At 73.2% G+C, this 230686-nt stretch carries 171 protein-coding genes and 4 pseudogenes (1 of these 175 cut by a window edge); 71 read left to right on the top strand and 104 right to left on the bottom strand.

The features are described from left to right. Window positions 1-732 carry the 5' portion of a M55 family metallopeptidase gene (locus K7G61_RS08370; RefSeq protein ID WP_225846041.1) on the bottom strand. The gene continues 102 nt to the left of window position 1, outside the view, so only the first 732 of its 834 coding nucleotides appear in the window; the start codon lies at window positions 730-732; the stop codon falls past the left edge of the window. 72 nt (window positions 733-804) lie between these two features. Then, window positions 805-1542 carry a class I SAM-dependent methyltransferase gene (locus K7G61_RS08365; protein ID WP_225846040.1) on the bottom strand — a complete coding sequence of 246 codons (738 nt, stop codon included), beginning with the start codon at window positions 1540-1542 and terminating at the stop codon, window positions 805-807. A gap of 179 nt (window positions 1543-1721) precedes the next feature. On the opposite strand from K7G61_RS08365, the gene K7G61_RS08360 reads away from it, so the two are divergent. Both K7G61_RS08360 and K7G61_RS08355 read left to right on the top strand, forming a co-directional pair. Further along, the gene (locus K7G61_RS08360) at window positions 1722-1910 is read left to right on the top strand and encodes a hypothetical protein (RefSeq protein ID WP_225846039.1); all 189 of its coding nucleotides are present in this window, start codon (window positions 1722-1724) and stop codon (window positions 1908-1910) included. A 180-nt stretch (window positions 1911-2090) separates the two neighbouring features. Next, the gene (locus tag K7G61_RS08355) at window positions 2091-3770 is read left to right on the top strand and encodes an MFS transporter (RefSeq protein WP_225846038.1); all 1680 of its coding nucleotides are present in this window, start codon (window positions 2091-2093) and stop codon (window positions 3768-3770) included. Window positions 3771-3932: 162 nt separating this feature from the next. Here K7G61_RS08355 and K7G61_RS08350 read toward each other — a convergent pair whose 3' ends face one another. Both K7G61_RS08350 and K7G61_RS08345 read right to left on the bottom strand, forming a co-directional pair. Further along, entirely contained in the window at window positions 3933-6329 is a 2397-nt protein-coding gene (locus K7G61_RS08350) for an MFS transporter (protein ID WP_374204091.1), read from the bottom strand. Between the two features lie 472 nt (window positions 6330-6801). Further along, on the bottom strand, window positions 6802-7254 hold the full coding sequence (locus K7G61_RS08345; RefSeq protein ID WP_225846037.1) for an SRPBCC family protein: 453 nt from the start codon (window positions 7252-7254) through the stop codon (window positions 6802-6804). 115 nt (window positions 7255-7369) lie between these two features. Between K7G61_RS08345 and K7G61_RS08340 the strand changes: the two genes are divergently transcribed. The 9 genes and pseudogenes from K7G61_RS08340 (at window position 7370) to pssA (ending at window position 19006) form a co-directional block, all read left to right on the top strand. Then, on the top strand, window positions 7370-8470 hold the full coding sequence (locus K7G61_RS08340) for an Rv2578c family radical SAM protein (protein WP_225846036.1): 1101 nt from the start codon (window positions 7370-7372) through the stop codon (window positions 8468-8470). Between the two features lie 699 nt (window positions 8471-9169). Further along, complete coding sequence (locus K7G61_RS08335; RefSeq protein WP_374204090.1) at window positions 9170-10906, top strand: 3-hydroxyacyl-CoA dehydrogenase family protein; 1737 nt, start codon at window positions 9170-9172, stop codon at window positions 10904-10906. Between the two features lie 94 nt (window positions 10907-11000). Further along, window positions 11001-11786: a TetR family transcriptional regulator gene (locus K7G61_RS08330; protein WP_225846034.1), complete on the top strand. Its 786-nt coding sequence runs from the start codon at window positions 11001-11003 to the stop codon at window positions 11784-11786. Window positions 11787-12229: 443 nt separating this feature from the next. Further along, window positions 12230-13579: a crotonyl-CoA carboxylase/reductase gene (gene ccrA, locus K7G61_RS08325; protein WP_225846033.1), complete on the top strand. Its 1350-nt coding sequence runs from the start codon at window positions 12230-12232 to the stop codon at window positions 13577-13579. Beyond that, window positions 13528-15591: pseudogene (locus K7G61_RS08320) on the top strand (protein meaA); the annotation flags it as partial. The gene ccrA and the pseudogene K7G61_RS08320, both read left to right, overlap by 52 nt. Window positions 15592-15593: 2 nt before the next feature. Beyond that, a complete protein-coding gene (locus K7G61_RS08315) occupies window positions 15594-16097 on the top strand; it encodes a MaoC family dehydratase (protein WP_225846110.1) in 504 nt (167 codons plus the stop codon). A 2-nt stretch (window positions 16098-16099) separates the two neighbouring features. Next, window positions 16100-17311, top strand: coding sequence for an acyl-CoA dehydrogenase family protein (locus tag K7G61_RS08310; protein ID WP_225846031.1), 1212 nt, complete (start codon window positions 16100-16102; stop codon window positions 17309-17311). 191 nt (window positions 17312-17502) lie between these two features. Further along, window positions 17503-18150 (top strand): phosphatidylserine decarboxylase, encoded by a 648-nt coding sequence (locus tag K7G61_RS08305; RefSeq protein WP_225846030.1) that lies wholly within the window; start codon window positions 17503-17505, stop codon window positions 18148-18150. Next, the gene (gene pssA / locus K7G61_RS08300; RefSeq protein ID WP_374204088.1) at window positions 18137-19006 is read left to right on the top strand and encodes a CDP-diacylglycerol--serine O-phosphatidyltransferase; all 870 of its coding nucleotides are present in this window, start codon (window positions 18137-18139) and stop codon (window positions 19004-19006) included. Before K7G61_RS08305 ends, pssA begins: the two co-directional genes overlap by 14 nt. An 87-nt stretch (window positions 19007-19093) precedes the next feature. On the opposite strand, the gene K7G61_RS08295 is transcribed toward pssA, so the two are convergent. Beyond that, on the bottom strand, window positions 19094-20272 hold the full coding sequence (locus tag K7G61_RS08295; RefSeq protein ID WP_374204087.1) for a glycerate kinase: 1179 nt from the start codon (window positions 20270-20272) through the stop codon (window positions 19094-19096). A gap of 150 nt (window positions 20273-20422) precedes the next feature. On the opposite strand from K7G61_RS08295, the gene K7G61_RS08290 reads away from it, so the two are divergent. Continuing rightward, a complete protein-coding gene (locus K7G61_RS08290; protein ID WP_225846027.1) occupies window positions 20423-20932 on the top strand; it encodes an NUDIX hydrolase in 510 nt (169 codons plus the stop codon). 126 nt (window positions 20933-21058) lie between these two features. On the opposite strand, the gene K7G61_RS08285 is transcribed toward K7G61_RS08290, so the two are convergent. The 8 genes from K7G61_RS08285 to ggt all read right to left on the bottom strand — a co-directional run bounded on the left by K7G61_RS08285 (window position 21059) and on the right by ggt (window position 32017). Next, window positions 21059-22492 (bottom strand): NAD(P)/FAD-dependent oxidoreductase, encoded by a 1434-nt coding sequence (locus tag K7G61_RS08285; RefSeq protein WP_225846026.1) that lies wholly within the window; start codon window positions 22490-22492, stop codon window positions 21059-21061. Then, window positions 22489-23508 carry an inositol monophosphatase family protein gene (locus tag K7G61_RS08280; protein WP_225846025.1) on the bottom strand — a complete coding sequence of 340 codons (1020 nt, stop codon included), beginning with the start codon at window positions 23506-23508 and terminating at the stop codon, window positions 22489-22491. Before K7G61_RS08280 ends, K7G61_RS08285 begins: the two co-directional genes overlap by 4 nt. A gap of 84 nt (window positions 23509-23592) precedes the next feature. Continuing rightward, window positions 23593-24606, bottom strand: a complete 1014-nt coding sequence (locus tag K7G61_RS08275) for a TIGR03842 family LLM class F420-dependent oxidoreductase (RefSeq protein WP_225846024.1) — start codon at window positions 24604-24606, stop codon at window positions 23593-23595. 33 nt (window positions 24607-24639) lie between these two features. After that, complete coding sequence (gene hydA / locus K7G61_RS08270; protein ID WP_225846023.1) at window positions 24640-26052, bottom strand: dihydropyrimidinase; 1413 nt, start codon at window positions 26050-26052, stop codon at window positions 24640-24642. Then, on the bottom strand, window positions 26049-27383 hold the full coding sequence (locus K7G61_RS08265; RefSeq protein WP_225846109.1) for an aspartate aminotransferase family protein: 1335 nt from the start codon (window positions 27381-27383) through the stop codon (window positions 26049-26051). Before K7G61_RS08265 ends, hydA begins: the two co-directional genes overlap by 4 nt. A gap of 5 nt (window positions 27384-27388) precedes the next feature. After that, entirely contained in the window at window positions 27389-28231 is an 843-nt protein-coding gene (locus tag K7G61_RS08260; RefSeq protein WP_225846022.1) for a nitrilase-related carbon-nitrogen hydrolase, read from the bottom strand. A gap of 199 nt (window positions 28232-28430) precedes the next feature. Continuing rightward, complete coding sequence (locus K7G61_RS08255) at window positions 28431-29912, bottom strand: hypothetical protein (RefSeq protein WP_225846118.1); 1482 nt, start codon at window positions 29910-29912, stop codon at window positions 28431-28433. 209 nt (window positions 29913-30121) lie between these two features. Further along, the gene (gene ggt / locus K7G61_RS08250) at window positions 30122-32017 is read right to left on the bottom strand and encodes a gamma-glutamyltransferase (RefSeq protein ID WP_225846021.1); all 1896 of its coding nucleotides are present in this window, start codon (window positions 32015-32017) and stop codon (window positions 30122-30124) included. 109 nt (window positions 32018-32126) lie between these two features. Between ggt and K7G61_RS08245 the strand changes: the two genes are divergently transcribed. Further along, the gene (locus K7G61_RS08245; protein ID WP_225846020.1) at window positions 32127-32885 is read left to right on the top strand and encodes a hypothetical protein; all 759 of its coding nucleotides are present in this window, start codon (window positions 32127-32129) and stop codon (window positions 32883-32885) included. On the opposite strand, the gene K7G61_RS08240 is transcribed toward K7G61_RS08245, so the two are convergent. Both K7G61_RS08240 and K7G61_RS08235 read right to left on the bottom strand, forming a co-directional pair. Further along, window positions 32854-33630, bottom strand: coding sequence for a ZIP family metal transporter (locus K7G61_RS08240; RefSeq protein ID WP_225846019.1), 777 nt, complete (start codon window positions 33628-33630; stop codon window positions 32854-32856). The two genes, K7G61_RS08245 and K7G61_RS08240, sit on opposite strands and share 32 nt — an antisense overlap. A 52-nt stretch (window positions 33631-33682) precedes the next feature. Then, complete coding sequence (locus K7G61_RS08235) at window positions 33683-34762, bottom strand: cation diffusion facilitator family transporter (RefSeq protein ID WP_225846018.1); 1080 nt, start codon at window positions 34760-34762, stop codon at window positions 33683-33685. 137 nt (window positions 34763-34899) lie between these two features. Here K7G61_RS08235 and K7G61_RS08230 point away from each other — a divergent pair, with 137 nt between their 5' ends. Then, the gene (locus K7G61_RS08230; RefSeq protein ID WP_225846017.1) at window positions 34900-35295 is read left to right on the top strand and encodes a DUF6479 family protein; all 396 of its coding nucleotides are present in this window, start codon (window positions 34900-34902) and stop codon (window positions 35293-35295) included. A 134-nt stretch (window positions 35296-35429) separates the two neighbouring features. On the opposite strand, the gene K7G61_RS08225 is transcribed toward K7G61_RS08230, so the two are convergent. The 13 genes from K7G61_RS08225 to K7G61_RS08165 all read right to left on the bottom strand — a co-directional run bounded on the left by K7G61_RS08225 (window position 35430) and on the right by K7G61_RS08165 (window position 48135). Further along, window positions 35430-35627 (bottom strand): hypothetical protein, encoded by a 198-nt coding sequence (locus tag K7G61_RS08225; RefSeq protein ID WP_225846016.1) that lies wholly within the window; start codon window positions 35625-35627, stop codon window positions 35430-35432. Between the two features lie 40 nt (window positions 35628-35667). Beyond that, the gene (locus tag K7G61_RS08220) at window positions 35668-37533 is read right to left on the bottom strand and encodes a transketolase (protein WP_225846015.1); all 1866 of its coding nucleotides are present in this window, start codon (window positions 37531-37533) and stop codon (window positions 35668-35670) included. Continuing rightward, window positions 37530-38966: an NAD(P)/FAD-dependent oxidoreductase gene (locus K7G61_RS08215; protein ID WP_225846014.1), complete on the bottom strand. Its 1437-nt coding sequence runs from the start codon at window positions 38964-38966 to the stop codon at window positions 37530-37532. The genes K7G61_RS08220 and K7G61_RS08215 overlap by 4 nt, the downstream gene beginning before the upstream one ends. A 221-nt stretch (window positions 38967-39187) precedes the next feature. Further along, on the bottom strand, window positions 39188-39925 hold the full coding sequence (locus K7G61_RS08210) for an amino acid ABC transporter ATP-binding protein (protein ID WP_308190605.1): 738 nt from the start codon (window positions 39923-39925) through the stop codon (window positions 39188-39190). Between the two features lie 71 nt (window positions 39926-39996). Beyond that, window positions 39997-40248, bottom strand: coding sequence for a TfoX/Sxy family DNA transformation protein (locus K7G61_RS08205; protein WP_225846013.1), 252 nt, complete (start codon window positions 40246-40248; stop codon window positions 39997-39999). A 263-nt stretch (window positions 40249-40511) separates the two neighbouring features. Further along, a complete protein-coding gene (locus K7G61_RS08200) occupies window positions 40512-41297 on the bottom strand; it encodes an exodeoxyribonuclease III (protein WP_225846012.1) in 786 nt (261 codons plus the stop codon). Between the two features lie 47 nt (window positions 41298-41344). Beyond that, the gene (locus K7G61_RS08195; protein WP_225846011.1) at window positions 41345-41971 is read right to left on the bottom strand and encodes an MBL fold metallo-hydrolase; all 627 of its coding nucleotides are present in this window, start codon (window positions 41969-41971) and stop codon (window positions 41345-41347) included. A gap of 90 nt (window positions 41972-42061) precedes the next feature. After that, a complete protein-coding gene (locus K7G61_RS08190) occupies window positions 42062-43354 on the bottom strand; it encodes an alpha/beta fold hydrolase (RefSeq protein ID WP_225846010.1) in 1293 nt (430 codons plus the stop codon). Window positions 43355-43387: 33 nt separating this feature from the next. Next, on the bottom strand, window positions 43388-44134 hold the full coding sequence (locus K7G61_RS08185) for a hypothetical protein (RefSeq protein WP_225846009.1): 747 nt from the start codon (window positions 44132-44134) through the stop codon (window positions 43388-43390). Continuing rightward, entirely contained in the window at window positions 44131-45291 is a 1161-nt protein-coding gene (locus K7G61_RS08180; protein WP_225846008.1) for an ROK family glucokinase, read from the bottom strand. The genes K7G61_RS08185 and K7G61_RS08180 overlap by 4 nt, the downstream gene beginning before the upstream one ends. Next, window positions 45288-46124 carry an ATP-binding cassette domain-containing protein gene (locus tag K7G61_RS08175; RefSeq protein WP_225846007.1) on the bottom strand — a complete coding sequence of 279 codons (837 nt, stop codon included), beginning with the start codon at window positions 46122-46124 and terminating at the stop codon, window positions 45288-45290. Before K7G61_RS08175 ends, K7G61_RS08180 begins: the two co-directional genes overlap by 4 nt. After that, window positions 46121-47164 carry an ABC transporter permease gene (locus tag K7G61_RS08170; protein ID WP_225846006.1) on the bottom strand — a complete coding sequence of 348 codons (1044 nt, stop codon included), beginning with the start codon at window positions 47162-47164 and terminating at the stop codon, window positions 46121-46123. The genes K7G61_RS08175 and K7G61_RS08170 overlap by 4 nt, the downstream gene beginning before the upstream one ends. Continuing rightward, window positions 47161-48135: a sugar ABC transporter substrate-binding protein gene (locus K7G61_RS08165; protein WP_225846107.1), complete on the bottom strand. Its 975-nt coding sequence runs from the start codon at window positions 48133-48135 to the stop codon at window positions 47161-47163. The genes K7G61_RS08170 and K7G61_RS08165 overlap by 4 nt, the downstream gene beginning before the upstream one ends. A gap of 412 nt (window positions 48136-48547) precedes the next feature. On the opposite strand from K7G61_RS08165, the gene K7G61_RS08160 reads away from it, so the two are divergent. Continuing rightward, complete coding sequence (locus K7G61_RS08160) at window positions 48548-49570, top strand: Gfo/Idh/MocA family oxidoreductase (protein WP_225846005.1); 1023 nt, start codon at window positions 48548-48550, stop codon at window positions 49568-49570. An 84-nt stretch (window positions 49571-49654) separates the two neighbouring features. Here K7G61_RS08160 and K7G61_RS08155 read toward each other — a convergent pair whose 3' ends face one another. Beyond that, window positions 49655-50431 (bottom strand): class I SAM-dependent methyltransferase, encoded by a 777-nt coding sequence (locus tag K7G61_RS08155; protein ID WP_225846004.1) that lies wholly within the window; start codon window positions 50429-50431, stop codon window positions 49655-49657. A gap of 413 nt (window positions 50432-50844) precedes the next feature. Between K7G61_RS08155 and K7G61_RS08150 the strand changes: the two genes are divergently transcribed. Beyond that, the gene (locus K7G61_RS08150; protein WP_225846003.1) at window positions 50845-51633 is read left to right on the top strand and encodes an arylamine N-acetyltransferase; all 789 of its coding nucleotides are present in this window, start codon (window positions 50845-50847) and stop codon (window positions 51631-51633) included. 17 nt (window positions 51634-51650) lie between these two features. Here K7G61_RS08150 and K7G61_RS08145 read toward each other — a convergent pair whose 3' ends face one another. The 5 genes from K7G61_RS08145 to K7G61_RS08125 all read right to left on the bottom strand — a co-directional run bounded on the left by K7G61_RS08145 (window position 51651) and on the right by K7G61_RS08125 (window position 56644). Beyond that, window positions 51651-52004: a hypothetical protein gene (locus tag K7G61_RS08145; protein WP_225846002.1), complete on the bottom strand. Its 354-nt coding sequence runs from the start codon at window positions 52002-52004 to the stop codon at window positions 51651-51653. A gap of 114 nt (window positions 52005-52118) precedes the next feature. After that, a complete protein-coding gene (gene aroA / locus K7G61_RS08140; protein WP_225846001.1) occupies window positions 52119-53351 on the bottom strand; it encodes a 3-phosphoshikimate 1-carboxyvinyltransferase in 1233 nt (410 codons plus the stop codon). A gap of 227 nt (window positions 53352-53578) precedes the next feature. Continuing rightward, complete coding sequence (locus tag K7G61_RS08135; RefSeq protein ID WP_225846000.1) at window positions 53579-54202, bottom strand: bifunctional 4-hydroxy-2-oxoglutarate aldolase/2-dehydro-3-deoxy-phosphogluconate aldolase; 624 nt, start codon at window positions 54200-54202, stop codon at window positions 53579-53581. A gap of 222 nt (window positions 54203-54424) precedes the next feature. Then, the gene (locus tag K7G61_RS08130; RefSeq protein WP_225845999.1) at window positions 54425-55246 is read right to left on the bottom strand and encodes an AIM24 family protein; all 822 of its coding nucleotides are present in this window, start codon (window positions 55244-55246) and stop codon (window positions 54425-54427) included. A 93-nt stretch (window positions 55247-55339) separates the two neighbouring features. After that, entirely contained in the window at window positions 55340-56644 is a 1305-nt protein-coding gene (locus tag K7G61_RS08125; protein ID WP_225845998.1) for an ROK family transcriptional regulator, read from the bottom strand. A gap of 186 nt (window positions 56645-56830) precedes the next feature. Here K7G61_RS08125 and K7G61_RS08120 point away from each other — a divergent pair, with 186 nt between their 5' ends. Genes K7G61_RS08120 through K7G61_RS08105 form a run of 4 tightly spaced genes read left to right on the top strand, consistent with a single transcriptional unit; the run spans window position 56831 to window position 61423 of the window. After that, entirely contained in the window at window positions 56831-58165 is a 1335-nt protein-coding gene (locus K7G61_RS08120) for a sugar ABC transporter substrate-binding protein (protein WP_225845997.1), read from the top strand. A 16-nt stretch (window positions 58166-58181) separates the two neighbouring features. Next, window positions 58182-59186 carry a carbohydrate ABC transporter permease gene (locus K7G61_RS08115; RefSeq protein WP_225845996.1) on the top strand — a complete coding sequence of 335 codons (1005 nt, stop codon included), beginning with the start codon at window positions 58182-58184 and terminating at the stop codon, window positions 59184-59186. Continuing rightward, entirely contained in the window at window positions 59179-60048 is an 870-nt protein-coding gene (locus tag K7G61_RS08110; protein ID WP_225845995.1) for a carbohydrate ABC transporter permease, read from the top strand. The genes K7G61_RS08115 and K7G61_RS08110 overlap by 8 nt, the downstream gene beginning before the upstream one ends. Window positions 60049-60067: 19 nt before the next feature. Then, window positions 60068-61423: a GH1 family beta-glucosidase gene (locus K7G61_RS08105; RefSeq protein ID WP_225845994.1), complete on the top strand. Its 1356-nt coding sequence runs from the start codon at window positions 60068-60070 to the stop codon at window positions 61421-61423. 75 nt (window positions 61424-61498) lie between these two features. Here the strand turns inward: K7G61_RS08105 and allB are convergent, their stop codons facing one another. Beyond that, window positions 61499-62953, bottom strand: coding sequence for an allantoinase AllB (gene allB, locus K7G61_RS08100; protein ID WP_374204086.1), 1455 nt, complete (start codon window positions 62951-62953; stop codon window positions 61499-61501). Window positions 62954-63044: 91 nt separating this feature from the next. On the opposite strand from allB, the gene K7G61_RS08095 reads away from it, so the two are divergent. Next, entirely contained in the window at window positions 63045-63812 is a 768-nt protein-coding gene (locus K7G61_RS08095) for an IclR family transcriptional regulator (protein ID WP_225845993.1), read from the top strand. A gap of 102 nt (window positions 63813-63914) precedes the next feature. On the opposite strand, the gene K7G61_RS08090 is transcribed toward K7G61_RS08095, so the two are convergent. Then, window positions 63915-64271, bottom strand: coding sequence for a DUF5955 family protein (locus tag K7G61_RS08090; protein WP_225845992.1), 357 nt, complete (start codon window positions 64269-64271; stop codon window positions 63915-63917). A gap of 200 nt (window positions 64272-64471) precedes the next feature. Continuing rightward, window positions 64472-66445 (bottom strand): serine/threonine-protein kinase, encoded by a 1974-nt coding sequence (locus K7G61_RS36360; RefSeq protein WP_308190604.1) that lies wholly within the window; start codon window positions 66443-66445, stop codon window positions 64472-64474. A 201-nt stretch (window positions 66446-66646) separates the two neighbouring features. Here K7G61_RS36360 and K7G61_RS08080 point away from each other — a divergent pair, with 201 nt between their 5' ends. Beyond that, a complete protein-coding gene (locus K7G61_RS08080) occupies window positions 66647-67288 on the top strand; it encodes an NTP transferase domain-containing protein (protein WP_225845991.1) in 642 nt (213 codons plus the stop codon). Window positions 67289-67415: 127 nt separating this feature from the next. Further along, complete coding sequence (gene aceB / locus K7G61_RS08075) at window positions 67416-69035, top strand: malate synthase A (RefSeq protein WP_225845990.1); 1620 nt, start codon at window positions 67416-67418, stop codon at window positions 69033-69035. A 51-nt stretch (window positions 69036-69086) separates the two neighbouring features. On the opposite strand, the gene K7G61_RS08070 is transcribed toward aceB, so the two are convergent. Genes K7G61_RS08070 through uraD form a run of 4 tightly spaced genes read right to left on the bottom strand, consistent with a single transcriptional unit; the run spans window position 69087 to window position 72414 of the window. Continuing rightward, window positions 69087-70481, bottom strand: coding sequence for an 8-oxoguanine deaminase (locus K7G61_RS08070; RefSeq protein ID WP_225845989.1), 1395 nt, complete (start codon window positions 70479-70481; stop codon window positions 69087-69089). A gap of 13 nt (window positions 70482-70494) precedes the next feature. Next, window positions 70495-71487, bottom strand: a complete 993-nt coding sequence (gene pucL, locus K7G61_RS08065; RefSeq protein ID WP_225845988.1) for a factor-independent urate hydroxylase — start codon at window positions 71485-71487, stop codon at window positions 70495-70497. A 4-nt stretch (window positions 71488-71491) separates the two neighbouring features. Continuing rightward, complete coding sequence (uraH, locus tag K7G61_RS08060; RefSeq protein ID WP_225845987.1) at window positions 71492-71905, bottom strand: hydroxyisourate hydrolase; 414 nt, start codon at window positions 71903-71905, stop codon at window positions 71492-71494. Beyond that, window positions 71902-72414: a 2-oxo-4-hydroxy-4-carboxy-5-ureidoimidazoline decarboxylase gene (gene uraD / locus K7G61_RS08055; protein ID WP_225845986.1), complete on the bottom strand. Its 513-nt coding sequence runs from the start codon at window positions 72412-72414 to the stop codon at window positions 71902-71904. Before uraD ends, uraH begins: the two co-directional genes overlap by 4 nt. A gap of 88 nt (window positions 72415-72502) precedes the next feature. Here uraD and K7G61_RS08050 point away from each other — a divergent pair, with 88 nt between their 5' ends. Next, window positions 72503-72976 carry an SRPBCC family protein gene (locus K7G61_RS08050; RefSeq protein ID WP_225845985.1) on the top strand — a complete coding sequence of 158 codons (474 nt, stop codon included), beginning with the start codon at window positions 72503-72505 and terminating at the stop codon, window positions 72974-72976. 47 nt (window positions 72977-73023) lie between these two features. Here the strand turns inward: K7G61_RS08050 and K7G61_RS08045 are convergent, their stop codons facing one another. The 3 genes from K7G61_RS08045 to K7G61_RS08035 all read right to left on the bottom strand — a co-directional run bounded on the left by K7G61_RS08045 (window position 73024) and on the right by K7G61_RS08035 (window position 75013). Beyond that, window positions 73024-73413, bottom strand: coding sequence for a helix-turn-helix domain-containing protein (locus K7G61_RS08045; RefSeq protein WP_225845984.1), 390 nt, complete (start codon window positions 73411-73413; stop codon window positions 73024-73026). Beyond that, complete coding sequence (locus K7G61_RS08040; RefSeq protein ID WP_225845983.1) at window positions 73410-73658, bottom strand: hypothetical protein; 249 nt, start codon at window positions 73656-73658, stop codon at window positions 73410-73412. Before K7G61_RS08040 ends, K7G61_RS08045 begins: the two co-directional genes overlap by 4 nt. A gap of 62 nt (window positions 73659-73720) precedes the next feature. Beyond that, complete coding sequence (locus K7G61_RS08035) at window positions 73721-75013, bottom strand: amidohydrolase (protein WP_225846105.1); 1293 nt, start codon at window positions 75011-75013, stop codon at window positions 73721-73723. A 311-nt stretch (window positions 75014-75324) separates the two neighbouring features. Here K7G61_RS08035 and K7G61_RS08030 point away from each other — a divergent pair, with 311 nt between their 5' ends. Continuing rightward, the gene (locus K7G61_RS08030; RefSeq protein ID WP_372440957.1) at window positions 75325-75510 is read left to right on the top strand and encodes a thiazolylpeptide-type bacteriocin; all 186 of its coding nucleotides are present in this window, start codon (window positions 75325-75327) and stop codon (window positions 75508-75510) included. 107 nt (window positions 75511-75617) lie between these two features. Here the strand turns inward: K7G61_RS08030 and K7G61_RS08025 are convergent, their stop codons facing one another. From K7G61_RS08025 to K7G61_RS37265, 9 genes are all read right to left on the bottom strand, one after another. Next, complete coding sequence (locus tag K7G61_RS08025; protein ID WP_225845982.1) at window positions 75618-77585, bottom strand: TOMM precursor leader peptide-binding protein; 1968 nt, start codon at window positions 77583-77585, stop codon at window positions 75618-75620. Beyond that, the gene (locus K7G61_RS08020; RefSeq protein WP_225845981.1) at window positions 77582-78337 is read right to left on the bottom strand and encodes an ABC transporter permease; all 756 of its coding nucleotides are present in this window, start codon (window positions 78335-78337) and stop codon (window positions 77582-77584) included. The genes K7G61_RS08025 and K7G61_RS08020 overlap by 4 nt, the downstream gene beginning before the upstream one ends. After that, window positions 78334-80796, bottom strand: a complete 2463-nt coding sequence (locus K7G61_RS36900; RefSeq protein WP_308190603.1) for an ATP-binding cassette domain-containing protein — start codon at window positions 80794-80796, stop codon at window positions 78334-78336. Before K7G61_RS36900 ends, K7G61_RS08020 begins: the two co-directional genes overlap by 4 nt. Next, window positions 80793-81875: a lantibiotic dehydratase C-terminal domain-containing protein gene (locus K7G61_RS08010; protein WP_225845980.1), complete on the bottom strand. Its 1083-nt coding sequence runs from the start codon at window positions 81873-81875 to the stop codon at window positions 80793-80795. The genes K7G61_RS36900 and K7G61_RS08010 overlap by 4 nt, the downstream gene beginning before the upstream one ends. Beyond that, the gene (locus tag K7G61_RS08005; protein WP_263984062.1) at window positions 81872-85012 is read right to left on the bottom strand and encodes a lantibiotic dehydratase family protein; all 3141 of its coding nucleotides are present in this window, start codon (window positions 85010-85012) and stop codon (window positions 81872-81874) included. Before K7G61_RS08005 ends, K7G61_RS08010 begins: the two co-directional genes overlap by 4 nt. 10 nt (window positions 85013-85022) lie before the next feature. Then, window positions 85023-86624: a nitroreductase family protein gene (locus K7G61_RS08000; protein WP_225845979.1), complete on the bottom strand. Its 1602-nt coding sequence runs from the start codon at window positions 86622-86624 to the stop codon at window positions 85023-85025. Between the two features lie 178 nt (window positions 86625-86802). Next, window positions 86803-88851, bottom strand: a complete 2049-nt coding sequence (locus tag K7G61_RS07995) for a TOMM precursor leader peptide-binding protein (RefSeq protein WP_225845978.1) — start codon at window positions 88849-88851, stop codon at window positions 86803-86805. Beyond that, window positions 88841-91417, bottom strand: coding sequence for a TOMM precursor leader peptide-binding protein (locus K7G61_RS07990; RefSeq protein ID WP_225845977.1), 2577 nt, complete (start codon window positions 91415-91417; stop codon window positions 88841-88843). Before K7G61_RS07990 ends, K7G61_RS07995 begins: the two co-directional genes overlap by 11 nt. 2 nt (window positions 91418-91419) lie before the next feature. Then, window positions 91420-92814 (bottom strand): BTAD domain-containing putative transcriptional regulator, encoded by a 1395-nt coding sequence (locus K7G61_RS37265; RefSeq protein WP_374204085.1) that lies wholly within the window; start codon window positions 92812-92814, stop codon window positions 91420-91422. Between the two features lie 657 nt (window positions 92815-93471). Between K7G61_RS37265 and K7G61_RS07980 the strand changes: the two genes are divergently transcribed. Next, window positions 93472-94209: a hypothetical protein gene (locus tag K7G61_RS07980; RefSeq protein WP_225845976.1), complete on the top strand. Its 738-nt coding sequence runs from the start codon at window positions 93472-93474 to the stop codon at window positions 94207-94209. Here K7G61_RS07980 and K7G61_RS07975 read toward each other — a convergent pair. Together K7G61_RS07975 and K7G61_RS07970 are read right to left on the bottom strand one after the other, a co-directional pair. Then, window positions 94199-95962, bottom strand: coding sequence for an AMP-binding protein (locus K7G61_RS07975; RefSeq protein ID WP_308190608.1), 1764 nt, complete (start codon window positions 95960-95962; stop codon window positions 94199-94201). The two genes, K7G61_RS07980 and K7G61_RS07975, sit on opposite strands and share 11 nt — an antisense overlap. Window positions 95963-96003: 41 nt before the next feature. Beyond that, a complete protein-coding gene (locus K7G61_RS07970) occupies window positions 96004-97686 on the bottom strand; it encodes an AMP-binding protein (RefSeq protein WP_225845975.1) in 1683 nt (560 codons plus the stop codon). 119 nt (window positions 97687-97805) lie between these two features. On the opposite strand from K7G61_RS07970, the gene K7G61_RS07965 reads away from it, so the two are divergent. The 3 genes from K7G61_RS07965 (at window position 97806) to K7G61_RS07955 (ending at window position 101213) form a co-directional block, all read left to right on the top strand. Continuing rightward, entirely contained in the window at window positions 97806-98648 is an 843-nt protein-coding gene (locus K7G61_RS07965) for a LuxR C-terminal-related transcriptional regulator (protein ID WP_225846103.1), read from the top strand. A gap of 166 nt (window positions 98649-98814) precedes the next feature. Then, window positions 98815-99474, top strand: a complete 660-nt coding sequence (locus K7G61_RS07960; RefSeq protein ID WP_225845974.1) for a LysE family translocator — start codon at window positions 98815-98817, stop codon at window positions 99472-99474. A 197-nt stretch (window positions 99475-99671) separates the two neighbouring features. Further along, on the top strand, window positions 99672-101213 hold the full coding sequence (locus tag K7G61_RS07955) for an MFS transporter (RefSeq protein ID WP_225845973.1): 1542 nt from the start codon (window positions 99672-99674) through the stop codon (window positions 101211-101213). Window positions 101214-101404: 191 nt separating this feature from the next. Here K7G61_RS07955 and dmpI read toward each other — a convergent pair whose 3' ends face one another. Beyond that, complete coding sequence (gene dmpI / locus K7G61_RS07950; RefSeq protein WP_225845972.1) at window positions 101405-101587, bottom strand: 4-oxalocrotonate tautomerase DmpI; 183 nt, start codon at window positions 101585-101587, stop codon at window positions 101405-101407. A gap of 148 nt (window positions 101588-101735) precedes the next feature. Continuing rightward, complete coding sequence (locus K7G61_RS07945) at window positions 101736-102695, bottom strand: LysR family transcriptional regulator (RefSeq protein WP_225845971.1); 960 nt, start codon at window positions 102693-102695, stop codon at window positions 101736-101738. 135 nt (window positions 102696-102830) lie between these two features. Here K7G61_RS07945 and K7G61_RS07940 point away from each other — a divergent pair, with 135 nt between their 5' ends. Continuing rightward, a complete protein-coding gene (locus K7G61_RS07940; RefSeq protein ID WP_225845970.1) occupies window positions 102831-103343 on the top strand; it encodes a hypothetical protein in 513 nt (170 codons plus the stop codon). A gap of 206 nt (window positions 103344-103549) precedes the next feature. Beyond that, window positions 103550-104593: an oxidoreductase gene (locus K7G61_RS07935; RefSeq protein WP_225845969.1), complete on the top strand. Its 1044-nt coding sequence runs from the start codon at window positions 103550-103552 to the stop codon at window positions 104591-104593. A gap of 97 nt (window positions 104594-104690) precedes the next feature. Here the strand turns inward: K7G61_RS07935 and K7G61_RS07930 are convergent, their stop codons facing one another. After that, window positions 104691-105317: a TetR/AcrR family transcriptional regulator gene (locus K7G61_RS07930; protein ID WP_225845968.1), complete on the bottom strand. Its 627-nt coding sequence runs from the start codon at window positions 105315-105317 to the stop codon at window positions 104691-104693. A 105-nt stretch (window positions 105318-105422) separates the two neighbouring features. On the opposite strand from K7G61_RS07930, the gene K7G61_RS07925 reads away from it, so the two are divergent. Further along, on the top strand, window positions 105423-106616 hold the full coding sequence (locus tag K7G61_RS07925) for an NAD(P)/FAD-dependent oxidoreductase (protein WP_225845967.1): 1194 nt from the start codon (window positions 105423-105425) through the stop codon (window positions 106614-106616). On the opposite strand, the gene K7G61_RS07920 is transcribed toward K7G61_RS07925, so the two are convergent. Next, complete coding sequence (locus K7G61_RS07920) at window positions 106607-107572, bottom strand: methyltransferase domain-containing protein (protein ID WP_225845966.1); 966 nt, start codon at window positions 107570-107572, stop codon at window positions 106607-106609. The genes K7G61_RS07925 and K7G61_RS07920 overlap by 10 nt on opposite strands. A 30-nt stretch (window positions 107573-107602) precedes the next feature. On the opposite strand from K7G61_RS07920, the gene K7G61_RS07915 reads away from it, so the two are divergent. Continuing rightward, the gene (locus K7G61_RS07915; RefSeq protein ID WP_374204084.1) at window positions 107603-109363 is read left to right on the top strand and encodes a PLP-dependent aminotransferase family protein; all 1761 of its coding nucleotides are present in this window, start codon (window positions 107603-107605) and stop codon (window positions 109361-109363) included. A 44-nt stretch (window positions 109364-109407) separates the two neighbouring features. Next, window positions 109408-109998 (top strand): SAV_915 family protein, encoded by a 591-nt coding sequence (locus K7G61_RS36895; protein WP_308190602.1) that lies wholly within the window; start codon window positions 109408-109410, stop codon window positions 109996-109998. Between the two features lie 73 nt (window positions 109999-110071). Here K7G61_RS36895 and K7G61_RS07905 read toward each other — a convergent pair whose 3' ends face one another. From K7G61_RS07905 to K7G61_RS07885, 5 genes are all read right to left on the bottom strand, one after another. Then, window positions 110072-111172 carry a winged helix DNA-binding domain-containing protein gene (locus K7G61_RS07905; RefSeq protein ID WP_225845965.1) on the bottom strand — a complete coding sequence of 367 codons (1101 nt, stop codon included), beginning with the start codon at window positions 111170-111172 and terminating at the stop codon, window positions 110072-110074. Window positions 111173-111256: 84 nt separating this feature from the next. Then, the gene (locus tag K7G61_RS07900; protein ID WP_225845964.1) at window positions 111257-112402 is read right to left on the bottom strand and encodes an XdhC family protein; all 1146 of its coding nucleotides are present in this window, start codon (window positions 112400-112402) and stop codon (window positions 111257-111259) included. A gap of 279 nt (window positions 112403-112681) precedes the next feature. Continuing rightward, window positions 112682-115036 carry a xanthine dehydrogenase subunit D gene (gene pucD / locus K7G61_RS07895; protein ID WP_225846100.1) on the bottom strand — a complete coding sequence of 785 codons (2355 nt, stop codon included), beginning with the start codon at window positions 115034-115036 and terminating at the stop codon, window positions 112682-112684. Window positions 115037-115143: 107 nt separating this feature from the next. Further along, window positions 115144-115620 carry a (2Fe-2S)-binding protein gene (locus K7G61_RS07890; protein ID WP_225845963.1) on the bottom strand — a complete coding sequence of 159 codons (477 nt, stop codon included), beginning with the start codon at window positions 115618-115620 and terminating at the stop codon, window positions 115144-115146. Next, window positions 115611-116507, bottom strand: a complete 897-nt coding sequence (locus tag K7G61_RS07885) for a xanthine dehydrogenase family protein subunit M (RefSeq protein WP_225845962.1) — start codon at window positions 116505-116507, stop codon at window positions 115611-115613. The genes K7G61_RS07890 and K7G61_RS07885 overlap by 10 nt, the downstream gene beginning before the upstream one ends. Window positions 116508-116992: 485 nt before the next feature. Here K7G61_RS07885 and K7G61_RS07880 point away from each other — a divergent pair, with 485 nt between their 5' ends. After that, window positions 116993-118636, top strand: coding sequence for a PucR family transcriptional regulator (locus K7G61_RS07880; RefSeq protein ID WP_225845961.1), 1644 nt, complete (start codon window positions 116993-116995; stop codon window positions 118634-118636). Window positions 118637-118657: 21 nt separating this feature from the next. On the opposite strand, the gene K7G61_RS07875 is transcribed toward K7G61_RS07880, so the two are convergent. Continuing rightward, window positions 118658-119830, bottom strand: coding sequence for a lactate 2-monooxygenase (locus K7G61_RS07875; protein ID WP_225845960.1), 1173 nt, complete (start codon window positions 119828-119830; stop codon window positions 118658-118660). A gap of 403 nt (window positions 119831-120233) precedes the next feature. On the opposite strand from K7G61_RS07875, the gene K7G61_RS07870 reads away from it, so the two are divergent. Next, the gene (locus K7G61_RS07870) at window positions 120234-120983 is read left to right on the top strand and encodes a hypothetical protein (RefSeq protein ID WP_225845959.1); all 750 of its coding nucleotides are present in this window, start codon (window positions 120234-120236) and stop codon (window positions 120981-120983) included. Window positions 120984-121182: 199 nt separating this feature from the next. On the opposite strand, the gene K7G61_RS07865 is transcribed toward K7G61_RS07870, so the two are convergent. After that, window positions 121183-121818: a GntR family transcriptional regulator gene (locus K7G61_RS07865; RefSeq protein WP_374204083.1), complete on the bottom strand. Its 636-nt coding sequence runs from the start codon at window positions 121816-121818 to the stop codon at window positions 121183-121185. 260 nt (window positions 121819-122078) lie between these two features. Here K7G61_RS07865 and K7G61_RS07860 point away from each other — a divergent pair, with 260 nt between their 5' ends. Together K7G61_RS07860 and K7G61_RS07855 are read left to right on the top strand one after the other, a co-directional pair. Beyond that, a complete protein-coding gene (locus K7G61_RS07860) occupies window positions 122079-122960 on the top strand; it encodes a (2Fe-2S)-binding protein (protein WP_225845957.1) in 882 nt (293 codons plus the stop codon). Window positions 122961-123069: 109 nt separating this feature from the next. Next, window positions 123070-124125 (top strand): DUF2637 domain-containing protein, encoded by a 1056-nt coding sequence (locus K7G61_RS07855; protein ID WP_225845956.1) that lies wholly within the window; start codon window positions 123070-123072, stop codon window positions 124123-124125. A gap of 115 nt (window positions 124126-124240) precedes the next feature. Here the strand turns inward: K7G61_RS07855 and K7G61_RS07850 are convergent, their stop codons facing one another. Beyond that, window positions 124241-124699: an ATP-binding protein gene (locus K7G61_RS07850; RefSeq protein ID WP_225845955.1), complete on the bottom strand. Its 459-nt coding sequence runs from the start codon at window positions 124697-124699 to the stop codon at window positions 124241-124243. A gap of 228 nt (window positions 124700-124927) precedes the next feature. On the opposite strand from K7G61_RS07850, the gene K7G61_RS36355 reads away from it, so the two are divergent. Further along, window positions 124928-125857 carry an IclR family transcriptional regulator gene (locus tag K7G61_RS36355; RefSeq protein WP_263984061.1) on the top strand — a complete coding sequence of 310 codons (930 nt, stop codon included), beginning with the start codon at window positions 124928-124930 and terminating at the stop codon, window positions 125855-125857. An 87-nt stretch (window positions 125858-125944) separates the two neighbouring features. On the opposite strand, the gene K7G61_RS07830 is transcribed toward K7G61_RS36355, so the two are convergent. Continuing rightward, complete coding sequence (locus K7G61_RS07830) at window positions 125945-127477, bottom strand: protein phosphatase 2C domain-containing protein (protein ID WP_225845954.1); 1533 nt, start codon at window positions 127475-127477, stop codon at window positions 125945-125947. A gap of 1553 nt (window positions 127478-129030) precedes the next feature. On the opposite strand from K7G61_RS07830, the gene K7G61_RS07825 reads away from it, so the two are divergent. Further along, window positions 129031-130017 (top strand): LuxR family transcriptional regulator, encoded by a 987-nt coding sequence (locus K7G61_RS07825; protein WP_225845953.1) that lies wholly within the window; start codon window positions 129031-129033, stop codon window positions 130015-130017. Between the two features lie 55 nt (window positions 130018-130072). Here the strand turns inward: K7G61_RS07825 and K7G61_RS07820 are convergent, their stop codons facing one another. Next, window positions 130073-130468: a DUF456 domain-containing protein gene (locus tag K7G61_RS07820; protein ID WP_374204082.1), complete on the bottom strand. Its 396-nt coding sequence runs from the start codon at window positions 130466-130468 to the stop codon at window positions 130073-130075. Window positions 130469-130834: 366 nt separating this feature from the next. Between K7G61_RS07820 and K7G61_RS07815 the strand changes: the two genes are divergently transcribed. Beyond that, window positions 130835-131872, top strand: a complete 1038-nt coding sequence (locus K7G61_RS07815) for a LacI family DNA-binding transcriptional regulator (protein ID WP_225845952.1) — start codon at window positions 130835-130837, stop codon at window positions 131870-131872. 27 nt (window positions 131873-131899) lie between these two features. Here the strand turns inward: K7G61_RS07815 and K7G61_RS36350 are convergent, their stop codons facing one another. The 3 genes from K7G61_RS36350 to K7G61_RS07805 form a co-directional block, all read right to left on the bottom strand. Then, window positions 131900-132031: a hypothetical protein gene (locus K7G61_RS36350; protein WP_263984060.1), complete on the bottom strand. Its 132-nt coding sequence runs from the start codon at window positions 132029-132031 to the stop codon at window positions 131900-131902. 313 nt (window positions 132032-132344) lie between these two features. Then, window positions 132345-133457, bottom strand: a complete 1113-nt coding sequence (gene rsgA / locus K7G61_RS07810; RefSeq protein WP_225845951.1) for a ribosome small subunit-dependent GTPase A — start codon at window positions 133455-133457, stop codon at window positions 132345-132347. A gap of 316 nt (window positions 133458-133773) precedes the next feature. After that, window positions 133774-133962 (bottom strand): hypothetical protein, encoded by a 189-nt coding sequence (locus K7G61_RS07805; RefSeq protein ID WP_225845950.1) that lies wholly within the window; start codon window positions 133960-133962, stop codon window positions 133774-133776. A 391-nt stretch (window positions 133963-134353) separates the two neighbouring features. On the opposite strand from K7G61_RS07805, the gene K7G61_RS07800 reads away from it, so the two are divergent. The 3 genes from K7G61_RS07800 to K7G61_RS07790 all read left to right on the top strand — a co-directional run bounded on the left by K7G61_RS07800 (window position 134354) and on the right by K7G61_RS07790 (window position 140403). Then, the gene (locus tag K7G61_RS07800) at window positions 134354-134710 is read left to right on the top strand and encodes a hypothetical protein (RefSeq protein ID WP_225845949.1); all 357 of its coding nucleotides are present in this window, start codon (window positions 134354-134356) and stop codon (window positions 134708-134710) included. After that, window positions 134707-139812, top strand: a complete 5106-nt coding sequence (locus tag K7G61_RS07795) for a caspase family protein (RefSeq protein ID WP_225845948.1) — start codon at window positions 134707-134709, stop codon at window positions 139810-139812. The genes K7G61_RS07800 and K7G61_RS07795 overlap by 4 nt, the downstream gene beginning before the upstream one ends. A gap of 222 nt (window positions 139813-140034) precedes the next feature. Continuing rightward, window positions 140035-140403: a LamG domain-containing protein gene (locus K7G61_RS07790; protein WP_225845947.1), complete on the top strand. Its 369-nt coding sequence runs from the start codon at window positions 140035-140037 to the stop codon at window positions 140401-140403. A 5-nt stretch (window positions 140404-140408) separates the two neighbouring features. Here K7G61_RS07790 and K7G61_RS07785 read toward each other — a convergent pair. Both K7G61_RS07785 and K7G61_RS07780 read right to left on the bottom strand, forming a co-directional pair. After that, a pseudogene (locus tag K7G61_RS07785) lies at window positions 140409-140624 on the bottom strand (IS630 family transposase); the annotation flags it as partial. An 81-nt stretch (window positions 140625-140705) separates the two neighbouring features. Further along, window positions 140706-141014 carry a hypothetical protein gene (locus K7G61_RS07780; RefSeq protein WP_225845946.1) on the bottom strand — a complete coding sequence of 103 codons (309 nt, stop codon included), beginning with the start codon at window positions 141012-141014 and terminating at the stop codon, window positions 140706-140708. 108 nt (window positions 141015-141122) lie between these two features. On the opposite strand from K7G61_RS07780, the gene K7G61_RS07775 reads away from it, so the two are divergent. Next, the gene (locus K7G61_RS07775; protein WP_225845945.1) at window positions 141123-141779 is read left to right on the top strand and encodes a transposase family protein; all 657 of its coding nucleotides are present in this window, start codon (window positions 141123-141125) and stop codon (window positions 141777-141779) included. Here K7G61_RS07775 and K7G61_RS07770 read toward each other — a convergent pair. Next, the gene (locus K7G61_RS07770; protein WP_225845944.1) at window positions 141754-142638 is read right to left on the bottom strand and encodes a hypothetical protein; all 885 of its coding nucleotides are present in this window, start codon (window positions 142636-142638) and stop codon (window positions 141754-141756) included. The genes K7G61_RS07775 and K7G61_RS07770 overlap by 26 nt on opposite strands. Window positions 142639-142936: 298 nt before the next feature. Continuing rightward, window positions 142937-149902, bottom strand: a complete 6966-nt coding sequence (locus tag K7G61_RS07765) for an RHS repeat-associated core domain-containing protein (protein WP_225845943.1) — start codon at window positions 149900-149902, stop codon at window positions 142937-142939. Between the two features lie 749 nt (window positions 149903-150651). On the opposite strand from K7G61_RS07765, the gene K7G61_RS36890 reads away from it, so the two are divergent. Next, entirely contained in the window at window positions 150652-156282 is a 5631-nt protein-coding gene (locus K7G61_RS36890; protein ID WP_225845942.1) for an FG-GAP-like repeat-containing protein, read from the top strand. 234 nt (window positions 156283-156516) lie between these two features. Further along, window positions 156517-157446, top strand: a complete 930-nt coding sequence (locus tag K7G61_RS07755; protein ID WP_263984059.1) for a LysM peptidoglycan-binding domain-containing protein — start codon at window positions 156517-156519, stop codon at window positions 157444-157446. 239 nt (window positions 157447-157685) lie between these two features. Here the strand turns inward: K7G61_RS07755 and K7G61_RS07750 are convergent, their stop codons facing one another. Further along, window positions 157686-158423 (bottom strand): SDR family NAD(P)-dependent oxidoreductase, encoded by a 738-nt coding sequence (locus tag K7G61_RS07750; RefSeq protein ID WP_225845941.1) that lies wholly within the window; start codon window positions 158421-158423, stop codon window positions 157686-157688. 253 nt (window positions 158424-158676) lie between these two features. Between K7G61_RS07750 and K7G61_RS07745 the strand changes: the two genes are divergently transcribed. Then, window positions 158677-159693 carry an RNA polymerase subunit sigma-70 gene (locus K7G61_RS07745; protein WP_225845940.1) on the top strand — a complete coding sequence of 339 codons (1017 nt, stop codon included), beginning with the start codon at window positions 158677-158679 and terminating at the stop codon, window positions 159691-159693. A 111-nt stretch (window positions 159694-159804) separates the two neighbouring features. On the opposite strand, the gene K7G61_RS07740 is transcribed toward K7G61_RS07745, so the two are convergent. The 6 genes from K7G61_RS07740 to K7G61_RS07715 form a co-directional block, all read right to left on the bottom strand. Then, entirely contained in the window at window positions 159805-160158 is a 354-nt protein-coding gene (locus K7G61_RS07740; protein WP_225845939.1) for a nuclear transport factor 2 family protein, read from the bottom strand. 34 nt (window positions 160159-160192) lie between these two features. Beyond that, on the bottom strand, window positions 160193-161176 hold the full coding sequence (locus K7G61_RS07735) for a hypothetical protein (RefSeq protein WP_225845938.1): 984 nt from the start codon (window positions 161174-161176) through the stop codon (window positions 160193-160195). Between the two features lie 64 nt (window positions 161177-161240). Then, window positions 161241-162047, bottom strand: coding sequence for a hypothetical protein (locus K7G61_RS07730; RefSeq protein WP_225845937.1), 807 nt, complete (start codon window positions 162045-162047; stop codon window positions 161241-161243). Next, window positions 162044-162841 (bottom strand): hypothetical protein, encoded by a 798-nt coding sequence (locus tag K7G61_RS07725; protein ID WP_225845936.1) that lies wholly within the window; start codon window positions 162839-162841, stop codon window positions 162044-162046. The genes K7G61_RS07730 and K7G61_RS07725 overlap by 4 nt, the downstream gene beginning before the upstream one ends. Window positions 162842-162847: 6 nt before the next feature. Beyond that, complete coding sequence (locus K7G61_RS07720; RefSeq protein WP_225845935.1) at window positions 162848-164281, bottom strand: hypothetical protein; 1434 nt, start codon at window positions 164279-164281, stop codon at window positions 162848-162850. Window positions 164282-164569: 288 nt separating this feature from the next. Next, window positions 164570-165430, bottom strand: coding sequence for an NAD(P)-dependent oxidoreductase (locus K7G61_RS07715; RefSeq protein WP_225845934.1), 861 nt, complete (start codon window positions 165428-165430; stop codon window positions 164570-164572). Between K7G61_RS07715 and K7G61_RS07710 the strand changes: the two genes are divergently transcribed. From K7G61_RS07710 to K7G61_RS07700, 3 genes are all read left to right on the top strand, one after another. Next, window positions 165333-166331, top strand: coding sequence for a dienelactone hydrolase family protein (locus K7G61_RS07710; protein WP_308190601.1), 999 nt, complete (start codon window positions 165333-165335; stop codon window positions 166329-166331). The two genes, K7G61_RS07715 and K7G61_RS07710, sit on opposite strands and share 98 nt — an antisense overlap. Before the next feature lie 158 nt (window positions 166332-166489). Then, window positions 166490-166963 carry a carboxymuconolactone decarboxylase family protein gene (locus K7G61_RS07705; protein WP_225845932.1) on the top strand — a complete coding sequence of 158 codons (474 nt, stop codon included), beginning with the start codon at window positions 166490-166492 and terminating at the stop codon, window positions 166961-166963. A gap of 269 nt (window positions 166964-167232) precedes the next feature. Continuing rightward, complete coding sequence (locus K7G61_RS07700; RefSeq protein ID WP_225845931.1) at window positions 167233-167712, top strand: cupin domain-containing protein; 480 nt, start codon at window positions 167233-167235, stop codon at window positions 167710-167712. A gap of 118 nt (window positions 167713-167830) precedes the next feature. Here the strand turns inward: K7G61_RS07700 and K7G61_RS07695 are convergent, their stop codons facing one another. Continuing rightward, window positions 167831-169180 carry an NAD(P)/FAD-dependent oxidoreductase gene (locus K7G61_RS07695; RefSeq protein ID WP_225845930.1) on the bottom strand — a complete coding sequence of 450 codons (1350 nt, stop codon included), beginning with the start codon at window positions 169178-169180 and terminating at the stop codon, window positions 167831-167833. Between the two features lie 175 nt (window positions 169181-169355). On the opposite strand from K7G61_RS07695, the gene K7G61_RS07690 reads away from it, so the two are divergent. Both K7G61_RS07690 and K7G61_RS07685 read left to right on the top strand, forming a co-directional pair. Further along, window positions 169356-171098 (top strand): L-aspartate oxidase, encoded by a 1743-nt coding sequence (locus K7G61_RS07690; RefSeq protein ID WP_225845929.1) that lies wholly within the window; start codon window positions 169356-169358, stop codon window positions 171096-171098. Window positions 171099-171487: 389 nt separating this feature from the next. Continuing rightward, complete coding sequence (locus K7G61_RS07685) at window positions 171488-173701, top strand: VCBS repeat-containing protein (RefSeq protein ID WP_225845928.1); 2214 nt, start codon at window positions 171488-171490, stop codon at window positions 173699-173701. Between the two features lie 75 nt (window positions 173702-173776). Here K7G61_RS07685 and K7G61_RS07680 read toward each other — a convergent pair whose 3' ends face one another. Further along, the gene (locus tag K7G61_RS07680) at window positions 173777-176845 is read right to left on the bottom strand and encodes a ricin-type beta-trefoil lectin domain protein (protein ID WP_225845927.1); all 3069 of its coding nucleotides are present in this window, start codon (window positions 176843-176845) and stop codon (window positions 173777-173779) included. Between the two features lie 332 nt (window positions 176846-177177). On the opposite strand from K7G61_RS07680, the gene K7G61_RS07675 reads away from it, so the two are divergent. Beyond that, entirely contained in the window at window positions 177178-178086 is a 909-nt protein-coding gene (locus K7G61_RS07675) for a cellulose binding domain-containing protein (protein WP_225845926.1), read from the top strand. A 97-nt stretch (window positions 178087-178183) separates the two neighbouring features. Here K7G61_RS07675 and K7G61_RS07670 read toward each other — a convergent pair whose 3' ends face one another. After that, window positions 178184-179020 carry a helix-turn-helix transcriptional regulator gene (locus tag K7G61_RS07670; protein WP_225845925.1) on the bottom strand — a complete coding sequence of 279 codons (837 nt, stop codon included), beginning with the start codon at window positions 179018-179020 and terminating at the stop codon, window positions 178184-178186. Between the two features lie 216 nt (window positions 179021-179236). On the opposite strand from K7G61_RS07670, the gene K7G61_RS07665 reads away from it, so the two are divergent. Continuing rightward, the gene (locus tag K7G61_RS07665) at window positions 179237-179974 is read left to right on the top strand and encodes an SDR family oxidoreductase (protein WP_225845924.1); all 738 of its coding nucleotides are present in this window, start codon (window positions 179237-179239) and stop codon (window positions 179972-179974) included. A 284-nt stretch (window positions 179975-180258) separates the two neighbouring features. Here the strand turns inward: K7G61_RS07665 and K7G61_RS07660 are convergent, their stop codons facing one another. The 3 genes from K7G61_RS07660 to K7G61_RS07650 form a co-directional block, all read right to left on the bottom strand. Further along, window positions 180259-180834: a DivIVA domain-containing protein gene (locus K7G61_RS07660; protein ID WP_225845923.1), complete on the bottom strand. Its 576-nt coding sequence runs from the start codon at window positions 180832-180834 to the stop codon at window positions 180259-180261. Window positions 180835-180844: 10 nt separating this feature from the next. Continuing rightward, window positions 180845-181954: a globin domain-containing protein gene (locus K7G61_RS07655; protein WP_225845922.1), complete on the bottom strand. Its 1110-nt coding sequence runs from the start codon at window positions 181952-181954 to the stop codon at window positions 180845-180847. Between the two features lie 88 nt (window positions 181955-182042). Further along, window positions 182043-182456: a globin family protein gene (locus tag K7G61_RS07650; protein WP_225845921.1), complete on the bottom strand. Its 414-nt coding sequence runs from the start codon at window positions 182454-182456 to the stop codon at window positions 182043-182045. A gap of 736 nt (window positions 182457-183192) precedes the next feature. Between K7G61_RS07650 and K7G61_RS07645 the strand changes: the two genes are divergently transcribed. Further along, on the top strand, window positions 183193-184155 hold the full coding sequence (locus K7G61_RS07645; protein WP_225845920.1) for a L,D-transpeptidase family protein: 963 nt from the start codon (window positions 183193-183195) through the stop codon (window positions 184153-184155). A gap of 96 nt (window positions 184156-184251) precedes the next feature. Here the strand turns inward: K7G61_RS07645 and K7G61_RS07640 are convergent, their stop codons facing one another. Both K7G61_RS07640 and K7G61_RS07635 read right to left on the bottom strand, forming a co-directional pair. After that, complete coding sequence (locus K7G61_RS07640) at window positions 184252-185370, bottom strand: ABC transporter substrate-binding protein (RefSeq protein WP_225845919.1); 1119 nt, start codon at window positions 185368-185370, stop codon at window positions 184252-184254. Between the two features lie 153 nt (window positions 185371-185523). Continuing rightward, complete coding sequence (locus tag K7G61_RS07635) at window positions 185524-186996, bottom strand: serine/threonine-protein kinase (protein WP_225845918.1); 1473 nt, start codon at window positions 186994-186996, stop codon at window positions 185524-185526. 266 nt (window positions 186997-187262) lie between these two features. Here K7G61_RS07635 and K7G61_RS07630 point away from each other — a divergent pair, with 266 nt between their 5' ends. The 5 genes and pseudogenes from K7G61_RS07630 (at window position 187263) to K7G61_RS37255 (ending at window position 197749) form a co-directional block, all read left to right on the top strand. Beyond that, complete coding sequence (locus tag K7G61_RS07630) at window positions 187263-188009, top strand: SDR family oxidoreductase (protein ID WP_225845917.1); 747 nt, start codon at window positions 187263-187265, stop codon at window positions 188007-188009. Between the two features lie 1492 nt (window positions 188010-189501). Continuing rightward, on the top strand, window positions 189502-192186 hold the full coding sequence (locus tag K7G61_RS07625; RefSeq protein ID WP_225845916.1) for an alpha-glucuronidase family glycosyl hydrolase: 2685 nt from the start codon (window positions 189502-189504) through the stop codon (window positions 192184-192186). Window positions 192187-192505: 319 nt separating this feature from the next. Beyond that, the gene (locus K7G61_RS36340) at window positions 192506-195841 is read left to right on the top strand and encodes a putative Ig domain-containing protein (protein ID WP_263984057.1); all 3336 of its coding nucleotides are present in this window, start codon (window positions 192506-192508) and stop codon (window positions 195839-195841) included. A gap of 255 nt (window positions 195842-196096) precedes the next feature. Continuing rightward, window positions 196097-197038, top strand: a pseudogene (locus tag K7G61_RS37260) (arabinofuranosidase catalytic domain-containing protein); the annotation flags it as partial. A gap of 30 nt (window positions 197039-197068) precedes the next feature. Then, a complete protein-coding gene (locus K7G61_RS37255) occupies window positions 197069-197749 on the top strand; it encodes a cellulose binding domain-containing protein (protein ID WP_374204089.1) in 681 nt (226 codons plus the stop codon). A gap of 215 nt (window positions 197750-197964) precedes the next feature. Here K7G61_RS37255 and K7G61_RS07610 read toward each other — a convergent pair whose 3' ends face one another. Next, window positions 197965-198672, bottom strand: coding sequence for a type III effector protein (locus K7G61_RS07610; protein WP_225845914.1), 708 nt, complete (start codon window positions 198670-198672; stop codon window positions 197965-197967). Window positions 198673-198800: 128 nt separating this feature from the next. Between K7G61_RS07610 and K7G61_RS07605 the strand changes: the two genes are divergently transcribed. From K7G61_RS07605 to K7G61_RS07585, 5 genes are all read left to right on the top strand, one after another. Next, the gene (locus tag K7G61_RS07605; RefSeq protein WP_225845913.1) at window positions 198801-199235 is read left to right on the top strand and encodes an Hsp20/alpha crystallin family protein; all 435 of its coding nucleotides are present in this window, start codon (window positions 198801-198803) and stop codon (window positions 199233-199235) included. Window positions 199236-199426: 191 nt separating this feature from the next. Then, window positions 199427-199873 (top strand): DUF2267 domain-containing protein, encoded by a 447-nt coding sequence (locus K7G61_RS07600; protein ID WP_225845912.1) that lies wholly within the window; start codon window positions 199427-199429, stop codon window positions 199871-199873. An 88-nt stretch (window positions 199874-199961) separates the two neighbouring features. Beyond that, window positions 199962-200354 carry a GntR family transcriptional regulator gene (locus K7G61_RS07595; RefSeq protein WP_225845911.1) on the top strand — a complete coding sequence of 131 codons (393 nt, stop codon included), beginning with the start codon at window positions 199962-199964 and terminating at the stop codon, window positions 200352-200354. Next, a complete protein-coding gene (locus tag K7G61_RS07590) occupies window positions 200351-201250 on the top strand; it encodes an ABC transporter ATP-binding protein (RefSeq protein ID WP_225845910.1) in 900 nt (299 codons plus the stop codon). The genes K7G61_RS07595 and K7G61_RS07590 overlap by 4 nt, the downstream gene beginning before the upstream one ends. Then, window positions 201250-201948: a hypothetical protein gene (locus tag K7G61_RS07585; RefSeq protein ID WP_225845909.1), complete on the top strand. Its 699-nt coding sequence runs from the start codon at window positions 201250-201252 to the stop codon at window positions 201946-201948. The genes K7G61_RS07590 and K7G61_RS07585 overlap by 1 nt, the downstream gene beginning before the upstream one ends. 5 nt (window positions 201949-201953) lie before the next feature. Here K7G61_RS07585 and K7G61_RS07580 read toward each other — a convergent pair whose 3' ends face one another. The 7 genes from K7G61_RS07580 to K7G61_RS07550 all read right to left on the bottom strand — a co-directional run bounded on the left by K7G61_RS07580 (window position 201954) and on the right by K7G61_RS07550 (window position 209591). Next, window positions 201954-202463, bottom strand: a complete 510-nt coding sequence (locus tag K7G61_RS07580) for a hypothetical protein (RefSeq protein WP_225846096.1) — start codon at window positions 202461-202463, stop codon at window positions 201954-201956. Window positions 202464-202635: 172 nt separating this feature from the next. Then, on the bottom strand, window positions 202636-203940 hold the full coding sequence (locus K7G61_RS07575; RefSeq protein ID WP_225845908.1) for a serine hydrolase: 1305 nt from the start codon (window positions 203938-203940) through the stop codon (window positions 202636-202638). 217 nt (window positions 203941-204157) lie between these two features. Next, window positions 204158-205621, bottom strand: coding sequence for a PLP-dependent aminotransferase family protein (locus tag K7G61_RS07570; RefSeq protein WP_225845907.1), 1464 nt, complete (start codon window positions 205619-205621; stop codon window positions 204158-204160). A gap of 344 nt (window positions 205622-205965) precedes the next feature. Then, a complete protein-coding gene (locus K7G61_RS07565; RefSeq protein WP_225845906.1) occupies window positions 205966-206460 on the bottom strand; it encodes a hypothetical protein in 495 nt (164 codons plus the stop codon). Then, a complete protein-coding gene (locus K7G61_RS07560; protein ID WP_225845905.1) occupies window positions 206457-207290 on the bottom strand; it encodes a heavy metal-binding domain-containing protein in 834 nt (277 codons plus the stop codon). Before K7G61_RS07560 ends, K7G61_RS07565 begins: the two co-directional genes overlap by 4 nt. 110 nt (window positions 207291-207400) lie before the next feature. Further along, entirely contained in the window at window positions 207401-208534 is a 1134-nt protein-coding gene (locus K7G61_RS07555) for a low specificity L-threonine aldolase (RefSeq protein WP_225845904.1), read from the bottom strand. Between the two features lie 112 nt (window positions 208535-208646). Further along, window positions 208647-209591, bottom strand: coding sequence for a hypothetical protein (locus K7G61_RS07550; RefSeq protein WP_225845903.1), 945 nt, complete (start codon window positions 209589-209591; stop codon window positions 208647-208649). Window positions 209592-209878: 287 nt separating this feature from the next. Between K7G61_RS07550 and K7G61_RS07545 the strand changes: the two genes are divergently transcribed. Beyond that, window positions 209879-210142, top strand: a complete 264-nt coding sequence (locus tag K7G61_RS07545) for a GlsB/YeaQ/YmgE family stress response membrane protein (RefSeq protein ID WP_225845902.1) — start codon at window positions 209879-209881, stop codon at window positions 210140-210142. A gap of 129 nt (window positions 210143-210271) precedes the next feature. On the opposite strand, the pseudogene K7G61_RS07540 reads toward K7G61_RS07545, so the two are convergent. Further along, window positions 210272-210784 (bottom strand): annotated as a pseudogene (locus tag K7G61_RS07540) (GNAT family N-acetyltransferase); the annotation flags it as partial. Window positions 210785-211042: 258 nt separating this feature from the next. Between K7G61_RS07540 and K7G61_RS07535 the strand changes: the two are divergent. Next, window positions 211043-211315 carry a hypothetical protein gene (locus K7G61_RS07535; RefSeq protein ID WP_225845901.1) on the top strand — a complete coding sequence of 91 codons (273 nt, stop codon included), beginning with the start codon at window positions 211043-211045 and terminating at the stop codon, window positions 211313-211315. Window positions 211316-211445: 130 nt separating this feature from the next. After that, complete coding sequence (locus K7G61_RS07530) at window positions 211446-211634, top strand: hypothetical protein (RefSeq protein ID WP_225845900.1); 189 nt, start codon at window positions 211446-211448, stop codon at window positions 211632-211634. 35 nt (window positions 211635-211669) lie between these two features. Here the strand turns inward: K7G61_RS07530 and K7G61_RS07525 are convergent, their stop codons facing one another. Continuing rightward, a complete protein-coding gene (locus K7G61_RS07525) occupies window positions 211670-215923 on the bottom strand; it encodes a ricin-type beta-trefoil lectin domain protein (protein WP_225845899.1) in 4254 nt (1417 codons plus the stop codon). 555 nt (window positions 215924-216478) lie between these two features. Between K7G61_RS07525 and K7G61_RS36335 the strand changes: the two genes are divergently transcribed. Further along, on the top strand, window positions 216479-222973 hold the full coding sequence (locus tag K7G61_RS36335; RefSeq protein ID WP_263984054.1) for an RHS repeat-associated core domain-containing protein: 6495 nt from the start codon (window positions 216479-216481) through the stop codon (window positions 222971-222973). Window positions 222974-223175: 202 nt separating this feature from the next. On the opposite strand, the gene yicI is transcribed toward K7G61_RS36335, so the two are convergent. The 3 genes from yicI to K7G61_RS07500 all read right to left on the bottom strand — a co-directional run bounded on the left by yicI (window position 223176) and on the right by K7G61_RS07500 (window position 230157). Next, on the bottom strand, window positions 223176-225497 hold the full coding sequence (yicI, locus tag K7G61_RS07510; protein WP_225845898.1) for an alpha-xylosidase: 2322 nt from the start codon (window positions 225495-225497) through the stop codon (window positions 223176-223178). Between the two features lie 57 nt (window positions 225498-225554). Next, window positions 225555-227090, bottom strand: a complete 1536-nt coding sequence (locus tag K7G61_RS07505; protein WP_225845897.1) for a glycoside hydrolase family 43 protein — start codon at window positions 227088-227090, stop codon at window positions 225555-225557. Between the two features lie 94 nt (window positions 227091-227184). Continuing rightward, window positions 227185-230157 (bottom strand): glycoside hydrolase family 3 protein, encoded by a 2973-nt coding sequence (locus tag K7G61_RS07500; protein WP_225845896.1) that lies wholly within the window; start codon window positions 230155-230157, stop codon window positions 227185-227187. A gap of 289 nt (window positions 230158-230446) precedes the next feature. Here K7G61_RS07500 and K7G61_RS07495 point away from each other — a divergent pair. Beyond that, a partial coding sequence (locus tag K7G61_RS07495; RefSeq protein WP_374204081.1) for a hypothetical protein occupies window positions 230447-230686 on the top strand: 240 nt, incomplete at its 3' end.

Genomic DNA, 230686 nt, shown 5'->3' with positions numbered 1-230686 from the left:
CTCCCCGGTGCGCTCCACGCCGGGCACCACTGTGGCCGCGCCCACCAGGTGCACGGCGTCGAACTCCAGCTCCACGGTGAACGGGCCCGCCTGCACCGGCTCGTGGCGTACCGCCAGCGCGGCGGCCTCCTTGGCGACGGCCCTGATGTCGGCGGCGGTGCGCGCGGGCGGGCGGCACACCGCGGCGTACCGCGAGACGTAGTCCTTGACGGCGACGGTACGGGCACGTGGCGCGTAGCCACCGGCGTCGGCGGCGGTGCGGTCGTCACCGGTGACCAGGACGACGGGGACGCCGTACTCGGCGACCACCAGCGCGTTCAGCCTGCCTTCACTGGCCCGTTCGCCGTTGACCCATACTCCGGTGACGGAGTTGGCGAGGTAGGTGTGGGCGAGCACGCCCTCGGTGCCGGCGCCGGTGTGGTAGCCGACGAAGGCGATGCCGTCGACGTCGCCGTGCTGGACGCCCTCGACCATGGACAGCGCCTTGTGGCGGCCGGTGAGCATCTGGGCGCGTTCGTCCAGTTTCTCCAGCAGCAGGTTGCGCATGGACCAGTGCGCCTCGTTGATGAGCACCTCGTCGACGCCGCCGTCGAAGAAGCCGGCGACGGCGGCGTTGACGTCCGAGGTGAACATGTGGCGGCAGCGCTGCCACTGCTCGCTGCCCGGCAGCACGTCGGCCGGCCAGGTCACACCTGTCGCGCCCTCCATGTCCGCGGAGATGAGGATCTTCATGCCGAGCACGTTACGCGGGGGCGGGAGCCTCCTGCCAGGGTCGGCTCCCGCCCTGTGGAAAACTTCTGTGGTCTAGACCTCTTGGGCGCGATTCGGACGGCCCGCGACCAGCCATTTCGACGGCAGCTCTATCGGCTTGCCGTCAGGCGCGAACTCGGTCGTGGCGAGCGGAAGTTCCCCCCGGGCCAGCACGCTCAGCCCGGCGTCGGCGAAATAGCGGGGCAGCGCGTCGTCCGCCACGTCGGCCGGGGTTATGCCCAGGGCGAAAACCGGCCTGAGCTTCACCGGAGGTCCCGCGGGTGCCTGGGCCAGGCCGCTCAGCACCCCCTTGGCGGCTTCGGCCAGTTCGAAGACGAACGCCCGCCCGCGGGCGCCGACCAGTGTGGCGATGCCCTCGGCCATGCGGACCCGGTCCTGCGGCCGGCACTGGTGCAGGACCCCGCGCATGTAGACGTTGACGTCGCCGGTCTCCTCGTGGAGCGCGGCCACGGCGGCCGGATCCGTCGCATCGAGCTGCCGGTACGTGGCCGCGCCCGCCACGTCGTCGCGGGCGGCCCGCTCGACCGCCGCCCGGGTCAGGTCCACGCCTATCGCCCGCTTGTAGTGCCGGGCCAGGAAGCGGGTCTGCGTGCCGTTGCCGCACCCCAGGTCGACGACCGGCAGCGCCGGGTCGAAATGCGGCCCGAAGTACCGCAGGTGCAGACCCGCCGACCGGGACGCGTCGGCGTCCCAGAACACCCCCTCCGCCTCGTCCGGCGCCTGCCGCCAGAAGGTCTCCCACGCCCGTTCGTACGTGCCCGTGTCGGTCACGCGTACTCACTCCCCAGGTAGGTACCCGGCAGGTGGTGCCTGACGGGTGGACGCCCGACGGATGGCCCCGGCGGGTGGACGCCCCCGCGCGCACCGGTCACCGGCCGCGGCGGGGGAGCTTCTGTTCGCACCGGACGCAGACCCACCCGGCGGGCGCGCGCGTGCCGGACGGCGTTGGTGTGCCGGACCTGTCCGGCGTCGTCGACGACGACCACCGCGAGCGGGAGCCGGCCGGAAATCCCTGGCGCGAGACGGCGATCCATGGTTCGTTGGGCTCCTTCCCCTGGCTCTTTCGGGAGCGGACCGGGACGGCGCGCGGCCCCGCGGACCAAGATCTGCGGCGCCGCAACCACGGTACGGCTGTGTGAGGGCACCAGGGGAGGCAATACGCAAAACAGGGCGCACGCCCGCGCAGAGGCAACCAATCCAGCCGTGCTAGCGTCCAAACCCTCTGTTCGAGCCCTGCGCCAAGGCACCCTTGGGGAAGGGTTCGCTCCCGCCGGACGGGACCCGGCGGGACGTATGCCACCCGCGACGGAAGAGGCCATGTGACCACGGTGCAGCCCGCACGGATCGCCGCTCCCGGCGGACGGCCGAGCGCGCTTCTGCGGCGCTTCGACCCCCGCCGTCCGATCATCGTGGCCACGGTCGCGGCGGCGGTCCTGCACCTGCTGTGGGCGCTGTTCCTGGCCAAGGACTCCGGCGACATGGCCGCCCAGTACGCGTGGACCGACTTCATAAGGGCCCACCCCTCGGCCACCTACAACCTGTCGTGGTACGGCGGGCTGCACCCGGCCTCGTACAGCATCCTGTCGCCCTACATCATGGCCGTGCTGGGGGTGCGCACCACGGCGGTGATAGCGGGGACGCTGTCCGCCACCGTGGCCGCGACGCTCTTGATGCGGGCCAGGGTGCAGCGGCCGCTGATCCCGGTCATGTGGACCACGTTCGCTCTTTGGTGTGATGTTGTCTCCGGGCGGGTCACGTTCGCGCTGGGCATGCTCTTCGCCCTGATGGCCGCGGTGCTGCTGTTCCCGCCCGAAAAGGCGGTACGGGCCCGGACGCACCGGCTGGCCTCGGCGACCGCGCTGACCGCCCTGGCCACGATGTGCAGCCCGGTGGCGGGTCTGTTCATGCTGGTGGTGGCCGCCGCGATGTTCCTGACCGGGCGGCGCAAGGAGTCCTACCCGCTGTTCGCGACGCCGCCGCTCGTGGTGGGCGCGACCTCGCTGCTCTTCCCCTTCTACGGGGTGCAGCCCTTCGCCTGGTACTTCGCCATCATCCCGTTCGCGATCGCCGTCGTGGGCGGCCTCGTGATGCCCAAGCGGTGGCGCTCCCTGCGGGCCGGCGCCTGGGTGTACGGCGTCGGTGTCGCGCTGACCTGGATCATCCCGTCACCCATCGGGAGCAACGTCGAGCGGCTGGCGCTGCTGTTCGGCGGGACCGTGCTGCTGATCGTCGCGCGGGACAGCACCTGGGCGGGCCGACGCGGAATGGCGCTGTGGCTGGCGTTCACCGGAGTGGCCGTATGGCAGATCACCAAACCGATCGTGGACCAGGTCAACACCACGGCGGTGTCGGCGACGATCAAGCACTCGGGCCCGCTGATCAGCGAACTGCGCCACGTGAGGGCGGACCGCGGCCGGGTGGAGGTCGTCCCGCTGCGCTCGCACTGGGAGGCGTCGGGCCTGTCGCCCTACGTCAACCTGGCGCGCGGCTGGAACCGTCAGGCCGACGTGGAGCGCAATCCCCTCTTCTACGACGGCACGCTCACCCCCGGCGCCTACCGTGACTGGCTGCGCCGCTGGAGCGTGAACTACGTCGTGCTGCCCTCCGACCAGCCGGACGGCGCCGCGGTGCGCGAGGCGAAGATCGTGGCGGCCGGGCAGCCGTGGCTCCAGCCGGTGTGGCGGGACGCCAACTGGCAGCTCTTCCGGGTGACGGGCGCCGACCCGATGGCCGACCCGCCGGCCGTGGTGAACGAGGCCGGGCCGGCGGAGCTGACGGTGACGATGCCGGTGGCCGGCTCCACGCTGGTGCGCATCCCCTGGTCGCCCGTGCTCGGCATCGAGGGCGCCTCGGACAACAAGCACGGCTGCCTCACCCAGGACGGCGACTGGACCCGGCTGTACGCGCCCACGCCGGGCAAGTACCGGATAGGCGGGACCTTCGGCCAGATCCGCGGCACGCAATGCAGCAAGAAGGACGTGCCCGCCGGCGGGAACTGACCCCGGCGGGAGCCGGCCGGCGGGAACCGACCCGCCGCAAGTACCCGCCGGAGAACCGACCGCCGGAACCACCTGCCGGAGAACCGACCGCCGGAACCGGCCCTTTCGCCGTACGGGCCGCGGGCCCGGACGGGCGGCGCCGACCGCCCGTCCGGGCCCGCGTCAGTCCTGGTGGCCCAGTTGCAGGTCGCGCTCGGTCCTGCCGCCGCCCGCGACCTGGAGGACCGTGGCCACCGGCGGATAGCCGGCGGCGATCACGGTGTACTCGCCCGCGGCCAGGTCCACGAAGCGGAAGTGGCCGTCGGAGCCGGTGGTGACGGAGTCCACCACGTTGCCGGCCGCGTCCAGGAGCGTGACGCGCGCGTCCTCGACCAGGCGGCCGCCGGGCGCCCGCACCGTGCCGCGCAGCACCGCGCCGCCGGCCAGCTCCACGTCCTGCCGGGTCTCGCGGGACGCCTGCACCGACACCGGCAGCGCGGTCGGCCGGAAGGCGGGAGCGCTGGCCGCCAGGGTGTACTCCCCCGCCACGAGGTCGGTCAGCGCGTAGCCGCCCTCCCTGCCGCTGCGCGAGGCGGCCACCACGTCGCCGCGCACGTCGGTGAGGGTGACCACCGCGTCCCGTACCGGCGTGCCGTCGGCGGTGTGCACGGTCCCGGCCAGCCGTCCCGCGCCGCCGAGCACCACGTCGAGCTCCACGGGGCGGTCGGCGACCGTGACGCTCACGGCCTGCGGCTGGTGGCCGCAGGCGGCGGCGATCAGGACGTACGAGCCGCTGCCCGGGGTGCTGAGCGCGTAGCGGCCGTCCTCGGCGGTGGCACCGCGGCCGATCTGCTGTCCGCCGCCGTCGATGAGGGTGAGCGCGGCGCGGCCCACCGAGCTGCCGTCGGAGTGCCGGACGGTGCCGCACACCGGAACCCCGCCGCCATGCGCTCTGCGCGCCCCCGGCACGGGGCTGTCCGGCGCCCCGGCGAATCCGGCGTGGTACCCGTCGGAATCGGACGTGGGCACGGGCGCGGCGGGGGAAGCGGAGTGGGGTGCGGCGAGAGGGGTGGAGTACGGGTCGGGGTGCGGGCCGGCGCCGGAGGCGTCGTACGCCGTCGGACTCGACGCCGGGGCGGCGGCTGCGTGCTGGGTCACCAGGGGTTTCTCCTTGAGCAGGAAGGCGAACAGGAAGCCGAGCACGAGCACCGGCACCAGGTAGAGGAAGATCCGGGGCATGGCCTCGGCGTACGCGCGGATGTAGCCGTCGCGGACGGGCGCGGGAAGTGTGCGCACGAGCTGCGGGGTGACGGACTGGGCGTCGGGCAGCCGCGCCCCGTGCGGGAGTTCGACGGCCAGGCGCTTGGCCAGCCGGTCGGCGAAGAGCGTGCCGAAGACGGCCGCGCCGACGGAACCCCCGATCTGCCGGAAGTAGTTGTTGGCGCTGGTGGCCGCACCCATGTCGCCGGGCCGCACGGAATTCTGCACGGCGAGCACCAGGACCGGCAGCGCGAGGCCGAGACCGAGTCCGAGGACGCCCATCCAGACGCTGTACTGCGCGCGCGGGGTGTCCGTGCTCAGGTGTGACAGCAGCCACATGCCCAGGGCGGACAGGGCGGCGCCCAGGACGGGGAAGGCCTTGTACCGGCCGGTGCGGCTGATGAGCTGCCCGCAGACGGTGGAGGCGACGACGACACCGAGCATCATGGGCAGCATCAGCAGGCCGGAGCCGGTGGCGCTGGCGCCGTCGACCATCTGCAGGAACGTCGGCAGGTAACTGGCCGCGCCGAAGAGGGCGACGCCGACGACGGCGCCGACCACGGCGGTGACGGCGAAGACGCCGTCGCGGAACAGCCGCAGCGGGATGATCGGTTCGGCGGCGAAGCGCTCCACGAGGACGAAGAGCAGCGCGCACAGCACGGCGCCGCCGCCCAGGCCCAGGATCTCCCGGGACCGCCAGGCATACGTGGAGCCGCCCCAGGTGGTGAGCAGGACGATACAGGTGGAGCCGGCGGCCAGCAGCAAGGCGCCGAGCACGTCGAGGCGGGGGCGGGCGGGCGGTATGGGCAGCTTCAGGACGAGGGCGGTCACGGTCAGGGTCAGCATGCCGATGGGCACGTTGACCAGGAAGCACCAGCGCCAGGAGGCGTGGTCGGTGAAGAAGCCGCCGAGGAGCGGCCCGGCCACCGAGGCCAGGCCGAAGGAGGCGCCGATCAGGCCCATGTAGCGGCCGCGGCGGCGGGCCGGGACGATGTCGGCGATGATCGCCTGCACGCCGATCATCAGACCGCCGCCGCCGATGCCCTGGAGGGCGCGGAAGGCGATCAGCTCGTTCATGGTGCGCGACCAGGCGGCGAGCGCGGATCCGGCGACGAAGGTCAGGATCGCGAACTGGAAGACGCTTTTGCGGCCCAGCAGGTCGCCGAGCTTGCCGTACAGGGGCAGGCCGATGGTGGAGGCCAGCAGGTAGGCGGTGACGACCCACGACATCCGGTCCAGGCCGTGGAGGTCACCGACGATCCTGGGCAGGGCGGTGGCCACGATCATCTGGTCCAGGGCGGCGAGCAGCAGGGCCAGCATCAGGCCCGTGAAGACCAGCCGGGTCCGGCGCGGGCTGAGCACGACCGCGGGACCGGGACCGCCCTCGTCCCCCTCGTGCGGCACCGGCCCGCCCGGGACGCCGTCGGCGGGGGCGTGGGCGGGGTCGTACGAGGGGTCGTACGCCGTACCGGGGGCGCCGGAGGACCCGGGAGCGGGGGCGCCCGCGGGATCCGGCCCGGGACCGCCCGGAAGGCCGGCCGGCGGATCCGCGGGGCCCGCGTCCCCCGTGGATCCGCCGGCCGCCGCCGTCTCGCCGGTCACCGCGGTCGTACGCTCGATCAGCGTCCCGCCACTCACTGCCGCTCCCCTCGTCACGCCTGCCTCACCACGTTCCCGCTGACGCGACAACGAGGGGCAGGCGTGCCGATTCCCAGGAAAGCCGGAAATCCACCCTTATCGGTGAACAGGCGGGAAACCACCCGGGCGACAAAGGCGTTGGCGGCCGCGCCGGTCAGGCGCCGGGCGTCTCCACCTCCGCCGCCAGCCGGGCCAGCACCGCGTCGAAGATCCGGTTCAGCCCCTTGGGCGCGAAGGTGCGCTCGAAGAAGCCGCCCACGCCGCTCGCGCCCTGCCAGGTGGTCGTGGCCACGACCTTGCTGCGGCCCTCGCCGGCCGGGGTGACGGTCCAGGTGGTGACGAGCGAGGAGTTGCGGTCGGTCTCCACCAGCTGGCCAGGGGTGGGCGCGGTGACGTCGAAGAGGCAGTCGCGCACGCGCTTGCTGGTGGCCTGCAGCCGCCAGTGCACGACCGTGCCGGCCCCCTTGCCGCCCTCCCTGACCTCGTACTCGCTGAACTGCTCGGGCAGTACGCGGCCGCGCGTGCCCTCGTAGTCGGCGAGGGCGTCGTAGACCCGCTCCGGTGCCGCCGCGACGGTCCGCTCGGTCGTGGCCTCGACCAGCGCCATGTCTTCTCCTCGGTTCCGTGTCCGTACGTGTTCCTCACGTGACGCCCAAGCCAACCACAACCGCTTTTCGAATCTGTGTTCTATTGTGGAGGGAGGACGACCGAAGGAGGGCACTGTGCGCTGGGACCGGCTGAGCCGCGACGACGCCGCGGGGGCTCTCTTCGGGACGGACGCCGTCACGACCAGGACCTTCGACACCCCGGGGTTCCGCGGCATCACCTTCCACGAGGTGCGGGCGCGCTCCATCCTCAACCGGGTGCCGGGCGCGTCCAGGATGCCGTTCGAGTGGACCGTCAACCCGTACCGCGGCTGCACCCACGCCTGCGTGTACTGCTTCGCCCGCCGCACCCACAGCTACCTCGACCTGGACACCGGGCACGACTTCGACACCCAGGTCGTGGTCAAGGTCAACGCCCCCGAGCTGCTGCGCCGCGAACTGGCCTCGCCGCGATGGCGCGGCGAGCACGTGGCCATGGGCACCAACGTGGACTGCTACCAGCGCGCCGAGGGCCGCTACCAGTTGATGCCCGGCATCATCGGCGCGCTGCGCGACCGGGCGAACCCCTTCTCCATCCTCACCAAGGGCTCGCTGATCCTGCGCGACCTTGAACTGGTGCGGCAGGCCGCACGCGTCACCGATGTGTCCATCGCGCTGTCCGTCGGCTTCCTCGACGGCGAGCTGTGGCGCAGCGTGGAGCCGGGCACGCCTTCCCCCGAGACGCGGCTGGCGGTCTGCCGCACCCTGCGCGACAACGGGATATCCCCCACCGTCCTCATGGCCCCCGTCCTGCCCTTCCTCAGCGACACCCCTGAGCAGTTGCGGGCCACCGTGCGCGCCATCGCGGCGGCCGGCGCGACCTCGATCACCCCGCTGGTCCTGCATCTGCGCCCCGGCGCCCGCGAGTGGTACATGTCCTGGCTCGCCCGCACCCACCCGCACCTGGTGCGGCGCTACGAGGCCCTGTACGCGGGCGGCGCCTATGCGCCCAAGTGGTACCAGCGCCGGGTCACCCGCCAGGTGCACGAATTCGCCGCCGAGTTCGGCTGCGGCCCCACCGCCCGTCCCGCAGCGCCGCACCGGGGCCGCACCCTTGGCGGCGAGGAGCCCGGGGTACGAGGTCGGCGAGGGGAGCCCGCGGGCCCGGGTGAGCCCGAGCAGCCGGACGGCCGGCCAGGCGACCGGAGCCCGCAGCCCACCCAGCTCACCTTCCCGTGACCCGCGGCGAGGGTGCGGACATCCCGATCGGACACCCGGGGCGCCATCCGTGGCGCCACCGCCACCTTCATGGCCGCAAGCGCCGCCAGTGCCGCTGGCGCCGCTCATCTGAAAAGGCAGGAAATCACATGCGCGCAGGACTGGCGCGGAAGTTACCCGCCGGTTAATGTCGGAGAAGGCGCAGGACGTGTCGGTGACGCGGCCGTCCAGCGACCCGTGCGCGCGGTCGAAGACTCGTGCGCACCGCACCACCACGTCGGTTCGGCACATCGCGGCGCGGCCCCGGGACAGGGCCCGCCAGGCATTCCGCGCGGGCGCGCGGCGCACACCCCCGTACGCGCCGTCGCCAACGGCCCGCGGCTTCGCCTCTCCCCGCTCGCGCGCGTCCACCGTCGCGCCCGCGGATCTCCTCAGCCACTGGTCAGCCACTGGAGTCACGCGATGAACCGTCCGACCACGTCCTCGTCACCCTCCCCCACCACTGCCGCGCACGACGCCCGTACCGCGGCCGATGCGGCCACCGCCCAAGCGGCCGCCACCCAGGCAACGGCAGCGAACGCGACCGCAGCCAACGCGCGCGCCGGTTCCGCGACCGCCGCCTCCACGACCGCCGAGTCCACGGCGGCAGCCCCCGCTCCCGCGCACGCCGCCCCTGCCGCCACCCACCTGCCCGTCGTCGCCGTCGTGGGACTGGGCACCATGGGCGCGGGCATCGCCGAGGTCCTGGCCCGGGCCGGGCACGAGGTGATCGGCATCGACCTCAGCGACGCCGCCGCCCGCCGCGCGGCCGCTGCGCTGGAGTCCTCCACCGCCCGGGCCGTCGAGCGCGGCCGGATCTCGCCGGCCGAGCGCTCCGACGCGCTCGCCCGCTTCCGCACCTTTCCCGAACTGCAGGCGGCCGCCGAGGCCGACCTCGTCATCGAGGTGGTGGACGAGCGCTGGGAGGCCAAGCGCGAGGTGTTCACCGCGCTCGACCGGATCGTCAAGCCGGAGGCGGTCCTGGCCACCGGCACCAACGCCCTGTCGGTGACCCGGCTGGCCGCCGAAACCGCCCGCCCGGACCGGGTGCTGGGCCTGCACTTCTTCGCCCCCGCCCAGGCGATGAGGCTGGTCGAGGTGGTCTCGACCGTGCTGACGTCCCCGCGGGCCACCGAGGCCGTCACCGCGCTGGTGCGCAGCCTCGGCAAGGAACCGGTCGCGGTCGGCGACCGGCCCGGCTTCATCGCCGACGGGCTGCTGTTCGGCTACCTCAACCAGGCGGCGGCGATGTACGAGGCCAGGTACGCCACCCGCGAGGACATCGACGCGGCCATGCGGCTGGGCTGCGGCCTGCCGATGGGCCCCCTCGCGCTGCTGGACCTGATCGGCGTCGACACCGCCGCCACCGTCCTGGAGGCGATGTACGAGGCCACCAGGGACCGGCTGCACGCCCCGGCGCCGGTGCTCAAGCAGTTGACCGCCGCGGGGCTGCTGGGCCGCAAGTCCGGCCGCGGCTTCTACACCTACCAGGCGCCGGGCAGCGCGGTCGTGGTGCCCGACGCCGAGACGCCGGCGGACGGGCCGGAGCGGGCTGCCGGGCGCACCGTCCGTACCGTCGGGGTGGTCGGATCCGGCACCATGGCGACGGGCATCGCGGAGGTGTTCGCCACGTCCGGTTTCGAGGTGGTACTGGCCGCCCGCACGCAGGACAAGGCCGAGGTGGCGGTGGCCCGGCTGGCGAAGTCGCTGGACAGGTCGGTGGCCAAGGGCCGGCTGCCGCGGGAGCGGCGGGACGAGGCGGTGGCCCGGGTGCGGCCGGCCGCCGCCTATGACGCGCTCGGCGAGGCGGACCTGGTGGTGGAGGCCGTCGCCGAGGACCTGTTCGTCAAGCAGCAGCTCTTCCGGGTGCTGGACAAGGTGTGCAAGCCGGGCGCGGTGCTGGCCACCACCACGTCCTCGCTGCCCGTGGTGGCGACAGCGCGGGCGACCGGGCGCCCGCAGGACGTGATCGGCATGCACTTCTTCAACCCGGCGCCCGCGATGAAGCTGGTGGAGGTGGTGCGTACGGTGCTGACCGCCGACGACGTGCACGCCACCGCGCACGAGGTGTGCGGCGCGATCCGCAAGCACGCGGTGGACTGCGGCGACCGGGCGGGCTTCATCGTCAACGCGCTGCTGTTCCCGTACCTGAACAACGCGGTGAAGATGGTCCAGGACCACTACGCCGACGTGGAGGCGATCGACGCCGCCATGAAGCTCGGCGGCGGCTACCCGATGGGGCCGTTCGAGCTGCTGGACGTGGTGGGCCTGGACGTGTCGCTGGCCATCGAGCGGGTGCTGCACGAGGAGTTCCGCGACCCGGGCCTGGCGCCCGCGCCGCTGCTCGAGCACCTGGTGTCGGCGGGGTGCCTGGGGCGCAAGACCGGCCGCGGCTTCCGCGAGTATGCCCGGCGCTGACCGGGAGGGTCGCGCGCGCGCCGCCCGCCCGGCGAGCTGGGGCGGTTTTCCGCCGGCCGCCGGGCGCGGGCGCCGGGCGTGTTACGTTCCCCACATGTCCCAGTCCGTGAAGTCCGATGTCCCCGAAACCGCGAACGGCAGGCGCGCCGCCGCCCAGCGCCAGAGGGTACGGCAGGACCTCGCCTCGGCCGCCATGCACCTGTTCGCCACCCAGGGTTACGAGGCGACGACCGTCGACGAGATCGCGGCGACCGCGGGGGTCGCCCGCAGGACGTTCTTCCGTCACTTCCGTTCCAAGGAAGAGGCGATCTTCCCGGACCACGACGACACGCTGGTACGGGTGCAGGCCGTCCTGGACTCCGCCGATCCGCACGAGCACCCGCTGGACACGGTGTGCCGCGGCATCACCGAGGTGCTGCGGATGTACGCGTACATGCCCGAGGTGTCGGTGGAGCGGTACCGGCTGACCCGCGAGGTGCCCACCCTGCGGGAGCGCGAGATCGCCTCGGTGGCCCGTTACGAGCGGCTTTTCACCCGCTACCTGCTGGGCCACTTCGACGAGGGCGCGCATCGCGACGGCGACGACGACCCGCTGCTGGCCGAGGTCGCCGCCTCCGCGGTGGTGGCCGCCCACAACCACGTACTGCGCCGATGGCTGCGGGCCGGCGGCAAAGGCGACGTGGAGGCGCAGCTCGACCATGCCTTCGAGGTCATCAAGGCCACCTTCGGCACCGGCATAGGAGCCGGCCGCATACCGTCCCGGGCGGGGACCGCGGCGGCGGTCTCGCGCCAGGGCGAGGTGGTCGTCGCCGTGGCGCGCACCGACGCCTCCCCCGCGCAGATCCTGGCCACCATCGAGGAGGCCCTGCGCAAGAGCTGAGGAGGCTCCGCGCAAGGAGCCGGCCCCAGGATCCCTTCACCCGCTGACTACCCGCTGAACCGAACGGCGGCCACCCGGACCGGTCCGGGTGGCCGCCGTTCGTGTGACGCGCGTCCCCCTGTTGCTCATCTGTGGCCTCGGGGTGACACTTGAGAGAAATTGTTGGCACGCAGTGTCTTTACGACTGGCACGCGGTGCCATAACGTATCCGTAGTCCGGGCGGGCGGCGTGCGGTGATCCCACGTACGCCGTCTGTCCCCAAGGCCCGGACCCCGCCTGCGTCACCAGGCTCGGCCGCAGCACCCCGCGGCTCCTTCGGGGCCCCGCAAGGGCCCCCCCCGTACCACCGTCACCCTTCGCCGGACCGACGACGGCCCACCCACCCGACCCTCGCGTTCCCGCCGCGCCAGCGCAGTACGAACGCTTCGCCGGAGGCGAGTCACATGACGAGTCACACGAAGGAAATCCTGGACGCGATCCTGGAGCCGGACACCTCGGCCGCCGACTTCGCGGGCCTGAAGCTGCCCGAGTCGTACCGCGCGGTGACCGTGCACAAGGACGAGGCCGAGATGTTCGCCGGGCAGCCCACCCGCGACAAGGACCCGCGCAAGTCGCTGCACGTGGAGGAGGTGCCGCTGCCCGAACTCGGCCCCGGTGAGGCCCTGGTGGCCGTGATGGCCAGCTCGGTCAACTACAACTCGGTGTGGACCTCCATCTTCGAGCCGGTGTCCACCTTCGCCTTCCTGGAGCGCTACGGGCGGCTGTCGCCGCTGGCCCGGCGGCACGACCTGCCGTACCACGTCATCGGCTCCGACCTGGCGGGCGTGGTGCTGCGCACCGGGCCCGGCGTCAACAAGTGGCGTCCGGGCGACCGGGTGGTCGCCCACTGCCTGAGCGTGGAGCTGGAGTCCGCGGACGGCCACAACGACACCATGCTCGACCCGGAGCAGCGGATCTGGGGCTTCGAGACCAACTTCGGCGGGCTGGCCGAGATGGCGCTGGTCAAGTCCAACCAGCTCATGCCCAAGCCGGCGCACCTGTCCTGGGAGGAGGCCGCGGCCCCCGGTCTGGTCAACTCCACCGCCTACCGCCAGCTCGTCTCCCGCAACGGCGCCGGCATGAAGCAGGGCGACAACGTGCTGATCTGGGGCGCGAGCGGCGGTCTTGGCAGCTACGCCACGCAGTTCGCGCTGGCCGGCGGCGCCAACCCGGTCTGCGTGGTCTCCAGCCCGCGCAAGGCCGAGATCTGCCGCGCGATGGGCGCGGAGGCGGTGATCGACCGCACCGCCGAGGACTACCGGTTCTGGAAGGACGAGAACACCCAGGACCCGCGCGAATGGAAGCGGTTCGGCGCGCGCATCCGCGAGCTGACCGGCGGCGAGGACGTCGACATCGTCTTCGAGCACCCCGGCCGCGAGACCTTCGGCGCCTCGGTCTACGTCACCCGCAAGGGCGGCACCGTCGTCACCTGCGCCTCCACGTCGGGCTACCGGCACGAGTACGACAACCGGTACCTGTGGATGAGCCTGAAGCGGATCATCGGCTCGCACTTCGCCAACTACCGCGAGGCGTGGGAGGCCAACCGGCTGATCGCCAAGGGGAAGATCCACCCCACCCTCTCGCGCACGTACCCGCTGGAGGAGACCGGCCAGGCCGCGTACGACGTGCACCGCAACCTCCACCAGGGCAAGGTCGGCGTGCTCGCGCTGGCGCCCGAGGAGGGCATGGGCGTGACCGACCCCGAGACGCGGGCCAGGCACCTGCCGGCCATCAACCGCTTCAGGGGCGCGTGATGACCGCGGGCCACGCCTCGCGCGTCGCCAAGGACCGGCCGTGGCTGATGCGGACGTACGCGGGGCACTCCACGGCGCAGGCGTCCAACGAGCTGTACCGGCGCAATCTCGCCAAGGGCCAGACGGGCCTGTCGGTGGCGTTCGACCTGCCGACGCAGACCGGCTACGACCCCGACCACGTCTTGGCCCGCGGCGAGGTCGGCCGGGTCGGGGTGCCGGTCGCCCACCTCGGCGACATGCGGCGGCTGCTGGAGGGCATCCCGCTGGAGCGGATGAACACCTCGATGACCATCAACGCCACCGCCATGTGGCTGCTGGCGCTCTACCAGGTGGTCGCCGAGGAGCAGGGCGCCGACCTCACGCGCCTGCAGGGGACGACGCAGAACGACATCGTCAAGGAGTACCTCTCCCGCGGCACGCACGTCTTCCCGCCCGGCCCTTCGCTGCGGCTGACCACGGACCTGATCACGTACGCCGTCCACCACCTGCCGAAGTGGAACCCGATCAACATCTGCAGCTACCACCTGCAGGAGGCCGGGGCCACGCCGGTGCAGGAGATCGCGTACGCGATGTCCACCGCGATCGCCGTGCTGGACGCGGTGTTCGCGTCGGGGCAGGTGGCGCCGGAGCGCCGGGGCGAGGTCGTCGGGCGGATCTCCTTCTTCGTCAACGCCGGGGTGCGGTTCGTCGAGGAGATGTGCAAGATGCGCGCCTTCGGCCGGATCTGGGACACGCTCACCCGGGAGCGCTACGGCATCGAGGACCCCAGGCACCGGCGGTTCCGGTACGGGGTGCAGGTCAACTCGCTCGGCCTGACCGAGGCGCAGCCGGAGAACAACGTCCAGCGGATCGTGCTGGAGATGCTGGCCGTCACCCTCTCCAGGGACGCCCGGGCCCGGGCGGTGCAACTGCCCGCCTGGAACGAGGCGCTGGGCCTGCCCAGGCCGTGGGACCAGCAGTGGAGCCTGCGCATCCAGCAGGTGCTCGCGGACGAGAGCGACCTGCTGGAGTACGACGACCTGTTCACCGGCAGCCGCGTCGTGGAGGCCAAGACGGCCGAACTGGTCGAGCTGGCCACCGCGGAGATCGACAACATCCAGCGGATGGGCGGCGCCATGGCGGCCGTGGAGTCGGGCTACCTGAAGGCGCAGCTGGTGTCCTCGCACGCCGAGCGGCGGGCCAGGATCGAGTCCGGCGAGGAGAAGATCGTCGGGGTCAACGTCCACGAGGCGACCGAGCCCAACCCGCTCACCGCCGACCTGGACACCGCGATCATGACGGTGGACCCGGCGAACGAAGCCGGGGTGGTGGCGGCGCTCGACGAGTGGCGGGCCCGCCGCGAGGAGCGGCGGGCGAAGGAGTCGCTGGTGGCGCTGCGCGCGGCCGCCTCGGGCGGCGACAACCTGATGGCGGCCACCTTGGAGTGCGCCCGCGCGGGCGTGACCACCGGCGAGTGGGCCGGCGCGCTGCGCGAGGTCTTCGGCGAGTACCGGGCTCCGACAGGGGTGAGCGGCGCGCCGGTCGCGGTGACCGCCGAGGAGGGCGGCCCGCTCGCCGAGGTCCGCCGCAAGGTCGCGGCCACCGCGGCCGAGCTGGGCGACGCCAGACTGCGGCTGCTGGTCGGCAAACCGGGCCTGGACGGGCACTCCAACGGCGCCGAGCAGATAGCCGTACGGGCCAGGGACGCCGGGTTCGAGGTCGTCTACCAGGGCATCCGGCTGACCCCCGAGCAGATCGTGTCCGCGGCGGTCGCCGAGGACGTGCACTGCGTGGGCCTGTCCATCCTGTCCGGCTCGCACGCCGCCCTGGTGCCCGATGTGCTGGAGCGGATGCGCCGGGCCGGGGTGGACGACGTGCCGGTGGTGGTCGGCGGGATCATCCCGGCCGCGGACGCCAAGGAGTTGCGCGCCGCTGGCGTGGCGGCGGTGTTCACCCCCAGGGACTTCGGTATCACCGAGATCATCGGCCGGATCGTGGATGAGATCCGCCGCGCCAACAAGCTGGAGGTATGACTGTGCAGTTCGGCCGCACCTATGAGGAGTTCGAGGTCGGTGCGATCTACAAGCACTGGCCCGGCAAGACGGTCACGGAGTACGACGACCATCTCTTCTGCCTCCTCACCATGAACCACCACCCGCTCCACCTGGACGCCAACTACGCCGGGCGGACCACCGACTTCGGCCGGAACGTGGTGGTGGGCAACTACGTCTACTCGCTGCTGCTCGGCATGTCGGTGCCCGACGTGTCGGGCAAGGCGATCGCCAACCTGGAGATCGAGTCGCTGCGCCACGTGGCACCCACCTTCCACGGCGACACGATCTACGGCGAGACCACCGTGCTGGACAAATGGCCGTCGAAGTCCAAGGACGACCGCGGCATCGTCCACGTCGAGACGCGCGGCTACAAGCAGGACGGCACCGTGGTGTGCGTCTTCCGCCGCAAGGTGATGGTCCCCACGGCCACGTACATCAAGGAGCGCGGGGGCGAGCAGCCCGGGCGCCCGGAAGCGGGAGAGTGAACATGAGCCGTCTTGCGCAGACCGAGGGGCTGACCGACGTCCAGCAGGAGATCCTGGCCACCGTTCGCGCCTTTGTCGACAAGGAGATCCTGCCGGTCGCAACCGAGCTGGAGCACCGCGACGAGTACCCCTCGCAGATCGTCGACGGACTGAAGGACCTGGGCATCTTCGGGCTGATGATCCCGGAGGAGTACGGGGGGCTGGGCGAGTCGCTGCTGACGTACGCCCTGACCGTCGAGGAGATCGCCCGCGGCTGGATGAGCGTCTCGGGCATCATCAACACGCACTTCATCGTCGCCTACATGATCAAGCAGCACGGCACCCAGGAGCAGAAGGACTACTTCCTGCCCAGGATGGCGGCCGGCGACGTGCGCGGCGCCTTCTCGATGTCGGAGCCGGGCCTGGGCTCGGACGTGTCGGCGATCCGCACCAAGGCGGTGCGCGAGGGCGACGCCTATGTGCTCAACGGCCAGAAGATGTGGCTGACCAACGGCGGCTCGGCCAATCTCGTCGCGGTGCTGTGCCGCAGCGACGAGGGGCAGCCGCAGGACGCGCCGGCCCACAGGTCGATGACGACCTTCCTGATCGAGAAGGAGCCCGGTTTCGGGCCGAACCCGAAGGTGACCGGGCTCACCGTGCCCGGGAAGATCGAGAAGATGGGCTACAAGGGCGTCGACACCACCGAGCTGATCCTGGAGGACGTGCGCGTACCGGCCGACCGGGTACTGGGCGGCAGCGGCGGGCGCGGCTTCTACCAGATGATGGACGGCGTCGAGGTCGGCCGGGTCAACGTGGCCGCCCGCGGCTGCGGGGTCGCCCGGCGCGCCTTCGAGCTCGGCGTCGCCTACGCCCAGCAGCGGCAGACCTTCGGCAAGCCGATCGCCCAGCACCAGGCGATCCAGTTCAAACTTGCCGAAATGGGTACGAAAGTCGAGGCAGCGCACCAGATGATGGTCAGCGCCGCCCGCAAGAAGGACTCCGGGCAGCGCAACGACCTGGAGGCGGGCATGGCCAAGTACCTCGCCGCCGAGTACTGCAAGGAGGTCGTCGAGGACGCCTTCCGCATCCACGGCGGCTACGGCTTCTCCAAGGAGTACGAGATCGAGCGCCTGTACCGGGAGGCACCGATGCTCCTGATCGGCGAGGGAACCGCGGAGATCCAGAAAATGATCATCGGCCGCCGCTTGCTGGAGGAGTACAAAATCCAGAGCTGAATGTCGGTATTCGCACCTATTGCACCGCCCGAAAAGGAGGCGAAGGTCACATTGGGTGAGCGCGGAGGCCACGGGAACCGGCCATGGACTCGCCTGCGAGCTTGCCCAGTTGCCGGTGTCAGCCGATACCATCGACCAAAGCCGCCGTCCCCTGAAACGTTTCGCGGCACCCTCCGCTACGAAGGTCTCCCATGCCCCACAGCCATTCCTCTGCGCCACGCGGCCGGGTCCGTCTGGCGCGCGGCGCGTCGCCGTGGCTCGTCCCCACCCTGGCCACAGCGGCGGTCAGCCTCACCCGTGCCAGGCGATCCGGTCGCTGGACGGCCGTGGCCGTCCCCGCCTCCGTACTCGCGGCGGGGATGCTGTGGTTCTTCCGCGACCCCGAGCGGGAGATCGCCAAGGGCCGGGTGGTGAGCCCGGCCGACGGAGTCGTGCAGAGCATCATGCCCTGGAAGGACGGGCGCACGCGGGTGGCGATCTTCATGAGCCCGCTGAACGTCCACGTCAACCGCGCTCCGCTGGCGGGCACGGTCACCTCCGTCGAGCACGTCCGCGGCGGGTACGTACCGGCGTTCAACAAGGAGAGCGAGAACAACGAGCGGGTGATCTGGCACTTCGACACCGACCTCGGTGACGTCGAGGTGGTCCAGATCGCCGGCGCCGTCGCCCGCCGGATCGTTCCCTACGTGCCGCGCGGCTGCAAGGTCGAGCAGGGCGAGCGGATCGGCCTGATCCGGTTCGGCTCGCGTGTCGACGTCTACCTGCCCGAGGGCGTCGAGCCCGCGGTCGAGGTCGGCCAGACCACCATGGCTGGGGTGACACGCCTTGACCGTGACTGACCCGGAAAGGCAGTCGGCGCGGTCGTCCTCGGACCCGTCCTCCTGGGTGACCGAACTGGAGGACGAAGTCGCCGACCTCCCGCTGTCCACCCGGCTGTCCATCGCCGACGCGCTGACCCTCGGCAACGCGATCTGCGGTTTCATGGCCGTGTACTTCACCACCACCGGCGTGCTGGTCCCCTACCTGATGGGCACCGACACCGGCGCGATGTCCAAGCACAGCGCGGCCAACGCGGTCACGCTGATGCTGATGGCCTCGGTCTTCGACCTCTTCGACGGGCTCGTGGCGCGCAAGCTGCGCAGCTCCGCCATGGGCGCGGAACTGGACAACCTGTCCGACCTGATCAGCTTCGGACTGGCACCGGCCTACTTCGTGATCGTCTGGGGCATCGTCTCGGGCGACGGGCACGGCAAGGTCGCGGCGGCCGCCGCCGTCCTGGTGGTCCTCGCGGTCGTCCTGCGGCTGGCCAGGTTCTCCTGCACCACCTTGCGGGACGGCGTCTTCCAGGGCATGCCCAGCCCCTTCGGGGCGATGACCGTGGTCTCCGTGGTCCTGCTGGAGCTGCCCTTCGTCCCGACGATCCTGGCGATCGTGGGCATCGCCTGGCTCATGGTGAGCCGGGTCGAGTACCCCAAGCCGCGCGGCCGGCTGGCCCTGGTCACCTTCTGCTGGACCCTGGTCAGCATGGGCTGCATCGCCGCCTGGACCTTCGACATCCCCGGTGGCCACCAGCTCCTGCAGGCCGGCTGCGCCCTCCAGTGCTCGGCCGCCGCGTGCATCCCCGGCTTCGCGACGACCCGCCGCGTGCACGACTTCCGCGCCAGCCGCCGCGAGGCCCGGGCCGCCGCCCGCTGACTCCGGAAGGCCCGCGGGGCCCGCTGAACGCCATGCGCCCGTGGGGGTGCGGGACACCTTCCCGCACCCCCACGGGCGCGTCGCGGCTCAGATGGCCGGCAGCAGGAAGTCCCGCGCGAGCGTCTGGGCGAGCTTCTCCAGGAGCGGGCCGGCCTCGGCGATGCAGCGTTCGATGTCCGGTTCGATCTCGGACAGGGCGTAGGCGCGGCGGATGCCGGCGGAGCCGAGGGTGGCCGGCTGGAGCGCGAGGCGGCCGCAGACCGCGACGACGTCCAGGCCGCGGGCGCGGGCGGCCTGGGCCACCCCGACGGGGGCCTTGCCGTGCAGGGTCTGCTCGTCCAGCGAGCCCTCGCCGGTGATCACCAGGTCGGCCCGGGTGAGCGCCTGCGCGAAGCCCAGCGCCTCCAGCATGACCTCGATGCCCGGCCGGAACGAGGCGCCGAGCCCGACGAGCGCGCCGTAGCCGATCCCGCCCGCGGCCCCGGCGCCCGGCGCGTCCGCGGCCAGGACGGCGCCGCCGCCCAGGGCCGCGCCCAGGACCTCCACGTAGCGCCCGAAGGCCGCGTCGAGGGCGGCCACGTCCTGGGGGGTGGCGCCCTTCTGCGGCCCGTACACCGCCGCCGCACCCTTCGGGCCGCGCAGCGGGTTGTCCACGTCGCCCGCCAGGACGATCTCGGTGCCGGCCAGCCGCGGGTCCAGGTCTTCGAAGTCGGCGGCGGCCAGACCCGCCAGCGGTCCGCCGCCCGGTGCGACGGGCACGCCGTCGGCGTCCAGCAGCCGCGCGCCGAGGGCGCTGAGCATGCCCGCGCCGCCGTCGTTGGTGGCACTGCCCCCGACCCCGAGGACGATCGTGCGGGCCCCGGCGTCGAGCGCGGCCCGCAGCAGTTCGCCGGTGCCGTACGTGGTGGCGGTCAGCGGCGCGAACACGCCCCGCGGCAGGTGCCGCAGCCCGGACGCCTCGGCCATCTCGACCACCGCGGTGCCGCCGCGCAGCGCGTACGCCGCCTCGACGGGCTCGCCGAGCGGCCCGGTGACGCGCACCGTACGGCGCCGGAAGCCGGCGGCGACCGCCGCGTCCACCGTGCCGTCGCCGCCGTCGGCGACCGGCAGCGACTCCACCGGGAGGCCGGGCACCACCGCGCGCAGGCCGGCCGTCACGTGCGCGGCCACCTCCACAGCGGTGAGCGAACCCTTGAACTTGTCCGCCGCGATCAGCACGCGGGGCGTCGATCCCCGTCCTGTACCGGACACCTGTGTACTCCCCATCCGAAAACGAACGTCGCGCCGCCTCGGACCTTATCCCGGCGCCGCCCGCCTGCCCACTACCCGGGGGGCCGGGCCGCGGCGCGGTCGCGCGTGCCGCGCCGTGCCGCCGCGGGAGCCCGCGAGCGTGCGCGGCACCGTAGGTTGGGCGCCATGACCACCGACTTCGCCACCTATATCGCGGGTTTGCCCAGGATCCTCGCCGGAGCGAACACCCTCTTCCGTTCGCAGGACGGCCGGATTCTGCTCGTGGAGCCGAACTACCGGCAGGACGGGACGTGGACACTGCCCGGCGGGACGATCGAGTCCGACGAGGGCGAGACGCCGCGGCAGGCGGCACGCCGGGAGACGGCCGAGGAGATCGGCCTGGACATCCCGCCGGGCGCGCTGATCGCGGTGGACTGGGTGACCGGCCCCGGCCGGCCGCCGCTGGCGAGCTACCTGTACGACGGCGGCGTGCTCACCGAGGAGCAGTTCGCCGCGATCAGGCTCCAGGCGGAGGAGCTGGACTCCTGGCGCCTGGTGCCGCAGGAGGAACTCGGCGCCTACCTGACCCCGGGAGCCGCCCGCCGCGTACGGGCCGCCCTGGCCGCGCTGCCGGCCGGCACCGGCCCGGCGGAACTCGTCAACGGCCGTCCCGCGGACGCCGTCGCGGACGCTTGAGGCGGCGGGCCGCACCCGTCGGCACGTACGAGCCGGCGGGTGACGCGCCGGACGGGGTGACCACTGGCGAGGACGAGCCGGTACCGGCAGGGCCGTTCCCGCCCCGCCGGTACCGCTCGCCGGGGATCAGCGGCGAGCGGCGGCGCGCCGCAGGTGCCTGAGCACCGCTTTCGCCGCGTTGTGGCCGCTCATGCCGTGGACGCCGGGGCCGGGCGGTGTGGCCGAGGAGCACAGGAAGACGCCGGGCCGGGGGGTCGCGTACGGGATCGCCGCCAGGCGCGGGCGCAGCACGGTCTGCAGGCCGGCGAAGGCCCCGCAGGCGATGTCGCCGCCGACGTAGTTCGCGTTGCGGGCGGCGAGGTCGGCGGGGCCGCTGACCGCGCGGGCGAGCACCAGGTCGCGGAAGCCCGGCGCGAACCGCTCGATCTGCCGCTCCATGGCGTCGGTCGCGTCGCCGTGCCAGCCCTGCGGCACGTGGGCGTACGCCCAGAAGACGTGCTTGCCCTCGGGGGCGCGGGAGGGGTCGACCACGGTGGGCTGCGAGGTGATCAGGAAGGGCGTCTGCGGCGGGCGGCCGGTCACCGCGCGGCCGAGGGCGTCGCCGATCTCGGTGTACGTGGGGCCGATGTGCACCGTGCCGGCCCGCCGCGCGGCCTCGGCGGTCCACGGGACGGGGCCGTCGAGCGCGTAGTCGATCTTGAAGACGGAGGGCCCGTAGCGGTAGCCGCGGTAGACGTCGCCGAGGGCCGCGATGCGGGCGAGGGCGGTCGGCGAGGTGTCGAAGACGTACGCCCGGGCCGGCGGCAGTTCGTCCAGCTTGCGCACGGTGACCCCGGTGAACACCTCGCCGCCGAGCTCCGCGAGGTGGCCGGCCAGAGCGTCGGAGACGGCCTGCGAGCCACCGCGCGCCACCGGCCAGCCCCGCTCGTGGGCGGCCAGCGCGAACATCAGCGCCATCGCCCCGGTGAACGGCTCGGTCAGCCGGGAGATGGCGTGCCCGGCGAGCCCCGCCAGCAGCGCGCGGGCCTTCGCCTCGCGGAAGCGGTAGCGCAGCAGGGCCACGGGGGGCGTGCCGGTCAGGCCGAAGCGCGCGAAGCGGTAGGGGTCGCGGGGCAGCCCGGCCCACGGCGGGCGGAAGAAGTCGGCGGCGATGGAGTCCCAGTGACCGGTGTACGGGGCCATCAGCCTGCGGTACGTGACGGCGTCGCGCGGGCCGAGCGAGGCAGCGGTCTCGCCCACCGTGCGGCCGAGCACGGCGGCGGTGCCGTCCGGGAAGGGGTGCGCCATGGGCACCTCGGGCTGCAGCCACTCCAGGCCGTGCTCGGCCAGCGGCAGCGTGGCGAAGACGGGCGAGCCGATGCCGAAGGGGTGCACGGCCGAGCAGGGGTCGTGCCGGAAGCCGGGGAGGGTCAGCTCCTCGGTGCGCGCGCCGCCGCCGACGGTGTCCGCGGCCTCGTAGACCTGGACGGACAGGCCGGCCCTGGCGAGTTCGACGGCGGCCGTCAGCCCGTTGGGACCGGCGCCGACGACCACCGCGTCGGCCTTGACCGCCCGGCTCACCGCTCCCCCGCCTTCGCCCGTCCGCCGGCGCCGGAACCCCCGCGCCCGGCGGCCGTCCGCCCGTCCGTGCCCCTGCCGCCCGTACCTCCGCCACCCGCGCGCACAGCCGCCTCCTCCTTCTGCGAACCCTCGCCTCTCAGGATGCCGATCACCCGCCGTGCCGTCTCCTCGTCCCTGGCCACCGTGAACGGCAGCGCGTTGCCCCCGGTGACGCGGAACGGCTCGCCCGCGGCGGTCAGGCTCGCGCCGCCCGCCTCGGAGACCAGGAGCAGGCCGGCCGCGTGGTCCCAGGGCGCCTCCCAGAAGAAGGCGACCGCGTCGGCGCGCCCGCGGGCCACGTCCAGGTGGACCAGGCCGGCGCTGGTGCGGCACGGGCTGCACGACGCCCCGGCCGCCTCCAGCCGGGCCAGGACCGCCCGCTCCTCCTCGTTGCGGTAGACGGGGTTGGACGTCCAGACCCGCAGCGGGCCGTCGTAGCCCGCGGTGCGCAGCCGCCGTCCGTCGAGGTGGGCGCCCCGTCCCCGGCGGGCGGTCGCGAACAGGCCGAGCCGGGGGGCGTACGTCCAGGAGGCGAGCGGCCGGCCGCCCCGGACGAGGGCGACCAGGGTGGAGAAGCCCTCCTCGCCGCGCACGAACGCGGCGGTGCCGTCGACCGGGTCGATCACCCACACCGGGGCGTCGCCCCGCAGCAGGTCCAGCACGGCGGGGTCCTCGCCGACCGCTTCCTCGCCCACGACCACGGAACCGGGCAGCAGCGCGGTCAGCCGCCGGGTGAGGACCTCCTCGGCCCGGCGGTCGGCCGTGGTCACCAGGTCGTACGGACCGGTCTTGCGGGCGATGTCGGAGTCGGTCAGGGCCCGCCAGCGCGGCAGGACCTCCGCGTCGACGGCGGCCCGGACGGTGGCCTCCACGGCCGCGAGCAGCGCGTCGTCGACGTCCTCGCCCGTCGTGGCGCGCGCGCCGGCGCCGCCCCCGCCCGCCGCCCAGGCGCCGTCCGCACCGACCTCGTTGCCCATACCGCCATCCAATCAGACCGGCGCCCGGCGCGGGCCCGCAAAAAGGCGGGCCCGTCCCGTCACGGGGGAACCGGCGACGGGCGGTCATCGCAGCGCGGGGATGACGTGGGCGCCGTAGGCGTCGATGGTCGGCTCCTTGGCGTCGTGCATGTCGTAGACCGCGAACTGGTCGACGCCCAGGTCGCGCAGCGCCGCCAGCTTGGCCCGGTGGGCCTGCGGCGGGCCGATCAGGCAGAAGCGGTCCACGATCTCGTCGGGGACGAACGCGGTGTCGGGGTTCCCGGCCCGGCCGTGGCGGGTGTAGTCGTACCCCTGCCGGCGCTCGATGTACGCGGTCAGCTCCCGCGGGACGAGGGAGGAGTGGGCGCCGTACCGGCCCACGAGATCGGCGACGTGGTTGCCGACCATGCCGCCGAACCAGCGGCACTGCTCGCGGGCGTGGGCGAGGGCGCCGGGCGAGTCGTCGGCGGTGACGTAGGCGGGCGCGGCCACGCACACGGCGACCGACGACGGGTCGCGGCCCGCCTTCTCGGCGGCCCCGCGCACCGCCTTGACCATCCACTCGGTGAGGTAGAGGTCGGCGAGCTGCAGGATGAAGCCGTCGGCCTTCTCCCCTGCCATGGCCAGCGCTTTGGGGCCGTAGGCGGCCATCCACACCGGCAGCCTGCCGTTCTCGACCCAGGGCAGTCGCAGCGGCGTGCCGTCCACCACGGCCTGCCGGCCCTCGGCGAGGTCGCGGATCACGGTGATGGCCTCGCCGAGCCTGGCCAGGGTGTTCGGTTCGCGGCCCGCCACCCGCATCGCGGAGTCGCCGCGGCCGATGCCGCAAATCGTCCGGTTGCCGTACATCGAGTTGAGGGTGGCGAAGGTGGAGGCGGTGACCTCCCACGTGCGCGTGCCGGGGTTGGTGACCATGGTGCCGACGGTCAGGTGGTCGGTGTGGTCCAGGATCCGGCTGTGGACGACGAACGGCTCCTGCCACAGCACCGCCGAGTCGAAGGTCCAGCCGTGGGTGAAGCCGGCCCGCTCGGCGCGGCGCATCAGGGCGACGACCTCCGAGGCCGGCGGGTCGGTCTGCAGGACGAGGCCGAAGTCCATGACGCCACTCCTTGTGCTGTGGGCCGGCTGCTGTCAGGCGAGGTGACCGGACAGGCCGCGCGGGGTGTACTGGCCGTGCCCGGCGCGCCCGACGTAGGCGCGGTCCAGGACCACGGGTACGCCGCGGGACAGCACGGTCTGGACGCGGCCGGTGACGCGCCGGCCTTCGTAGGCGTTGTAGTCGACGTTCATGTGGTGTGTCCGGGCGGACAGGACCTGCTCGGCGTGCGGGTCGTAGATCACCACGTCCGCGTCGGAGCCGGGGGCGAGGGTGCCCTTGCGCGGATAGAGGCCGAACATCCGGGCGGGGGCGGCGCAGGCGATCTCGATCCAGCGGCGGCGGCCGAGGCGGCCCTCCACCACGGCCTGGTGGAGCAGGTCCATCCGGTTCTCCACGCCGGGCAGGCCGTTGGGAATCCTGGAGAAGTCGCCGCGGCCGAGGTCCTTCTGGCCGGTGAAGCAGAACGGGCAGTGGTCGGTGGAGACCACCTGCAGGTCGTTCGTGCGCAGCGCCCGCCAGAGCGCGGCCTGGTGCTCGCGGGGCCGCAGCGGCGTGGAGCACACGTACTTGGCGCCCTCGAAGTCCGGCTCGGCGAGGTTGTCCGCGGACAGGAACAGGTACTGCGGACACGTCTCGCCGAAGACCGGCAGGCCCCGGTCGCGGGCGGCGGCGAGTTCGGCGACGGCCTCCTGGGCGGAGACGTGGACGACGTAAAGCGGCGCCCCGGCCACCCGGGCGAGCTGGATGGCGCGGTGGGTGGCCTCCGCCTCCAGCAGGGCGTGCCGGGCCTCGCCGTGGTGGCGCGGGTCGGTCCGGCCGGCGGCGAGGGCCTGCTGGACCAGGACGTCGATCGCGATGCCGTTCTCGGCGTGCGTCATGATCAGCCCGCCGTTGCCGGCGGCGCGCTGCATGGCCCGCAGGATTCTGCCGTCGTCGCTGTAGAAGACGCCCGGGTAGGCCATGAACAGTTTGAAGCTGGTGACTCCTTCCTCGACCAGGACGTCCATCTCCTTGAGCGAGTGCTCGTCGACGTCGGAGACGATCATGTGGAAGGCGTAGTCGATCGCGCACTTGCCGTCCGCCTTCGCGTGCCAGGCGTCGAGCCCCGCGCGCAGGCTCCGGCCGGCGCTCTGCACGGCGAAGTCCACGACGGTGGTGGTGCCGCCCCAGGCTGCCGCGCGGGTGCCGGTCTCGAAGGTGTCCGAGGCGAAGGTGCCGCCGAAGGGCATCTCCATGTGGGTGTGGCAGTCCACACCGCCCGGCAGGACGTATCTGCCGGTGGCGTCGATGACGTGATCGGCGCCGATGTCGTGCCAGCTCCTGGCGGCGGAGGAGTCGGAGGCGGCCAGGGCAGCGATCCGGCCGTCCTCGACGAGGACGTCGGCGTAGGTCTCGTCGGTGGCGGTGACGACCAGGCCGCCGCGGATCACGGTACGGGTGCTCATGCGCCGGCACCTGCCTCCAGCGCGGACCGGGCCCGCCGCAGGGCCGCCCCGATCGCGTCCGCGCCCTCCTCGGCCTCGGCGACGGTCAGGGACAGCGGCGGGGCCACGCGCAGGACGTTGCCGTCCCTGCCGCCCTTGCCGACGAGCACGCCGTACTCGCGCGCGGACTCCAGGACCAGGTTCGCGGCGGCCGCGCTGGGGGCGTCGGTGCCGGGCTCGACGAGTTCGACGCCGAGCATCAGTCCCCGACCGCGCACCTCGCGGACGATGCCGGGCCCCGCGGCGACGGACTCCAGGCGGGACCTCAGCAGGCCGCCGACCCGGCGGGCGTTGCCCTGCAGGTCGTGGTCGAGCAGGTGGCCGAGGTTGGCGAGCGCGGCGGCGGTGGTGACCGGGCTGCCGCCGAAGGTGGAGATCGAGTTGGCGGTCAGGCAGTTCATGACCTGCGCTCGGGCCACAACGCCGCCCAGGGACATGCCGTTGCCGAGGCCCTTGGCGAAGGTGAGGATGTCCGGCGGCCCGGCCTGCGCGTGTGCCTGCCAGCCCCAGAAGTGCTCGCCGGTGCGGCCCCAGCCGGTCTGCACCTCGTCGCTGATCCACAGGATGCCGTGCCGGTCGAGGACCTCCTTGAACGCGGCGAGCAGCCCGTCAGGCCCCGAGGTGAAGCCGCCGACCCCCTGCACGGGCTCGGCGATCAGCGCGGCGACCTGCCCGTTCGCCTGGCCGAGCATCTCCTCCAGATCCGCCGTGCACGCGGCGGTGAAGTCCTGGTCGGACAGGTGGGCGTAGGGTCCGCGGGTGCGCACGCCGCCGTGCACGTACAGCGTCTGCAGCGGGGACAGACTGGTCGGCGACCACGAGGTGTTGCCGGTGACGCCGATCGCGGTGAAGGAGCGGCCGTGGTAGCTGTTGCGCAGCGCGAGGATCTGGTTCGAGCGCCGGTAGGTGGTGGCGAGCAGCAGGGCGGTGTCGTTGGCCTCGGTGCCGGAGGTGGTGAAGAAGACCCGGGCGTCGGGGATGCCGGACAGGTGGGCGACGCGCTCGGCGAGCTCGACGGCCTGGCTGCTGAGGTAGAGCGTCGAGGAGTGGAGGATCCGCCCGGCCTGCTCCGCGACCGCGGCGGTCACCTCGGGCAGCGCGTGGGCGGTCATGGTGGTGAGGATGCCGCCGAAGAAGTCCAGGTAGCGGTTGCCCTCGGCGTCCCACACGTGCCGGCCCGCCCCGCGGGTCAGCTCGATCGGACGGGCGTAGTACGTGGCGAGCCAGTCCGGCAGCACCGCGCGGTGCCGCGCGAGGAGGGCGGCGTGGCTGTTCCCGGTCGCGGGGTCCATGCCGCTCACGCCCCCGTCAGCTCGCCGTAGGCGTCCGGCCTGCGGTCGCGGTAGAACGCCCAGGTCCGCCGCACGTCCTCGATCACGCCGAAGTCGAGGTCGCGGACCAGCAGCTCCTCCTCGGTGTCCGAGGCGGCCTCGCCGACGAGCTGCCCGCGCGGGTCGACGAAGTAGCTGGTGCCGTAGAAGTCGTCGTCGCCGTAGGGTTCGCGGCCGACGCGGTTGATCGCGGCGACGAAGTACTCGTTGGCGACGGCGGCGGCGGGCTGTTCCAGCCGCCACAGGTACGCGGACAGGCCGCGGCTGGTGGCGCTGGGGTTGTAGACGAGCTGCGCGCCGGCCAGGCCGAGCGCGCGCCAGCCCTCGGGGAAGTGGCGGTCGTAGCAGATGTAGACGCCGATCCGCCCCACGGCGGTGTCGAAGACCGGCCAGCCGAGGTTCCCGGGCCTGAAGTAGTACTTCTCCCAGAACCCCTCCACCTGCGGGATGTGGTGCTTGCGGTATTTGCCGAGGTAGGAGCCGTCGGCGTCGATCACGGCGGCGGAGTTGTAGTAGAGGCCGGGCCGCTCGATCTCGAAGACCGGGACCACCACGACCATGCCGGTCTCGCGGGCGAGGTCGCGCATCCGCCGCACCGTCGGGCCGTCGGGGACCGGTTCGGCCCACTTGTGGTGCTCGGTGTCCTGCACCTGGCAGAAGTAGGGGCTGTTGAACATTTCCTGGAAGCCGATCACCCGTGCGCCCTGAGCGGCGGCGGCCCTGGCGTGCCCCTCGTGCTTGGCGATCATCGACTCGGTGTCGCCGGTCCAGGTGGCCTGGACCAGCGCGGCACGCACGACATTGCTCATGGCACGCTCCTCTGACGTGACGTCACGCCGGTTCCACGCAAAGGGACCCCGCCGTGGGGCGGACGTGGAAGCCAAGGCCCACTGTGGCAAGAGCGCGGTCGTTACCGCCGCAGGACGTTTCCGTTTCCCGTCGCGGCGACCCGTTCGGCCGGACGGCGGCCGCGGTTCCCGGGGGACGGCGGCCGCGCGGCCGGGGCCGTCACGAGTCGGGCAGGCCCGTGCGGCGCAACGCGGCGATGATGTCGCGCCGCCGCGAGGCGGAGATCCGCCCGGAGGCGGCCAGCAGGGCACGGGCCAGCGACGGGCGGGCGCGGACGACCTCGGCGGTGTCCTCGGTGGACCGGGTGCGGGCCAGCGTCTCCAGCAGTTCCGCGGCGGCCTCGTCGTGCCCGCCGGAGGCGAGGTCGGCGGCGACCGCGGCCACGTCGGCGGGCGTGCGCGCGGCGGCCTGGTGGAGGAGGGTCCGGCACTCCCCCGGGCGGCCCTCACCGGCCAAGGCGGCGGCCGCCGCGGCCAGCGCCGCCGGGGGCAGGGCGGCGGTCTCCCACAGCAGCGTGGCCACGTCCGCGCCCAAGCCCGCCCGCTCCAGTTCCCCGACCAGGTACGGCAGCCGGTCCGGCGGTCCGTCCGCGGCCTCGCACAGGGCGACGTACGCGGCCCCCGTCCGCCCGGCGCGCCGCAGCTCGCCCAGCAGGGCCACCGTCCGCCGGGCCTGCTCGGTCCACCGGGGGTCGGCCGTGCGCGGCGGGGCCGGTGCGGGAGCCTGGGGCGCGCCCGCGAACCGCGCGCCCCGCGGCGCCGCGGTGAGGGACTCCGCCGTCCGGGCCGCGGTCGTGGAGGCGGGGTCGGCGGTCCGCGGAGGCGGCGCGGCGGGCGCCGCGGACCCGGGAGCGGCGGGAGGCGCCGCGGGCGCGCCCGCGAACCGTGCGCCCCGGGGAGCGGTCTTCGGGGCGGCGGCCGTGGGCGCGGCGGACCCCGGGGCCGCGGCGGATCCCGCCGCCGCTTGCCGGTCCGGCTCCCCGGTCGCCGCGTACGCCCCCGCGAAGCGGGCGCCGCGCGGCCTTGCCGCCCGCACGGCCTTGCCGCGGACCGGCTCGCCCGCCGGGGAGGCGGCGGGGGCGGACTCCTCGCCGGGCGCGGGTTCCGGGGCGGCCTCGTCGCGCCACAGCGGGCGGGCCGCCGGTCCCGAGGTCAGGGCGGCGAGCCGGGCGACCAGTTCCTCGCAGCGGGCGACGGCCCGCTGCCGGTCGTCGCGGGCCCAGGCCAGGGCGTCGGACGGCCGGGCGGCGGGGGGCCCGGCCGCGTCCCCGGCGGCCCGCAGTAACTCGCGCTCGCGCGAGGTGGCGGAGTCGCGGGCCCGCACGGCGGCGTCGAGACGGGCGCGCAGCGCGGCGGCGGCCCCGGGGGCCGCGTCCCAGGCCGCGATCGCGGCCTGGTGGAGGGTGCGGGCCCTGGCCAGTTCGTGCCCGTCGGGCGGCACTCCGCGGGCGGCGGCCAGATCGTGCAGGAGAGCGTGGACGACGTCCCACGGCGGGAGGTCCGCACCGTCCCGGTAGGCTCGCGCGGCGTCCGGCTCGCGGGCGGCGAACACCCCGTACCAGCCGGGCCGTTCGCCGAGGGCCGTCACCATCGCTGCGAACCAGTACGTGAAGTGCCCCGCCGCGCCGGTCGGTTCCGTCACCCTCACCGTTCTCGCCCCTCGCCTCGCCGTCCGCCCGCGATTGCACACCCGTCGTGTTACGGAGCTGCTACGGGGAGTTTTCGGCCGCGCACCGTTTGGGGCGCGCGGGGGCGGGTGGCGGGGCGCGGGCGACGCCCAGGCGCCGGCCCGGGGCGGGCCGGCGCCTTCGGGGGCGGTCGCGGCGGGGCGGCTGCCGGTGGGTGGGACGGTCAACCGGCGGGGCGGACCACCATCGCCGAGCCACCGCCGCGGCGTACCGGCTCGGCTGCCGCGAGCCACCTGCCGTCCGGCAGCCGCTGGACGCCGGTGGCCGCGCCGATCTCCGGGTTCTGCGTGAAGTGGTGGCCGATCGCCTCCAGCGGGGTCCTCCACGGGCTGTTCCACAGGGCCGGTTCGAGCTCGGTCGCGGCGGCGTTGCGCTGGCTGGCCCGGGGCGCGGCGATCGCGTCGAGCAGGGGCAGTCCGCGGTCGATGTGCTCGGTGAGGACCTGCAGCACCGTGGTGATGATGCTCGCGCCGCCGGGCGAACCCGTGGCGAAGTCCACTCGGCCGTGCCTGAGCACGATGGTCGGCGAGATCGAGGAGCGCGGCCGCTTGCCGGGGCCGGGGAGGTTCGGGTCGGGCACGGCGGGGTCGGCCGGGACGAAGGAGAAGTCGGTCAGCTCGTTGTTCAGCAGGAAGCCGCGGCCCGGGACGGTGATGGCGCTGCCGCCGGTCTGCTCGATGGTGAGGGTGTAGGCGACGACGTCGCCCCACTTGTCGGCGACCGTCAGGTGAGTGGTGTTGTCGCCCTCGTAGGTGGTGGGGGCGGCGGCGCCGGAGTGGCCGCACGGCGCCGGGTGGGCGGGGTCGCCGGGGGCGAGCGGGCTGGTCAGCACCGCGTCGTCCTTGACCAGGCAGGCCCGGGAGGCGGCGAACGCCTTGGAGGTCAGCCCCGCGGTCGGCACCTGTTCGAAGGCGGGGTCGCCGACCCAGCGGCCCCGGTCTGCGAAGGCGATGCGGCTCGCCTCGATGAAGTGGTGCAGGTACTGGGTCTGCGAGGCGTGCCGCAGGTCGGTGTGCTCCAGAATGTTGAGCGCCTCGGCGACGGTGGTGCCGCCCGACGAGGAGGGCGCGGGCCCGTACACGTCCAGGCCGCGGTAGGTGGTGTGGGTGGGCGGCTGCTCCTTGGCCGTGTACGCGGCCAGGTCTGCGGTCGTCATGTCGCCGGTGCGCACCACGCGGGTGGCGGCCGGGTCGACCGGGGGCCTGCGAACGGTGCGCACGATGTCGGCGCCGATGTCGCCGTGGTAGATCGCCGCGATGCCCTTGGCGCCGAGTTCCTGATAGGTGCGGGCGAGGTCGGGGTTGCGCAAGGTGGAGCCGACGGCCGGCGGCCGGCCGCCGGGCAGGAACAGGGCGGCGGTGGCCGGGAAGTCCTTGAACCGGTCCTGGTTGGCCGCGGTCTGGGAGGCGAAGGTGGCGTCCACCGTGAAGCCGTGGCGGGCGATCCGCTCGGCGGGCCGCAGGACGTCGGCGAGCGGGCGGGTGCCCCAGGAGTCCAGGGCGGCCTGCCAGGTGGCGGCGGTACCGGGCACGCCCACGCTGCGCCCGCTGGTGACGGCGTCGGCGAAGGCCAGCGGCTTGCCGTTCTCCACGAAGAGCCGGTCGGTGGCGCTGTGCGGGGCCGTCTCGCGGCCGTCGACGGTGAACACCTCGTGCCGCCGGGCGTCGTAGTACAGGAAGTAGCCGCCCCCGCCGATGCCCGAGGAGTACGGCTCGGTGACGCCGAGGGCGGCGGCGGTGGCCACGGCGGCGTCGACCGCGTTCCCGCCGTGCCGCAGCACCTCGATGCCGGCGGCCGAGGCGTCCGCGTCCACGCTGGCGACCGCCCCTCCGTACCCGAGGGCGAGCGGGCTCTTGGCCGGTGCGGAAGGGCGCGGTACGGGGGCGCGGGTTGCGGGGGCGCTGGGTGCGGGGGCGGCCGCCGTGAGCGCGCCGACCGCCGCGGTGACGGCGAGGGCGGCGACCGCGCGCACCACGCGTTTGCGGACCCTTGCGCGGGTCCGCGGGCTTTCGGTCGGTTCCTTGACGCGATGGGGGTGATGTCCGAGGTGTGGAGCCATCTGCCGATCCTCCGTTCAACGACCGTCCCGGCAGCGTAACTTCGCCTCAACCGTCTCGTCAGGAGCGCATGGGGGCGGCGCGCCTCGAACACCGCTACGATGCCGCGCCATGAGCGACGACGTGCGCACCCTGGTCCTGGCCGCGGCGGCCCTGGTGCTCGGCCTGCTTGCGGGATGGCTGGTCCGCGGCCTGTTGTGGCGCCGGCGGCTGCAGCGCAAGCAGCGGTTCTTCGGGTTGCCGAAGGAGTCGGAGTGCCTGCTCGTGGTCTCCCGCGACCCGGGCGCACGCGGCTGGAGCCTGGCCCGGCACGACGCGTTCGCGCTGCTGGAGCTGGCCGCGGTCGTCCAGGAGTGCGGGGCGCACGCGGAGGTGCTGGCGCACGACACCGCCTGGCAGGGCTTCGGCGCGCGGACGGAGTTCTGCATCGGCGGGCCCGCGTCGAACCTGCGGCTGGCGGCGCACCTGCGTTCGATGCTGCCGGGCATCGAGGTGAACGTGGATCCGGCGCCGGGCCCCGACCAGGGCGCGATCACCGTCGGCAAGGACGTCTACCGGCTGGAGAAGGGGACGGTGGAGCACGTCCTGCTGGCCCGGCTCGCCTCGGCCGGCGACTCCGGCAACGACCGGCCGGTGTTCCTGTCCGCCGGGCAGCGCGGCATAGCCAACCAGGCCGCGACCCGCTACCTGGCCCGCAACCATGCCCGGCTGGCCCGCAAGTACGGCGTGGACGGCACCTTCTGCCTGCTGCTGCGGGTGGTGAACTCGCAGGCGTACGGCGCGGACGTGGTGGAACTGGTGGCCGACGTGACCAAGGCGGCCACGCACCCGGGCAAGGTCAGTCGGCCAGACCGATCACCAACCACATGAGGGCGGCGCCGGCCACGGTGCACAGGAGGGTGGAGCTCGACGGGTGCGGGGTGTGGGCCTCCGGCAGGATGTCCGAGGTCGCCAGGTACAGCAGGAAGCCGGCGAAGAACCCGAGGTAGAGCCCGAGCGCCCCGCTCGGGATGGTGAAGGCCAGGGTGATCGCCGCGCCCACGACCGGCGCGACCGCGTCGGCGGCCAGCAGTGCCAGGGCCCGCCGCCTGCCGTTCCCGTAGAGCCGGGTGATGGTGTACGTGTTGAAGCCGTCGGCGAAGTCGTGCGAGATGACGGCGATAGCGACGACGATGCCGACGGTGTCGCCGGCCTGGAAGGCGGCGCCGATCGCGAAGCCGTCCATCACGCTGTGCCCGACGAGGGCCGAGGCGGCCGCGAGGCCGATGCCCTGGACGGGCCCGTGACCGTGGCCGTGCGCGTGGCCGTGGGGCTCGCCGAGCCCGTGGGTGTGCTCGGCGTACTCCGCCTCGTGGGCGCGGTGGATGGCCACCGACCGCTCCAGGACGTGCAGCGCGAGGAAGCCGGCCACGAACATCAGCAGCGCCGCCGGCACCCCGAAGACGTGCCGGGGCTGGTTGTCGAGCGCCTCGGGCAGCAGATCGAAGCCCACGACCCCGAGCATGAGCCCCGCGGCCAGGCCGAGGACCAGGTGCCGGCGGTCACCGATGCGCTGTGCGACGAGGCCGCCGGCGAGGGTCGTGAGGAAAGCGCCCACGGCTATGAGGACCGGCATGGGAGTCATGATCCATGACCCGCTTCCGGGCCGCGACTCAGGGTTGCCTAACTCACGGTGACGGCTGCGGCTGGTCACTGCCTGCGACGGCCGCGCCGCGGGCGGCGGCGCGGGCGCGGCGCTCGGTGGGTGCGTCGGTGATGTCGAGGAAGACGTGGTCGGCGGTGGGCCAGCGGTCGCGGACCGCCCGGCGGATGCGCAGGCTGACCTCCTCCACCCGCTCGCTGTCCAGGCCGCCGACCAGGTCGATGCGGGCGGCGACCAGCGTGGAGTCCATGCCCAGCCGCATGGTCAGCAGCTCTTCGACAGTGTCGATCTCGGGCTGCTCGGCCAGCAGGCGCTCGATGCCGTCGCGCAGCCCCGGGTCGCCGGCGACGCCGATGAGCCGGCGGTGCGCGCTGCGGCCGAGCCCGAACGCGACGGCCATCAGCAGCACGCCGATCGCCATGGACGCGGCCGCCTCGCCCAGCGGGCTGCCGGTCGTCATGTGCACCAGCATGCCGCCGGCCGCGAGGAGCACGCCGATCACCGCGGTGCCGTCCTCGGCGAGCACGGTGCGCAGCGCCGGGTCGCCGGTGCCGACCTCGCGGGTCTGGTGGAGCGCCTTCAGCAGCGACGCGCCCTCGGAGAGCAGGGCGACGAGCAGAACGACCAGGCCCGCCACGTATCCGGCCGTGCTCTCGTGGCCGCCGCCGTGCAGTGCCCGCAGCCCCTGGTAGAAGGAGAAGCAGCCGCCGAGGACGAAGATCCCCACGGCGGCGAGCAGCGACCAGAAGTAGCGCTCCTTGCCGTAGCCGAAGGGGTGCTGGGCGTCGGCGGCGCGGTGACTGCGGCGCAGCGAGGTGAGCAGGAAGACCTCGTTCAGGCTGTCGGCGACGGAGTGGGCCGCCTCGGACAGCAGCGCCGGGGAGTGGGCGAACAGGCCCGCCGCGCACTTGGCCGCCGCGATCAGCAGGTTCGCGCCGAGGGCGACCAGCACCGCGCCCCGGGTGCCCTCGTCCCTCCCGCCCCGGGCGCCCTCGTCCCTCCCGCCCCGGGCGCCCTGGTCCTTCCCGGGCCGGGCATCCCCTTCGTCCCCGCCGTCGCCCCGGCCTTCCGCGCCCCGCCCGTCGATATGGTCCAGCCCCGCCATCAAGACAAAATCTCCTCAAAAGTGAGTAAAACCCGCAATTCGGGTGCATCATGTGAGCGTCCGGTTTCCGCCCGGGCCGTACATCCGTCGTGTTCCCTGCGGAATCCAGGGCATCCGCACCTGAGGAGGTGCCGAGTATGTCCGCTTACCACGAAGACACCGTGCGGCTCGCGCTGAACGACTACCTGGTGGGGATCGGGCCGATCATCATCGGGATCTGCATCGTGCTCCTGCTCATCGGCGCGGTCTGGTGGGGCATGCGCCAGCGCAAGCCCGTACCGCCCAAGGAGGCTCGTCCCCGGCAGGGCGCGTGGCAGACCCGGCAGGAACACGACACAGGGGTGGTCGGCGAGGACCACGGCCCCGGCCACCAGGACAGCGGGCCGCGCAGTCACGAGTCCCGGCAGCCCCGCCCGGCCGAGATGCCGCGTGACGGCCGCCGCCGCTTCCCGTACGAGATCTCGGACTCCGGAGTCCACGAGGGCCGGGTCCGGACGAGGCCGCGGCGGCACAGCGGGCCCAACGTGGACTGAGGACCGAGGCGGACCCGGCGCGGACCGGGCGGGGGCGGAGGACGCCGAAGGGGGCGCGGCTTTTCGGGGCCGCGCCCCCTTCGGCGTCCTCCGGCCTCGCCCTCGCGGCGGACGTCCCCGCGTGCCGGCCGCTCTCAGTCCCGCAGCGCCCTCAGCCGCCGGGCCGCGGGCCCAGGGAACGGCCCCGGGCGGGCAGGAACGACCAGGGGTCGGTCCTTCAGGTGCGGCAGGGCGTACTCGGCGATGTCCCGCGCGTACGTGGCCAGGTCCTCCTCGGTGACGGGCGGCCGGCCCGCCCGCGCCGGGAAGAGCTCCTTCTCGGCGGGGGCCACTCGACCTTGCGGCGGCCGGCCGTCAGCGTCACCGAGCCCATCAGGAGGCCACCAGCTTGCGGGCGGCGGCCGCGATGGCGTCGGCGTCGATGCCCGCGGCGTGCACCTGCTCCTCGGGGGTGGCCGAGCCGGGCATGCTGTGGACGCCGAGGCGGGTCAGCCGGGGCATGGGCATGCCGTTGCCGAAGGACTCCAGCACGGCGTCGGCGAGGCCCCCCTCGGGGTGGTGGTCCTCTGCCGTGACGAAGCGGCCGGTGGCCGCTGCGGCCTCGCGCAGCGTCCGGGTGTCCACCGGCTTGAGCGAGTACAGGTCGATCACCCGGGCGCGGATGCCGTCGGCGACGAGCCGGTCGTGGGCGGCCAGCGCCTGGTGCACGGTGACGCCCGCGCCGATCAGGGTGACCTGGTCGTCCGGGTGGCTGCGCAGCACCTTGCTGCCGCCGATGGGGAAGTCCTCGCCAGAGGCGTAGAGGACCGGTGTGTCGCCGCGGGTGGTACGCAGGTAGCAGATGCCGGGCCGGTCGGCCATGGCCACGACGAGCTTGGCGGTCTGGTTGGCGTCGCACGGGTACAGGACGGTGCTGCTGTGCAGCGTCCGCATCATCGCCAGGTCCTCCAGGCCCATCTGGGAGGGGCCGTCCTCGCCGATCGACACTCCGGCGTGGGAGCCGACGACGTTGAGGTCGCTGCGGCTGACCGCGGCCATCCGCAGGAAGTCGTGGGCACGGGTGAGGAAGGCCGCGAAGGTGGCGGCGTAGGGCTTCCAGCCGCGCACGCCCACGCCGACGGCCGCGGCGATCAGCTGCTGCTCGGCGATGTAGAACTCCAGGTACCGCTCGGGGTGCTCCTTCGCGAACATCTGCGCCTTGGTGGAGTCCCCGACCTCGCCGTCGAGGACCACCACGTCGCCGCGGCGGCTGCCGAGCACGGTCAGGGCCTCGCCGAAGGCGGTACGGGTGGCGATGCCGTCGCCGATGTCGTAGTGCGGCAGCGGGGTGCGCGGCTCGCCGCCGAAGGCCGGCTTGTCGGCTTCCGGCGGGCGGCGCACGTGCACCCGGATGTCGCGGACGCCGCCGAGTTCACGGATCGCCTCGTCCGGGTGGGGCAGCGGCTTGCCGTGGAAGCCGTTCTTGTCCTCGACCTCCGCGACGCCCTTGCCCTTGCGGGTGCGCGCGATGATCGCGGTCGGCGCGCCACGGGTGGTGCGGGCGGTGGCCATGGCCTCGTCCACGGCGTCGATGTCGTGCCCGTCGATCTGCACGGTGTTCCAGCCGAAGGACTGGATCCGGTTGGCGTACGCGTCCAGGTCCCAGCCGTGCCGGGTGGGGCCGCGCTGGCCGAGCCGGTTGACGTCGAGGATCGCGGTGAGGTTGTCCAGGCCCTCCGTGCCCGCCGCCTCGAACGCCTCCCACACCGAGCCCTCGGCGAGCTCGCTGTCCCCGCACAGTACCCACGTGCGGTACGGCAGCCCGTCGAGGCGCTTGCCGGCGAGCGCCACGCCGACGCCGACCGGCAGGCCCTGGCCCAGCGAGCCGGTGGCGACGTCCACCCACGGCAGCCGGGGCGTGGGGTGGCCCTCCAGGCGGCTGCCGAACTTGCGGAAGGTGAGCAGTTCGTCGTCGCTGATGGCGCCGGCCGCCTTGTAGACCGCGTAGAGCAGCGGCGAGGCGTGGCCCTTCGAGAAGATCAGGTGGTCGTTGCCCGGGTGGCCGGGGTCGTCGAAGTCGTAGCGAAGGTGGCGGGCCAGCAGGACGGACATCAGCTCGGCGGCCGACATCGAGGAGGTGGGGTGCCCGGAGCCGGCCGCCGCCGCCGCGCGCACCGCGTCCACCCTGATCTGCTGGGCGAGTTCGGCGAGCTGCGCGTCGTCGAGGGCCGGTTCCTTGGTGCCGGCGGGACGGGTCATGAGGACTGGTCTCCTTTCCGATGGTGCGGGTCCGTGCCGTCGTCCCGGCGCTGCCGGCCGCCCGCCTCGCGGTGTCGTCCCCCGCCGGCGCCGACCGGGCGCGCGCCGGCCGCCGCGGAGGGCCGCACGGGAAGTTCGGGCGCCGCGGTGTCCAGCGGCACCGCCCAGGAGCGGACCAGGCCGAGCTGGACGGCCTGTCGCGGCAGCACCGCGTCCAGCAGCCAGTCGGCGGCGACCTTGGTCCGGTTGTGGGCGCCGGGCAGCGCCCACAGGTGGTATCCGCGGGTGACGGCGCCGGCCGTCGGCCCGGACAGCGGTACGCCCAGCGGGTTGGCCGCGGCCTTGACCCCGCCGAGGTCCACGAGGAATCCCAGGTCGTGGTGCCGGTAGGGCCGGGCCTCGCCGTATCCGTACGAGGCGGCGATGTTGCGTGCGGCGACCTTGCCCTGCCGGGCGGCGTGCTGCGCGGTCATCGGGGTGTACGAGCCGGGCCTGGTCAGGTCGGGTACGGCCGCCGCGTCCCCGGCCGCGTACACGCCGGGGTGGCCGGGGACCACCAGATCGGGCCCGACCACCAGGCGGCCCCGCTCCAGCGGCATGCCGACGGCGGCGACCAGCGGGTCGGGGCGCACGCCGACGCACCAGATGAGGCTGCGGCTCGGTACGGACTCGCCGGTGTCCAGCACGACCCCTTCCTGGGTGGCCTCCTTGATGGAGTGCCCGGTGCGCACCTCGACGCCGCGTGCGCGCAGCACCCGGTCGGCGGTGCGCGACAGGCGCGGGTCGAGTTCGGGCAGCACCCGGTCGGCGATGTCCAGCAGAAGCCAGCGCGGACGGTCGCGGTGCCGCAGGACGGGGTGCTTCCCGGCCATGGCGTCGGTGTAGAGCTTGCCCTGGGCGGCGACCTCGGTGCCGGTGTAACCGGCGCCGACGACCACGAAGGTGCAGCGCGCCTGGCATTCGCGAGGGTCGTCGGTGCCGCCGGCCAGCTCCATCTGGCGGGTCATGTGGTCGCGCAGGTACAGCGCCTCGGGCAGGCCGCGGAAACCGTGGGCGTGCTCGGCGACGCCCGGGATCGGCAGCAGCTTGTTGACGCTGCCCACGGTGAGCAGCAGCCGGTCGTACGACATGCTGCCGCGGTCGCCCTCGGGTCCGGCGAAGGACACCGTGCGCCGCTGCGGGTCGATGTGGTCGACCTCGCCCAGCACCAGGCGCACTCCGGGGAGGGCGCCCTGCAGGGACACCGCCACCCGGCGCGGTTCGAGGATGCCGGCCGCGACCTGGGGCAGCAGCGGCAGGTACAGGAAGTAATCGGTGGGGTTGATCAGGACGACCTCGGCCTCCTCGCGCATGGCGCGATGCCGGGTCAGTCCGCGGGCGGCCTGGAACCCGGCGAAACCGGCGCCCACGATCACGATGCGGGATCGGGACATGGGGAGCTCCCTTCTCCCGGTGCGGCTGCCCGGGCACGGGCCCGGCAAACGAGAGCGGCCCGTCCGCGGCCTTGGAGCCGCCCTTCGGGGCCCCGCGCGGACTCCGGGCCCCGCACGGCCGCGGAACCGCCGGCGGCCTCGGGTCCGCCCGCGGCCTCGGAACCGCCCGGGCGGTCCGCGTACCCGGCTTCCGCGCCGCCCGGGCCGGGCCGCCCCCCGCCTCAGTGCCGCAGGATCTTCGCCAGGAAGTCACGGGCGCGGGCGCTGTGCGGCGCGGTGAAGAAGTCGGCCGGGGGCTGCTCCTCCACGATGCGCCCGTCCGCCATGAACACCACGCGATCGGCCGCCGACCGGGCGAACCCCATCTCGTGGGTGACGACCACCATCGTCATGCCGTCGGCGGCCAGGCCCCGCATCACGTCCAGCACCTCGTTGATCATCTCGGGGTCGAGCGCCGAGGTGGGCTCGTCGAAGAGCATCGCCTTGGGGTCCATGGCCAGTGCGCGGGCGATGGCCACGCGCTGCTGCTGCCCGCCGGAGAGCTGCGCCGGGTACTTGCCGGCCTGACCGGTGACGCCGACCCGCTCCAGCAGTTCGTGGGCGCGGGCCTCGGCCTCCTCCCGGGAGCGGCCGCGCACCTTGACCGGCGCGAGGGCGACGTTGTCCAGCACGGTGCGGTGGGAGAAGAGGTTGAAGGACTGGAAGACCATGCCGACGTCCGCGCGCAGCCGGGCCAGCTCCCGGCCGCCGTCAGGCAGGGGGCGGCCGTCTATCGTGATCGTGCCGGAGTCCACCCGCTCCAGCCGGTTGACGGCCCGGCACAGGGTGGACTTGCCCGAGCCGGACGGGCCGATGACGGTGACGACCTCGCCGCGGCGCACGGTCAGGTCGATGTCGTTGAGGACGTGCAGCGGCCCGAAGTGCTTGTTGACGCCGCTGAGGACGATCAGGGGTTCCATCTCTCCCCTCCTCCGTCCCGCCGTGGCCGGTCGGCCGCCGCCTTCCCGGCCCGCGGCCGGGACTCGGGCGCTCAGCCCAGTACGCGGTTGACCAGGGTCTCCCGTTCGGTCTGCGGGATCGCGGTCCACCGCATCCCGCGCAGGGCGCCTTCGAGCGCCAGCAGTGTGTGGGTGCGGGCGTCCTCGGGCAGTTCGGGGCGGATCTTCTCGAAGGCCCGGCCCGAGCCCAGGCGGCGCAGCTCGCCCGCGTCCCCTACGCCCGCTCGGCGCAGTCGGTCGGCGAGCACCGCCCCGATGTTCGGAAGCTGCTGAAGGGAGTCCACGTCGTGCCTCCGGTACGAAGCTGGTGGGTGAGGGTGCCTCGGGGGTCCTGCGGTTCCCCGTGGCGCCATCATGCACGCGCCGCGCGGCCCCGCAGCCCGATCGGGCCTGACACGCCCGTGGCGGTCCCCCGCGGTGGTGACCGCGGCCGCCGCCCAGACCACGCCCCGGCCGGCCGTCCCGCCGGCCGCCGAGCCCGGCACCGCCTCGCCCACCGGGCCGGGCGTCCGGCCGGGGCGCGGCCCGGACTGCGGTCCCCGCGGGATCACCGCGGCACCTCCAGGTCGACCACCACCGGGGCGTGGTCCGAGGCGCCCTTGCCCTTGCGCTCCTCGCGGTCCACGTAGGCGTCGCCGACCGCCTTGGCGAACGCCTCGTTGCCGTACACCAGGTCGATGCGCATGCCCCGGTTCTTGGGGAAGCTCAACTGCCGGTAGTCCCAGTAGGTGTACGGGCGGTCGTACTTCAGCGGGCGCGGGACCACGTCGGTCAGGCCGGTCTCCCGCAGGGCGGCCAGGGCGGCCCGCTCGGCGGGGGTGACGTGGGTCTGGCCCTCGAAGAAGGCGACGTCGAAGACGTCCTCGTCCGCCGGCGCCACGTTGTAGTCGCCGAGGACCGCGAAGGGGCGCGGGCCGGCCGCGTCACCGGCCACCGCCGCCTTCAGCGCCTCGAACCAGGCCAGCTTGTACGTGTAGTGCGCGTGGCCGACCTCCCGGCCGTTGGGCACGTAGACCGACCAGACGCGGACCGGGCCGCAGGTGGCGGACACCGCGCGGGGCTCCTGGACGCCCTCGAAGCCGGGGTCGCCGGGCAGGCCGGTGACCACGTCCGCGAGGCCGACACGGGATATCACCGCCACCCCGTTCCACCTCCCGTCGGCGTTGACCGCCGCCTCGTACCCCATCGCCCGCAGTTCGGTGTACGGGAACTGCTCGGCGGTGCACTTGGTCTCCTGGACGCACAGGACGTCCGTGCCGCTGGTCTCCAGCCAGGCGAGCAGCCGCGGGAGGCGGGCGGTGATCGAGTTGATGTTCCAGGTGGCGATGCGCATGCCTGACAACCTAGCGGCTGGGTCCGACAATGGGCTCCGGGCTGACGTTACGCCTGGTCACCGGGGCTGAGGCGGAGGTGGTCGGCGCCGCCGAGGTTGCCGATCTGCATGTCGTAGATCGGCCGGGCGAGGTCGGTGAGCAGCGCGTCGTGGACGTCGATGGACCGGCGCGGCTTGACCTCGCGGACGTAGTCGATCACCTCGGAGATCTTGTTCCAGGGTGCCTGGACGGGCAGCAGCAGGGTGTCGATCTCCTGGCCGGGCAGGGTGAAGGCGTCGCCCGGGTGAAAGACGCTGCCGTCGACGAGGTAGCCGACGTTCGTGATGCGGGGGATGTCGGGGTGGATGACGGCGTGCAACTGGCCGTGCACCTGGACGTCGAAGCCCGCCGCGGTGAAGGCGTCGCCCTCGCCGACGGTGTGCACGCGGCCGGGGAAGGCCGCGGAGACCTTCTCGGCGACGCTCGCCAGCGTCCACAGCTGGGCGCCCGGGTTGGACTCCAGGCCGGTCCGCAGGCGGTCCTCGTTGAAGTGGTCCAGGTGCTCGTGGGTGACGAGGATGACGTCGGCGCCGACCGCCGCGTCCTCCTCGCTGAAGGTACCCGGGTCGATGACCAGGGTGCGGCCGTCCTTCTCCAGGCGCACGCAGGCGTGGCGCTTCTTGGTCAGCTTCATGGTGCCCATCTTGCTACAGGGCGGCGCGGGGCCGGGACACGGGCGGTGATCTTCACGGGCCTTCCCGGACGGTACGGCCGGACGGTACGGCTAGGCCCGGTCGGTCTCCTCGCGGATCACCGCGCGGGCGGTGTCCAGGGCGGCGCGGGCGGCGGGCAGACCGCAGTAGACCGCGGCGTGGACCAGGGTCTCCTCGATCTCGCCGGGGGTCAGTCCGCTGCGCAGCGCGGCCCTGGTGTGGCCGGCGAGGTCACCGAGGTGGCCCAGGGCGGTCAGGGCCGTCAGGGCGACGAGGCTGCGGGCCTTGCGGTCCAGGCCCGGCCTGGCCCACGTCCCGCCCCATGCCCAGCGGGTGGCGAACTCCTCGAAGGCGCCGCCGAACTCCCCCGCGAGGGCGGCGGCCGCGTCGGCGTCCGCGTCGCCGAGCAGTTCGCGCCGGATGCGCAGCCCTTCCCCGTGGGTGTCCGGCGGGGCCGGCGCGGCGGGCGGGGCCGCGGCGGCCGGCATCCGCGGGGGTACGGGCGGCGGGGCGGGGGCGAACGGGGTGCTCTGCGGGGCGCGTTCGGCCCACGCGCTGTCGAAGTGCCGCACGAGCAGCTCGCCTATGGCGGCCGGCTCCTCGACCGGCGCCAGGTGGCCGGTGGCGGGCACCACCGCGAGCCGGGCGTCGGGGATGCCGGCCAGCAGCAGCCTTGCGTCGGCAGGAGGCGTCTCGGTGTCGTCGGCGCCCGCGACGACCAGGGTGGGCACGGTGATGCCGCCCAGCGCGTCGCGGATGTCGAAGGCGGCCAGTGCCTCGCAGGCGGCGACGTAGCAGGCCGCGTCGGTGGTGCGGACCATCTGCACCGCCCACTCGGTGATCGCCGGCTGGGTGGCCAGGAACGCCTCGGTGAACCAGCGCCCGGGCGTGGCGGTCGCGGTGCGCTCCAGGCCGCCCGCCCGGATCACCACCGCCCGCTGCCGCCAGCTGTCGGCGGTGGAGTAGCGGGCGGCGGCCGACACCAGGGCGAGGGCGGCGACCCGGTCGGGCCGCAGCAGGGCCAGCCGGGCGCCGATGGCGGCCCCCAGTTCGCAGCCGGCGTACCCGAAGGTGTCGATGCCCTCGTCGTCGAGCACCGCCAGCAGCCGCCGGGCCAGGTCGTCGACCGAGGAGGCGGGCTCGGCCGGGGCGCCGCCGTGGCCGGGCAGCTCGTAGCGCAGCAGCCGCCAGTTGCCGCCGAGCACCGGCAACTGGCGGTCCCACATGTGCCAGGTGGCGCCCAGCGCCGGGCCCAGCACGATCACGGGGGCGTCGTCCGGGCCGTCGAACCGGTACTGCAGCGGCGGCAGCAGCAGGTCGTCGTAGGTGTCCTCGTACCCGGTCTCTTCGGTCGCCTCGCTCATCGCCTCACGCTATCGAGTGAACCGGCGGGGGCCCTAGCCGCCCCCGAAGCCGTGGAAGCCGTGCTGGAAGTTGACGGTCGACACCACGTACACGGTCGGCGCGTCGGGGTTGGTCAGGTCGACGGTGATGTCGTGGTCGGGTTTGTCGCCGACCTGGTGCAGGCTGATGCCCGCCCAGTGGCGTCCGGGGGCGAAGGTCCAGCCGGCCGTCCTCGCCTCGCCCGGGGTGACGGCGCCCTTGCCGTCGGCCAGCGCGCTGCGGCTCGTGCCGACCTGGGCGAGCCAGGTGTCCAGGCCGCCCGCGTTGGTGGTGAACTGGCAGTAGAACTCGCTGTGGTCCCAGGCGTTGCGCTCCATGTAGGCGTCGCCGACCGTGCCGTTGGGGATGGGCACCTGGTAGATGCGGCGCAGCAGGCTGTTGGGGACGTCGTGGGCCAACTCCTTCTGGGCCGCTTCCTGTTCGGCCTCGGCGCCGCCGTCCCTGCTCTGGTCGGCGGAGATCACCACGTAGACCAGCGGGACCAGGATCAGCAGCGGTACCACGACCCAGCGCACCCAGCGCGGCGGGTTGCGGGGCGGGAGGGGCTCGTCCCGTACGGTGCCGCCGTCGCCGGAGCCGTCGCCCCCGCCGCCGCGCTCGCCCCCGCCGCCCCCGGGGCCGGAGGGCGGCGATCCGGCGCCCGGATCGCCGTCCCGGGCGCCGCGGTCCCCGGTGACGGGGTCGGCCGGGCGGCCGGACGGGACCGGTTCGCGCCGCGTGCGCTCCGGTGTGGTCGTCACTGGCCGGCCGCCTGCCGGCCGTAGGCCCAGCCGTAGCGCTCGTACCGCTCGACGCGGCGGCGGTTGGCGCGGCGGAACCGGCGGGCGACCAGCCGGGCCAGGTCCGCGGCGCCCACCATGCCGGCCTCGGGGCCCAGTTCGGCCTTGACGATCCGCGCCTCGGGCCGGTAGCCGCGGCCGGTGAGGGTGCGCCGGAAGGCGTCCCTGGCCGGGGTGATCAGCAGGTCGTCCGCGGCGCTGACGCCGCCCCCGATGACGAAGCAGCTCGGGTCGAGGGCGGCTGCCAGGTTGGCGATGCCGACGCCGAGCCACTGGCCGATGTCCTGGAACAGCTCGACGCACATCGCGTCGCCCTGCCGGGCCAGCTCGGTGATCATCGGGCCGGTGATCTCGCGGACGTTGCCGCCGACCCGTTCGATGATCCCGTACGCGACCGGGGAGTCGGCGGCGGCCAGTTCGCGTGCCTCGCGCACCAGGGCGTTGCCCGAGCTGTACTGCTCCCAGCAGCCGCGGTTGCCGCAGGGGCAGCGGTGGCCGCCGGGCACCACCTGCATGTGGCCGAACTCGCCCGCCACCCCGTAGCGGCCCCGCTTGACCCGGCCGTCCTCCAGGATGGCGCCGCCGATGCCGGTGCCGAGGGTGATCATCACCAGGTCGGGCTCGCCGCGGGCCGCGCCGAAGCGCCACTCGGCCCAGGCGGCGGTGTTCGCGTCGTTGTCGACCATGACCGGGACCAGCAGCCGCTCGGCCAGCCGGTCGCGCAGCGGCTCGTCCCGCCAGGCCAGGTGCGGCGCGAACAGCACCCTGGAGCGGTCGGCGTCCACCCAGCCGGCGGCGCCGATGCCGACCGCGTGCACGTCGTGCCGCTCGGACAGGTCAAGCACGAGTTCGACGATGGTGTCCTCGACGACCTTGGGGCTCTTGGACTTGTCGGGCGTCTCGGTGCGCAGCTGCTCCAGGATGTTGCCGTCGGCGTCGACGACCCCGGCCATCACCTTGGTGCCGCCGATGTCGATGCCGACGGTGGGCACGCGCGGCGCGCTCAGGTGCGAGCGGCGCTCGCGCCTGTCGGTGGCCGCGGCGACGTTGAAGTTTCGCCACACCGTGGCCCGGGCGGCGCCGCTGCCGCGGTACACACGTTCACGATTGGCACTCAAGCGGAGTTCTCCGGGTCGGTGGCGGCCACGGGTCCGGTGGCGGCCGGTGTGCGGCTCAGCTCATGGGTCAGTTCGTCCAGCTCGCTGCCCCCGGCCATTTCCCGGGTCAGCGCGTCCAGCGTAATGTCCTTCTTCAGGTGGCTGCCCGCCATGGTGCCGCGTTTGAGCATCACGAAACGGTCGCCGACCAGATGGGCGTGGTGCGGGTTGTGCGTGATCAGCACGACGCCGAGGCCGGCGTCGCGGGCGGCTGCCACGTAGCGCAGCACCATCCCGGACTGCTTGACGCCGAGCGCGGCCGTCGGCTCGTCGAGCACCAGCACCTTGGCGCCGAAGTGCACGGCGCGGGCGATGGCCACGCACTGCCGCTCGCCGCCGGACAGGGTGCCGATCGGCTGGTCGACGTCACGCAGGTCGATGCCCATCCGCAGCAGCGCCTCGCGGGTGGTGGCGCGCATCGTGGCCACGTCGAGGCGGCGCAGCGGGCCGCGGCCCCTGGTCGGTTCGGAGCCGAGGAAGAAGTTGCGCCACACCGGCATCAGCGGCACCACGGCCAGGTCCTGGTAGACCGTGGCGATGCCGCGGTCGAGGGCCTCGCGCGGCGAGGCGTGCCGTACCTGCGTGCCGTCGACGGTGTACGTGCCGGAGTCGTGCGGGTGCACCCCCGCGATGATCTTGATGAGGGTGGACTTGCCCGCTCCGTTGTCGCCCAGGACGCAGGTGATCTCTCCGGCGTGCACTTCCAGTGAGACGCCCCGCAGCGCGCGGACGTTCCCGTAGGACTTCGACACGTCGGTGAGGGCGACGAGCGGGACGCGGTCGGTGCTGGTCATCGGCCGGCCTCCGCCCGGTGCCGTACGAATGCGTTGAGCAGGGTGGCGAGCAGCAGCATCGCGCCCAGGAAGAACTTGAACCAGTCGGGGTTCCACTGCGCGTACACGATGCCGTTGCTGGTCATGCCGAAGATGAACGCGCCGACCGCGGCGCCGATGGCGCTGCCGTAGCCGCCGGTCATCAGGCAGCCGCCGATCACCGCGGCGATGATGTAGAGGAACTCGTTGCCGACGCCCTCGCCGGACTGGACGGTGTCGAACGAGAACAGCAGGTGCTGTCCGGATATCCAGGCGCAGAAGGCGACCGCCATGTAGAGGCCGACCTTGGTGCGGGCCACCGGGACGCCGACGGCGCGGGCCGCCTCCGCGTTGCCGCCGGCCGCGAAGATCCAGTTGCCGGCCCTGGTGCGCAGCAGCACCCAGGTGGCGACCACGACCAGGCCGATCCACCACAGGATGGTGACCTGGAGGTCGGCCGAGCCGACCGTCCAGTGCGAGGCGAACAGGTCGCGGCACGCCGGGAAGCCCTGCATGTCGCCGATGTGCTTGGTGGACACCGTGCCGCTGATCAGTTTGGTCAGGCCCAGGTTGAGTCCGGAGAGCATCAGGAAGGTGCCCAGCGTGATGATGAAGCTGGGCAGTCCGGTGCGCACCAGCAGGACGCCGTTGAAGGCGCCGAGCGCGAGGGTGACCAGCAGCGAGACGCCGACGCCCACCCAGGTGTTCGCCGTCATCTGGTAGCTGAACATCGAGGAGATCAGCGCCGAAGTGGTCACCATCACGCCGGCCGACAGGTCGAACTCGCCGCCGATCATCAGCAGTGCCACCGGGACGGCCATGATTCCGATGGTCGAGGAGGTGTACAGCACCGTGCCGAAGCTGGACGCCTGGAGGAAGGAGTCGGCGAAGAAGGAGAAGAAGACGAAGACGGCCGCGGCGCCGACGACCGCGCCGAGTTCCGGCCGGCCCAGCAGCCGCGCGGCCAGGGACCGCGGGGCCAGCCGCTCGTCGGGGGCGCCCGGGGCGGTGAGGGCGCTCATCGGGTCCCCCGGTCGGTGTACGACAGCAGGGCGTCGGCGTCGTCCTTGGTGACGATCTGCGGCCCGGTGAGGACCGGCTGGCCGCCACCCAGGGCGTCGCCGTTGTAGCGGTAGAGCCACAGCAGGTCGACCGCCTCGTACCCCTGCAGGTAGGGCTGCTGGTCGACGGCGAAGCCCAGGCGGCCGTCCTTCAGGGAGGTCGCGACCTGGCCGTTGAGGTCGAAGGTGTCGATCTCGGCGCCCGAGCCCGCCTGCCGCTTGGCCTTGACGGCGGTGTCGGCGAAGGGCGCGCCGAGGGTGACGACGGCGTCGATGGACTTGTCGGCCTGGAGCTTGGCCTGGATGTCGGACTCGACGGACGGCATGTTGGTGCCGTTGACGTAGAGCTTGTCCGTGGTGCCGGTGAAGGTGGACTTCACTCCGGCGCAGCGCTGCTCGTGGCCGACGTTGCCCTGCTCGTGGAGCACGCACAGCACGTGCTTCCTGCCGCGCTTGTTCAGCTCGTCGCCGACGGCCTTGCCGGCGATCGACTCGTCCTGGCCGATGTGACTCAGCGCGCCGAACTCCTTGGACTGCTCGGAGCCGGAGTTGATGGTGATGACCGGGATGCCGGCCTTCTCGGCGCGGGCGACCGCGGCCTTCATGGCGTCGGGTTTGGCGAGCGTGACGATCAGGCCGTCCACGTGCTGGTCGATGGCGGCCTGCACCAGTTGCGCCTGCCGGTCGCCCTGGTCGCTGTTGGAGTACACGAACTTGATGTTGTCCTTGGCCGCGGCCTGCTTGGCGCCGCTCTGCACGATGTCCCAGAAGGTGTCGCCGGCGCCGGAGTGGGTGACCATCGCGAAGGTCCAGTGCGGGGTGTTCACCGCGGAGCCGTTGGCCGCGAGCCGCTTGGCCCGGTCCTCGGCCCGCTTGCCGCCTGTGCTGCTGCAGCCGGCCAGGAAGGCCGCGCCGAGCACGGCCGCGAGCAGTGCGCCGAGTACGCGGCCGAACCCGCGCGTGCCCCATGGTCCGCCACCACCGGATCTGCTCGCTGCTGCCCTCGCCACGTGGCCCCGCCTTTCCGTGCTGTTCGTGTTGCGTCCGGGAACGGTGTGCTGCCTGATGCTGCGAGTGACCTTCCCGGCGGCCCCAAGTATCCGTCAAGGGGTCGAGCACCCCCTCACCGGTCCCGCCGGCCGCGGGAGCGGTGAGGGTGCCCGGCGGACGCCTCGGGAAGGCGCCGGCATCGCGCCCCGGGAAGGCGCCCGCACCACGCCTCGGCAGGGCAGAATGACGGGACGTCCGTATGTCCGGACATTCTTTGACACGGTGGCGGGCCGCGCGGGAGGTTGGGAGAGCGCGCCCGTCGCGTCACCTCCCGGCGAAGGGGCAGGAGCAGGCATGCGGATCGGAATCATCGGCGCCGGCCGGATCGGGGCCTTCCACGCCGCGACGCTGGCCGTGCACGACGACGTCGCCTCGCTGGTCGTGGCGGACGCCGATCCGGTACGGGCGCGGAAGGTGGCGGTCGCGCACGGGGCCGCCGCCACATCCGTGGACGCCTTGTTCCGCAGCCGCCCCGACGCGGTGGTGATCGCCTCGGCCACCGCCGCGCACCCGGGCCTGGTCGCCAAGGCGGCCCGGCTGGGGATCCCGGCGTTCTGCGAGACGCCGCCCGCGCTGGACCTGGCGGCCGCGGTCGCCGCGCTCGCCGCCGTCGCCGGCGCGGGCGGCCTGCTGCAGGTCGGTTTCCAGCGCCGCTTCGACGAGGGGTACGGGGCCGCCCGCCGGGTGCTGCGCGAGGGCGGGGCGGGCCGCCTGCACACCGTCCGCATGGTCGGCTCCGATCCCGCTCCCCCGCCGCCGGCCTCCGTACCGCTCTCCGGCGGGCTGTACCGCGACTGCCTCATCCACGACTTCGACGCGCTGCGCTGGGTGACCGGCGAGGAGATCGCCGAGGTCCACGCGCTCGGCGCGAACGTCGGCTCGGCGGTCCTGCTCGACGCGGGCGACGCCGACACCGCGGCGGCCGTGCTCACCCTGGACAGCGGGGTACTGGCCACGGCGACGGCCACCCGGTACCACGCGGCGGGTTACGACGTGCGCATGGAGCTGGCCGGCACCCAGGACCAGTTCGCCGTCGGGCTGGGGTCGCGCACTCCGCTGACGCCGCTGGAGGCCGAAGCGCAACCGCGGCGGGCGCCCTGGCCGGGCTCCCTCGACCGTTTCGCCGCCGCCTACCGGGCCGAGCTCGCCGCGTTCCTGCGCGTCGTCCAAGGCGCGCAGCCCAACCCCTGCGAGGGCCGGGAGGGGCTGCGGGCCATGCTCGTGGCCGAGGCGTGCGAGATCTCCCTGCGGGAGCGGCGGCCGGTGCGGGTGGACGAGGTGGCGCTCACCGCGGGGGTACGGGAAGTGCTCGCGTGACCGGGCCGCGCACGGGTTGCGCCCCGACCCACGGGTTGCGGCCCCGACCGGGCCCGGGCGGGACGCTCCGCCTCACGGCGCCGGTCACGAAGGGGTGAGCGGCCGACGGAACAGGGCCGTCCACAGGAAGGGTTCGCCGAAGTACGGGGAGTGCGGCGGCTCGTCGCGCATCCGGCGCAGTTCGACCTCGGTGAGGCCGGCGAAGATCCGGCGCAGGGACTCCGGGGTGTAGGCGAGACCGCCGTCGAGGCGGCGGCCACCGGAGCTGCCCGCGGTGTCGCGGTAGAAGTCGGCGTCGGACCGCTCGGATCCCATGGCGCCGGCCGCGAAGCAGGTGAGCGCGTAACGGCCACCGGGGGCGAGGACCCGTTCCAGGAGCGCCAGATAGCTGATCCGGCGGTGCGGCGGCAGGTGGTGGAAGCAGCCGGAGTCCACGACCAGGTCGTAGGGCCCCGTCAGCTCCGCGCCCTGCGGGCCGAAGGCGTCCCCGCAGTCGAAGCGGATCCGGTCGGCGATACCGGGAGCGCCGTCGCGGGCCTGTTCGCGGGCCCACGCGACGGCCGCCGGGGACAGGTCCACGCCGTCGACCCGGAAGCCGAGCGAAGCCAGGTGGAGGGCGTTGCGGCCGGGCCCGCAGCCGAGGTCGAGCGCCCGGCCGCCGCGCGGGACCAGGCCCCGGTCCAGGTACGACACCAGGCTCTCGTCGGGCTTGCGGACGAAGAAGGGCACGGGCCGGTCCCGGTCGGCGTAGAACCCGTCCCACCACGCGCCCGCGGCCGCCGTCCAGCGGTCGGCCCCGGGCACGAACAACCCGTCCAGCAGCTTGAGCACGTCGTCCACCGTGCGGATGCTCCGGTCCATCCGGCCCCCTTCCCGATGCGGGCGAGAGTAGCCGCGCGGTACTCGAAAGCCCAGGTCAAGGCGTTCGCGTGGCGGGCCGGTGCGGGCGCGTGCGGGGCCGGCGGGACCGCGTCCACGGGGACGGAGGGCGGCGCGGCGCGGGGCGGGCACAGGCGGCCCCGCGGGCCGTGCCGGGGGCTTGTCCGGGCGCGCGGGCGGGGCTTTTTCCCACGGCGCCGGGGACGCACCGGGCAGGCGACGGGAACGCCGTTCACCGGGCGCCTTCCGCGGCATCGAATCGCCTCCGGCGAAAGGGACCCGGGACGGATTCGCCCCCCGCTCGCGGCCGGCCGGGAGGGGGACTTGCGGACCAGGACCGGTACCGGACCGGGGACCGATGACAGCGGGCCCGCCGGTCGGCGATAAAGAGAGGCATGGACTCTCACCTCGTCGACGCCTACCTCGACCGCACAGGGGCCGCACGGCCCGCCGCCGCCGACGCGGCCGCGCTGCGCGACCTGCACCTGCGCCACCAGCTCGCCGTACCGTTCGAGAACCTGTCGATCCACCTCGGTCAGGACATCGCCCTGGACGCCTCCGCGCTCGCCGAGAAGATCATCGGCGGCCGCGGCGGCTTCTGCTACGAGCTCAACGGCGCCTTCGCCGAACTGCTCGGCGCCCTGGGGTACCGGGTGACGCTGCTGGCGGCGCGGGTGTACGGCGACGGCGGGCGGCCGGGGCCGCCGTACGACCACCTGGCCCTGCGGGTGGAGGCGGCGGACGGCAGTGGGCCGTGGCTGGCGGACGTGGGGTTCGGCCGCCACGCGCACTACCCGCTGCGCCTGGATTCGCGTGCCGACCAGCGCGATCCGGGTGGGGTGTTCCGGCTGGATGAGACCGCCGAGGGCGACCTGCGGGTGCTCAGGGACGGCCGGCCGCAGTACCTCCTGGATACCAGGCCGCGGCGGCTGTCCGACTTCGAGGCGACCTGCTGGTGGCAGCGGACCTCGCCGAAGTCGCACTTCAGGCAGTCGCTCGTGTGCTCCCTCCTCACCGGGCGGGGCCGGGTGACGCTCAGCGGGCGGAAGCTGGTGCTGACCGAGGACGAGCGGCGCGAGGAGTACGACCTGCGCGACGGCGGCGAGGTGCTGGCCGCCTACCGCGAGCACTTCGGGATCACGCTGGAGCGCGAACCGGTCGTCGCGCCGCTCGGCGCCCCGTAGCCGCCCCGTATGCCCCGTCAGGACTCGGAGAAGACCACCGAGCGGAGCTTCAGCCGGGCCGAGGCGTGGCCGCCGTCCGGCCGCAGGGTGAAGTACGCGCCCTGGCAGTCGGGGTCGGTGAAGACGGTCGCCGTGGCCCCGGTGTCGTTGCGGGGCGTGTCGGCCGGTCCGCTCGCACTGGGGTCGGCGACCTCGGGGAGGGTGAGGCACACATGGCTCGGCGGGTCGGTGAGCGCCGAGGTGTGCGGGGTGCCGTCGAGACCGGTCCAGGAGTAGGAGAACGTGCCGTCCGCGGCGCGCGCGGATCCGGGCAGGACGAGTACGGCGGCGAGCGCGCACGCGGCGGCGACGGCGGTGTGACGGAAGCGCACGGGGTCCCTCTCACGTCCGGGAAGGTGAACGGGCGTCACCCTAGGACCGGACGAACCGGGCGAAACGATGCGGCGCGCCCGATGTCACTCCGTCGCGCGCCGCGGCTCACCCGGTCAGACCCCCCAGCGCGCCCGTACGCCGGCGAAGAACTCGTGGAAGCCGGGGAAGGTCTTCTTGACGCACGACGGGTCGTCCAGGGTCGTCCCCGGAGTGCGCAGGGCGGCGACGGAGAAGCTCATCGCGATGCGGTGGTCGCGGTGGCAGGCGATCTCCACGGGGGCCGGGGTGCCGGGGTGGACCTCGATCCAGTCGCGGCCGGTCTCGACACGGATGCCCTGGCGGCGGAGGTTCGCCGCGCATGCCTCCAGGCGGTCGCACTCCTTGACGCGGGTGTTGTAGACGTCCTCGATGCGGACGGGGCCGTCGGCGAAGGGGGCGATGGCCGCCAGCGTCGGCATCGTGTCGGAGATGTCGCGCATGTTCACGGTGACGCCCGACAGGCGGCCGGTGCCGGTCACCGTGGTGGACTCCCCGGTCGTCGTCACCTCGGCGCCCATGCGGCGCAGCACGTCGACGAACGCGAGGTCGCCCTGCAACGCCCCCGCGCCCAGGCCCGGGACGGTGGCGGTGCGCCCGGTGAGGGCGGCCGCGGCGAAGAAGTAGCTCGCGGTGGAGGCGTCGGGTTCGATCGGGTAGTCGGTGGCGGTGTAGCCGCCCGGCGGCACGGTGAAGGTGTCGCCGTCGCGGAACACCTGCGCCCCGAAGCGGCGCATCATCGCGAGGGTGATCTCGACGTAGGGCACGGAGACGATGCCCGTGACGCGGATCCGCAGGCCCTCGGCGGTCAGCGGGCCGGCCAGCAGCAGCGCGGTGAGGAACTGCGAGGACAGGCCCGCGTCGAGGTCGATCGCGCCGCCTTGGATGCGGTTCGCCCGGACCGTCAGGGGCAGGTGGCCCGGCGCACCCTCGTAGGTCAGGTCGACGCCCAGCGCGCGCAGCGCCTCGCCGAGCGGGCCGACCGGGCGGGCGCGCATCTGCTCCGAGGCGTCGAAGCGGAAGGTGCCGGTGCCGGCGGCGGCCAGGGCGGGCAGGAAGCGGGCGGCGGTGGCGGCGTCGCGGCAGTAGACCTCGGCGTGGCGGTGCGCGGGCCCTTCGGGGCGGCCCTCGATCGTCCAGGTGTCCGCGGTCCGCTCGACGGTGTAGCCGAGGGTGTGCAGGGCCTGCGCGAAGCCGTCGGTGTCGTCCGAGAGCAGGGGGTCGCGCAGAACGGTGGTGCCCTTGGCGGCCGCCGCGAGGAAGAGCGCTCGGGCTGTCACGGACTTCGAGCCGGGGACGGCCACGATCACGGTTCCTCCGCGGGGTCTTCGAGGGGACTTCGAGGGGACTTGGGGGGACTTCGGGGGGCTGCGAGGGTGCGATCCCCCGGCCCGCAGTCTATTGGGCGCCCGGACCCGCGCCGACACGCGCCGACCACGCGCCGGACCGGCCGGACGGCCACCGGCGGCCGGTGGATGCCGGGGCTTCACGGCGGGCCGACGCCCCGGGCCCGTCCGGCCGTCCGGCCGCTGCGCGTTCAGTCGCTGTCCGCAAGCCGGTCCAGGAGTTCGGTGAGCCGCTTGGTGACGGTTTCCCGGTCGCCGTCGGTGAGCGCGGAGCCCATGCCCACCGCGACGGCGCCCGCGGCGACCCAGTCGGCTGCGGCGGACAGCGTGATGCCGCCCATGGGCAGCATCGCGGCCTGCGGGATTATCGCCTTGACGTCGGCGACCCAGCCGGGGGTGTACGCGGTGGCCGGGTAGAGGGTCAGCGCGTCCGCCCCCAGCTCCATGGCGCGCACGGCCTCGGTCGGGGTGGCGACGCCGGGGAAGACGGGGACGCCGTAGCGGTGGCCGGTGCGCAGCACCTGCTCGTCGAGATTGGGCGAGAGCAGGAACCGCGCCCCGGCCTCGATGGCCAGCCGCGCGGAGACGCCGTCGAGTACGGTTCCGGCGCCGATCACCGCGTCGTCGCCCACCTCGCGGACCAGGGTGGTGACCGCCTCCAGGGCGAACGGCGTGGTGAGCGAGATCTCCAGGGTGGTCAGCCCGGCCGACAGCAGGGTGTCGGCGGTGGCCGCCGCCTGGTCGTAGCTCTGCGTGCGGATGGTGGCGAATACCCGCTGGGCCAGTGCGGCCCGGGTGATCTCCCAGCGGTACACGGCGGTGCGCCCACCTTCCGGTCGGTCCTGCGCGCGGGTCGTGCGCCGCCCGCCGATGCGATCAACGGTGCACGGGATCAGCACGCTACCCGCGGTGCCAGGCGGTAACGGTCCGGTACGCCGGAGCTGTCACCGCACCGTGACATGAGAGGAGCATGAGTCCCGTGGCGTGGGAGGCGCGGGGGAACCGCCGGCCCGGGTCCGCCCCGGGCTGGAGCATCCTTACCCCATGCCGGAGGAGAACAGGCCACCGGTCGGGCCTTGTTTGTCGCCGCCCTGGTGCTTCTGGAGCGCGTTGGACAGACCCTCGATGGTCATCGACTGCAGGATCACCTGTCCGTTGCCCTCCAGGGTGGCCAGCGACAGGCCCTCGCCGCCGAAGACGGCGTTCATGATGCCCTGGCGGTTGAGACCGCCGATGCGCTGCACGCCGTACTGGATGCCCTCCTCGAAAGCCACGATGCAGCCGGTGTCGACCTCGATCCGGCCGCCGAACTCCGCCGGGTTGAGGTCGATGAAGTTGCCCGCGCCGGCGATGATCACGGTGCCGTGGCCGGTGAACTTCTCCAGGATGAAGCCCTCGCCGCCGCTCATGCCCTGCCGGCCGCCGGCGAAGGCGATGCCGAACTGCACGGTGTCCTCCGCCGCGACGAAGGCGTCCTTCTCGGCGAACCAGGCACGCGATCCGGTCAGTTCCAGGGCACGCATCTCGCCGGGCAGCACCCCGGCGAAGCCGACCGTGCCCTCGCCGCCGGTGCAGGTGAAGTACTGGAAGGCCAGCGACTCGCCGGCCAGGGCGCGCTGGCCGACCTGCATCGCGGTGCCCATCGCCTGGCGCAGGAAGCCGCCCATGCCCCCGCCCGCGCCGCCGCCCTGCTGGCCGACACCGCCGGAGCGGGGGGCGCCGCCGAGCCGGGTCTCCATGGTCACGTTCGAGGTCTTGAACAGGAACTTGCCGGCCTCGCAGTACACCGTCTGGCCCGGCTGGAGGGTACAGACGGCCATCTGCATGGCGTTGCCGACGATCTGCTGCTGCAGGGTCACCGCGGGACTCCTCGGAAGGTCGTGCTCTCGGAGCGTCGAGCGCTCGGGTACGAAAGACGGTACGCGGCCCGGGCCGGGCCACGCACCGCCCCGTCAACGTACCGTTCGGGCGATCCGGTTCCGCAGGCCGTCCGGATTGTCGGGAACGTCACCATCGGGCGCGGGGGCCGGCACCCGTGGCGCGCGCTCGCCGCCCGTGTCCAGGAAGTGGGCCAGCGGGAGGGTGGCGGCGCCCACGGTGACCGCGTCGGCGCCGAGCCGGCCCAGTTCGATGGAGGTCTGGGCGCAGGGGTGGCGCAGCGCGTACTCGGCGGCGACCCGGCGGACCTCCGGCAGCAGGCGGGGGCCCAGCAGCAGTCCCGCCCAGCCGCCGATCACGATGCGCTGCGGGTTGAACAGGTTGATCAGGTCGGCGATGCCCGCACCCAGGAACCGCGCGGCCTCGGCGAGCAGGTCACGGGCGGCGGGGTCGTCGTCGGCCGCGGCGAGCAGCGCGGCCAGCGCGGACTCCTCGCTGGCCCCCTCGGGCGCGCCGTCCCAGCGGTCCAGCAGCGCCTCGGCGCCGACGTACGCCTCCAGGCAGCCGCGCGACCCGCAGCGGCACAGCCGGCCGCCGACCGCCAAGGTGGTGTGCCCCCACTCGCCGGCGCTGCTGGTGGAGCCGCGGTACGGCTGCCCGTCGGCGACCACGGCCGCGCCGACACCGGAGCCGAGGAGGGCGATGACGACGTTGCGGGCGCCGCGGCCGCCGCCGAACCACATCTCGGCCTGGCCGAGGGTCTTGGCGCCGTTGTCGATGTACAGCGGCAGGCAGGTGCCGGCCCGCAGCAGGCGGCCGAGCGGCACCGCGTCCCAGCCGATGGTCTGGCCGTGCACGACCACGCCGTCGCCCCGGCCGGGGGCGGACTCCTCCGGGTCGCCCTGCTCCACGATGCCGGGCACGCCGATGCCGACGCCCAGCACCTCGCTCTCGTCGACGCCGGCCTCGCGGACCACCGAGCCGATGCCGTCGAGGGCGAGGCGGACCACGTGGTCGACGTCGTGGCCGCTGTCGGACAGCGGCAGGTCGGCCGAGGCGCGCTCGGCCAGGGCCAGGTCGAACAGCTCGACCCGCACCCGGGTCTCGCCGACGTCGACCCCGATCACGTACCCGTGACGGGCCGCGACCCGGAGCAGGATGCGCGGGCGGCCGCCGTCGGACTCGACCGCGCCGGCCTCCTCGACCATGCCGTCGGCGATGAGCTCGCCGACCACGTTGCTGATCGACCCGGCGCTCAACCCGGTGTCCCGGCCCAGCTCCTGACGGCTGAGCGGGCCCTCGAAATACAAGTGCCGCAGAAGCGAGGCGCGGTTGCCGCGCCGCAGGTCACGCACGGTCCGCTTGACCCGCTCAGCCATCGTTGCTCCCTCTTGGTCCGCCCGCGGCGAATCTAGCGCTGCGCAAGGTCTTGACGCCACCTTTTCTCACAAGTTAAATCACGGCCTGAATTAAGCGCGGTCGCCTGTTCACTTCCTGAAGCGTCCCCAGGCGAGGCGGCACACCACAGCGGTCCCAGTTGATCCCACCCCTGAGAGGGAACCGGCATGCGCAATTCCACATCCAGCAGACTTCTCGCGGCCACCGCCCTCGTGGCCGCGCTCGGTCTGACGGTCGCCGGCTGCGGCGGCGGCAGTGGCAGCGACAACAGCGGCGGCGGCAGCGGTGCCAAGGGCACCACCATCACGTACTGGGCGTCGAACCAGGGCACCAGCCTGGACAACGACAAGCAGGTGCTCACCCCGGAACTGGACAAGTTCACCCGGGCGACCGGGATCAAGGTCAAGCTGGAGGTGATCGGCTGGGCCGACCTGCTCAACCGGATCCTGGCGGCCGCCACCTCCGGCCAGGGCCCCGACGTGCTCAACATCGGCAACACCTGGTCGGCCTCCCTCCAGGCCACCGGGGCGCTCATGCCGTGGGACGACGCCGCTTTCGGCCGGATCGGCGGCAAGGACAGGTTCGCCCCGGCCGCGATCGCCGCCGCGGGCGCGGCCGGCAAGGACCCCGCCGCTGTCCCGCTGTACTCGATGGCCTACGGCCTCTACTACAACAAGAAGATGTTCGCGGACGCCGGGATCGCGAACCCGCCGAAGACATGGGACGAGCTGGTCGCCGACGGCAAGAAGCTGACCAAGGACGGCCACTACGGCCTCGCGGTCGAGGGCAGCAACGGCGCGGAGAACATCCACCACGCCTTCGTGCTGGCCAAGCAGCGCGGCTCCGGCTGGTTCGACGCCTCGGGCAGGCCGACCTTCGACACACCGGCGAACGTGGCCGCGGTCAAGAGTTACGTCGACTTCATCGCCAAGGACGGGATCGCCGCCAAGGGCGACGCGGAGTACCAGCAGAACCAGACCATCACCGACTTCGCGACCGGCAAGGCCGCGATGATGATGTGGCAGTCCGCCGCGAGCTCCATCAAGGCGCACGGGATGACGCAGGACCAGTACGGCGTGGTGCCGGTGCCGACGCTGGTCGCGAACCCGACCGGGGACGCCGCCGTGACGTCGATGGTGGCCGGTATCAATGTCGGTGTCTTCAACGGCACCAAGCACAAGGACGCCGCCGTCCAGCTCGTGAAGTTCCTCACCAGCACGCCCGAGCAGAAGATCCTCAACGGGAAGTACGGCTCCATCCCGCCGGTCCGGGAGGCGCAGTCCGACCCCGCGTTCCAGACGCCGGACCTGAAGGTGCTGGCGAAGGTGCTGACCACCTCGGCCGCGCCGCTGCCGCAGGTGGCCGACGAGAGCCAGTTCGAGAACCTCGTCGGCCCTGCCGTCAAGGGTCTGTTCGCCGACGCGGCGGCGGGCAAGGACGTCACGGACGACACCGTCAAGGCCGCGCTGGACAAGGCGCAGCAGCAAATGCCCCCGTCCTGAGGAACGGCCCCTTCCCATGACTGCCACCGCCCCTCCCAGGCGCACACCCGAAGCCGGCCCCGGCCGCGGCACCGCCGCCGCCGGGCGCCGGCTCCGGCCGCGTCTCGTCGAACGCGTCCGCAAAGGCGGCCTGCCGTATCTTCTCCTGCTGCCCGCCCTGCTGGCGGAGTCGCTGATCCACATCGTGCCGATGGTCTTCGGCGTCGTCATCAGCTTCAAGAACCTCACGCTGTTCTGGATCCGCCGCTGGAGCGGCGCCCCCTGGGCCGGCCTGGGCAACTACCGCGCCGCGGTGCGGTTCCACCAGCCGATCGGCCAGGCGCTGCTGCACTCGTTCTGGGTGACCCTGGCCTACTCCCTGCTGTCGGTCGCCCTCTCCTGGCTGCTGGGGATCGCCGCGGCGGTCCTGCTGCAGGACGACTTCCGCGGCCGCGGCGTCCTGCGGGCGGTCTTCCTGGTGCCGTACGCGCTGCCCGCCTACGCGGCGCTGATCACCTGGGTGTTCATGTTCCAGCAGGACACCGGCCTGGTGAACCACGTCCTGCACGACCAGTTGCACGTCACCTCGGGCAAGTCGTTCTGGCTGATCGGCGACAACAGCTTCTGGGCCATGGTGATCGTATCGGTCTGGAAGTCCTGGCCGTTCGCCTTCCTGTCGCTGATGGCCGGACTGCAGAACATCCCGCGCGAGCTGTACGAGGCCGCCGCCATGGACGGCGCCGGCGTCTGGCAGCAGCTCAGGAGGATCACCCTGCCGGCGCTGCGGCCGGTGAACCAGGTGCTCGTGCTGGTGCTGTTCCTGTGGACGTTCAACGACTTCAACACGCCGTACGTGATGTTCGGCCAGTCGCCGCCGCGCCAGGCTGACCTGATCTCCATTCACATCTACCAGTCGTCGTTCGTCACCTGGAACTTCGGCTCGGGGTCGGCGATGTCCGTGCTCCTGCTGCTGTTCCTGCTGGTGGTGACGGCGGTCTACCTGCTGCTGACCTCGATGAGGCGGGGAGATGCCGATGCCTAGGTCCACCGAGCGGCGCTCGCCCATGGCGAAGCCGGCGTCCTTCCTGTGGACCCGGCGGATCGTGCTGACGCTGCTTCTGGTCTTCGCGCTCACGCCGGTCTACGTGATGCTCAGCTCCTCCCTGAAGAGCCTGTCCGACGTGCAGGGGTCCTTCCAGTGGGTACCGCACCGCCTCACCGTCCGGCCGTACGTCGACATCTGGCGGACCGTCCCGCTGGCGCACTACTTCATGAACTCGCTGATCGTGTCGGTGACCGCCACGGTGTTCTCGGTGGCGGTGGCGGTCTTCGCCGCCTACGCGGTCAGCAGGTACCGCTTCCCGGGCCGCAAGGTCTTCACGGTGACGGTGCTGTCGACCCAGATGTTCCCCGGCATCCTGTTCCTGCTGCCGCTGTACCTGATCTTCGTCAACATCGGCAACAGCACCGGGATCACCCTCAACGGCAGCCGGCTGGGCCTGATCATCACCTACCTCACCTTCTCGCTGCCCTTCTCCATCTGGATGCTGGCCGGCTACTTCGACTCGATCCCGCGCGACCTCGACGAGGCCGCGAAGGTGGACGGCTGCGGTCCGTTGGGCGCGCTGCTGCGGGTCGTGGTGCCGGCGGCCGTCCCGGGCATCGTCGCCGTGTGCGTGTACGCCTTCATGACCGCCTGGGGCGAGGTGCTCTTCGCCTCCGTCATGACGAACTCCGGCAGCCGCACCCTGGCGGTGGGCCTGCGGGAGTACGCCACCCAGAACGACGTGTACTGGAACCAGGTCATGGCCGCCTCGCTCGTGGTGAGCGTGCCGGTGGTCGCCGGATTCCTGCTCCTCCAGCGTTACCTCGTCGCCGGGCTGACCGCCGGCGCCGTCAAGTGACCCCACCGAAAGGCGACTTGTGAACGACCTGAGCGCGCTGCCCGCCGATTTCGTCTGGGGCGCGGCCACCGCCGCCTACCAGATCGAGGGCGCGGTGGACGAGGACGGCCGGGCCCCGTCCATCTGGGACACCTTCTCCCACACCCCCGGCAAGGTCGCGGGCGGCGACACCGGTGACGTCGCCTGCGACCACTACCACCGCTGGCCCGAGGACCTGGAGCTGATGAAGGCCCTGGGCCTGGACGCCTACCGCTTCTCCGTCGCCTGGCCGCGGATCCTCCCCGAAGGCTCAGGCGCGGTGAACGCGGCCGGGCTGGCCTTCTACGACCGCCTGGTCGACGCCCTGCTGGAGGCGGGCATCACCCCCAACGCGACGCTCTACCACTGGGACCTGCCGCAGGCCCAGCAGGACCGGGGCGGCTGGCCGGAGCGGGAGACGGCCGAGCGGTTCGGCGAGTACGCGGCCGTGGTGGCGGGCGCGCTGGGCGACCGGGTCAAGGACTGGGCCACGCTCAACGAGCCGCTGTGCTCGGCGTGGATCGGCCACCTGGAGGGCACCATGGCGCCGGGCTGGACCGACCTGACGGCCGCCGTCCGGGCCTCGTACCACCTGCACGTCGGGCACGGGCTGGCCGTGCGGGCGCTGCGCGCGGCCCACGGCGACCTGCGGATCGGCATCGTCAACAACCTCAGCCCGTGCGAGCCGGCCACCGGCGGCGAGGCGGACGTCGCGGCGGCCCGGCGCGCCGACGGGCACACCAACCGCTGGTGGCTGGACCCGATCCACGGGCGCGGCTACCCGCAGGACATGGTGGAACTGTACGGGGTGGACCTGCCGGTCAGGGACGGCGACCTGGAGGCCATCGCGGCGCCGCTGGACTGGCTGGGCCTGAACTACTACTTCCGGCAGGTCGTCGCCGACGACCCGGCGGGACCGGCCCCGTACGCCAGGGCGGTCCGCCTGCCCGGTGTGCGGCGCACCGCCATGGACTGGGAGATCCACGCGGCCGGCCTGGAGAAGCTGCTGGTCCGGCTCACCGAGGAGTACGGCGCCCGGCGCATCATGGTCACCGAGAACGGCTCCGCGTTCGACGACGTGGTGGGCGAGGACGGCCGGGTGGACGACCCCGAGCGGGTCGGGTACCTGGAGGAGCACCTGGCCGCGTGCGCCCGGGCGGCCGCGCGGGGTGTGCCGCTGGCCGGCTATTTCGCCTGGTCGCTGCTGGACAACTTCGAGTGGGCGTACGGCTACGACAAGCGGTTCGGCCTGGTGCACGTGGACTACCGGACCCAGAGGCGCACCGTCAAGAGCAGCGGTCGCCGGTACGCGGAGCTCGCCGCCGCCCACCGCCGCCGGGTGCGGCCCGCGGCCTGATCCGGCCCCGGGCCCGCGGCTCGGGGGCCCGCGGGCACGCCCGGAGTCCCGCCCGGCGCGGTGGCGCGCGAGCGCTCACCGGCCGTGCGGCCCGCTCCCGCCGGCCGGCCGTTCCAGGAGCCGGCCGGCGGGTTCCGGCGCCAGGACGCCGTTCTCGGCCACCAGGCGGCCGCGCAGGTAGGTGGCGCGCACCACCCCGCGAAGGGTGCGGCCCGCGTAGGCCGTCAGCGGATTGCGGTGGTGCAGCCGCGCCGGATCGACGGTGAAGGTCTCCTCGGGCGCGAGCACCGCGAAGTCGGCGTCCCGGCCCTCGGCGATGGCGCCCTTGCGGTCCAGGCCGGCCAGCCGGGCCGGTCCCGCCGACATCCAGCGGGCCACGTCGGCCAGGGTGTGGCCGCGCCGGCGCGCCTCGGTCCACACCGCGGGCAGGCCCAGTTGCAGCGACGAGATGCCGCCCCAGGCGTCGGCGAAGTCCCCGGTGTCCTTGCGCTTGAGGTCGGCGGTGGACGGCGAGTGGTCGGAGACCACGCTCTGCAGGGTGCCGTCGGCCAGCGCCCGCCACAGCGGTTCCCGGTTGGCGGCCTCCCGGATCGGCGGGCAGCACTTGAACTCCGTGGCCCCGTCCGGGATCTCCTCGGCGGTGAGGGTGAGGAAGTGCGGGCAGGTCTCGGCGGTGACGCGGACCCCCTCCCGCCGGGCCCGCCTGATCAGCGGGAGGGCGCCCGCCGACGACAGGTGCAGGATGTGCACCCGGGCGCCGAGCCGGGCGGCCGAGGCGATCAGGGCGGCGATGGCGGTGTCCTCAGCGGCGGCCGGGCGCGAGGCGAGGAAGTCGGCGTACTTCGGGCCGCCGCGCCGCGGGGCGCCGTCGATCAGCACCGGGTCCTCGGCGTGGACGATCAGCAGGCCGCCGAACGCGGCGAGTTCGGCCATGGCCGCCTCGACCTCGGCTGGGGTCAGGTGCGGGAACTCGTCCACCCCGGAGTGCAGCAGGAAGCACTTGAAGCCGAAGACACCCGCGTCGTGCAGCGGCCGCAGGTCCTCCAGGTTGCCCGGCACCGCACCGCCCCAGAAGCCGACGTCGGTGTGCACCCGGCCGCGCGCCGCCGCCCGCTTGGTCTCCAGGTGGGCGGTGGTGGTGGTCGGCGGGACGCTGTTGAGCGGCATGTCGACGAGGGTGGTGACGCCGCCGGCGGCCGCCGCCGCGGTGGCCGTGGCGAAGCCCTCCCACTCGGCGCGCCCGGGGTCGTTGACGTGGACGTGGGTGTCGACCAGGCCGGGCAGCAGGACGTCCTCGCCGAGGTCGGTCAGCCGCGCGCAGGCCGGGACGGGCGCGTCGTACGGCAGCACCGCCTCGATCGTGCCCCCGGCGACGGCGACCGCGGCGGGCCGCTCGCCGTCGGGGGTGACGACACGGGTCGAGCGCAGCACCTGGTCCGTCACCGTCGCGCCCTCCGGCTTCCCTGGCCCGTCCCCGCGGTTCAACGCCTTGTTGAAGGCCATGGTGGACAGGGCCCGGCGGGGCGTCAAGAGCGGTAGGATTCCACGAAGCGAAAAGCGTGTTCCGCGGCTGTGGCGTTCCGCGGGGCCGCACGACGGGTCGTGACAGGGGGAAACGCGGGTGTCCGGTGACCGAGCCGGGGGCGTCCAGTCACTGGAGCGCGCCTTCGACCTGCTGGAACGGATGGCGGACGCCGGCGGCGAGGTGGGGCTGAGCGAGCTGTCGGCCGGCAGCGGGCTGCCGGTGCCGACCATCCACCGGCTGATGCGCACGCTCCTGTCCTGCGGCTACGTCCGACAGCAGCCCAACCGGCGGTACGCGCTGGGCCCCCGGCTGATCCGGCTCGGCGAGAGCGCCTCCCGGCTGCTGGGCACCTGGGCCCGCCCGCACCTCGCGCGGCTCGTCGACGCGACCGGCGAGACCGCGAACATGGCGCTCCTCGACGGGGACGACGTGGTGTACGTGGCGCAGGTGCCCTCCCGGCACTCCATGCGGATGTTCACCGAGGTCGGCCGCCGGGTGCTGCCGCACTCCACGGGTGTGGGCAAGGCGCTGCTGGCCGGGCTGCCGCCGGGCGAGGTACGGGCGCTGCTGGAGCGTACCGGGATGCCGGCCGCCACCGGGCGCACCATCACCGACCCCGACGCGCTCCTGGAGGAGCTGGCGCGGATCCGGGCCCGCGGCTACGCGGCCGACGACGGCGAGCAGGAGGTGGGTGTGCGCTGCCTGGCGGTGTCCGTGCCGGACTCCCCCACGGCGGCGGCCATCTCGATCTCGGGCCCGGCGGGGCGGGTCACCGAGGCGGCCACCGGCACGATCGTCCCGGTGCTGCAGGAGGTGGCCCTCGCCCTGTCCAGGGCCCTGACCGCGCCGCGGACGGGACCGTGAGCGGGCCGGCGGAGCCGTGAGTGGGCCGGCGGAGCCGTGAGCGGGCCGGCGGAGCCGTGAGCGGGCCGCGCCGGCCCCGCGCCCGACGGTCCGCCCCCGCGCTCACTCCAGCGGCACCAGCACCTCCACCGCGTCGCGCACCGCGGCGAGCGGCTCGGCCAGCGCGCTGACCGAGCCGAGGGCGGCGACGACCAGCAGCAGGGAGCGCCGCACCCGTTCGGTGTCGATGAGCGAGTGCGACGCCTCGGCGGCCAGCGCCAGGCGGCGAAGCGCGCCCAGTTCGTCCTCGGCCACCGCGCGGTCGGGTAACCGGGACCGGTAGGCCGCCAGTTCGGCCTCCAGCCGGGCCACCGCCGACGCGAGCCGCGCTCCCGCCGCCGGCGTCCTCGGCACCGCGTCCCCCGCCGTCCGAGCGGCGGCACCGCTGCGGTCGTCGTCGAGCACCTGTGTCTCCCCCACCACGTACTCCCGCCTCGCCCTGCATTCGCGCACCCTGGAGCTACATCGTTCGAGTGACCCCGGGGGCGATCAGTAAACGCGCTTCCGTGCGCGGGCGCCACAGGCTCGTAGAAAATTGCGCTCAATCCGGTGCCGGGACGACGCCGGGGGCGACTTCCTGGGGATTCTTCAGGGGGATTCCTCAGGGGGATCAAGGACCCTCACTGATCGCTCTCGGCCCCGCGCCCCACGCCCCGCCAGACCGTCACGTCCACGGTCGCGTACGGGTGCGGCGCCCCCGGCTGACTGAGCTGACGGAACGCCACCAAGGAGGTCGTACCGTCCGCCGAGCGCACGCACATCCGCGTTCCGCCGGTCACCGCTCGCCTGGGCACGCCGGTGACCTGCGCGCCGCCCCCGTCCCGGCACGCGGCAAGTGTGCCCGGCAGGCCGGGGGCCAGCAGCGACAGCGTGCCGCGGTGGCCGTCCGAGACGAAGGCGTCGGCCTGGTCGGTGTACCCGAAGGTGCCGTCAAGGGCGCCGAGCAGCAAGTGCAGCCGGTCCGGCTCGACGCTCACGCTGTAGCCGGCGGGCACCGTGACTCCCAGGTACGAGACGCCGGCCGGGCTCCCGGGGCCGACCGGAGGCACCGCACCGGCCGTCGGCGGGATGTCGGTCACGGCTCCGTCCGGCCCGCCGGCCCCGGCGGCCGGTCCTGTCGCCGTGCCGCCGGCCGAACCGCCCGGTGACGCGGGGCCGGTGACCGTGGCGCTCCCGGCCGCCGTGGCCGGCCGCACGCCGCTCGCGTCCCGCCCGCCGCCGTCGAAACCGCCCGCGAGCGCCACGCCGGCCGTCACCGCGACCGCGAGCCCCGTCACGGCGGCGAACGCGCCGGTCGCCCTGCGGGTGCGGCGCGGCGGCAGCGGGATGTGCATGTGCATCTGCTGCAGGCGCGGCCAGTGCTGAGGGTGCCATACGGGCGCGGGCGGGTGCGGGGGCGGCGCGGGCGGCGATACGGGGGCCGCTCCCGGCGCGGGCACGGCCGGCGGCGGGAGGGCGACGGACGGGGCGGGCACGGCGGGCGGCGGAGGCGTGGCGGTCGGCGTCGCCGCGAGGATCGCGGCCATCAGGGCCGGCGGCAGCCACGGGTCGGTGCGCGGGCGCGTGGACTCGGGAGCCGCCTGGCCGCACATGGCCACGATCTGCGCGGGCGAGGGCCGCAGCGCGGGATCCTTGATCAGGCAGCGCGTGACGATCTCCCGCAGTTCGCCGGGCAGTTCCGACAGGTCCGGCTCGCCCTGCCGGACCCGGGCCGCCACGGTGTGCGCCGGGCCGTCCCCGAAGGGCGCGGCGCCGATGGAGGCGTAGGCGGCGAGTTGCCCGAGCGCGAAGACGTCGGTGGCGGGAACGGCGGGCCGGCCCGCGGCCTGCTCCGGCGCCAGGAAGACGGGCGAGCCGGGCGGCTGTTCGGCGTCGCCACCGGGCACGACGCGGCCACCGGGCACGACGCGGCCGCCTGCCCCGGTCCTGCCGTCCGCTTCGGGGCCGGCGTCGGCGTCGGGCCTGACGTCGGCTCCGGCGCCGTCCAGCCCGGTCCCGTCGGCCGGCACCGGGCGCGGCTCCGGCTCGGGCGTCGGCGCCTCGGGGGCCGTCGTGGTCAGCCCGCCGGCCGTCCCCGGCGGGCGGGCGATGCCGTAGTCCTTCAGGCGGGGACCGTCGGCGGCGAGCAGCACCTGGGAGGGGCGCAGGTCGCCGTGGACGACGCCGGCGTGGTGGATGTCGCGCAGGGCGCGGGCGATCCCGGCGACCAGCCGCAGGACGGCGCCGGTCGGCAGCGGGCCCGCGGCGGCGACGGCGGCGCGCAGGGAGACCGAGGGCACGTAAGTGCTCGCGATCCAGAACCGGTCCCCCTCCTTGCCGCTTCCGGTGACGGTCACCGCCCAGGGGCTGCGCACCCGCCCGGCGGCCTGTGCGTCCCGGTGGAAGCGGGCGGCGAAGCCGGGTTCCGCGGCCGAGCGGGAGCCGATGACGGTGAGCGCGACCGGCTGACCGCCGGGCGCGTGGGCGTAGTAGACGCGGCCCAGCGCGCCGTCGCCGAGCCGCGCGCCGATCCGGTGGCCGGACACCACGGCCGGATCGCCCTCGGAGAGCGGCTCGAAAGCCGGTCCCCGCGAGACCGGACCGGTGTGCGACACGCCCATCAGTCCCCGTTCGTCACCTGGAACCGCCGTACGCCCGTACCGCGGAACCCCGCCCGCACCCACCCGTACCGCGCCTGCCGCGACACGGCCCGACGATACCGGAATCCGCCCTCCCGGCAGTGCCCGGCGGCGGTCGGGCCGCGCGCCGCGCACCGGGTCGTTCCCCCCGCGCCGCACTCGCGGTATGCAGGAGGGATGGAGACCCAGGGCGAGGTGGCCGGGCTGCTGCTGGCGGCCGGCGGGGGGCGGCGATTGGGGGGCAGGCCGAAGGCGTTGCTGCCGTTCGGCGGGCGCCCGCTGGTCGAGCACGCGGTGCGCATGCTGCGCGCGGGGGGCTGCGGTCCGGTGCACGTGGTGCTGGGCGCGGCGGCCGACGAGGTGCGCGCGCGGGCGGACCTGACGGGCTGCGTGCTGGTGGACAACCCGAGCTGGGAGAGCGGCATGGGCTCCTCGCTGCGGGCCGGGCTGGCGTCGCTCGCGGGCGCCGCGCGGCGGCCGGAGGCGACGGTGATCAGCCTGGTCGACCAGCCCGGCGTGGGCGCGCGGACCGTCGCGCGGGTCCTTGCCGCGGCCCGCGCGGGCGACGACCTGGTGTCCGCGCTGGTGTCGGCGATGTACGACGGGCGGCGCGGCCATCCGGTGCTGGTCGGGGCGAGCCGCTGGGCGGGGGTCGCGGGCAGCGCGGGCGAGGACCGGGGGGCGCGCACCTATCTGCGCGAGCACGCCGAGCAGACGGTCCTGGTGGAGTGCGGGGACGTGGGCGACCCCGCCGACATCGACACTCCCGCCGATCTGCGGCTCCTCGCGGCGGCGGCGCAGCGTGCCACAAAACGTTGAAGTTCCGCACTGCGAAAACTATGCTCCACCATGCAGATGCGGCCGTTTCGCGCCCGCGCGGCGGCATCCGTGCCGCCCAGTGGCCGCGGCGGGCGCCCGGCAGCATCCCCGTCGAGGAGTGACAGCCATGTCCGCAAGCGCGCCGTCCCCGGCCGTCGTCAGCCGGGCCGCCGGGCCCGTCCCCCGCTCCGAGGAGGTGCTCACCCCGCAGGCGCTGGCCTTCCTGGCCGAACTGCACCGCCGCTTCACCCCCCGCCGCGACGAGCTGCTGGCGCGCCGCCACGAGCGGCGGGCCGAAATCGCCCGCACCGCGACGCTGGACTTCCTGCCGCACACCGCGCACATCCGCGAGGGCGACTGGCGCGTGGCGCCGGCCCCGGCCGCGCTGGAGGACCGCCGGGTGGAGATCACCGGGCCCACCGACCGCAAGATGACGGTCAACGCGCTCAACTCCGGCGCCAGGGTCTGGCTCGCCGATTTCGAGGACGCCTCCTCACCCACCTGGGAGAACGTCATCGGCGGCCAGATCAACCTGATCGACGCCTACGAGCGGCGCATCGACTTCACCTCCCCCGAGGGCAGGACGTACGCCCTGAAGGACGCGGCCGAGCTGGCCACGGTCGTGATGCGGCCGCGCGGCTGGCACCTGGACGAGCGCCACCTGACCGTGGACGGCGAGCGGATCCCCGGCGGCCTGGTCGACTTCGGCCTGTACTTCTTCCACAACGCCCGCAGGCTGCTCGACCTCGGCAAGGGCCCGTACTTCTACCTGCCCAAGACCGAGTCGCACCTGGAGGCGCGGCTGTGGAACGACGTGTTCGTCTTCGCCCAGGACCGGCTGGGCGTGCCGCGGGGCAGCGTCCGGGCCACCGTACTGATCGAGACGATCACCGCCGCGTACGAGATGGAGGAGATCCTCTACGAGCTGCGCGAGCACGCCTCCGGGCTCAACGCCGGCCGCTGGGACTACCTGTTCTCGATCGTCAAGAACTTCCGTGACGCGGGCGCGCGGTTCGTGCTGCCGGACCGCAACGCGGTGACCATGACGGCGCCGTTCATGCGCGCGTACACCGAACTGCTCGTGCGCACCTGCCACAAGCGCGGGGCGCACGCGATCGGCGGCATGGCGGCCTTCATCCCCTCCCGGCGCGACCCGCAGGTCAACGAGCTGGCGTTCCAGAAGGTCAAGGCGGACAAGGACCGGGAGGCCGCCGACGGCTTCGACGGGTCGTGGGTGGCGCACCCCGACCTGGTGCCGATCGCCCGCGCCTCCTTCGACGCGGTGCTCGGCGAGCGCCCGCACCAGAAGGACCGGCTGCGCGAGGACGTCCACGTCACGGCGGAGCAGCTCATCGACATCGCCTCGCTGGACGCCCGCCCGACCTTCGAGGGCCTGCGCGGCGCCGTCCGGGTCGGTATCCGCTACATCGAGGCCTGGCTGCGCGGCCACGGCGCCGTGGCCATCTTCAACCTGATGGAGGACGCGGCGACCGCGGAGATCTCCCGCTCCCAGATCTGGCAGTGGACCGACGCCGGCGTGGTCTTCGAAGGCGGCGAGAAGGCCACTCCGGAACTGGTCCGCCAGGTGGCCGCCGACGAACTGGTCGCCATCCGCGACGAGGTCGGCGAGGACGTCTTCGCCGCCGGCAAGTGGACCGAGGCGTACGAACTGCTGCTGCGCACCGCCCTCGACGCGGACTACGTGGAGTTCCTGACGCTGCCCGCCTACGAGCAGTTGACCGACTGACGCCCCGTTCCGGCCCGCGCACCCGCCCACCGGGTCCGGGCCGGCCGCCCGTCAGTCCAGGCCCGCGAGCCGGGCCAGCCGCCGGCTCTGCGCGCGGGCCAGCCGGGCGATCGCGTCCTCGTCGCCCCGGGTGAGCCGGCCGTTCTCGACCACCGGTTCCCCGCCCACCAGGGACAAGGTGACGGGGGCGGGGGCGCCGAGGACCAGCGCGGCCACCGGATCGGCGATCGACGAGTGGCCGAGGCCGTCCAGCCGCCACAGCACGAGGTCGGCGAGCTTGCCGGGTTCGAGGGAGCCGGTCTCGTGCGCGCGGCCCAGCACCCGCGCGCCGCCGTACGTCCCCAGGCGCAGCGCCTGGCGGGCGGTGAGCGCCTTCTCGCCGCCGCCGAGGCGGCCCACCAGCAGGGCGTTGCGCAGCTCGGTGTGCAGTTCGCCGGACTCGTTGGAGGCGGTGCCGTCCACGCCGAGCCCGACCGGGACGCCCGCGGCGAGCATGTCGGGGACCCGGGCGATCCCGGCGGCGAGCCGGGCGTTGGACGACGGGCAGTGCGCGACGCCCGTTCCGGTGCGGGCGAAGGCGGCGATGTCGGAGTCGTTCATGTGGACGCAGTGCGCCATCCACACGTCGTCGCCGAGCCAGCCGGTGGACTCGAAGTAGTCGGTCGGTCCCATGCCGAACAGCTCGTGGCAGAACTCCTCCTCCTGCACCGTCTCGCTGCCGTGGGTGTGCAGCCGCACTCCCTTGCGGCGGGCCAGCACGGCGGACTCCCGCAGGAGTTCGGTGGACACCGAGAAGGGCGAGCAGGGCGCGGCGGCGATCCGCAGCATCGAGGCGAAGGACGGGTCGTGGTGGGTGTCGATGGCCCGCTCGGTGGCGAGCAGCGCCTCCTGCGTGGTCTCCACCGCGAAGTCCGGCGGGAGCCCGCCGTCGGACGTGCCGCGGTCCATCGAGCCGCGGGCGGCGGTGAAGCGCACTCCCAGCTCGGCGGCGGCCCGGATCTCGGCGCCCAGCAGGTCGCCGGAGCCGCGCGGGAACACGTAGTGGTGGTCCATCGCGGTGGTGACGCCGCCGCGGACCATCATGGCCAGCGAGGCGGAGGCGGCCGCGTACACCATCGGCTCGTCGATCCTGGCCCACGTCGGGTACAGCTCCACCAGCCAGTCGAACAGGTTGCTGTTCTGCGCCAGGCCCCGGGTGAGCCACTGGTAGAAGTGGTGGTGGGTGTTGACCAGGCCGGGGGTGACCAGGTGGCCGGTGCCGTCGATCCGGCGGGCCACGCCGGTCAGGCCGGCGGGGGCGGGCCCCGCGCCCACCGACTCGATCAGGCCGCCGGCGACGACCACGTGGCCGCGGGCGTGCTCGGTGCCCGCGGCGTCCACGGTGGCCACGGCGGCGTTCTCGATGACGAGACGCCGGGGAGGGACGTGCGCGGTGTGCTCGGTCATGCCGGGCGCCTCCTCAGTCCGTCACCGGGATGCCGGCCTCGGCCCCCGCGCGCAGCACGGTGCCCTCGATGAGGCCGTACGGGCGGTCCGCGGCGAAGTACACCTCGTTGTCGTTGTTCAGTCCGAACGGTTCGAGGTCCACCAGGAAGTGGTGCTTGTTGGGCAGCGAGAGCCGCACCTCCTCCACCTCGGGGCGGTGCTCGACCACCCGGGCGCCCATCGCGTACAGCGTCTGCTGGAGCGACAGCGAGTACGTCCCGGCGAACGCCGCCAGCAGGTGGCCGCGTATCCGCTCGTACGAGGCGTCCCAGTCGGGGGCGGGCCGCTCGCCGGCGGTCCAGCCGTAGCGCCAGCGGGCGGTGACCTCGGTGGCCAGCACGCGGTCGCCGGTCTCCCGCAAGGTGGTGTAGCGGTCCTTGGTGAAGCCGCGGAACTGCGAGTCGGTGGTGTTCATCACGACCAGGTCCTTCAGGCCGGAGATCACCCGCCACGCCCGTCCGTCGAAGGCGACCTCGGTGGTGCGGGTCTCGCGTCCGGCCCGGACGAACGAGTGCCGGGGCCGGTCGGGGGCCTCGTCGTCACCGTCGCCGTCGCCGTCGGGCAGGACGCGCTCCCAGGCGTACTCCTCGATCCTTATCCGGGCCCGGTGGATGGCCTCCTGGCTGGTGACGAAGTGGCGGGCGAGGTGGACGGCGAACGCCTCGGGGGACGCCGTGCCGTACTCCCTGGCGAAGGCGAAGACGGTGTTCTTGGCCGTGTCGGTCGGCAGGACCTTGGCGTTGTCCCCGCTGTAGTGCACCTCGTCCATGTCGCCGGACAGGGCGACCGAGACGTTCAGGTCCCGGACGTGGTGGGTGGCGCCGTCGCGGACGACCCGTACGACACGGGTCTCGGCCTTGCCGTACTGGTTCTGCCCGAGGTACGCCGGGCGGCCGGCGGGGGCGTCCGAGGGGCCGGGGCCAGGGCCGGGAGCGGAATCGGGATCGGAATCGGAAGAGGCTGTCATCGTGCTAGCTCCCTCTGTACACCGAGTAGCCGAACGGGCTGAGCAGCAGCGGTACGTGGTGGTGCTCGCCGGGCCGGACGGCGAAGACCACCGCCACCTGCGGGAAGAAGGCCCCGCCGCCCTCCGCGCCATGGCCGGTGCGGCCCGCGGCGAGGTACGGCTCGACGGCGAAGTCCAGCCGCGCGTGGGCCGTGCCGGCCGGCAGCGCCGGGAAGTCCGCGCAGCGCCCGTCCCCGTCCGTCCTGGACACGGCGTGCGGCGTCCAGGCGGCGTCGGGGCCCGGCCGTACGGACAGTTCCACGGCGACACCCTCGGCGGGGCGGCCGGCGCTGGTGTCCAGGACGTGGGTGGAGACCGAACCCGCGCCCGCGGCCCGGGCGGAGCCGGTCGGGGCCGAGCCGGTCGGGGCGGCGGTCATGACGGGTCCTCCTGCGGGGTCCGCGCGAGCCGGGTCAGCCGGATGCGGTTGATCCTTCCCAGTTCGGTGCGGACGATCTCCCGCTCGGTGTCCGCGTCGTTGCCGATCCGCTCCTTCAGCGCGGCCAGCATCTGCTCGCCGGTGCGCCCGGTGGCGCAGATCAGGAACACGTGCCCGTGGACCTCCTGGTACGCCAGGTTCAGCCGCAGCAACTCCTCGCGCTCGGTGTCGCGCACCCCGCTCTGCTCCCGCGCCGAGACCGCGTCGCCGTCCTGGGGGCGGCCGATCGGCGGATGGCCGGCCAGCGCCTCGGCCAGGTCCGCGGGGGTGAGCGCCGCCAGGGCGGTGTCGCCGGCCGCGAGCAGGTCACCGAGACGGGCGTACGGCCGGCCCCGCGCCACCGCGGCGGCCCACCGCGTGCTGGCGCACACCTCGCGCAGCAGACCGGTGGCCGCGGCGCCGCCGGCCCGGTTGAGCCGGAACAGACCCGGCGGAAAGCTGGAGGTCACCCTCGCAACGTAGAAGGCGCCGCGACGGGCGTCAACAGTTTGTTGAAAAGCTGCCGTGGGGGCGGTGACCCCGGATTAGTGTGGGCGCATGTACACGACCCGGACCTCGCGGCACGTCGGCGCGCCGCCCGCCGCCGTCTACCGCGCCCTGCTGGACCCCGAGTCCGTCGCGCGCTGGCGGGTGCCGGACGGCATGAGCGCCCATGTGCACGAGTTCGACGCCCGGGTGGGCGGCGCGTTCCGCGTCACCTTGACGTACGAGGCGCCGGACGCGGCGGGGAAGACGGGCGCGCACAGCGACACGTACCACGGCCGCTTCACCGAGCTCGTGCCCGGCGAGAAGGTCGTCGAGGAGCTGGAGTTCGAGACGGAGGACCCCGGGCTCCGGGGGACGATGACGATGACCACCGCACTGGCCGCGGACGGCGGCGGCACGCGGGTCCTCGTCGTCCACGAGGGCGTCCCCGACGGCGTGCCGCCGGCGGACAACGAGACGGGGACGCTCATGGCGCTCGGCAGGCTCGCCGCGCTTGTGGAGGCGGGCGGCGGCCGGCTGCCGTGAGCGGCGGGGCCGCCCTGCGCGCGAGGCGGAAAGGCGCGCGGGAGCGGTCAGGAGCCCTCGCGCGGCGGGTCCTGAGCGCGCTGGGCGTTCTCCCGGTTGAGGTAGTTGTAGACGGTGAAGCGGCTGACGCCGAGGGCGGCCGCGGCGGTCTCGACGCCATGGCGGACGGTGAAGGCGCCGCGCTCCTCCAGGACGCGCACCACGTTCTGCTTCTCCTTGCGGCCGAGTCGCGCGAGCGGGCCGTGGCGGCGTTCGAGGTCGGCCAGCAGGTGGTCCAGGGAGTCGGCCAGGTGGGGAAGGCGCACGGCGACCACGGGCCGCCCCTCCCACTGGAGGACCACGTCGTCGGCCCGGGCCTCGGCGGGCGGCACCATCTCCGCGCCCATGGCGTCCACCAGCGGCTTGACGGCCTCGGCGAAGGGGTGGGCGGCGGTCATTCGGCGTCCCCGCCGAGCGCGTTGACCTGAAGGGTCACCCTGGTGGCCCCGGCCGCGAGGGTGCGCCGCAGCAGCTCGCCGACCGCCGCGATCACGGCGTCCGCCGACCCCTCCGCGGTGTTGCCGAAGGGCCCGACGTCGACCGCCTCCAGCGTGCCCTCCACCAGTTCCCGCGCCACCCGGGCGTGCGGCGGCGGCTCGTCCAGGTCGAACGGCTCGGTCGTGAACTCCAGCTTCAGTCTCATCGGGCCCCCACGGTGGCTGCGTGCTTCGGCCCTCCACCGCGGAGGGCGACCGCGAGGCGACCCTAACCGGCCCCCGCCGGGCCCGCGAGGTGCGCCCGGGCGGCCACCGCGAGCGCGGTCACGCCGGTGCCGAGGGTCAGCCGCACATGGGGCAGGAAACGCGGGGAGTGGTTGCCGGGCGGCGCGGCGAGGAGGCGGTCCGCCCCGTCGCCCTCCTCCCGGCCCGCGCCCCTTCCGTCGCCCTCCCCCCGGCCCGCCCGCGCCCATTGCCGCGGGCCGACCGAGCCGAGCATCCAGTAGCCGGTACGTATGCCGGTGACGCCGTGCACGCCCGCGCCGGCGTCGCCGAACAGCGGGAAGTCCTCCGTGGCCATCGACGGCTGCCAGGGGCCCACCCGTGGCGCGCCGAACGCCTCCTGGTGGGCCCGGCGCACCGCTTGCGTCACCTCCGGGTCGTTGACGGTGACCCCCGACCGCGACAGGACGCGGACCTCCGGCTCGCGTTCCGCGCCCGAGGCGGCGGACTCGGCGCGCGCGATCCGGCGTACGGCGGCCAGCGCGCGGTCCACGGCCCTGGCGGAGAACGCCCGGACGGTGACCTCCAGGGTCGCCGCGTCGGGGATGGTGTTGCCGGCGCCGCCCGCCCTGAGCGCGCTCACGGTGAGGACCAGCGGCTCGCCCGGGGCGGTCTCCCGGGACGCGACCGTCTGCAGGCGCAGGACGGTCGCCGCGGCGGTCACCACCGGGTCCACGGTGAGGTGCGGGGCCGAGGCGTGGCCGCCGCGCCCGTGCAGGACGACCTCCGCCGTGGCACTGGCGGCGAGCAGTGGCCCGTCCGCGTGCGCGACCATTCCGGCGGGCAGCGGCACGGTGTGCTGGGCCAGTACGACGTCCGGCACGGGCACCCGCTCGTACAGCCCGCCGGCCAGCATGGCCTCCGCCCCGCTCAGCGTCTCCTCGGCGGGCTGCCCGACGACCACCACCGTCCCCCGCCACCGCTCCCGCGCACCGGCCAGCAGCGACGCCGCCCCGGCCGCGCACGCCAGGTGGGCGTCGTGCCCGCAGGCGTGCATCACGCCCGGCACGGTGCTCGCGTACGGCGCTCCCGTGTCCTCCTCGACCGGTAGCGCGTCGAGCTCTGCGCGCAGCAGGACCACGGGCCCGGGGCCGTTGCGCAGCACACCGGCGACCCCGTGGCCGCCGATGCGGGACTCGACGTCGTAACCGGCGGCGGTGAGCCATCCCGCGAACCGGGCGGCGGTGCGCGCCTCCCGCCCCGACAGCTCCGGGTGCCGGTGCAGGTCCAGGTAGAACGCGGCGACGGACGGCAGCAGGGCCTCCGCCTCCGCAGGAATCGCGGGGGCCGCGGGCGTGGCCGGGGTCGCGGGAGCCGCTGGGGTCGCGGGAGCCGCGGGAATCGCGGGGGCCGCAGGGGTGGCGGGGACGGCCGCGGCGCCCGGGCTCCCGGGGGCCGCGGGCGTGGCGGATGTCTGCGGTGTGGTGCCGGTCAAGGAGCGCTCCGTCCCGAACGGTTGTGGCCGAAGGTTCCGGCCGCGTGACAGCGACATGCCAGCGATCGGCAGGCGGAAGTGACAGCGGACGCGCGTAGAAAGAGTCCGGCGGCCCCGGGCCGGGACCGCTCCCGCCGTCGCAAAGGAGTGTCACCATGGCTGACATCAAGATGGACGCGCCGCTCGCCTCGCTCGCCCAGGAGATCCTGGAGCTGGAGTCGGAGACCTTCGAGATCACCGACTACTCCGACGCCAGCGAGGTCATGCTCGGCTCCTCGACCAGCTGCTCGTCCACCAGCACCTGCTCCAGCACCACCAGCACCACGAGCTGCACCGCCTGATTCGCGGCGCGTGCCGTGGTCCGCACGGCCGGCGAGGAGCCGGGCCGTGCGGGCCGCGACCCCGCGGCCCGCACGCAAGCCCGCGGCCGTCGCGGGGATCCGCGCCCTCACGGGAAGGGGTGCGGCACCCGCCGGACCTCCTCCTCCCGCAGGTCGTCGGGCCGCAGTCCGGCCCGCCGGAAGGCCGTGCGCAGCCGCGGCATGGTCAGCGCCCGCTGCCGGGTCCACCCGAAGTCGATCGGCAGCAGCCCGGGGACGAGGGTGCACACCGTACGCAGCCCCAGCCGCCGCTGCTCGGGCGTCGTCTGGTCCACCACGATCACGTCGAAACCGGCCCCGGTCAGGACGTCCCGCAGCCACAGCACGTCCTCCCGCAGGTCCAGGCCGCGCGGCCGCTGCCGCTGCCAGCTCGCGTACACCTCGGCGAGGGGACGGACGGCGGCCGGCTCCAGGTAGCCGCGCACATGGGCCTTCATGCGGGGCAGCCCGAACAGCGCCGCGTGGTCGGGCAGCCGCCGCACCAGCGTGAAGTCCTCGGCCATCGCGGCCAGTTCGGCCGGCCGCTCGGCGACCTGCCGGGGCAGGTGCGGCAGGTAGGTGAGGATCTCCGAGACCGCGGACTCCACGGCCGTCTCCGGGTCGAAGGCGGCTCCGGCGGCGAAGGCCAGCGTGCCCGGGCCGCCGTCGCGGCGCACCGCGAGCCCGGTGACGACCGGGACGGGCAGGTCGATCCGGTTGTCGTAGACGTGGACGTCGTAGCCGCACAGGGCGGCCCGGTCGGTCATCGCGCGCGCCACCGGGCTGCCGCAGGAGGCCAGGTCGATCTCGGTGAGCCGCGCGTCGCCGTACCAGCCGAGCAGGAAGGCGTCGCGCTCGACCAGTTCGAGCAGGCCGAACAGCACCGCCTCCTCCAGGCAGCTCCCGATCGCGCAGCCGTTGGAGCACTCGAAGACGAAGTTGTCGGCGTGGGTGCCGGCGCTGTAGTACGCCAGCCGGGCCGGCACCAGCACCGGGCGGTCGTCGCGCAGCGAGTGGCCGCGCACCCAGGGGATCGGGCGCGACGGGTCGAAGGGCGCGAGCACCGGGTCCCGGCGGTAGGTCTCCTCCGCGTACATCCCGCAGGTCCGCGGGTCGAGCGCCGCGTCGCCGAGGGTGTCGTACGACTCCACGATCAGCGGCTCGCGGTCGCGCCTGTGGGTGCCGGCGTAGCGTTCCAGCCCCTCCAGGAAGGCCAGGTCGCGACTGGCGGCGAAGGAGTTGGCCTGGCCGCTCCAGGTGACGTCGGTGAGCCCGGCGTAGCCGCGCATGAAGACGCTGCCCGCGACGGGGGCGGTGGTCGGCGAGGTCACGTCGTTCCAGGTACCGGCGCCGAGCACGCCGCACACCGGGTTCGCCAGCGCGTCGGTGGGCAGGGCGTATCCGGCCGGGGCGCGCAGCCGGTGGCGGTCGGCGGCGGGCTTGGGCCGCGGCACGAGCCGCGGCGGGGGCGTCCCGCCGGGGTCGCGGGGGTGGCGGTCGCACAGCGGCTCGGCGAGCAGCGGCACCGTGCGGACGTGGCCGGTCTCCAGGTCGTAGCGGGTGACGAGGGCCGGTCCCGCCGGATCGCCGCCGCGCTCGGGAGTCCGCGGCCCGCCGCCGAACGCCCATGCGTAGAGCCCCCCGACCGCGTCCACCGTCCAGTCGGGCAGCAGCGGCCAGGCGCCGGCCGCGGTGACGGCGAGCCCGGTCTCCAGTGCCTCGCGTTCGGTGCGGGTGCGCAGCCGCTGCCAGCGGACGGCCAGGCAGCAGCCGCAGGCCGTGTCCGCCTCGCGGTCCCGTCCGCCCCAGGGGCCGATCAGCACCGCGTCAGGGGTGAGGTGGACGGCCGCCGCGGCCCGGCGGGCGGCGAGGGGTTCCTCCTCGGGCCGCAGGAGGTCGCGTCCGCCGAGCACGGCGACCGCGGGCGCGGGCAGTCCGCTGCCCGCCGTCCGGGCGGCGAGCCGGGCCTCCAGGTCGCGCCCGGCGGCGTCCAGCGGCCCGGCCGCCGGCCGTTCCTGGCGCGGGTGCGGCGTCTGCGTGAGGGCGGGAGTCGTCATGTCCGGTTGCTCCAGCGGAAGGTCCGGGTCGCGAGGAGCCCGAAGAGCGCGGTGAAGGCGGCCAGGCCCAGGCAGTCCAGGCCGAGCCGGCCGAGGTCGTGGCGCCCGGCCAGGACGTCGGTGAGGCCGTGGTCGAGGTAGCGCAGCGGCAGCACCCACGACAGGGTGCGGATCCAGCCGGGCAGCAGGTCGGACGGGTAGAAGGAGCCGGACAGGAACGCCATCGGCACCATGACGCAGTTGGCGATCGCCGCGACCGCCTCCGGGGTGTCGGCGAGGCTGCCCACGACCAGCCCCATCGCGAGGAAGGCCGCGACGCCCAGGACGAGCAGCGGCAGTGCCAGCGGCCACGTCCCCGGCAGGTGCAGCCCGAACACCGGCAGCAGCGCGACCGCCGTGAACAGCACCGCCTGGGCCAGCCCCACCCCCACGGCGACGGCGAACCGCGAGGCCAGGACGGTGGGCAGCGGCGTCGGGGTGCGCCACACCAGCCGCAGGATGTCGTCGCGCCGCCAGTGCATCATGGCGAACGCCGGCCCGAACAGCGCCGCGTTGCCGACGCCCCACGACAGTACGCCGGGCGCCACGTAGTTGATGTAGGGCAGGCCGCCGTCGACGGACTGGCCGCGGAAGAGCAGGCCGAACACCAGCAGGAAGACCAGTGGGAAGGCGAAGGTGAAGAAGACGGTCGTCCGGTCGCGCACCGAGGCCAGGTACGCGGCCCTGGTGAGCGCTCCGTAGGCGGTGGTCATCGGCTGCTGTGCTCCGTCCCGGTCGCGGTGGCGGAGGTCATCCCGGCCGCGGGTCCCGTGGCTTCCGCGGCGGCGGGTCCGGTTGGGGCGGCGGCGGAGGCGGCGGGTCCGGCTCCCGGCGCTTTGGCGGCGGCCTCCGGCTCCGTTCCCGGCTCCGTTCCCTCGTCCGTTCCCGCCTCCGCGCGTGCGATCAGCCGCAGGTAGGCGTCCTCCAAGGTGGCGGTTCGGGTCCTGATCTCGGCCACGTCGACATAGGCGGCGAGCGCGACCAGCACCCGGTTGGCGGCCCTGGTCTCGATGACCATGTCGCCGTCTTCGGTCAGCACCCGGTCCACGTCCTCTACGGCCCGCGCCTGCTCGGGTGTCATGCGGCCGGCCGGGAGGAGCAGCCGGGCGGGCGCGGCCAGGGACCGTACCAGCGCCGCCGGGGTGTCCAGTGCGGCCAGCCTGCCGCCGGCGATGATCGCCACCCGGTCGCAGAGCGCCTCGGCCTCGTCCAGGTAGTGCGTGGTGCAGACGATCGTCCGGCCCTGGGTGCGCAGCCTTTTGAGGACGGCCCACAGCGAGCGGCGCGCCTCCGGGTCGAGGGCGGCCGTGGGTTCGTCCAGGAAGATCAGCTCGGGTTCGTGCACCAGGGCGGTGGCCAGCGCGAGCCGCTGCCGCTGTCCGCCGGACAGATCGTCCACCCTGCTGGACGCCTTGTCGCCGAGGCCGACCTCCTCCAGGGCCCGCCCGGCCGCGGCCCGGCCCAGGCCGTGCAGGGCGGCGACGGTCTCCAGGTGCTCCCCCGCGGTGAGCCGGGTGAAGAAGGCCGACGCCTGGGTCTGGACGCCGACACGGCGCAGCAGCGCGAGGTCGCGCGGCCAGGGCGACCGGCCCAGCACGGCGACCGTGCCCGCGTCCGCCCGCCGCATGCCCTCCACGATCTCGACCAGCGTCGTCTTCCCGGCCCCGTTCGGCCCGAGGATCCCGAAGAACTCCCCCTCGCCGACGCTGAACGACACCCCTTCCAGGGCGCGCACCTCGCCGTATCTCTTGCTCACGCCGTCGAGCACGACGGCCGGCCGCGACGGCCGGTGGGGTGTGGTCATGGAGCGGGTCTCCTCCGAGGGGGGTTCGGGAGTGCGGGCCGGGCCGTCCTCCGGGGGCGGGGCGCCGTCGCGGGCCGGGCCGTCCGCGACCGGCCGGGGCGGCGGCTGCGGCCGCTTGGCGGCGAAACGCAGGCCCAGCAGGCGCAGGACGGCAGCGACCGCCACAAGTGCCACGGGGAGGAACGCGCTGAACGCCCGCCAGCCGCCGGGGAGGGCCGCCCGTGCGGCGAGGCCCGCCCCGGCGAGGGCAGCGGCGGCCAGCAGGGCGCACAGGACGGCGTAGCCGCCGTACACCCAGCGGACGCGGACGGGGTACGCGGCGGCCCGCCGTCCGGCGCCTGGGCGGCGCAGGACGGCGGCGGCAAGCACGACCTTGGTGTACGTGCGGCTCTCCGACGCCAGGCGGAGGGTACCCAGGGCGTAGCCGAGCGCCTTGTAGCCGTCGAGCGGGGGCAGCGGCACCAGGTTGAACAGGGCCATGGCCGTGCCCGGCAGGATCAGGCCGCCGAAGAAGGGGGCGGCCTGGGCGGAGTCCGGCAGCAGCGCCCGCACGCCCCAGAACGGCAGCAGGAAGACCAGGTTCGCCGCCGCGCCCGCCAGCGCGATCGCGACCTGCCGCCGTCGCCGCCCAAGGAACGGCACGTCCTCCACCTCGCAGTAGAGATACGTCATGACGCCGGCCCACCGCCGCAGGCCGATCTCGCCGACCCGCAACCCGTACGTCCGCGCCACCAGGCCATGGGCCAGTTCGTGCAGCCCGAGACTGACCCACAGCACGACGCCCGCGGCGCACAGCGTGACGGGCTCGTGCCACAACCTCCGGGTGTCGTCGGCAAGTTCCCCGAACCGCACACCCTCCGCCGCCAGCAGCGCCGCGCACAGCGCCGCAAGGGCGGCGGCCACCGCCTTGTGGCGGGCGAACGCGGTGGCCGCGTGCAGCCGGTCCATGAGGGCGGGGGCGTCCGCCACCATGCGGGTGCGCCCGGACAGCCATCCGCCGCCTTTGGCACCGGGTCGCCGATCGCCGGCCGGCTCCATGGCGGCGGGTTCGGGTCCGCCCGCCAGCAGCCCCCGTACCGACAGCAGCCGCAGCAATTGCTGCCATTGGGCTTCGCCCAGACGGGAGCCGAAGGCGGCCGCGTACTGGGTGCCGAGGTCGGCCAGGGAGCGGGTCCCGTCCAGCCGGGTGATCAGGAAGTGCTCCTTGGCGCCGACTTCCATGCGGGCGCCGGTGGCGGGGTGCCTGATGAGGTGGACGGGGGTGGGACCTCGCATCAGGCGCGGGGTGACCACGAGGTCGGGCCGCACTCTGGGGCGCAGGGCGAGGAACGCGCCGGGGGTGCTCATGGCGCCGCCAGGGGTGCTCATGGCGCCGCCGAGGGCTGCGGCTCGCGCAGCGCGCGGGCGAGGACGTAGGACAGGTAGGCCTCGTCGCGGACGCTCACCGACAGGCGGTTGTTGGTCATGTGCATATAGGGCGACAGCAGCATGGGCAGCGCCTCGCCCGGCTCGCGGACGGTCAGGTCACGCGTCCCGTCCCACGAACGGAAGACCAGGTCGCCGCGCCGGGCCGCCTCGCTCACCCGGTCGCGCAGGTCGAGGCAGTGCTCGGCCCAGCCGCGCAGGAAGCCGGGCAGGCGGTCCGGCGCGGGGGCGGCGACCGCCTCACGGATGTCGGAGAAGCGGCGGGTCAGGGCCGCGTCCATGCTGCGGTACGCCCGGTCGTAGCCGTCGCGGGCGGTGAAGTTGGTGCCCGCGAAGGCCGCGTTCCAGTACTCGTGGTACCGGTCGAGGAAGCGCAGCAGCGCCTCTTGTTCGGGCACCAGGCAGCCGGCCATGGTCATCATCAGCTGGGCGGCGACGCCGAGCAGCACCGTGCGCAGGTGCAGGTTCATCGTCGCCGCCGCGTCCATGACCAGTTCGCTGGACCGCTGGAAATGCCATTCGGCCAGCTCGACCCCGGCGGGCCCGCCGTACTTGCCGTACTCCGGCTCGTACGGCTCCTGGCTGAAGGAGTTGTTGGGGCGCAGCCGCATGTGGCCGTTCTCGTCCACGTACGGTTCCCGCTCGCCGCCGGGGTACTCCAGCTCGAACAGCGTGTTGTACAGGTCTGCCAGGAAGCCGCCCTTGACCTCGTACAGGGCGGGTCTGCGGCGCAGGAACGCCTCGACGGCGGCCGTGGCCCGCTCGCGCACCTGTGCGGCGGCCGCGGGTGCGGCCGGGCGCAGCCGGAGGCGGATGTGCGGGCCCTCCAGCCAGTAGTTGATGAAGAACCAGCCGCTGAGGAGGCCGTCCCGGCTGAGCTCCGCGACCAGCGGGCGGACGCATTCGAGCAGGAACGGGCGGGTGCTGGCGGCGTAGAAGACGTGGTACGCCTGCCAGTGGCCGGGCTCGTCCGGCGTGCCCGGCCCGGGCCTGGCGTCCGGGCGGGAGGTCGGGTCGGTCATGCGGGTGTGTCCTGCCTTCCGGGTACGGGGCCGGGGGCGCCGTGCGGGCCGGGGGCGCGCTCGGAACCGGGGGCGGCGTGGCCGGCCGCCGGCGCGGCCTGGGGCGCGGGTGCGGGGGCGGCCTCGGGCGCGGGTGCGGGCGCGGGCACGATCTCGACGGCCAGTTCGGCGACGTGCCGGCCGCGGGCGGAGTGGACGTGCAGTTCGCTCTCGGCGGGCAGCATCTCCTCGAAGACGGTGCGGGCGGGACCCGCGGCGGTGAGCGCGTCGAGGGCGAGCAGCGACAGGGGGCTGTCGAAGTCGACGTAACTCGGCTTGGCGCCGGCGAACTCCGTCTCGCCGCCGTCGCCGTCGCCGCCGTGGACGGTCGCGAAGACCCGGTCCGGCAGCCCGTGGCGCCGCCGCCATTGCTGCCAGGCCAGGTAGAAGGCGGCGTCGTCCATGCCGGGTTCGCGCACGGGCGTGGCGCCGGGGGCGGCGGTCCAGCGGCGCCGGTGCACGACCAGGCTGCGGTAGCGGACGCGGGGCCGCACGGTCACGCCGTCGGTGGCGGGCCCCTCGGGCACACCGCGCCACATCTGCGGCTTGGCGCGGGAGGTCGGCGAGAACAGCAGCAAGGTGCGCGGGACCTCGGGCAGCACCATGGGGACGAGGTACCCGAGGTAGAGGGGGATCACCTCGCGTTCCAGGCGGCGGGAACGCAGCACCAGGCGGTCGGCACCCGGGTCGTGCTCGGCGTACAGGTCGTCCAGGTCGATACGGGCCGGCGCGGGCGCGGTGCTGGTCTCGCCCGGGCAGACGATCTCGTAGTCGGTCAGGCGGCCGTGCAGGTTGAGGTTGGTGGTCGCGGACCCGGCGGTGATCTCGGCGAAGACCGCGCCCGGCGGCTGCCAGGAACGCAGGGCGGCGCGCAGGTCGCCGGTGAGGTCGTCGCCGTCGCCGCGGCCCAGGGCGGGGTCGAAGCAGTGGGTGAAGCGGGTGAAGGGGAAACTCAGGCCGCCGTAGGAGTTGTTGAGCACGACCAGCGGGTCGTCCTCGCGGGCGGCGAGCTGGACGAAGTGGCTATGCGGGGCGAAGTGGGCTCGCACCGGGGCGAGTTCGGCGGTGACGGCGGCCACGGTGTCCTCGTCGATCCGCAGTTCCGCGCCGCCCTCCGGGTGCCGGGCCCACAGCTCGCGCATCCGGCGGGTGAACTCCGCGCGGGCCCGGTCGAGCGCGGTGACCTCGGGCATGCCCAGCCAGTTCTCCTCCGGCGCGTGGCTGCCGTCCGCCGCCCACCGCGGCTTGCCGGAGGTGAAGGTCAGGTACTGGGTGAAGATGTCCTCGTGGAAGTCGTGCACGAGCCGGAGCAGGTCGTCGCACCGGCCGCCGCGGCCGTAGCGGGCGAGGAAGAAGCCCTTGAGGGTGAGCCGCTGCGGCAGCGCGACGTCGAACGCCGGCAGGATGCCGGTGAGCGCGCGCAGGGGCTCCGCCGCCAGCCGTGTCCACGGTTCCAGGGCGGCGGTGACACCGTCCTCGGTCACGTCCTCGTACAGCAGCGTCTGCGGAAGCGACGGCGCCGAGGCGCCCAACTCTCGCTGGAGAGCCAGGAGGTCCTGGCGCAGCCCGGCCAGGAGGGTGCGGCGGCCGGCGGCGTCCGCGCGGGCGTACGCGGCGACCCGGCGCGCGGCGTCCTCCATCCGGTCGGCCGCCGCGTCGGCCCAGGGGCGCTCCAGCGCGCGCAGCGAGGCCTGGAACGCCCGCAGCGGATCGGGGGTGTGCACGTCGGTGTCCAGGCCGGTCATCTGCAGGATGCCCAGGTCGAGCAGGGTCGCGGGGTAGCGCGCCGCTTCCTCGGCGCTCGCCCCGGTGCGCTCCGCCAGCCACGCCTCCAGCTCCCCGTACCGCATCGGGCCGCCGTCCTTGAACCGGCTCAGCATCCCTTCGAGCGTGCCGCTGCGGCGCAGGAAGAACAGCCGGTCGTGGGCCGCGTCGAAGCTCACGGCCGCGCTGTCGTCGCCGGCGGTGACCGACCGGCGCACGTAGCGCACCCGGTCCTCGTCCAGGTCCCATCCGGCCGAGAGCGCCACGGGCAGGTCGGCCCGGCGTGCGGGGTCGGCCGCGACGAGTTCGGCGATCCGGGCCAGGACGACGACGTTGAGGCGGGGGTGGCCGGCCCACCGGCCGCCCAGGCGGACGGTCGTACCGGCCGGGGAACCCGGCGGCGGCCCGGCAGCCGCGTCAAGTGATGCGGGCGCGTCACGGGCAGCGGGCGCGTCACGGGCGGCGGGCTCGCCGAGGGATGCGGGCGCGTCACGGGCGGCGGGCTCGCCAAGGGATGCGGGCGCGTCACAGGCGGCGGGCTCGCCAAGGGATGCGGGCGCGTCACAGGCGGCGGGCTCGCCAAGGGATGCGGGCGCGTCACGGGCGGCGGGGACGGTCACGAACCGGCCCGCCGAGACCGCGGTGAAAGTGCTGAAGGGGCTGGTCTTGCAGGCCGTGCGGTACAGGTACGCCAGCAGTGACCGTTCCTTCCTGCGGGTCCGCTTGTCGGGTACGCGGACGGGCCCGGCGCCGTCCGCGCCGCCGGCCGCGAACGCGTCGATCCGGGCGTCCAGGGTCGGCGAGGCCAGGACCAGTCCGAGCCGCAGCCGCTCCTCCCGGGCCAGCCGCCGCAGCTCGCCCCGGGTGCGGGCCAGTGCCCGGTCCATCAGCGGGCCGCCCTCGTCCAGCAGTCCGGCGAGCCGCAGCCGCGCGTCCAGCCAGCCGGTGAGCAGGTCGCCGGTCGCCCCGCCGGCCCGGGCGGCCACCTCCCGGACCGCGCCCGGGTCGCGGGGCAGGCGGCCGTTGAACACCTCGCGCCGCAGGGCGAGGACGGCTCTGCGCTCGCGGTCGTCCGCCGTCGCCTTGACCAGGACGGCCAGCGGGTCGCTCAGCTCCGCGCCCAGGGCCTCGACCCGCTCGCGCGCGGCCAGGACCCGGTCGGCCCACTCCCGCGCCTCCGGCGCCCGCAGCCGGTGCACGGCCTCGACCGGCAGCCCGCCCACCCGCAGCATGAACCGGCGGTGCAGGTCCCCGGCGGGCGGCCGGGCGGTCGCGGTGCCGGAAACGCCGGGCGTCCGCGCGGTCGCGGCCGGGCGTGTGCTCAGCTCTGCCATCGCGGCCCCCTCACACGATCTCGTGGCGGAAGTCGGCCGGGCGCGGCCCTTCGTGGCCGATCATCATGGTCAGCAGCGGGATCTCGCCCGTCTCGGCCAGCCCCAGCTCCTCGGTGTACGAGACGGCGTCGAAGCCGAGCGCGACACCGCAGGCCAGGCCGGCCGCGGCGCAGGCGGTGTAGACGGCCTGCGAGATGCCGCCGACGACGGCGTTCACCAGGCGGTAGCCGCGGTCTCCGACCGCGTCGAGCACGGCGTGGGTACGGGCGGCGGGCACGATCACCGCGGCGGCCTGCTCCAGGTTGTAGTTCGCCAGGAAGTAGTTGCGCTGCAGGAACGCTCCCGGCGCGCCCGCGCGCAGCAGCCGCAGCGAGCGGTCGGCGCGGTCGTAGAGGTACACGCCCTGGTCCACGGCGGCGACATGGTTGACGAACACGTACAGCCGGGTCAGCGGCGCGGCGCCGGGCGTCTCGGTGTCGCTGCCGAGCGAGCCGGCGGCGTCGGCGGCGGCGAGGACGGTGGACAGCCCCGCCGCCGGCAGCGGCAGTGCCGCCTGGAACCGGCCGAAGCTGCTGCGCCGCGCCCGCAGCGCGTCCCGTACGGCGGCGTGCAGCGGTTCCGCCGGGGGCAGCGGCGTCCGCTCGCCCCCGGGGTCCGCGGGCTCGGCCAGGACCTTCGCCAGTGCCTGGGGCGCGGGCCGCTCGGCGGCTCCTTCCAGCGTGGCCGCGTGCATCGCCGTCACCGTCCCGAAGGCCACGACCCGAGAGGACCGCTCCTGGTCGCGGTGCCGCACCCGGACCGCCTCGCGGCCCGCCGCGGGCGCTTCCCCGGTCCCGGGCTCCTCCGGCCGGTCCGCCTCCCACCGCAGCGGCACCACGGCGAACACGCCCTCCTCCTCGGGCGTGAGGCCGAGCAGCCGGCCCAGGCGCGGCTCGTCGAACCACAGCACGGGGCCCAGCGGCAGGCCGTGCGCGCGGGCCCACAGGCGCCAGGTCTGCAGCAGGGCTCCGGTGTCCATGGTCACGACGTGGTAGGCGAAGCTGTTGTACTTGAAAGCGTTCTGCCAGAAGCGGACGCCGAGGACGAGGAACTGCCGGTGGCCGCGGGCGGGTTCGCCGACGGCCGCGCGGACCTCGGGGGTGACGTCGCCGACGAGCAGGCGGCGCAGTTCGTGGTGGCGGGTGTCGTAGTAGTGGACGCCCGGGGTGAGCGGGCCGCCGGGGCCGGTGACCCAGTGGACGCCGACCGGGTACAGACCGCCGCCGGAGGCGGTGCCGCGCGACCAGTTGGCCTGGGTGTACATCGGGAGCGTGCCGAGGTCGGAGTTGGCCTGCACCGCGAGCCTGCGGCCGACCAGCCCGTACGAGTCGCGCAGCATCGCGGCCAGCAGCGGCAGCGTGAAGGATCCCGTCCCCTCCGGTCCGTGCAGCCCGCGCTGCACGGTGGCCGCCGGGTCGGGCGCCGGGTCGGCAGGCAGCGGGAAGGCGTCGGCCGCCGGGAAGTGCTTGCCCTTGCGCGGCCGGTCGGCCCAGTCGGGCACCCAGTCGGCGGGCTCCATGGGATACCGGCCCCGCCGGACGATGGCGGTCGCGTAGTCATGGGCGAATCCCACGGTGGTCCTTTCTTCCGCTCGTGTCTGCCGCGGTGCTCGGTTCGTCGTGTCGGGTCGTGTCGTGTTGGGTCGGGCTGGGTCGTGTCGGGCCGGGTGCGCGGGTGGCCCGGGCGGGGCGGGTGGTTGCCGGCCGGCCGCGGGGCGTGGTCGTGCCGGTCGTGCCGGTCGTGCGCGGGAGCTACGGGAACGGGTGCGGGGCCGGGTTGAGGTCGGCCGGGCCCAGTTCGCCGGGCCGCAGCCCCGCCTCGGCCAGGGCGCGGCGGGTGCGGGGCATGTGCGGGGCCCGCTGCCGGGACCAGCCGAAGTCGATGGGCAGCAGGCCGGGCACGATCACCCCGGCGGTGTGGAACCCGAGCCGCCGCTGCTCGGGCGTGGTCTGGTCGACGACGATCACGTCGAAGCCGGCCCGGGTGACCGCCCGCACGCAGGCCACGACGTCGTCGCGCGTGTCGCCACCGGGCCGGACCGTGTCGCGCGCCAGGGCGGCCGGGGTCAGCAGCGGCGGCCGGTCCTGGCGCAGCAGGAAGTCGGCGTACCCGGCCATCTCGGGCAGCCCGTACAGCAGCGGGTGGTCGTGCAGGACGCTCACCCGGGAGAAGTCCGCGGCCATCGCGCGCAGCCGGGGCAGGTCCCGTACCGTCCTGCGGCGCAGGTTGACCGCGTCGGTGGCGATCTCGCACAGCCCGGCTTCCAGGGCGGCCTCCGGGTCGAGGCTCGCGCCCGCGCCGAAGCAGAGGCGGCCGAGGCCGCCGTCCTCGCGCTCGGCGACGGCGGTGACCACGGGGACGGGGAAGGTGACGCGCGTGTCGAAGAAGCGGGCCCGGTAGCCGTACATCGCCAGCCGGTCGATCATCGCGCGCGTGCCGGGGCGCCGGCTCGCCGTCGCGTCGATCTCGACCAGGGGCGCCCGCCCGTACCAGGCGAGCAGGAAGGCGTCGCGCTCGATGACCTCCATCAGGCCGAAGTAGACGGCTTCGGCGAGGGTGCCGCCGGAGGCGCAGCCGTTGGAGCTCTCCTGGACGAAGCGGTTCGCCAGGCCGCCGGGGGCATGGTAGTAGGCGATGATCTCCGGTACGAGCAGGGGCCGCTCGTCGCGCAGGGACCAGCCCCGGACCCACGGGATCGGGCGGGCGGGGTCGAAGGGGCGTACGCCGGGCTCGGCCAGGTGGAACTCCCGCGGGTACAGCCCGCATTCGCGCGGGTCGAGCGCCTGGTCCCGGATGTCGTCGTACGCCGCCGTGACCGTGGTGCGCCGCCCCCGCGGCCGCATCCCGGCGAACCGCTCCAGCCCCTCCAGCAGCCCGACCCGCACGCTCGACCGGTAGCGCGGGGTGTGGCCACCCCAGAAGCACTCCCGCAGGTAGTCGCCCGAGCGCAGGAAGAACGAGCCCACCGCGGACGACGTGGAGCCCGACACCAGGTCCGGCACCACGGACGGCCCCAGCATCCCGGCCGCCGGGTTGACGAAGGCCTCCAGAGGCACGTCGTAGTCGTCGGCGGGCCGCGACCGGAAGCCACCGGGCTCGCGCTTGGGTGAACTCTCCAGGAGCACTCGGGCGTTCGTCGCGCTGTCGGCCGGCAGGTCGCCGCACGCCGGGCATTCCGCGTCGGGCACGACGGCGAACCTGGTGACGGCCAGGGTCTCCGCGTCGACGAGAAAGGCGTACGGGAAGCGGCTGCCGGTGGCGGGCCCCTCCTCGGCCGGCGCGCGCTCGGCGGCGCGCTGAGCGGCGATGACGGCGGCCAGCGCGTCGGTGACGAAAGGGACCGCCCAGGGCGGGACGCCCGCCGGGGCCGTCGCCGCGCCGCGTTCGAGCGCCTCGCGCAGGGCCCGGGTGCGCACCGCCTGCCAGCGCCGCACCAGGCAGCGGGCGCAGGCGGGCCGCCCGCCGGACCCGAAGGGGCCGACGAGGACGTGGTGGCCGTAGACGTGGACCCCGGCGGGCCGCGCGTCGGGTCCGGCCGCCAGCTCGTCCCGCAGGCCGAGCGACGCGACCACCAAGTCCGTGCCGGGCGACCCGACCACCAGGTCCGTGCCCGGCGACCCGACCACCGGATCCGTGCCCGGGGGTACGGTCCCGGGTCCGCCCGCGGCCCGCGGCGGCCGGGCGGTGAGACCGGCGAGGGCCGAGGCGAGGGCCGACTCGACGGCGGCGGCGAGTCCGGGCGCCGGCGGGTCCGCGACCGCGGCGGCGGCCGGGGGCCGGTCGCGCAGCTCAGTGGACATCGGCCGCGCCGCCCTCGGTGAGCAGGACCCGCGTCACGTACAGCCGCCCGGCGGCCAGGTCGGGCGCGGCCACGGGCGCGGCGAGTACGTCCCGTCCTGCGGCCCGCAGCCGCTCGGCGAGGCCGGGCCAGAATCCGGCGGGAGCGGGCCGCGCGGAACCCGTCGCGGGGAGCGGGGCCCGCTTCACCCCCGCGTCCGGCAGCAGCGCCGTCACCGGGACCTCGGCGGTGGGCGTCAGCGCGGCCGGGGCGAGGTCCTTCAGGAAGGGGTCGCCGGGATCGAAGCCGCCGGGTGCCTGGGGGTCCTGGGCGACTTGGTGGGCCCCGAGGAGGTCGCGGACGGCTTCGAGGGCGGCATCGCGCCAGCGGTGCCCGGCGGCGGCCGACCAGTGCCAGTCGCCCGTGGCGGGATCGGCCGCGCGCGCCAGGACGACGGGGGCGGGCCGCTGCTCCGGGGCGCCGATGTCGAGGATCTCCAGGGCGACGCCGAGGTTGGCGGCGCAGCGGACGAGGAAGGTGAGTTCGGGGTCGCCCGCGGCTTCCAGCCCCGCGGGGTCGACGGCCGCCACCCGTACCCGCCCGTGCAGGGCGTGGCGCAGGGTGTCGTGGGCGAGCGCGGTCAGCACCGCGCGCGCGGTGGCCTCGGCCGGCGTGCCGCCCGCGCCGGTTCCCGCGGCGGTGGGCTCCACCAGGCGGTCGCGGTTGGCCGGGCCGAAGGGGCGCAGGGCGGCCGCCGGTACGAGGACGCTCCCGCCGTCCAGCAGCGAGGTGGCGAGGTGCCAGGCGGTCACGGGGGCGTCGCTCACGCCGCCGGCGACGCTCAGCACCTCCACCCCGGCCTTCTTGCGCCCGGCCGTCCCGGAGTCGGCGGCGGTGAGCGGTACGGGCAGCGGCACCACGTGCTCGGCGTAGACCTCCGCGGCCCGGTGGAGGGCGCGCAGCCGGGCCCCCGCCACGTGATGGACGTCGAAGGCGGTGATCCGCCGGGTGCCCCCGTGGCCCGTGCTGAGCTCGACGGTGCTCACCTTGAGCGGTGTCTGCGCCCACGTCTCGTCGGCGAACCGCCGGAAGACCCCCGAGGCGGGCTGGACGAGGACGGACCGGTCGGTGATCTCCGCGAGGGCGGCCCGGGCGAGGTCCTCCTCGGCGGGTCCGGCCGACGCGGCCTCGGGGTCGGCGGACGCCGCCTCGGGGTCGGCCGGAGAGGAGCCGGGGGCGTCGGTACCGGGCCGGGGGCCTTCTGCAGCGGACTTGCGGGCGCCCGTACCGGAGCCAGGGCCGTCGGCGCCGGACCCGGAGCCTTCCGTACCGGAGCCGAAGCCTTCCGTACCCGAGCCGAGCCGGGCGAGCGGGACCACCGCGGTGGCCGGGGCGTCGTCCCGGCCACCGCAGTGCGGACAGCGGGGGTGCGCGAGCAGCGGCTCGGCGACCGTGTCGAGCGAGTCGAGGTCCTGGACGACGAGCCGGCCGTCGGTCTCGGGGGTCAGCGCCCCGGTGGTGAGGCGGAACACCTCGTAGCCGAGCAGGTTGCCGACCATCGCGGCGAGCGGCCCGCGCGGGGCGCGGGACGTGTCCGTGCCGCCTCCCCCGCGTGTGCCGCCCGGGCCGCCCGGGCCGCCCGTGGCCAGGGAACTCCACAGGTCGGCGGCGTGCGCCGGGTCGGCGTTGGCGCCCAGCCGCAGTGCCGCGCAGGTCCAGCAGCCGGTCGAGCCGTGCCGCATGAGCGGGCCGACGACGACCGAGCCGCCGAACCCCCACGCGGGCACGAGCATCCTGCCCTCGGGAACGCCGTGGGCGAGTGCCGCGGTCTGGGCGGCAGCGTGCTCGCCGGTGACCAGGACGACGTCGTAGCCGTCGAGTTCGGCCCAGCCGTATCCGCCGGGAGCGGTGGGGGCGTCGAGGAGGCGCAGGCCGACCGGGCAGTCCTCGTCGTTCAGCGCCCGCGCCTCGGCGGCGAGTTCGGCGAAGCCGTTGCCGGGGGCGTCGAGGGCGGCCGGTACCGCGACGGTCGCGCAGCCGTTGCGCACCAGCGACAGCGCCGCCCAGCGGGCGAGCGGGCCCTCCCCGAGGACGGCCACCCGGGTGGTGCGGAAGCGCAGGAAGCGGGCGGCGGCGTCGTCCGCGTAGTGGTCGACGTAGTCGATCTGGGGGGCGAAGCGGCGGGCGACGGCCGGCTCGGGGGCGGGCGCGCCGGGCGCGGGCGGCACGGCGTCGCGCGCGAAGCCACGCGCGTAGAGAGTGCCGACGAGACGGGTGACCATCGCGCGCTGCTTGTCGCCGAGCCCCGCGCACAGGTCGGCCACGGTGTGCTCACCGGTCAGGTGCGGCACGATGAGCTGCGCGAAGCGGTACGCCGAGGGCATCACCACGCTGAAGCCGCCCCGCGCGTTGTGGAAGTGCACGCCGGTGGGCGTCTGCGTGTAGAGGACGTCGCGGCGGATACGGGGGCGGGTCCCGGCGATCCGTTCGTAGGCCCGCGCCTGCTGCCGCGCGGCGTCGCCGGGGGCGTGGTCGGCCCCCGGCCCCGAGTCGGCCTGCTGCTCGGCCGGTGACACCAGATCAGTCACGCTCACGCCTCCGTCGGGTGCAGTTCCACGGCGCCGGGCCGGGGGGTCGGGGTAGGGGTGCGGGCGGGGGGCGCCGCCGTGCGGGCGCCGACGCCCTCGGCCGCGGCGGCACGGGTGAACACCCGCAGCAGTTCGTGCATGCGGTAGTGGCCGCGGGGACCCTCTTCGAGCAGGCCGGCGCCGACCAGGCGGTCGAGGACGCCCTCGCCGGGCAGGAGTGCCGCGTCGGCGGCCGGGTCGGCGGGACCGCCCGTACCACCTGCGCCGCCCGTACTGCCCGTACCGCCCGCGTAGGCCTGACGGGATTCGGGGCAGGGACGCGGGCCGGGGTCGGACTCGGGCCCGGGGCCGTAACCGGGACCGGGCCCTGGACCGCATTCGCCGGGGTCCTGGGCGGATACGGATCCGGGCCCGGCGCCGGCGGTCGCGGACGCCGGGCCGGCGGGCGGCGGCGCGAGGTCCCCGCCGCCGGGCGCCGGGGGCCGCGTCCGGCCGGGGGAGCCGCGCGAAGAGCTCCGGGCGGCTGGTCGCGGCGGGTCCGCGCCCGGGCCGGGGTCCGCCTCGCCCCGCAGGATGGCCAGTTCCAGACGCTGCAGGGCCGGGCCGGGGTCGACACCGAGCTGTTCGGCCAGCAGCGCCTTGAACCTGCGGTATTCCGCGAGGGCCTCCGCGCGGCGGCCGGTGCGGTGCAGGGCCTCCATGAGCTGCTCGGTGAACCGCTCGTCGAGCGGGTGGGCGCGGGCGGCGGGCCAGATCTCGGCGAGCGCCTCGCGGTGGCGGCCGCGGGCGAGTTCGAGGTCGAAGACGCGGTGGATGGCCCGCCGCCATTCCTCGTGCAGGCGCGGCACCTCGTCGCGGTGCAGCAGTTCGGAGGGCACATTCGCCAGCAGCGGGGGCTGCCAGAGCGCGAGGGCGGCCCGCAGCAGGGCGAGTTCCTTTTCCGGCTCGGTGCCCGGCGCGGAATAGGCACGGTCCAGGAGTTCCCGGAACTCGACCAGGTCGAGCGTCCGCGCGTCCGCGGTCAGCCGGTAACCGCCGGGCACTGCCTCGATCGCATTGCCCGCCACCCCGTATTTACCGAACAACCGCCGAAGACGCAGGACGCAGCTATGCAATGCGGATTTCGCCTGGGCCGGCGTACCGTCGCCCCAGATGACGCGCTGCAGGAAATCGGCCGATACCACGGAATTCGCCCGGAGCAGCAATGCCGCAAGCAGCGCGGCCGGCCGGGAGGGCTGCAGCACCACGCAGTCCCGCCCGTCGGCCAGGGTCAGCATGCCCAGGACGGTGAACCTGGTGCGCCTGCCGCCAAGGGCCTGCTCATCGGCATCTGCCGAGGTCAGCCCGGCATTGTCGGCGTCGTGCGAACTGTCTGTGAGCGCATTGGTCCACACCACCCACTCCACCGTCCCCGTTGCCCCGTAATGAACGGCCGACAGCGCGGCGACGGTGCACCGGGCTCGGTGAAAGGCCTGGTCAAGACCTCACCAATCGGCGATCACGAACGACAGTACGGCGCGCGCTTTACCTTGTCCAGAGCAATGGCGCGCCCTTTCGCCGGGATCCCGGAATTGCCGGATCGACATGCCCGCAAACGTGATCACGGATCCGCAAACGGGACACACCGGACGGACCGGCTCCGGTACAGCGCAGATCAATCGGACATACTTCGCAGGATTACGGCGGTGTGAATGTCGATTTTCCGCCGGGCGACCGGGAGCGGACTTTTCCCTCGGCCGACCCGGGTTATGCGGCCGGGCGCCGGCCGATTTCCCGGCGCACCCCTGCGCGCACCCCCGCGCGTACCCCGGAGCACCCGTGCCCGGCCCGTCTGCGGGTGCCGGGCGCCCGCCGCCGTACCGCCGGGCGGTTCACCCTCAGGAGTGATTCAACATCCCTCCGCACCAGGGTTTCTGAGGCTCCGTCAGCGTGGCGCGCGTCACGGAGTGTCCGGGTCCGGTCACAGGGCCGCGAACTTCCTGCACTATGGAGGGGACGAATATTCACCTGACACTTCAGTGACACGGTGCCACCGCCGACCGGGGGTTCGAGCCATGGCAGAGAGCGTGCTGGTGCGCTGTCCGGCCTGCGGCCGGGAACATCGCTACACGGCCCCGACCTTTCCGTGCGCCTGCGGCACGCCACTGTCGCCGCCGGTGCTGCTCGGCGGGCTGCCGGTGGAGGTGCGGCACCGCTCCTGGGAGGATTCCTGGGTGCGGTTGCGCTGCCCGGACTGCGGCCGCGACGACGACTGGCCGCAGCCGGAGTTCGACTGCTCCTGCGGCGCGCTGGTGCGGCTGCCGGTGCAGGGCGACGCCGTCGACGGAGGGGAGCCGGTGCCGGTGGCCCACGACAGGGCGCCCGTACCGACCGGGCAGGCGCCGCCCCCGCCGACGTCCCGCCCGCCTTTCCGGCCGGTCACGATCCGCACCGCGCGCGACGCGCTGACCGCCGCCGCCCAGTACCTGAAGTGGCTGGGCTTCGCGGGTGTGCGGCTGGCCGGGGACCGCACGGCCTCGGGCATCGACCTGCGCGGCGACGGCATGGTCGCGCAGGTGGACCCCACCACGCGGCCCACCCCGCTGCGGGACGTGGAGTGCCTGTGGCTCAACTGCGCCAGCGAGGACGCGACCGGCGCCTTCTTCTCGCTGGCGGGGTACGCCCACGACGCCCGACTGCGCGCCGACCAGTTGTGCGTGCCGCTGTTCGTCATGGACCTCACCGGCACCCCGCAGCCGGTCAACGACGCCGCCGACGAACTGATCCGGTCCGGTCCGGTCCTCAACCGCTGACCTCCGCGGCCCCGGCGTTCGCTGCCCCGGCCGCCACAGCCCCGGCCGCCACAGCGCCGGCGTCCACAGCGCCGGCGTCCGCGTCCCTCGCGTTCGCGGCCCTCGTGTCCGCCGTCCCGTCCGCCCCGGACCGCCCGGCCTCGAACTGCGCGCGCAGTTCCACCTTGCGGACCTTGCCGCTGACCGTCATCGGGAAGGCGTCCGTGATCCGCAGGTGGCGTGGGACCTTGAAGTGCGCGAGCCGGTCCCGGCAGAAGGCGGTCAGTTCCTCCAGGGTGGGCGGGTCGGCCGGGTCCCGGGGGATGACGCAGGCCAGGATCTCCTCGCCGTAGTGGTCGTCGGGCACGCCCACCACCTGTATGTCGGCGACCTTGGGGTGGGTGTGGAGGAACTCCTCTATCTCCCTGGGGTACACGTTCTCGCCGCCCCTGAGGATCACGTCCTTGATGCGGCCGACGATGGCGAGGTAACCGTCGTCGCGCATCACGGCCAGGTCGCCGGTGTGCATCCAGCGGCCGGCGTCGACGACTTCCGCGGTGCGTTCCGGCTCGTCCCAGTAGCCCAGCATCACCGAGTAGCCGCGGGTGCACAGTTCACCCGCGGTGCCGCGGTCCACGGTGACGCCTGTCGTAGGGTCCACGACCTTCACCTCCAGGTGCGGCAGCACCCGGCCGACGGTCTCCGTGCGGTGTTCCAGGTCGTCGTCGCGCCGGGTCTGGGTGGACACCGGGGACGTCTCGGTCATCCCGTACGCGATGGACACCTCGGCCATGTGCATCTCGGCCATGACCCGCTTCATCACCTCCACCGGGCACGGCGAGCCGGCCATGATGCCGGTGCGCAGCGAGCTGAGGTCGTAGGAGGCGAAGTCGGGCAGGTTGAGCTCGGCGATGAACATGGTGGGCACCCCGTACAGCGAGGTGCAGCGCTCCCGTTCGACCGCGCGCAAGGTGGCCGCCGGGTCGAAGGACGGGGCGGGGATGACGATGCAGGCGCCGTGCGAGGTGGCGCCGAGGTTGCCCATGACCATGCCGAAGCAGTGGTAGAAGGGCACCGGCAGGCAGATCCGGTCCTGCTCGGTGTAGCCGACGGTGCCGCCCACGAAGTAGCCGTTGTTGAGGATGTTGTGGTGGGAGAGGGTGGCGCCCTTGGGGAACCCGGTGGTGCCGGAGGTGTACTGGATGTTGACCGGCTCGTCGCAGCTCAGCTCGGCCTCGCGGGCGGCCAGGTAGCCGTCCTCCATGCCGGCGCCGTCGGCGATCAGGCGGTCCCACTCCGGGTCGCCGATGTGGAGCACCTCGCGCAGCCGCGGGCACTCGGGGCGGACGGCCGCGGCCATCGCGCGGTAGTCGCTGCCGCGGTACTCGGTGGAGGCGATCAGCACCTCGATGCCGGACTGGTCGAGGACGAAGGCGAGTTCGTGCAGCCGGTAGGCGGGGTTGATGTTGACCATGATCGCGCCGAGCCGGGCGGTGGCGTACTGGACGAACACCCACTCGGGGCAGTTGACCGCCCAGATGCCGACCCGGTCGCCCTTGCCCACCCCGTGGGCCGCCAGGCCCAGCGCGACCTCGTCGACCGCCCGCCCGAACTGCTCGTAGGTCCACCGGCGCCCGCCGGGCACGTCGACCAGTGCCTCCCGATCCGCGTGTGCGGCGATGGCGCGGTCGAGGTTGCGGCCGATGGTGTCGCCGAGCAAGGCGGTGCTCCCGGTTCCGTGCGCGTACGAGGGTGCGGGGCGCCGGGCCGGTATCCGGCCCGGCGCGCCGCGGCGTATGTCCGAGGTCTCCGAGGTCACCGGTAGTCCTCCTCGTGGAATTCCGCGCTTCCGTCGTGCATGGTCTTCTCGCGCAGTTCGATCCGGCGGATCTTCCCGGACACCGTCTTGGGCAGCTCGGCGAACTCCAGCCGCCGGATCCGCTTGTACGGGGCGAGCAGCGCGCGCGAGTGCGCGAAGATCGCCTTGGCGGTCCCGCCGTCGGGCGGCCAGCCCTCGGCGAGCACCACGTACGCCTTGGGGACCGCCAGCCGCAGCTCGTCGGGCGCGGGCACCACCGCGGCCTCGGCGACGGCCTCGTGCTCCAGCAGCGCGCTCTCCAGCTCGAACGGCGAGATCTTGTAGTCCGAGGACTTGAACACGTCGTCGCTGCGGCCCACGTAGGTGATGTAGCCGTCGGCGTCGCGGCGGCCGATGTCGCCGGTGCGGTAGTAGCCGCCGCCCATGGCCTCCTCGGTGAGCTCCGGTGTGCCCGCGTACCCGCTCATCAGGCCGACCGGGCGCTCGGCGAGGTCGAGGCAGATCTCGCCCTCGTCGGCGGGCAGGCCGCTGACCGGGTCGAGCAGGGTGACCGTGTAGCCGGGGGTCGGGCGGCCCATGGAGCCGGCCTTGACCAGTTGGCCGGGGGTGTTGGCGACCTGGACCGCGGTCTCGGTCTGTCCGAAGCCGTCCCGGATCAGCACTCCCCATACGCGCTTGACGTGCTCGATGACCTCGGGGTTGAGCGGCTCCCCCGCCGCGACGGCCTCGCGCGGCGGCGTGCGCAGGGCGCCGAGGTCGGCCTGGATGAGCATCCGCCACACGGTCGGCGGGGCGCAGAAGCTCGTCACCCCGCAGCGGTCCATCTCGGTCATCAGCCGGGCCGGGTCGAACCGGGTGTAGTTGTGCACGAAGACGGTCGCCTCGGCGTTCCACGGCGCGAACAGGCTCGACCAGGCGTGCTTGGCCCAGCCGGGCGAGGAGATGTTGAGGTGGACGTCGCCGGGGCGCAGCCCGATCCAGTACATGGTGGCCAGGTGCCCGACGGGGTACGAGGTGTGGGTGTGCTCGACCAGCTTGGGCTTCGCGGTGGTGCCGGAGGTGAAGTACAGCATCAGCGGATCGTTCGCGCCGGTGACGCCGTCGGGGGTGAAGACGGGTCCCGCGCCGTGGAGGTCCGCGTACGGCAGCCAGCCCGGCACCGGCTCGCCGACCGCGACGCGCGTGTACGTCCCGGGCACCTCGGCGAACTTCTCCGCGTCGGCGGACCGCGCGACCACGTGGCCGACCCCGCCGCGCTCGATGCGGTCGCGCAGGTCGGCCGGGCCGAGCAGCGGGGTCGCGGGCACCATGACGGCCCGCAGCTTCATCGCCGCCAGCGCGGTCTCCCACAGCTCGGTCTGGTTGCCCAGCATCACCAGCACCCGGTCGCCGGCCGCCACGCCGTGCGCGCGCAGGGCGTTCGCCACCCGGGAGGAGCGCTCGGCCATCTCCCGGAAGGAGGTCCTGGCCTCGGTGCCGTCCTCCTCGACGATCCACAGGGCGGCGCGCTCCGCGGTCGCGGGGTCCGAGGCGATGACGTCGAACCAGTCGAGCGCCCAGTTGAAGGCCTCGGGCCGCGGCCAGCGGAACCCGTCCCTGGCGGCGGCGTAGTCCTCCCGGTGCGCCAGCAGGAAGTCCCGGGCGGCCCGGAATGCCCCGGTCGCGTCCGATCCCGCCATGTGTCCTCCTCCTCGACGGACTCTGAGTAGCATCGTGCGGGAGTGACCTGGGTCTCACTACCCCCGGACGGGGGTGAGGAGGTGTGGTGGTGGACGGCGCGCGCGGCGATGCCATCGAGATGCGGGCGGCTCTGCTGCGGATGCGCAGGTCAGGGTTGCTCCCGGTGGCCTTCGGCGGCCTGCTGCCGAGCGATCTCGGCCACCCCGCGCGGCAGTTCAGGATCACCGAGCTGTCGGGGACGGCCACCGAGTCGCTGCGGGGGCTCGCCATCACGACCGGTAACGGGCTGGGCGGCAAGACCATGGCGATGGCCCGGCCGTACTCGGTCACCGACTACGCCTCCTCGCGGGTGATCAGCCACGAGTACGACCCCGCGGTCGCGTGCGAGGGCCTGCGGTCGGTGCTCGCGGTCCCGATCGTGGTCCACCGCCGGGTGCGCGGAGTGCTGTACGGGGCGCTGCGGGTGCCGTACTCGCTGGGCGACCGCCCGCTGACCGTGGCCCTGGACGCCGCCCGCGAACTGGAGCAGGCGCTGGCCGTGCGCGACGAGGCGCACCGGCTGCTGTCCTACGCCCAGCAGCCGCTCACGGCGGACCCCCGGGCCTGGGAGGAGGTCCGCGAGACGCACGCGGAACTGCGCACGCTGGCCACCCGTATTCCCGACGCGCACCTGCGGCAGGAGTTGCTGACCGCCTGTGCCCGGCTGGCCGCCGCGGCGGCGCCCAAGCACGACGCGCCCCGCCCGCCCGTCCACTCCCCCGCGCCGGCCCATCTGACCCCGCGCGAACTCGACGTGCTGTCGGCGATCGCCTCCGGCGCCACCAATTCCGCGGCCGCGACCCGGCTGCGGCTGCGCCCGGAGACGGTCAAGAGCTATCTGCGCTCGGCGATGCGCAAGCTCGGCGCGCACACCCGCCTCGAAGCCGTCGTCGCGGCCCGCCGCGCGGGCCTGCTCCCCTGAGACCGGCCCCGCTTCCCTGACGCCCGTACCCCGCCTCTCCTCGGACCGGCACGTGCGCGTGGCGCCGTAGGCGGACGGCCGCCCGGATATTCGGCGGCGCCGGCCCGCGGGCCGGGGATACGCTCGCCGGCACGTCGGGACCGGGTGGGGAAGAAGGGTGGAGCGCATGTCCGTCGACCGGGTGCTGGGGTTCGCGGCGATGTCACTCGTGCTGGTGCTGATTCCCGGCCCGAGTGTGCTGTTCGTACTGGGCCGGGCGCTGGCGCACGGGCGCCGGGTCGCGCTGGGCAGCGTAGTGGGCAACGCGGCCGGCGCCTACGTGCTGGCCGCGCTGGTGTCGGTGGGGCTCGGCGAGGTGGTCGCGCGCTCGGTGGCGGTGTTCGTGGCGCTGAAGCTGGCGGGCGCGGCGTATCTGGTGTTCCTCGGGGTGAGGGCGTGGCGGCACCGGAGCGAACTGGGCCTGGGCGAGGTGCCGGCGGGGGACGGCGGGGCGGCGGACCGCGAAGGGCCGCGTGATCTGCGGGTGCTGTGGGAGGGGTTCGTGGTCGGCGTGACCAACCCCAAGACGATGGTGTTCTTCGCGGCCGTGCTGCCGCAGTTCGTGGACCGCGGGGCGGGGCGGGTGCACGAGCAGATGCTGCTGCTGGCGCTGGTGTTCACGGTGATCGCGCTGGCCTGCGACAGCATGTGGGCGGTGGGCGCGTCGGCCGCCCGCTCCTGGTTCGCGAAGTCCCCCCGCCGCCTGTCGGCGGTGGGCGGTACGGGGGGCCTGGCGATGATCGGCCTCGGCGTGGCCGTGGCGGTCACCGGCCGCGCGGACTCCTGAGCCGCCCGGCCGCCGGGAAAGCAGCAGCCGGGAGCACTGGTCCGGCGGGTCGGCCGGGGTGTGAGGAGACGCACACCCCGGCACCCAGCGAAACGTTTGCGTTTCGATACGGGAGCCCCTACCGTCAGTGGAGTACGAAACCGTTTCGTTCATTGACGGCAGCACACGTACCCCGTCCCACCCCAGGAGCGCGTCCCATGTCTCAGTCCACCACCGGGCAGCGGGTCGGCGAGGCCCGCACCGCGCCCGATCTGCCGGCCGCCCGGCCCGGGCGGAGCGAACCGGCCGCCGGCGCCGAGAAGCCCGGTCACCGCTGGTGGGTGCTCGGCGTCATCGCCATAGCCCAGCTGATGGTCGTCCTCGACGCGACCGTCGTGAACATCGCCCTCCCCTCCGCCCAGCACGCCCTCGGCTTCAGCGACGGCAACCGGCAGTGGATCGTCACCGCGTACTCCCTCGCCTTCGGCAGCCTGCTGCTGCTCGGCGGGCGGCTGGCGGACCTGATCGGCCGCAAGATCGTGTTCCTGGTCGGCGTCGTGGGCTTCGCGGGCGCCTCCGCGCTGGCCGGCGCCGCGCAGAACTTCGAGGTGCTGGTCTCCGGCCGCGCCCTGCAGGGCCTGTTCGGCGCGCTGCTCGCACCGGCCGCGCTGTCCCTGCTCAACGTGACCTTCACCGACGCCAAGGAGCGCGCCAAGGCGTTCGGCATCTACGGCGCCATCGCGGGCGCGGGCGGCGGCATCGGCCTGCTGCTCGGCGGCGTGCTCACCGAGCACCTGAGCTGGCGCTGGACCCTCTACGTCAACCTGGTCTTCGCCGTCGTGGCCTTCGCCGGCGGCCTGGTCTTCCTGCGCAGGGGCGTCCCGGCCGAGCGGCCCAAGCTGGACCTGCCGGGCACCGTGCTGGTCACCACCGGCCTGTTCGGCGTGGTCTACGGATTCTCCAACGCCGAGACCCACCACTGGGGCTCCCCGATGACCTGGGGCTTCCTGCTCGGCGGCGTGGCTCTGGTGGCCGCCTTCGGCTGGTGGCAGACCCGCGCCGCGCACCCGCTCCTGCCGCTGCGCGTGCTGCTCGACCGCAACCGCGGCGCCTCGTTCGCCATACTGGCGATCTCCGGCGCCGGGATGTTCGGCGTCTTCCTCTTCCTGACCTACTACCTGCAGCTCTCGCTGCACTACAACCCGGTCAGCACCGGTCTGGGCTTCCTGCCGATGATCGGCGCGCTGATGGTCGCCGCCCAGCTCGTCACCAACTGGCTGCTGCCCAGGCTCGGCCCGAAGCCGATCGTGCCCCTGGGCATGGCCATGGCCGCCGGTGGCATGGCCTGGCTGACCGCGCTCGGTCTGCACAGCACCTACGCCGCCGACGTGCTGCCGCCGCTGATCGTCATCGGCTTCGGCCTGGGCCTGGTGATGCCGGCCGCGATGAGCGTGGCCACCGACGGGATCGGCGCGGACGACGCGGGCGTGGCCTCGGCAGCGGTGAACACCATGCAGCAGGTGGGCGGTTCGATCGGCACCGCGCTGCTGAACACGCTGGCCGCGAGCGCCGCCACCCACTACCTGTCCGGCAGGCGCCCCTCCCCCGGGGTCGTGGCGCAGGCCCAACTGCACAGCTACTCCACCGCCTACTGGTGGTCGGCCGCCTTCTTCGCGGTCGGCGCGCTGCTGGCCCTGGCGATGTACCGCAGGGGCCGCGTCCAGCCCGCCGAGGAGGGCGTGCAGCCCGTCCACATGTGACGGCCGTCCCTCCTGCCCCGGTACGCCCCGGTGCCGCTCCGAGCGGAAGCGGCCCCGGGGCCATGGGGGCCGGAAGCCGGGTCATCGTGGGGACGGGACACCCGGCCGCCACCGGCCCCCGCCACAGCCGCCCTGCCGGCGCGCCCCCGCGCGCCCCGGCAGGGCGGCTTCGCGCCGCCGGCGGCCACCGGCTACTTGTCGGCCACGAGTGTGCCGGCCGCGCCCCAGCTGTCGGCGGGGACCTCGTGGATCCAGACCTGCACGGTCTCGGCCGGGATCCGGTAGGCGTCCACGAAGGCGTCGGTGATCCTGCGGACCAGCTCCCGCTTCAGCTCGACGGTGCGCGGACCCTGCTGGACGGTCACGATCGGCATGACGAACTCCCTTGTCAGCGGCGGTTCCTCCGGTCCTTCCGGCCCGCCGTGGGGTTGCGTTCACAGTCCACCGCGCGCGGCGGCCCGGACCAAGAAGCAGTCCGCGAGGGCAGCGATCACGGATCGAGATGGCCGCGGCGGGAAGAAGTCAGCGGTCGGCGGCGGCCCGGCAGGCGCGCAGCAGCGCGCGTACCGCCGGGGACGTTCCGCCGCGGGCCACCGCGAGGCCGGTGGTCAGCGCCAGGCCCGCGCCGCGCAGGGGCAGGAAGGCGACCCGGGGGACGTTGAGCCGGTCGGCCTGCGAGGCGTAGACGACCGTCCACACGGCGGTGCCCGCGCCGATCGCGGCCAGGCTGTCGTGCAGCGAGCCGCCGGACAGCCCGGGCACGGGCTCGAACCCGGCGTCATGGCACGCGTTCACCACCAGGTCGACCAGCGGCGGGTTGACCCGCCGGGCGACCAGGCGCAGCGGCAGCGCGGCCAGATCGCGCAGTTCCACGTCCGGCCCCACCGCCAGGGGATGGCGTGCGGGCAGGACGGCGACCAGCGGGTCCGGCCACAGCGGCAGGACGCGCACACCCTCGACATCGACGCCGAGGTCGAGGTCGGAACCGGGGCCGCCGGGCTCGGACCCGGTCCCGGGAGAGGACGGCTCGCGGCGCGCCCTGCCCCGTACGAAGGCCGCGTCCAGCGCGCCCGAGGCGACCTGCGCGAGACGGTCGCGGGTGGCGGCCGAGACGAGTTCCACCGCCACGTCCGGGGCGAGGGCGGTGAAGGCGTCCAGGACGCGGTCGAGGTGGCTGCCCAGGCCGGTGCTGGTGCCCAGCCGCAGCGTACGGGTCCGGGCGCCGGCGAACTCCGCGACCGCCGCGCGGGCCCGGTCCTCGGCCGCGAGCACGGCCCGCGCCTCGGGCAGGAAGCGGGTGCCGGCCGGGGTGAGGCGGACGTGGCGCGGGGACCGGTCGAACAGGTCCGTGCCCAGTTCCCGCTCCAGGCGCCGCACCTGCTGGCTGACCGCCGACTGCACGATGTGCAGCCGCTCCGCGGCCCGCCCGAAGTGCAGCTCCTCGGCGACGGTCACGAAGTACCTGAGCTGGCGCAGTTCCACCCGGCGATCGTACGGAACCGGGCATGCGGGTGCTTTTGGCGGTGCGGCACCGCCGCGTCACGCCGTGGCGGGCCGTGCGGCGCGGCACCCTTCAAGGACCCCGGTCCGGCAGTCACCCGGAAGGCGGCGCCCGCCATGAACCTCCCCGTCCGCACCCTCCCGCGCCTGCTGTGCTGCCTGGGCCTGCTGCCGGGGCTCGCGCCGGGATCACTGCCGGGCGGCCCGCCGGCCGCGGGCACCCCCGCCGTCCTCAGCGCGCGGGTCACCCCGCTCGACGCGCGCGCCCGGGCGGGTCGGAACGCCGACTTCGTGCTCACCGTCGCCAACACCGGTACGGCCGCGGCCCGGCGGGTGCGGGTGCTGATCGACGACGGCGCCGAGGGCGACCCGGCGGGTTCCCCCGACGGGCGCTGCCTGGGGCGGCTCGGCCCGGGTTCACCGGCCGACCTGTGGTGCGAACTGGACGGCCTCGCGCCGGGCCGGACCGCCACGGTCGGGGTCCACGCGTACATGCGGCACTGCGTACGGCTCGACCCCGCGAGCTCGCTGCCGTGGCTGCGCGCGCCCGCCTTCTTCTGGCGGCTGGAGTACGAGGACGCGTCCGGCGTCCGGTCGGTCGCCGAGCCGACGCCCCGCTGGAGTTGCTGAGGCGGGGCAATGCCGACAGACCTTTGTCGTCGCCCTGTCGCAGTGCCGCCGGACGTTCCTTGACACCGCCTCAGCCGGTGGGCGACCGTGAGGATCAGGACAACTCGTCAGCTCGTCAGCCGTGCACGACTGCTCAGCGCGCTTCCCGGCCACCGAAGGCGTGGCCCCGGGCCACGCCCCACCGGACACGTACACGAGAGGCCGACATGCCGTCCGACAATCCCGCCGGCGACCCCGCCGGCCCCTCCGGCGCCGCCGGCATGGAAGCCGCGCCCTTCAGCACGCGCTTCGCCGTGCCGGAAGGCTGGGGCGCGCACCGGATGCCCGACATGACCGGGCGGCTGGCGGTGGTCACCGGGGCGAACACCGGGCTCGGCCTGTGCACGGCCAGGGAACTGGCCAGGGCCGGGGCCGACGTGGTGCTCGCGGTACGCAGCCCGGCGCGGGGCAAGGCGGCGGCCGCCTCGATCATGCAGGCGGCACCGCGGTCCCGGGTGGAGGTGCGGCGGCTCGACCTCGCGGACCTGGCGTCCGTACGCCGGTTCGCCGACGGCTTCCTCGACGCCTATCCGGCGCTGGACGTGCTGGTCAACAACGCGGGGATCATGGCGCCGCCGTACCGGACCACGGCCGACGGCTTCGAGTCGCAGTTCGGCACGAACCACCTCGGGCACTTCGCGCTGACCGGGCGGCTGATGCCCGCGCTGGCCGCGGCCACCGCGGCGCGGGTGGTCACCGTCAGCAGCGACCTGCACTCCCTGGGGCGGCTGGACTTCCACGACCTGCAGTCACGGCGGCGGTACCGCAGGCTGCGCGCGTACGGGACCTCCAAGCTCGCGAACCTGCTGTTCACCGCCGAGCTCGACCGGCGGGCCGCCGCCGCGGGGCTGCCCCTGCGGGCGTACGCCGCCCACCCCGGCTTCGCCGCCACCTCCCTCACCCTCACCGGCCGGTCCGCCCCGGTCCGCCTGCTGATGACCGTCCCCAACACACTCGTCGCCGTCAGCCCCGCCCAGGGCGCCGTCCCCCTGCTGTGCGCGGCGGCCCTGCCCGACCTCCCCGGCGGCGTCTTCCTCGGCCCGGGCAGCCGCTCGGGCATGCGCGGCTCGCCGGCCGTCCTCGTCCCCAAGGACAACGCCCGCGACCGTCCGACCGCCGTCCGCCTGTGGGAGGTCTCCCAGTCCCTCACCCAGGTCGTCTACGACTTCGCGGCCACCGGCCGCGGCGCCCGCCCGGCTCCTCGGAGCTGAACGCGGGCGGTTCCGGGCCGGGCCCGGGTTCTCCGGTGGCCGCGGCTGTTCCGGCCGGCCGCCGGACCGCGTCCCGTCAGCCGGTCAGGACGGCCGCTCAGCCGGTCAGGACGGCCGCGAGCGCGGGCGCGTAGAGCCGCTCGATCTCGTCCGGGGTCAGGCCGGCCGCGGCCGGGAAGCGCACGAGGTTGCGGGACAGCAGCAGGCCCAGGAGCTGCGCGGCGACGAGGGCGGCCCGGGCCGGGGCGTCGGGGCCGGACATCACGGCGCCGAGCGCGGGGGCGACCTGCCGGGCGAAGATGTCCCGCATCCGGGCGGCGGCCTGGTCGTTGGTGACCGCCGAGCGCAGCAGGACGGCGAGGGCCTCGTCGGGCGGCTCGCCCTCCCAGCGGGACAGGAAGTGCCGGACGAGCAGGGCGGGCAGCCGGTCGGCGGGGACGCCGCGCAGGTCGGGCAGGTTGAGGTCGACGTCGAGAGCGGCGTCGAAGAGCTGCTCCTTGCTGCCGAAATACCGCATGACCATCGAGGCGTCGATGCCCGCGTCGGCCGCGACACCGCGGATGGTGGTGCGCTCGTAGCCCTGCCGGGCGAACCGGGTGCGCGCGGCGCCGAGGATGGCCGCCTTCGTGGCCTCCGCGGTACGGCGGGGCCGGTCGGCGGCCGGGTGTCCGGTCGGGCTTCCGGTGGGGTCTCCGGCGGGGCGGTCCATGGGGTCGGCCTTCATGCCAACAACTGTAGGCCAACAACCGTTGACACACCAGCGCGCACGGCGCACGATAGTCAACGAGCGTTGGCCAACACGCGTTGGCCCCTAACGGAGGAGACCGCCATGACCGCTCGCCCCGCCCACGACCTCGCCGCCCTCCCCGCCCTTGATGCCCTCCCCGCCGTCCCCGATCTTCCCGCCGAGTGCACCGTGGCCATCGTCGGCGCGGGCCCCACCGGCCTCGCGCTGGCCGTCACGCTCGCCGAGGCCGGGGTGGACTTCGTGCTGCTCGACAAGCTCGCCGAGGGCGCCAACACCTCGCGGGCCGCCGTCATCCACGCCCGCACCCTGGAGGTCATGGACAGTCTCGGCGTCTCGAAGCCCCTGCTCGAACAGGGCCTGCGGTTGGACCGCTTCGCCCTGCGCGAGGGCAGCCGCGCGCTGGTCCGCCTGTCCTTCGAGAAGCTGCCGACCCCGCACCCGTACGTCCTGATGGTCCCGCAGTGCGACACCGAGGCCGTGCTGCGGGAGCGGCTGCGGGAGCTCGGCGGCGACGTCCACCGGCCGTACGAGGTCACGGGGGTCGTGCAGGACCCGGACGGCGTCACCCTCACCACCGCGGACGGCGCCACGCTGCGGGCCAAGTACGCGATCGGCACCGACGGCATGCACAGCGTCGTACGCGAGGCGGCCGGCGTCGGCTTCACCGGCAGCGCCTACGAGGCGTCCTTCGTCCTGGCCGACCTGCGCATGGACTGGCTGCCCGGCCGCGCCGAGGTGTCGCTCAACCTGCACCCCGACGGGATGGTCGTCGTGGCCCCGCTGCCCGACGACCGGATCCGCGTCGTGGCGGCGGCGGACCCCGCCACCGTGCCGTCCGAGCCCGACCGCCACTACATGCAGCGACTGTTCGACACCCGGCTGCCCGGCCAGGGCCGGGTGGACTCGGTGGTGTGGAGCTCCCGGTTCCGGGTCCACCACCGCGTCGCCGACTCCTACCAGGCCGGGCGCCTGCTGCTGGCCGGTGACGCGGCGCACGTGCACAGCCCGGCGGGCGGCCAGGGCATGAACGTCGGCATCCAGGACGCCTACGCCCTCGGCCGGGCCATCGCCGAGGGCCGTCCCGAGTCGTACGGACCCCTGCGGCGGCCGGTCGCCAAGCGGGTGGTGGCCTTCACCGACCGGCTCACCCGCATGGCGACGATGGCGCCGGGACCGGCCCGCACCGCCCGCAACGCGGTGCTGCCGGTCCTGGGCCGGGTGCCGGCCTTCCGCCACCGGATCGCCCGCGAACTGTCCGAGCTGAACTACCGCTGAGGTCCGCCGGACTCCCCGGCCCCCGGCTTCACGGCGGTCGCCTTGAGGAACGTGTACTGGAAGGTGCCGTCCTCCTCGGCGGTGCGATACAGCTCGGCGATGCCCCGGTCGAAGTCGGCGGCCGTGCTCAGGCCCGCGGCGAGCGCCTCCTCGCGCACCGCGGCGACCATCGGGGTGAACGTCAGCCGGGTGAAGCCCTCCGCCAGCGCGGGCCGGCTGCGGTCGGCGCAGACCGTACGGGGCTCGGCCCGCAGCCGCGTGAAGCCCGCGGCGGCCAGCAGCGGTACGACCTGACGGCCCATCAGCGCGTTGCCGCCGGCCGCCGCCTGCAGGCGGACCTGGTGGCCGATCACCGCCTCGGCGTAGGCACCGGCCGGATGGAAGAACGCGGAGCCGTGGTCCCCCTCGATCACGGTGATCGTCCCGCCGGGCCGCAGCACCCGCCGCAGCTCCGCCAGCGCGCCGGCCGGAGCGGCGAGGTGCTCCAGCAGGAAACAGACGAAGACGTGGTCGAAGTGGTCGTCGGGGAACGGGAGCCGGCGGACGTCGGCCCGGTACCACTCCACGCCGCCGCCCCCGGCGGACCCCCGCCCGCCCAGCCGAGTCCTGGCCCTGGCCAGCGACTCGGCGTCCATGTCCACGGCCACGACACGCGCCCCCGGACTCGCCGCCACCAGGTGCGCGGTCTGCGCGCCCACCCCGCACCCGGCCTCCAGCACCCGGCTCCCCGGCGGATACGCCGTTCCCTCGTGGAGCAGCGCGGCGAGCGTGTCGGCCTGGTCGGCCAGGCGCCGGCTCTCGCGCTCGGAGTAGCCGTGCACGTACGGGGCGGCGGTGGAAGCGGCGGGAGCGGAACCGGCCGGGGGCGAATCGGTGACGGCGGAATCGGTGAGGGCGCGACCGGTGAGGGCGGAATGTGCGGGGGTGCGGTCGGCTGGGGCGGGGTGCGTGGTCATGCGGCCCAGCCTGGGGCCGACAATGGTCCGGTGGACAGGTCCAAAAGTGGCGGTACCGACTGGACCGAAACGGCCGGGGACGCGGGCCGGGCGGGTGCGGGCGCGGACCGGCCTCCCGCGAGCCGGCCTCCCGCGAGCCGGGCGGACGCCCGGAGCCCGCGCGAGGACGGGAGCCGGACCGGCCCGGACGGCTCGCGCGAGGACGGGAGCGGGGAGGGCGCCGGACGGGCGCCCGGGGACGCGCGGCGGGACGTCCCCGGCGCGGGGACGGCCGGGGACGGCGGGGCGGACTTCCTCCAGTTGCGGGCGCAGGAGGCTCCGCGCGGCGGTCTTTCCGGCTGGCTGGCAGCCCGTATGCGGCAGGCCATCGCGGACGGGCGGATTGCGGTCGGGTCGCGCCTTCCGCCGTCCAGGGTGCTCGCCGCCGAACTGCGCGTCTCGCGCGGCGCGGTGACCGAGGCGTACCGGCGCCTGGCCGACGACGGTCACGTGGCGGGCCGGGGCCGCGCGGGCACGGTGGTGGTGGCCGCTCCCGCGGCCGGGCGCGCCCCCCTGCGGGAACCCGGAGCGGGCGGGCGGCCGCCGGCGGGCCGCGCCTGCGTACCGCCCGTACCGCCGTACCCGCGTGTGCCGACCGGGGCCGGCTTGTTCACGCCGGAGCCCGGGACGGAGGTCTTCGAGGCGCTGCGGTCCGCGCCCGCGCGGATCGACCTCTCGCCGGGTGTTCCCGACCTGGGGGCGTTCCCGCGGGCCGCGTGGCTGCGCGCGGAACGGGAGGTGCTGGGCGCGACGGGGGCCGGCAGCCTGGGGTACGGGGATCCGCGCGGGACACCCGAGTTGCGGCGGGCGGTGGTGGACTGGCTGGCCCGGTACCGCGGGATCGCGGCGGACCCGGAGGACGTCGTGGTCGTCTCGGGGACCGCGCAGGCGCTCACGCTCCTCGGGCAGGTGCTGGCGGGGTACGGGCACGGCGCGATCGCGGTCGAGGAGCCCGGCTCGCTGGGCGCCCGCCAGCACCTGCGGCGGGTGGCGGGGGCCACGCCGCCCGTTCCCGTGGACGGCGAGGGCCTGCGGGTGGACGCCCTGCGGGCCTGCGGGGCGGGAGCCGTCCTGGTCACCCCGGCGCACCAGTTCCCGACCGGGGTGGTGCTCAGCGGCGCCCGCCGCCGGGAGCTGATGGAGTGGGCCGCGGGCGGCGGGCTGATCGTCGAGGACGACTACGACGCGGAGCACCGTTACGACCGCGCCCCCGTGGCCGCCCTGAAGGCCGCCTTGCCCGAACGGGTCTGCTACGCGGGCAGCGTCTCCAAGGTGCTCGCGCCCGCGCTGCGGACCGGCTGGGTGCTGGCGCCGCGGCCGTACCACGAGGCCCTGGTCGAGGCGAAACGCTTCGCCGACCTCGGCAATCCCGCGCTGCCGCAGCTCGTGCTGGCCCGGCTGATGGAATCGGGGGCGCTGGAACGGCAGTTGCGGGTGCTGCGACAGCGGCACCGGCGGCGCAGGGACGCGATGACGGCGGCCGTCGCCGCCCATCTGCCGGGTGCCGTGGTGCACGGCGCGGCCGCCGGGCTGCATCTGACCGTCGCCTTCCCCGAGGGCGGCTTCCGCGATCTCGACCTCGCCACGGCTTCACTCGATCGGGGGATCAAGGTGCACCCGCTGTCCTGGCACCGGCAGCGTCCAGGCCCGCCCGGTCTCGTGCTCGGCTACGCCGGGAACACCCCCGATCTCGTCACCGAAGCCGTCGCCACCGTGGGCGCGGCGCTCGCGGAGCTCTCCGCCGGGGCGTGACCTCCCCGCGGACCGCCGCTCCCCGGGCGGGTTACCGTGGGTCCATGCACGTGAGCCAGCCTCAGCCGGCCACCGTCCCCGACGTTCCCGAGGCACCCGACGCCTCCGCCGGCGCGCCGGGAGCCGTACCCGCGGCGGCCGGCACCTCCCCGCCGGCCGCGGACACCGCCACCCCCGCGCCCGGGCCCGACCCCGCGCCGCCTCCCGCACCACCCACCGCCACCCCCGCCGCCGCCACTTCCCCGCCGCCCCCGGACGCCGGCGAGCCGGCGCCTGGGCCGGGTGGCGGGTCCGCGGTCCTGATCGGCGCGTTTCCGCCTTCCCCGACCACCGCGCCCGAGGCGACACGGACGCGGTCCCTGTACGTGCCGGTCAGGCGCGGGCCCGCGGGCACGGTGCTGCGGCTGTGGCGTACGCCCTTCGGCACCCGCACCGCCGTGGCGTTCACCAGTGACCGGCGGCTGCGTTCCGTCCTCGGGCCCTGCCAGCCCTGGATCCGCCTGTCCGAGGCCGCGCTGCGCCGCATGGCCGAGCCCCTGGGCACCCGCCACGTCACGGTCGACCCGGTCCTGACCGCCCGCCCGCCGTCCTCCCGCCCCGCCTCCTCGGCCACGCCCTGCCCGCCGTCGGACTGACCGCCGTCGGACCGACCGGGCGAGCGGCCCGGGACCGCCCCGGACGGGCGCAGGCCCCCGCCCCGGACCGGCCTCAGGCCGGGTCGAAGCGTACGTCGTGGCCGGCCCCGGGGTCGGAGGCCGCGAGCAGGCGCGCGCCTTCCTCGGCGAGCGCGTCCCGGTCCCGCGCCCGCAGCGGGGCGAAGGGGGTGACGACGACCGAGGCGGTCCCCTTGGCGCGGTCGAACCGCCAGGTGCCGCCGACGAACCCGTCGACCAGGATCGTGCCGCGGACGATCCCGTTGGCGGTCATCACCCTGGCCCTGTACGGCTCGGGCACGATACGCGTCCGGTCGGCGTGCGACAGCAGGAGGTTGTCGAAGTCGGCGACGAAGCGGGCGGACACCGGGACGGACGGGTCGGTGAGGACGGCGTCCGGCAGGTCGTACAGCACCCGGCCGTCCTCGGCGGTGTACGTGCGCAAGTTCAGCGCCGCGAAGGCCCGTCCCAGGCCGGTCAGGCCGCACCACTTCTGCATGTCGGCCGGGGTGGCGGGGCCGAAGGCGGCCAGGTAGCGGCGGACGAGGGGGGCATGGTCGGGGGCGTGGTCGTCCGGCCCCTCGCCCAGCCAGTCGTCCAGCAGGCCGTACGCGGTCCGTCCGCCCGCGCCCCACACGCCGCGTGGCGGGAGCTGGACCAGCGGAAGCCACAGCCGCAGCGCCTGGACGAGCGAGGCCGGGTCGCCGCCCGGGAAGCGCTCGCCCATCCGCGAACGCAGCTCCTCGGCCGTACGCGGCCGCTCGGCCAGCAACTCGCGTCCGTACGCGACCACTTCGGGCCGCTTCAGGTCCTTGACGCCCGCGGCCCACTGGCTGGTGCGGAACCGGCGTTCGAGCATGTCGCGCAGCCACGACCGCAGCAGCGGAGCGTCCTCGACGGTCACCAGGTGGACGGTGTTGCGCATCAGCACCAGCCGTACCAGTCGCCTGTCGGTGAGCAGCCGCCCCAGCTCGGCGAAGTCGAAGTCCGCGAGCCGCGTCCACAGCCCGGGATACGGCGAGGTGGGTGTCTGCGACTGCATCCCGATCAGGTGCGCGATGGCTTCCGCGGCCCCGCTTCCGGCCCGGTCCAGCAGGAGCTGCCTGGCAAGGAGCGTGCGGTTGAGGGTGCGCGAGTCCGGCGTGGTGGTGGCCATGGACCTCACGGTAGGGGGGAATGCGGTCAGAACGTGTCCGCGATGGCCACGAGGGCGCGAATTCCGGGGCACGCGATGCGACGCTCACGCCACCGGACGCTCCCGGCGCACCGCGTGGTGGATCGGCGTGCGAGCGCCGGTGAGGGGCGCACCCGAACCCCCGTGGCGGTGGGCGACGATCTCCGCGGCGATCGACAGCGCCGTCTCCTCCGGGGTGCGGGCGCCGAGGTCGAGGCCGATCGGGGAATGGAGGCGGGCCAGGTCGAGGTCGCTCAGGCCCGCCTCACGCAGCCGGCCGAGGCGGTCGAGGTGGGTGCGGCGCGAGCCCATCGCGCCGACGTAGCCCACCGGCAGCCTCAGCGCCCGCTCCAGCAGCGGGACGTCGAACTTGGCGTCGTGGGTGAGCACGCAGACCGCGGTTCGGGCGTCGAGGCGGCCCGCCGCCGCCTCCCGGTCGAGGTAGCGGTGCGGCCAGTCGGCGACCACCTCGTCGGCCTCCGGGAAGCGCCGCCGTGTGGCGAAGACGGGACGGGCGTCGCAGAGGCTGACGTGGTGGCCGAGGAACTTGCCGGCGCGTACCAGGGCGGCGGCGAAGTCGATGGCGCCGAAGACGAGCAGCCTCGGCGGCGGCACGCTGGATTCGACGAGGAGGGTGAGCGGCCGGCCGCAGCGGCTCCCGTCGGCGCCGACGACGAGCGTGCCGGTGCGGCCGGCGGCGAGCATGGCGGCGGTGTCCGCGGCGGCGGTGCGGTCCCGGTCGGCGTCGCCGAGCGAGCCCTCGTGGCTCCCGTCCGGCCGGACCAGCAGCGCGCGGCCGAGCAGGTCCGCCGGGCCCTCGGTGATCCGGGCCAGCGCCGCCGCCTCGCGGGAGACGGCGGCGGCCAGGGCGCGGACGAGTTCGGGACGCCGCCCGGGGTCGATCCGCTGGACGAGGACGTCGATCTCGCCGCCGCAGGTCAGGCCGACGGCGAAGGCGTCCTCGTCGCTGTAGCCGAAGTGCCGCAGGGACGTCGCGGGGCCGTCGCCGGACAGCGCCGCGCGGCACAGCTCGTAGACCGCGCCCTCGACGCACCCGCCGGACACGCTGCCGACCGCCTCTCCCGCACCGTCCACCGCGAGGGCAGCGCCGGGCTGCCGGGGCGCGCTGCCGCCGGTCGCGACCACGGTGGCGACGGCGAACGGCCGGCCGTGTCCGCACCAGCGGTGCAGCTCTTCGGCGATGTCCAGCACGGCGGCTCCACTCCTCGCCCGGCCTCCCGGCCGGCTCCCCGGCATCTTCCCGGCCGGCTCCCGGCCGACCCTCCGACCGACCGGCCTTTCGACCGGCTTCCGGTCGCCTCCCGACCGGCTTCCCGGCGGGTCACCCGTCACGCTCCCGGTGCCCTCACCGGTTGTCTTCCCTGCGCGCGGCCCGGTTCCTCGCTTCTTCGGCCGTTCGGCCGGGGCGGGCCGCGGGTACGGGGGCGGGCGGACCGGCGGACCGGCGGACCGGCGGACCCGGCGGCCCCGTCACGCCCCGGTCAGGTGTTCCGGCCGCACCGGGGTTCTGTTCAGTTCCAGCCCGGTCGCCTGCCGGATCGCCGCGAGGACGGCCGGGGTGGACGACAAGGTGGGGGCCTCGCCGATGCCGCGCAGCCCGTAGGGGGCGTGTGCGTCGGCGAGTTCGAGCACGTCGACGGGGATCGTCGGCGTGTCGAGGATGGTGGGGATCAGGTAATCGGTGAAGGACGGGTTGCGGACCTTCGCCGTCGCCGGGTCGACGACGATCTCCTCCATGACGGCGATGCCCAGGCCCTGGGCGGTGCCGCCCTGGATCTGGCCCTGGACGGACAGCGGGTTGAGCGCCTTGCCGACGTCCTGCGCGCAGGCCAGCTCGACCACTTTGACCAGACCGAGCTCGGTGTCGACGTCGACCACGGCCCGGTGGGCGGCGAAGCTGTACTGGACGTGGCCGTCGCCCTGGCCGGTGACGGGGTCGAACGGGCGGGTCGGGCGGTGCCGGAACTCCAGTTCCAGGTCGACGGCCTCGCCCTGGAGGACGTCGGCGAGGTCGGCCAGCGCCTCGCCACCGCCGGTGACCACCTTGCCGCCCTCCAGCAGCAGTTCCGGGCCGGCCCAGGCCGGGTGGCGGCCGCCGAACCTGCGGCGGCCGATGTCGAGCACCTTCGCACGTACCGCCTCGCAGGTGTTCTTCACCGCGCCGCCGGTCATGTACGTCTGCCGGGAGGCGGAGGTGGAGCCGGCCGAGCCGACGGCCGTGTCGGCGGGCTGGATCGTGACGTGGGTGACGCCGAGTTCGGAGCGGGCGATCTGGGCGAGTACGGTGACGCCGCCCTGGCCGACCTCGGCCATGGCCGTGTGCACGGTCGCCACGGCCTCGCCGCCCATGACCTCCATGCGCACCCGGGCGGTGGAGTAGTCGTCGAAGCCCTCGGAGAAGCCGACGTTCTTGATGCCGACCGCGTAGCCGACGCCCCGGACGATGCCCTCGCCGTGGCTGGTGTTGGACAGGCCGCCGGGCAGCGCGCGCAGGTCCGCGCCCTCGGTGGTCTCCCACTGGCGTTCGGGCGGCAGCGGGCGGGCCTTGACCCGGCGCAGCAGTTCCGCGACGGGCGCCGGGGAGTCGACGACCTGCCCCGTGGGCATGATCGCGCCCTGCTCCATGGCGTTGAGCTGCCGGAACTCCACCGGGTCCATGCCGAGTGCCGCCGCGACCTTGTCCATCTGGGCCTCGTAGGCGAAGCACGCCTGGACCGCGCCGAAGCCGCGCATGGCACCGCAGGGCGGGTTGTTGGTGTAGAGGGCCAGCGCCTCGATGTCCACGTGGTCGACGCGGTACGGTCCCACGCCGAGCGAGGCGGCGTTGCCGACGACGGCCGGGGAGGAGGAGGCGTAGGCGCCGCCGTCGAGCACGATCCGGGCCCTGACGTGGGTCAGTCTGCCGTCGCTGGTGGCGCCGTGCTCGTAGCGCAGCCTGGCCGGGTGGCGGTGGACGTGGCCGAAGAAGGACTCGAAGCGGTCGTAGACGATCTTGACGGGTTTACCGGTGCGCAGCGCCAGCAGGCAGCCGTGGATCTGCATCGACAGGTCCTCGCGGCCGCCGAACGCTCCGCCGACGCCGGACAGCGTCATGCGCACCTTCTGCTCCGGCAGGCCCAGCACGGGCGCGATCTGCCGCAGGTCGGAGTGCAGCCACTGGGTGGCGACGTACAGGTCCACGCCGCCGTCCTCGGCGGGCACCGCGAGCCCGGACTCCGGGCCGAGGAACGCCTGGTCCTGCATGCCGAAGACGTATTCGCCGGTGACGACCACGTCCGCCCGCGCGGCGGCCGCGGCGGCGTCGCCGCGCACGACGGGCTGGCGGTGCACGATGTTCGGGTGCGGGACGTGGCCGATGTGGTGGTCCCGGCGGTCCTCGTGCACGAGCACGGCGCCCGGCCCGGTGGCCGACGCCTCGTCGGTGACGAGGGGCAGTTCCTCGTACGCCACGCGGATCCTCGCGGCGGCGCGGCGGGCGGTCTCGGGGTGGTCGGCGGCCACCAGCGCGACCGGTTCGCCGTGGTGGCGGACCTTGCCGTGGGCGAGGACGGGGGTGTCGCGGATCTCCAGCCCGTAGTGCCTGACGTCGGTGGGCAGGTCGTCGTAGGTGAGGACCGCGTACACGCCGGGGGTGGCCAGCGCCTCGGCGGTGTCGATGGACAGGATCCTCGCGTGGGCGACGGTGCTGCGCAGGGTGTGGCCCCACAGCATGTCCTCGTGCCACAGGTCGGAGGAGTAGGCGAACTCACCGGTGACCTTGAGGACGCCGTCGGGCCGCGGCGTGGACTCGCCGACGCCGCCCTTGCCGGCCGAGCGCTGGGCGATGCCGGTGGGGGCGCGACCAGGGGTGGCGGCACGGACGGGAGCGGAGCCGGCGCGGACGGGGGCGGTGGCGCGACCGGGGGTGGCGGCGGCGCGGGGCTCGCGGGGGCTCACACGGCCTCCCCGGTACGGGCGGCCGCCAGGCGGACCGCGTCGAGGATCTTCTCGTAGCCGGTGCAGCGGCACAGGTTGCCCGACAGTGCCTCGCGGATGTCGCCGTCGGTCGGCGAGGGGTTGCGCTCCAGCAGGTCGTCGGCGGCCACCAGCAGGCCGGGGGTGCAGAAGCCGCACTGGACCGCCCCGGCGTCGACGAACGCCTGCTGGACGACCGACAGCTCGCCGTCCTCGCCGGTCAGGCCCTCCACCGTCCGTACGTCGCGGTCCTGGGCCTGGCCGGCCGCGACCAGGCACGAGCACACCGGCACGCCGTCGAGGCGGACCGTGCAGGAGCCGCACTCCCCCTGCTCGCAGGCGTTCTTGGAGCCGGGCAGGCCCATCCGCTCACGCAGCACGTACAGCAGGCTCTCGCCCTCCCATACGTCGTCGGCCTCCTGCCGGCGTCCGTTGACGGTGAAGCTCACGCGCATGACCCGCTCCTCTCCGCGATCCGGCCGCCGCGGTACTCCTGCCAGGTCCAGTCCAGCGTGCGGCGGGCCATCACGCCGAGCGCGTGCCGCCGGTACGCCGCGGTGCCGCGCACGTCATCGATCGGGGCGGCGGCGCCCGCCACCAGGTCGGCGAACCGCGCCGCCACGGACGGCGGAACCGCCTTCCGGCTGTCCCACAGCCCCTCCTCCTCCAGCGCCGCGGCCAGGAACTCCTCGGCGGCGCGGGCGCGGATCGGGGTGGGCGCGGCCGAGCCGATGCCGGTGCGGACGGTGCGGGTGTCGGGGTGCAGCGCGATGCCGAAGGCGCACACCGCGATGACCATGGCGTTGCGGGTGCCGACCTTGGAGAACTGCTGCGGCCCGGTGGCCCGTTTCAGGTGGACGGCCCTGATCAGCTCGTCGGGCGCGAGGGCGTTGCGCTTGACGCCGGTGTAGAAGTCGTCGATCGGGATCATCCGGGTGCCGCGCACCGAGACCGCCTCGACCTCGGCGCCGCCGGCCAGCAGCGCGGGGTGGGCGTCGCCGGCCGGGGAGGCGGTGCCGAGGTTGCCGCCGACACCGCCGCGGTTGCGGATCTGCGGCGAGGCCACGGTGCGGCTCGCGAGCGCCAGCCCGGGCAGCTCCCCGCGCAGGTTCTCGATGATCCGGGTGTACGGGACGGCGGCGCCCAGCCGCACGGTCCCGTCGCCGGTCTCCCACTCGCGCAGCTCGCCGACGCGGCCGAGGTCCAGCAGGTGCTCCGGCCTGCGGTGGTCGAAGTTGATCTCGACCATCACGTCCGTGCCACCCGCGATGGGCACGGCACCGGGGTGCTCGGCCTTGGCGGCGAGCGCCTCCTGCCAGCCGGCGGGGCGGAGGAAGTCCATGCTTCGGTCTCTTCTCGGCTCTCGTGGCTCGGGTCTCGGGTCTCGTGGCTCGGGTCTCGTGGCTCGGGTTCCGGGACCCGGCCCTGTCCCGGGATCCGGCCTCGCTCCCGGTGGGCCGTCGGCCCGGGGATACGGATCTCCGTGGCGTCGGGGACGGGCGGTGCGCCGTCCGCCGCGGCCGGGGGTCGGGGTCGGGGTCGGTCGGCCGGCGTCGGTGGCTTGAGCGGCTTGGACGGCTTCGGAGCTTGAGCGGCTTCGGCGAGGTGCGCGCGGTGCGCACATCGCACGGCCCGTATCCAGTACAGGGCCGCCGGCCCGTCCCGGTGCAGTCACCGAAACCATGAAGCGTTTGGCTGGCCAGGCAGAGGGTCTTGTAGATTCCTCTGAAAGGAGACCCCGCGAAACGCCGCGGTATCGCACCGGCGACGCGGCCGGAACGCGCCTCCCCGACCCATCCCACCGAGTGAGACGACAAGGCGACGACGATGCGGCTGCGCGCACTGCTGGACACCGAAGCCCTCGGCCTGCGGCTGCTGGGCGGCGCGGACGAGCTGGACCGCACCGTCCGGGGCGTGATGACCACCGACCTGCGGGACCCCAGCCGCTACCTGGGCGGCGGCGAGCTGGTGCTGACCGGTCTGGCGTGGCGGCGCTCCGCCGCCGACTCCGAGTCGTTCGCCGGGATCCTGGCGGCGGCCGGGGTGGCCGGGCTCGCGGCCGGGGAGGCCGACGGCCCGGTCCCGGCCGACCTGGTCGCCGCGTGCGAGCGGCACCACCTGCCGCTGTTCGCCGTCGACGAGCGGGTGGCCTTCGCGACCATCACCGAGTACGTGTCGCGGCAGGTCTCCGGCGAGCGGGCCGGCGACCTGGCGGCCGTGGTGGACCGGCACCGGCGGCTGATGTCGCCGGGACCGGCGGGGGGCGGCCCGGACGCGGTGCTCGACCTGCTCGGCAGCGACCTGGACCTGCGGGCGTGGGTGCTGTCGTCCACCGGCCGGGAGATCGGCGGCTCCGGCCACCCGCTGCCCGGAGGGCTGCGCGCGGAGCTGGCCGGGGCGCAGCAGGCCGCGGCCCGGACCGGTCGGCCCGCGCCCTACCGGGTGGCGGTCCAGGGCGGCCGCACGTACTCCCTGTTCCCGGTCCGCGCGGGCGAGAGCAGCGCCGACGTGCGGGCCGGGGTGCTGTCCGACTGGTTCCTGGCGGTGGCGGCGGACGCCGGGGAGTGGCCGGCCGAACGGCTCGACCTGCTGCACGGCGTCACCCAGCTGATCGCGGTGGAGCGCGACCGCCGGGAGGCGGCCCGGCAGATCAGGCGGCGGCTGGCGGCCGAGGTGTTCGAACTGGTGGGCGGCGGGGCGCCGCCCGGCGAGATCGGGGCGCGGCTGCGGGCGGCGGCGCCGGTGCTGGTGCCGGGCGCGGCGGGTGCGGCGTACTGGCAGATCGTGGTGGCCCAAGTGGAGTGGGAGGGCGGCGAGGTGCCCGCGGGCCCCGTGGGACAGGCGCTGCTGGAGGAGGTGCTCGCCGATCCGGCCGAGCCGGGGCCCGACCCGGCCGAGCGGGTCGCGGTCGCGTACGCCGACGACACCGCGCTGGCCCTGGTGCCGCTGCCGCCGGCCGGGGACGGCACGCCGCGGACGCTGCGGGCCGAGCGGCTGCAGGAGGTAGTGGGCGGCCCGCTGGCGCGGGGGCTGGCCGGCGACGGGCGGCTGACGGTCGGTGTCAGCGCGGCCGTGCACTCCCCCGAGGCGCTGCGCGGCGCGCTGGAGGAGGCCCGGCACGCCCGCCGGGTGGCCGCCGCCCGCCCCGGCCGGGTGTGCGTGGCCGGGCACGAGGAGCTGGCCTCGCACGTCCTGCTGCTGCCGTTCGTGCCCGACGACGTGCGCCGCGCCTTCACCGCCCGGCTGCTCGACCCGCTGCGCGCGTACGACCGCAGGCACCGCGCCGAGCTCATTCCCACCCTGGTGGCCTTCCTGGAGTGCGACGGGTCCTGGACCCGCTGCGCCACCCGCCTCCACCTCCACGTCAACACGCTGCGCTACCGCATCGGCCGCATCGAACAGCTCACCGGCCGCGACCTGTCCCGCCTGGAGGACAAGCTGGACTTCTTCCTCGCGCTGCGGATGAGCTGACCCTTCCCGGCCAGCCGCCGCTCACCTCACCGGGCGCAGGGCGTCCGGGGTCAGGTCGCGCAGGGTGGGGTAGCCGTCGACCGCCATGATCAGGTCGGCCTCGGCCAGGAGGGTGCGCAGGACATGGACGACCCCGTCCGTGCCGCCGAGTGCGAGCCCGTACGCGTACGGGCGTCCGATGCCGACCGCGGTCGCGCCGAGGGCGAGGGCCTTGACGACGTCTGCGCCGCTGCGGACACCGGAGTCGAACAGCACCGGCAGGTCACCGGCCGCCTCGACGACGCCCGGCAGGCAGTCCAGGGCCGGCAGGCCGCCGTTGGCCTGGCGGCCGCCGTGGTTGGAGCAGTAGACGCCGTCCACGCCGCCGTCCCTGGCACGTCGGGCGTCGTCGGGGTGGCAGATGCCCTTGACGATCAGCGGCAAGGTGGTCAGTGACCGCAGCCAGGGCAGATCGTCCCAGGTCAGCGGGTTGCCGAAGATCTGCGCCCAGCGCAGCACGGCGGCCTGCGGGTCCTCCTCGGGGGACCGGGCGAGGGACGCGCGGAAGACCGGGTCGCCGGTGTAGTTGGCCAGGCAGTGGCCGCGCAACTGGGGGAAGTTGGCCGTGGCCAGGTCGCGGGGCCGCCAGCCGGTGACCCAGGTGTCCAGGGTGACGACGATGCCCTTGTAGCCGGCCCGCTCGGCGCGTTCGACCAGGCTCGCGGCCAGGTCGCGATCGGTGGGCGTGTAGAGCTGGAACAGGCCGGGCGCGCCGCCGAGTTCGGCCGCGACCTGCTCCATCGGGTCCGCCGACAGCGTCGAGGCGATCATGGGCACCCCGGTACGGGCGGCGGCGCGCGCGGTGGCGAGGTCGCCGTGTCCGTCCTGCGCGCACAGGCCGATCACCCCGATCGGCGCCAGGAACACCGGCGCGGGCAGCGTCATCCCGAACAGTTCGACGCTCAGGTCGCGTTCGGCGGCGCCGACGAACATCCGCGGCACCAGGCCCCAGTGGTCGAACGCGGTGACGTTGGCGGTCTGCGTCCGCTCGTCACCGGCGCCGCCGGCCACGTACGACCAGACGGACGGCGGCAGCGCGGCGCGCGCCCTGGACTCCAGCTCGTCATGGCTCACCGGCAGCGCCGGCAGCACACCGCCGAGGCCGTTGAGGTAGATCTCGTTCTGGAAGTTCCCGAAGTTCCCGAACGCGGTCAAGCCGGCACCTTCTCTCCGCTTCACACATCCGTGTACGCCGTCGCACGCTGACCCGCGCCCTCGCACGCCGTCGTACGCCCGTCGGTACGCCGTCGGTACGCCGTTGGTACGACGGTGGTACGACGGTGGTACGACGGTGGTACGCCGCCGGGGACGCCCGCGACATCCTTCCGCGCGCGCCCGCCGAACGGGCCAAGCGTAGGGGTCAAGTGCGTTCGTGAAAGTGATCCCGTTCACAAGAAGTGATCTCCAACCCCTTGGCGGCGGGCCCCCACCCGTGCTGGACTTCCGCCACGGCACCAGGGGGCCGGGCGCCGGACACCTGAAGGACAACTCCACGTACGACTGCACAGGCCCACGCACTTGCTCACGATGGCTCGACGACGCGCTTGGGGGAGAAGCTGTGGCGGACACCGTCCTGTCGGAATCGGTGGTCGGGGTACCGGACGTGTGGCGGCTGCGGGCACGCGGCTGCTGGGCCGAGGCGGCCAGGCTCCTCAGGCCCTTCTGCGAGGACGACCCGGGAGCGGCGCTGCGCAGGGCGGAGCTGCTCATCGAGCGTGCCTTCTACCTGCTCGACGGCTGGGCCGAGGCGGAGGACGCCCTGCGGACGGCGGAAGCCCTCGCGGGTACGGACGAGGAGCGCGGCGCCGCGGCCTCCGAACGCGGCTACCTGGCCTACGGGGCCACCGTGTTCTCCGTACGGGACCGCACCGACGAGGCCAGCTCCGCCTTCGGGCGCAGCGCGGCTCTGCTCGCCCCCGGCTCCCCCGGCCGCCCGCTGCTGGATTTCCGGCGCGGCCTGGTCGCCGAGAACCTCGTCGGCAACCCGGCGGCGGCCCGCGCGGCCTACCGCCGCGCGCACGCCGGGGCGGTGGCCCACGGGGACACCTTTCTCACCTCCTTCACCTGGCGGCACCTGGCCGGGCTGGCCGCCGCCGAGGGCGACATCGCGGAAGCGCGCCACGGCTTCTCCGAGTCCCTGCGGCTGCGCGTCTCCCTCGGCCACCTCGTGGGGACCGCCCCCGCCCTGCTCGCCCTGGCCGACGTCTCCCCCGACCCCGAGGCGCAGGCCCTCCGCGCGGAAGCGGCCCGCCTCCACGCCCTGCTGGGCGGCATCCCCGTCTGGCTCACCCCCGCCCTGACCGACTGACCCCGCCCCGCGCCCCCGAGCGAGCCGGGCTCGCGCGGGGGCGCGGGCCCGCCTCCGGCCCGCGGCTGCCGCCGCCGCGGGCGCGCCCGGCCGGGGCGGCGCCGTACCCGGCAGAACACAGCGCCCGGGCGGCGAGGAGCCACAAGAAGCCCGAGCCGCGCCGACGCCAACCCGCCGCCGGCGCGGCGAGCCGTCCGGTTCAGCCCGCGGCCCCCAGGTGCCGGCGTGCCAGGTCCGCGACGGCCGCCACGTCCCCCGCGACGAGCGCGTCGAGCAGACCGAGGTGCTGCCGCGCGTCGGAGACCAGCCGCGCGCGGTCCGTGGCGGCGGCCCACTGGGCGCGGCGGTGGAGGTCCTCCGCGAGGGCGACGAGCTGGAGGTTGCCGGACAGGGCGAGCAGTTCCCGGTGGAAGGCCACGTCGGACGCGGCATAGGCGACGCGGTCACCGTCGGCGGCGGCCGCGGCGGTGTCCCGGGCCAGCGGGCGCAGCGCCTCCCACCGCTGCGACGGCACCGTACGTGCCAGACCGACCACCACCGGCACTTCGAGCAGCGCCCGGACCTCGGCCAGCTCGGCCAGCTCCCGGGCGGACCGCTCGGCTATCCGGAACCCCCGGTTCGGCAGCACCTCCACCGCGCCCTCCCGGGCGAGCAGCGCCATCGCCTCCCGTACGGGCGTGGCCGAGACCTCGTACCGCGCCGCCAGGGCGGGGGCCGAGTGGACCGAGCCGGGGCTCAGCTCGCCCGCGACGATCGCGGCACGCAGCGCTCCGAGCACCTGGTCGCGTACGGACAGCCGCTCCGGCATCCGTACCGCGGGCTCCACGGGGTCCACGGGCGCCCCTTCCATTCCGTCGCCTGAGTGCGACCGCCCGGTGCGATCGCCTGCTGCCATTGCTTCGTGCCGTTGCTTCGTGCCATCGCTCGGTGCGATCGCCTGTGGTGCGATCGCTCGGTGCCATCGCTTCGCGCCGTCGATCGGAGCCGTCGATCGGAGCCGTCGGTCAGAGCCGTGGCTCGACGCCCATCGCTCACCCGGATGGCGTACCGCCGTTAGGTTAAACCCCGACCGAGCTGCCTAAGGTTAGCCTTACCATGCCAGCGATCAGCTCCTCGTACGCGCGCCTGACCGCCGTCCACCCCGCCCTGTGCGTCACGAACGCCGCCCCGCGCTCGGACGGCGGCTGGACCGCCGTCAGCGACCTGGCCGCCGGCGGCCGGACGGTCGCGGACTTCGTCGCGCGGGAGGCGGAGCGGCTGACGGCGCGCTACGGCCGCCGGCCGCGGCCCGACGTGGCGGCCACTCTCGCGCTGCACCGCTACCTGTGGCCGGCCTGCCTGCTCTTCACCGTGCCGTGGTTCCTGCGCCACCGCGTGCCCCGGCTGCCGCCAGGCGCCGTGTCCGTGCACCGCGCGAGCGGCGCGATGACCGTGCGGCCCGAGGGGTTCGGCTGCCTGCCGGGCGACCGGGCCGCGCGCCTGCCGGGGGCCAGGACGGTGCCCTCGCGGGCGGCGCTGCGCGAAGAGCTGCGGTCCGCCCTCGCCGCTCACCTCGCGCCGGTCCTCAAGGGGTTCGGGCCGCTGCTGCGGCGCGGCCCGCACGCGCTGTGGGGAATGGCGACGGACGAGGTGGCCGAGGGCCTGTGGTACGTGGCCGGGCTCATGGGCGAATCGGAGGAGTCGCGCGCCCGGGCGGAGCTGGCGGCCCTGCTTCCCGGCGGCACTCCGCCGTTCGTCGGCGCGGCCGGCTTCCCCGTACCGCAGCGGGGTGCGGGACCGGCCCGGCGGACCCGGCTGACCTGCTGCCTGGTCTACACGCTGGACCCCGGGGCGGCGTGCGCGGCCTGCCCGCGGGCCCTCGGCCGGGCCGGGATCCGGAGCCCGGCATATGCGACCGCCAGGACCACGCTACGATCTCGGTCAAGTCAGCCGTTGTGGCACGGGAGTTCGACCCCCGGCCCGGTACGCGATCCGTAAGCGTGCTCTTGCGCCATAACGACTGCGCCTATCCGCGCTCTTCGCAAGGATGTCGGTCGTAAGCCGTCCCGCGGCCCGAGCGCGACGGAAGCGACACGAGGAATCGCTCATGAGACAGATAACGCTGGACTGGACACTCTCGGGTGCCGTCGGCCTGGTCGTTCTCGCGGCCTGCGTCGTCGTGGTCCGAAACCGCCGCAAGGGCGCCGAATCCGCACAGGGCGACTCCTGGGAGCGGATGGAGGAACGGCGCCGCCGCAAGGAGGCCATCTACGGCAGCGCCTCCTACGTCCTGCTCTTCTGCTGCGCCGCGGTGGCCGCCGCGCTGTCCTTCCACGGCCTGGTCGGCTTCGGCCGGCAGAACCTCGGGCTGACCGGCGGGTGGGAGTACCTGGTGCCGTTCGGGCTCGACGGCGCCGCCATGTTCTGCTCGGTGCTGGCCGTGCGCGAGGCGAGCCACGGCGACGCGGCGCTCGGCTCGCGCATGCTGGTGTGGATGTTCGCCGGCGCCGCGGCCTGGTTCAACTGGGTGCACGCGCCGCGCGGCGCCGACCACGCGGGCGCCCCGCAGTTCTTCGCCGGTATGTCGCTGTCGGCCGCGGTGCTCTTCGACCGGGCGCTGAAGCAGACCCGCCGGGCCGCGCTGCGCGAGCAGGGCCTGGTGCCGCGTCCGCTGCCGCAGATCCGCATGGTCCGCTGGCTGCGGGCGCCCCGGGAGACCTACGGCGCCTGGTCGCTGATGCTCCTTGAGGGCGTGCGGTCGCTGGACGAGGCGGTCGAGGAGGTACGGGAGGAGCGGCGGCAGCGCGAGCAGAAGGCGCAGCGGCGGCGTGAGCACGACCGGCTGGAGCGCGCGCAGTTGAAGGCGATCAGCCGGCAGCACCGCACGTGGCCGCGCGGCGGCCGGGGCGGACGCCAGGTCGAACTCCCGCACGCGGCCTCCGCGTCCGGCTCGTCCCAGCCCGCTTCGGAGCCTGCCATAGGGCAGTCGGCGACGCCGGACACCCCCGAGCTCCCGTCCCGGGCCCGCCCGGCCCTGCAGCCCGTACGCGACGAGGCGGCGGCCCGCACCATCGACCTCACGGCCGAGGACGACACGCTGACGCTCCCGCGGCTCGACTCCCTTGAGCGCAAACTGGAAGACCTCGAACGTCAATTCGGCTGAGTGTCCCGCCGGGCGCGGCGCCTCCTCCCCTCCTGGGGTGCGGGCGCCGTGCCCGCACCGTCGAGGACCGGAAGCGGGCGGTGGGCGTCGGCTCATCCGCTTCACATCCCGCTTCTCATCCCACTTCCCCCATGAGTTCGAACCAGATGACCTTCCCGCTCTCCCCGGCCCGGACCCCCCAGGCGTCGGCGAGGGCCTGGACGAGCATCAGGCCGCGGCCGGAGGTCGCGTAATCGCCGCCGCCGATGTCGGCGGTCCGCAGGCGCGGACGGCGGGCGAGGGAGTCGTGCACCTCGACTCGCAGCCGGGGGTCGGTGCCGGGCGAGTACGTGGCCGTCAGGACCGCGCCGCCCGGCGTGTGCTGAAGCGCGTTGGTGACGAGCTCACTGGTCAGCAACTCCGCGGTGTCCGCCAGAGCCGGTGCCCCCCACCTCCGCAAATGGTCTCTGAGTAGTCTGCGCGTCTCGGCCACGGCCGGTAGGTCGGCCCGCCGTACCGCGTGCCGCAGCCTGTGCCCCGTGATATCCGTCTGCTTCCCCCGTTCTGCTCGGGCCTTTCCCCTGCGGGTAGGCATGCCCACCTCTCGGGCGGCCAGTCCTCCGAATCCCGGATTCGCCGCCCAATGGCGACGACACGCCAGATGTCCGCCGCATTCTTGCCCCGGGCATCGGCGGCCGCGGCAAGGGGCGGGAACCACGGAACCGTGATTCCCGCTGTCTGTGGCCCCAATCCACTGATTATCGGCCGTATAACGTGGCCTGGTTGGCTGGATCACCGCGGAATGGGAACGGGGGACGGGCCGATGCGGAGCGGTGGACGCGGTACGAGAGGCGGACGCGGGGTACTGGAGGGGGCGTTCGCGCTGCTGGAAGCGCTGGACCGGGTCGGCGAGGCCGGACTGAGCACGCTCGCCTCCGACGCCGGCCTGCCGAAGACCAGCGCTCACCGATTACTGGACCAATTGGTCGCGCTGAACGCGGTGGAACGCTCGGGCGGGCGTTATCGGGTGGGCGTGCGGGTATTCCGCCTGGGCCGCAATTGGCAGCCGCATCCAGGCCTTTTGGCGGCCGCTCAGGGACCGCTGCGGCGGCTGGCGCGCGGGGAGGAAGCCACCGTGGCGCTCACGGTGCTGCGCGAAAACCGCACGATCGTGGCCGCGGGAGCGGGACCTGACGCCGCCGCGGACCACGTGCCGCTTCTGGTCCGGCCGGGGGCGATCTGGCCGTGGCCGACGGCCGCGGGCCTGGTGCTGGCCGCCCACGCGGCGGCGGGTCCGCCGGGCGAGGGGGTCGCAGGGCGAACGCCGGGGCCGGTCGTGCCGGGCACGGAGTCGGGACCGGGGCCGCTCGTGCCCGGCACGGAGTCGGGACCGGGGCCGCTCGTGCCCGGCACGGGGCCGGGCTCGGAGTCGGAGTCGGAACCGGGGCGGCCGACGGACGCTGCCCCCTGGGACTGGGACCGCGCCGCACGGGAGATCCGCGACCGGGGCGCCGCATTCGACCGCGACACGCCGGTCCCCGGTGTCAGGTCCGCCGCCGTACCCGTGCGTGCCCCGCGCGGCGAGGTGATCGCCGCGCTGTGCGCCCTGGTGCCGGCCGACCGGGACGCCGTACCGCTCGCCGACGCCCTCGCCCGTACCGCCGGGGCCATCCGCGACGGACTGCGGCAAGCCGCGCGCGGCACCCCCGTACCGCCCGGACCGCCTGTACCGCGCGTACCGCAGCAGAGATGACGGCCAGTGGCATTGCGGCGGGTCAGGGACGGGTGCGGGCCGGGAGGTTGGAGCGGGCGCGCCGGGCCGTGGCGCCGGAACCGGCGGTCAGTCGTCCCAGACGGTCACCACCGTGCGGTCGTCGGCGTACCCCTTCACCCGCGTTTGGACGTCGGCGAGGTAAGCCGCCAGGCCGGGAACGCCGCCGCTCCAGCGGGCGGCGAGGTGCCGGGCCAGTTCCGGTTCGCCGCGCAGGGGTTCGGCCAGGCCCGCGCCGCACATCACCAGGGCGTCACCGGGCCGGGCGACGCAGGCCCGGAAGCGGAACGGGGCCGACGCCTCGTCCGGTGCAACGTCCAGCTCCTCCCAGGAGCCGTCCCTGAGCCGGAACAGGCCGCCGTCGCCGACCCCGAAGAACAGCCGGACGCCGCACCCGGGATCGGCGGGCAGCAGCAGGCACCTGAGGGAGGCGGTGTACGTGCCCTCGTCCAGACCGAGGTCCTCGCCGCGGGCGCGCAGCCTGCCGTAGCAGCGGTCGGTCAGCCGGTGCAGGCCCGCCTTCAGCTCGCCCCTGCGGGCGGCCCTGAGGTCCTCGGCCAGGCGGGCGCGGCTGCGGCCGACGGCGCCGGCGATCCAGCGCACGGCGTCCCGGGCGGCCTGGTGCGCGTCGTCCGCGCCACGCGGCCCGCCGGCCATCGCGAGCAGCAGCAGCGCGTCGTCGCCCGTCCCGAACCGGGCGGTGAGCAGCGCGTCCCCGCGGGGCCGGCCCCGGTAGCGGGCCGAGTCGCCGCGGATCGCCGCGGCCCGCAGCGTGAGCCGCCCGTACCGCGCGCCGTCCAGCACCGTGTCGGGCACGAGCGCGTCCAGCGCCTCCAGGTCCGCCTCGGGCCACGCGGTGGGCTCCGGCCCGTACGTCGGCGGCCCGCCCCCCACCACCTCGGGCTCCCCCACCTCCTCGGCGACGACCCCGGCCCCCTCGGCGGCCACCCACCCGGGCGGCAGCTCCGGGGCCCACGTCACGTCCCCCTCGCCGAAAGTGGTCTCGTTCCACGGCGGGGCGGCCTCGGCGCCGGCCCGCGCCGAGGGGACGCCGCCGGCCCACGGCCCACCCCCGGCGGCGGGCGGGACGGACGGCGGCTCCACGGGCACGGACGCCGATTTTCCGGGGGAGGCCGAGCCTTCTACGGCAGCCGGCCCTTCTACGGAAGCCGGTGTCCCTTCGGCAGGGCTGGACATCGGTTCGGCGAGGGTGGGCGTCGGCTGGACAGGGCTGGGCGTCGATTCGGCGGGGGTGGGCGGCGGCTCGTCGCGGGTGGACCGGGGTTCGGCAGGGCTGGACATCGGTTCGGCGAGGGTGGGCGTCGGCTGGACAGGGCTGGGCGTCGATTCGGCGGGGGCGGGCCACGGCTCGGCCGGAGTGGGCGGCGGCTCGGCAGGGCTGGACATCCCCTCGGCGGGGGCGGGCCACGGCTCGTCGCGGGTGGACCGCGGCTCGGCCGGGGTGGGCGGCGGTTCCGGAGCCGCGGCCGGCGGCTCCGCGGGATCGGCGAACGCGGCGGGCGGCTCGGCGGACAGCGCCGACAGCGGCCACCCGGGGACGGGCCCGGCGGGCGGGACGGACCGCGGCTCGGAAGGCGCCACCTCGGACCGCGCGGCATCGGACGGCGGCTGGGGAGGAGGAGGCGCGGTCGGAGGTTCGGCGGGCGGCTCGGGGGTCGGCCGCGTGGTGCCCCACTCCTCGGCCGAGGGCGGTGCGGTCGGCGCGTCGGGCGGGGCAGGCGTGCGCGGACGCGGGGACACCAGCTCGTCCCATGGACGTGAGGAAGCCGTTCGGGCGGCAGGAGGCGGAGGCGCGGGGGGTTCCTCGGCGGGTGTCTCCCGCGTCGTCCGCTCCTGTGTCCCGGCGGCGCTTTCCCCGGCGGCCCCGTTCTGCGCGACCCTCTCCCCCTCCGCCGCTCGCCCTTCACGCTCCGGATCGGCTGTCGGCTCCGGGGGTACGGGGGGCCGCGGGGGTACGGGTGGCTCCGCCGGCAGGGGCGGTACCGCCGGCTCCGCGAAGGTGGGTGTCGCCGCCCAAGGGTCCCAAGGCGCCGGCTCGGGCTCGGGCTGCCGCTCGGGCTCGGCGCGGCCGCGCGCCGGCCCGGGCGGACGGGCCCAGAACGGCATGTCCGGCTCCGGCGGTACGGGGACGTCGTCACCGCTCCACGCCCGCGGGTCCCGCTGGTCCACAGGCCGCGGCTCCGGTTCCGGCTCCGGCCTCGCATCCAGTTCCGGCTCCGGTTCCAGCCTCGGCTCCGGCTCGACGGCGGGCGCCTCCGGCTGGAGCTCGGCGGCGGGCCGCGCCGGTCGGGGCTCGACGGCAGCAGGTTCCGCTTCCGGCTCGGCGAGGCCGCGTTCCGCCGTGCCGTCCGGGGCGGCGGCGGGTGCCTGGTCCGACGGCTGTGGCGGCTCCTCCCTGCGCTGGGACGGAGGCGCGGGGCGGGTCGGGCGGGGCCAGGAAGGCGGTGGCGGGGGCGGTGTGGGCCGGCGCAGCCTGAGCGTCTCCGTACGCGGCTCGGGCGGTGGCGACATCGCGCTGAGGGCCGAGCGGAAGTGCGCGTCGAGCGACCCCGGCGTATTCCCGCCGCCCCCTTCCGGCCTACCCGCCTCCGGTCCGCCGGACGTAGTGGACGCGGGGCCGGGCGTCGACCGCGAGGCGGGCTCGTCGCCGTACAACTCCCGCCACCAGTCGTCCTCTTGGGTCGGGCGCGAGTCCCCCTGATGGCTCATGCCCTTATTGTCCACCGCCCGGAGGGGCGGGAAACGCGAAACGCCGGGGCCGGTCCCACCCCCGTTCAGGGGACCGCCCCGGCACCGCCGCGTTCGTGGGCTCCCCGCCTGTTCGCGACCGCGGCCGCCGCTCACAGTGGCAGACGGCGCGCCCGGCAAGGGATGATGAGCCGCGGCGGAAAACCGCCGTGGCTCATTTCCGCCACCGCGTATCCGTGCGCGCCGACCGTGCCGAACGCGAGCATGCACGCGCGCACCGGTCCGTGCCCGCAACTGCCCGCGGGCCGTCGGCGGCCACCGACGGCCGCCGACGGCAAGGGACGGCCGCCACCCCGCGCAGGAACAGCCAGGGACGGCCGGGAACAGCCGAGAACAGCCAGGGACAGTCAGGAACAGCCGGCAACGGTCAAGGACAGGGAGGCTCTTTGCTCGGCGCCATCGGGTTGGACGACGTGCAGGAAGCGGCCTACAGGGCGATGGTGGGGCTCGGCGCCGCCGAGGTCGGCGATCTGGCCGACCGCCTCGGGCTGACCGAGGAGAACACGGGGCGGGTGCTGCGGCACCTGGAGGGGCACGGCCTGGTCGCGCAGTCCTCGGCCCGGCCGAGCCGCTGGGTGGCCGCACCGCCCGCCGTGGCGCTGTCCGCGCTGCTCACCCGCCGCCGCGACGACCTGGACCGGGCGGAAGTGGCCGCGGCCGTCCTCACCGCCGAGTTCCGCGCCGAGGCGACGGAACCGGCCGTGCACGACCTGGTCGAGGTGGTGACCGGCGCGCGGGCGGTGGCGCAGCGCTTCCTGCAGATCCAGTTCGGCGCGCGGAGCGAGGTGTGTGCCCTGGTCACCGGCGATCCGGTGGCCGTCGCGGGCATGGACAACGACGCGGAGGAGGACGCCGCCCTGCGCGGGGTGGCGTACCGCGTGGTCCTGGAACGCGACGTCCTGAACCGGCAGGGCAATGCCGTCGAACTGTCCGCCGCCCTGGACCGGGGTGAGCGGGTGCGGGTGGTGGACCGGGTGCCGACCAAGCTCGTGGTGGTCGACGGCACCCTGGCCATGGTGCCGCTGGCCCGGCACCGCGCGGAGCCGGCCGCCCTCGTCGTCCACGCGAGCGGACTGCTGGAGTCGCTGACCGGGCTGTTCGAGAGCGTGTGGCGGCAGGCGATGCCGCTGCGGCTCGACCCCTCGGGCACGGCCGTGGCGGACCCCGGGAACCTGCCCGACCGTACCGACCTGCAGATCCTTTCCCTCCTGCTGGCCGGCCTGACGGACTCCTCGGCCGCCAAACAGCTCGGCCTGGGCCTGCGCACCGTCCAGCGCAGGGTCAAACGGCTGATGGAGATCGCCGGGGTGACCACCCGCCTGCAACTGGGCTGGCACGCCTACGAGCGCGGCTGGGTCGCCCGTACCGACTGACCCCTGGCCCGGCCGGTGAACGCCGCCGTGGCCCCCGTAGCCCCCCGCCGGCGTCTCATCCCGCCACCACCGCCGCGATCCACGCACCCGCGACGAGCAGGCACGCCATCAGCTCCACCAGCACCGATCCGCCGACCGCCCGCATGGCACCGCGGGTCGCCGCCCAAGCGGTGCGGTGGCCGCCGCCCAGCCGGACCCGTTCGGTGCCGTAGATCGTCCCGACGAAACCGAGTACCCCGCCGAGGACGGGCAGGAGGAAGAAGCCGGCGACGGCGACCCCGCCGGCGTTCATGATCGTGCGCCAGGTGACACCGGAGTCGCGGATCCGCCGGTTGGGCAGCAGCCAGACCACCACCTGGGCGACCGCCAGCAGACCGGTCGCGCCCGCGAGCACCCCCCAGGTGAGGCCGGAATGCACGGACGTCGCCCACCACAGCAGGGCCCCCAGCACAGCAGCGTCCCCGGTACGCCGGGGGCCGGCACGCTGACGAGGCCGAGCAGCATCACCGCGCCGATCAGGCACAACTGTGCGGTCCCCATGACGCCAACCCTGCCCGAACCGCCGCGCGCCCGCCGCCCGGCCCGGGAGGAGGGCGGCGGGAGCCGGCAGCCGGGAGCCGCGAGACGGGCGGCGGGAGCCGGAGGGGACGGCCGGAGGGGGCGGCCGGAGCGAGGTCATGGCGTCGGCCCGGCCCTGGCCCCCCCGTACCACAGACCGGCGAAAGCGCTCTCACCAGGAGGGACGGCAACCGGATACCCTGGTGCCCGCACAAACGATCGCCGTTCGTGTGCCACCCGCGCGCTGAGGAGCCCTCCCTTGACCGACCCGAGCTTCGCGTCCCGTCCGACGCTGGAGGCCGTCGCGGCGCGCGCGGGAGTGTCGCGGGCCACCGCCTCCCGCGTGGTCAACGGCAGCAACGGGGTGCGGGCGCCGCTGGCCGAGCGCGTGCGACGGGCGGTCGAGGAACTGGGCTACGTACCGAACCAGGCCGCCCGCACCCTGGTCACCCGGCGCAACGACGCGATCGCGGTGGTGGTCGCCGAGCCGGAGACGCGCTTCTTCTCCGACCCCTTCTTCGCCCAGCAGGTGCGCGGCATCAGCCGTGAACTGACCGCGCACGACAACCAGTTGGTGCTGCTGCTCACCGAGGGCGCGGCCGACTACCAGCGGGTGGGCCGGTACCTGGCCGGCGGGCACGTGGACGGTGCGCTGATCTTCTCGCTGCACGCCAACGACTCGCTGCCGGCGCTGGCCCGGCGGGCGGGGACGCCGTTCGTGATAGGCGGCCGTCCCGACTGGTCGGACGACGAGACCCTGTTCGTGGACTGCGACAACCGGGGCGGCGCGCGGGACGCCGTGCGCCATCTGCTGGGCCTGGGCCGGCGGCGGATAGCGCACATCGCCGGGCCGCTGGACCAGGCGGCTTCCGTGGACCGCCTCGACGGGTTCCGCGACGTGCTCCCCGACGCCGATCCGCGGCTGATCGCCGAGGGCGACTTCACTCCCGAGGGCGGCGCCCGCGCGATGTCCGAACTGCTCGACCGCTGCCCCGACCTGGACGCCGTGTTCGCCGCCTCGGACGTCATGGCCTCGGGCGCGCTGCGGGTGCTGCGCGCTGGCGGCCGCAGGGTGCCGGAGGACGTGGCGGTGGTCGGGTTCGACGACATGATCTCGGTCGCGGAGCTGACCGACCCGCCGCTGACGACCGTTCACCAGGACATCGAGGAGATGGGGCGGCTGATGGCCCGGCTGCTCCTGCACAGGCTGGAGCAGCCGTCCGACGCCGCCTCGGCCTCGGCGGGACCCGCGCCCATCATCACCCCCACCCGTCTGGTGGTACGGGCCTCCGCCTGACGTCCCTGGCCCCGTCCGGGGCCGGCCTCACCCCGCCCGGCCGTCCCGGCCGTGCCGGCGGCGAACCGCGATGGGCGAACCGGCGCTCCAGAAGGAGCCGATGACGCCCGCGATCACAAGTGCGACGATGATGATCCCGAGAATCACGCTGTAGGCCATGGGGGGAGCCCTCCTCGCCATCGGGGTCGGCGCGGCGCCTTCACCGCACCCTCACGTTCGCTGCCTGATCGTGACCTTCCCGTTGCCCCGCGTTTCCAACCCACCCTTTCGCCAGCGCAGTTCGAACGCCGGCGGAACCGGCGCGGGACGACCGGCCGCAGCGACCGCGGACAACGCGTAGACGCGTATACCCGGCGGGGCGGCGCCGATGACCGTGCGGGTCCGGTGCGGTGGGCTTACGGAGACGGGCGGGGCGGGCGGCCGGCTGCCGCCCCGCCCCGCCCATGTGACGGCCCGTCCGCCCGACGGCCCGTCAGTACACGCGGCCGTGCCGGTGGCCGCCGCCGCGCTTGCGCTCGTACATCTCCCGGCCGGCGGCGGAGCGCTGCTTCCACTCGCGCCGCAGTTCCGCGCGCAGGCGCTGGTCGGTGCGCGAGGCGATCCAGGCGTTCTCGCGCAGCAGTTTGCGGTAGCTGTCCAGCCTGCGGTGCGGCAGGGTGCCGTCCTCAATGGCGGCGAGTACGGCGCAGCCCGGTTCCGACACGTGCGAGCAGTCCTGGAACCGGCAGTTCCCGGCCAATTCCTCGATCTCCGCGAACACCTGCGTGAGCCCGGCCTCGGCGTCCCACAGCCCGACCCCGCGCAGCCCGGGCGTGTCGATCAGCACCCCGCCGCCCGGCAGCGGCAGCAGGTCGCGCGTGGTCGTGGTGTGCCGTCCCTTCCCGTCGGCGTCCCGTGTGGCCTGCACCTGCTGCACCTCCTCCCCCAGCAACGCGTTGGCCAGGGTCGACTTGCCCGCACCCGACTGTCCGAGCAGCACGGAGCTGCCGCTTCCGAGCACCGCCGCCAGCACGTCGACGCCCTCCCCGGTCGCCGCGCTGACGACCATCACCTGCGCCCCGGGCGCCGCGGCCTGCGCGTCGGCCAGCAGGAACGTCGTGTCCGGCACCAGGTCCGCCTTGGTCAGCACGACGACGGGCTCGGCACCGCTCTCCCACGCCAGCGACAGGAACCGCTCCAGCCGCCCGAGGTCGAGCTCCGCCGCGAGCGACAGGCAGATGACGATGTGGTCGACATTGGTCGCCAGCACCTGGCCTTCCGACCGCTTCGAGGAGGTCGAGCGGACGATCCGGGTCCGCCGCGGCAACAGCGCCCGTACCAGCCGCGGGTCCGTCCCCTCCGGGTCGACCGCGGCCCAGTCCCCCGTGCACACGATCCGCATCGGATCGCTCGGCATCACCAGCGCGGTGTCCGCCCGCGCCGGCCCCCGCGCGGTGAACACATCACACATGTTCCGGTCCACCCGCACCACCCGCCCGGGCACCAGCCCGTCCTCGGCGTACGGCCGGAACTCCGCCTCCCACACGTCGTCCCACCCGTACGGGACGAGGGCATGCGAGGAGGCGTCACGAAAAGAGAAAGACAAGGGGAAACCCTTCAAACGGGTGGCCCCGGCACACAGAGGAAGAAGGTTGAGGTCAGCCGGAGACCACGGAGGTGAACGACACGAGCTTCTGGTTGCGGGGAGCGCTCATCGCAAAGACAGCCATCGGTCAACACCTCCTGACACACACATCGGCCGACACGGGCCCAGCCCTACAGGCCTCCCGCCCGAACAGAACGGACGCTAGCGCCTCCCCACCGGAAGCGCCACCGAATTAGGTCGCCCGGGATCAGACAGCATGCCGCTGGAGCCCAAGCCGACCGCGCAAGGCTGCCGCCTTCGTCTGCAGCGCCGACCGTCAATAGCTCACACCGATGCCCGACGACGTCGCACATCGCACGAACCCAAGCCAGAGGACGGCCTGGATCTCCTCTGGGGTCTCCTGCAGCGCACCTGCCATCATGGCCATCGCCTCCGCGATGTCCCAGAACGAGGAAACGATCTCAGAGAGCCCCGGATCCGGCAATTCGGCCAGTCTGAACTTCACCCGCACCCTCGGCCGACCCCCGCGACCCGCGCGCGCCGCGGCCATCCGTTCTGCCCATGAGGTACTGCCCAGACACCGAACGGATCCGCCGCATTCCACCTGGCGTCCCAGGGCTTCGGCGTAGTGCAGCCCCGGCCTTTTTGATCACGTGTGGTCGTCGAGTCCCCGGCTGGCCGCACGTACCTCTCCGAGGTGTACACCGACTGGCCCCCGCCGGGTGGCACCCGGGGACGGTAGCCCGGGTGCCCCCTGTCGCCTGGGGCGCGTCCTGTCCGGCACAGAGTCACCTGACTGATCATCACCTAAAATGCGAATAAGGCTTCGCACACCGCAGGGGACGGGGCCGTCACGACGACCCCGGTCGCCCCGGGCCAGCACGTAGGGGGAGTTCATGCGCATTCTTCTGAGTATCGAGGGCGGCCTGGCCGACGAACTGGGCACTCTGGAAAGGGCGGTGAAGGACGACCTGAGGCGCCAGGGCGTGCGTATGGTCCGCACCACCGGCGAGGTCGAGCAGGGCGCTCTGGGCGCCGTCGAGGTGCTGCAGTTCCTCGGGGAGAACGTCGCGCTGCCGGTGGTGCTCGCGACCCTCCAGCAGTACGTGACCGACCGCCTGCGCGGCCCGCGGCGCGGTGGGCTCAAGTTCGAGGTGGTCCGGACGGACCTCCCGGACGGTACCCGCCGCACCGAACTCACCATGGAGGGGGAGCCGAAGGACGTCGCCACCGCCCTGAAGGAACTGCAGTGAGCGGGGTCCAGGAGAATCCGGACGAGGAGAAGGTCGCTCCCTCCCTGTCCAGCGCCCTGCTCCTTGGCGGTGTCACCTACCCCCAGAGCAAGTTCGCCCCGGTGCCCGCCGCGGCCACCAACATCGAACGGCTGGAGCGGCTGTTCGCTGACGCCGCCGTCTGGGGTCTGCGTGGCCTGCGGCTGAACGCCAAGAAGGACATGACCCGCGCCGAGATGCTGGACGCCATCGGCGCCAGTTATATGATCAGCAAGCCGGACGGGCTCTACGTCCTCTACTTCGCGGGCCACGGCCACTACGACCGTCGCACCGAGACGCTCTACCTGGCACCGCACGACACCGGCGACGTGCTGACCCCGCAGAACTCCATGGTGTCGGTCGCCGACATCTTCCGCACGGTCGCCGAACAAGAACCGCGGGCTGAGCGCAAACTCCTCATCCTGGACTGCTGCTTCTCCGGCGGCGCGATCGAATCCGTGCCGGCTGAGGCGTCGAACGCCGACGCCGAGCGGGGCTGGTTCGTGATGTCCGCCTCCGCGAAGTACCAGACGGCACTCGGCGACTCCGGAAGGGCGACCACCTTCTTCACCGGCGCGCTGCTCACCGCCCTCGAAGGGGTCACGGAGAATCGGCCGAGCCTGTCCGCCCAGTGGGTCTTCGACACGGTCGGCGGCATGCTGAAGGAATCACCCCACGCCGACGGCACCAGGCTCCAACAGCCCCAGCAGTCCGCCGCCACCTGGGCGAACCGCCCATGGCTGCGCAACCGCAGGCACGTGGCGCCACCGCCCGTCCCCCACACCTATTTCTCCCCCGCCGCCCAGCCCGGCTCCGCGCAGGGCTCGGCGGCGGTTCCGCGCCCGGACGGCTTCCGCCCATGGCCCTCCCCGGTGCCGGACTTCACAGGACGGGGCCTAGAACTCGAGGATGCCCGCCGGAGGTTCGGGCAGCGGGTGGTCCTCCCCGTGCACGGTCCGCGGTACGCGGGCAAGTCGGCGTTCGTCCGCCAGTTGCTCTCTTCGCCCGACATCAAGGAGGCCGCGCCGACCGGACAGCCCTGGCTGTGGTTGGAGGTGGTCATTCCCAACCCCAGCGCCGAGTCCCCGGTCCTCGGTGCCCTCGCCGATGCGCTCCAGCTCGGCCTGCAGGATGTCGACCACGCCGCGACCGGCGGCGCCGGAGACCCACGCCGCCAACTGGTCATCGACCGGTTGCGGGAGCACGCCCGCGGCCACACTCTGCTCCTGGTCATCGACTGCGGCCGCCTGGGCTACGACTCCGAGCGAATCAGCGACGAACTCGACGAGCTCCTCGCCCACCCCTATTTCCGCGACACGGCGAACATCGTCATCTCGCGGGTGCCCGTCGGGGTCGAGGGCGGCCAGCAACTGACCCTGAAGGCCCCGATACGGCTGGCCGAGCTGACGGACGACGAGGCAGCCGAATTCCTCACCAAGCTCTTGGCTTCGGAGCGGGTTGCCGTCGACGGCGCGAACGTTCTCCGTCATATCGAGGACGGACGACTGCGGTTGCCAGGTGAGCTCTACAGCGGCGCCAACGGTTACCGCGCTACCATGGATTCCGTCACCGGCTCCGCATCCGGCACTCCGACTCCCGACCCGGAGGCCGTGGCCACCGCACTGGTGGAGGGCACCACCCCGAACCTGGCCCTCATCCTCTCCGAACTGGGTTGCTCCTTCACCCCGCTAGGCGAGCAGCCGGCCATGCCGGAACCGCTCGCCGTGCTCGCGGTGTGGAGCCTCGCCGACCGGCTGTCACTGCCCCGCCGGGTGCTGGAGGACCCGGCTGTCGCCTTCCCGAGCACGATCCTGAAGATGCTCTTGGACTCCCGGGTTCTGTCCGCCGACGCCTCAGGCTCCCTCACCATCGGCCAGGCGAGCGAACATGCCCTGCGGACCCTGCTTTTGACCGCGCTCACCGGCCCCGACAACGATCCGTTCACACGTCCCGTACTCGCCCGGAAACGCGTGAGGGACCTGATCCCGCCGGGGCTGGCCGAGAGCGGCGACCTCGACCGCCGCCTCGCCGCTGCGGCGAGTGTCCTCTTCCTCACCGCCGCCACCGCGCTGGACAAGGACGACGAACAGGCGGACAACGTTTTTCAGGCCCAACTGCGCACCGCCCTGGGCTGGATCGAGGACGACGCGGAGAATCGGCTGTTGGCGCTGCACGAAGTGGTCTGCGACCTGGTCGTCGCTCCCAAGGGCGACGCGCTGTACCTGCCTGGCTCGAAGGAGACCTCGCTCCCTGCGAAGGAGGGAACCACCGAGGACATCCCCACCAGGCCCGCCGGGCCCCGGCCCACGCCCGCCGCCGCGCCGGTCACGGCCACTGCCGAGAACCCCGCCCCCATACCGCACCCGCTCTTACAGCTCTACCACTCGGTGGCCACCCTCACCTTCGCCGCCCGTCTGGAGGGCACGGTCGCCGAGCGGAGCGAGGGGTTCATGGCGGCCGCCGAGGAGGTCGCCACCGCGCTGGCCGCCTGTCGGCCGGGGCAGGTTCCGCACACCCTGCTGCGTTCCGTCGACACCTCGCTCGAGTTCACCGGCAAGCGCCTCGGCCTGACCGTCCGGCTCCTCCCGGTACGGATGCAGGCCACAGACCTGGTGTACGAGGGTGCCCTGGAGCGGGGCCCCGGGCAGGCTGGCCGGGCCACCCTGGCCGTCTCCTGGCTGCTCAACACCGCCGAGGCGCTGATCGACGCCAACCGGCTCGACGACGCCAAGAACCTCGTCGACCGGGTGCAGATGCTGGTGACCGAGACGCTCCGACAGGACGACAACCCGCGCAACATCCAGGCGCACCTGCAGATGAACAGCCGTGTCTCCCGCGCCCGCAGCCGCCTGCTAACCGACCCGGCGGAGTGCCGCCGGGAGCTCGTCCAGGTGGTACGGAACGCGGTCGCCGGGCTGCGGATCACCTACGAGCAGCAGGAATCACTCTCCCTGTGGTCCATGCGCCTGCTCGACTCGGCCGTGCTCCTGCTGCACCAGAGCACCGGCGACGAGGAGCTCGACGAGATCCGCTCCTTGGTGTTGGACGCCCTGGACGCATGCTGGGGCGACCGGCAGACCTGGCCGCCCACCCTCTGTGTGGCGGTGGCACGCTTTCTACGAAAGGCCCACGCCTGGTACTCGGAGCCGGAGAAGACAAGGCGTGGTGCCCAGGAGGCGGTGACCCTCCTGGAGCGGCTCCCCCTGCTCGACCGGTGCGACCTCGTCGACCGCACCCCCCGCGAACTGGCCGCCCCGCGCGACCCGGACGCCCCGCCGCCCTCTCTGCACGACCAGGACACCGCGGCCGTCCTGAGCGCGCTGGCCCAGTGCTACGGCTTCCTGGCGCGTGCCCTGCGCGACAGCCAGAAGCACAGCGCCGCGCGCGCCCGGCAGACCAGGGCGGCGGACCGTGCCCTGACCGCCGTCGAGCTGGCGCCCAGCCCGTTCGCGTATTCGGTGTGGCTGCGGCAGGTCATGGATATCTGGCGGACCACCGCGAGGACCAGCGAGGCCGGCGAGGCGGCGGAGCGGCGCCGCAAGGCGTGCGTCCGGGCGGTCCGTACCTGGCTGTCGCAGGAGAACGACCACTCCCGCCTCCACGCCATGCTCGACCTGGCCTGCCTGGAGTCCGACTGGATCTCCCAGGGCAGCCTGCGCGGCGCCGCCCAGACGCCCGGCAAAGACTTCCTGGTGGCGCCGCCGGAGACCCAGCAGCGGGAGATCGAGCGGATCTACCGCGAGCGCAGCCACAAGCTGCGGGACCACCGCCACCGTTACGGTCCGTCGATCGGGCTGTGCGCGACGGAAACCCGTCTGGAGCGCGAGTACCGCCGCTGGACAGGCATCTTGGAGTACAACGTCGCCCGGAAGCAGCAAAGGGAGGGCAGAGGCCCGGGGCCGCGCAACAGGGTGCCCGTCGTCGACAACAGCCCCGTCCTCGCCCCCTTCAAAGAGGCGTCCCGCCTCTGGCCCGGCGACGCGCGGCTGATCGCCGCTGAGGCCGCCTTCCACCGGTACGTATGGAGCAACGAGAAAGCGATCGAGCTCTACGAGCACCTGGCCCGTACCGCGCCCAACGGTGAGATTCGCCGGATGGCCCGGCTATCCGCGGCCGAGGCGATGCTGGCGGAGGTCGCGTACGCCCCGAACCGCCGCTCCGCGCAGGCGCAGGAACGGCTCGCGGCGGCCCACCAGCACCTCAGTTTCATCATGGGCCGCGACAGCCGCTTCGGCCTGGCCGCGGTCCTCGACGCCCGAGTCGCGCTGCGGCTCAACCAGCCGGTGCGGTGGAAGCCCATCGACGAGGCGTTCGAGTCGGTAGTCGGCGGTGACTACGCCGGTACAGTCGGCCGCTTCCTGGACCGCCGCCACTACGGGGAGGAACGCAGCCCTTCCCGGCTGAGCGACCTGGCGCGCATCACGGTCAAGGGCGGCGGCTCCGGGGGCAACCCGCTCTCCAGCCTCTTCACCGACTACCTCAGCGACGAGGAGGAGGCGCCAGCCGGCCCAAAGCCCGCCGAGATGGCCACCGACGCGGACTCCCCGGCCGCCACCCCGGCCGACCAGGACATGGGGCAGTACACTTCGGAGTTCGTGGGCGAGCTGCTGCTCACCGACTTCACCAGCGTCCAGCTGCTCGACGGCCTGGGCAAGCTCTACCTGGACCGGGCCCGTGATGTGGTGGAGCGGTGGGAACAGGGCGAGGGCGGGCCACTCGACCCCGCCTCCGACACCGCCCGCACGGCCGCCGAGCACGCCCGCCGCGCCTACGACTGCTTCGACGCCTGCCGCCTGCTGCAGGAGGCCCGCGGCAATGAGTCCATCGTGATCAAGTTCGAGCGGGGCCGCGCCGTCACCCTGGCCGCTCGCTACGTGCACAACGCCAACCCGTTCCCCCGCACCCTGATGCGCGGCCGAAGCGACCAGATCCTCCAGGCGGCCAACCTCCTGCTGACCGCCCGCGGGCACAGCGTGGGCGGCTTCAACCGGGTCTGCTCCCGGGCGGTCAGCGACAACTACGACGTGCAGACCCGCCTCGGCCTACGCAAGCCCCCCATACCGAGGCCGATGTCCCGGCCGTGAGGCTGCGTAAGGCCTTCTCCCGTGGAAGGGTCCTACGCCCGGAAGGGGGTCCGTGCGCCGTCATGCCACCGGCAGCGCTACCTCGACCCCAGGGCGCCGGGCTGTGACCGAGTCAAAGGCAGCGGTTAGCCTCGGGAATGCATAAAGCGGGCTGTCCGATGGGTGGTCAGGAAAGCAGAAAATGCCTCTGACCAGCAAGAATGAGACGCCACCCGCGGCGCCATGTTGAACCTTGACGGCACCACCGGAACCGCCACCAGCAGCACACCCGTGCTGAACACCGCCGGCGGCTTCAGCGTCTCCACCTGGGTCAAGCTCCCCTCCCTGCCCACCCACAACATGACCATCGCCGCACAGGAAGGCACCCAGAACAGCGCCTTCCTCCTCCAGTACAACTACGCCCACACCGGCGCCCCCACCTGGGCCATGACCACCACCAGCGGCGACACCGCCGGCCCCACCTTCACCTTCGCCTACTCCACCAGCGTCACCGCCAACCAGTGGACCCACCTGGTGGGCGTCTACAACGCGGCCGCCAAAACCACCCAGCTCTACGTCAACGGCACCCTCGCCGACTCAGCGAGCGGGTGACGGTGTCCGATCTCGTTGAACCGGTGGATCACGTCGCCGACGGTGTCGTCGTCGGCCTGCACCAGCTTCGCGATCACCGGCATCCGTTTCCCGCCGGCCGAGGCCAGCAGCATCATCGCCTGTCGATAGCGCACCGAACTGGTGCTGCCCCGGCGCACGATCTGCTGTAGCTTCTGCCCTTCCTGATCGGTCGGTCTGCGCACACGGACAGGCTCAGCCACTACACCTCCAACAGTCGGATGGACGTCACCGCACATCCAACCGTCCCCGGGACTGTCCCACCGGCTGCTCCCGATCAGGGGCTACTTCTCACGCAGGTCTTCGACCTCGGCGGCCAGCACGGCAATGTCGCGTACGTGCGCGTAGTACTTGTTGGCGTACTGGTCTTCGATCGCCGGGAGGACCTTGTCGAACACCGCCGTCAGCCGCGTGAGGCCTGCACGCTGTCGTTCGGTGAGAGGTCCCTTCAGGACGCTCGTGGCGTAGCCGTAGGTGTCCGCGTCGAGCCTCACCATGTCCTGGTCATCGATGTCCAGGCCGCGGAAGCCCGGCGGGAACGGCGAGGCCATGTGCTCGGCCGACTTTCGCGAGACCAGGCCGTACGCCGGCACCTGTCCGTCCCGGATCTTGGTTCTGTCGACGATCTTGTGATCCGGACGGTCGAGTCGGATTAGGTCAACTGTTTGCGATCATGCGTCGGGCGCTCTCGTGATGTGCTCTTGGAGCTGTTCCCGCACTTGTCCGCGCTGCTGATCGAGGAGGTTGAGCGGCGGCCGGACGAGGTGGTGCTGAGGGCGCGGGTGCGTGCGTTGGGTGGGTCTTGCCGGTGTGGCCAGAGTTCGGCTCGGGTGCACGGCCGGTACGTGCGCAGGCTGCGTGACGTTGCGGTGGGCGGTCTCGGTGTCGTGATCGAGTTGTCCATACGCCGTTTCCGCTGCGAGAACGCAGCCTGCCCGGCCGCGACGTTCGCCGAGCAGATCGCGGGACTGACCACCCCGCAGAGCCATTACACCCCGTTGCTGCGTGGGGTGTTGACGCAACTCGGCCTGGCCCTGGCAGGCCGGGCGGGAGCCCGTCTGGCGACGGTGACCGGCATCACCGTCGGCAAGGACACGCTCCTGCGCCTGGTCAGGACCCTGCCCGATCCGCATGTCGGCGACGTGGAGGTGCTGGGCGTCGACGATATCGCCTTCCGCAAGGGCCGCCACTACGGCACGTTGCTGATCGACATGGCCACTCAAAGGCCGCTTCACCTCTACGACGGCCGCGAAGGCGAGGATCTGGCCGCCTGGCTCCGCGGCCATCCCGAGGTCGGTGACCGCCACGTCACCCCGTCAAGAGTGCGAGCACTCACGCTTTGTCCGGCTCCGGGCTGAAGGAGGAGATCGTCCACCGAAGTACTCCTTCACCATCGCGCGATTCGAGCGTGGCCGGATATACCTGCCCTTGGGCGCGTTCACCGCGGTGGTACATGGAATGCTCTGCGGCATCCCAGCCGATGCCAAGCACTTGGCATCCGTCAACCTCTACGACACCTGCCAGAAGCGCATGGTTCAATCCAGCCCGCTTCAACCTGTAAAGGTCAGTATGTTTATTTACGGCGACCATCAAACCTTTTCCCGGCCCGTCACGCAACCAGGCCCGCAGTCTTTCGGCAATCCTCTCCGCTTCAGCAAGCGGTACATCTCGCCATCCAAGCACGCCACCTGCACCGCGATGCTGGGGAATAGGCTCGCCTCCGAACTCGGCCTGGGCCGCCTCGCCATGCCTACCCCAGTAGGTGACGTCCGCCAAGCCGTCAGTGGCCTCACCATCACGACCGGTAAATCCGTCCAGGGCTCGAGCGTCACCGAGTACCACGCCGCACCGGTCCACTGGCATGTCTCCAAGCACAACTGGACAGCCAGCCTGCTCTTGAGGCCAAGGGATGCCAAGATCTGCTTCCAAGAGCGAGATCATTGGCCTCCGATCAATAGGCGATGGCGATGTCAGCGCTCGAACCCGCAGCGGTCGGCCTACGGCGGCCCGGACGGCGATCGCTTCTCCACTCCACGGCAGAGGTTCGCTGCCTTCAAACTCGTACAGGTGCCCGCCGCCCAACGCAGCCGCCGCGAGGGCACGTTCGGAAAGCGGACGTGCCGTCTCCCGCCATGAATCGATCCGCCCCGCCATGGCCAGGACAAGCACGCCAGAGGGAACTGTCACAGCCCCAAGATCAACATAGGTATCGCTCACGCCCCAATTGAAGCGCCTCACCACCTCGGTAATCAAGCCGGCACCTCTGCATCTCACGTCACCTGCCGCCAGTCGATGGGAACAATCTGGTGTGCACTGCGACGTTGAAGCCCCTCGCCTTTCGAATGGCAGGTTCAACAGGGCTAGCCGCACCCACCAGGAGGGCAACTCCAAGCATCTGACGCCGACGGAACGGTGACCTTCTTGGAATAGCCACAGCTGACACACCAGATCGATCCCCTTGTAGTGCTGATTAAACACCGCAGAGGGTTTCGCCCATCGGACTACTAGGCCGCCATCACCCAATATGTCCGGGCAAGAGCGCTCTTAGCTGATCAAGGTAACCGGAAGTTTCAGGATTATACCAGCCGTGATTCCGCATCATCCGCTGCGCAGTCTGTACAGCTCGCGCCTGCATGCCGGAGCAGGCTGGGCATTGCGGATACAGCATCCTCGAAGTACTGGGAGCCGAGAGAGAGGTGGCCGGCTGGTGGTCGCCGACCATCGTCACGCCTTCAGGACTGTCACCGCATGAGTGACACGGCTGGCCCTGCATAGCGTCCGACTGGGCAGGATCCACGGTAGGACCGGTCGCCTCGACCGGTGTTGTTTCGTCTGCATAGGGGCCCACGTCCAGAACATTGGCCTGCTCCTGGCTCAGCTTGACCTTGCAATTGTGGACGAGGACCGGCGTTCCTCCTGCGAGCACATAGTACGAGTGCAGGCCGGTGATGGTGAGATCGTAAGTGACGGCGGTGGTGTGGTAGTTGCGGACCGCTGTGACAACGGCGGGGGTGCCGTTGGGTTGGCGGAGGTAGGTGCCGGGGGTGAGGTGGGATGCTTCGACCCACTGGTGGGTGGTGGCGTCCCAGAAGGGGTGGTGCCAGGTAGTGGTAAGGGTGGCTGCCGCTGCGGCCATGTGAGTGGCGCGGGTTGTGTGTGCGCCCGCCGGAGCCGGGGTGGTGATGGTGAGGTTGGTGAAATCGTGGTCGGTGGTGGTCTTGATGACCTTCTGGACCGAGTGCGGGCTTGTTTCCCCTGTCTGCGGGTCGGTCGCCAGGACCTTGTCGCCGGCCTTGACGTCCTTGATGGCCTCGGTATGCCCGTCGGCTTCCAGGACTGGGGTGTTGCCGGTGAAGCTGTGCGGACCCCCGGTCAGGCAGCTGACTGCCTCGTCGGCGGCGTCGCTTGCCGCGCTGTCGGCGGCGTCTTCACCGGCTTCGAGGGCGGCGATTTCCAGCTCGTCCTCGCCGCCGGTGAAGACGAAGCCGGCGGCCAGTGCCGCGGCTTTGGTGCAGCCGCCGAGGGAGGGGTTGGAGGCGCAGCCCACGACGTCGGATGCGCCGCTGTAGTGATAGGCGATCTTCGCGGCCTTCGCGGTGTCGTTGGAGAAGTCGTCCCAGCCGCGCTTGTACCAGGACTTGTGCTTGTGGTGCGGCTTGGGCAGCGGGTGGGCCAGGTACCACTGGCCGGTCAGGTAGTCGTTCCACAGGTGGGTGAGTGCCTGCAACCGGGATACCCGGTGACCGTTTTGGTAGTAGTGCCCGTGGTTCTCAGTCGGGCCACCGGGATCCGTGGGATCGACCGGGCCATCGTTGATGATGCTGCCCGACCCATCTCCCTTCGGAGTGCCGACTCCGCACAGGTCGGCCGGGCACAACCCGCTCGGGTCGGAGCTGGTGACCGGGTCGTTGCCGGCGTAGTCATAGCCGCCCAACTGTGTGGGGTCGGATGCCTCGAACACCGGGTCCGGGGACAGGAACCGGCCGCTTGAGGGGTCGTACTCTCGCACGCCCAGGTTCTCCAGACCTGTGGCCGGATCCGGGGTGCCGCCGACGTATCCGTCGTCGCCCGGCCAGGACGCAGGGGCCGTGCCTCGTTCCTGGCCGAATGGCAGGTAGGCGCGGCGGGTGACGGTGAGGGACTGGTAGTCGATGGCCAGGGTGTCGGTGCCCTGCCGGTCCGGGATCAGGTACTGGATGTCACCGGTGCTGGAGCGCTCGGCGACCGTGGTGGCGCCGAGGGTGTAGTACCGCGTGTCCGACAGCGTGCCAGTTCCGGTGTTCTCCACGACCTGCTGGTCGCCCAGGAACAGGGTCGCCTTGCCGGGGTCGGTGCGCAGGGCCAGGTTGCCGTCGCTGTTGTACAAATACGAGGTCGTGACGCCGGTGGCGGTGTCGGCGAGTGAGTCGAGTTTGCCCTGGTCGTTCCAGGTCAGGGTCTGGGTGCCGGCCTGGGTGGTGATGCTGGTGTCGTTGCCGGACGGGTCGTAGGTGTACGACGCGGTGTGCGCGGTCGCGCCCGGCCCGGTGGCCGTGGTCTTGGTCAGCGTGTGGGGCTGGTCGCTCGCCGATCCCTGCGCCGGGTAGGCGTACGTGGTGACCGTGTCGTTGGCGGTGTTGCCGCCGGTGTCGTGATCGGTCTGGGTCTGACGGTTGCCGGCCGCGTCGTACGTCCAGGACTGCCAGTACGGCTGCGGGCCGCCCACGGTCGAACTGCTGCCCGGTGCCGGGGTGGCGGCGCAGGCGTCGGTGGCGGTCCAGGCCGCGGACAGGCGGTTGGCGTAGTCGTAGCCGAAGCACTGGGTGTCGGAGACCGCGCCGCCGTTCTGGTTGTCCGTGGTGGAGGTGAGCAGGCCGGCGCCGCCGGAGACATTGCTGTCGGAGTAGGCGTACTTGGTGTCGTCGACGACCGTGGACGCGGTGGCGTCGGTGGTCTTGGCGTCGGTCAGGCGCTGGGTCTGCTCGTCGTAACTCAGGCTCAGCGCTACCCAGTTGCCCGAGGTGCCCATCGTGTACTGCAGGGGCTTGCCGTACTCGTCGTAACCAACGGCCTCCACGTAGTTCCAGGCCGTGCTGACGGCGCTGGTGGGGTCGCCGTACTGGTCGTATCCGTAGTCGACGATCTCACTGGCCAGGCCGCCGGCTGCCGGGATGTTCTTGCTGGCCAGCCACCCGCTGGACTTGTAGGTGTAGCCGGTGACATAACCTCCGGACGGAGCGAGCGCGGCTTCATTCGCGGGCAGGTTGGCAAGCGTCTCTCGTTCTGCCGACACCTTCGCCATGCTTGTGTAGGCCAGGACCGTGTCACTGACCGACGGGCTGGTCGTGCCCTTCTGGTACGACGTCGACGCTGTCGGATAGCCCTTCTTCAGGGTGTCGTACGTCCACGCGCCGATCTCGTTGGACGAGGAAGGGGTGGCATTGCCGGTGGTGTCGTAGGCGAAGGTCTTGCGGCCGTCGAGGTCGTACGTGTACGTGGTCTGCTTGCCTCGGGCGTCGGTGACGGTCAGCAACTGCCCGGCGTTGTCGTACGTGGAGTTGGTGGTGCCGGTGTCGGGGTCGGTCTGCGAGGTCTGGTTGCCCAGCAGGTCGTAGTTCCAGGACCAGGAGTTCCCGGCCGCGTCGGTCTCACCGGTGCGGTTGCCGTCGGCGTCGTAGGTGTAATGGGTGTCGGAGTAGTCCGAGGCCGGGTCGAGCACCGGGTCGGCCGGCGCGCCGCTGTGGTACTGGTACAGGTCGGTCGTGTTGCCACGAGCGTCGGTGAAGGTGCTCTGCGCGACCCCGCCCTTGGGCGGCACGGTCGTCGTGACATTGCCGCCGTAGCTGGTGGTGGTCCGCCAGGTCTCGGTGCCCAAGTGGTAGGAGATGGCCGCGGTCTGCCGCCCGGCGCCGTCGTAGAGGTAGCCCATCTCGGAGGGGATGTCACCCGCCTGCGCCTGGACCAGCGTGCCCGAGGGGGCGCCGGTGGTGTAGTAGGGGTCGCTGGTGCTGGCGGTCAGGCCGTCGGTGTTGTAGACGGTGTCGGTGACGTCCCGGCCGCCGTCCATGGTGGAGGACTGCGTCTCCCGTTTGCGCAGCAGCGCGTCGTAGAGGACTTCGCTGGTGCGGTAGGTGTTGTCCTGGTTCAGCATCCGGGTGGTGACCACCGACGGGGCCTGGTTGGACACCGTGTAGCTGAAGGTGTCGTACGCCGAGGTGACGCCCGGCTTGTAGTCCGCGGTGATCCGGCCCAGCGCGTCGTACTTCTTCGTGGTGACGTAACCGGCCGCGTCGGTCGTCGTCACGTCCACCTCACGCAGCGGGTCGTACGTGGTCGTGGTGGTGTGGCTGAGCGGGTCGGTCAACGTCACCGAGGTCGGCTGCGCACCCGTCGTGGGGGTGTAAGCCGTGTGGGTGGTGCGGTTGTCGGCGTCCGTGGCCGTCAGCGCGCGGCCGTACTCGTCGACGGTGCTGCTGGACATGGTTACGAAGGTCGGCGTCGAACCGCTGTAGGAGGCCGCGTTCTGCGTCATCGTGACGGTGCCGGCCGTGGGCGCCGCGCCGAGGGTCGTGGAGCCGTCGTAGAAGGTGCGGGTGTCGGAGACGGCGTCCTTCGGGTACGTGGGTGTGGTCGAGCAGTTCACCGAGACGGTGGTGTTCTCGTCCGGGGCGTCCAGGATCCACGCGGTGGTGTTGTCGGCGTACGTGACGGTCGCGCACCGGTCGTCCGCGGCCGTGGTCACGTCGCCGAGGTCGTCGGTCTTGGTGACGCGCCCGTAGGAGTCGTGTGTGTAGTCGGTCGCGGTCTGCCCGGTCTTGCCGTTGGAGAACGGGGTGAACGTCCGTACCCGGCTCTGTCCGGTGAGGTAGGAGTGCTGGGCGGGCAGGGAACTGCCGAGGCTGTGTGTGGCCTGGGAGGCGGAGGTCCACGGGTCGGTGATGGTGTCCTTCACGACCGTGCCGCTGCCGGCGCCGTTGTACTGGATGGTCTCGTAGACGCTGCCCGCGTACTGGTCGAGGTCGGTGACCGCCGCGTCGCCCCGCGAGTCGCTGACCGTGGCCGAGCGGGTCGCGCCTCCGGGCAGGGTGTCGCCGTCCATGCCGCGGAAGTAGGTGTAGTCGGTCTCGGTCACCGGGTCCGGGCTGGAGCCGGTGGTGACCTTCATGCCCTGGTATCCGCGGAACTGGTTCCAGGTGCGCTCGTTCGACGGGGTGAGCGGGTTGTCGTCGTAGTGCCAGGCCGGCTTGCCCACGGGCGTGTAGTGGGTGGCGATGGTGTCGTTGACACCGCCGCCGGTGGGGTCCTGCTCGGTGACGCCGCTGACGATGTACTTGTTGAACCAGTCCTCGACCGGAGCGGTACTGCCTGCCGGCGTCCAGTAGGCGGGATAGCACAGCTGGGTGTTCTGGCTGGGGTCGCTGGGTGTGCCCGAGGCGCAGGCGGGCGCCGAGTAGGCGACGTTGATGATCTCGCCGGTCTCGGTGGTGATGGTGTTCAGCCGGTGCCGGGTGATCGGCGGGTATCCGTCGGTGAGGTTCACGCGGTTGGACAGCGGCGTGCCCGACAGGGTCACCGGGGGCAGGGACAAGGATGAGCTGGAGCCGCCGCCGCTGGTGTCCTGGCCGGTACGGGTGATGCTGGACAGCCACAGCGCGGGCGTCGTGGAGTCACCGGTCGCCGGGAAGCTGTAGGTGAGCGCCCAGGAGTCGACGTTGGTCTCGGTGGTGCCGACCAGTGCCTGCGTCTGGATCCCGGTCAGCTCGTACTTCGTCCAGAACGTGGGGGTGTTGACCGAGCAGCCGGCGTTCTGCGCGCACTGCAGATCGTACGGGACGTCGGGCCAGTCCTTGGCCGTCGTCGAGGTCAGGGTCGAGGTCGCGCATCCGGTCGCCGAGGTGTCGCAGCGGCCGTTGACGGTGAACAGCACCTGCCCGGCCGGCGAGGTGGAGTACACCTGACCGGCACGCTGACCGTACATGATCTTGTTGAGGTATCCGCCGCGGGTGTACGGCGTGGTGGCCGTCGTGCCCAGATCGCGCGCGTAGTAGCCGGTGTCGGTGGTGTAGAAATACGAGATCGCGTCCTGGTGGGCATCGACCACGTAGTCGAGGTTCCAGCGGTAGGCCTGCTGGCACCAGGAGTTGGCGAACGTGGCGTTGTAACAGGGCTGCCCGGACGCGGTGGCGTACACCGGCTCGGTCCACACCGAGTTGGTGGTCGCATTCCCGGACCCATAGCCGGGCAGCTGGTTGAGGCCGAAGTAGTACTGGGTACCGTTGTCGGTCGTGACGACCCAGTACTCACCGTTCTGCGCACCGTTGACGGCACCCGTCTTGAACTGGATGCGCTCGTTGGCGTCGTCCTGCGGATGCCAGTCCCCCGTGGTGTCGTCCTTGACCAGGACCGAGGACTGGCCGCCCAGGGACATGGTCAGGGTGTTGCTGTCCGACCAGCAGTTGTCCTCGGTCTTGGTCGCACCGGCCGGGTTCTGGTCACAGGACTGGTACGACCGCTCGATGAAGCCGGGGTCGTAGTCGAAGCCGTCACCGATCCAGGACGCCTGATTGTTCGTGGAGGACGTCAGACCGTCCTGCGACTGGGAGTTGTAGCCAAGGGAGATCGCGGGTGTAAGTCCCCCGGGCACGCTGGGGACGCCGATCGGGTACGACCAGCCGAACGCGTCGGAACTGCCACCCGCCTGCCAGGAACCGGACGGCTTGAGCGAGGTCGCCGAGAAGTCACCGCCGCCACCACCAGCCGAGGAGGTCGCCGCCAGCAGCGTGACCTGCGGGCCGGCCACCGACGACATGGTCTTCGCCGTCGGAGCCGCGGGGAGCTGGACGTTGTCACTGCTGAGAGTGTGGGTGGCGGTGTCGTTCGACGAGACCAGAGGCGTCTGGCGGCGGCAGGCCGGTACCTGTGGGGTCGTCAGGGCGCAGGAGGGCAGGGACACCAGCCGCAGTCGCGAAGACCAGTCGCCGCCGAACGCGGAAGCGAACGAACGGTAGTCGAGCGAGACGCCCACACCGGTTCCGGAGCCGCCGCTGTCACTCGCCAGGGACAGCAGCACACCGTTGACACCCGCGGCTTTCGCCTGGGCGCGGGTCAGGACCTCGACGCCGACCGTCGAGGGGGTCGCCGGGTTCGCGGGAACGAGGATACCGGCGTGGTGAGCTGGGGCAGGCGCCTTGGCCTGTCCGAGCCAGACCGGCAATGAGCCCGCGCGCACCGGGGCGGCGGGCTTTCGGCGGCTGACGGTGTCCGCAGAGGCTCCGCCGGGCGACTGGCCGAGCGTGACATGGGCCTGCCCGGAGGGCCAGGACACCGCCGAAGGGTGGAATTTCGGCATGGGTTTGGGCTGCCGGTAGTGCGAGACCACCGGCGTGACCGGCACCGGCTTGGTATGCGCGGGCGACGGCGGTTTGCCCGCCGCGGCCGAAGCCGGCGCCGCCGCCTGCAGAAGCGCGGCGCACACCGCCATCGCGCCCAGCGCAGCCGTCAAAACCCGTGCGGCACCTGTTGCTTGCCGTCTCGCGGTGCGTCGGCCGACGTTCCCCGCCCTGCCTCGGTACGTGCCGATACCGGAAGCCACCGTGTCCCGCCCCTCACGATCGGTGATCGATCAATGACCAGAGGGGAAGCTACCAACGGCGATCGGCTCGCTAACTTCCATTGCCAACTACAAGCACATCCTTTACCACCACTACTCCCTCACGCTTCAGTCACATTCAGACGCAAAAGACTCGCACCGCGAGCCTCACGCACTGATGGCAACCACGCGCGCCATAACCGGACGAGATGAGTCCGATTCAGCCTCTGTGCACCGCAGAACTTCTGCACACCCCACACCGGCACCCCCAGCCGCGGCGACAAGGCTGCTCCGACCTCCCGTTCCGGAAAGCCGGAGATCCCCGAACGGGCAAACGCCCACAATGCTCTCATAGCGCCACCTGGCAATGTCATTACCGACTCTTTGGTATGGACATTTCGCCGCAAGTAGTAACTGAAGGTCAGGAATCATGTACTCCGCGTGCATGGATGGTCTAGGCAGCGATTCGACGAGGCACGTACGTTCGGGCGCGGACGGATTGCCGGCCGAATCTGGGAGACCACAGGTAGATGAAGATCCACCTCACCTCTTCGAAACGTCACCGAGGCCGAACGGCCCTGATCACCGCAGTGGCACTGTGGGCGGCAGGCGGTGCCGGCCTGACACCGGCTCACGCGTTGCCGCGCTCAGCGCACCACCCGGTGACCGCCAAGTCGGCCGGAACCTCCGAGCCGGCCACTCACCCCTCCCAAAAGCCGCAGGGCCTGACACCGCTGCCCAGCGGCTACGGCCCCACGGCCGCCGACCAGCACGCCATGCAGCAGGCCGCAAACGCGGCACGGCGTACCGGCAAGGCCACCCCAGTGGCCGCGTTGACCACCCCCACCGACGAGATCGTCGCCCAGCCCTCGGGGAAGTTCCTGCTCGCCGCGGACGCACAGCCCGTCCGCGTCAAACAGTCCGGCACATGGGTCCCGGTGGGCCTTCGCCTGCACCACCACTCCGACGGAACGTGGTCACCGGCGGCAACCGCGTACGGGACCGTCTCGTTCTCGGGTGGCGGGACCGGGCCGCTGGCAGTCACCCACTCCGGCGGTACCTCACTGGCCGTCTCCTGGCCGTCCCGACTGCCCACGCCAGCCGTGCACGATGCCACGGCGACGTACCCGTCCGTGCTGCCCGGCGTCGACCTGCAGGTGTCGGCGACCACCGCCGGCGGGTTCAGTGACGTTCTGGTGATCCACTCGGCGCAGGCAGCGCGGAACCCGGCGCTCCGCTCCTTGCGCCTGGCCACGGCAGTACGCGGCGGCAGGCTGGCGACCGCCCGGGACGGCGGACTTGCCGTCTTCGACGACCACGGCGCTTTGGTGGCCGATGGGGCAACGCCTCATCAGTGGGACTCCAACACGGTCCTGCCCGCCTCTCCGCATCAGAAGCGCGGTGCGAAAGTCGCCGCCGACCCTTCGGACGCCGGTCATCCCGGGCTGGCCGCCCGGCTGGCGCCTGTACGGATCAAAGTCGCACCCGGGTCACTGACCCTCACCCCTGACGCCCGGATGCTCGCCGGAAAGTCCACGGTCTGGCCGGTGTACGTCGACCCGTCCGTGAACTGGCATCCCACCACGGGCGGCACGCCGATGTTCGACGAGGTCAAGCAGGGCTGCCCCGGCGATTCTTTCGTCGACGACACCACCTCCAGAGCCGACTACGGCAACCTCGGGGTGGGCTACAACGGCTGGCAGGAAGGCTACTGCTATACCGGCGACGAACACGCCGTCTATCAGTGGAAGCTTCCCAGGTCGATCTGGGGAGCGGACATCAACAGCGCCGAGGTCGACGCCACCGAGGTCTACTCGGCGTCATGCACAACCACGGCCACGGTGAACCTGCACTGGTCCAAGGGCATGGGCTCGGGGACGGACTGGAGCAACCGGCCCCGCTACAACAGCTACTCGACCTCCGCGAGTTTCGGGCCCGCCTACAATCCGAACCACTGCCCGGACAAAGGCACCGTCCCCAACAGCTTCAAAGTACTGACCCCGATCAAGGCCGCCGCTTCCGCACACTCGTCCACCTTCACGGCGACACTGAGCGAGGACTACTGGGAATCCAAGCACGATGACATAGAGTTCAAGCGGTTCAGCAACGACCCGACGCTGCAGATCTTCTTCAACAACGCCCCGAACCCGCCCTCGGCGAACACCATGGCGGCGGTGTCCGGTGCGGACGACGCGGCCTGCGACACGGTCGCGCCTTACCCGTACATGGGCAAGACCATCGCCAGCACCCCGCCGGTGCTCAAGGCCAAGATCTCCGACCCGAACGGCGACAAGCTGCAGGCCACATTCCAGTACTGGATCAACGGCCAGAGCACGATGCACACCGTGCTCAGCGGCGACAACCTGTCCAGCGGCAGCTACGCCACTGCGTCGCTTCCGTCCAGCTTCATCTCCTCGCTCACCAACGGGCAGACCGTCGACTGGAACGTGAAGATTTTCGACGGGATGGACTGGACGACCTACTCCCGCTCCCCGGTCTGCCACTTCACCGCCGAGCCCACCGCCCCGGACACGCCCTCGGTGGTGTCCGAGAACAACCTGTACCCCGACACGGACGTCACCGACGCTGCGGTGGGTGCCACCGCGGGCACGCCGGGCAAGTTCGACATCACCGGCTCCGGCACGGCGGCGACGAAGTTCATCTACAACCTCGACGTCCCTCCCGCCAAGAGCAGCCCGCCCGCGTCCGAGACGGTGACCGCGAGCAGCAACGCGGCCACCATTACCGTCACCCCGCCGTCACCGGGGCCGCACACCTTGTACGTCTACGCCACGGACGCGGCCGGCGACGACTCCGGTGACTTCGCCTACCCCTTCCTGGCGGCAGGGCATCCCAACACCACCTGCACCAGCCTGACCGCCTGCTTCGACAACACCGGCATCAGCGCCGACAGCAACCCGTCCCAGGCCAATCTCGACGGCGCCGGATACAGCTTCTCCCAGACCGACCTGAACAACGCCGGCTGGAGCAGCGGAAGCAAAGTCACAGTGGACGGCGCCACCATCGCCCTGCCCGCCTTCGGCTCCGGGCAGAAGGACAACGTCCTGGCCGCCAACCAAACCATCACGCTGAACGGCACTACCGGCCTCACCGGCAACGGCCTGGTCTTCGTAGGAACCTCGACCTTCGCGGGGCTGTCCGACCCGGGCGCCATCGACGGTGACACCACCGCTCCCTACGTCCCCAGCGGCACCGCCGTGACCGGTTCTTACTGCTTCTCCGGCACCGACCCCATCGGAGTGTGCCCCGCGACCGGCCACGTCACCTACAAGGACGGCACCACCGCCCCGTACGACCTCACTGTGCCGGACTGGAGCAGCACCGTGGACCCGATCGCCGCCCTGGTGTTGCCGCACCGCAACGGTTCCGGCGGACAGTCCACCAGCGCGGAACGGATGTACGCCTTCTCCGTTCCGGTCACCGCCACGGCCACGAACCCCGTCGTTTCGGTGACCCTGCCGGACGTCTCCACCGGCGTGGGTGCCCACGAGCAGGGCCTGCACATCTTCGGTATAGGAAGCCGGGACACCACCAACGGCACGCCGGAGGCCAACGGTACGTACAAGGCCACTGCGACCGGCCAGTCGTGGACCGGCGTGTGGAGCGATCCGAACGAGGGCAATTCCAACCTGCTCACCCCGTCCGGTGACACGCCCTACAGCAACCAGACCTTCCGCACCGCCCTGCGCCCCTCGATCTCCGGCGGCACCGTGCGCATCAAGCTCGACAACGGCCTGGGCACCAGCAAACTGAGCATCGGCCACGCCACCATCGCGGTCAGTTCGAGTTCCACCTCCTTCACCTCGGTGCCCTCCGGCACCCCGACGACGCTCACCTTCGGCGGCAACCAGTCCGTCACCGTCCCCCGGGGCGGCATGGTCTACAGCGACCCACTGAACTTCACCGTCACCGCCGGGCACTACCTGCTGGTCTCCTACCAGCTGACCAACTCCGTGCCGTATCTGGTGACGCACTCCTACGCCAACGGCTCCTATACCTACGTCACCGCGATCGGTTCCGGGGACCTGACCACCAGCACCAGCGCCACCCCGTTCACCACCGACGCGAGTTCCTACGGCAACTTCACGCAGGTGATCGCCGGACTCGACGTGCAGACCGCCGGCGTACCGACGGAGGCAGTGCTCGGCGACCACCTCGTCGACCCCTTCCAGCCGAACACCACACCGCCCAATTCCAACGGCTATCGCGTCTCGGACGCCCTGGCCGCCAACGAGCCCACAACCCCCTCCCCCTACGGAGTGCTGTCCGAAGGCATCGAAGCCAACCAGCTCATGGCGGACAACCCGGAAACGTACAACGGAGGCCCTGTCGGCGGCCCGGCCGTGCTGTCCCGGATCGACCGGGACATCCTCGACCAGCCCGGCATCAACACCGTCGTGATCGACGAAGGACTGGAGGACCTGCTCGGCGGTACCACCACCAACACCGACCTGGAGGACAACGGCTACACCGCTCTCGTCCAGCAACTGCAGGCCTGGGGCATCAACATCGTCCTGACCTCACTGACCCCCTGCCAGGGCTACAACGGCGACGGCGCAAGCACGAACGACCCGTGCACCTCCACCGTCGACGGCTACCGCACCGACGTCAACGCCTTCCTGGGCAACCTGGGCAACCCGTGGACCACCCCCGCGGTGTACTTCGCCGACTTCGACGCCGCCGTCGCCGCACCGAACGCCTACAGCGGGGAAGAGCGGCTCCTGCCCTGGGCCGACAGCGGCGACCACGTCAACCTCAGCCTTGCCGCATACGGCGCGCTCGCGAACGCCATCATGTCGCCGCAGGACAGCTGGGACGCCGACGACGGCAGCGGCATGCCCGTGGCCACCGACACCGCCGCCACCGACACCCCCCAAACACCCGGCACCATACTCAACGCCAACACCGGCAACTCCCCATTGAGTCTGTCCAGCTCGGGCGCGAGCTGGGGTGACGACCCGGCCCGCGGCACCGTGCTGAACCTGGACGGCACCGCCGGAACCGCCACCAGCAGCACACCCGTGCTGAACACCGCTGGCAGCTTCAGCGTCTCTACCTGGGTCAAGCTCCCCTCCCTGCCCACCCACAACATGACCATCGCCGCACAGGAAGGCACCCAGAACAGCGCCTTCCTCCTCCAGTACAACTACGCCCACACCGGCGCCCCCACCTGGGCCATGACCACCACCAGCGGCGACACCGCCGGCCCCACCTTCACCTTCGCCTACTCCACCAGCGTCACCGCCAACCAGTGGACCCACCTGGTGGGCGTCTACAACGCGGCCGCCAAAACCACCCAGCTCTACGTCAACGGCACCCTCGCCGACTCAGCGAGCGGCGTGACGGCGTGGAACGCACCGGACTCCTACACCGTCGGCCGAGCCCTGTACAACGGCAGCCCGACCGACTTCCTGTCCGGCTCCGTCAGCGGCATCCAGGCCTACCCGTACGCACTGACCGGCAACCAGGCAAGCGCCCTCTACACGCAGGGCACCGCGGGCGACGGCCCCTACACCTTCGCCGACACGGTGGATTTCAACGGCGACAGCAATCCCGACGTGGTCGCCGAAACCGCCTCCGGCGACCTGTGGATGTTCCCCGGCGACGGCACCCACGGCCCCAACACCACCTCGCCCACCCTGGTCGGCTGGGGCTTCTCCGGCTACACCTTCGCCGGAATCGCCGACTTCGACGGCGACGGCTACCCCGACATCATCACCGAGGACGCCTCTGGCAACCTGTGGCTCTACCCCGGCGACGCCGGCCACGACACCTCCACCGCCCACGTCCAGATCGGAAGCGGTTGGAGCGGCTACGCCTTCGCCGGCGTAAGGGACTGGAACGGCGACGGACACCCCGACATCATCGCCAAGGACCCCAGCGGCGCCTTGTGGATGTACCCGGGCAACGGCACCGTCAACGGCACCAGCACCACCAGCACCCGCGTCCAGATCGGCACCGGCTGGAGCACCTACACCCTGGACGGCCTCGCCGACTGGGACAAGGACGGCCACATGGACCTGACCGCCACCGACTCCAGCGGAGCCCTCTGGCTCTACCCCGGCGACGCAGGCCACGACACCGCCACCGCCCGCGTGGAAATCGGCACCGCCGGCTGGACCTCCTTCCCCTTCGCAGGCCTGGCCGACATCAACGGCGACGGCAACCCCGACATCGTGGCCCGCGGACCCGGCGGCATCCTGTGGCTGTACCCCGGTACGGGCACCCGTACCAGCCCCGGTTCCCGCTCCGAACTCGGCACCGGATGGTGATGCCGACGGACCCAAAGGCTCCTCCCGGTACGTCCCCGGAATCGGCAAAGTCCTCCTCTCGGACTCGCACCGACACGCACGGTGAGAACCGGGTTCCGACCGGACACCAGTTCGCCACCTGATAGCAAGCACAACCCGTGACCCGCACGTCCCCAGCGGCGGTCCGGCCGACGCAGTGCCACGCGTCGGCCGGACCGCCGCACCTACACATGCGCACAAAGGAAGCCACTGTCCATGACCGCCCCCTCCGGCCGCCACGCCAAGCCCCGCACCCCGCTCACCCGCCGCGCCGCCGCCACCGGCGCACTCGGCGCCGCGGCCACCGTCTCCGCCATCGCCACCGCCGGCGGCGCCCAGGCGGCCACCACCCCACCGGGCACCACACCGGTCACCAGCTACACTGTCCACTCCGGCGACACCCTGTCCGGCATCGCGGCCAAGGAACACGTCCCCGGCGGCTGGACCGCGCTGGCCAAGACGAACCACATCGCCTCGCCCTACATCATTCGCCCCGGCGAACGCCTCACCCTGCCCGCGGGCTCGTACGTCACCACCCCCAGCCCCTTCCCCGTCAAGGTCACCCTCGGGGCCACCACCACCCAGGTCATCACCGTCAAGGCGAACGGCTCCTACGCCACCGTCACCCTGTGGCAGCAGACCTCCGGCACCTGGCACAAGCTCGCCGCCACCACGTCCGCCCGCATCGGCTCGCACGGCATCACCGCCGGCGCCACCCGCACCCAGGGCACGTACACCACCCCCACCGGCACCTACACCATCACCCAGGGCTTCGGCATCGGCACCAACCCCGGCACCAAGATGCCCTACCACCAGGTCACCACCACCGACTGGTGGGTCGAGGACCCCACCTCCGCCTACTACAACCAGATGCGCACCGACACCCAGGGCGGCTTCCACCTCACCGAATCCGGCGACGACGGCAGCGAACACCTCATCAACTACCCCACCCAGTACCACAACGCCCTGGTCATCAACTACAACATGAACCCCGCCGTCAAAGGCCGCGGCGCCGGCATCTTCCTCCACGACCTCGGCCCCCAGGCCGGCCCCACCGCCGGCTGCGTCGCCGTACCCGCCACCTTCATGACCCAGATCATGAAATGGATCACTCCCACCGCCCACCCAGTCATCGCCATCGGCTGACGCCACCGCCCGGACCCGTGCCCTGACCCGCCCTACCGCCAGGCACGGCGTCCAAAGGCGTATGGCGCCTGCGGCATTGCTGTAGGCGCCATACGTACAGCGGCTGTACATGTCCTCGCGTTCTCCCAGGAGAGCGCGTCGTTGTGCAGCGGTTCCTCACGATGACGACGTGATCGATGTTGGTCGCCAGCACCCCGCCCCTCCGTCACCCGGAACGCCCCACGGTCTCCCCGCGGCTCTCACGGCCGGGCCGGTACCGCTTGGACGGCCGCCGCGTTCCGCGCCTCCAGCGCCTTGACGGCTCCGTTCCGCCAGCCCTCGGACACCGCCGCGGACATCGGGTCGGGGAAGATCTCCTCCAGGCCGTGCGCGGCGCCTTCGAAGATCGCGCGGGCGACGTCGGCCGGGTCGGCCTTGGGGATGTCCCAGGCACGGATCATGTCGGTGTCCACAGGCCCGGGCAGGACGATGTGCACGGTCACACCCCGCGGTGCCAGCAGGGCGCGCAGCGACTGCGACATCGAGAACGCGGCCGCCTTGGAGATCGAGTACCCGGGGGTCACCGGCACGGTGGCCAGCGCCGCCAGCGACAGGACGTTCACGATCGCTCCCGCGGAGTTCGTGAGAAGCGGAAGAACGGCCTGGGTGACCCGGTACGTGCCGAACAGGTTGACCGCCAGATGGGCCTCGATCGACCGGGGGTCGGTGAGGTCGTCGGCGACAGCGACGCCCGCGTTGTTGACCAGGATGTCCAGGGAATCGACTCCTTTGACCGCGGCCTGGATTCCCGCCGGGTCGGTGACGTCCAGCCGCAGGGGCGTGACGCGCGCGTCGGGGTGGTCGACGGGCCGCCGGGCGGCGGCGTAGACCCGCCGCGCCCCCAGGGCGAGCGCGTCCTCGACGAGCGCACGTCCAAGGCCGCGGTTCGCGCCGGTGATCAGTACGGCCTTGTCGGCAACGGTCGTCTGCGTCGTCATGACTTCTCCTGGTGAGTGAACGAGTGGGCGTGCGGTGTGTGCGGGCGACGGACGGAGGTCACGGGGTGTCCCGTCCCGTTCGTGTCGTGCGAGTGGGCTCACCCATGTGACGCGCCGGGGCCCTGCCCGTCATCGGTCCTGCCGGAGCTCAAGCCGAACGCTCTCGGCACGCATGGGTTCTTCGAGCGCACGGCGAAGTCGCGGGAGGGCCCGGGCACCGATGACTTTCCGCCCGCGGCTGCGTCATACGGTCATGGACCAACTTGTGAATGCTGCGCGGGCCGGTGATCATGCGGCTTTCGCGCAGGTGGTCGAGCCTTTGCGGCACGAGTTGCACGTGCACTGCTACCGCTTGCTGGGGTCCGTCGAGGACGCCGAGGACGCGGTGCAGGAAACGCTGCTGCGCGCGTGGTCCCGGCGGGGTTCCTACGCCGGCCGTGCCTCGTTCCGGGCGTGGGTGTACGGCATCGCCACCAACGCGTGCCTGGACGCGCTGCGGCGCCGCAAGTCCCGGTCCTGGCCCACCGATCTGGCGGGGCCGTCCGACCCGCGGCAGTACGAACTGGCCGCGGTCGACGTGCCGTGGCTGCAGCCGTACCCGGACCGGTTGCTGGATGCCGCCGGGGCCGCGCAGGAGGAACCGGAGGCCGTGGTCACCGCGCGGGAGACGATCGAGCTGGCGTTCCTGGCCGCCATCCAGCGCCTGCCGGCGCGGCAACGGGCCGTGCTGATCCTGCGGGACACGCTGGACTGGTCGGTCAAAGACACTGCGGCGGCGCTCGGGCTGAGCCGGGCGGCGGTCAACAGTGCCCTGCAACGGGCACGCGCCGCCCTCGCGGCACACCTGCCCGCTGAGCGCGCCCAGTGGGGGTCGAAGCCGACCGCGGCGGAGCGTACGGCCCTGAACAGGCTGATCTCGGCATGGGAGGACGCGGACGCCGCCGCGCTGGTGACACTGCTGCGCGACGACGCGAAGTTGATCATGCCGCCGGGCACGACCTGGTTCGCGGGGCGGCGCGACATCGGAGCGTTCCTCGCGGAGCACGTCTTCGGCGAGATGGGGGACGGCTGGCGGCTGACCGCGACGGCGGCCAACCGCCAACCGGCGTTCGGGCTGTACTGGCGGGTGCCGGGCGAGGCCGCGTTCCGGGCTTTCGCCATCGGCGTGCTCCGGGTCGACGGCGACACCGTCGGTGAGATCGCGCTGTTCCAGCAGCCCGAACTCTTCCGCTCGTTCGCGCTGCCGGCCGGCCTGCCCCCGTCCTACTGATGGCCGCCGACCGACCGCGGCGCCGGACGACCACCCCGACTGCCACCGGGCGAAGCCATGGCCTGCGACACGGCCGGCTGGGCGACCGCCGCGAGCGGACCGGACCGCGCCTCAGATCGCCGGGCGGTAGAAGAAGGTCTTGCGCCTGCTGATCAGGCCGCCGCTGGTCCAGTACCAGTCCGCGAACGTCTCGCACAGCGGATGTCCGGAGCGGGACACGCCGTCGAACTCGCCCCAGCAGCACACCTCCTCGCCGTCGCCCAGGCAGCCGAGTATCCGGTGCCTGCCGTGGGCGACGACGCGTTCGGCGCGGTAGAAGGCGACCAGCGACGCGATCCCGCGGATCGGCTCGTAGCCGGGGCGCTCGTAGCGAACGGTGGGGGTGAACAGTTCGGGCAGTGTCTCCCACTCCTGGGCGTCGATGGCTGTAAACAGCCGTGCTACGAGGTGCTGTCGTACGTCCACAGCCGCCGGCTCCGTCCCGTCCGCGGATCACGGGCTACTGGTCGTCACGGGAGCGCAGGTCGTCCTGGGTGAGGGAGCGCTGTCCGTGCTGAAGCTCCCTGAACCAGTCGAGGTAGTGGTTCACCACGTGGCCCTTGGAGTCCTCGATGATGTGGATGCCGGTCAGCTGGAAGTGCGCCGACTCCACCCGGCCGTTGACCGGGATGTGCTCGTTGACCTGCAGGATGACGGTCCCGCCCGTGCTGCGTCCGTTGTTCTTGCGCCGCACCACGACGAAGGACATCGGGTATTTCGCGATCACGGCGTCCAGGGACACCCCCTGGCCCGGCGCGTCGGCTTTCAGACCGATGATCCGGCGGTAATGCCGCAGGTAACTCGGCTCGACGGAGTCGGAAAGGAATACGGACGGCTGGTCGAGCAGCTCCAGGGACGGCAGCTGGATGAGCCGGTAGTAGGCGACGCCGTGCAGGAAACGGTTCTCGATGCGCCTGAGGTATTCCTCCTGCAGCCGTTCCACCGCGGGATCGGAGTGCTGGTGGAACACCTCGACGAAGGAGTTGACGGCCAGGATCTCGTCGCCCTCCTGCGCTTTGTCGATCACGTCTCCGGCCTTGCGGTAGAGGGTCTTGGCCTGCTGGAGGTGGTGCGCTTCCGGCCCGCGCCGGGCGGGCAGGTAGGTGATGGACGCGGCCGTGCGATCGCGGAACTCGTTGAACGATTCGTCCAGGTGTTCCCGCAGGTCCTGCAGGGCGGCACGGTTGGCCGCGCCCTCGCGGGCGGTGTCGGAGGACATGCTCATCGTGGCGTACACGACGAAGGCCAGCAGCATCAGAACGCCGGCGAGCAGTCCGGTCTCGGAGCGGGTGAAGCCATTGCCGATCCATTCCTGCAGGACGTTCAGTACGGCGGCGAATGGTATGGCGGCCAGGAAAGCGGCCAGCAGCCGGTGCACCCGGTGCCGTCCGTCGTTACGCTCCGCCTCCGTTTCGGGAGCGGAGTCCCCCCACTGTGTCGTCATGCCGTGCACCGTCCTTTCCCGGGGTCGCGTTGTCGCGGTATGCGCGGTTTGGAGGGCTGACGACTCAAGCGTACGGAGCGCGGTCCGCGGCCGGATCCGGGTATTCGCCCGATTCGCGCGGCATATCTCCGCGCGGCGGTGCGGAAATATCGCATTTCCGGAATGCTTTCTTCCCCTTTTCCGCCGCGGCCGCGCGCAGCGTCGTGGAATCGGGTGCCCACGGTCGGGGAAGAGGGCGCAGCCGCCGCCAGGCGAACGGCGGGTGGCCGAGCCGCGGGTGCCGGCGGTCGTGGACGTTGAACGCCGACCATGCAGCCACGCACAGCACGATGCCCGCCTTGGCGGCCCACCGGCCGGCCCCGGCCCCGCCGTGCCGCCCGGGAGCCAGGAGCCCGGCCAGCGCGGCGCTGCCGGCCACCGACCACAGCAGGGGGTACACCCCGAGCTGGTGCCAGATCTTGGTCGGCGAACCGGCTTGCGCGGGGGTGTAGTAGCCCCGGCGGACCTCGCCACGCCACTGGGCGAGCCCGTATCCGAGCCACCCGGCCGCCGGCACCAGGATGCCCCACGGATTCGCCATCCAGTGCGCCGCCGGCCCCGGCCCGCGCCCGGCCAGCCCCACACCGAGCCCGCAGGCCACGGCCAGCAGGGGGTCGCCGTACGCGAGCGCGGTGAACTCCTGCCGGGGCCGCGGCACCCGCCGCTCCAGTACGGCGGCGAGCAGCATGTGCACCCCGGGCGAGATGACCAGGGCGGCGAGTGCCGCGGCCGGCGGTCCGGCCGCGAAGAGCGACCGCAGCGGGCCGGGCCACTCGTGTGCCCGGGCGGGTACGGCGGCCGGCGGCAGCGCGAGGACCCCGATCGCCCTCACCGCTCCCCCGTCCCCGTGGCGGGCCCGGCCACGCGCCGGTAGCGGCCGCGTACGATCCGCTCCAGCTCCTGGTCGCGGAAGAAGTTGGCGTGCCGTACCGCGAAGGCGTGCAGCGGCGCGAGGCGGGCCCGGTTGCGCTCGATGGTCTCCGTCTCCCGGCCCGAGGAGGCGCCGACCAGGCGGTGTTCGGCCTCCCGCATCGGGGCGTAGCGCTCCTGCAGGAACCGGTCGAGGGTGCCCTCGGCGACCCCCGCGCGGGCGGCGACCTCCGGGCGCGAGGAGAACACGGTCAGGGCCCGCCAGATCTCCAGTTGGGTGGAGTTGCCGACCAGGCGCTCCAGCAGGGAGGCGCCGCCGCCGCGGGCCGGCCGGTAGCGTTCCGCCAGCCCCCGGCCGGGCCGCAGGCCCTTCTCCATCGCGTCCACCAGGTGGAGCACGTCGGCGATCGGGCCCGCCTTGGACGCCAGCGCCCAGGGCTCGAAGTAGTGGAAGGCGGCGAGCAGGAGCAGGCCGCGGTTCTCGTCGATGTCCGCGCACCACACCACGCACGGGATGCCGATCTCGTCCAGCAGCCGCAGCGCCACCAGGCCCGTCTCGGCGCTGCCGGGGCCGAAGTCCATGTCGACCATGGCCAGGTCGAAGGCGCGGTCGACGGCGAGGATCTGCCGCAGTTCCGCGGGACTGCGCACGCCCATGACCTGGTGGGCGGGGCCGGCCGCCGGGGCGGTGGTGGCCAGGGCCAGCGCGAGGGAGTCCTCGGCGGCGACGGCGTCGTCCACGACGATGATGCGCACCGCGGCTCACACCTTGCCGGGAAGCGTGACGGGGGCGTCGGGCGACTGCGGTCCGGGCAGGGGCCGGACGATGCCGGGCGGACAGCCCCACCGGGCGGTGATGTGCTTCCACTGGCCGTCGTCGTGCACGTCGATTCCCCCTCCGTAGCGGGCGAGCAGGACGTCCTGGACCTTCAGGCTGGTACGCGGGTCGCGGGCCGCGCCGGGCGGGAAGCGCTGCCCGTCGTCGGAGACCCGCAGCAGGCACAGTTCGGGCCGGACCGGGTCGCGGACGCGGAACTCGATTCTCACCCGCCGGGCATGTGCCTTGAGGGCGTTCATCATCAGGTCCGACAGCAGGGACCTCGCCCGCTGGTAGTCGGTGCTCGTCAGCTGCAGGTCGACGTCACCGGCCAGCTCGCACTCCTCGTGGCGGCCGCGCCAGGTGTGCTCGATGAGCGGGTTCAGCTGCAGCCACACCTCGCGCACCGACCCGGACTGGCCGCTGCCGTCCGACCTCAGGATGGCCTGCCGGGCCTCCTCGACGCCGATCAGCACCTCCCTGGACAGGGAGCGCAGATGGCCCAGGTCGGGCGGCGGGTCGTCCTGCTCGGCGTACCGCGCCAGCACGCCGACGCTGTTCTTGAGCATGCTGTGCACCGCGGAGGCGCTGTTGAAGCGGGCCAGGTGGCGCTGTGCGAGCGCGGTGTGGACGGCGGCCCGCAGCATCGCGCCGAACATCGCCCACACCGCGTAGTACAGCAGCGGGGACAGGCACAGCACGGCAACGACGCCGGCCGGCACCTCCCCCGCCGCCGTGCTCCACGGCCACATCACGGCGCCCAGCACCAGGCAGTGCGCCGGCGGTATGACCCGGCGGAAGACCAGCATGCCGTGCGGGGGCGGGTCGGTGACGCTGTACCAGCCGGCGTCGATGACCGCCTGCAGCACCGCGCTCCAGTTGTACGCGATGCACACCACGAGTCCGGCCGTACGGATGCCGACCGGCAGGCCGGGCAGCGGGAACGGCCCCACGAAGAGCCAGGTCGCCAGCAGGATGCCGACGCCCTCCAGCAGACCCGAAGCGTCCACGGTCGCCTTGTCGCGGGCGTTCGTCAGGTGCCGTACGAGTGGTCCGGCCGCCGGCACCCGGCGCAGCAGCGGCAGCGTCTCGGAGAAGCTGTGGCCGAAGGCCAGCACCAGGCCGAGCACTCCCGGCAGCAGTTGCAGCCCGGCGCGGGGCAGCGAGGCGCCGGGCGAGCCGGCGAACGCCAGCGAGGCCGCGGCCGCGTAGAGCGCGAGCCGGACCCAGCAGCCCCAGCGCCACAGCGTCCGGGTGCAGTGGATCGCCGTCTCGAACACGACGTCGGCGTCGCGGTCCGGCGCCTGCGCCTCACCGGGGGCGCGGCTCCCGGCGAGCCGGCGGCGCGGTCCGCCGCCGCCCGACCCCGTGGACCCCATCGACGCCCCCCTCCAAGGCCGCGCCGCTGCGGCACGCGCTACCACCATGAGGCATGGCGGGCCCCGCCGGGTGACGAAATCTCCTACGGTTCACCACGGAACGCACGCGGCCGGGTCCCTCGCGGGCCGGACCGGACCATGTGCCCTGCCGGGCGGGAGCGTTGCGGTGGCACGCGTGCGGGGCCGTGGCGTGGGGCGGATGAACGGGGGCTGCGGGAGGTGAAGCCGCGGGCGCTCAAAGACGGCGGCCGGTCCGGGGCCGGACGGAGCGCCGGCCGGCGCGGGCCGTCACAGTGAGACGGCGTCCCGCCAGGAGTGGCGCGGCTCGTACCCCAGCACCTCACGCGCGCGATCGATGGCGAGCAGTGTCGCGTTCGGATGGTCGAGCTCACGGGTGAGCTTCACCTCGGGGAAGACTTCCGCGAGCAACTCGGCCGACGGCCGCGCCATGATGGTGTCCGCGGCGGCGATGACGAAGTTCCGCGAGCCGGTGACCTCCGCCTCCAGCGCGAGCCTGCACGCCTGCGCCGCGTCACGGGCGTCGACGTATCCCCACAGGTTCCACTTCCGCAGCCGCGGGTCGTCCTGGTAGCCGGGCACGGCCGCGTAATCGGCCTCGACATGCACGTTGGACAGCCGCAGACCCACGAAGGGGATGCCCGACCACCCGGCGATCTGCTCGGCGGCGGCCTCGCCCAGCACCTTGGACAGGGCGTAGGTGCTGGTCGGGTACGGGAAGTGGTCCTCGTCCACGGGCGCGTACCGCGGTGGCACGTCGAACGGCAACCCCAAGGTGGTCTCGCTGGAGGCCCACACCACCTTGGCCACTTTGTGGTGCGCGGCCGCCAGGAAGACGTTGTGGTTCATCAGCGAGTTGGCGTTGAGGGTGTGGGCCGGCGGGTACAGCCCGGGAGCCGGGATGTTCGCCAGGTGCACCACGCCGTCGGCGCCGCCGATGGCGTCCACGGCCTGCCCGTAGTCGGTGAGGTCGGCGGCCAGCAGGGCGACCCCCAGCCCCTGCGCCCACTCGCGTTCCGCCCGCCCGACGGCCATGTCGACGCCGATCACCTCGTACCCGTGCTCACGCAGGTCCGCGACGACGACTCTCCCGGTCTTCCCGGTGGCCCCGGTGACGGCGACTGTGCTCATGTCGTGCTCTCCATCGTGTGTGCCGTACGTCTGTCAACGCTCGTCTGTTAACGCTCACATACACCGTACGCGCCCACCGCCGCGGCAGCGGACCCGCCGCCGGCACACACGACTGCCGGGCTGGTGCTTGAATGGCCGGATGGGGCACCACGCGCTCTTCGGAGACGGCCGCCGGCTCTCCGGACACTGTCTTCGGCGGACTTTCACGGTTCACCGGCCGCGAGGACCGGTCCCCGGCACCGTCTGGACGCCGATCGACCGGCGGGGGCCCGTCCCGCTGGTTCTGCTGGGGCACGGAGGCAGCGGGCACCGGCACGGCGACCGGATCCTGTCCATGGCCGACCGCATCACCTCGGCCGGCTACGCGGCAGCCGCAATCGACGGCCTTTACCACGGTGAGCGGGTTCCATCGCCCCTTCCCACCGCGGACTACCAAGCCCTGATCGCGGCCGAGGGGATCGGCCGCGCGATGGACCGGCTCGCCGGTGACTGGGCTCTCACGCGCGACCTCCTCGTCGATGCCGGCCTCGCCGATCCGGCCAGTATCGCCTACTTCGGGCTGTCGATGGCGACCCGCTTCGGCCTTGCCACCGCGGTCGCTCTCGGACCGGGACTGCGATGCGCCGTGTTCGGGAAGTTCGGCACGCAGGCAACCGCCGACACACACCCGGGGCTTCACGACCCCGACCGGGCGCTCCGGGACGCTGCCAGGATCACCGCACCCGTGCTGTTCCACATGCAATGGAATGACGAGATGTTTCCGCGCACGGGCCAACTCGAATTGTTCGACGCCTTCCCCGGCCACGCGAAGGAACTCGTCGGGTTCGCGGGAGGGCACCGGTCCACACCCGACCACGCGGTGTCCGCCTGGATCGCGTTCATCGGTCGCCATCTCGCCTGAGCGCCCGCACCACCGCATCGACGCACACCCGCCACTGCCACCGACCGCACACTGGGCGTCCGGACGCACTCGCGTGCGCTGCGCGGCCCGCGACGTGTCACAAGGCGTGGGCCGCCTTGGTCAATGGTGTGCAAGGCACCAGGACAAGGAGTTCACACATGGAAGCGCGTCTCGACTACTTCGGCAGTACGGTCGGGGGCAAGGTCCTCCGGTACCTCAACTCCGCGAACAAGGCGGTGACGGACTCCGGCCTGCCGCACACGACGCAGGAACTCGTGAAGATCCGGGCCAGCCAGATCAACGGCTGCGGCTTCTGCACCGACATGCACACCAAGGACGCCGCGCACGCGGGCGAGACGCAGCAGCGGCTCAACCTGGTCGCGGCCTGGCGCGAGGCCACGGTCTTCACCGACGCCGAGCGTGCCGCGCTGGAGGTGGCCGAGCAGGCCACCCGGATCGCCGACGCGGCGGGCGGCGTCACGGACCAGGCGTGGGCCGAGGCCACCAGGCACTTCGACACGGAGCAGCTGGCCGCGCTGGTGTCGCTGCTCGCCGTGATCAACGCCTACAACCGGGTCAACGTGTGCAGCCGGACACCCGCGGGGAGCTACCGGCCCGGCCAGTTCGGCTGAGCCGGACACACGACCACGACGACGGACCCGGCGCTCCCGTCGCGGTTCCCGGTGCCGGACGACCGGCACCGGGCCGACGCCGTGGTTGCCGCCGTCCGCATCGTCGACCTGCCCGCGATCCTTCGACGCCGTCGGGCGGCGGCGCGAAAGCCCCGCCGCCCCCTCCCCCTGATCCGCGTGCCGGCCCCGGGCACCCTGCCCGCACGCTGTTCGCTTGATCCGGCACGCCCCGTCACGCGAGTGTCCCGAACCGAAAGACGATGATCACCATGTCCTACCCGGAGCAGGTCTACCACGGCGAGAACGGCGAGATCAGTGCCGGCTTCCGCCCCGCGAGCACACCGCCGGAACTGGGCGTGCCGGGCAACGGCACCCACTACCTGGCCACCACCGACGTCACCCGCGGCGAGTTCGGCCTCTACCGGGTCCAGATGGGCCCGCGGGCCGGAGGGCCCAGGACGCACTTCCACCGCACCATCTCGGAGTCGTTCTTCATCCTCGGCGGCACGGTCCGCCTCTACGACGGCGCCCGCTGGACCGACGCGCACGAGGGCGACTTCCTGCACGTGCCCCAGGGCGGCCTGCACGCCTTCCGCAACGACTCCGACGCTCCCGCCGACATGCTGCTGCTGTTCACACCCGGGGCGCCGCGCGAGGAGTACTTCGAGCAGGTCTCCAAGCTGGCCAACGCCTCGGAGGAGGAGCGCACCCGGTTCTTCGAGAAGCACGACTCGTACTTCGTCGAGTGACACCCCTGCCGCGCCGGCCGGTCCCCGTCCGGGGGCCGGTCGGCGCGCGCTGCCCGCCCGGGCCCGGGCCAGCCCCGGGCCACGACAGTGTCCTGGGTGGCCCGACCCGCTGCTGGGGTCAGAACGTGGGAGCGTCCGCCGGCAGTTCTTCGTGGCGGGGCTCCCCGTGGGTGACGAAGGCCTCGCGGGGCCGTTGCACCGAGGCCAGCGAGACGATGTCGCGTCCGTAGAGGGCGGCGGTGCACCATACGGCCAGCACGCGGACCTTGCGTTCCCATGTCGGTACGGCGAGCACGTGGTAGCCGCGGTGCATCAGCCAGGCCGGGAAACCCTTGATGACAAGGCGGTGGTACTGGAAGATGCCGCGGCCCAGTCCCAGCGTGGCCACCACGCCCAGGCCGTGGTGGACGTAGTTCTTCGCGGGCCTTCCCCTCAGCGAGGCCAGGATGTTCCTGGCCATGCGCTTGCCCTGGCGCACGGCGTGCTGGGCGTTGGGCACGGTCAGCGCGCCGGGCGTGCCCGCCGCGAGGTCCGGCACGGCCGCGTCGTCGCCGGCGGCCCACACGTCCTCCACCGCCTGGGCGGTGGTGCCCACGCGCAGATCGGGCCGCACGACGAGCAGGCCACGCTCGTCGACCGGGAGGTCGGTGTGGTTGTGCACGACGGGGTTCGAGGCGTTCCCGGCGGCCCACACGATCAGGCCCGAGTCGAACTCCTCACCGGTCGACAGCACCACATGGCTCTTCTCGGCCGAGACCATCTGGGTGTTCAGGTGGACGACCGCGCCGCGCTTCTCCAGGGACCGGACCACCCACTCGCCGGGCCGGTCGCTCACTTCGGGCAGGATTCGGCCGCGCGCCTCGACCAGGTGGAAGCGCAGCTCCTCCGCGTCGATCTCCGGATAGTGCTTGAGCAGCGCCGTCGCGAGAGCGAGGAGTTCGCCGAAGCCCTCGACGCCGGAGAAGCCGCCGCCGACGAAGGTGACGGTGAGGAGCTTCTCGCGCTCCGGCCCCCGCGGCAGCCCCGAGGCGCGGTCGAACGACGTCAGCAGCCGGTCGCGGATGGCGACGGCCTCCTCGACGTGCTTGAGGCCGAATGCCTCCTCGTTCAGCCCCGGGACGGGGAAGGTGCGGGTGACCGCGCCGGCGGTGATCACGAGGATGTCGTAGTGCAGGACGAGGTCCGGACCGCTCTCCGGCCGGACCGTGACGCTGCGGTCACTGTGGCGGATCTCGGTCGCCGCACCCGCGACGAGCCGGGTACGGTGAAGGTGCCGGCGCAGCGAGACCGCGGCGTGCCGGGCCTCGACCGATCCGGCCAGCACTTCGGGCAGGAACGGCTGGTAAGTCATGTACGGGCGCGGGTCGACGACGGTCACCCGGGCCTCGCCACGGCGCAGCTTCCTCTCCAGGCCCCACGCGGTGTAGAAGCCGGCGTAACCACCGCCGATTATCAGGATGTCACGCACAGTGTCCTCTGTTCTCTCGGTCTCCGCAGTGATGACCGGCGAGGAACACTGGTTGTGACACTCTTCGCGGACCCTTCGGCGGTGCGCCGGTCGAGCGCGATCGGCAGCTCGGTGTCACAACCCGCGGCCCGGCCCGGTCCTGGTGAGTGACCCACCCAGAGCGACGGGAGCAATCGTGCCCATCACCGAACGACGTCTGTCCACCGCGGTACTGGTGATCGGTACCGGCGGGGCCGGCCTCCGGGCGGCGATCGAGCTGGCCGAGGCCGGTGTCGACGTGATCGCCGTCGGCAAGCGGCCCAAGGAGGACACCCACACCTCCTTGGCCGCGGGCGGGATCAACGCGGCGCTGGCCACCATGGACCCCGAGGACAGCTGGCAGCAGCACGCGGCGGACACCCTCAAGGAGAGCTACCTGCTCGCCGACCCGCGCACGGTCGAGATCGTCACCCGGGGCGCGGCTCTGGGCATCGACGACCTGGAACGGTACGGGATGGCCTTCGCCCGCGAGGAGGACGGCCGGATCTCGCAGCGCTTCTTCGGAGCCCACACCTTCCGCCGCACGGCCTTCGCCGGCGACTACACCGGCCTGGAGATCCAGCGCACACTCGTCCGGCGGGCGAGCCGGCTGGAGATACCCGTACTCGACAACGTCTACATCACCCGCCTCCTGGTCCATGAGGGCGCCGTCTTCGGGGCCTACGGCTTCGACCTCGGCGACGGCACCCGTCACCTGATCCACGCCGACGCCGTCGTCCTCGCGGCCGGCGGGCACACACGTATCTGGCGGCGTACCTCCTCGCGACGCGACGAGAACACCGGCGACTCCTTCCGCCTGGCGGTCGAAGCGGGGGCCCGGCTGCGCGACCCGGAACTCGTCCAGTTCCACCCCTCCGGCATCCTCGAACCGGAGAACGCCGCCGGCACGCTGGTCAGTGAGGCGGCCCGCGGCGAGGGCGGCATCCTGCGCAACGCGCTCGGCGAGCGGTACATGAGCCGCTACGACCCCCGGCGCATGGAACTGTCCACCCGCGACCGCGTCGCCCTCGCCTCGTACACCGAGATCAAGGAAGGCCGCGGCACCGCCAACGGCGGGGTGTGGCTCGACGTCTCCCACCTCCCCCGCCGCACCATCATGCAGCGGCTCCCGCGGGTCTACCAGACACTCCTCGAACTGCAGATGCTCGACATCACCCGCGAACCCATCGAGGTCGCGCCCACGGCGCACTACTCGATGGGCGGGGTCTGGGTCCGCCCCGAGGACCACAGCACCGATGTCCGCGGCCTGTACGCCATAGGCGAGGCGTCCAGCGGTCTGCACGGCGCGAACCGGCTCGGCGGCAACAGCCTCATCGAACTCCTTGTCTACGGCCGCATCACCGGCCAGGCCGCCGCCGCCCACTCGGCGTCACTGACCGCGCAACCCCGCTCCGTGGCCGCCGAGGCCCTCGCCCGCGCCGAAGTCGACGAACTGCTCCGCGCCGACGGCCCCGAGAACGTCCGCGCCCTTCAGCGCGCCATCCGCAACACCATGACCGAGCACGCCGGTGTCGTCCGCGACGAACAAGGCCTGCGCGCCGGGCTCGCGGAACTGGACACCATCGAGCAGCGCATGGAGAACATCGGAGTCCACCCCGACATCGCCGGTTTCCAGGACCTGGCCCACGCCTTCGACCTCAAATCGGCCGCCTTGGCGGCCCGCGCCACTTTGGAAGCGGCCCTGGAACGCCGGGAAACCCGCGGCTGCCACAACCGCAGCGACTTCCCCGACATGGACCCCGCGTTCCACGTCAACCTCGTCTGGTCCCCGACGACCGGCATCACCCACGAGAGCATTCCGCCCGTCGCGGACGAGATCGCCGCCCTCATGGCGGACCTCTCCACGGAAGTCTCCACCGAAGGCAAGCTCGTCGAATGACCGCCCGCCGGCCCCGCCGGGCATCAGGTGCGTGGGAGCGTCCGTCGCAGGTCGGCCCTGACCGGCCGGCCCCTGACCGCCCACGACGCGAAGGGCCTCGGAGAACCCGACCACCGCGCCGGGTCTCCACCGTGTCCGAACACCGAAGTCGTCCCGGCCACCCGACAGTTCCTCCCTCGACACACGTCTCCGGCACGAGACGCGGTGGCCGCGCTGATACGATCGGCCGGAATTCGAACGTGGGGGGCCGCTGGAGAATTCGTCCCGGCGGACGTCGTCCTTCCTGCACCGCCCCTCCGACGTCGCGTCTGCCAGCACTTCGTGCGGCAGCTCGTCCAGGAGGACATGTGGCGCACACCAACCCTTCTCGCGCGGTCCTCGCCGGGGCTGTGGCAATCGCTCTGGCCGCCGTCGCGGGACCGTTCGTGGTGCCGGCGGCCGCCGACTCCGGTACCGGCGCCGGAACGTCGCGTCCGGACGCCGGCTCCTTGAGCAACGTGGCGCCGGCCGCGGGCTCGGAGGTCGTCATGGCCGGCGCCTCGGGATTCCTCACCTCCGCGCCCGACAACAGCCTGCGGTGGACCCGGTACGCCGACGGTTCGACAGTCGATCTGGGAGCGGGCCTCCAGCAGTGGCGGACGACTCAGCACCTCGGTTCGGTGTCGGACATCGTGGTCTTGGAACGCGGCTTCGCGGGCGCCCCCGACGACCGGGTGGAACTGCACGACATGTCCACCGGCGAGGTCACCACCATCGCACTGGGCTCACGGCTGGTCTACGCCGGCGCCGTGGGTTCGACCGTGCTGGCCTGCCCCTATCCGTCCGGGGGCAATGTCGATTGTGGCCACGTGCACCTGCTGAGCATGGCCGACGGTGTTCTTACCGAGCGCCAGGTCACCGGTCTGCCCGCCGGTGCGCGTTCCGTCGGCTTGTTCGCCTCGGCGCCCGGCTCCCTGACGATGGCGTTCAAGGACCCCACCGGCGCGGACGACGACGTCCACTACGCCGTGCTCGACCTTGCGTCCGGGGTCGCCACGCAGACTCACCTGACGACCCCCACCTGGGCGGTGACCGCGCTGTCCCCGGCGTACCTGGCCTCCATGACGGACGCCGCCGCGACCGGCACCGCGCAGGTGAGTGTGGAGGACAGGCACACCGGCGTCGTGACGCGGATCGCCACCCACACGGCCGCGTCCGACTCCCTGGTGGGCCTCGTCGGTGACTGGGCCCTGTATGGCACCCGGAACCCGCTCACCTGGGGTTCCGCGGACGCGGACCTCTCCTTCCGGGCCGTTCCGGTCAAGGGCGGCCCCAGCCGCAAGATCCTGGACCACGCGACGTCGCTCGCCCCCGCCCCCGACGGCTCACTGCTGGTGATGGGCGGGACTGTCGCCCACGGCGAGGGCGTCTACCGGATCTCCGCCGGTGCCGACGGTGCGCCGGCAGCGGAACTGGTCGTGGGAACCGGCCAGCCGCTGGGCATCACCCTGGTGAGTTCGAACGTACCCGCGGTGGCCGCGCTCGACGTCTCGCCGTGGAGGGCGAGGTGGCAACTGTCGCGCGGCAACGCCGAGGTGACGCTCACCCTGCGCAGTTCGACCACCGGGGTCACGGAAAAGGACTTCCTGTACCCTTCCGACACCCCCGACAGCCGGGTGGGTATGGACACCACCGGGCTGCTGCACATCGACTGGGACGGATGGACCAACTCCAGTCAGGCCCCCAACGGCGACTGGACCTGGCACGTCACCGCCAAGCCGCTCAACGGACTCGGCCCGGACCTTTCGGTGGGCGGAACCTTCCGGGTCACCCGCCACCCCGCCCCCCACGACTACACGGACAACGGTTCACCGGACCTGCTGGCCCGGGACCCCTCCGGTGTTCTGTGGCGGGAGGACACCTACCACAACCCGTGGAACCCGCAGCTGGGGAGCACCGGCCGGGTGAAGGTGGGCGGCGGCTGGAACATCTACAACCGCATGGCCGCGGTCGGCAACATCGCGGGCGGCTCCGCCGGGGACCTGGTGGCCCGCGACACCTCCGGCGTGCTGTGGCTCTACCTGGGAACCGGCAAGGGCACGTTCGCGACCCGCACCCGGATCGGCGCCGGCTGGAACGCCTACACGCAGCTCACCGGCATGGGCGATCTGTCCGGTGACGGACGCGCCGACCTCGTGGCCCGCGACCGTGCCGGGTACCTGTGGCTCTACAAGGGCACCGGGAACTGGAAGGCGCCGTACGCCGCCCGGACCCGGATCGGCGGCGGCTGGAACACCTACAACCAGATCGCCGCGGTCGGCAACATCGCGGGCGGCTCCGCCGGGGACCTGGTGGCCCGCGACACCTCCGGCGTGCTGTGGCTCTACCTGGGAACCGGCAAGGGCACCTTCGCCGCCCGCACCCGCATCGGCGCCGGCTGGAACACCTACACCCAACTCATCGGTATCGGCGACAGCGACGTCGACGGCAAGTTCGACCTGCTCGCTGTCGACCGCGACGGGTCGGCGTGGCAGTACCGAGGCACCGGCAACACGAACGCGCCATTCGCCAAGCGCGAGTTGAGCAGCCTCTTCTTCGCTCAAACCTACAACTCCGTCGCATGAGTTGCTGCGTAGGTGAGAGTGGGGAGCGCTTGCAGGCGGTCTCGGAGAGCGGTCTGATTCCCTGACCTGCGCGTTTCATTCGCGTCGGTGTCCTGCGCGCAGGCCGCCGCCTGGTCGGCGGTGTCGGGCCGTTCCCTGGCCCACGCGGCCGCGCGGGCGGGCGGGGCCGCCGGCGGACGACGCCGCAGGACGCGCCGCTGAGGGGTGCGCGCCCGGCGGTCGTGGACCGAAGCGGACGGTGGCGCCCCGCGGCAGCGGTACCGCTGCCGCGGGGCGCCACCGACGGATGTCCGCCGGGGCGTCCCCCGGGGGCAGGTGGCCGGGGCCGGCGGAAAGGACGATGGGGGTCGAGTCGGCGGTCGCTCCGCCGCTGGGCGCCAGGCACAGGCCCGACTGGACGCCGGTGACGGTGCCGTCGGCGTTGAGGTTCCACTGCTGGTTGCTGCCGCCGTTGCAGTCCCAGATGATCACCCGGGTGCCGGGCGTGGTCCCGGCGGCCTCGGCGTCGAGGCACTTGGTGCCGTACACCTGGAACTGCTTGCCGGAGGTCAGCGTCCACTGCTGGTTGACGCCGCCGTTGCAGTCCCACAGCGCCACCTGGGTGCCGTTGGTCCGGCTCACCGCGGGGACGTCGACGCACCGGCCCGTCACGTTGTGCAGCGGCAGTGCCGTCGTCGCGCTCCCGCCGCTGGTGCTGCCGAAGTTCGCGGGTTCGGTCTCGCCCGCCGCGCCGACCGTGTCGGTGGTGGTGATCGTGATGGTGGCGTCGGGCAGGCCCGCCGACTTCGCCGTGATGGTGGAGGTGCCGGCGTAGAAGGAGCGGAACTCGATCGCGGCCTTTCCGTCGAAGGCCTGCAGGCCCGGGGTGAAGGTGTAGGACTTGCCGCCGGGCAGGATGCCCGGGCCACTGGTGACGGTCAGCGTGACGGCGCGGGTGTTGTTGACCCAGGCACCCGAGGCGTTGCGCATCGTCACCACCAGCTGGGTGTCCGTGGTGCCGTCGTCGGTGATCGTCGTGGACGAGTACCTGCCGGCTTCGAGTGTCATCCTGGTCGCGGTCCCGCTGGTGGACTGTTCGGCGGCCACGGGCGTCGGGTCGGCGAGATTGGTCAGGCCCGACCACCTGGCCTTGTTGGCCCGGTACCAGTACCACTGGTTCTTCGGCAGCCGGTAGTAGTCGATCATGCCCATGCGGGCGTAGCTCGCGTCGAAGATCGTGCCGTGGTCGAAGCCCGCCCAGATCGCCAGTCCGGCGCTGTCGGTGGTGAGCTTGAACCTGGTCCCGTCGCTCGGGTCCTTCACGTCGCCGTACGTCGGGTCGTAGGTGCCGGGCCGGTCGGAGGTGTACGACCCGTATTCGGAGACCACGTTCGGCATCCAGGTGTTGGTGATCTTTCCGCCGTCGCCGTTGTAGCCGGCGACGTCGCACACCGAGAGCTGGTCGAGCGAGCTGCGCTGGGTGCCGCCGAGGGCCGCCTTGCGGGTCGGGTCGAGCTGGTGCGAGTAGTCGCGCATCCTGCTCACCAGCGCCTTGGCCTTGGACAGGGTGGCCGAGGAGGTGAAGAACACCTCGTTGCCCATGGACCAGTTGATGATCGAGGGGTGGTTGCGGTCGACCCGGATCATGTCGCGCAGGGTGTCCATGGCGCTCTGCTCGAAGGCCGCCTGGTCGGCGGTCTTCTGCGGGTAGCCGTCCGCCTTGTAGTCGCCTGGACTGCCGGTCGGTGTGGGCTCCAGGCCACTGGTCGCGGTCGCCCAGAAGGGCGCTTCCGACCAGAGCATGACGCCGAGCTTGTCGGTGGCGTCCGCGAAGGACGGGTCGTGCGGGTAGTGCGAGCCCCGGATGAAGTTCATGCCGGCCTCGCGGATCCAGCGCACGTCGCGCTCGAATCCCGAGTTGGTGACGGCGTTGCTCCAGCCGCCGTGGTCCTGGTGGACGTCCGCGCCGACCAGCAGCGTCTTGACGCCGTTGAGGTAGAAGCCGTCCACCTTCCACTGCGCGCTGCGGAAGCCGAACGTGCTGTCGTAGGAATCGACGGTGGTGCCGCCGCCGACCACCCCGTCCGGGGTGCCGTCGACCACCACGGAGGTGGTCACGGTGTACAGGGCGGGGTTGTTCGGCGCCCACAGGTCGAGGCCCTGCAGCATGGCGGCGGTGTTCGACAGGGAGCCGCTCAAGGCGTCGAGCGTCGTGGTGCCGGAGGGAGCGAGCGTCGTCACCGGCGAGTCGAACGCCGCCAGCACGGTGCTCGATCCCTGCTTGCGCACCTCCTGGTGGGCGTACACATCGGTCGGGGAGGAGCTGTCGTTGCGCACCTCCGTCTGCACCCGCACGTTCGAGCGGCGGGCCGCGATGTTCACCTGCAGGTCGGATTCGCTCGGGTACTGCGACAGGTCGATGTTGCGGTAGTAGGCGGCGTCGCTGGTGTCCCAGTCGGGGTTGGTGAGCGCGGGCGTGGTGACGAAGGTGCCGTACCAGGTGACGTGGACGTTGTCGGTGACGTTCAGGTAGACGTCGCGGTAGAGGCCGCCGCTGAACTGGTGGTCGCCCGTCCGGGGAGCGAGGTTGGCCTGCCAGTCGTTGTCGACCCGGACCGATATCTCGTTGTCGCCGGAGCGGACCGCGTTGGTGATGTCGTAGTCGAATCCCGTGTAACCGCCCCGATGGGTGCCGATCCTGGTCCCGTTGACCCAGACGTCCGTGACCGAGAACGCCCCCTCGAACTCGAGGTCGACGCGCTTGCCACTCCATGACGTGGGAACGGTGAAGTGCTTGCGGTACCAGCCCACGCCCACGTAGAAGGACTGCCCGCTCGTGGTGCCGCCCACGTCGTACGGAGCGTCGAAGTCGTGGGGCAGTGCCACGGGGGTCCAACCGGAGTCGTCGAAACCGGGGTTCTCGGCCCCCGCGGCATCCGCGCGGACGAACTTCCACTCCCGGTTGAAGTTGATCCTCTGCCGGGAGTCCGAGGCGGGCGGCGGGGTGCTCGACGCGGACCGGGCTGACGACGGGGACGAGGCCGCCGGGACGGGCGCGGCCACCGCGTCCACCGACATCACACCTGACGCGGCCACCAGAGCGCCGGCGACCAGAACCGCCAGCGTCCCCGGAAAACGTCGCGATCGCCATTTTCCTGAGGTCATGGAGTCACTCTCCGATGCGGTGGGGGGAGAAGAGCAACCGGGGACGGGCCGCGCCGGGCAACCAGACGTCCCATGTCTCAAGAGGTATCCCATGGTGCCGCCAACCGTGTCAACCACCCGTCACAGGAGAGGTTTCACGCTTTTTGCCCTGATTGTCACCCCCGGCCGCCTCGCCGCCGGCCGACCCGTGCGCACGTCCGCGTCCGCAGTGCGGGAACCGCCCTGACCTCTTGTTCGACCCCTGTCACCCGCTTGCCTTTACCGCAATGGGAGCGCTCCCATCTCCCTTCGCCCACGCCGGAGTTCCCCGGCGCCGACTTCCTGGAGTCGCAGTGAGAACAGCATTACGTACGGCACGAAGAGGTCCGGTCACCGCGCTGCTGGCCACGCTGACCGCGGTCCTGGGGCTCGTCGTCCTGGGCGGTGTCCCGCCGGCCGGCGCGCAGGCGCAGCCGCCCGGCACCGACCGCGCGGGTACTTCGGCCGTCGGCACCTTCGACGGCACCACGGGCGGCACGTCCGGCGGCACGTCGGGCGGCACGTCCACCTCCGGCGGTACCTCGGCCGGTGTCATCGGCGGCGGTTCGTCCGGCGCCACGAGCGGCAGTTCGGGCGGGACCGTGGGGCCGACCCAACCGGGCAACCCGACCGTGGTGTCCGTGACGCCCACCTCGGTCACCCTCACCTGGGCCCCTTCCACCGACAGCGCCGGTGTCGCCCGCTACGACGTCGTCTTCGACACCGGTGACGGCTACGCCACGATCGGCAGTTCGACCACCACCACCGCCACTGTCACCGGCCTTCACCCCAGCGCGGGGTACGACCTGGCGGTCCGCGCCTTCGACGCCGCCGGTTACGCATCCCCCCGCACCGCGTGGGTGTACGCCGTCACCGCCGCGATTCCCCCTACGACCTGCTCCGTCGGCTACCGGGTCGTCAGCCTCTGGAACGACGGGTTCCAGGGCGAGATGACCATTCCCAACACCGGGACCACCGCCATCAGCGACTGGAAGCTGGTCTTCGACTTCCCGCTCGACTACACCTGGCGCGAGACCGTCGTCACGATGTGGGGAGGTACGTTCGTCCAGAGCGGCGGCAGGGTGACCGTCACCCCCGCCTCGTACACCTCCTCCATCCCCGCCGGCGGTTCGGTGACCATCGGCTTCGTCGCCACCGGGAACGGCATCGAATCCGCTCCGCCCTACTTCACCCTCGGCACCGGCACCTGCGCCACCACCTGATCGCACACCACCCGGCCGACGGTGGCGAGTGGCCGGTCGGACGGGCCCGTGGACCGTCCGACCGGCCACGGTGCCGTGCACCGCGGACTCCCGGCGTTCAGGCCGACTCCGCCGTCGAGGCCAGGTACGCCAGGGCCTGCTCACTGCGGCTTCCGGGCTCGGGGGTGCCGACGAGCAGGAGCTGGCCCGGGGCGTCGACCACCTCGAACGTCTGGTAGGTCAGACGGATGCGGCCGGCCTCCGGGTGATGGAACACCTTGAAGGTCCGGGTGAGGCCCGCGACGTCACGGTCGGCCCACAGGGCCCGGAACTCCGGTGAGACCGCGTCGAGTTCGGCGACGAGGCCGGCGATGTGCGCGTCGTCCGGGAAGCGTCCCGCGTTCAGCCGCAGCGCGTACGCGGTGCTGCGCCGCAGCGGCTCCCAGCCGGTGAACACGTCCTTGGCCCGGGGGTGGGTGAACAGGATGCGCGGCATGTTCCGCTCGGTGCCGAACGGCGACAGCAGCGCGTCGGCGATCGCGTTGGCCGCGATCACGTCGAGGGCCGGGCCGAGGACGTACGCCGCCGCCTTGGGAAAGCTCTCCAGCAGCCGGAGCAGCGACGGGTGCACGGGGCCCCGGGCGTCCCGCGGACCGTCCGGGCCCGGCAGGGGGCTCAGCCCCGCCAGCCGGAACAGGTGCTCGCGTGCTTCGGGCGCGAGGCGCAGCGCGTTCCCGATGGCCCCGATCACCTGCGCGGAGGGATGACGCTCACGCCCCTGCTCAAGACGGGCGTAGTAGTCCGCGCTGACGCCGGCGAGCACGGCCACCTCCTCGCGGCGCAAGCCCGGCACGCGTCGCCCGGAGACCCCGCCGGCCAGTCCGGCGTCGGCCGGTTCCACACGCGAGCGGCTCGCGCGGAGGTACGCGCCGAGCTCGTTGTCGTGTGCGGTCATGACATCGATGCTAACCGGGCGCGCCGGATCGGTGCCTCGCACCGGCTCCGCCGGGGCTCCGCCCGCGCCCCGCGCCGCGGGCCGCGCGCCCCGCGAAAGGTGCGTGAGCCTGGGTGTGCGGCACCCAGGCTCACGCACCCTTCCCCGGTCCGACCCGGTGCGTTGCAGTTGAAGGCGCGACCGGCCCGCCGCCGGAACACCTCTGAAGGAGCACACGTGAGCACGCCGACGACAACGAAGACCGTTCTGATCACCGGGGCCAGCAGCGGCATCGGTGAGGCCACCGCCCGCCGCCTGGCCGGGCTCGGCCACCGCGTGCTGCTCGGCGCCCGCCGTACCGAGCGCCTCGCCGCGCTCGCCGAGGAGCTGCGCGCGGCCGGCGCCTCGGTCGCCCACCGTGAGCTGGACGTGACCAGCCTCGACTCCGTGCGCGCCTTCGCCGCCGCCGGCGTCGAGGAGTACGGCCGGATCGATGTGCTGGTCAACAATGCCGGGGTGATGGCGCTCTCCCCGATCGAGGAGCTGCGGATCGCCGAGTGGGAGCAGATGATCGACGTCAACCTGCGCGGTGTGCTGTACGGGCTGGCCGCGGTGCTGCCGCAGATGCGGCGGCAGGCGGGTGGGCACATCGTCAACGTGTCGTCGGTGTCCGGGCACCGGGCGGACGCGACCGCCGCCGTGTACAGCGCCACCAAGTTCGGCGTGGCGGCGCTGTCGGAGGGGCTGCGGCAGGAGAGCCGCGACATCCGTGTCACCGTCGTCAGCCCCGGCTTCACCCAGAGCGAGCTGACGGACCGCGGTGGCTCGCCGGAGGCACAGGCCGCGGCCCGTGCGGCGGCCCGGCAGCTGGCGATCCCCGCCTCGGCCATCGCCGACGCGATCGCCTTCGCCATCGACCAGCCGGCGAACGTCGACGTCAACGAGCTGATCGTGCGTCCCACGGCGCAGGGCTGACGTCCGGGGCCGTCCCCTCCCCCGTGGTCCGACGACGGCGAGGTCCGCGGAAGGCCCCGGCCGGGCGCCGCGCCCTCCTCGGCCCCCTCGCCGTCGCAGGAGACCCTGTCGCAGGAGACCCTGTCGCCGAAGAAACTCTCGCCGGGAAGGCCCGGCACCCCGTCCGGGCCCGGCGGCTCCTCGATGTGCCGTCGGACGCGCTCAGGCCCGGCGCGCGCATCGGCCCGGACGCCGGGGAACCCGCCCGACGGGACCGGTGACCGCGGGCCGGGCGGGCAGGTGGATCAGGCGCCGTACCGGGTCGCGGCGGCGGCCGAAGGGGTCGGGGCGGGAGTGTTGGAAATGGGGGTGGTGTGCTTCGTGGCGAACTGGTCCGCCGTGACGTTCAGCGACTGGGCGATCTGCCGGAGGTAGGAGATGAGCCGCTCGGTCTCCTCCTGGTCGCCGTCGTCCTGGCCGCCGTTCTCCTGCATCTGCCGCAGGATGGCCTCGGCCTGCGCCCGGGCGGCCCTCAGCATGGTTCTGGCCTGCTCGCGGGCCGCCAGGACGGTCTGCTCGGCGGACTGCTGGGCGCGGGCCTGCTGGAGCACCGCGTCCACGGTCGGCACCCCGGTGGGGGTGGTGCCGTCGCCGATGTTGTTCGCCCGGATCCAGTCCCGGTGGCGCTGCATGTCCGCCCGCAGCCGGTCGTTCTCCTCCGTCAGCGCGGTCAGCGCCGCGGCGCACCGGCGCAGCGCGTCGTGCACCGGCTCCTCGCTGTAGCCGCGACGGGTCAGGGGGGCGCGGGGGAAGGTCATCGCGCGCAGCGACTCGGGGGTCACCGGGCGCTGCGCCGGATGGCGTGCTCCTGTCTCGTTCACGTCTCTCCGATCACCGAGCGTCTTCGAAGTGCAGCAGGTCGTGGGGGATGCCTGCGGCCGCAAGATCGCGGACCGTCGCGGAGACCATGGCGGGCGAACCGCAGACGTAGAAGGCACGTCCGCTCCAGTTGGCCGAGCGCAGCACGGGGCCGGCGAGGCTGCGGTTCTCGAAGGTGCCGGCGTCCGCGCCGACCAGCGGCGTGATGCGGAGCCACGGGTTGGGCTGGGCCAGTTGCCTCAGCGCGGCCGTGTCGTACAGGCCGTGTGCGTCGCGTGCCCCGAAGAACAGGTCCACCCGGCGCGGGGGGCCGTGCCAGGCGATCTCCTCGATCAGGGCGCGCAGCGGGGCGAGGCCGGTGCCGCCCGCGATCAGCACGAGGTCCCGGCCGGCGGACGCGCGCAGCGTCAGCCTGTCGCCGATCGGGGCCCCGAGGCGCAGGACGTCGCCCTGCCGCAGCCGGTAGACCAGGGCCGGGCTGACCAGGCCACCGTCGATCGCGCGTATGTGCAGTTCGACGATCCCGTCGGCGCGCGCCGCGTTGGCCGGGGTGAAGGACCGCCAGGTGCTCGGCAGCAGCTCGGGGGCCTCCACCATCACGGACTGCCCGGCCACGTACCGCATCGGCTGGTCCAGGCGGACGGTGAGGACCGCGAGGTCGAAGCCGCGCGGCTCGTGCCGCACCACCTCTCCGTTCCACCACGGCGGGTTCACCGCGCTGTCGGTCTCGGCGGCCTGGAGCATGGTGCCGGCGACCAGTGTGTAGGCCTCGGTCCAGCCGCGCTGCAGTTCCGGGGTCCACGCCTCGCCGAGGAAGTAGGCCAGGGTGGCGAGCAGTGCCTGCCCCACGGCCTCGTAGTGCTGGGCGACCACCTGGAACCTGCGGTGGTCGCGGCCGAGTTGCTGCAGGAACGGGACGAGCCGGTCGGGATCGTCCGCGTCCGCGACGATCCGGCCCAGGGCGGCGACGAGGCGGTCGCGCTGCATGCCCATGGCCACGGGGAACATCGGCCGGACCTCCGGCGCGATGAGGAACAGGTAGGAGTAGAAGTACCGCGGCACCTCGTCCCCGGACTTGCCGACCAGGGCGAAAGAGTCTCTCAGCGCCTGGGAGTCGCTCACGACCACCCTCCGGTGGCTGACATCTTGGTTGACTTCCGATCAATCGAGGGCCGGTCGGCGGCCCTTGGACGAGCCGCCGGCGGCTGCGTCAGACGGAGGCCGCTTCGCCGGCCGATATCATGGTGGTGCTGATCACGCCGTAGACCGCCGCCCAGGACTCCTCGACTTCCGGCGTCCACGCGTCGCCCGCGAAGTGGCGCAGGCTGGCGATCAGGCTGGCCCCCACGGCCGGGTAGTGCTCGGCGAGCGCGCCGTATCCCACGTGGCGGCGCCCGAGGTTCTGCAGCATGCCCGTCAGCGTCTCGGTGTTCTCGATGTTGTTCACCAGGGCGCCCAGCGCCGCCCACAGGCGGTCGCGCTGATCACCGATGTGGGCGGCGAAAAGCGGGCGCACACCGGGATTGTTGGCGAAGAGGTGCTCGTAGAAGTAGTCCGTCACCTGCGTGCCGTAGGGCTGAACGGCCGCGAAGCTGCTGCGGATGTGTGAAAGTTCTGTGGTCATGGCGGCCGACTCTAGCCAGATGCGCACTGACCGAACAAGTCGGGACCGGAAAACATTGTTTGACCTCCCATAATTCCGCCGGCGGGATCTGGATTGCCCCTCTGCCGCGGGCAGTGACCCATGGTGGCGAAGCAGAAGAATTGCCCCGAAGAGTTCAAGAGGGACGAGGCGGACCTGCCGTACTGACGGCCAAACGCCTTTTCATGTACGGCAGTTGCATGTCAAGTCGGTCCGCGGGTCTGCCGGATGTGCATTATGATGCCGCCGGTCATCCTGATATCGCCGGTGATTGCGGCGGGTCCCGCGATCCTCTTCGACATTGATTTTGACCCCGCCGCGGGCAGGCCGCGGCCCGGGCCGGGAGAGGTCAATCCCGGATCCCGGCGAGTTGTTCGGACCTCGCTTCGATCCGTGAAGATCGGGGGGATCAGGGAGATTGCGGAGTTCGCGGGGATCGAGGGGATCGAGGGGATCGGGGAGATCGGGAGGAGTTGGCGGGGCGGCGTGAATGCCGTCGGATCCGGAGCGCCGATCCGGCCTGTGCGACTCAGGAGTTGCTTGCTGTGCGCTGTGCGGTCCTGTGCGGTCCCTCGACCTCGCCGTCCGCCCGCCGGGAGGCGGCCGGTACAGTCGGACACCCGTCCGCCGCCCGCGGGCGGCGGTCCGGTCCGCCCGGCGGTACGATCCGGCCGGACCGCCGTACCGACCGAGCCACGCGAGGGAAGGCCACCCGCCGATGACCGCCTCTTCGGGCCGCCACGCGAAGCCCCGTGCCAGGACCGCCCGCCGAGCCGCTGTCACCGGAGTGCTGGGCGCCGCGGCCACCGTCTCCGCGCTCGCCGCCACCACCGGCGCCCAGGCGGCCACCGCGCCGGCCGCGCTCGGGGCCGCGACCGGCCGGGCGGTCAGCTACGACACGGCGCTGCCCGGCCCCGCGCCATCGGGCGCCACGCTGTCCGCCGGCACGGCCGACCAGCACGTCTCCGGGATCAGCAGCTCCGCGGCCACGACCGGCCCCGCCACCGCGCCGAACGCCGACGGTCCCGGCGCGCCCAACACTCAGCCCCCCGGAGGCCTGTACGTCACCACGACCGGGCCCTTCCCCGTCAAGGTCACCCTCGGGGCCGCCACCACCCAGGTCATCACGGTGAAGGCGAGCGGCTCCTACGCCACGGTCGCGATGTGGCAGCAGACCTCAGGGACCTGGCAGCAGGTCGCCGCGACCACCGCCGCCCGCGTCGGCTCGCACGGCATCACCGAGGGCATCAGCCGCACCCAGGGCTCGTACACCACCCCCACCGGCACGTACACCATCACCCAGGGCTTCGGTGTCGGCACGAACCCCGGCACCAAGATGCCCTACCACCAGGTCACCACCCACGACTGGTGGGTCGAGGACCCCACGTCCGCCTACTACAACCAGATGCGCACCGACACCCAGGGCGGCTTCCACCTCACCGAATCCGGCGACGACGGCAGCGAACACCTCATCAACTACCCCACCCAGTACCACAACGCCCTCGTCGTCAACTACAACATGAACCCCGCCGTCAAAGGCCGCGGCGCCGGCATCTTCCTCCACGACCTCGGCCCCGAGGCGGGTCCCACCGCGGGCTGCGTCGCCGTACCCGCCGCCTTCCTGACCCAGATCATGCAGTGGATCGACCCCGCCGCCCAGCCGGTGATCGCCATCGGCTGACGCCACCCACGGACACGTGTGCGGCGCCGTGCCGGGCCGGTATCCGGACGCCGCGGGCGGCGCCGTGCGCGGGCGGCGGACGGCCCGCGCTCGATGTCATCCCGCGTCGGTGCGGAGGATCCGGAAGCGAGCGGGATCCGCCGGGTCCCGGTCGACGACCTGGACCGGCGCCCGGGCCCACTGCCACACGCCGATGCCCGGCACGCGGGTGAACCGGATCCGCCCGCGCGTCCCGTCGACCGCGACGCGCGGCCAGGACCCGGCGATACCCGCCCTGCCGACGCCGTGCGAACGCAGCACGCCGGCGAGGACGGCGATCGTGTCGTAGCCCTCGAAGGCGACGAAGGAGGGCGCCTCGTCCAGCCGTTCGCGCAGGGCCGCCTCGACGCGCTCGCCCAGCGGGGTCGGGCGCTCGGGCAGGTAGCGCAGGAACGGGATGCCGGCGCCGTCGTCACCCAGCGACGCCGCCCACGCGGCGAACTCCGGCTGCCCGGCCGGGGCGCCGATCGTGATCCGGGCCAGGCGCCGGTCGCGGCGGACGGCCCTGACGATCGAGACGGCCGGCTCGGGGTTGCCCACCAGGAGCAGGAGGGCCGTCGCGCCGCTGCCGGCGAGTTCGTCGCACAGCGCCGCGGGGGTGAGGGCACGCGCGTCGAGTCCGACGACGGTGCCGCCGCGCGGTGCGAGGCGGTCCCTCAGCACGCGGGTCCCGGCCGCCCAGTAGACGCTCGGCTCGGCCGCCACCGCGACGCGGCCGTGGCCCGCGCCGGCGAGGAAGTCGGCGTAGACGCGCCAGCCGTGGGACTGCGCCGGGGCGAGGCGCGCGACCCATCGCGTCGGCTGCTCGGTGAGCGCGTCGAGCACCGCCGACGAGCAGAGGAACGGCAGGCCGAGCGCGTCGGCCCTGGCGGCGGCCGCGCGCGCGACGACGCTGTGGTACTCCCCCGCCAGCGCGGCGACGCCCAGGCCGGCCAGCTCGTCCACGGCCGCCGCGGCCTCGCGCGGATCGGCCGCGGTGTCCCGGGTCAGCAGTTCCAGTGGCCGTCCGCCGATCCCGCCGTCGTCGTTGACGTCGCGAACGGCCAGTTCGAGTCCGGCGAGCAGGTGCCGGCCCGCATCGGCCCAGCCGGGCCGGGTCAGCGGGACGAGAGCGCCGATGCGGACCGGGGGGCCGTCGGCCGGCCCCGCTCCGGGCGGCGGTGGTGGGGTGTTCATCGTGGGCGGCTCCGCGTGACGATTGGGTCGCCGTCCGCCGGATCGCCCCATGGACGGGTGGACGGGCGGACGGGTGGACGTCGGTGGCGCCGAGGGTAGTCGAGCGGGCGAACGCCTCGCCGGATCCCTGGAGGGAGGTCCCGGTGCGGCCGGTCAGTGCTGTGGCGGCTTCTTCCGCCCCGCCGCTGCGCCGTCGCCGCCGGCGTCCGTGGTCGCCGACGGACTCACCGTCGTGGAGGGGGTGTCGGTGGGGGTGGCGGTGGGCTGCGGGGAATCGGTGGGCGAGGGCGCGGCCGGGCTCGGCTGCGGGGCGGTGGTCGCAAGGTCGCCGGGAGTGCTGCCCGTGGCGGGCGAGGGGGCGCCGACGGGCTGCTTGTCGTTCCGCGGCCCCGGGGTCGCGGGTGTGTGCCGGACGTCCGCGGCGCCGTCGGTGCCGCGCGGGGTGGGCGGGGACGTCTGCCAGTCGTTCACGGGCTGGGAGTTCACGCCCGGTACGAAGGCGTGGCGGGTGGGGGCGATGCGGGGTCCGGGCGTCGTGACGTGCTGCGAGGCTGCGGCCTGCGGCGCCGGACGCACGTCCGAAGGCTGTGGCGAGGAGTGCGCCTCGCCTATGGGCCAGGCGAGGGCGAGGACGGCCACCGCCACGGCCGCCACGCCCGCGCCCGCCCCGGCGGCGGCCGGGAGGGCCGCGCGGCGGCCGTGTACGGGTACGGGGGCGGTGGCGGGTACGGGGCCGGGGGCGAAGGCGTGGCCGGCCGGGGCGAAGGCGCGGGTGCCGGACGCCGGGCCGGGGAACGCGAGGCGCGTGGGGGCACCGGCCCGCCACGCGCCGTCCCTGAACCAGTCCCGCACCTCAAGCGCCGTCGGCCTGTCCCGCGGGTCCTTGGCGAGCATGCCGGCCACGAACGCCTCCAGCGCCTCGGGCACGCCGGGCCGTACCGCGCGCAAGGGCGGCGGGAGGCGTTCCACGTGCTGGTGCAGCATGCCGAGCGGGTGCTCCGCGAGGAACGGGGGCCGGCCGGCGAGGAGTTGGTAGAGGGTGCAGCCCAGGGAATAGACGTCGGCCGCCGGGCCGAGGACGTTCCCGCGCGCCGCCTCGGGTGACATGTAGGCGCTCGTGCCCGTGACCATGCCGGTCACGGTGACCTCGGTGACGGTGTCACCGCCGAGGCCGCGGGCGATCCCGAAGTCGGCGATCTTCACCGAACCGGCCCCGTCCAGCAGGATGTTGGACGGCTTGATGTCCCGGTGGACGATGCCCAGCCGGTGCGCCTCCGCGAGGCCGTCGGCGATCTGTGCGGCCTTGTCGGCCACCCAGTGCGCCGGCCGCGGTCCGTACGCCTTCAGCTCGTCGGCGAGCGTACGGTCGCCTGCCAGCTGCATCACCAGGTACGAGCGGCCGTCCTGCACGCCGAAGTCGTAGACCTCGACGATGTGCGGGTGGTGCAGATGGGCCTCCGTGCGTGCCTCGCGGCGGAAACGCGCCTCCGCGTCGTCCGCCGCACGGGCGGCGGGCATCTTGACGGCGACGGGCCGTGCGAGCCGCAGGTCCCAGGCCGCCCAGACCTCGCCCGTACCGCCCTGCCCGAGCAGCCGATCCAGCCGATACCGGTCCGCAAGCACCACCGAGCCCACCTCCTCCGCACGTCACCAGGCAGTTGCCCGACGGCTCCCCACCTGCTCGCGGCCACCGGCGTCCCTGTGTCGGCTTACCCGGGGCGCCGCGCCTAAACGGTTCCTCCGCGGGCGCCGCGGCAGGCGCGGACCTCGCCGGCTGTCACAAGGGGGGCGGGTCCCCGGTCTGTCTCATGAAGACCCAAGGCATTTCAGGTGCCGGTGAGCCACCCCGCGTGGAGCGCGCCGCGCACTGTGACCCCGAGAGGAAAACCCTTATGAAGGTCGTCGTGATCGGCGGGACCGGGCTGATCGGCTCCCAGCTCGTCGCCAGGCTGACGGAGCACGGGCACGAGGCCGTCCCGGCCGCCCCCACCACCGGCGTGAACACGCTGACGGGAGAGGGCCTGGCCGACGTCCTCAAGGGCGCTTCGGTCGTGGTCGACGTGTCCAACTCCCCCTCGTTCGAGGACCAGGCCGTCATGGACTTCTTCCGCGCCTCCACGGCCAACATCCTGAAGGCGCAAGCCGAGGCCGGTGTGGCGCACCACGTGGCGCTGTCCGTGGTCGGCACCGAGCGGCTCCAGGACAGCGGCTACTTCCGTGCCAAGCAGGCCCAGGAGGATCTGATCAAGGCGTCGGGCATCCCGTACTCCCTGGTCCACGCCACGCAGTTCTTCGAGTTCGCGCAGGGCCTCGCCGACGGGGCCACCGAGGGCGACACGGTGCGCCTGCCGGTCGCGAAGATCCAGCCCATGTTCTCGGGGGACGTCGCCGCCGCCGTCGGCCGCACCGCCGTCGGCGGCCCCCTGGGCGGTGTCGTGGAGGTCGCGGGCCCCGAGACGTTCCCGATCGACGAGTTCATCCGCCGCGGACTCGCCGCCAAGGACGACCCCCGCACGGTCGTCACGGACCCGCAGGTCAGGTACTGGGGCGCCGAACTGCGGGAGGACACGCTCCTGCCGGGTCCCGGCGCGGACCTGGCGGAGACCCGGTTCTCGGACTGGCTGGCACGGCAGAAGTAGGCCCCGAGCCGCCGGCCCCCGTACCCGCGCGCGCCGGTCCGTGCCGGGACGGAATGCGCGGTAACGGCTCAGGGACGGGCGCGGGTCTCGCCGGACGGCGCGGCCTGCGCCCCGGCATCGAGGCTCCGGACGCGGGTCCCGCGCCGTACCGCTGCCGGCGGTGCGCGGGCGCCGTGTGCCCTCGGCTTCCTGTGCGGACGCGGGGGCTCTGTGAGCGCTCACCCCGGTGCCGTCACCACAGGGCGGTCACCACGGTGCCGTCGTGCGGTCACCACAGGGCGGTCACCGCGGTGCCGTGACGCGCCCACTCCCCGCGCCCTCCCGTCACGGGTGGCGGACCGGCCCGCGGAAGCCGGTGCCGGGAGCTGACCCGCCGGGTGAGCGCGATGGAGTCCCGGCGAGTCGCGCGGATCCGGTGCGGTGAGGCCGGCGGAGCCGTCCGACGCGGACCCCCGCCCCCGGGGCGGGCGCGCGGGCGGAACGATGGAGAACCTCCTGCGATACGAGGACGGCGACTACCGGTGAGGTACGCGCGAACCGCTGGGAGGGGCGATCTGCGGGGGGAAGAGCCGGAAACTGCCCGAACGGGCTTGACGCACGACCGTCCTGACGCGGTGTCCGATCCGGCAACCGGGACACGCGAGAGGTCGCGAGCAGCCAGGTAAGCAGACGTGCCGCCGCCGCGTCAATGACAGGGCGGCGACAGCCCGCCGGAGTCCGCCCGGCCCGGGCGGCCGGGCGCCCTTCTGCCGGAGCGAGCTGCCGCAGGGTTGACGCACAGGGTTGACACCGTGCACGGCGCAGTGCACAGTGCGGCCGTTGGCCCTGACCCGCTCTCCTCCTGCGGACCGGCATCCGCGGAGGTGTGTTAGCGCTAACAGACACCCTCTCAGATCACCTTGCTCTCGCCCCCCACACCGCAAGGGAGACTCCGGGTGAACACCGGAACGCACGCCCCGCGCCGCCTGCCAACCGATCGGCCCCGCCCGGCCCGCCGCCGCGCAAGCCGGTGCTTCCGGCTCCGCCACCGCCGCGGCCCCCTCGCGCCACCGGGAGACCGTCGCCCCGCCGCGGCGGCCCCGGCACGGGTTCCGGCTCCGGCCCCGGCGGCGCCTCGTACCGTTCCCGCGCTCGCCGACCGAACGCGCCGCCGCCACGCGAGCGGAGCCGCGCCGCTCTGCCGGTGAGGCGCGACGCCCCCGGTCCGGCGCGGCGGACGCGTTAGCCGGGGACTCCTCGTCGTTCACCTACGTGAACGATGAGGGTGTTCCCACGTGCCGTAACGGACGGGTGCGAGCCGCGGCCATGACCGGCGGCTCCTGGTCGAAGCGCCCGGCAGCGCACGGCGGAACGTAACACACCGGACAGTGGTGACATGCGGAACGGAGCCCCGGCCGGAGCTGTGGGCGCCGCACCCGCCCCTGCCTTCGCGTTCACGTACTTGAACATAGAACATAGTGACGAATGGCGGTTACCGTGCTATGACGGGCTCATGACTATGCGCCGACGAACTTTTCTGGGTGCGGCCGTATCGGCCGCGGCGGCCGCGGAGGTGGCCGCCGTAACCGGCGGTGCCGCACAGGCCGCCGACCGGGACGACGCGGCCGCGGTAGGGGGCGTCGTGACGGACGACACCTACGACGGCTCCGCCCTGTGGCTGCGCTACGTACGGGTCAGCGATCCCGCCCTCCTGCGCCGGTACCGGGAGGCGATCAGCTCGGTCGTCGTGGAGAACGCGAGCCGGAACAAGGTGTACCGCCGCACGCAGGACCTGAGCATGGCGCCGGGATCGGCCGAGAGGCTCGTGGAGACCACCCTGGAGGCGGCCAGGGACGAACTGGTCAGGGGACTCGGCGGGCTGCTGGACCGGGCGGTGCCGGCGAGCACCGGGCGCGGGGGCGCGGTTCCCGACGGCGCCGTGGTCGTGGGCACGCGGGACAGCTCCGGGATCGTGCGGCAGTACGTCTCCGCGGGCGACCTTGCCCCGCTGGGCGACGACGGCTTCCTGATCCGCACGCTGCCCGGCAGGGGCAGGGGCAGGCACCGGTTCACCGTCATCGCCGGCAACACGGAAATCGGGGCGCTGCACGGCACGTTCGCCTTCCTGCGGCACCTGCAGACGCACAAGCCCCTCGCTGACCTCGACGTCTCCGCTTCCCCCAGGGTCAAGAACCGGCATCTCAACTACTGGGAGACCGAGCGCCTCTACGCCGGGAACAACGCGTCGGGCACCGGCGGGCTGGGCGGGGAGACCGGAGCGCTCTTCGACTTCGCCGCCACCGGCGCCGCCGCCGACCGCAACCTGCCGGTCATCCTCGACCGCTACATCGTGACGGCCCGGGCGCTGGCGTCCCTGGGCATCACCGGCATCACGATCAACAACGTCAACGCCAACAGTGTCTACCTCACCCCGGCATACATCGCCCAGGAGGCCGCGCTGGCCGACGCGCTGCGCCCCTACGGGATCCGGATGGCCCTGTCGATCAACTACGCCGCGCCCATCGACCCCCGTTTCGCGCCGGACACGCTGACGGCCCAGCAACTGGACCCCTACAGCGCCGACTTCCGCGGCTGGTGGAACCGGCGGGCCTCACTCCTGCACGACGCCATCCCGGACTTCATCGGCTTCACCGTGAAGGCCAACTCCGAAGGGCAGCCCGGCCCGCAGGACTTCGGCTACGACCACGGCGACGGCGCCAACGGCATCGCGGCCGCGGTGGCGCCGCTGGGCATGAAGATCTTCTGGCGCACCTTCGTCTACAACGCGGACGTCGACACCGACCGGTTGAAGCGGGCCTACCTGGAGTTCGGCCCCATCGACGACGAACTCCAGCCCGACGGCACCAGGGGCCGCTTCGCGCACAACGTGCTGCTGCAGACCAAGAACGGTCCCCTCGACTACCAGGCCAGGGAGCCGTTCCATCCGATGTTCGGCCGGATGGAGAACACCAATCAGGCGATCGAGCTGCAGATCACCCAGGAGTACACCGGCCAGAACACGATGCTGTGCTACCTGGCACCCCTGTGGGAGGAGGTCCTCAAGTCCGACACGTATGCCACGGACGCGCAGGGCCGGCTGCTCCCCAAGCGCCTGGTGGGACACATCGTGGACGGCACGGCCCAGCACCAGGCCGACACCGCCATTGTCGGCGTGGCCAACCTGGGCAACGCCGACGACCTGACCGGACACCACTTCTCGCAGGCGAACCTGTTCGCCTTCGGCCGCCAGGCCTGGGACTGGACGCTGGACTCCGCGGACATCGCCGAGGACTGGGTCCGGATGACCTGGAGCAACCAGGAGCACGTGGTCGCCACCATCGTGAAGATGATGACGGGTTCCAGGGAGGCGCTGGTCAGCTACCAGACCCCGCTCGGCATCGGGCACCAGATGCGGTCGAGCGACCACTACGGCCCCGGCCCCTCGGAGATGCTCGCCCGGCCCGACTGGAGCCCGGTGTACTACAACAAGGCGGACAGCGCGGGCCTCGGCTACGACCGCTCCCCCACCGGGAGCAACCTGACCGCCCAGTACTTCCCCACCCTGGCGGCCCGTTACGGGAACATCGACACCGTTCCCGAGAACCTGATGATGTGGTTCCACCACGTCCCCTGGGACCGCGAGATGAGGAGCGGCCGGCCGTTCTGGGACGAGCTGGTCTACCGCTACCAGATGGGCGTGCAGTACGTGACCTGGATGCGGCAGACGTGGGACACGCTGCAGCCGTCGATCGACGCCCGCCGCTTCGCCGAGGTGCGGGCCAAGCTCGCCGCACACGAGGCCGACGCAGGCGACTGGCGCGACACATGTGTCTCCTACTGGAAGCAGTTCAGCGCGAGGGACATCCCGGTGGACGACGGCCCGCTGTCAGTCAAGATCGTGGTGGGCGGCAGGACCATCGGCGGCTTCGACCTGTCCGCGTCGTCGTACCCGATCCCCGTGCCGGCCGGCACCTCGCCGAAGATCACCCGCGTCATTCCGGCCGACCGCGCGACGCGGTACGAGATCGTCGCGCAGGCGGACGGCATCCCGGGACAGGCCGTCGTGAAGGTGGTCAGGGAGGACTTCTTCGGACCGCTGGTGAAGGACTACGTCTTCGTCATGCAGGAGGCCGGTACGGACGCCGGCTCGAACCGTGCCGAGGGCGGCCGCCCAGCCGAGGGAGCCACTGACCGATGACGTCGGGGGCGAGCACGGCGGCGAGCGGCGTGGGGCCGTACGGAAACGGGCCCCGCGCTGACCCCGGAGACCACGGAAGCGTGGCTCGCCGCCTGCCCGCCCAAACCGTCCTCGCCGGCCGCCCGCCCGCTCAAGCCGTCATCGCCGGCCGCGCGCACATGGCGCGCGGCCGGCGTCACCTGGGCACCCGTCGCCGCGAGCGCACCGCTCGATTCCGGGACCCACGCATTCACAAGCACCCCTGTGAGCGCTCACATCACCTGTGGAGCGCGGTGTCGGGGAAAAGGTCGGAATTCGCGGGAAACCTGGAGGGACACACATGTCCGCTTTTCATCGTTTGAGACTCGCGGTCGCGGCGGTCGCCGTCGCGACGGTCGCGGGGTTCACCGCAGTCGGAAGTCTGGCCCCGCCCGCGTCGGCCGCGACAGGGACGACGGCCTGGCGGAACGGCGCGTTCGCCGTGAACACGGCCGGCGTGGTCTCGCGCTCCGACGTCGTCCTGGGGAAGCCGAACTCGTCGGCCACCCAGTTCCTGCCGCTGGGCAACGGGGCGCTGGGCGTGTCCGCCTGGGCCGCGAACGGCTTCACCGCGCAGCTCAACCGCAGTGACACGATGCCCAACCGGCTCTCGCCGGGGCAGCTCAACATCCCCGGCCTGTCGGCGATGACCTCGGCGTCGAACTTCTCCGGGATCCTGGACCTGTACAACGGGGTGCTGGTCGAGCAGGGCGGCGGGATGACCCTGCGGGCCTGGGTGCCGGCCGGCAAGGACGAGCTGATCGTCGACGTGACCGGGGCGAACCCGGGCACCCGGCAGACCGCCACGGTCGGCCTGTGGAGCGGCCGTACCCCCACGGCCTCGGCCTCGGGCGCGGTCGCGAGCCTGGCGCAGTCGTGGTCGGACAACTCGCAGACCGGTCATTCGAACCAGACCTTCGGGGCGATGGCCGGGATCACCGCGGGTGGGTCGAACGTGTCGGCCTCCGTGGTCAACTCCACCCAGGTGCAGGTGGCGTTCAACCCCAACAGCGACGGCTCGTACCGGGTGATCGTCGCCTCGCCCTCGTGGACCGGCGGCAACGCGAACACCACCGCCTCCACCCTGATCGGCTCCGACACCACGGCGAGCCGGGCCTCGCTGCTGGCCACGCAGTCCTCCTGGTGGAACACCTACTGGGCGCACACCGGCCTGATCGAGGCGAGCTCCTCGGACGGCACCGCCCAGTACATGGAGAACCTGCATACGCTGTACCTGTACTTCGAGGCCGGGATCATGCACTCCGGCCAGTACCCGGGCAGCCAGGCCGGTCTGGCGGACCTGTACAACTTCAATCAGGACCACCAGGCCTGGTACCCGGCCGGGTACTGGCTGTGGAACCTGCGCGGCCAGATCCAGGCCAACCTGGACTCCGGCGCGTTCGCGCAGAACGTCCCGATCTTCGACATGTATCTCAACGACCTGCCGGCGATCGAGTCGTGGACCAGCGCGAACATGAACGGCAAGCCGGGCGCCTGCGTGCCGGAGACGATGCGGTTCAACGGCAACGGCTACTACTGGGGCGGCGGCATCACCTCCGACGCCTCGTGCGCCACGGCCTCCAGCCCCAACTTCAACGCCGAGACGATCACCAGCGGGGCCGAGATCGCGCTGTGGATCTGGCAGCAGTACCAGGACACCGGTGACCGCGCCTTCCTGCAGAAGTACTACCCGGTACTCCAGCAGACCGCGACCTTCCTGCTGGCCTGGCAGTCGGTCGGCTCCGACGGCTACCTGCACGCGGTGGCCAACGCGCACGAGACCCAGTGGGCGGTGCAGGACCCGACCACCGACATCGCCGCCGACCAGGCGCTGTTCACCGCGACCGTCAACGCCGCCACCCTGCTGGGCACCGACACCTCGCTCGTCTCGCAGCTGCGCACCGCGCTGACCCACATCGAGCCGTACGCGCGCACCGACCAGAACACCCACTCCCAGCTGCTCGGCCCGTCCGCGGACTCCTCCGGCACCGACGTGATCGGCAACTCGTACCAGCCCACCGCCGCCACGCACAACGTGGAGAACCTGGGCCTGGAACCGGTCTGGCCCTTCAACCAGATCGGTGACAACACGGTCGTGAACGGCGACAACCTGACCGCCCTGGCGCAGCGGACCTACACCCACCGCCAGTACGTCAACAACCCCGACTGGACGTACGACTCGATCCAGGCCGCCCGCCTGGGCCTGTCCTCCGAGGTGGCGAACGACCTGGCCGCGGGCACGAAGTCGTACCAGGTCTACCCCTCCGGACTCGCCGCGTGGAACCCGGGAACCAAGGACGAGCCGTACATCGAGCACGTCTCCAACGTGGCCGCCACCCTCGACGAGGCCTTCGCGACCGACTACGACGGCACCTTGCGGTTCGCCCCGGCCTGGCCGTCGGGCTGGGACGGCGCGGGAACCCAGTACATCCAGGGCGGGTCGAAGGTCGACGTGCAGGTCCAGAGCGGCACCCTGACCACCGCCGCGATCGAGGCGGGCACGACCGGCACCATGAACGTGCGCAACCCCTGGTCCGGCCAGCAAGCCGAGGTCGTCGACGGCTCCACCGGCGCCGTGGTGGTCTCCCCGACGACCGCCTCGACGCTGAGCGTCCCCGTCACGGCCGGCGGCACCTACCTCGTCGAGCAGGTCGCCAACCCCACCACCTCACTGTCCTTCGCGCAGGTCACCGGCTCCCAGGCGACCAGCGCCAAGCACCTGGGCAGCGTCTCGATCGGCCTGGACGGCAACGCCCCGCCGAGCCTGGGCAACACGGTGGCCGTCACCAGCCCCGGCAACCAGACCGCCACCGCCGGAACCGCGATCTCCGGTGTGCAGGTCCACGCCACCGACTCGGCCTCCGGACAGACGCTGACCTACGCCGCCACGGGCCTGCCGGCCGGACTGTCGATCAGCTCCGCGGGACTGATCACCGGCACCCCGACCGCCGCGGGCACGTTCACCGTCACCGTTACGGCGACCGACTCCACCGGCGCGTCCGGAGCGGCCTCCTTCACCTGGACCGTCAGCGGCGACGGCAGCGGCAACACGGTGACGGTCACCGATCCGGGCAGTCAGTCCGGCACCGTGGGAACCGCGATCACGGGACTGCAGGTCCACGCCACCGACTCGGCCTCCGGACAGACGCTGACCTACACGGCCTCCGGCCTGCCAGCCGGACTGTCGATCAGCTCCGCCGGGCTGATCACCGGCACGCCCACGACCGCCGGCACGTACGACGTGGCGGTGACGGCGACCGACTCGACCGGGGCGTCGGGGGCGGCGTCGTTCACGTGGACCATCGGCGGCGGCTCCACGGGCGGGGGCACCTGCCACGTGGCGTACGAGAAGAACGAGTGGAGCGGCGGGTTCACGGCGAACCTGACGATCACGAACACGGGCACCAGCGCGATCAACGGCTGGAAGCTGGCGTTCTCCTTCCCCGGCGACCAGAAGGTCACCAGCGCGTGGAACGCGACGGTGACGCAGTCGGGGACGGCGGTCACGGCCGTCAACCTCGACTACAACGCCGCCATACCGGCGGGCGGCAACACCTCGTTCGGCTTCCAGGGCACCTGGGGCTCCAACGACTCGTCACCGACCGCCTTCACGCTGAACGGCGCTTCCTGCTCCTGACCCCGACCCCCCGAACGTCGTCGTAAGGGTGCCCGCCGGCCGTCGCGGCCGGCGGGCACCGACGCCGTTCACCGCTCTCCGACACCAAGAGGACCGACAGATCCGATGACACTCACCAAGAGAAGAACCCCGGCGACGTTCCCGGTGTTGTGGCGCCGTGCACGGCGCACACTTCTGGCGGCGGGCGCGGTGTTCGCGCTGGCCGTCGGTGTCCTGACCGGCACGGCCGCGTCGTCGCAGGCCGCGGCCCAGCAGCCGTGCGACATCTATGCCGCGGGCGGTACGCCGTGCGTGGCGGCGCACAGCACGGTGCGCGCGCTCTACGCCTCGTACAGCGGCAACCTGTACCAGGTGCGGCGCTCCTCCGACAGCACGACCAAGGACATCGGCGTGCTGTCGGCGGGCGGCCGGGCCAACGCGGCCGCGCAGGACTCCTTCTGCGCGAACACCACGTGCGTGATCACGACGGTGTACGACCAGTCCGGCCACGGCAACGACATGAAGTACCAGGGCCCCGGCGGCATCGGCGGGTCCGACACAGCCGCCACCGCGACGACCGAGTCCTTGATGGTCGGCGGCAGCAAGGCGTACTCGCTGTACATCAAGCCCGGTAACAGCTACTGGCGCGACGGCCACACCACCGGTGTCCCCACCGGCAGCGCTCCCCAGGGCGTGTACATGGTCACCAGCGGCACGCACGTCAACAGTGGCTGCTGCTTCGACTACGGCAACAGCGAGACCGACCGCAGGGCCGACGGCGCGGGCGCCATGGACGCCATCTACTTCGGCACGAGCTGCTGGTTCGGCGGCTGCTCCGGCTCCGGCCCCTGGGTGCAGGCCGACCTCGAATACGGCCTGTACTCCGGCGGCAGCCAGTCCTGGAACTCCAACCAGCGCGCCTTCAGCAACAAGTACGTGACGGCGATGGAGAAGAACAACGGGACGTCCAGGTTCGCCCTCAAGGGCGCCAACGCGCAGTCCGGCAGCCTGACCACCCTGTGGGACGGCTCCCTGCCGCCCGGCTACAGCCCCATGAAGAAGCAGGGCGCCATCATCCTGGGCAGCGGCGGCGACTGCTGCAACGGCAACACCAACCTGTCCCAGGGCACCTTCTATGAAGGCGCCATCGTCGCCGGCTACCCCTCCGACGCCACCGACAACGCCGTCCAGGCCAATATCACCGCGGCCGGGTACGGGTCGAGCACGTCGACGGGCAACACCGTCACGGTGACGAACCCGGGTGCGCAGTCGGGCACGGTGGGTACCGCGATCAGCGGTGTGCAGGTGCAGGCGAGCGACTCGGCCGCCGGGCAGACCCTGACCTACACGGCCTCCGGACTGCCCGCCGGCCTGTCGATCAGCTCCTCGGGCCAGATCACCGGCACTCCCACCACCGCCGGAACCTACGCGGTGACCGTGACCGCCACCGACTCCACAGGCGCCTCCGGCACCGCCGCGTTCACCTGGACCGTCACCGGCGGCAGCAGCACCGGCGGCACGACGACCGGCGGAACCACCACCGGCGGAACCACCACGGGCGGAACCACCACGGGTGGGACCACCACCGGCGGCAGCACCGGTGGTACCGGGAACGGCACCTGCCACGTGGCCTACACCAAGACCAGTGAATGGCCCGGCGGCTTCACCGCCGACGTCACCGTCAGCAACACCGGCACCACCACCGTCAACGGCTGGAACGTCGGCTTCTCCTTCCCCGGCGACCAGAACGTCACCAACGGCTGGAACGCCACCGTCACCCAGTCCGGCAAGGCCGTCACCGCCAAGAACATGGACTACAACGCCACCATCGCCCCCGGAGCCAGCACCTCCTTCGGCTTCCAGGGCACCTACACCTCCTCCGACGCCAGCCCCACCGCCTTCACCCTGAACGGCACCACGTGCGGATGAGTGACCCGCGGTCCGGCTCGATCTGACGACCCGGCCGGCCCGCAACGGCATTCGGGGTGCCCGCCACCATGGCGGGCACCCCGAACTGTCTGTCCAGCGGTGTTGCGGACGTGCTCGACCAGCGACGGGCGGTCGGCTCGTGCCGCGCTCCGCCCTCCCGCCGCAGGTGCGCGGAATGCCAGGACACCTTGCGCCGACCGCGGGGGCGAGCGGGGCTACGCGCGGCGGGCGGTGTCGCTGGTGTGGCGGAGCCGGTCGGCGTGGTGGGCGACGCGGCTGATGCGCGCGGCGAGTTCGGGGTGGTCGCCGCGCAGGTGCGGCTCGGTGTCGGTGAGCGGGGCGAGCAGCAGCGCCGCGTCGTTGTCCGCGAGGGCGTGGGTGAGCCGGCGCAGGGGCGGCCGGGCGGCGTCCGGGAGGTCGGCGTCGCTCAGGGCGGTGACCTGGCCGGCCAGCCGGCGCAACTCGCCCGCGTTGTCCCGGGCCCACGCGGTGACCGCGCGGTCGGCGGCGCGGCGGTCGCGGGTGGCCTTGACCCGCTCCTCGCCGGTGCTGTCGGCGGCGCCGGGCCGGAGTCTGAGGTAGCGGCGCTCGGCGGCCTGGCGGCTGGCCACACCCAAGGGCGCGGCCAGGTCGGCCCAGCTCGCACCGGCCGCGCGGGCCGCCTCGATCAGCCCCGGCTCCCATCCGGCGAGCTGGTGGCGCACCTCGCGGAGCAGGAGCAGCACGGCCAGCGCCTGCTCGGGACCGGAGGGGACGGCGTCGGAGGGCGTGCCGGGCGGTACGGGGCCGGAAGGGGGGGCCGGGGCGGAGGACGCGTCGGCGCGGGCGGCGCGCACCGCGTCGTCGATGGCGCGCAGGGCCGCCTGTGCGGCGAGGACGGACGCGGGGCTCGGGCGCGGGGGCTGCTCGTCGGCCGATGTCACGGAAGCCCTCCTTTCGTCGTCGTACCGACGACATCCTGTTTGTCATCGATCGGACGACATGCTACAACGGAAGACAGGTGCAGCGCATTGGCAGCAGTTACTGCCCGTTCCACAGGAGGTGTTCCACGATGTTGATGCGCACCGACCCCTTCCGCGAGCTCGACCGGCTCACCCAGCAGGTCCTGGGCACGACCGGCACCTGGTCGCGGCCGTCCACGATGCCGATGGACGCGTACCGCGACGGCGATGTCTACGTGATCGCGCTGGACATCCCGGGTGTGAGCACCGACGCCATCGACATCGACGTCGAGCGGAACATGCTGACCGTCAAGGCCGAGCGCCGTCCGACGGCCAAGGACGACAAGATCCAGATGGAGCTGTCCGAGCGCCCCCTGGGAGTCTTCTCCCGGCAGTTGGTGCTCGCCGACACCCTCGACACCGAGCACATCGAGGCCGACTACGAGGCAGGGGTGCTGACACTGCGCATCCCGATCGCCGAGCGCGCCAAGCCGCGCAAGATCGCCATCGGCGGATCGGCGCAGCGCAGGCAGATCAGCGGCTGACCGGCTCCGCGCCCGTCCGCCCGGTTCACCGGCACCGCGCCGGGCCGCCCCGCCACCCCGCCACCTCGTTCACTCCCTCCACCGGCACCTTTCCCGCGCCGGCCGCTCCGTCCGCCGGCCGCCGTCCCGCCGCACCCGGGCGCGGGCGGCGGCCGGCGGGTCCACGTCGACACGAAAGGCACAGCTTCCTCATGATCGACCAGCGCCACCCGGACCGCACGGACGTCGCCATGACCTCCGACGTCCTCCTGGAGAGGGTCCGCTACGAAGGCGCCTACCCCACCCGGGAGCGGGCCCGGGAGATCACCCTCCAGGTCCTGGCCGCGCTCGGCCGCCAGCTCACCGGCGACGAACGCGTCGCCCTGGCCGCCCTGCTGCCGCTGGAGGCCGCACTGGAGTTCACCGGACAGGTGCCCGCCGCCGAGCGGCTCACCGGCTGGGGCTTCGTCAAGGACCTCGCGCGGCGGTCCGGCACCACGCCGGCGGTGGCCCGGTGGAACACGGGGACGGTCTTCTCCGTCATCGCCCAGCTCACCGGACCGGACCTGCTGGACCGCATCCTCGACCAACTGCCCGAGGGCTACGCCCTGCTGTTCGGACGCCCCGAGCTGCGCCCCCGGCAGCGGCAGGCGGCCTGATCCGGCGTCGCCGCCACGCTCCCGTACCCCCTTGCTCGCTCATGGGTTCATTAGTAAGGTGGTGAACCAGTAGAGCAATGGAGGCAGGATGACACTCCTCGACGACGGCGGGCCGATCTTCGCCCGGATCGCCGCCGAACTGGCGAACCAGATCGCCGACGGCACGGTGGGCGAGGGCGAACGCGTCGCGTCCAGCAACGAACTCGCGGCCTTCTACCGGGTCAACCCGGCCACGGCGGCGCGCAGCCTGACCGTGCTCTCGGAGGAGGGCCTGGTGGAGAAGCGGCGCGGCGTCGGCATGTTCGTCGCCAAGGGCGCGCGGGAGCGGCTGGTGGGTGCCCGGCGGCGCCGTTTCACCGACCGTTACGTACGGCCGCTGGTGGTCGAGGCCGCACGCCTCGGGATCGGGCCCGACGAACTGCTCGGGCTGGTGCGCGAGGAGCTGGCCTCGGCCGAGGTGACGGCGGGAGGGGGCGCGTGACGCCGGCCGTCTCCGCGGCCGGGCTCGGCCGCCGCTACCGCGACCACCAGGCGCTGACCGATGTCACCTTCGAGATCGGCACGCCGTGCATCACGGGTCTGCTGGGCCGCAACGGCGCCGGCAAGACCACACTGCTGCGCATCCTGGCCGGCCAGGAGTTCGCCACCTCGGGCCGGGTGCACGTGTTCGGCGCCGGGCCGCTGGAGAACGACGCGGTGCTGCGCCGGATGATCCTCGTACGCGAGGACCAGACGTACCCCGACCTGCGAGTCCGGCACGCGGTCGCGGCGGCCTCGATGCTGTACCCGAACTGGGACGCCGACCTGGCCGGCACGCTTCTGGACGCCTACGAGCTCCCGCCGGCCCGGCCGGTCAAGAAGCTGTCGCGCGGCATGCGGACCGCGCTCGGCATCGTCGTCGGGCTGGCCGCCCGAGCCGAACTCACCTTGTTCGACGAGCCGTACGCCGGCCTGGACGCCGTGGCCCGCACGCGCTTCTACGACCAGTTGCTCGCCGACTACACCGCCCACCCGCGGTGTGTCGTGCTCTCCACCCACCTGATCGACGAGGCCGCCGAGCTGCTCGACCGCGTCCTGGTCCTCGACCGCGGCCGGCTCGTCCTCGACGCGCCCGCCGACGACCTGCGCGGCACCGCCACGGCCGTCAGCGGCCCGGCCGAGGGCGTCGAGCGGTTCGTGGCCGGCCGCACGACGCTGAGCCGCCGCACGTTGGGCCCGCTGGCGACGGCGGTGATGGTCGGCCGGCTCGACGCGCGCGACCGCGAACTCGCCGGCCACCTGCGCCTGCGCCTGGAGGCCGTCACCCTCCAGCAACTCGCCGTCCACGCGGCGGAGCACCACGACCCGTCCGTCCTCACGACAGCGAGAGCGTCCTGATGCGCCCCACCCCGGTCCTCACCGTGGCCCGCTACCTGCTCCTGGACCGCTTCACGTACCTCGTACTGCCCTGGGCGTGGGCCGCCTTCGGCTTCGCCCTGGACGTGGTCGTCCTGCGCCTGACCCCCGCCGGCCACACCGGCCACCGCTGGGTCGGCGGGCTGGCCGCGGTCTTCCTCGTGGTGTTCGCGGCGGGCGTGCAGTCCGTGGCGCGCGCACTGCCGTTCGCCCTCTGCCTCGGCGTGAGCCGGCGCACCTACTTCCTCGGCGTCTCCTCGGTGGCGCTCGCGCTGGCCGCGTGCTTCGGGCTGACCGTAGCGGTGGGTCAGGCCCTCGAACGCGCCACCGGCGGATGGGGCATCCGCATGGCCTACTTCCGCGTCCCCTACCTCCTCGACGGCCCCTGGTACCTGTCGTGGCTCACCGCGACGACCGCGTTCGTCCTCCTGTTCGTCTACGGGATGTGGTACGGCCTGGTCTTCCGCCGCGCCGGCGTGCCCGGCGCCGCGGTCTTCGGCGCGGCGCAGCTCGGCACACTGGCCCTGGCCGCCGTCGTCACCACGTGGGCGCACGGCTGGGCGGGCATCGGCCGTCTGCTCACCGGCCTCACCGCCACCGGCCTGACCGGCGTCCTCGCCGTCGTGGTCGCGCTGTTGCTGGCCGGTGGCTTCACCACCATCCGCCGCCTGACCGTATGAGCCGCTCAGTGGCTCAGCGCGTTCGCCGACACGATGAACAGGCCCAGCAGGACGTCGACCCCGCCGACCCGGCAGGCGGCCGGCCAGCTCTGGCCGGCCGTACGGGCCGCCCACAGGCCCCATCCGAAGAGCGCCACCGTGTTGAGGAGCAGCACCACGCTGATCGCGCCCGCCTCGCTCCACCAGCCGGCCCAGGCGCCGGCCAGTCCGGCCAGGGTGGGCAGCACGGCGACCACCAGGGGCCACTCGACCAGCACCTGGCGGACCGTCTCGGCCGTGGCCCGCTTCCCCTCGGCGGTCCAGTGCGCGACCGCGTGCGCGTAGCCGTGGGCCGCGGCCGCCGCCAGCGTGGCGACGAGGATCCACAGGGCGTCGTAGCCGGGGTTGGGGTGCGGGCTGTCGTGTTCGAGGGCCGAGGCGAGGGAACTGGCCAGCACCGTCCCGTAGACGCCGCCGAACAGCATCCGCTGGAACGGCACGCCGAACCGGCCGGCCGTCGGGTCACGGCCCTCCACCAAGCCCTCACCTCCGCGCGAATCGCCGCTTTTCCAGACGATGAGGACGATGAAACCGCATCCGGGGCGCGAGCGCGCGTACCGTCACCCGACACGCCCGCCCCGCCGGACCGTCCCCGGGCGGTCGGGGACGGCCGGAGCGGTCCGGGGCGGGCGGCCGTCGGGTGCGCGGTCAGCGGCGGAGGGGGGCGGCGCCCGTGGTCTCCTCCTTCGCCACGTGGGCCGAGGCCGTGGACGACAGGCGGGCGGCCGACGCAGACGACGGCGCGCCGCAGAACACCGGGTCGAGGGCGGTCCGCTCGGCGGCGAAGACCTGCTGGTTGTTGGAGGCGTCGGCCGAGACCGTCACCTGCCGCGAGCCGTCCTTCGTGGTGTACGAGTACGTCTGGTAGCCCTGGACGATGCCGTCGTGGCCGTACACCTGGATGCCGCAGGACAGCGTGTACTGGCGCATGCCCAGGCCGTAGAAGGACGTGCCGGTGGTGTCCACCGGCCGCATCGTCTCCATCTCGGCGAGCTGCGCCGCCGGCAGCAGCGCCCCGGACGTCAGTGCCCGCCAGTACCTGTTGAGGTCGGCGGTGCCGGAAATGGCGGCGCCCGCGGTCCCGATCCATGAAGCGGTCTGCTCGGTCGCGTCGAACAGCGGCTTGGTGCGGTCGTCCTCGGTGAGGTAGCCGACGGCGTGCGGGCCGCCGATGTCGGTGCGGGGGACGATGTAGCGGGTGTGGAGCATGCCCGCGGGGCCCAGGATCCGCTCGGCGAGGTCGGTCGCGTACGGCTCCCCCGTGACGTGCTCGACGAGCAGGCCCAGCACCACGAAGTTCGTGTTCGAGTACTGGTACCGGCTGCCCGGGGTGAACTGCGAGCCGTGCGTGAGAGCGTCCGCGACCAGGTCCGCCGGATCGTACGTGGCGTACCGGAACTGCTGGTAGCCGGTGACCGTGTCGCCGACGAGGATGCCGGGCAGGTCGTTGGTGTAGTCGTACAAGCCGCTGGTGTGGTCGAGCAGTTGCCGCACGGTGACCGGCGAGTCGGCCGGCAGGACGCCGCCGGGCAGGTAGGAGGCGGCGGGCGCGTCCAGGTCCACCTGGTGCCGGGCGACGAGCTGCAGGACGAGGACGGCGGTGAAGTTCTTGGTGATGCTGCCGATCCGGAACTGCCCGTTCGGGTCGACCGGCGCCTGCGTGGCCAGGTCGCCCGTCCCGGTGCTCACCGTGCCGCCAAGCCCGCCTCGGTCGCTGACCTGCGCGAAGGCCCCGGGCGCGCCGGCCGACACGACCTGCTGCAGCGCCTGACGCAGCCCCGCGTAGTCCGGCGCGGGTGGCGCGGTCGCGGCGGATGACGCGGACAGGGCGGGCGTCGCGGTCTTCTGCGCGGCGCCGGCCGGGCCTGCCGCGAACACCGCCGAGGCCGCGGCGGCGAGCACGGAGGCGGCGACGACGGACCGGCGCATGGCGCCGAAGGGACGAGAGGACACGAAGGGACTCCAGTCGTTCTGGTGATGCCGATCGATACGGATGGGCCGCCTGTGACGACGCCGGCCCACACCCGTCCATACGGCCTGAGGTCCGCCCGGGGTTGCACGGGTGGGCGGGCACGTCGCACCGGACGGCCGCGCGTCCCGGTGGCCCGGCTGCCGAGCGGCGGCCGTCTTCGCCCACGTGTCCGGACTGCGCGCGGGGCGGCGGCGCCCGTCAGGCGACCCAGCGGGGGCGGGAGGCGGCCGACGCGGACGTGAGGTCCGGGGAGGCGAGGGCGGCGGCCAGGCGGGCGGCCGCCTCGCGCAGGGCGGCGGGCGGGAGGGTGAAGGGGATGCGCAGCCGCTGCTCGAAGACGCCGGGGTCGGTGGCGAACCACGAGCCCGCTTCGATGCGTACGCCGTAGTCGAGGGCGCGTTCGGCCAGCGGCGAGGCGACGGGCTCACCGATGTCGGCCCACAGGGACAGGCCGCCGGGCGGGAGGCGGAAGGTCCAGTGCGGGAGGTGTTCGGCGAGGGCGTCGACCAGCGCGGCGCGCTGGGCGCGCAGCGTCTCCAGGCGGGCCGGCAGGCTGTCGCGGGCCAGCAGGGCGAGGGCCACGAGCTGGTCGAGCACGGCGCCGCCCATGTCGGAGGCGACCCGCTGCGCGGCCAGTTCCGTGACCAGCTTGGAGGGTGCCCGCAGCCAGCCGACGCGCAGCCCGCCCCAGTGCGTCTTGCTCATCGAGCCGATGGTGATCACCTGCCCGGTCGCGCCGGGCGCGGCATGGGCGGTGAACGGCCGGGGCGGCGGCACGTCGAGCGCGATCTCCGCCAGGGACTCGTCGACGACCAGCCAGGTGCCCGACGCGCGCGCCGCCCGCAGGACGCGGCCCCGCTCCTGCTCGGGCATCACATGGCCGGTGGGGTTGTGGAAGTCGGGTATCAGGTACGCCAGCCGCGGCACGGCCTGCCGCAGCGTGGACTCGGTGATCGCCGCGTCCCAGCCGGAATCGGTCACGGGCACGGGGACGGTGGCCAGCCGGGCGCGGCGCATCGCGTCCAGCGCGGTGGGGTACGAGGGGTTCTCCACCAGGATCCGGTCACCGGGCCGGCCCAGCAGTCCCAGCACGAGCGACAGGGCGTGCTGGGCGCCGGAGGTCACGAGGATCTGCTCGGGTACGGTGGCCAGGCCCCGCCGGGTGAAGCGTTCCGCCACGGCGGCCCGCAACTCCGGCAGGCCGTAGGGGTGGTAGCCGGCGGTGCGCGTGTGCTCGGCCAGCAGCGGGGCCGCGGCCGCGAGGGCGTCGCGCAGCATGTCCTCGGGCATGGCGGGGGCCGCCTTGGTGAGGTCGATCGCGGTATCGGCTGCGCGCATGTACCGCGCGACTCCCCTGAGGGCGCGTCCCTCGGGCAGCGCCGTCCAGGTTCCCGAGCCCTGCCTGCTGAGCGCGTATCCGCTCTCGCGCAGCAGGTCGTACACCGCCGTCACGGTGGCCCGGCTGACGCGCAGCGCGGCGGCGAGTTCACGCTCGGCGGGCAGCCGTACGTGCAGCGCTATCCGGCCGTCCAGGATCAGCTCCCCGATCGCCTGCGCGAGGTGCCGGTACGCCGGCCGCATCCCGGCCGGATCCGGCAGCAGCCCGGCCAACTGCCCGGCGCCCAGCCTGTCCACACCCCGGTACGACCCCGCGTCCGCCATACCACTCTCCCGTCATTGGCCCTGCCGTCCGGGCCAATCACTGTACAGACTCGTTCCCGTCCGCTTCCCGGCACCAGGAGGCACTGCCGTGACCCGTCCGCTCACCGACCGCTACGAGCGCGCGCTCCAGCGCCTGCACGAGGAGTCCCCGGCCCCGTACCGTTGGCGCGCCGCCCCGCGCGGGCGCCGCTTGCGCGTCCGCTTCCGCCTGCTCCTCGGGTTCCGCCGTCCCGAGAGAGCCGCCTCGGGAGGCCGGCGTTCGCCGGGCCGGTGGGCGGGGGCCGGGCCGCGGCCCGGCTGACGGTGCCGGGCCGACCGGGGTGCCCGCGGTCCCCCGGTGCGTGTCACTCACCGAGGAGCAGGCGCTCCAGGGCCGCCTTGGCCCGCGCGTCGGACTCGGCGCGGGCGGCGAGCGCCGCGGCCAGTTCGCGCAGCCACTCGTCGAGTTCCACCGGGCGGCGGGAGAGCACCACGCCGCGCACCTGCGTGCGGATCTCGGCCGAGGGGCGTCCGTTCCTCACCGTGAGCACCAGCCGGTGCTCGCCGAGGGAGACGTCCAGCCGCTCGACCGTGCCCGGGCGGCCGGCCAGGCGGTCGGCCACGCCGCGCCTGCGGTCCACGGTGACCGCCCCGGCGGGCAGGGCGTCGGCGAGGGCGCCGGTCAGCACCCGCGCGTACACCTCCAGGTCCGCCGCGTCGCGGCGCAGCGCCGCGGCCAGCGACTCGACGTCATGGGGCGCGCCGCCCCGCTCGTACGGCTGGGGGTCGTGCGAGGGCATCTCGGGGCCTTTCGTCGCGGTGGGGATACGGGGCGCCGGGGCCGTGAACCGGCCGGTCACCGGTCCAGGCTGAGCACCATTCCCGGGCGTTCGATGACGTGGTCGTCGCGCAGCGGCCGCACGGCGGTGCCGATCGCGAGGAACTCGGTGGTGTGGGCGCCCCAGCGGTGGTTGTGCGAGTCGAGCCGCACGCCGACGACGCCCTCGGCCCGCAGCGCCTCCGCCTCCTTCTGCATCCGCTCCATGGCCAGCTCCCGGGCGTCGTACAGCGCCTGGGTGAACGGCTCGATCTCCACGTTCCTGCCGAGGTTGGAGAAGACGGCGCCCATCTTCTGGTGGGCGATGTGGTAGACGCAGGTGCCCATGGTCATGCCCAGCGGGGCGTAGCCGGCCCGTATGAGTGTCCAGAAGTCCTGGCCGTTCAGGTCGGAGGTGAACGGCCGGCCCTTCACGTTGCGCCAGCTGCTGTTGGCGCCCGGGGCCGGAGCGTCCGCCTTGACCGCGGTGCCGACCGCGATGAACTCCGCGATGTCCGTGCCGAACTCGCGGGCCTCCACCGTCAGCCGCACACCCACGATGCCGTCGGCGCCCAGCGCCGCGGCCTCCGCCTCCATACGGCTCATCGCCAGCTCGCGCGCGTGGTACATCGCCTGGCTGAGCATCGTCAGCTCCTGGTTCCTGCCCCAGCGTCCGAGCTGCATGCCGACGTGGTAGATGGAGCTGCCGAGTACCAGGCCGAGCGGCCGGAAGCCCGCCTCCTTCACCAGCAGGAACTCGTTCACCGACAGGTCGCTGGTGAAGATGCCGCCCTTCTGGCCGGGCCGCAGCTCGGCAAGGCGCCGCATGGCGTCCGCGGGTACGCCTTCGGGGGTGGGCTCCGATGTGGTCATGGTCGCACCTTTCGACAACAGGGGGACGCCGAGTCTAGTTCGGCTGTCCCCGGCCCCCCGCCGGGGGACGGCCCGGGCGAACACGGCCCGCCCGGGCGGCCGTTGGCGTCCTACCGAGCGGCTCCGTCCCGGGAAGCGGCGGCCAGTTCCAGGAAGCGCAGCCCGACCTCGGTGACCTGGTCCGCCGTCCACTCCAGCGCCGGCCCGGTCAGGCTCACCTCGGCCATCGCCAGACCGGGCGCGGCGTCGGTCCAGTACCCGACGAACCAGGTCGACTCCCGCTCGGCCAGGGCGAGGTGGGCGGTGTTCAGGGCGTGCGCGGGGTACGGGAGCCACCACTGGAACTCGTGGGTGGGCGGGACGGCGGGATGGACCCTGGCGCCGGGGAGCGCGGCCAGGGCCGGGGCGAGTACGGCGGTGTGGCGCGCGAAGGCGGGCAGTTCGGGCAGGGCGGTGTCCAGTCCGGCGAGAGCCGCGAGCGCGGCCGGCCACTGCTGGTAGAGGGTGCCGCCGTAACGGTGGCGCCAGGCCCGGGCGTAGGCGGCCAGCGCCGCGTCGCCGGCCAGCGCGGCGCCACTGATGCCGCCGAGGTCCTTGTAGAACGAGACGTAGACGCTGTCCGCGAGCGCCGCCGTCTCGGCCGGGCTCCTGCCGAAGTGGGTGGCGGTGTTCCACAGCCGGGCGCCGTCGATGTGCACCCGTGCGCCGGCGGCGCGGGCCGCCGCGGCGAGCTCGGCCAGTTCGTCCCAGCTCGGCAGCACATAGCCGGCGTCACGCAGCGGCAGTTCGATCGCCAGGGTGCCGAACCGCTCGCCGAGCGCGCCGAGTTCCGCGGGTGTCGGCTGCCGCTGCTCGGTGGTGGGCCACAGGCCGCGCAGGCCGGTGAGCTGGGTGTAGGCGTGCCGCTCGTGCCGCTCCAGGTGGCTGAGCGGGTGCAGCGCGACCGCCTGCCGGCCGGTCAGCTCGGCGCCGTGGCGCAGTGCCACCTGCTGGGCCATGGTGCCGGTGGGGAAGAAGACCGCGTCCTCCTTGCCGAGCAGCGCGGCGGTCCGCTCCTCCAGGTCGCGCACCGGGCCGTCGCCGCCGTAGAAGTCGGGCTCGGCGTCCGGGTCCGCGTAGGCCGCGAGGGCGGTGAGCCGCTCGCGAACGGTGCGGGCGCGCTCGCCGGACAGGAATCGCGTGCAGGACCTGCGGGCCGCGCGCCGTCTCGCCCGGTCGTCGGACGTGTTCTCGTCGTCGCTCATCGGGCGATTCTCGGTGCGCGCGGACCGGCCGGCCAAGGGGTTTTCCCTGCGTACCGGCCGGGCCGACCGGATCGCCCAGGACGGGATTCGGCGGCGGCCCGGCCGGCGGGTGTCACGTGTTCTGTACGGACAGGGAGGCGGAGGTGACCGTGAGCGCCACGTGGTGTGCGGCGGCGGGGTCGCGCTCCACGCCGACTTGGACGTCGGCCGAGGCGGCGGCCGTGGTCACGGCGTACCCGTCGGCCGTGCGCGGCAGCCGCAGGGCGACGGACGCGGAGGTGGCGTGCAGGTCCAGGCTCGTGGGGGCGCCGGTGAAGCCGAGGTCGGCGCTGCCCGAGAACACCGTCACGGCGGCGTGCGCGGGATGCAGCCCGAAGGTGCTGAGCCGGACGGACGAGGCGTCCACGCTCACGTCGCCGCCCAGGCCGGACAGCGTCGTCTCGCCGGAGGTCTGACGCAGCCGCAGGCCGGTGCGCGGCGGCACGGTGAGATAGAGGTCGCCCGCGCACGGCTCCTCCGTACCCGAGGCGTCCGCGCAGTGGACGGTCAGGGCGTCGGTGCCGGAGGACGGGTCGTGCGCAAGGGTGCCGCGCAGGGAGGCGAACGCCCCGTCCTGGCGGTGGAAGCTCCCGGTCACCTCGTGGGCGTCCCGGTCCGCGGTGACCTGGACGCGCCCCGACACGCCGTCGAGCACGACCAGTCCGGCGGCATCACCGGGGAAGCCGTCCGCTCCGGTGAGCCGTGCCGTCGCGGCGCCGTGGTGCGGCGCGTCCGGGTCTCCGTCGCCGCCGTCGACGGCGTGGGCGAGGAGCAGCGCCACGACGACGGCGGCGGCCAGGGCCCCGGCGATCAGCGCGGTCCGGGGCGGGCGGCGGCGCCCCGCGCCGGGAGTCGCGCCGGGCCCCGGGCCGGCGGGCGCGCCCGGTCCCGCGCCGGGGTGGCCGGAATGCCCGGGGCCGGCGTGGTCGGAGTGCTCGGCGTGGTCGGGGTGTTGGGGGGATGTGGGGGGAATGGCCGGCGGGCGCGCCGGCTTCGGCGGAACGTCTGCGTGGTCCATGCGGGTCCTCTGCCCCGGCGCGGCGGTGCCACGCCCGCCGCGTCCGGAGCCGCAGCGGGCGGCGGCCGGCGGCCGTTGACACGACGGTCCGTCCCCGGCCGCGTCGGGCCCCGGGACGCATGACGTCAGGGGCCGGACCAGCCGGAATCAGCCGGAATCAGCCGGATTCGCACACGTGTTGGCAACAGGACCGGGCACAAGGCATTTTCCGTGCGACGCAGGGCAGCCGATCGCTTGAGGCTCCCGGTTGCGGGCCTCCGACGGAGACCCCGACGAAACGAGGAATCATGGCTCTCCTGTGGGCAATCATCGCCGGTCTGGTGATCGGTCTGCTGGCACGACTCCTGCTGCCGGGGCGGCAGCCGATCCCGTTGTGGGCGACGATTCTCGTCGGCATCATCGGCGGCCTGATCGGCAACGGCCTGGCCGCGGCCTTCGGCGTGGCCGACACCAACGGCGTCGACTGGATCCGGCACGGCTTCCAGATCGGTGTGGCCGCGCTCCTCATCGCACTGGTCACACCGATGTGGGCCGGCCGGCGAAGGGTGTGACCGGGTACCGGTCCCTCATTCCGTCCGCCTGTCCCCCGCAGCGCCGTCACGACGGCTTTCCACCGCCGTGGCGGCGCTGTTCCGCGGTGCCGGCCGGGACGACCCGCCCGGACCGGCCGCGTCGTCCCGGTGAAGGCTGCGGTGCCAGCGGATCTCGCCCTCGTGCCACGAGTCGGTGGGCGAGAGCCCCGCGGCGGCGGCGACGGCCGCGGACGCGCGGTGGCGGGGGTGGACGTGGGCGACGACGGCGTGCACCCGCTGCAGGCCGAGCCAGTCGACCAGTGCCCGGGCCGCTTCGGTGGCGATGCCCCTGCCCTGCCACGGCGTTCCCACCACCCAGGCGATCTCCGCGGCGGGACCCGGGCCGCGGTGACCGACGGTCGCCTGGACCGTGCCGGTCAGGCACGCGCCGTCGCGCAGCCGGATCACCCAGTTCAGCCAGGAGACGGCCGGGTCGGGAGAGCCCGCGGTGAGGCGCTGGTAGCGCGAGCGCAGGGCCTCGGGCGTGCCGGGAGCACCGCCGGTGAAGGTGTGCAGGGCCGGATCGCGGAGCACCTCGGCCATCTCCTCGGCGTGTTCGGTACGCAGGGGCAGCAGTTCCAGCCGCTTGGTGCCGATCGCCTTGGCCTGAAGGGTGCTCACGCCGCCACCGTACCGGGGCGTCCGGCGGGCGGCCAGCGATCCGCGGGGACCGCTCGTCCGCCGCGGGCGCGCGGCCTCGGCGGGGCGCACGGGAACCGCACGCTCTCCCGGTGACGTTCCGCAGGGGGGAACCGGTCGAGGGGAACCGGTCATCATGTACGCCGCGGGGCGGATGTGGTGGGCCGGGACCGCGGCCCGCCGGCCTCCTCGCGCCGGGACCGCCCCGGACGCCCGACCGCCGATGGCAGGAGACCACCCGTGTCACATTCCGACTCCCGCGCCGTGCCGGCACCCCGCCGCGCCGCCGCTCCGGGCGCGACCGGAGCCGCGCCCGGCGGCCCGCCTCCCGGGCGGAGGCGGCGGGAGCCGCCGAACCGGGAGCCGCGCGAGCCGGCCGGCGCCCCGGTGACCGCGGCCCTGACCCGGGCCGCCGAGCTCAGCGCCTGCTGCGTGACCTCGCTCGTGGTCAGCTTCCTCCTGATGGGCTGCGTCGCCGGCCTGGCTTTCGTCGCGTACCAGGTCCTCGGCTGAGCCGTTTCGTTCGGATCATCTGATCGCTGCTTCGGGTGTGCCGTGAAGCGACGCGCAGGGGGCGCGAATCGAGCCGTTGTTGCCGGACCGGACACCCGAGCGGGGTGGGCGGTGGCGGGATCACCGCGAGGTGATCGACGCCATCGAGGTGCGAGTTCGGCGCCCGCGTTCAGTGGTGTGGCTTCTCATGAATGCGCAGATGCGCGAATCGCACGTCCCACCGCCGGATGTCCTGGTGGGCCGCGTCATCGGGAGGTACGGCACCGGCGGCGCCGTCGCGTTCGGCTGGTTCCGCTACGAGCCCGCGCTCTCCGCCTGACGGGACGACCGCCCGGCGGAGGGCCGGCGTGCGCGTCAGGCGACCCACCAGGACTGGTTCTTGCCTAGGTTGCAGGTGTAGATCTCCAACTGGGTGCCGTTGGTGGTCGAGCCGGCGGGGTCGTCGAGGCACTTGCCGGAGTTGGGGTTCCACAGCTGGCCGCTGGAGTCGAGGTGCCAGATCTGCGCGGCGGTGTCGTTGCAGGTGTAGAGCTGCACGAGGGTTCCGTCGGCGGTGCCGGACGAGGCCACGTCCAGGCACTTGGTGACGCCGGCGATCGTCACGGTGACGGTGTTGTCGGTGCCGTCGGGGTTGACCGACCAGTTCTGGGCGGCGCTGTTGTTGCACGTGTAGATCTGGATCTTGTTCTTGTCGGCGGTCTTGGAGCCCGCGTCGTCCACGCACAGCGCGCTGGACAGTCCCGAGACGATGGGGCCGACGAGCGGTACCGGCTTCCACCAGCTGTCGAGCTGGGCGGTGCTGACGTAGCGGGAGTAGAAGGCGAAGCCGCTGATCCGGCCCTTGAAGTAGCTGGCGCGGTCTTTGGTGGTGTCCCCGGGGGCGTTGAGCCAGGACTTCGTGCTGGTGCTGTGGGAGAACACCCCCGCGCCGATGAAGTTGAGCGGGTCGACGAGGCTGATGGTGCTGTTGCCCGCCATGCCGATCCGGGGCAGGTTGTCGAGGAAGAGGCCCTGGTGGTAAGCCCCGCTCCCGGCGTCGTAGGCGTTGAGGGTGGCGGTGTGCCACTGGCCGTCGTTGACCGGCTGAGGGGAGATCATCGGTGTGACGGCGCCGTTCCAGAACTGGGCGTACAACCGTCCGTCCGTGCCGATGTATATGACCGGCATGGCATTGGGGTTGGCCTTGTCCGGGGTGTCGTTGCCGGTGGAGACGAGGATGCCGTTCGTGCCGGGATCGGCACGGAAGGACAGCGTGAGGGTGAGGTCGTGCGCGGACTTCACCATGTTCTGCGGGGCGGTCAGGTATCCGGTGCCGTCCAGGTCGGCGACCGTGCCGCGGGTGGCGTCGTCGGGGAAGGTGACGCCGCCGGTGGCGGGGGCGTCGGCGCCGCCGCGTGTGTCGGGCGTGCAGACGGCGGCCGTGCAACTGTCGGTAGGCCCGCTGCTGGAGGTGAAGGGCCATTCGTGGTCGGGATCGACCGTCGCGACCGTGCTGCTGCTGCCCAGCGAGGCGGCGGACAGCGTGTAGGCGGTGGCGCTGCTTCCCGACCTGGCCCACAGCTCCACGGCGCCGGAGGCGGTGACGTCGGCGGATACCAGCGCCGGGGCCGCCGTCCACGGGGCCGCCAGCTTCGTCCAGGTGCCTCCGGCCGCGGAAGCCGTGCCGACCGGGGTGAGGGGGTCGCGGGAGGGGTTGGTGGACTCCCAGATCTCGCCGGTGGTCTTCTTCAGGGCGAACAGCACCGTGTCCCCGCCGGGCTGGGCGGCCGCCAGGGCGAAGTTGTCCCAGTCGGACGCGCCGTCCGGGGAGTCCGCGGGCCCGGCGAGAGTTTGGGCGTAGCCGTACGCGTTGGCCGTGCAGCCGCCACAGGTGGTGAAGAGGTCGAGCTGGTAGCCGTTGGCGGCGTCCCCCGCGATGCCGATCAGATCGTCGATGCCGGTGCCGGTGAGACTGGCGTTCCCCGCGGCCACCAGGACGACCGGGTCGTCGCCGTCGCCGTTGAGGGTGTAGTCGGCGAACTGGCCCGCCGGAAGGGTGCGCTGGCTGCCCGAGTACGGGTCGAGCGGGAGTTTGTCGCCGTTGCCGTCCAGCACGCTGCTCACCCCGGCATGGACGCCCGCCGGGTAGTAGGCGAGGACGTCCTGGACGTGGTTGCCGGTGAAGTCGCCGTGCAAGACCTGGGCGCCGAGCCAGTCGGCGGGCGAGCCGGCGGTGTTGACCGCGGTGCCGGCCGCACCGATGTCCACGGGGACGTCGAGGTGCCCGGCTCCGTCCCCGGTGGCCAGCCACAGACCCGGGTTCGTCCCTGTGCCGACGGTGAGCAGGTCAGGATGGGAGTCGCCGTCGATGTCGCCGTCCGCGTAACGGGTGGCCGGCCCGGTGACGGTGAAGTCGGCGGAGGCCGAGTTGCCCGGATTGCCGCCGGAGGAGACGGAGAAGACCGTCAGGGTGTTGGGCCCGGCGTGGGTCAGGGGGATCTTCACCGTCTGCGGGCCGCCGGTGGCGGTCACGCTCAGCGGCGGGCTGGAGTTGACCTGGTAGGTGTAGTGGTTGGGGGCGGTCCCGGTGCAGGCGGTGGGCGGGTCGGCGAGCGCGCCGGCACAGGGGGCGAAGGTGAAGGTGGCGCTCTGCCCCAGCGCGCCGGCGTCGCCCGCCGTATCGGTGCTGACGGCGACACCCGGGGCGGGGGGCTGCGTCGGGTCGTAGGTGAAGTTGCAGGGGCTGCCGGCCGATCCGACACCGGCGGCGGGACTGTAGAGCTTCCCGTCGCTGCTGCGTACGTACCAGGAGTACGCGTAGGCCTTCGTGGCGCCGTCGGAGTGCCACCCCTGGATCTGGGAGCGGCGCAGAGTCAGCCGCACGACCGTGCCGGAGCTGGAGGTCAGCGCGGTGGCGGCGGTCTTCGCGTCGCCGGAGTCGTAGACCGTCGTGCCGCCGTAGTTCTTGACGACGAACTCGGTGCCGAGCTGGCCGCCGTCGGGGTCGGCGGACACGACGTCGAAGGTGACGTCGTCGTTGCCGACCACGGCAGCCGACGGGGCGCCGGTCTGACAGGGCCCGCCGGGGGACACCGCGGGGTGGGAGGGCAGGGTGGGCGCCCGGTCGTAGGTGGTCGACATCGTCAGCGTCGAGGCGTGGATCTGCTTCCAGGCGTCCTTGTCCGACTCCGAGGCCGCGGCGATCCCGAAGGTGAGGCTGGAGACCCCCTGCGCGTGGCCCAGCATGAAGGAGGTGATCGGGAAGCCGACGTTCTGGCCGTCACAGGCGGCGGGGTACTGGGTGTTGATCTTCTGCTTCCACGCAGGCGGGTTGTTCCAGGTGGTGGACGACGAGATGCCGCCCGTCCACCACAGTTCGAGCCCCGGATTCGGCGCCGACGAACAGGAGGAGTACGGGCCGTGGTAGACGGTCAGGTCGAGTTCCGAGGAGTAGATCTGGGCGCCCTGCAACTGCGAGGGCACGCTCATCCGTACGTACGACTCGGCGGTGAAGGTGGGCACGCAGGTGTCCCAGCCGCAGTAGCCGTTCTGGAGGTTGCTCGGCTTCCAGTGGGCCGCGGACTTGTTGATGGTGTCGGTCTGCGCCCACGCCTGCCGCGACGAGCCGGCGTTCTGCGTGACCCACGTGGGGTCGATGTATACCGGGTAGACGGTGGCGGGGTCCGTCAGCAGACCCGTGTCCGGGCGCAGGCTGATCGTTCCCGACCTCGGGTGCCGACCCGTTCCGGGTGCCGGCCGGCCGGCCGCCGCGCCGGTCTCCGGCGCGGCGGTGGCCTCGACCGGCGCGGTGTGTGCGCCCGGTCCCGGGGAGGTGACGGTGGAGACGGCGGCCGGGCTCGCGCCCGCCGGCCGGACGGTGGCCGCCGTGGTCGCCGAGTCCCACATCGTCGGCCGGGTCGCGGTGAAGACGGGCTCGCCCTTGCCGGTGGCCGCGGCCCTCAGCCCGCCACCGGTGTCCGCGGTGACCGTCAGGTCGCTGCTCGTGGCCTCCATGGTCAGCCGGGCGAGCGCGGGATCGGCCGCCGCGGCGCGGTTCTTGACCACAAGGGTGTCGCTGAAGCCGCCCTGCGCGTCGGCGGTGACCACCAGGTCCACCCCGGGCAGGACCGCGGGGTAGGTGGCGGTCGCGCCCGAGACCACGGGGCCGGGCAGCGGGGTGGGCCAGGACAGGGCGAGTACGTGGCCGGTCGCCGACATGGTCGCCAGCGGACCGGTGCCGCCTCCGGAGAGCACCAGCCCGGTCGTCGACACGTTCGGGGACAGCGAGCGGTCCGCGTTGACGTGCAGGGTCGCGTCCAGGTCCCGCCAGGAGCCGTCCTGCCAGGCCCGGACCGGTGCGGCGCTCTGGGTGAGGGTGAGGGTGCCTGCCGGGTCGGCGACCGTCGTCGAGGTGGGTGTGGTCAGGGCGTCCACCCGTACGCTGCGCCCGGTCGCCTTCGCCGTGCGCAGCGCCCGGTCCTCCGCCTGTTCGGCCCGCTCGGCAGGCGTCGGTGCCGTCTGAGCACCGGACCGGTCGGCGGCTGCCGTCCCTTGGGCGGACCGGGGCGTGCCGGCCGGCCCGGCGGCCGACGCAGCGGTGGCGCCCAGGGCGAGGGCGCACGCGGTCATCACCGCGATCAGGGCGCCCGTCTTCCCCCTGGGGCCCGGGATCGGTCGGCGGCGGGGCGGTGTGCGCGACAAGGTGATCCCTTCGACGGCTTGGCGGGAGAACCGGTGAAGCGGCCGTGGGCGGCATGCCGGCGGCCGGGGAATCGCATCCCGCATCACAAGTCGGAATGACACGTTCCGTCCATATAGCGCCACTGTGACCATCGCCACAACGACCGGAACAGCGGTGCCATAGCTGGTCAACAGCCGTCATATGAAAGGTAAAGAATCCTTTGCTGTGGCCGTGCTGTCCCGGCCGCGGGCACCCGTGGAACAGTCCGGCGCCAGACGCTAGTTGCCGGATCACGCCCGGTCGGGCGGCGGACAACGGGGGGCAGCGCCGTGTTCGGTGCGAACGCCAGGTACAGGGGGAAATACAGGGGGAAGCGGGCCCGGGCAGTCCGGGTGCTGCGCCCGTACGGACTTCCGGTTCTCGTCGCCTTGTCGGTGACGGCGTCGTCGTTGATCTCCGTGCCCGTGGCCGCTGCGGCCCCCGCCGCACCCGCGGCGCCGCACATGCCCGCCACGCCGGCGGCGCACGGAGTCAGCCCGGCACACTACGCCCTGCCCCGCAAGCCGCACGACGACGCCGCCGCGAACGCGGACACCCGGCGGTGGCGGCTGCCGTCAGGGGGATCGGGACTCGCGGACCTGGCGGCGCCGCGGTCCGCCGCCGGCCAGGCCCCCGGCACCGTGTCCGCGCCCGGCACCCCGGTCTGGGTGCGGCGCGCACCCGCCGGGCGCGCCGCGGGCCACGGACCTGCCCAGGTCGCGGTCACCGTCGCCGACCGGGCCACGGCCGCCGCCGCGGGCGTGGACGGGGTTGTGTTCACCGCCGCGGAGAAAGGCGGCACCGGTCCGGTCACCCTGGGCGTCGACTACCGGCGGTTCGCCGGGGCCCTCGGGGGGAACTACGGCTCCCGGTTACGCCTGGTCGCCCTGCCTGCGTGCGCCCTGACCACCCCCGGGCTCGCGTCCTGCCGCACCAGGACCCCGCTGCCCGGCTCCCGCAACGACGTGCGGCGGCAGTCGGTGTACGCGACGCTGGACCCCGTGGGCGTCCCGGCAGCGGGCACCGCCGTACTCGCGGCCACCACCACGGGCCCGGCGGACGGCGGCAACGACGGGGGCAGCCCCGCCGGCACCTACGGCGCGACGACCCTGAGCGCCTCGTCGTCGTGGAGCGGAGGCGGCTCGGCCGGCTCGTTCACCTACTCCTACCCGATCGACGTGCCGCCCGCGGCTTCCGACCTGGTGCCGTCCGTCGGCCTGGCCTACGACTCCGGCAGCGTCGACGGCCAGACGGCGGCCTCGCAGGCGCAGGCGAACTGGCTGGGCGACGGCTGGTCCACACCGCGCTCGTACATCGAGCAGTCGTTCGCATCGTGCTCCGACTCGCCGGAAGGGACGCCGGCGCCCAAGGCAACGGCGGACCGGTGTTACGACGGCCCGGTGCTGACGATGTCGCTGAACGGCTCCGTCACCTCGCTGGTGTGGGACGCGGACAGCAGGACGTACACACCGGCGGACGACAACGGCGAGGTCGTCAGGCACGTCACCGGCTCCGGCAACGGCTCGGGCACGCACGACGCCGACTACTGGGAGGTCACCGACCGGACGGGCACGGTCTTCTCCTTCGGCCGCAACCGGCTGCCCGGCTGGACCACCGGCAGTCCGGCCACCAACTCCGTGGACTCCGAGCCGGTCTACTCCGCGCACTCCGGCGACCCCTGCTACAACGCCACCTGGTCGTCGTCGTGGTGCACGATGGCCTACCGGTGGAATCTCGACTACGTCAAGGACACCGACGGCAACGCCATGGCGTATTACTACAAGCAGGACACCAACGCCTATGCCCGCGACGCCGACACCAGCGGCTCGACCGTGCCGAAGGCCAACTCGGTCTACGTGCGGGACTCGCACCTGGACCGTATCGACTACGGATTCACCGACGGCAACGCGTACACCGCCAACGGCGGCCACGCCCCGGAACAGGTCGTCCTCACCACCGGCGACCGGTGTCTGACCGGCACCTGCTCCCCGCTCGACAAGACCAACGCCGCGAACTGGCCCGACGTGCCCTACGACCTGAACTGCACGAGCGGAGCCGACTGCTATGTGACCTCCCCGTCGTACTGGTCGAGCGTCCGTCTCACCGGGATCAGGACGCAGGTCTGGAACGGTACGGCCTACGCAGCAGTCGACTCCTGGGCCTTCACCCAGACCCTCCCCGCGACCGGCGACGGCACATCGCCGACGCTGTGGCTGTCGAAGATCGTCCACACCGGCTCCGACACCACCGCGGGCGGCGCCGTCGTCACCCTGCCGCCCGTGACGTTCACCGCCAAGGAGATGGCCAACCGGCTGGACACCGTCACCGACGGACTGCCCGCCCTGGCCCGGATGCGGATCTCGTCGGTCACCAGCGAGACCGGCGCGGTGACCGGGGTGAACTACACCCTCACCGATCCCTGCGACCCCGGCGCGAAACCGGCCCCGGCCACCAACACCTCCTCGTGCTACCCGGTGTACTGGACGCCCAAGGACAACGCCGCCCAACTGCTGGACTGGTTCAACAAGTACCAGGTCAGCTCGGTCACCCAAGCCGACCCCACGGGCGGCGCCCCGACGCTGGCCACCAGCTACGCCTATCTCGGCGGCGGCGCCTGGCACTACGACGACAACGAACTCGTCAAGGCCGAGTACCGCACCTACGGCCAGTGGCGCGGCTTCGGACGCGTGCAGACCTTCACCGGCCAGGGCGCCGACGCCCGCACGAAGACCGAGGACGTCTACTACCGCGGGATGTCGAAGGACAACAGCACCACCGCCGTCACCCTGACCGACTCCCAGGGCGGCACCCACGAGGACATCGACCAACTCGCGGGCGACACTCTCGAATCCACCACCTACGACTACGACGGCGGCCCGGTCACCGGCTCGACCGTCAACTCCTACTGGGTGTCGGCCCCCACCGCGACACGGACCCGCAAGGGCCTGCCCGCGCTCACCGCCAACGCGACCGCGCAGGTCGAGGAATGGACCCGCCAGGCCCTCACCGACGGCACCACCACCACGTGGCGGAAGACGGAGACCGACACCAGCAACGACACGGACACCTCCTCACCCACCTTCGGCCTGCCCCTGGTCGTCTACGACCACGGAGACCTGTCCCGCACCGACCAGCCGCAGTGCGCGGTCACCACGTACGCACCCGCCGCCGGCGCCAACCTCACCGGTCTGCCCGCCGAGGTGGAGACCGACTCCGTCGCCTGCGGCGGGCAGAACCCCGGCGGCGCGAGCGCCCCCACCGCCGCGCAGACCAACGCGCTGACCGCGCCGACCGGTCTGACCCGGCCGGACGACGTGGTCTCCGACGTGCGCACGTACTACGACAACCCGACGCTGGCGGCCACCTGGCCCCAGCCGGCGAGCCCGGCCTGGCCGCAGGCCGCCCCCACCAGGGGCCACCCCTCCGTGACGCGCACCGCCGACGGCTACTCCGCGGGCGCGTACACCTTCCGCACCGACTCCGCACAGGTCTACGACGCGTACGGTCGCCCGACCGACTCCTACGACGCCCTCGGGCACAAGACCCACATCTCGTACACGATGGCGAACGGCCTGACCACCGAGGAGACCTCGGCCAACCCGCTCGGACAGGTCACCGCGACCGGCTACGACCCGCAGCGCGGCCTGCCCGTCTCGCAGACCGACCCCAACGGCATCACCACCACGGTCCACTACGACGGCCTCGGCCGGAGGACCGCGGTGTGGGGCTACGGCCGCGGCACCGCCCTGCCGGCCGACCGCACCTTCGACTACCAGGTCAGCCGCACCGCCCCCACCGTCGTGACCACCCACACGATGAACGACGCACAGGGCTACGCCACCTCCACCACCGTCTACGACGCCCTGCTGCGGCCCCGCCAGACCCAGAACCCCACCCCCCAGGGCGGCCGACTCGTCTCCGACACCTTCTACGACACCCGCGGCTGGACCTGGAAGACGAACAACTCCTGGTGGGACGCCACCGCACCGCCCGGAACCGGCCTCGTCACGGTCCCCGACTCCCAGGTGGCCGACCAGGACGTCACCTCCTTCGACGGCGCCGGACGCCCCGTGCTGGTCACCTCCTACGACGACTCCCAGGTCGTGTCCGGGACCGCGACCTCGTACGACGGCGCTGCGACCGGCGGCGGCGACGAGTCCGTCACCGTACCCCTCGACGCGTCGGGCCGGCCCTACGACGGAGCCACCGCCAAGGAGACCGTCACCGACGCCCTGGGCCGCACCGCCGAGGTCAGGGACTACACCACCGCCCCGACCGTGACCGTCACCACCAGCGGCGCCACCGCCCCGGTCACCACCGTGAACATCAGCGGCGGATCCACCACAGCCGCCAACGGCAGACCCCAGGCGATCCAGTACCTCTTCGACGCGGCCGGCAACCAGAGCGACGTGAAGAACCTCGCCACCGGCGACGACTGGCACACCGACCACAACCTGCTGGGCCAGGCCACCACCAAGCGCGACCCCGACGCCGGGACCTCCACCGTCGCCTACGACGCGGCCGGCAACGTCATCCAGACCACCGACGCCCGCGGCAGGACGCTCTCCTTCACCTATGACGCGCTGAACCGCAAGACCGGACAGTACGCCGCACCCGTCGCCGGCCAGGCCCCCGCCAACCAGGTGGCCTCCTGGGTCTACGACAACTCCGACAACGCCGTCCCCGGCATGTCCGACCCGATGGGCAAGCTGACCTCCGCCACCTCGTACGTCGCGGGCAGCGGGCCGGGCGGGCAGGCCTACACCGACCAGATCCGCGGCTTCAACGCCTGGGGCGAGCCCATCGGGGAGACCGTCACCATCCCGTCCGGCGAGGGCGCACTCGCCGGCTCGTACACCTTCACCCACCTCTACACATCCGGCACCGGACTGCCCTGGCGCGACGTCTACCCCGCCACCGGGTCCCTCCCCGCCGAGACCGTCACCCACGGCTACTCCACCGCACTCGACGTCCCCGACGGGCTGGCCGGGCTCGCCAACTACACCGTCGCCACCACCTGGAACGCCTACGGGCGGATCGGCCGGACCGAACTCGGCAGCACCAGCGCCCACGCGGACATCACCAACACCTACGACCCGCACACCGGAGCGCTGACCGACACGAAGACCGCCGACACCGCGCTGTCGTCCACCCCCATCGACCACACCTCGTACGCGTACGACCCGGCGGGCAACCCGGTCAGGCAGACCGAGACCCGCGAGGGAACGACGAGCGAGACCCAGTGTTTCCGGTACGACGCCCTGGACCGGCTGACGCAGGCCTGGACCGCCACGGACACCTGCCAGGCCGACCCCGCAGGCAACAACGGCTCCACCGTCGGCTCCGGCATCACCGGCGCCGCGTACTGGACGAACTGGGCCTTCAACCCGCTCGGGCAGCGCACCCGGCAGACCGACCACGGTCTGTCCGGCACCGCGGACACCGTCACCACCTACACCTACGACGGCAACGGCGCCGGCCAGCCCCACACCCTCACGGGCACCTCGACCACCGGCCCGTCCGGCACCGCCACCGCGAGCTACGGCTACGACAAGAACGGCGAGACCACCTCCCGCTCCGCCGGCCAGGGCGCCCAGACCCTCACCTGGGACGACCTCGGCCGCCTGACCGCCGTCACCGGCAGCACCGGCGGCGACTCGGCCTACGTCTACGGCGCCGACGGCGGGCTGCTGCTGCAGAAGGACCCCGGCACCACCACGCTCTACCTGCCGGGCGAGCAGATCGCCCTGGACACCGGCACCTCCGCGATCACCGGCACCCGCTTCTACGACCTGCCGGGCGGCGGCGAAGCCGTCCGTACGGGCGGCGGCACCGCCTACGCCTTCGAGGTCGGCGACCAGCAGGGCACCGCCACGCTCACCCTGACCGCGGACCTCGCCACCCCCACCTGGCGCCAGCAGACCCCGTACGGCGCACCGCGCGGCACGGCCCCGGCCGGCTGGCCGGACAACCACGCCTTCCTCGGCAAACCCGCGGACACCGCCACCGGCCTCACGGCGGTCGGCGCCCGCTGGTACGACCCGGCCACCGGCACCTTCGCCTCGCTGGACCCGCTCTTCGAGGAGACCGATGCCCAGCAGCAGGCGGGCTACAACTACGCCGGCTCCAACCCGGTCACCCACAGCGACCCCAGCGGCCTGACCCACTGCGACGTGGGCGTGTGCCCCACCCCCTGGCAGTCCGTCCACGGGCCGAACTACTGCGAGACCCACCACTGCGGGAGCGGCCCCAGGCACGGCAGGTACAACGGGCCCGCCTGGCAGGACCCGGACCTCAACCGCTACAGCGGCAACCCCACCAACAGGCACCGCTACAGCCCGTCGCGGTACGCGGGCGACGAGCGCTACTGGAGCAGGCGCCGGGCCGAGGCCGAGCGCCGCGAGCAGGCCATCGTCCGGGCCCGCATCAAGGCCGAGAAGGAGGGCGCCCGCCGCGCGAACATGCTCAACCTGATCATCCAGGCCCAGCACGCGGCCACCCAGGCCCTTCAGGCGGGCAAGCAGGACGGCGGACTGTCCCTCAAACGGGGCTGGAACAGCAAGTTCAACCTCATACGGTACTTCACCATCGGCTACTGCGCCGGGGGCTCGGCGGGGTTCGGATACGGCGTGGAAGCGACGGGCTGCGTGGTGCTGGCAGGCGGCCACCCGGGCGTCACATTCTCCATCGGCAACGGTGTCTCGACGCCGCAGGCGGGAGTCAACGGAGGCGTTCTCCTCAGCAACGCGCGCAGCATCAAGGAGATGAGCGGCCCATCCCAGTATTTCGGCGACTCGGCGGGGGAGGGCCCTGAGCTCGGATACAACGTCTCCCGCAGCAAGGGCGAGCACAATCGCCCCATAGCCACCGGCTACCTCTTCGGCGGAGGGGGACCACCGGAAGCTCCGCCGGTCAGCGTGAGCATCGGCGAAGGGGAGACCTGGTCCTGGGGGTTCTGACCCTGCCTCGCGACCGCGACAGCCCCTCTGTTGGTTTGCACACACACCGGGTATGCGGGGCCGCGGCGGTCCCACTCCTCGGGTGACCGGCCATGGTGAGCTTCCAGACGCGACGGGCCTGGCGCTCCTCGGCATACGGGCAGGCCGGCGGGTGGTCGGCCGCGCGGGGCGGCCCGCCCGATCGGGCGGGCCCGCCCCGTCCTCAGCGGAGCGGTACGGTCAGCCGGGGCGTGCCCGCCGGGCAGGCGTACAGGGCGCCCAGGGGGTGGGTGTCCGCGGTGACCGGCGGCTGCGCCGCGGCCGGCTCGGCGTTCGTCAGCAGCACGTTCCAGGGCCGCTCGCTGTCGGTCTCGACGACGATCGCGTCACCGGAGCGCCGGGTGGTGAAGGTGACGTCCGGGCCGCTGCCGTCCGGCGCGGGCACGGTCGTCACGCGCACCGACTCGTCGGCGGGCTCGTACACGCGCAAGGTGACGCCGTCGGCCCAGTCGTACACCGGTGTGTCGTCGTGGGAGCCGTAGGGGACCACCGCGCCTGGCCTGGCCAGCAGCGGCAGCGTGTCGAAGCCGTGCGTCTCCCGCTGCCAGCCGGGGCCCTGGACGTGCGCGCCGGTCAGGACGTTGGTCCAGGTGCCGGCGGGCACGTAGTACTCGACCGTGCCGTCGTCGGTCAGCACCGGGGCGACCAGCAGGTCGTCGCCGAGCATGTACTGCCGGTCCAGCGGCCGGCAGGCGGGGTCGTCGGGGAACTCCAGCGGCATGGCGCGCATCACGGGGGTGCCCGCCTCGTGCGCCTGCCGCGCGGCACCGAACAGGTACGGCATCAGCCGGTGCTTGAGCCGGGTGAAGGCGCGGGTGACGGCGACGGCCTCCTCGCCGTAGTCCCACGGCACGCGGTAGGACTTGCTGCCGTGCAGCCTGCTGTGCGAGGACAGCAGGCCGAACTGCACCCAGCGCTTGAAGACCTCGGGTGTGGGGGTGCCCTCGAAGCCGCCGATGTCGTGGCTCCAGAAGCCGAAGCCGGACATGCCCAGCGACAGTCCGCCGCGCAGCGACTCGGTCATCGCCTCGAAGGTCGACTCGCAGTCGCCACCCCAGTGCACGGGCATCCGCTGGCCGCCGACGGTCGCCGAGCGGGCGAAGACGGCCGCCTCCCCCTCGCCCCTGACCTCCCGCAGCAGGTCGAAGACCGTCTCGTTGTACAACTGCGTGTAGTAGTTGTGCATGCGCTGCGGGTCGGAGCCGTCGTGCCAGCGCACGTCGACCGGGATGCGCTCGCCGAAGTCCGTCTTGAAGCAGTCCACGCCCTGGTCGAGCAGCGTCCGCAGCTTCCCGGCGAACCACGCCCTGGCCTCGGGGTTGGTGAAGTCCACCAGGCCCATGCCGGCCTGCCACAGGTCCCACTGCCACACGCTGCCGTCGGGCCGGCGCACCAGGTAGCCGTGCCGCGCGCCCTCGGCGAACAGCTCCGACTTCTGGGCGATGTACGGGTTGATCCACACGCACACCCGCAGGCCCCGCTCCTTGAGCCGGGCCAGCAGCCCCTCCGGGTCCGGGAAGACGTCCGGGTCCCAGGTGAAGTCGCTCCACCGGTAGGCGCGCATCCAGAAGCAGTCGAAGTGGAAGACGCTCAGCGGGATCTCGGCGTCGGCCATGCCGTCGACGAAGCGCATGACCGTCGCCTCGTCGTACTGCGTGGTGAACGACGTCGACAGCCACAGGCCGAAGGACCAGGCGGGCGGCAGCGCCGGGCGGCCGGTCAGGGCGGTGTAGCGGCGCAGCACCTCCTTGGGGCCGGGGCCGTGCACCACGTAGAACTCGACGCTCTGGTCCTCGACGCTGAACTGGACCTTGCCCACCAGTTCGGAGCCCACCTCGTACGACACCCGGCCCGGGTGGTTGACGAGGACGCCGTAGCCGCGGCTGCTCAGGTGGAACGGGACGTTCTTGTAGGCCTGTTCGCTGCTGGTGCCGCCGTCCTCCTGCCAGATGTCGACGCTCTGGCCGTTCTTGACGAACGGGGTGAAGCGCTCGCCGAGCCCGTAGACGTGCTCGCCGACACCGAGGGAGAGCCGGCCGACCATGAAGTGCCGGTTCTCGGCGTCGGTCACGAAGCCCAGGCTGCGCTCGTCCAGGCTGGTGAGGGTCCGCCCGTCGGCAGCGAACTCCAGCCGCCAGGGCCGCTCGGTGTCGATCCGCAGCGTCAGCTCGCCCGAGGTGAGCTCCAGCGCCGAGTCCTTGCGGATCGCGGTGCCGTGGCCCTCACCGCCGGCCAGTGCGAACGACGGGCTCTTGGGGCCGTCGCCCGCGTGGTGGGTGGCCCGCACGCCGATCACGCCCTCGGCCGGTGACCAGCATTCGACGGTGACCAGCGGGGCGTTGAGGGTGTCGCCCCTGTGGCGCACCGGCTTGACGGCCGCGGACAGCGTGATCCGGTCGTCGGCGACCTCGGCGTCGGCCACGTCGGCCGCGAAGTGCGCGGTGACGCCGGGACGCAGCAGCCAGTAGCCGTCGGTGAACTTCATCGTGGTTACGTTCCGTTCCGTTCGTCAGGAGGAGGTCCTGTGGGTTCGCGCGTCCGTTCAGGCGGGGCGCAGTTCGAACCAGTCGAAGGCGGCGCTGCCCCCGGTGGCGTACATGCCGAGGACCCGGCCGGTGAACCCGCCGGCGACCTCGGTGGTCAGGTAGCGGCCGTCGAGTTCGGCGAGGACGCGGAAGTCGCCGTCGGGTGTCTCGTATCCGAGGCGGAGGGTGTCGGGGCCGCCGGCGCGCAGGCCGGCCGGGACGGCCTCGTCCGGGCCGGTACGGGAGGTGATCGTGGGCGGCAGGACGCCGGTGGTGGTGACGTCGATCCGCAGGGTCACCGGCCCGGCGGGCACGGGGTGTTCGGCGACCACCGAGGACAGCGGTCCGATACGGGCCACCGCGCGGACCGTGCCGCCGCCCGTCTCCACCTGGTAGTGGTGCGCCTCGTCCAGGCGCGCCACGAGTCCGCCGCGTCCGCCTTCGGAGACGTCGGCCAGTGTGCGCGCGCTGCAGTCGGGGTCGCGCTGGCGCCGTCCGACGAAGGTCGCGCCCGGCCTGTCGAGGCTGTCGCCGCGGGCGTGCAGCACCAGGTGGCCCGGCCGCTCGTCGAGGCGCACCGCTTCGGGGTCGGGCCGGCGCAGCTGCACCCAGCAGGGGGCGAGTGTCCCGGCATCGAAGTCGTCCCTGGCCGGTTCGGCCGGCCAGGGGTGCGGGGTCAGCGCGGGCGCCTGCGCGCGCAGCTCCAGCGGCCCGGGCACCGGCCACTCGTCCTCCCACCGCACCGGCGCGAGGAACGTCTCCCGGCCCAGCCCGTGGTAAAGCGGCGTGTCGCCGCGCGGCCTGGTGCCCAGCAGGACCATCCACCAAGTGCCGTCGTGGGCCTGCACCATGTCGCCGTGGCCGGTGTTCTGGATGGGGTGGTCGGTGCTGCGGTGGGACAGCACCGGGTTCGCCGGGTGGGGTTCGAAGGGGCCGGGCAGCGTACGGGCCCTGGCCACCGACAGCGCGTGCCCGCGTTCGGTGCCGCCCTCCGACAGCAGCAGGTACCACCATCCGCCGAACCGGTACAGGTGCGGGCCCTCCGGGTACTGCAGGCCGGTGCCCGACCACACCGCGACCGGCTCCCCCAGCAGCTTCCCGGTGTGCGGGTCGATGCGCACGGCGCGGATCCCGCCGTGGGAGTACAGGCACCAGCAGGTGCCGTCCTCGTCCCAGGCCAGGTCGGGGTCGATGCCGGGTACGCCGACCGGCACCGGGTCCGACCACGGGCCCGCCGGGTCCCGCGCCGTCACCAGGAAGGTGCCCGTCTCGCCCACCACGGTAGTGATCATCCAGAACCGGCCGTCGTGGTACCGCAGCGTCGGCGCGAACACCCCGGCGGAGGCGGGCACTTCGTCGGTCAGCTCCAGTTGCCCGGGCCGGTCCAGGGCGTGCCCGATCAGCCGCCAGTGCACCAGGTCCCGGCTGTGCCACAGCGGGACGCCGGGGACGTACTCGAAGCTGGAGGTCGCCACGTAGTAGTCCTCGCCGGCCCGGCAGATGCTCGGGTCCGGGCTGAAGCCGGGGATCACGGGGTTGTCGAAGAAGGTCATGTCCGTCCTGGGGAGTGTGCGGGCCGGGCGTGCGGGCGGGGCGGCCCGCGCGGGCCGGGAGCCGCGTCGGGCCGGGAGCCGCGTCGGGCCGCCGTCAGGCCGTGAAGGCGAAGGAGGCCAGGCGCAGTTCGCCGGTCAGCGTCAGGTGGAGGTTGTGGACACCGCCGACCTCGGTGACCAGGGCGGTGGTGACGGTCGTCCAGGAGTACCGGCCGCCGGTGCCGGGCACGTCCAGGGCGGCCAGCAGCGTGCCGCCGGACCCCACGGCGTCCGCCCACACCTCCAGGCGCGCCTCGCCGTCCGCGCCGGTACGGGAGACCTCGGCGCTCAGCCGGCGGGCACCGGTCAGGTCCAGGCCGCGGTAGGTCAGGCCGGCGGGCGCGCCGGGGTCGGCGGGGGTGACGGCGTCGCCGCGGGTGGGATCGGCGTCGGTCAGGGTGACGCCGGTCCAGTCGTCGAAGGCGGTGGCCGGGACGGGACCCGCGAGGACGGAACGCGGGGCCGGGTCCTGGCCGGTGACGGCCAGTTCGGCGGTGGCGGTGATGTCGCCGGCGGAACGCGCGGTCAGGACCTGGTACGCGCCGGGGTGGACGGTGAAGGCGTCCTCGGCGACGGACCAGTGCGCGAGCGCCTCGGCCGCGTCGAGGGTGAACTCGACGTCCTCGCTCGCGCCGGGGGCGAGCCGGACCTTGCGGTAGGCGGCGAGCTTGAGCAGCGGCGCCTCGTAGCGGGCGCCGAGGGCGCGCACGTACAGCTGGACGGTCTCGGTGCCGGGGCGGTCGCCGGTGTTGGTGACGGTCACGGTTGCGGTGACCGTGCCGTCGGCGGTGGTCCGCGCGGAGCTCAGGCGCAGGCCGGTGTGCTCGAAGCGGGTGTAGGACAGGCCGTGGCCGAAGGGGTAGAGGGGCCGGTCGCGGTGGTACTGGTAGGTCCAGCCGGCCTTGATGATGTCGTAGTCGAGGCGCTCGGGCAGGACGTCGTCGGCCCGGTACCAGGTCTGCGGCAGCCGGCCCGCCGGATCGGCGTCGCCGAGCAGCACGCGGGCCAGGCCGTTGCCGGTCTCCTGGCCGCCGTGGCTGGTCCACACCACCGCGGGCAGGTGCTGGTCGGCCCAGTCCACCGCGTACGGGTAGCTGCTCATCACCACCAGCACCGTTTCCGGGCGGACCGCGGCGACCGCTTGCAGCAGCCGTTCCTGCGCCGGGGGCAGGGTGATCCCGGCCCGGTCCTGCGCCTCGCGGCCGTTGATGTGCGGGTCGTTGCCCAGGACGACGACCACCGCGTCGGCGGCCTCGGCGGCGGCCAGGGCCTCGGCGGTGCCGTCGCGGACCACGGTACGGGCGAACGGCTCGGCCGCCGCCGGCTCGTCGGCGGTGACGGTGACCGCGCCGGTGGCCGGGTCGAGGGCCGCGTAACGGCCGGTGAGGACGGAGCGCAGGAGCAGCGTGCCGTCGGGCCGCGGTTCCAGGCGGAACGTCTCGTGGACGTCCCAGCCGCCGGGCTGCGCGCGGTCGGCGGTCAGGGTGCCGTCCTCGTCGTTGAGCCCGGCGTAGCGGCCGGTGCGCACGTTGCGCAGGGTCAGCACGCCGAGGTCCCAGTCGAAGACGTCGAACAGCGCGGCCTCGTCGGTCAGGTCGGTCCCGCCGGTCCCGTCCGGCCCCTCGGTTCCGCCGGGCGCCGCGACCGTCAGCAGGCCCGCGTCACCGGTGGCGGTGAGCAGGCCGCCCGTCGTGGTGGCGCGCAGCGCGATCCGGTCCACGCCCTCGGCCGTCGTGACGGTGCCGCCCCGGGCCGCGACCGCCTCCGCCAGCCCGGCCGCGGCCGTGACCGAGTACGGCTGGGTGCCGCTGTACCAGTCCTCGAACAGCACCTTCGCCAGCGGCCCGACCACCGCGACCCGGCCCGTTCCGGCCAGCGGCAGCAGCCCGGAGTCGTTCCTGAGCAGCACGATCGACTCCGTCGCCGCCCGCAGGGCCAGCGCGCGGTGCGCCGGGCTGTCGACCACGTCCCAGCCGATGCCCGCGTACGGGTCCAGGTCCGGGTCGAACTCGCCCAGCCGGAAGCGCAGTTCGAGCTGACGGCGGACCGCCTTCTCGACGTCCGCGGGGTCGAGCAGGCCGCGCTCCAGGGCCTGTGTGATGCGGGTGATGGTGACCGCGCTGTCCTCGCCGTGGTCGGTGAAGCTGTCGATGCCGGCCTTCAGCGCGGCCGCGTGCGAGGCGGCGTGGTCGTCGAAGTAGTGCTCCGGGTCGACCAGGTTGGAGGGCGCCTCGGCGTCGCTGACCACGAACAGCTCGTTCCCGGTGGGCGCGGCCCAGCGCCGCAGCTCGTCCTCGATGAGCGGACTGACGTGGCAGGGGCGGCCGTTGACCAGGTTGTACGCGGCCATCACCCCGCTGGCCGCGCCGGAGGCGATCGGCGCCCGGAAGGCCGCCAGGTCGTACTCGTGCAGCACCCGCGGCCTGACCCCCGAGGACGTGACGCACCGGTCGTCCTCGTTGTTGTAGGCCAGGAAGTGCTTGAGCACCGGCGCCGCCCGCAGGTAGCGCGGGTCGTCCCCGGCCATCCCGCGGCAGAAGGCGTCGGCCAGGCGCGCGGTGAGCAGCGGATCCTCCGCGTACCCCTCCTCGTTGCGGCCCCAGCGCGGGTCGCGCAGCAGGTTCACCACCGGCGCCCACGCCTGCAGGCTGATCCGGCCCTCGCCCGACGCCGGCGCCCGGTGGTGGTGGAATGCCCGCAGTTCTACGGCGGTCGCGGTGCCGACCTCGTGCACCAGTTCCTCGTCCCACGTGGCTCCCAGGCCCACGGCCTGCGGGAACGTGGTGGCCGCGCCCAGCCAGGCCACCCCGTGCAGCGCCTCGGAACCGGTGCGGAAGGCGCCGACGCCCAGCCGCGGCACGGCGGGCGAGTACTGGTGCAGCATCGCCACCTTCTCGGCCAGGGTCAGGCGCGACAGCAGGTCCGCCACGCGTTCGCCCACCGGCAGCGCGGGATCGCGGAACGGCGGCTCCTCGGGCAGCGCGGGCCCGTCGGAGGGCAGCTCGGCGGGCACGGAGGCGGTACTCACAGCGGCAAACCCCTTGCACGGTTCGGCAGTCGGCGACGGCCGGCGGTGACCGTACGCGGCAGGGCCGAGCCGGGGCCGCGCGGCCAGGATCGTTGAATCGCTTCGAAGCTGACATGCGAGCCGCCCCGATGTCAACAGCCGATCACTGGAGCGCAGGCAGGGCAAGATCGAGCAGCCATAAATGTCTTGCGCGAACTCTTGTCGAAGCGGTAGCCGGTCGCTAGTGTCGCCGCAGCATTGAAGCGCTTCGACAGGATCGGGCAGGAAACCGACTGGAGGCGGGCCCGTCATGGCCATGGAGCTGAACCGCAGAGCGCTCGTCCGAGCAAGCGTCGCGGTCGCCGGTACGGCAGCGCCGTCCGCACTGCTGAGCGCCTGCGGTGGAGGCGGCAAGGCAGCCAAGGCCGTCACGTTCCAGAGCTTCGGCTACGCGCAGAAGTTCTGCGTCACCGACGGCAAGCCGGTCCTCAAGTACGAGATCAAGGACGTCTCGCACGGCATCAAGCTGGTCTCGGCCTTCCAGGACGCA

The organism is Streptomyces sp. HPF1205, from assembly GCF_020400825.1.
In the GTDB taxonomy this organism is placed as follows: domain Bacteria; phylum Actinomycetota; class Actinomycetes; order Streptomycetales; family Streptomycetaceae; genus Actinacidiphila.
The sequence above is the reverse complement of the archived record's forward strand: the minus strand, read 5'-3'. Positions and strand labels throughout refer to the sequence as shown.

Coding starts and splice junctions, on each gene's coding strand:
- K7G61_RS07855 (WP_225845956.1), top strand. CDS start 123,070: ATGAGACAGATAACGCTGGACTGGACACTCTCGGGTGCCGTCGGCCTG.
- K7G61_RS08280 (WP_225846025.1), bottom strand. CDS start 23,508: ATGGGCAACGAGGTCGGTGCGGACGGCGCCTGGGCGGCGGGCGGGGGC.
- K7G61_RS08160 (WP_225846005.1), top strand. CDS start 48,548: ATGCGGATCGGAATCATCGGCGCCGGCCGGATCGGGGCCTTCCACGCC.
- K7G61_RS08220 (WP_225846015.1), bottom strand. CDS start 37,533: ATGACCCGTCCCGCCGGCACCAAGGAACCGGCCCTCGACGACGCGCAG.
- K7G61_RS07980 (WP_225845976.1), top strand. CDS start 93,472: ATGGCAGAGAGCGTGCTGGTGCGCTGTCCGGCCTGCGGCCGGGAACAT.
- K7G61_RS36900 (WP_308190603.1), bottom strand. CDS start 80,796: ATGAGCACCCCTGGCGGCGCCATGAGCACCCCCGGCGCGTTCCTCGCC.
- K7G61_RS08150 (WP_225846003.1), top strand. CDS start 50,845: ATGGACTCTCACCTCGTCGACGCCTACCTCGACCGCACAGGGGCCGCA.
- K7G61_RS08170 (WP_225846006.1), bottom strand. CDS start 47,164: ATGAGCGCCCTCACCGCCCCGGGCGCCCCCGACGAGCGGCTGGCCCCG.
- K7G61_RS07955 (WP_225845973.1), top strand. CDS start 99,672: ATGTCTCAGTCCACCACCGGGCAGCGGGTCGGCGAGGCCCGCACCGCG.
- K7G61_RS08020 (WP_225845981.1), bottom strand. CDS start 78,337: ATGACCACCGCCTACGGAGCGCTCACCAGGGCCGCGTACCTGGCCTCG.
- K7G61_RS08305 (WP_225846030.1), top strand. CDS start 17,503: ATGCCCCACAGCCATTCCTCTGCGCCACGCGGCCGGGTCCGTCTGGCG.
- K7G61_RS08040 (WP_225845983.1), bottom strand. CDS start 73,658: ATGAGACTGAAGCTGGAGTTCACGACCGAGCCGTTCGACCTGGACGAG.
- K7G61_RS07605 (WP_225845913.1), top strand. CDS start 198,801: ATGTTGATGCGCACCGACCCCTTCCGCGAGCTCGACCGGCTCACCCAG.
- K7G61_RS08005 (WP_263984062.1), bottom strand. CDS start 85,012: ATGGCAGAGCTGAGCACACGCCCGGCCGCGACCGCGCGGACGCCCGGC.
- K7G61_RS07930 (WP_225845968.1), bottom strand. CDS start 105,317: ATGAAGGCCGACCCCATGGACCGCCCCGCCGGAGACCCCACCGGAAGC.
- K7G61_RS08115 (WP_225845996.1), top strand. CDS start 58,182: ATGACTGCCACCGCCCCTCCCAGGCGCACACCCGAAGCCGGCCCCGGC.
- K7G61_RS08010 (WP_225845980.1), bottom strand. CDS start 81,875: ATGACCGACCCGACCTCCCGCCCGGACGCCAGGCCCGGGCCGGGCACG.
- yicI (WP_225845898.1), bottom strand. CDS start 225,497: ATGAAGTTCACCGACGGCTACTGGCTGCTGCGTCCCGGCGTCACCGCG.
- K7G61_RS07965 (WP_225846103.1), top strand. CDS start 97,806: ATGCGGGCGGCTCTGCTGCGGATGCGCAGGTCAGGGTTGCTCCCGGTG.
- K7G61_RS07545 (WP_225845902.1), top strand. CDS start 209,879: ATGGCTCTCCTGTGGGCAATCATCGCCGGTCTGGTGATCGGTCTGCTG.
- K7G61_RS08345 (WP_225846037.1), bottom strand. CDS start 7,254: ATGGCGCTGGTCGAGGCCACGACCGAGCGGACCGTCGCGGCGGCACCG.
- K7G61_RS08350 (WP_374204091.1), bottom strand. CDS start 6,329: ATGCTGGCCCTGCTGCTCGCCGCCCTGGACCAGATGATCGTGGCCACC.
- K7G61_RS07525 (WP_225845899.1), bottom strand. CDS start 215,923: ATGACCGCGTGCGCCCTCGCCCTGGGCGCCACCGCTGCGTCGGCCGCC.
- K7G61_RS07505 (WP_225845897.1), bottom strand. CDS start 227,090: ATGACCTTCTTCGACAACCCCGTGATCCCCGGCTTCAGCCCGGACCCG.
- ccrA (WP_225846033.1), top strand. CDS start 12,230: ATGACGAGTCACACGAAGGAAATCCTGGACGCGATCCTGGAGCCGGAC.
- K7G61_RS08245 (WP_225846020.1), top strand. CDS start 32,127: ATGAGCGACGACGTGCGCACCCTGGTCCTGGCCGCGGCGGCCCTGGTG.
- K7G61_RS07860 (WP_225845957.1), top strand. CDS start 122,079: ATGCCAGCGATCAGCTCCTCGTACGCGCGCCTGACCGCCGTCCACCCC.
- K7G61_RS08195 (WP_225846011.1), bottom strand. CDS start 41,971: ATGAAGCTGACCAAGAAGCGCCACGCCTGCGTGCGCCTGGAGAAGGAC.
- K7G61_RS08175 (WP_225846007.1), bottom strand. CDS start 46,124: ATGACCAGCACCGACCGCGTCCCGCTCGTCGCCCTCACCGACGTGTCG.
- K7G61_RS08070 (WP_225845989.1), bottom strand. CDS start 70,481: ATGACCGAGCACACCGCGCACGTCCCTCCCCGGCGTCTCGTCATCGAG.
- uraH (WP_225845987.1), bottom strand. CDS start 71,905: ATGACCGCCGCCCCGACCGGCTCGGCCCCGACCGGCTCCGCCCGGGCC.
- K7G61_RS08025 (WP_225845982.1), bottom strand. CDS start 77,585: ATGACGACTCCCGCCCTCACGCAGACGCCGCACCCGCGCCAGGAACGG.
- K7G61_RS07670 (WP_225845925.1), bottom strand. CDS start 179,020: ATGACCGCACACGACAACGAGCTCGGCGCGTACCTCCGCGCGAGCCGC.
- K7G61_RS07550 (WP_225845903.1), bottom strand. CDS start 209,591: ATGGACCACGCAGACGTTCCGCCGAAGCCGGCGCGCCCGCCGGCCATT.
- K7G61_RS08275 (WP_225846024.1), bottom strand. CDS start 24,606: ATGGACTTCGGCCTCGTCCTGCAGACCGACCCGCCGGCCTCGGAGGTC.
- K7G61_RS08110 (WP_225845995.1), top strand. CDS start 59,179: ATGCCTAGGTCCACCGAGCGGCGCTCGCCCATGGCGAAGCCGGCGTCC.
- K7G61_RS07715 (WP_225845934.1), bottom strand. CDS start 165,430: ATGAGCACAGTCGCCGTCACCGGGGCCACCGGGAAGACCGGGAGAGTC.
- K7G61_RS07800 (WP_225845949.1), top strand. CDS start 134,354: ATGCGCATTCTTCTGAGTATCGAGGGCGGCCTGGCCGACGAACTGGGC.
- K7G61_RS08155 (WP_225846004.1), bottom strand. CDS start 50,431: ATGGACCGGAGCATCCGCACGGTGGACGACGTGCTCAAGCTGCTGGAC.
- K7G61_RS08230 (WP_225846017.1), top strand. CDS start 34,900: ATGTCCGCTTACCACGAAGACACCGTGCGGCTCGCGCTGAACGACTAC.
- K7G61_RS08330 (WP_225846034.1), top strand. CDS start 11,001: ATGTCCCAGTCCGTGAAGTCCGATGTCCCCGAAACCGCGAACGGCAGG.
- K7G61_RS08045 (WP_225845984.1), bottom strand. CDS start 73,413: ATGACCGCCGCCCACCCCTTCGCCGAGGCCGTCAAGCCGCTGGTGGAC.
- K7G61_RS08290 (WP_225846027.1), top strand. CDS start 20,423: ATGACCACCGACTTCGCCACCTATATCGCGGGTTTGCCCAGGATCCTC.
- K7G61_RS07880 (WP_225845961.1), top strand. CDS start 116,993: ATGCGGCTGCGCGCACTGCTGGACACCGAAGCCCTCGGCCTGCGGCTG.
- K7G61_RS36350 (WP_263984060.1), bottom strand. CDS start 132,031: ATGGCCTACAGCGTGATTCTCGGGATCATCATCGTCGCACTTGTGATC.
- K7G61_RS07650 (WP_225845921.1), bottom strand. CDS start 182,456: ATGACCACAGAACTTTCACACATCCGCAGCAGCTTCGCGGCCGTTCAG.
- K7G61_RS36335 (WP_263984054.1), top strand. CDS start 216,479: ATGCCCGCCACGCCGGCGGCGCACGGAGTCAGCCCGGCACACTACGCC.
- K7G61_RS07555 (WP_225845904.1), bottom strand. CDS start 208,534: ATGAGCGACGACGAGAACACGTCCGACGACCGGGCGAGACGGCGCGCG.
- pucL (WP_225845988.1), bottom strand. CDS start 71,487: ATGACAGCCTCTTCCGATTCCGATCCCGATTCCGCTCCCGGCCCTGGC.
- K7G61_RS07630 (WP_225845917.1), top strand. CDS start 187,263: ATGAAGGTCGTCGTGATCGGCGGGACCGGGCTGATCGGCTCCCAGCTC.
- K7G61_RS07640 (WP_225845919.1), bottom strand. CDS start 185,370: ATGAACACCCCACCACCGCCGCCCGGAGCGGGGCCGGCCGACGGCCCC.
- K7G61_RS07560 (WP_225845905.1), bottom strand. CDS start 207,290: ATGACCACATCGGAGCCCACCCCCGAAGGCGTACCCGCGGACGCCATG.
- K7G61_RS08190 (WP_225846010.1), bottom strand. CDS start 43,354: ATGAGCGAGGCGACCGAAGAGACCGGGTACGAGGACACCTACGACGAC.
- K7G61_RS08235 (WP_225846018.1), bottom strand. CDS start 34,762: ATGGCGGGGCTGGACCATATCGACGGGCGGGGCGCGGAAGGCCGGGGC.
- K7G61_RS08265 (WP_225846109.1), bottom strand. CDS start 27,383: ATGGACCCCGCGACCGGGAACAGCCACGCCGCCCTCCTCGCGCGGCAC.
- K7G61_RS07645 (WP_225845920.1), top strand. CDS start 183,193: ATGACCGCCTCTTCGGGCCGCCACGCGAAGCCCCGTGCCAGGACCGCC.
- K7G61_RS07735 (WP_225845938.1), bottom strand. CDS start 161,176: ATGACGACACAGTGGGGGGACTCCGCTCCCGAAACGGAGGCGGAGCGT.
- K7G61_RS07920 (WP_225845966.1), bottom strand. CDS start 107,572: ATGACCACGCACCCCGCCCCAGCCGACCGCACCCCCGCACATTCCGCC.
- K7G61_RS36355 (WP_263984061.1), top strand. CDS start 124,928: ATGCGGAGCGGTGGACGCGGTACGAGAGGCGGACGCGGGGTACTGGAG.
- K7G61_RS07890 (WP_225845963.1), bottom strand. CDS start 115,620: ATGCGCGTGAGCTTCACCGTCAACGGACGCCGGCAGGAGGCCGACGAC.
- K7G61_RS07595 (WP_225845911.1), top strand. CDS start 199,962: ATGACACTCCTCGACGACGGCGGGCCGATCTTCGCCCGGATCGCCGCC.
- K7G61_RS07710 (WP_308190601.1), top strand. CDS start 165,333: ATGTCGACGCCGATCACCTCGTACCCGTGCTCACGCAGGTCCGCGACG.
- hydA (WP_225846023.1), bottom strand. CDS start 26,052: ATGAGCACCCGTACCGTGATCCGCGGCGGCCTGGTCGTCACCGCCACC.
- K7G61_RS07705 (WP_225845932.1), top strand. CDS start 166,490: ATGGAAGCGCGTCTCGACTACTTCGGCAGTACGGTCGGGGGCAAGGTC.
- K7G61_RS07970 (WP_225845975.1), bottom strand. CDS start 97,686: ATGGCGGGATCGGACGCGACCGGGGCATTCCGGGCCGCCCGGGACTTC.
- K7G61_RS07960 (WP_225845974.1), top strand. CDS start 98,815: ATGTCCGTCGACCGGGTGCTGGGGTTCGCGGCGATGTCACTCGTGCTG.
- K7G61_RS07750 (WP_225845941.1), bottom strand. CDS start 158,423: ATGACGACGCAGACGACCGTTGCCGACAAGGCCGTACTGATCACCGGC.
- K7G61_RS08215 (WP_225846014.1), bottom strand. CDS start 38,966: ATGTCCCGATCCCGCATCGTGATCGTGGGCGCCGGTTTCGCCGGGTTC.
- K7G61_RS07585 (WP_225845909.1), top strand. CDS start 201,250: ATGCGCCCCACCCCGGTCCTCACCGTGGCCCGCTACCTGCTCCTGGAC.
- K7G61_RS07600 (WP_225845912.1), top strand. CDS start 199,427: ATGATCGACCAGCGCCACCCGGACCGCACGGACGTCGCCATGACCTCC.
- K7G61_RS08295 (WP_374204087.1), bottom strand. CDS start 20,272: ATGGGGAGTACACAGGTGTCCGGTACAGGACGGGGATCGACGCCCCGC.
- K7G61_RS07995 (WP_225845978.1), bottom strand. CDS start 88,851: ATGTCCACTGAGCTGCGCGACCGGCCCCCGGCCGCCGCCGCGGTCGCG.
- K7G61_RS07700 (WP_225845931.1), top strand. CDS start 167,233: ATGTCCTACCCGGAGCAGGTCTACCACGGCGAGAACGGCGAGATCAGT.
- K7G61_RS07570 (WP_225845907.1), bottom strand. CDS start 205,621: ATGGCGGACGCGGGGTCGTACCGGGGTGTGGACAGGCTGGGCGCCGGG.
- K7G61_RS08260 (WP_225846022.1), bottom strand. CDS start 28,231: ATGAGCAATGTCGTGCGTGCCGCGCTGGTCCAGGCCACCTGGACCGGC.
- dmpI (WP_225845972.1), bottom strand. CDS start 101,587: ATGCCGATCGTGACCGTCCAGCAGGGTCCGCGCACCGTCGAGCTGAAG.
- K7G61_RS08200 (WP_225846012.1), bottom strand. CDS start 41,297: ATGCGCATCGCCACCTGGAACATCAACTCGATCACCGCCCGCCTCCCG.
- K7G61_RS07625 (WP_225845916.1), top strand. CDS start 189,502: ATGACTATGCGCCGACGAACTTTTCTGGGTGCGGCCGTATCGGCCGCG.
- K7G61_RS07885 (WP_225845962.1), bottom strand. CDS start 116,507: ATGGACTTCCTCCGCCCCGCCGGCTGGCAGGAGGCGCTCGCCGCCAAG.
- K7G61_RS08080 (WP_225845991.1), top strand. CDS start 66,647: ATGGAGACCCAGGGCGAGGTGGCCGGGCTGCTGCTGGCGGCCGGCGGG.
- K7G61_RS07745 (WP_225845940.1), top strand. CDS start 158,677: ATGGACCAACTTGTGAATGCTGCGCGGGCCGGTGATCATGCGGCTTTC.
- K7G61_RS36340 (WP_263984057.1), top strand. CDS start 192,506: ATGTCCGCTTTTCATCGTTTGAGACTCGCGGTCGCGGCGGTCGCCGTC.
- K7G61_RS07850 (WP_225845955.1), bottom strand. CDS start 124,699: ATGCCTACCCGCAGGGGAAAGGCCCGAGCAGAACGGGGGAAGCAGACG.
- K7G61_RS08240 (WP_225846019.1), bottom strand. CDS start 33,630: ATGCCGGTCCTCATAGCCGTGGGCGCTTTCCTCACGACCCTCGCCGGC.
- K7G61_RS07790 (WP_225845947.1), top strand. CDS start 140,035: ATGTTGAACCTTGACGGCACCACCGGAACCGCCACCAGCAGCACACCC.
- K7G61_RS07720 (WP_225845935.1), bottom strand. CDS start 164,281: ATGGGGTCCACGGGGTCGGGCGGCGGCGGACCGCGCCGCCGGCTCGCC.
- K7G61_RS08210 (WP_308190605.1), bottom strand. CDS start 39,925: ATGGAACCCCTGATCGTCCTCAGCGGCGTCAACAAGCACTTCGGGCCG.
- K7G61_RS07755 (WP_263984059.1), top strand. CDS start 156,517: ATGACCGCCCCCTCCGGCCGCCACGCCAAGCCCCGCACCCCGCTCACC.
- K7G61_RS08050 (WP_225845985.1), top strand. CDS start 72,503: ATGTACACGACCCGGACCTCGCGGCACGTCGGCGCGCCGCCCGCCGCC.
- K7G61_RS08335 (WP_374204090.1), top strand. CDS start 9,170: ATGGGCGCGGGCATCGCCGAGGTCCTGGCCCGGGCCGGGCACGAGGTG.
- K7G61_RS08310 (WP_225846031.1), top strand. CDS start 16,100: ATGAGCCGTCTTGCGCAGACCGAGGGGCTGACCGACGTCCAGCAGGAG.
- K7G61_RS08125 (WP_225845998.1), bottom strand. CDS start 56,644: ATGGCTGAGCGGGTCAAGCGGACCGTGCGTGACCTGCGGCGCGGCAAC.
- K7G61_RS08120 (WP_225845997.1), top strand. CDS start 56,831: ATGCGCAATTCCACATCCAGCAGACTTCTCGCGGCCACCGCCCTCGTG.
- K7G61_RS36895 (WP_308190602.1), top strand. CDS start 109,408: ATGCACGTGAGCCAGCCTCAGCCGGCCACCGTCCCCGACGTTCCCGAG.
- K7G61_RS07925 (WP_225845967.1), top strand. CDS start 105,423: ATGACCGCTCGCCCCGCCCACGACCTCGCCGCCCTCCCCGCCCTTGAT.
- K7G61_RS07940 (WP_225845970.1), top strand. CDS start 102,831: ATGAACCTCCCCGTCCGCACCCTCCCGCGCCTGCTGTGCTGCCTGGGC.
- ggt (WP_225846021.1), bottom strand. CDS start 32,017: ATGGCTCCACACCTCGGACATCACCCCCATCGCGTCAAGGAACCGACC.
- aceB (WP_225845990.1), top strand. CDS start 67,416: ATGTCCGCAAGCGCGCCGTCCCCGGCCGTCGTCAGCCGGGCCGCCGGG.
- K7G61_RS07905 (WP_225845965.1), bottom strand. CDS start 111,172: ATGGCCACCACCACGCCGGACTCGCGCACCCTCAACCGCACGCTCCTT.
- K7G61_RS07680 (WP_225845927.1), bottom strand. CDS start 176,845: ATGACCTCAGGAAAATGGCGATCGCGACGTTTTCCGGGGACGCTGGCG.
- K7G61_RS07935 (WP_225845969.1), top strand. CDS start 103,550: ATGCCGTCCGACAATCCCGCCGGCGACCCCGCCGGCCCCTCCGGCGCC.
- K7G61_RS08030 (WP_372440957.1), top strand. CDS start 75,325: ATGGCTGACATCAAGATGGACGCGCCGCTCGCCTCGCTCGCCCAGGAG.